Source organism: Georgenia phoenicis (assembly GCF_047302425.1).
Lineage (GTDB): Bacteria > Actinomycetota > Actinomycetes > Actinomycetales > Actinomycetaceae > Oceanitalea.
In genome coordinates this window covers 3,270,222-3,500,907 of the sequence record NZ_CP154855.1, presented here as the reverse complement: position 1 = coordinate 3,500,907, position 230,686 = coordinate 3,270,222, and the positions used below count along the sequence as shown (strand labels likewise).

Sequence of the window (230,686 nt, the reverse complement as noted above, 5' to 3'; positions counted from 1 at the left end):
GAGCTCGCTCACCTGGGCCGAGAGGACGTGCGCCTGGACGGCGCTGGTGACGAGGCCGAGGAGCTGCTGGTCGGCCTCCTCCTCGACGAGCATCTCCGGGCGGGCCGGGTCCCCGCCGAGGAAGGCGTCGAGGTCCTCGGTGAGCCGGGACTCGGCGTCCTCGCGGGTGAGCTCCTCGACCTCGATCGTCGTGCCGAGGGCGGTGCCCGCGGCGGTGAGCTGGGGCTCGAGCTCGGCGACCGAGCTCTCGACCCCGACCGTGAAGTCCGCGGCGCCGTCGTCGTCCCGGTTGGCGAAGTAGTCGAGGACGAAGATGCCGACGACGATGACGACGACCATGATCGCCAGCGAGATGAGGTTGGACTTCGTGAAGAAGCGCGCCTTGACCTCGCGGCGGGCGACCATGCCGACGTTGGCGAGGGTGGAGTTGCGGCTCGTGCCGTTCTGCCTGCTCATGCTGCGTCCTTCTCCTCGGTCTCGCTGACGACGCCACGGAAGAGGTCGGCGAGCGAGGGCACGACCGGTCCGAACTCACGGAGCTGCCCCGCGGCGGTGGCGGCGGTGAGCAGCGGCTGCTCGACCCCCGCCTCGTGGCCGGTGAGCTCGACGACGACCTCGCGGCCGTCGTCGGACAGCACCCGCGCCCCGGGCACCATCCGCGCCCAGCCGGCGGCGGCGCCGTCGACGACGGCGCGCCAGCGGGCGTTGGGGGTGCGGCGCAGCTCCTCCTTGGTGCCGACGGCGACCATCTGGCCCGCGCGGACGATGCCCACGCGGTCGCACAGCCGCTCGACGAGGTCGAGCTGGTGGGAGGAGAAGATGACGGGGACGCCGGCGGCGGCGCGCTCGGACAGCACGCCGCTCATGACGTCGACGGCCACGGGGTCCAGGCCGGAGAAGGGCTCGTCGAGGACGAGGATCTCGGGGTCGTGGACGAGGGCGGCGGCGAGCTGGACGCGCTGCTGGTTGCCGAGCGAGAGCTTCTCGACGTCGTCCCCGCGGCGGGCCGCGACGCCCAGGCGCTCGGTCCACTGCTCCATCGCGGCGGTCGCCTGCTTCTCGTCCATGCCGTGGAGGCGGGCGAGGTAGACGAGCTGCTCGCCGACCTTCATCTTCGGGTACAGGCCCCGCTCCTCGGGCATGTAGCCGACGCGGCGGCGCATGTCGAGGTCGAGGGGCTGGCCCTTCCAGCGCACCTCACCAGAGTCCGCGGCGAGCACGCCGAGGGCGATGCGCATCGCCGTCGTCTTGCCGGCGCCGTTGGACCCCACGAAGCCGAAGATCTCCCCGGCGTCGACGGCGAAGGTGAGGTCGGTGAGGGCCCGGAGTGATCCGTAGGCCTTGTTGAGGTGGTCGAACTCGAGTTGCGGCATGGCCTCTTCCGTGGTCGCCGGGCGCTGTTCGCGGCGAGTCTAGGGCACGCCCCGGACACCACGGTGGACCCGCTCAGCCCGGCGACGAGTCGGGCAGACCGGTCAGCCGCGGGTTCTTCTCCAGGGACTGCAGCCCGTTCCACGAGAGGTTGACGAGGTGCGCCGCGACGGTCTCCCGGTCGGGGCTGCGCGCCTCGAGCCACCACTGGCCGGTGAGCGCGATCATCCCGACGAGCATCTGCGCGTAGATCGGTGCGGTGCTCGTCGGCAGGCCCCGACGGCGGAACTGCTCGGCCAGCAGGTGCTCCACCTGGGTGGCGACGTCCCCGATGAGCGAGGAGAAGGTGCCGGTCGCCTGCGCGACCGGGGAGTCGCGCACGAGGATGCGGAAGCCGTCGGTGTTGAGCTCGATGTACTCGAGGAGCGCCAGCGCGGTGCGCTCGACGATGCGCTTGGGGTGCCCGCCGGACTCGAGGGCGCCACTGAGCGCGGCGAGCAGCTGCTGCAGCTCGCGGTCGACGATGACGGCGTACATGCCCTCCTTGCCGCCGAAGTGCTCGTAGACCACCGGCTTGGAGACCTTCGCGCGCGAGGCGATCTCCTCCACGCTCGTCCCCTCGAAGCCCTTCTCGGCGAAGAGCTCGCGGCTGACGGCCAGCAGCTGCTCGCGCCGCTGGCTGGCGGTCATGCGGGCGCGAGAGGTGCGAGATCGGTCACTGGTCACCGACCCATCATGCCGTGTACGACGCGGGCGGCGGCGGCGCGCCTGCCCGGCCTGGCACACTGGGCGCTGCGCCGTCGCGCGGCGCGGTCCGCCCTGGTGTAACGGCAGCACACAGGCCTTTGGTGCCTTGAGGTCCGGGTTCGAATCCTGGGGGCGGAGCCCGGCGGCGGCCAGGGACCGCGGGCCCGGGCGCCGCGCGCCGGGATAGAGTGGTGAGCGCACAAAGCCCGGGGACCGCCCCGAGCAGGACCCGACGAGGGAGCCGACACGCGTGAGTGCCCAGCCAGCCGCCGTCATCGTCCTTGCCGCAGGTGAGGGAACCCGGATGAAGTCCCGCACCCCCAAGGTTCTCCACCGCATCGGCGGGCGCAGCCTCCTCGGCTTCACGCTCCGCGCGGGTGCCGAGCTCGAGCCGCGACGCCTCGCCGTCGTCGTCCGTCACGAGCGGGACACCGTCGCCGCGCACGCCGAGGAGCAGCTGCCCGGTGTCGTCGTCGTCGACCAGGACGCCGTGCCCGGCACGGGCCGCGCGGTCCAGTGCGCGCTCGGCGTCCTCGACGGGCTCGAGGAGGCCGGTGCGGCGCTCCTGTCGGGCGTCACCGCGTCCAGCGGCGGACGGCTCGAGGGCCCCGTCGTCGTCACCGCCGGGGACGTGCCCCTCCTCGACTCCGCCACCCTGCAGCAGATGCTGACGGCGCACGAGGCCGACGGCAACGCTGTCACCCTGCTCAGCACCCGCCTGCCCGACCCCTACGGCTACGGCCGCGTCGTGCGCGACGAGAGCGGCGACGTCGTCGCGATCGTCGAGGAGCGCGACGCCAGCGCCGAGCAGCGCGAGATCGACGAGATCAACGCCTCGGTCTACGTCTTCGACGCCGAGGTCCTGCGCGACGCGCTCACCCGCGTGGACGACGCCAACGACCAGGGCGAGGTCTACCTCACCGACGTCGTCGCCCTCGCCCACCGCGACGGCAAGCGGGTGCGCGCGCTCGTCGTCGAGGACGAGTGGCTCGTCACCGGCGTCAACGACCGCGCCCAGCTCGCCGAGCTCGGCGCCGAGCTCAACCGCCGCATCGTCACCGAGTGGATGCGCTCCGGCGTCACGGTCGTCGACCCCGCCACGACGTGGATCGACGTCGACGTCCGCCTCGGCCGCGACGTCACCATCCACCCCGGCACCCAGCTGCACGGCGCGACGAGCGTCGACGACGGCGCGGAGATCGGCCCGGACACCACCCTGCGGGACGTCGTCGTCGGTGCCGACGCCACCGTCGTGCGCACCCACGGCTTCAGCGCCCGGGTCGGGGCGGGCGCGACCGTCGGTCCCTTCGCCTACCTGCGCCAGGACACCGTCCTGGGCGAGGGCGGCAAGATCGGCACCTTCGTCGAGACCAAGGACGCGCAGATCGGCGCCGGCTCCAAGGTCCCGCACCTGTCCTACGTCGGTGACGCGGAGATCGGGGAGGGCACGAACATCGGTGCCGCCTCCGTCTTCGTCAACTACGACGGCGTGAACAAGCACCGCTCGAAGGTCGGCAACGGGGCGCGCACCGGCTCGGACAACATGTTCGTCGCGCCCGTCACCGTCGGCGCCGGCGCCTACACCGGTGCCGGCACCGTCCTGCTCAAGGACGTCCCGCCCGGCGCGCTGGCGGTCAACTCGATGACCCAGCGCAACATCGAGGGCTGGGTGCTGCGCCGCCGGCCCGGCACGCCGTCGGCGGAGGCCGCGAGCAAGGCGCTCGCTGCCGACGACGAGCGCGAGCTCTCCCCCCAGGCTCGGGCCGAGCTGGCCCGCGGTAACCACGGAACCGCCGTCCCCCGCGACGGCGAGGCCACCTCCGACACGACCGGGAGCAGCACCGAGCGATGACAGGCATCACCTCACGCGGCGAGAAGCGACTCGTCCTTGTGTCCGGACGGGCGCACCCCGCACTGGCGAGCGCCGTCGCCGACGAGCTCGGCACCGAGCTCGTCCCCACCACCGCCTACGACTTCGCCAACGGTGAGATCTACGTCCGCTTCGAGGAGAGCGTGCGCGGCTCGGACGCCTTCGTGCTCCAGTCGCACACGGCGCCGATCAACCAGTGGCTCATGGAGCAGCTGCTCATGGTCGACGCGCTCAAGCGCGCCTCGGCCAAGCGGATCACGGTCATCGCGCCCTTCTACCCCTACGCGCGGCAGGACAAGAAGCACCGCGGCCGCGAGCCCATCTCCGCGCGCTTCATTGCCGACATGTTCAAGACCGCCGGCGCCGACCGCCTCATGTCGGTCGACCTGCACGCCGCGCAGGTCCAGGGCTTCTTCGACGGGCCGGTCGACCACCTGTGGGCGATGCCGATCCTCACCGACTACGTCCGCTCGCGGGTCGACACGAGCAACGTCACGGTCGTCTCCCCGGACGCCGGCCGCATCCGCGTGGCGGAGAAGTGGGCCGAGAAGCTCGGCGGGGGGCCGCTGGCCTTCGTCCACAAGACTCGCGACATCACCAAGCCGAACCAGGCGGTGGCCAACCGCGTCGTCGGTGAGGTCGAGGGGCGCACCTGCGTGCTCGTCGACGACCTCATCGACACCGGCGGGACGATCGCCGAGGCCGTCAAGGTGGTCAAGGCGGCCGGGGCGCGGGACGTCATCGTCGCCGCCACCCACGGCGTGCTCTCCGACCCGGCCGCCCAGCGGCTGAGCGAGTGCGGCGCCCGCGAGGTCGTCATCACCGACACCCTCCCGCTGGACGCGAGCAAGCACTTCCCCCAGCTCACGGTGCTGCCGATCGCCCCGCTCCTGGCCCGCGCCATCCGCGCGGTGTTCGACGACGGCTCGGTGACCAGCCTCTTCGACGGCAACGCGTAAGGCCCGTCTTGGGGAGGCCGCCGCCTTCCTCCGGAGCCGAGCGCACGCGAAAGTGACGACCGCGGGTGTCATGACACCCGCGGTCGTCACTTTCGCCTGCGCTCGCGTGTTGGGGGGGTGCCCCTATCTCCTTTGTCAAGCGGCTAGGGGTGTCGGGGCGTCGTAGAGGGAGCCGTCTCGGAGCATGGCGTAGAGGACGTCGCAGCGTCTGCGTGCTAGTGCGATGAGTGCCTGGTTGTGCTTCTTGCCCTCGGCGCGTTTGCGGTCGTAGTAGCGGCGGGAGACCGGGTCGCTGAGGGAGGCGAAGGCAGCGAGGAACAGTGCGCGTTTGAGGACCTTGTTGCCAGCCCGGTTGGGATGCTCGCCGCGGATGGAGGTGCCAGAGCGGCGTGTGACGGGGGCCAGGCCGGCGTAGGAGGCCATGTGTGCGGCGGAGGTGAAGTTCTTCCCGGCGAGCTCGGTCAGGAGCCGTGCGGTGGTCCTGATGCCATTGCCCGGCATAGACATCAGGACCGGGTGAAGAGGGTGGTCGCGCACCAGTTCTTCGACCGTTGCCGCGATGTCGTCGCGCTGGGCGCGTAGCTCGGCGAGCTGGGCGGCCAGGCGCGGCAGCACGACCCCGGCGGCGCTGGTGCCGGCGACGACCACGGTCTGCTCGGCCAACGCGGCGGTGATCTCCTCGGCGAGTCGCCTCCCCATGCGCGGGGCTCGCTTGGTCAGCCGGGTGGCGATGCGCTTGGTGCCGGCCGTCTTGAGGTCTGCCGGGGTCGGCCAGGCCTGGATCAGGTCGAGCACGGCCGGGTGGTCCAGATGCTTACCCAGGACCCGCTCGAGTGCGGGATGGATCTGGGTCAGCAGCCCTCGCAGCCGGTTAGACGTGGCGGTGATCTGCCCGCGCAGGTCGTCATCGAAGCCGCAGAGCATCGCCAGCTCGGCGATCTGCTCATCGGCCATCTCTATCGACCGCAGCGTGTGAGGCATGGTCCGTGCGGCCTCGGCGATGATGAGCGCATCGCGGGCGTCAGTCTTGGCGTTGCCCGGGTGTAGGTCGGCGATCCGGCGCATTGACAGCCCCGGCAAGTACCCGACCGTGGCGCCGGCGTCGCGGGCGACAGCCAGCGGCAGCGCGCCGATCGTGGCGGGCTGGTCCACGACCATCAAGACCGGCCCGTGAGTGGCGAGCTTCGCCAGAATCGCGCGCAGTTTCCCCTCGTCGTTGGGCAGCGGCTTATCGAACAGGACCTTCCCGGTCCGGTCCAAGGCAACCGCGTGGTGCTCGCTCTTACCGACGTCGAGACCGACGAAGACCTCGATGTGGTGGTGTTCCTGGATCATGCCTGACCTCCGTAACTCACCGCCCTGGACCAATGACGCTGGACTGTCCGCGGTGGCTGACGTCGGCATCCACGTTACGAAGGCGACTCCGCACCCCCGGGTGAGGGTGTCTGGCCCGGCCCCTATCAGCGATCACCAGCCACCTATCGGCCTCGGCGGCAACACCCCCCGGATCATCAACGACTGGGGGCAAAGAGCCATACCGAGCCCGACAGGCCAGCACCCCCGAAACATCACTCCCCGAGGGATAGCTAGAAGGTAACGGGGGTGGTTGGTGACCGGTGAGGGTTCGCCCGGGATGCTCCACAGGCGACGGCGGGTGGCGAGCGTTCCACCGGACCGCGCCTCCTCCGGGCCGGGTGAGCGGGAGGTGCCCGACGCTGGCTCGATGAACCAGCTGCCTCCCACCCTGATCCGAACGCGCCAGGCCGTCTCGCGAGGTGTCGACCCCAGGAGGAACGCCTCCGAGTTCGTCAAGGTCCGGCACGGCACCTATCTGCCACGTCCGGAGTGGGAAGCCGCCGGGAAGGAGCGGCGGTACGAGCTCTACGTCCGGGCAACAGTCGAGTCCATGAAGGTCACGGCACCGGTGGCCCGCGAGTCGGCAGCGGTCCTGCTCGGGCTTCCCGTCGTCGGTCCGTGGCCGACGGTCACACACGTCGTGGAGGAGGCGGGTTCCGGAGGTCGTGGCAGCGCCCACGTGGTGCGCCACGGGACCCGGCACGTGCCCGAGGTGGTTCTCGTCGACGGCATCGCCGTGACATCGGCGCCGCGCACCGTCGTGGACCTGGCACGGGTGCGGAGCTTCGCCTCAGGACTGACGAGCGCCGACCACGCACTCAGGCACGGCCTCGTGACGACCGCGGAGCTCGAGGCCGAGGTCGAGCGGCTCGCAGGCACTCGGGGCATCCAGCGTGCCCGTGCTGTCGTCGAGCACGCAGACGGACGCGCTGAGTCTGTCGGTGAGTCACTGAGCCGCAGATGATCACCTTGGCGGTGCCCCTACCGGTGCTGCAGGAGGAGTTCTTCGACGAGAACGGCTTCATCGGCCGCACCGACTTCTGGTGGCCGGAGCTCGGCCTGTGCGGAGAGTTCGACGGCTTCGTGAAGTTCGGACGCGAGATCACGGGCTCCGACGAGGATGCGCGCGAGGCTCTCTGGAAGGAGAAGCAGCGGGAGGACCGGTTGCGCCGGCTGGGGAACGACGTGGCGCGCTGGATCTGGGACGAGGCCTACCGCCTCGAGACCTTCGCGCGCCTGATGGCATCGGCCGGCCTCATCCCGGGCAGCGACCGCAGGTGAAGTCGCCGAGCGCGCCTGCGGTGCGGGTAGCGGTCGTCACGTTCACCTGCGCTCGATCGGGTGGTCGCGCGTCGGGTACCATTGACAGGTTGCCTCGGCGAGGGAGTTCGGACACCGGCTCCGTGATCGACGCGGTGGTGCCTGCGGGTGCCGCGTGTCCTCCCGCGCCCTGGCGCTGCCGCCGACCCGACGCCCAACAGGAGACTCCCGTGGCCGACACCCACACCCTCAACGCCTCTGTCCGCACCGAGTTCGGCAAGGGCGCCGCGCGCCGCACCCGCCGCGCGAACCTCATCCCGGCCGTCCTCTACGGGCACGGCGCCGCCCCGCAGCACCTCGCGCTCGAGTCCCACGCGACCTTCCTCGCGCTCAAGGACAACCCGAACGCGCTGCTCACGCTCGTCATCGACGGCAAGGAGCAGACCGCCCTCGCCAAGGACATCCAGCGCGACCCGGTCCGCCGCACCATCGACCACGTCGACCTCGTCATCGTCCGCAAGGGCGAGAAGGTCACCGTCGAGGTCCCCGTCCACGTCGTCGGCGAGTCGGCCCCCGGCACGATCCACCAGATCGAGCTGCAGAACCTCACCGTGACCGTCCCCGCGACCCGGATCCCCGAGGTCGTCGAGGTCAACATCGAGGGTCTCGAGGACGGCACCATCGTGCGCGTCAGCGACATCCCCCGCCCGGACGACGCCACCATCGACGACGACGCCGAGCACGAGGTCGTCATCATCTCGACCCCGCGCGTCTCGGCCGACGACCTGGCCGCCGACGAGGCCTCCGCCGAGGCGGGCGCCTCCGCCGGCGCGGACTCCTCCGAGGCCTGATGCCCTGAGCCCACGTCACGCCTCCGGGCGTGACGTGGGCTCACGTCTGTGCAGGGAGAGAAGGACAATGAACGACACCTGGCTCGTCGCCGGGCTCGGCAACCCCGGGCCGAAGTACGCGGGCAACCGGCACAACGTCGGGCGCATGGTCATCGACGTCCTCGCCCGCCGCGCGGGCACCTCCCTCACCGGCCACAAGGCTCGCGCGCACGTCGCCGACGCGCGCCTCGGCGTGCTGCCCGGCGGGGCGCCCGGCCCCCGGGTGGTCCTCGCGATCCCCGGCACGTACATGAACCTGTCGGGCGAGCCGGTCAGCGCGCTGCTGCGCTTCTACGACATCCCCCCGGAGCGGCTCCTCGTCGTCCACGACGAGCTCGACCTCCCGCCGAGCACGCTCAAGCTCAAGCGTGGGGGCGGGGAGGGCGGCCACAACGGCCTGCGCTCCATCTCCAGCGCCATCGGGACCAAGGACTACGTCCGCCTGCGCGTGGGCATCGGGCGCCCGCCGGGCCGGATGGACGCGGCCGACTTCGTCCTGCGCGACTTTTCGCCGCCCGAGCGTCCCGAGCTGCTCGTCACGCTCGAGGAGGCCGCCGACGCCGTCGAGCGGGTCGTCACCGAGGGCCTGGAGAAGGCGCAGCTGCGCCTCCACACCGCCTGAGGCTCACTCGAAGCGGGAGGTGTCTCCCGCCCCGGCCCGCACCACCTCGGGCGCCCCGCCGGTGAGGTCGACGACCGTCGTCGGCTCGACCGACGTCACGGGGGCGTCGACGACGACGTCGACGAGGTGGCCGATCTCGTCGTTGACGACCCAGCCCTCCGACATCGTCTCGGCGCTCCCCGGCAGGATGAGCGTCGAGGTGAGCATCGGCTCCCCGAGCTCGGCCAGCAGCGCGAGCGCGACCCGGTGGTCGGGCACCCGCACCCCGACGGTGAGCTTCTTCGGCTGGAGCATCATCCGCGGCACCTCCTTCGTCGCCTTGACGATGAAGGTGTAGGGCCCGGGCGTCAGCGACTTCACCAGCCGGAAGTTCGCGTTGTCGAGGATGACGAAGGTCCCCGCCTGTGCGAGCGTCGCGCACATGAGCGTGAAGTGGTGCTTGTCGTCCAGCCGCCGGATCGTGCGGATCCGGTCGAGGGCGTCCTTGCTGCCCAGCCGGGCGCCCAGCGCGTACCCGGAGTCGGTGGGGTAGGCGATGAGACCGCCGTCGCGCAGCACCTCGGTCACCTGGGACAGGCGACGGGGCTGCGGGTCCTGGGGGTGAAGCTCGACGTAGCGCGCCATCGGCCCAGTGTGCCGCAGCGGCACGGGACCTGCCTTCCCGGGCGGCCGCTGCGCTCTGGGCGGAACGGCCGCCCGCCACGGTGCCGCAACGCGCCGGGACCGTAGAATCGACGGGTTGCCCGCCGTCCCTCCCGGACGCGGGGCCGTTGTGCTGCCCACCTGTCGAGGACCCATGCGACTCACCGGACTGATCCCCCCGCTCCTCGCCGACCCCGCCTTCGCGCAGTCGGCCGCCGCGGCGAAGCACGGCGGCGAGCGGGTGGTGAGCATCCCGCTCGGCGTGCGTGCGGCTCTCGTCGCCGCGATCACGGGCGCCGACGACGGCGCGGACCGGCCCGTTGTCGTCGTCACCGCCACGGGACGGGAGGCCGACGACGCCGCGGCCGCCGTGCGCAACTTCCTCCCGCACGACGACGTCGCCGTCCTGCCCGCGTGGGAGACCCTCCCGCACGAGCGCCTGTCCCCGCGCAGCGACACCGTCGCCCGCCGCATCGCCGTCTTCCGCCGGCTCGCCCACCCCGGCGCCGGGCGCACCGGGCCGATCCGTGTGCTGGTCATGCCGGTGCGCGCGCTCCTCCAGCCGGTCATCAAGGGGCTGGGCGAGCTCGAGCCCGTCGAGCTCGAGGTGGGCGACGAGCGCAGCCTCGAGGACGTCGCCGCCGGGCTGTCCGCGGCCGCCTACTCGCGCGTCGACATGGTCGAGTCCCGCGGGCAGTTCGCCGTCCGCGGCGGCATCCTCGACGTCTTCCCGCCCGCCGAGGACCACCCGATGCGCGTGGAGTTCTGGGGCGACACCGTCGAGGAGATCCGCTGGTTCTCCGTCGCGGACCAGCGCAGCCTCGACGTCGCCGACCACGGCCTGTGGGCGCCGCCCGCCCGCGAGATGCTCCTCACCGGCGCCGTCCGCGCCCGCGCGAAGGCACTCGTCGCGGACATGCCCGGCGCCGCGGACATGCTCGAGCGGCTGAGCGAGGGCATCGCCGTCGAGGGCATGGAGTCCCTCGCCCCGCTCCTCGTCGACGGCCTCGAGCCCGTCCTCGACCTCGTGCCGGAGAACGCGCTCGTCCTCATGTCCGAGCCCGAGCGCATCCGCCGCCGCGCCCACGACCTCGTCGCCACGACCGAGGAGTTCCTCGCCGCGGCCTGGGCCTCGGCCGCCGCGGGCGGCACGACGCCGGTGGAGCTGCGTAGCGCCTCCTTCGCCACCCTCGAGGACACCCACGACCTCGCCCGCCGCCGCGGGCTGGGCTGGTGGGACCTCACCAGCCTGTCCGCGGAGATGCCCGACGCGCCGGACGAGGACGGCGAGGAGACCGCCGCCGTCGCCGCCCGCGACGTCGAGCCCTACCGCGGTGACCTCCCGCGCGCGCTGGCAGACCTGCGCGCCCTCACCCAGGACGGGTGGCGGCTGCTCGTCACCACCCAGGGACCCGGACCCGCCCGCCGCATGGTCGAGCAGCTCGCCGACGCGGACGTGCCCGCACGCCAGGTCGAGGACGTCGTCGAGGAGCCGCCCACCGCCGTCGTCCTCGTGACGACGGCGTCCGTCCCGCGCGGCTTCGTCGCCCCCGAGCTGCGGCTCGCCGTCGTCACCGAGGCCGACCTCACCGGCCGGGCCGGCACCTCGACCCGCGACATGCGCAAGATGCCCTCGCGCCGCCGCGGCGTCGTCGACCCGCTCGCGCTGCGGCCAGGCGACTACGTCGTCCACGAGCAGCACGGCGTCGGCAAGTTCGTCGAGCTCATTCAGCGCACCGTGGGCCGCGGCAAGGACGCGACCACCCGCGAGTACCTCGTCATCGAGTACGCCTCCTCCAAGCGCGGCCAGCCGGGGGACCGGCTCTTCGTCCCCACCGACTCCCTGGACCAGGTGACGAAGTACTCCGGCGGCGAGGCACCGAGCGTCAACAAGATGGGCGGCGCGGACTGGGCCAAGACCAAGAGCCGCGCCCGCAAGGCGGTCCGCGAGATCGCCGCCGAGCTCATCCGCCTCTACGCCGCGCGCTCCTCGACCAAGGGGCACGCCTTCGGCCCCGACACCCCGTGGCAGCGCGAGCTCGAGGACGCCTTCCCCTACGTCGAGACGCCCGACCAGCTCGTGACGATCGACGAGGTCAAGCGGGACATGGAGCGGGAGATGCCCATGGACCGCCTGCTGTCCGGCGACGTCGGCTACGGCAAGACGGAGATCGCTGTGCGGGCCGCGTTCAAGGCCGTCCAGGACGGCAAGCAGGTGGCCGTGCTCGTGCCCACGACCCTGCTCGTCCAGCAGCACTTCGACACCTTCTCCGAGCGCTACGCCGGCTTCCCGGTGGAGATCCGCGCCCTGTCACGCTTCCAGTCGGCCGCCGAGGCGGCCGAGACGCGGGAGGGGCTGAGCTCGGGCAAGGTCGACGTCGTCATCGGCACCCACCGCCTCATCACCGGGGAGGTCCGCTTCAAGGACCTCGGGCTCGTCATCATCGACGAGGAGCAGCGCTTCGGCGTCGAGCACAAGGAGACGCTCAAGCAGCTGCGCACCGACGTCGACGTCCTCGCGATGAGCGCGACGCCGATCCCGCGCACCCTGGAGATGGCGATCACCGGCATCCGGGAGATGTCGACGCTCGCCACCCCGCCGGAGGAGCGCCACCCGATCCTCACCTACGTGGGCCCCTACGAGGAGAAGCAGGTCGCGGCCGCGATCCGCCGCGAGCTGCTCCGGGAGGGGCAGGTCTTCTTCGTCCACAACCGGGTCTCCTCGATCCAGCGGGCCGCCTCGCGCATCTCCGAGCTCGTCCCCGAGGCGCGGGTCGCCGTCGCCCACGGGCAGATGGGCGAGCACCAGCTGGAGAACGTCATCCAGGACTTCTGGAACAAGGAGTTCGACGTCCTCGTCTGCACGACGATCGTCGAGACCGGCCTGGACATCTCCAACGCCAACACCCTCATCGTCGACCGCGCCGACACCTTCGGCCTGTCCCAGCTGCACCAGCTGCGCGGGCGGGTGGGCCGCGGGCGCGAGCGCGCCTACTCCTACTTCCTCTACCCGCCGGAGAAGCCGCTGACCGAGACGGCGCACGACCGGCTCGCGACCATCGCCTCCCACACCGAGCTCGGTGCCGGCATCCAGGTGGCGATGAAGGACCTCGAGATCCGCGGGGCGGGCAACCTCCTCGGCGGGGAGCAGTCGGGGCACATCGCCGGGGTCGGCTTCGACCTGTACATCCGGATGGTCGCCGATGCGGTTGCGGAGTTCCGCGGGGAGAAGGAGCAGGAGAAGGCCGACGTGCGCATCGAGCTGCCCGTCGACGCGCACGTGCCGCACGAGTACATCGAGCACGAGCGGCTGCGGCTGGAGGCCTACGCGAAGATCTCCGCCGCCGACGACGACGCCGCGGTCGAGGCCGTGCGCGCCGAGCTGGCCGACCGCTACGGTCCCGTCCCCGAGCAGGTCGAGCGGCTCTTCGCCGTCGCCCAGCTGCGGATGCGGGCCCGGGCCGTGGGCCTGAGCGACATCACCGCGCAGGGCAAGTACGTGCGCTTCGCGCCCGTCGAGCTGCCCGAGTCCGCCCAGCTGCGCCTCAAGCGGCTCTACCCGGGCACGGTGCTCAAGCCGGCCGTGCGCACGATCCTCGTCCCATTCCCCATGACGGCGAAGGTCGCGGGCAAACCGCTCCACGACGCCGCCCTGCTCGTGTGGGCGGGGGAGCTCATCGAGGCGGTCCTCACCGACTCCGTGGCCGCCGCCGCCCAGGTCGCCACCGCCTGACCTCCCGCCCCGCCCCGCCCGGCGCAACGGGGGCGCGTGCGGCGTGGCAGCCGTGGGGATGTCGGTGGTCGGTGTGACAGTGGGGGCGAGGGAAGGAGATGACATGAGCACTGCCACCGCACAGCGCCCCGCGGCCGAGGACATCGACCGCGACGGCATCGACGTCTACTGCCCGGAGGCCGGGGGCCCCAGCCGCACCCGCCACCTGTTCTGCGAGAGCTGCGGCGCCACCAACCACGACCTCCTCTGAGGGCCGGGGCACTGTGCCGCCTCCCGTACGATGGTGGGGGCCGGTGCGCCGCCGGCCGGACGAGGGAGGTAACACGGTGACATCGACGAGGCTGAGCCGCGGCATCGCCGCAGCCGCCCTGCTGACCGCGCTCACGCTCGGGGGCTGCTCCGCGAACCCCGGTGCCGCGGCGGTCGTGGACGGCGAGCGCATCACCGAGACCGAGCTCCAGCGCGCGGTCTCGGACTTCGCCGCCGTCACCGGCCAGCAGGTCGACGCCGCCGCCATGCTCGGCACCCTCGTCGTGGCTCCGGTCCTCATCGAGGTCGGCTCCTCCTTCGGCATCGGCGCCTCCGAGGACGAGGCCGTCGCCCTCCTCGACCAGCAGGCCGAGGCCGCCGGGCTCACCGCCCCGGAGGACGGCTACGGCAGCGGGGTCATCGACGTCGCGCTCATGACGCTCGTCAACCAGCGCCTCGCCACCGCCCCCGACGGCTCCCGCGCCGCGGAGGAGATCAACGAGCGCATCAGCCAGGCGGTCGTCGAGGTGAGCCCCCGCTACGGCGACTTCGACCCCAGCGGCCAGATCGTCCCGCAGACCCTGCCCTGGATCGCCGAGACCACCCCGCCGGCCACCCCCTTCGGGTGACCGCCCGCGGGGAGGTCCTGGCCGCCGTCGTGGCGGCCATGGACCGCCTGCGCTCGCCCGGCGGCTGCCCCTGGGACGCCGAGCAGACCCACCGCTCGCTGGCGCCCTACGCCGTCGAGGAGGCCTTCGAGCTCGCCGAGGCCGCCGAGTCCGACGACCGCGAGGCCCTGCGCGGCGAGCTCGGCGACCTCCTCCTCCAGGTCGTCTTCCACGCGCGCGTCGCTGAGGAGCACCCGACCGACCCCTTCGACCTCGACGACGTCGCCCAGGTCCTCCTCGACAAGCTCGTCCGCCGCCACCCGCACGTCTTCGCACAGGCCGACGGCGTCCGCTCGGCCGCGGACGTCGAGGTGGCCTGGCACGAGATCAAGAAGGTCGAGCGCAACGGTGAGGACGTCCTCGCCGGCATCCCGCTCGCCCTGCCCGCCCTCGCCCGCGCGCAGAAGGTCGCCCGCCGGCTGCGCCGCGAGGGTGTGGAGGAGGACACGCTCCTGGGCGCCCCGCCCTCCGGGCAGGAGGCGGCGCTGGGACGCGAGCTCATGAGCCTGGTCCTGCGGGCGGACGCCGCCGGCGTCGACGCCGAGGCCGCCCTGCGCGCCCACCTCCGGGAGCTCCACGACCGGCGCCGGCAGGGTCCCACCTGACGGAGGTCCCGATGCCCCGCGCGGCAGCGCGACTATCGTGGACCGCGACAAGTCAGACGTCGACATGAAGGAGACATCCGTGGCCAGCATCGAGGCCGTAGGAGCACGCGAGATCCTCGACTCGCGTGGCAACCCCACCGTGGAGGTCGAGGTCGCACTGGACGACGGCACCATCGCCCGCGCCGGAGTGCCCTCGGGCGCCTCCACCGGCGCGTTCGAGGCCGTCGAGCGCCGTGACGGCGACAAGGGCCGCTACCTCGGCAAGGGCGTCCAGGACGCCGTCAACGCCGTCGTCGACGAGATCGCGCCCGAGGTCCTCGGCCTCGAGGCCAGCGAGCAGCGCATCATCGACCAGACCCTCATCGAGCTCGACGGGACCCCCAACAAGGGCAAGCTCGGCGCCAACGCCATCCTCGGCGTCTCCCTCGCCGTGGCGAGCGCCGCCGCCGAGAGCGCGGGCCTGTCCCTCTTCCGCTACGTCGGCGGCCCCAACGCCCACGTGCTGCCCGTCCCGATGATGAACATCCTCAACGGCGGGTCCCACGCGGACTCCAACGTCGACATCCAGGAGTTCATGGTCGCACCCGTCGGCGCCGCCACCTTCAAGGAGGCGCTGCGCTGGGGTGCGGAGACCTACCACTCCCTCAAGTCGGTCCTCAAGAGCCGCGGCCTGGCCACCGGCCTCGGTGACGAGGGCGGCTTCGCCCCCAACCTCGAGAGCAACCGCGCCGCGCTCGACCTCATCCTCGAGGCCATCGACAAGGCCGGCTTCAAGCCCGGTGAGGACATCGCCCTGGCGCTCGACGTCGCCTCGACCGAGTTCTTCAAGGACGGCGCCTACCAGTTCGAGGGCAAGGCCACGACGCCGGCCGAGATGGTCGCGTACTACAGCCAGCTCGTCGCGGACTACCCGCTCGTGTCCATCGAGGACCCGCTGAGCGAGGACGAGTGGGACAGCTGGGCCGAGCTCGTCGCCGCCATCGGCACGCGCACCCAGATCGTCGGCGACGACCTGTTCGTCACCAACCCCGAGCGTCTGGCCAAGGGCATCGAGCTGCGCTCGGCCAACTCGCTGCTGGTCAAGCTCAACCAGATCGGCACCCTGACCGAGACCCTCGACGCCGTCTCCCTCGCCCAGCGCAACGGCTTCACCGCCATGGTGTCCCACCGTTCCGGCGAGACCGAGGACACGACGATCGCCGACCTGTCCGTCGCGGTCAACGCCGGCCAGATCAAGACCGGCGCGCCCGCCCGCGGCGAGCGCATCAACAAGTACAACCAGCTCCTGCGCATCGAGGAGGAGCTCGACGAGGCCGGCGTCTACGCCGGACGCTCCGCCTTCCCGCGCGCCTGAGCAACCGCGCACACCGGCCCGGCCCCCTTCGCGGGGGCCGGGCTGTTCGCAACTCACGTGCCCGCGCTACCGGGCGCCGTGCCGAGGGTGAGGGACGATGAGGGCATGACAGCGCGCCGCCCGACCGGTCGGCGCGGCACCGGTGGTGCCGCGCGGCCCAGCTCGGCGCGCCCCGCCTCCGCGCGCCCGGCCGGTGCGCGGCGCGGCGGCGACCACCGGCCCCCGGCGCCGGGCCGCCCCGCCGGCCCGAGCCGCGCGACCGGCTCCACCCGGCCCTCCCCGGCCGCCCCCGCGGCCCGCGCCGCGCAGCACGACCCCGGCGAGGAGGCCACCAGTCCGACGATCACGCTGCGGGGCCTCGGGCTCTTCATCGTCCTGCTCGTCGCCTTCATCGTCCTCGCCCCCACGCTGCGCCACGCGGTGGAGCAGCAGGAGCAGCTGCGCCAGCTCAACGCCGACATCGTGGCCGCCGAGAAGCGCAACGCCGCCCTCGAGCTCGAGCTCGAGCAGTGGCAGGACGAGACCTTCGTCCAGGCACAGGCCCGCGACCGGCTCGGCTACGTCATGCCGGGGCAGCAGACCTTCCGGCTCGTCGACCCCGAGACGGTCCTCGGGGAGGACACCGCCGAGGAGGCAGAGGAGTCCGGTGTGCCGGGCATGTCCGACGCCCCGTGGTACCTCGCGCTGTGGGAGTCGGTCTCGATGGCCGGCCAGGCGGTCCCCGGCCAGGAGGCCCCGCCGGAGGGCTGAGGGTTTCGTCGCCCGTCGCTCCGTGGGGGACAATCTCCCGGTGACCGACGCGCAGCCCGTCTCCCCGACCGTGACGCCCGCGGACCTCGAGGTCCTGGCCGAGCAGCTCGGTCGGCCCCCGCGCGGCGTCGTCGACATCGCCGCCCGCTGCGTCTGCGGCCGCCCCCTGGTCGTGCGGACCGCGCCGCGCCTCGACGACGGCACCCCCTTCCCGACGACGTTCTACCTCACCGCCCCCGGCGCCGTGCGCGCCGTGAGCACCCTCGAGGCCGAGGGCGTCATGCGCGAGATGACCGAGCGCCTGGCCACCGACGAGGAGCTCGCCGCCGCGTACACCGCCGCCCACGAGGACTACCTCGCCCGCCGCGCCGAGCTCGGTGCCGTCCCGGAGATCGAGGGCATCTCCGCCGGCGGCATGCCCACCCGCGTCAAGTGCCTCCACGTCCTCGTGGGCCACTCCCTCGCCGTCGGGCCCGGCGTCAACCCGCTCGGTGACGAGGCCCTGGAACGCATCCGGCCACGGTGGCGGCCGGACCGGTGCACCTGCCACGAGGGGGCCGAGCGATGACGCGCGTCGCCGCCATCGACTGCGGGACCAACTCCATCCGCCTCCTCATCGCCGACGTCTCGCGCCGCGGGCCGCTCGTCGAGGTCGTCCGCGAGATGGAGGTTGTGCGCCTCGGGCAGGGCGTGGACCGCACCGGGATGCTCGACCCCGCCGCCCTCGACCGCACCCTCGCCGCCGTGCGCCGCTACGCCGCGACCTGCTCGGAGCACGGGGTGGAGGCGACCCGCTTCGTCGCCACCTCCGCCACCCGCGACGCCGGGAACCGGCACACCTTCGTCGACGGCGTCCGCTCGCTGCTCGGCGTCGAGCCCGAGGTCGTCAGCGGGCAGGAGGAGGCGGCGCTGTCCTTCGCCGGTGCGGCGAGCGTCATCGGCGCCGACCAGGCCCGCCCGCTGCTCGTCGTCGACATCGGCGGCGGCTCGACCGAGCTCGTCGTCGGGGACGACGTCCCCCACGCGGGCGTCTCGATCGAGATGGGCAGCGTGCGGCTCACCGAGCGCCACCTGCGCGCAGACCCACCCACCCCGAAGCAGGTCAAGGCCGCCCGGCAGGACCTGCGCGAGGCCCTCGCGGAAGCCGAGACGGAGGTGCCGCTGAGCGAGGTGCGTACCGTCGTCGGCGTCGCCGGCTCCGTCACCACGGTCACTGCTCACGCCCTTGGCCTGCCCGCGTACGACCGCGCCAGCATCGACGGCGCCGAGCTGCCCACCGAGACCGTCCTCGCCTCCTGCGAGGCGCTGCTGCGCTCCACCCGCGAGGAGCGGGCGGCCATGGGCTTCATGCACCCGGGGCGGGTGGACGTCATCGGCGCCGGCGCGCTCATCTGGGGCGAGGTCGTCGCCACCGTCGCGCGCGCCACCGGCGACCTGCCCACCGTGCGCACGAGCGAGCACGACATCCTCGACGGCATCGCGCTGAGCCTGCGCTGAGCGGGCGCGGCATGATGGGGCGATGAGCTTCGTCCCACCGGGCAGCGGCTGGCCGGGCGACGTCGCCACGCCGCAGACGCCCGTGGCGCGGTCCGCGGCCGGCGTGCGGCGCCTAGCCGCCGGGAGCCCGGACCTCCGCACCCTCGACGCGCGGTCCACCGTCTGCCGCGCCTGCCCGCGCCTCGTCGCGTGGCGCGAGCACGTCGCCGACGTCAAGCGGCGGGCCTACGCCGAGGAGACCTACTGGGGCCGCCCGGCAGCCGGCTTCGGCGACCCGGCCGCGCACCTGCTCGTCGTCGGCCTCGCGCCGGCCGCCCACGGCGCCAACCGCACCGGCCGCCTCTTCACCGGCGACCGCTCCGGGGACTGGATCTTCGCCGCCCTGCACCGCGCCGGGTACGCCAACCAGCCCACCTCCGTGTCGGCCGACGACGGTCTGGAGCTCACCGGCGCACGCATGGTCCCGGCGGTGCGCTGCGCGCCCCCGGACAACAAGCCGACCCCGGACGAGCGGGCCGCGTGCGCGGGGTGGCTGCACCGCGAGATCGTCCTCGTCGAGGAGACGACGACGGCGGTGCTCGCCCTGGGCGGCATCGCCTGGCAGGCCACCCTCGCGGCCCTCGTCGCCCTCGGCTGGCAGGTGCCCCGGCCGCGCCCGGCCTTCGGGCACGGCGCCGAGGCGGTCGTCACCTCGCCCAGCGGCCGGCGCGTCAGCGTGCTCGGCTGCTACCACGTCTCCCAGCAGAACACCTTCACCGGCCGGCTCACCGAGGCGATGCTCGACGACGTCCTGGCCCGCTGCCGCGCGACCGCCTGAGGCCGCCGCGCACCTAGGATGGGGCGTCGCCCCCATAGCCCAATCGGCAGAGGCAGCCGACTTAAAATCGGCTCAGTGCGGGTTCGAGTCCCGCTGGGGGCACCCAACGCACAAGGCTCGAACCTTGGCCCGAGGAATCAAGGGCTGGGGTTCGGGCCTTGTCGGCGTTCTCTGCCCAGGTGAGCGCGTCGGCGTTGACCTCGGGGTCGAGCAGCATCTCGAAGGGCCGGTTGTTCTCGACGCGCAGTTCGTCGTCCTCCTCGATGTAGACCTTGGTGAAGAAGGCCTGGTTGCACAGGCGCCGGTTGGCGTCGTCGCAGCGGGCGTAGATGTCGGCGCAGTTCTCCAACAGGTTCAGGGCGTCGTCCAGGTGCGCGCGGGCGTCGGTGTACTCGCCGTGGTGGGCGTCGAGGCGGCGGTTCACCTGGTCGAGTTCTCCGGCGATGCGGTCTTGTTCCCGTTTGAGGACGGCGAGCGGGATCGCGTCGGCGTAGTGGGCCTGCATGAGCCGGTCTTGCTCGTGCTCCAGGCGGTCGCGGTTCGCGGTGAGCTGGGCGAGTTCGTCGGCTTCGGCGGACATCAGCCGGTCGAACTCGTGGTGCAGCATCCCGGCCAGAGCTTCGCGTCGGGCGGGGGTGAGTTGCACGCGCTGGTAGTAGTTCTCGATCAAGTGCTCGACGTCCTCGATGAGGATGGCCTGCCTCGTGCAGTCGGTCCGCTTGGAGTGCCGCCCTGAGCAGACGAAGTAGGGGTAGACGTTGCCGTGTCGGTTCTTCGCGTTTGACACGATGAGGCGGGACCCGCAGGCCCCGCAGTAGACGGTGCCTTTCAGGTAGTGGTCGTGCACCTGGGTTGCCTCGGATGCGCTCTTGTGCGCGGTGAGGACGGACTGCACCTGGTACCAGACCTCGGCCGGGACGAGCGGCTGGTGCGCACCCTTGTAGGCGACGCCGCGGTAGATCACGTCGCCCTTGTAGTACGGGTTCGTCAGCATTCGGTGTACCGAGGACACAGCGAGCGGTTTCGAGGGCCGCTTCGGGGTGGGAAGACTGACCAGCCCTCGCGACGTCAGCTCGTCGTGGATCTGGCTGACGGTCCAGTTCCCGGAGGCGTATGCCTTGTATGCCCACTCAATCAGCGGTGCCCGGTCGGGGTCGAGCTGCACCGTGCGAACTTCGCGGCCGAGCTCGTCGCGGGAACGGATGTTGAGGTAGCCGATCGGTGCCTTGCCGACCGTGCCGCCGGTGGCGGCTTTCTGCGTCATGCCCTTGATGACCTCGGTGGCGAGATTGCGGGAGTAGAACTCCGCGATCGTGGACATGATGCCGTGCAGCAGCATCCCGCTGGGGGTCTCGTCAATGTTCTCGGTCGCGGAGACGAGCATGACCCCGGCCTCCTGCAAGGCGAGGTGGATCGTTACGTCGTCGGCGCGGTTGCGGGCGAGCCGGTCGACCTTGTGGACGATGCAGTACGCGACACGGTTGCGCTTGACGTACTGGATCATCCGCATCAGCTCGGGCCGGTCGGCCTTGCGGGCGGACTCGCCCGCGTCGATGAACTCCTTCACGATGACCGCGCCGAGCTGTTCGGCCTTGCGGCGGTTGGCCTCGCGCTGGGCGGGAATGGAGAAGCCTTCATCGGTGCCGCCCTTCTCGGCTTGCTCCTTGGTGGAGACGCGCAGGTAGGACACCGCGAGTGCGGTGCCCTGGGGCGGTTCGATGAGACTGCGCACCGGGTCTGGAGTGCGCGCGGACGTGGTACTCATGGGGGCCTGCTCTCACGAAATCTCGGCCCTCGCGCTCGGGCTGAACGCCCGAGGGGTGCTGATCGTGAGAGGAAGCCCGAAAGCTCTAGGACTAGGCCGGAACGGCCACGTAAACGTTGCCCGCCGGAGCGGGGTTTGGGACCACAACACCACGTCGACGCGAGGCTTGCTTGTGCTCGATTCTACCCGGATGCCTGGTCGGCGACCATTGCCGGACGGTAGGTCTCCGGTATTGCGGCGGCGCGACGCTCGGCGCGCGATCGGCCGGTCTCCTGCAAGGTCAGCCGGATCAGAACCTCGGCGAGCTTGTGCAAGTCGGCGTCCTCGCGATGTACCGCGCGTACGGAGAATGAACGGTCCTCATAGCGGCGCCGGTCGGTCTTCTTGACGTAGGTGCCCATCAGTCGCGCAACTCCCCAGTGGCAGGGTCGAGGCCGGCGTAGAACTCGTCCTCGGCCTGCTTGCGGGCGGCGACGTCATCGAGGACGAACTGCACGAAGTCCTCGTCGCGGTTGGCGATGATCCGGTCCTCGACGGGCTCTGCCGGGTCCTCGCCGGGCCAGACGGTCTGCCGGGTGGGGCGGTCTCGGTCGAGGCGGGTGCCGCAGGCGGCGACCCAATCCCTGAGCCGCTGTCTGGCGTCGGCGAAGTCGCGGTGCCAGCCCAGCGGCGCGGAGGCGTTCTGCTCGCTGTCGTAGGCGGCCAGCCAGTGCAGGTGCAGGGCCGAGAGCTCCCAGACGAGCTCGGGGTGGCGGTGCCAGAACGGCGGCACCACCGATGCGGGCAGACCATATGTCGTGCGGAGCCAGTTGACCCACTTATTCAGCTCCAGCCACTCGGCCTCGGCTTCCTCGCTCGTCAGGAGGTTCCAGTTGATAGGGTGCGGCGGCTCGGGCAGCAACGACCCCTCGAACTCCTCGGGCGCCTCATCGAGGTCGGGCTCGTCACCCAGGTCCGGCGCGTCGCTGTCGTTCTCGTTCATCATGGTCACCGCCGGTCAGAGTCCGAGCGCCGGTGCGGCGTTGCGGGCCTCGCGGCGCGCCTCGGCATCGACGGACTGCCCCGCGGCTTCTCGCGTGACGGCGGGCTGGCGGCGGGTCCGCTTGACCTCGTAGCGGGTGCGGGCGAGGTCGTGGCCGAGCTTCTTCGCCACGAACTCCTCGGCTTTGACGACTTCGCCGTCCGGCGTGGTGTGGTCGTACTCGCGGACGTAGCCCTCTGCGACGAACTTGTCGCCCTTGGCGAGGCGGTCGTGCGCGCGTTCGGCGGTCTTCTTGAACGCGACGAGGTCGTGGAAGGTCGTCTCGGTCTGCGTGAACGACCCGTCCTCCTCACGGCGGTAGTGTTCCTGGCCGGTCTTGACGTACAGGCGCGCGTCGCCGCGCTCGGTGTAGGTGAGCTGCGGGTCGGAGGCGATAAACCCGGAGAGGGATTCCTGCGTGTGGAGAGCCATCGGACTGTCCTCATTTCTGACATCGACGGGCGGCCCCACAGCCGGGGCCGCCCTTGTGTCAGGCAGGTGCGCCCGGCTCCTCCAGCGGACGGCGTTGCAGCAGCGCCTCGATGCCGGCCCGGTCGGCCCGCAGTTCCTTCGCATCCGGCCGGTCGAGCCAGGTCCGCATCCTCGTGACTATGGGCGGCGCGGAGCGCAGCAGCACGAGCGCAGTCCCGAACGGCAACGTCCTGATCGTGTCGGGCGGCATGATCGGGACGCGCCGGATGGAGCGTTGCGCGGAGCGGGAGCCGTGGTCTCCGACCGTGGTGGAGTCGGTCACCTCGTCGCGCTCGCCGATGAGCGTGGTCAGGTCGTGCAGGTCGCGGCTGTTGGAAGCGCCGCCGAGGATGATCTTGACGATGGAGGCGTCCCAGATCGCGCCGGCGGCGTTCTCCGACCATTTCTCCCGCGCCTGAGCGAGGCTTTGGAGTACGGGCATGGTCGTGATCCCGGTGCCGCCGCCTTCGGCCATGAGCGTGGGCAGTGACGGTAAGGGGGCGAGGTTGCCGACCTCATCGAGGGCGAGCAGCAAGGGCGGGTCGAGCCTCGCGCCGGGGCTTCCGGCGGCGATGCGGCGGGCGGCTTCCACGACGTCTTCCACGAACGCCGCCACCAACGCCGCGCTGTTGTTGGCGCCGGCGCCGGTCGCCAGCAGGTAGAGCGTTCCGCGGGCACGGAGAAAGGCTTCGGGGTCGAAGTTCTCGCCTTCGCGCGGCGACACGGCGTCGAGCACGCGCGGGTCCGCCAGGGCGGCGAGGGCGAGGGAGACGCCTTGCCAGATGGAGTCGCGGGTTCTCGGGTCGGAGTCGATCATCGCCTGTAGCGACTCCGCCCACCCGACAGCCGCTCGTGGGTTCGCTGTCAGGATCGCGACTGCGTCCGCGGCGGCGGATGGGTCGAGGGTCCACCGGAACAGTTCACCCGGTGGGCGACGGTCGAGGGCAGCGGCGTGGAGCAGGGCTTGGAGGGCGGTGCGGGTCTTGCCTTCCCAGAACCCGCCGCCTTCGACTCCGCCTGCGGACAGGCCGGTGCCGGCGGCGAGTCCGGTGGCGCGGATCATCGCGGTCAGCGGGTCCTCGCACCCGCGGATGGGTGACCATCTGAGGCCTGCGGGGATGCCTTCGGCGAGGTGCTGTGGGTCGAACACGGCGACCGGGCCGATGCGCTCGCGGGCGCGGAGAGTCGCGGTGAGGTTGTCCGGCCGGGTCGAGGTGGTGACGACTGCGCCGGGTGCGTCGAGGATGGTGTTGATGACGATGTGGGCGCCCTTCCCGGACCGGGGCGGGCCGATCAGCAGGATGCTGTCCTCCACCGATGCCCACACGCTCTTGCCGCGCGACTGGCCGATCCGGTAGCCGACGTCCTCCGGTGTCGGCTTGTGGAGCGAGGGTCGCAGGTGCCCGGCCCGGCGCAGCAGCGCGGTCTCGGAGGCGGCCTTGGTGACCTCGGTGCGGGTGGCGATACCGGGGATGCGGTAGGGGTCGTTCTTGACCTGTCGGCCGTGCTCGCGGAAGAACCGCCACCCCCAGCACCCTGCGCCAGCGGCGGCGAGGATGAGGACGGCGGCGGTGATCCAGTACGCCACGACGTTCAGACCGGGTGCGCCGAGCGCGGCCGCCGGGTCGCCGGGGTTGAGCAGCACGCCCAACCCGGCCTCGACTCCGCCGGCGGGTTGCCCGGTCCCGGTGATCCACGCGGCGACCGAGCCGGCGCCGCGGAGGATGGCGGCGAGGATCGCGGCGCCGATGAGGAGGCCGATGCCGAGGTTGCTCAGCTCGTCCCCGAGCGATCCCGTCGGCCTCGGGGTGGTCATTCGGGGTGCCCGATCGTGAGCGTCCCGGAGACGCGGCCGAGCAGGATCACCTCTCGGGTCGGGCTCACGGCGAGCTGGTCGGCGGTGAGCAGGCCGCGCATCGCGCCGTCCGGGGCGGCATCGCCGTGGGCGATGACGACGGCGATCGCCACGTCCTCGCCCGGCACGAACCCCTCGCCGTGGAGCGCCACGAGTTCGGGCGGAGCACTCGCGACCGGTGGCTCAGGTGCGGGGGCGGGTTTTGGTTCGGTGCGGCGGCGTCTGGTCGGAGTGATGATGTCGGTGAACGTGCTTCCGTCCGCTTCGCGCACCTCGACCCGCACCGGCGAGCGGCGCTGTTCGGTGAGCTGGTCGAGGACGGCGGCGAAGTCCTCTCGTCGCCACGGAGGCGCGAACGGCTCCGGCTCGAACGGCACGCCGTCGACGGTGACCGTCATGCGTCCGTCGTCGGTGATCGTGATGACCACGAGCGGGAGAACGACCGGCACAGCCTCGACCTCGTCACGGTGAACAGACGCGGGCATGATCGTGCGCTTATAGCGGGGCCGGGCCATCACGCCGCACCGCCCGCGGCGGGAACCGTCAGCGAGGCCGACGGTTCGTCATTCTCAACGGTGAACTTCCCGGTTTCTGCGATCATGCGGCTCGTGGTGTCGAAGGCGGCGAACTCGGCGGGGTGGAGTTGGTGCTGCACGACGAAGGAGCGGTCCTTGATGCGCCACAGCCCCTGCCCGGTCCCCAGGCCGGGAAGCAGCTTCTGCTCAGTGCCCGTGAGGCCGAGCGCTGTTGCGGTGGAGCCGAGCTGGTCGGCTTCCTGCCGGTAGACGATCCTGGTCTCCGCGTTCGCCAGCAGCGACGATGCGAGGGCGCGCATGGCGGAGCCCTGGTCGCCGACGTTGTCGAGGTCGGAGAGCTTGTGGAAGATCAGCATGTTCGCGATTCCGAAGTGCCGGGCGAGCCGCCACTGGGCGTCCATACGCCGCAGGAGGGACGGGTAGGCCATCAGGCGCCAGGCTTCGTCGTAGATCACCCAGCGTTGCCCGCCTGCCGGGTCGGACAGGGCCGACTCCATCCACGCCGACGAGCACGTCATCAGCACCGAGATCAAGGTGCTGTTCTCCGCGACCCGGGACAGGTCGAGGGACACCATTGGCAGGGACGGGTCGAACCTGACCGTGGACGGGCCGTCGAACAGTCCTTGGAGGTCGCCCGCGACGAGTCGGCGCAGGGCGTGGCCGACGAGCCGACCGTCTTCCGCGAGCCGTCCATCCGCGTCGTCGGCCGAGGTTGGGGTAAGGATGCGGTCGACGACCATCGGCAGGATCGGAACCTCCGCGCTCCGTACCGCGTCTTGGAGGGCGAGGTCGATCGCGGTGTGCTCCAACGGCGTCAGCGCCCGGTCCAGCACGGTCTCTGCGAGGGCGCCGATAAGGTCGCGGCGGCGGGAGGCGACCTGCATCGCCCACTCGCTGTCGGACACCGCGGATGGCCTATGGCCCTCATCGAGAGGGTTGAGGCGGTTGGAGAGGCCGTGGCCGAGGATGATTGCGCGTCCACCGACGGCTTCGGCGACGGCGGTGTGCTCGCCCTTCGGGTCGCCGGGGACGTAGACGCGTCGTCCGAACGGGAGCGAGCGCGTGTAGAGCGACTTTGCCAGGCTCGACTTGCCGGAGCCGACGATGCCGGCCAGGACGACGTTGGGGGCGGTGATGATCCCGCGCCGGTAGAGCACCCACGGGTCGTAGACGAACGACCCGCCGGAGTAGAGGTCCTGCCCGACGAAGATCCCCTCCGATCCGAGGCCGCCTTCGGCCAGGAACGGGTACTGCCCAGCCAACGTCGCACTCGTGTCCTGGTGCTTGGGGAGACGGAACCGGCCCGGCGTGCGCAACGCCGCAGGCCCCGGCTCGCCAGCGGCGGGCAGGTAGGTCGTCGCGCGCCGCTCGGCCTGCTCCGCCTCCCACAGGGCCTTCGCCTCGGCCTTCCGTGCCTTGCGGGCGGTGGTCTCGATTCGGGTCGCAGCCTGCCGGCGGTCCTTACGGGCCCGGCGTCGTTCGCCTTCGGGGCCGACGAGCACGGCCGTGTGCAGGCGGCCCTCGTCCTGCGCGGTCACAGCGCGAGCCCCCGGCCCTGCGCCGTGGCGGCACCGGGGCGTCGAGTGAACCAGTCGCCCGCGCCGCGCTCGCGGTTCGCCGCCTGGGTGTTCGCGCGTGCAGGCTGGTGTGCGACGCGCGCCGACGCCGCGGTCGACGCGGGCGCGGGAATCGGGGTGTCGATGCCGAGGAGTGCCGGGTCGGGCAGGGCGCCGTGCTCGCGCAGTAGCGAGACGTGGCCGAGGAACGGGTTGTAGGTGAGGGTGTAGACGTCTCGGGTCGCTACCTTGTCGAGGGCACCGGTCGGGGGCTCGTCGTAGACGTAGCCGTTCTCGAGCGCTGTCTGTACGGTCTCCTCGCCGTAGTCGAACCCGGCCAGGTGCTCGATCGCCGCGTCCGTGCCCTCCCGGTCGATGAGGTCCAGCACCTCGTAGGCCTCGGAGCCTTGGAGGAACACGACGCTGATCCACCGCACGCCCGCCGCCTCCCCAACGGTGGGCGCAGGGCCCTGCGGGCCGCGGTCGGCCAGCTCGGTCAGGGCGTCGGAGTTCTGCCGGGCGACGTCGGCGGTCCACTCATCGAACGGCCCCTCATACGCCGTGCCGTTGTCGGTGGCGTGTTGGTGCGCATCGCCTGCTGCGGTCAGGTAGGCGGCGAGGTCACGCAGCGCCCGCTCCGGTGAGACAGGCGCGCCGGCCCCGGTAAACAGATCCCGCCCTTGGATGCTCTGCCCGCTGTCCCGGTGCTCGATGAGGTAGGCGTAGCGCTGGTGCTGGCCCAGCGGCTCGTCCGGCCACACCGTCAGCGTGAGCGTCCCGGCCTGCACGCTCGTACGCCCCGCCCCCGCGTCTGCGGGGTCGGGTGCGGGGTGCCAGGCGATACGCCCGGAGTGCTGGGAGGCGGCGTCGAGCCGCCAGGCCACGGAGTCCAGGAGTGTGCCGGCCTGGTGCAGCTCGTCCGCGGCCGCGAGGGCCGAGGTCGCGCCGGTGGCCTGGTTCCCGGCGTCGTCGTGCGCGCGGGCACGGGGAGCGATATGGGCGGCGGCGAGCTGATCCAGTACCTGCCGCAGCGACCGGACTCCGGACAGCAGGTCACCGATCACTGGGTAGGTGTCGGCCGGGTCGGTGAACTGGCGGGTTGCGTGGGCCAGGCCCCGCAACGCGGCGGACGCCTCCGTGGCGTCCGCGACGGGGTTATCGAAGGTAGGCATGAGCGTTGTTCCTCACAGAAGCGTCGGATGGTTGGTGGGCAGGTGCGCCGGGTCAGACCGGCCGGCACAGCGGCAGCGCAGCGGCGGTGAAGGCCTGGGCTTGCTGGCCGACGAGGCGGCGGGTCTCGCAGGAGGCTTGGATCGCGGCCTGCTCGACCGCGGCGACCGCGGCGTCGAGCTCATCGACGGTCGGCGCGGAGACGGACACGAGGCCGGAGACGCGCAGGACGCCGTGCCCGGCGGTCAGGTCCGCCTCTTGCTGGAGGACGTCGTCCAGTTCGGCGCTGGTGGCGGCGTCTTCGATCTGCCCGATCTTGCGCCGCTGCGCCTGGTCGCTGATGAGTTCGGTCTTCTTCTTCCGCAGGTCCCGCGCGGCCTGATCGGCGCGCACCGGCGTGTAGTGCAGGGCGAGGGTGCGGAGGATGCCGTTGGACAGCACGAGCGGGGCAAGGAACCCTGGGTAGACCTGCGAGCGGGGCCACTCACTGATCCACAACACCGCATGGAACGCACTGTCCGACCGCAACCGATCCCACGTCTCGGTCACCGCTACCGGGCCCGCCGTCGCCAGATCCCGCCCGAGGTCGCCATGCCGTTCTAGCGCGGGAGCGGCGGCCGGGTCGTACGCCGAACGCAGGATGACGGCGACCTCGCCGGGCGTGAGCCACCCCGTCGAGGTGAGCTCCGCTGCGCGCAGCGCCGTCGTCAGCGTGGTCATCTCCTGCCGGAGCACCGCGGCGGCACCGCGCATCCCGCCACCGGAAGTCCTGATCTGCCGGCTCGCGGCCTTCATGTCCAGCGCCAGGCTGATCGTCGTGGCGTGGCGTTCCCCGGCGGGGCCGGCGCGCTCGATCAGCTCGGCGTAGGTGGTCGCGGCCCAGGACCCGTCGTCGGTGCCGTGCGTGCGCCACCACTCCGCCAACCCCGTTCCCGAGTCCGGCAGCGTCCGCTCCGACACCTGGATGCGGGCGATGCGCCCCGAACGGCAGGCCGCGGCGAGGACGCGCCCCCACCCGGAGACCCTGCGCTGCTGCTCACCGGGATCGAGGAGCACGAACGCCGGATGCGAGACGCCGAGGATCGCAGTCAGCGTCTGCGCGTGCGGGTCTTGGATCATCGCCGCCCCGGTCTCGGGGTCCTCCCATTCCCGCAACGGTGCCGCATCACCCGGAAGCGCGAGCGTCCCGGCAGGTCTCGGCTTGATGACGCGGCGCCGATAAATGAGCTGCCCCAGATACGTGCGGGCGATCCAGCGGGCCACGATGGGCACCCACTCGATCACCTTCCGCCCACCCGCGGGGATCACCGCGAGCAGTGCTGCGGTGGCCCATACCGGGGCGGTCCAGGCGAAGGCCAGGCCGCCGCCGAGGTAGAGCGAGAAGACGACTGTGAGCACGGCGATGCCGAGGACGATGAGTTGCGGCAGCGACAGGCCCAGCATGATCCCGCGCTTGGTGAGCCGGGAGAACTGCACCGCCGCCAACGGGTAGTCACTGTTCGCGTGCGTGTTCGTAGACATCGCAGGTCACCCCTTCCCGGTCGGCTTGGACGACGGCGGAGGTGGCGGGTCCGACCGGCGCCGAGGCGCGGGCGAGGACTCCGCCGAGCCGGTGGACGGCCCGGACGGCGGCGCCGAGGACGGAGCGGCCGGGGGCGGCGTCGACGGTGCGGGACGCTGCGGCGGGGTGCCTTGCGATGGTGGAACCAGCGGCGGGGATGCCTGCTCCGTGGCCGCGCCTGCCTGACTGTCGGCCGCTCCACCGACCGCATTGCCGGCCTTCGGGCCGGCGGTCGCCGCGCCCTTGACCACCGCACCGCCGACGACGACCGCAGCACCCACAGGGCCGGCGGCTGCACCAGCACCCGCAGCGCCCGCTGTCCCGGCCCCGGCACCAGCGGCGGTGCCAGCTCCCGCTCCTGCCCCTGTCGAGGAAGCGGCGGCTCCTGTGCCCGCTGTGCCGGCTCCCGCACTGGTGGGCGCCGCCGACGAGGAGGTAGGCGGCGGTGTTGGACTACCGCCTCCTCCGCCACCGTTCGAGGGTGCGCTGCCGGAGTCGGTGCTGCCGTCGAGTACCTTCTTGGCCGTGTCAGCCTTCGGCGCAGACGGCACTGGGACAGGCCGGTTCAGCGCCGACTTCGCCTCCTGCTCCGACGACATCGCGTGGTACATGTCGAACCCGACGAAGGACAGGAACTTGTACGTGATGTACGGGGCGAACGCCGCGATGAACATCAGCGCGACGCCGGCGATCGGGTCGGAGATGGATGCCAGGTCCGCCTCGATGGGGGCGGAGACCTGGCCGATGGCGACGAGGAAGATCACGACGAGGACGAGCTTGGAGAAGATGAGGGCGATGACGAAGGTCGCCCATTTGGCGAACCATCCCTTGGTCGCATCCCATGTCGCCCCGGCCAGGGCGACCGGCCCGAACACGATGGCGACCAGCAGCAGGGCTTTGCGGATGAGCAGCGAGAACCACACGATCGCCGCCGCGCTGATAGCGAGTCCGGCGAGGAAGATCGTCAGGATCGCGCCGACACCGGGAGCGGTGATGTTGATGGTGGCCAGGCCTGCGGCGAGGAGCCCGATCTGGGTCCCCATCCCTTCCATCGTGTTGCCGGTGGCCTGGACGATCCCGACCGCGAGCTGGTCGGTCACTTCCAGCAGCAACGCGGTCAGCGTGATGACCAGGAACGATCCGAGCACGCTCTTGGCGAGACCGAGGGCGGCACGGTTGAGGGCGGTCGGGTCGCGGTGGATGAGCCCGGTGATGAGCTGCAAGCAGAAGAACACGAGCATGATGAAGACAGCGACGCCGAACAGGACGTTGTAGACGCCGATGTACTCGGCGCTGGTGACGTCCACGAGGGTCGTGGTGTCGAAGACCCACCAGACCGCCTCGAACAGCCACGCGGCGGCACCGGCCATCGCTTGGGCGAGCCAGTCGAACGGGGCGGCGATCAGGGAGGCGGTGCCTTCGCCCACGGCGTCGCAGACGGAGGAGATGACTGGGACATCGCAGACGCTCACCGCAGCCACCCCCGCGGCCGGGAGTCATGTCGGGTGGTCATCACACGGCCTGCCCGACGCCCCAGAAGAAGTTGATCAGCGTCACCGCGGCACCGCAGATGATCGCCGCCCCGCAGCTCACGAGAACGCCGACCTTGCCCCTGCTCGCGAGGTGCGGGTTGGAGGAGTTGGCGCCGAAGCCCCACACGATCGCGCTGACGATGAGCGCGAGGACGGAGAGGATGAGGCCGACGGTCATGACGGCGCCGACGATGATGCGCAGTTGCTCGATGCCGGGAAGACCGGATGAGTTGGGGTCGATGTCGATCACGGGGTGCTCCTGACTATTGACGAGAAGGGGTTCTCGTCCGTCAGGTGCACCCCGCGATCCCAGCGGCGGCGGAGGTAGTCAGAGTTGGGTGCCGACGTCCAGCAGGAAGTTGAGCCACGCGACGCCGGCCCCGGCGAGAGCGGCGGCGCCGACCGCGACGAACAGACCCGTGCGAGCCTTGGTCGCCGCCTGATAGTTGCCGCTGGATGACGCGATCGCCCAGATGATGGCGCAGACGATGAGCATGAGCACGGCGGTGACGAGCACGAACATGAGCAGCGCGCCAACGATGGCGCGGAGGTCGGCGGCGCCGCCGACGCCGCCGAAGTCGGGGAACACATCCATGGTCATCGTCCTTCTCGGACGGTGATGTGCAGGTGGTCGTAGTGCCCGCCTGTGATGTCCGAGGGGTCGTGCATGCCCCCGCCGTTGTAGGGCCGCCAGCCCTCGTCGGCGCGAGCGAGCGACCAGATCTTGCCTTGCCAGATGAGATACTCGACTCCGAGGGCGGCGGCGTTGGCCTGCAGCCAGTTCGTCATCGCCCACCCCGTGTCGAGGGCGGCGCCGGTCGCGGCCGTTCCGATGGTGTTCCCGAAGGTCACATCGCACGCTCTGCCGAGCGGGTGTTCCGACGAGGTGCCGGGTCGCGGTGACCAGCAGGCCCAGCCGGAGTCGGGAAACGCGGCCCGGGTCTGTGTGAGCAGGTGCTCCATGCGGGCAGTGATCTGGCCGCCGCTCGTCGGATCGTCCCGAAGCTCGTCAGGATCGGTACCTGTGTACGGTGTTGGCGCGGCGATGTTCGGCCCCGGAGCGCAACCTGCGTTTGGTGCCGTGCTCGCGCCGGATTCAGCGGCGCCGTGGTCGGTGAGCCAGGCGTCGGAGTTCACCGGGTCGGCGTCTGCGCCGCCGGGGTGGATTTGCAGGTGCAGGTGAGGGCCGGTGGAGTGTCCCGAGGAGCCGACGTCTCCGATGCGCTGCCCGGCGGTCACGGTGTCGCCTTCTGCGACATGGATGCCGTGCGCCCACATGTGCACGTACATCGACGCGACCCGCTCGCCCCGGACGGTGTGCTCGATGACGATGACCCCGCCTCCTGCGTCGGTGTATCCGGCTCGCACGACGATGCCGTCCGCGACGGCGTAGATGGGGGTGCCGTCGGGGGCGGCGAAGTCGCTGCCTGCGTGGAAGCGGCGTTCGCCGGTGATCGGGTCGTTACGCCATCCGAACGGGCTCGTCCGCGCCCAGGTCCCCTCCGGCAGCGGGAACACGATGCGCGTCGTCTCGGGCACGACGGGCGTCTCGTCCCCGCCATCGTTGCCGGAGGACACGGGACGGGTCAGGGCGGTGAGGATCGCTTCGGCGACCGGCTGGTAGTTCTGATACCGGTCCGGGTAGGCGCTGACCTCGACGGCTTGGGCTGCTTCGCCGGGGTCGAGCTGCTGCCAGCCGGCGATGTCGAGCAGGCCCCGCGGCGATGGGTAGTTCGGGCCCGTGGGGCCACCGTAGAAGGCTCTCGCCTGGTAGCTGGGGTCCATGAGCTCCGCGACTGTGCCCCACCCGCTGACCGGGCGCATCTGAAACAGCCCGAGCGAGTCGTGATCCGAACCCTCGCCGTCGTTGGGGTACTCCGCCGACTCGGGATAGGCGCTCGTGTTGGCGAGCATCCGCAGGGTCGACTCGGTCAGCGCAGCCATCAGCGCGATCAGCACCCCTTCACGTCCGACGCCGGCTGTCTGCCCGCCGACCGTGATGATCGTCGCGGCGTGGGTGAGCTGTTGCCGGTTCAGCGTGACCGTCTCCCCGTTGCGGGTCGTCGCGGTCAGCGAGTCCGGGATCGGGCCGACCGCCAACGAGCCGGGCGTGCAGACGGCGGCGGTCGCAGGTGTTCCGCCGAGCGTGGCGACGCCCAGCAGGATCGTGGACGGCCCCAGGAGCAGCAAGGTGAGGGCGAGGAGCGCGAGCTTCTTCATCACGGCCTCGGCTCAGCGGAGAGGGTTGTCGAGCTGTGAGAGCCGCAGCACCTCACACAACCCCGACCCGGTGCCGCGACCGGGATTGGGCGGGGTGCAGACGAGGAACACAGTGAAGGAGACCGGGCGGGATGCCTCGACGGGGTCGGTGCCCCAGATGCCTTCCCGGTGCCGTGTCCCCGAGATGGTGTACGCGACCGCACCATCAGGTATCTGACCGGGGGCTGCCTGCTCGACGGCGGTCTCCCACGCCTCCGGGACGAACACCTCGTCGAGGGTCAGCCACTGCCGAGTCGCGTAGGTGCGCAGCTGCGCCCACGCATCGTTCGTCGGGATGTAGGCGCGGACGTCACCGACGAAGGCGTCGGCCTCGCTGCCGTGCGCGGCATCCGCGAGCACCTGCGCATAGTCCGATGGCATGTGCCCGGTCGTGGTGTCCCAGGTGAACAGCGCCTCAGCGACCGCTTGGGCGAACGCTTCCGGCCCAAGGTGCTGGTCCAGCGGCTCCAGCTCTGCGACCGAGGTCGGGGCCGGTGTCACGGGCGCGGCGGTGGAAGGTCGTTCGTTCGGCGTCGAGGCCGACGGGGCGGCGGGGCCGCGGACGAGGCCGTAGATGCCGACTCCGACGAGCAAGAGCAGAGCGAGGCCGCCAGCGGTGGCGGCGATCAGCAGGCGACGACGGCGACGGTCATCAGACGTGGCGGGGTCCATGAGCACGGGTCCTTCCCGGACGGCAACAACGGATGCGTGGTTGCCAGGAAGGTGCGCACCACCGCACCCGCCCCGCGGTTCAGGCGATGTGCTCGGCCCTGTCTTGCCGTGCCGCGCGTGCGGCGTCGGTGAACGCGATGGTCCCGGCGATGGTCTCCTCGAACCGTGCCCACTGTTCAGCGGTGAGGGCTGGGCCGACGTCGGCGGGGTCGTAGTGGGTCCACCATTCGGCCATGTCGTCCCAGGTGGCCAGGAACGCGGTCAGCGGGAACGGCACCGGCTCCCCGGTGTTCACCGCCGTCAGCGCGGGCCGCGCTGGCTTCTTCTCCCCGGAGGCCTTGGCTGCTTTGACGCGGGCGAGCGCGGCCTTTGCCAGCTGCTCCAACTCCGCCGCCCTCGCCTCCTGCTCCGCCGCACGCACCGCATCCGCCTCGACCCGTGCTCGTTCGCGCACCTCGACGGACTGGGCGGGATCCGCGGCGAGCTGGTTGAGCTCCGCCAGCGACAGCTCGGCATTCACGCGCAGGTGCGAGGGATAGACGCTCCCACCTGCCTTGATCCGCTCGACCTCCTCTGCCGCACGCGCCCGTACCGGTTCCGGCTGCGACTCGTCCGCGGCCAGGTCCTCCAACCGGCCGATGCGCTCCAACGTCGTATAGGACGCGCGGCCAGTCACCATCCGCGCAGCCTGAGCGCGAGCCTTGCCTTGCTCGAACTGCGGTGGTGCCAAATTGGCACCACCGTCTTCTGCGTCGTCTGCGGTCGTCTGGAACCGGGTGGCCTCCTGGCGGCGGGCGGCGTCTTCGGCGAGCAGGGTCTTGAGTTCGCGGTAGAGGGCTGCGGCTTCGAGCTGGGTGAGCGGCTTGTGCAGGACGTTCTCGTCTTGTTCGGCGAGGAGTTGCCCGAGCCGGTCGGAGATCCCGGACCGTACCCAGACGTTGACGGTCTTGATGCCCAGGAGTTTCAGCGCCGCGAGGCGCCGCGCGCCGCAGATCAGGTGCCCGTCGAGGGTGATCGTGATGGGCTGCAAGAGCCCGTTGCGGCGGATCGACTCCACCAACGGGGCAAGGTCGCCGTGGTCTTGCCGGTGCCGGCGGCCGACGATGATGGAGTCGACCGCGCGCTCCAGCTCGATGTGGCCCGCCGGCACCGTGCTCATGACTCCTCGCCCCCTGCCAGGCGCGGGGCGGCGAGCCCGGCAGTGATCACGAGGTCGTCGTCGGTGAGGAGTGCGCGCAGGGGTTGGCCGATCAGGAGCCGCACGAGCAACCCGCGCCCAGCGTTCGTATGCGCGAGGGTCGGGTCGGGGGTGCCGAGCACGATCCGCAGCAGCGCCGTCCACGACGCACCCGGCAGGTCCAGGAGGGCGCGGGCCTGCCGGTCACGGCGCAGCACCTCGAACGCCGACGCCCGCGACGGCGACCCCGCCAACCTGGTGGTGATGTACTCGACCGCAGCCCGGGCTGTCGAGGGTTCCCAGCCGACCCACGAGAGGAACGCGATCGTGTCCTCGACGGCGGCGGTGACGTTCATCGCCCGCTCCCGCACCGGACGCTCATCGTCCGGGTCCTCGTCGGGGTCGGTGAAGGGGTCGAAGCAGAACGCGGGGTGGTAGTCGGGCAGGGGGTTCTCGCGGTCGCTGAATCGTTCGGCGTCGTGGAACACCGAATACTTCGGGCGACGGGCCTGATGCACGGAGCACAGCAGTCCGTTGCCGCGTTCCTCGGCGGTGCAGGTCACCTGCACCGCCCGCGTCACCACCGCCCACGGGTCATCCGCCCGCCGCGTCGCAGTTCCCCGCATCGCCTCGAACGCCGCCGAAGCCGCCTCCCACGGGTCGAGGCCGTGCTTGCGGGCGAGAGCGGCGTACTTGTTCGCGGCGTGCTCCATCAGCGCCGCCGCCTCCGGGTCACGCTGCCACGCCCCACGCCCCGCCTGATGGAGCCGATTCAGCAGGGCGCGCAGCGCCTCGGAGTCCTCGAAACGATTCCGCCTGTCACGGTCTGATGCAGTCTGCATGGGAGCACCTCCTGACAGGCAGGTGCGCACACGCTCCCCAGCAGGCGCGCTCAGACGTTGGCTGGGGGCGTGCATGGCGGTTACCCGAGCCCGATCCCGGAGCGCGACACCCATGAGAACCGCTCCCCGCCACCACGACCGAACGCGGTCACCGGCGGCAGCTTCCGTGCCCGCTCGCTCACGAACCGCGCACCCGACCGTGCCCCGTCACGGGTCGCCCGATACGCCTGACCAGGTACCCGGCGGGCGCGGCGGGCGAGCTCGGCCTGAAAATCGATACCCCGCCCCACTATCCGCGCCGAACGCGACGCCATCAGATCAGTCGGACGCACCCACTCCACACCAGCACGCGCTCTCGTCGCCGCGTCCTTCGCCGTCGAGTCTTTGGCCAGTGACGGGTCGCGGTGCCGGGCCAGCGCCGACGCCTCGCTTTCACGCGGCGTCTCCTCAGCACGGTCATGGTCTCGCTCGTGCAGCGCCGTAGCGGTGGGCTCGACGTACGTGTGCTGGTCGTCGTTCATGGCGTCTCCTGTTCGTCACGGGTGGTGAGTTCGGGGCGTGCGAACCAGCGGCCCACGGTGGAGGGGTGCACGCCGAGGTGCCGGGCGATCGCTTTGTTCGACCAGCCCTCCTCATCTCGCAACCGCCCCGCCACCTCCCGCGCGGGCGTCTGCTCCGACCCCGGTGTGGGAATAACGGCCTGCAGCTCGGACAGACCGCTCTCCGGCGTCGGCTCGTCCTCGTCGGCGAGATGTGGCTTGGCGGCCTCGGAGGCCGGTCGGGTGAGGATGACGGTGAGGTGCGTGATCGCAAGCAGCACCAGCGGCGGCACCGCCGCCACCGACGCCGCCAGCACCCCGGGCACATCGGCATCGGCGGCGACGACGGCATGGATCGCGTTCGCCGTCACCGACACCAGCGCACCCGCAGCGAGCAGCACCCACGGATACCAAGCCGACCGCTGCCGAGCGAGCGCGACGACGGCAACGGTTGCGACGACGATGATCCCGTCCACGATCAGCGGCCACGCCCACGCCTGCCCCGCATCGATCCCGGAGCGGCGGGCAAGGTCCGCCAGAGCGGTGAAGGAGAGCCAGAACGCACCTGCAGCGATGAACACCGTCCCGGCGACCGCCGTCGCCACCGCCACCCGGCCACCCCGCGACCGCACAGGTGCCGGCGCCTGCGGGTTCATGAGAGCACCTGCCCTGCAAGACGCGGCACGCGCCGCAGATCATCGTCCCGTACCACGCTGGATGGTGCGGGTTGGACGTGGGTGGCGCGGTAGGCGGAGCGGATCGTCGTGACGACCTCCCGCGGCGGCAACCCGACCCGCTCACCCGCCGGGGCGAGCGCATCGACCATCTCCGGCAGAGACAACCCCGCCTCCGCGAGGCGGCAGGAGGCCCAGAACAGGCCACGGTTGCGTTCGCCCTCCGCGCGCATGCCCACCCAGTCGGCCAGCCGCTTCGCGTCCTCCGAACGAACAGGGCCCCGCGCCCGATGCACGACGGGCTCGGGACGCGGATCGAGGAAGTCCCGCAGCGCCGCCGCATCCACCGGGCGCGGCTCCCGGTTACCGTGCGCGGTGAGCGAGTACCCGGCCGGGCCGTGGACGGTCATGACGTCGGAGGGAGGGACGATGACGTACCCGCCGGTGCCACGGAAGTCGACACGTGCCGCGGCCGCCTGCCACGACGGCTGCGACCGGCCGGGGTCGGCCGGGTAGTAGAAATGCGCACCACCGGACGGCGTGCGCACCACCGCCACCCACCCCTCCACGAGCCCCGCCCGGCGGGCACGACCGAAGGCGTCGAACCCGTTCCCGTCCGGCTTGCGGTCCACATCCACGACATCGACCCCAGACGCGGTGCCGGTGGGGACGCCGATGTTCGCGGACGGCCAGCGATGCCACCACGCCACAACCTGCGCCAGGTCAACGCTCGCCTCATGGAACCCATGCCGGGTGAGCGGACGCTTCTCGCCCGGCACGCACGGGAACACCGGCACCCCCGCCGCCGCGAGCCGCGCGGCGGCTTGCGGAAGCGGGAGCCCGCTGAGGGAGGCAAGGACGCTGGCGACGCTCATCACAGCCCCCTCACCACGGCATCCGCCGCACGCGAGGAACGCGCTGGCTCGACCAGTGCCGGAACTGTTCGCTCCGCCCCGGCCCCTCGCGACGGGGTGGCGGACTCACGGGTCAGGCCGGGTGGGTCGCCCGTGCCGACCTGGACGGTGTCGAGGGCATCGAGGATCGCCCCGGCGGTCTTGCGGACGCGTTCACCGGTGGCCTGCACGACCTCGGCCGGGTCCTTGTCCTTGACCGTACCCGCCCACCCGGAGATATACGGGATCGTGTAGGCGGTGGTGTCCATGCCGTGCGCGGCACCGATCATCAGCGCCACCGACTCCGCCTCGACTTCACCGATCCCGCGATGCCCGGTCGCATCCGGGTTGTCGGGGCCGTGGAGCTTCACATGTGCGAGTTCGTGCGCGAGTGTCTTCACCTGCGCGGCGTCGTCCATGTTCGACCGCACCGCCACCGTGCGGTTCGTGTAGTCCGTGACACCGTTCGCGCCACGAATCTCCCGCTCATCCGCGACGCGCGTCACCGTGAACCCTTCGGCCTCCACCAAGGAGGCAAGCCCTGCCCACAGCCCGTCGGGCGCCTCGCCTTCCAGGAGCGTCGGGGCAGGGCGCTCGGGCACGGGATCACCGCTGGTCTGCGACACATCCCAGACGTAGGCGGGCTTCGCGCCGACCATCCGGGAACGCACCACCTCGCCGGGCTTCGGCTTCTCGAACCGGCCCAGCCGCCGCCACGACTCAGAATCAGCCGGATTACTCGACGCGAACCGACCCGTCACCGGCGCGAAGATCACATACCCCGCCTGACCCCGCTCCACCTGCCGACCCAGCGACTGCCACTGCTTATAGCCCGCGACATAGGACGGCTCCGGCGACGCGACACGACCCTGCTCGTAAGCATCGAGATGCTGGGCGAGGATCAGCAGCGTGTTGCGGAACGAGCGCGCCCGGAACCGAGCAGCGAACTCCAGCGCACGCTTCCAATCCTCACCCGACACAAGCAGGTCGACCGCAGCCGTCAACCGCTCATGGAGCTGTTCGAGCTTCGCGTCGCGCGTAGCCCGTGCCTCCTCGTCCGTCGCCACCTGTGACCTCCTCCCGGCAAGGCCAACGGCACAAGCCGGTGACCCCTGCGACCATTAGGTGCGCCGGGGAGATCAGGAACGAGACGGACGGAACAGAGCGTGGCGACCGCCAGGCTCCACGATGAACCCGACGTGTCTCATCCGGTTTACCTGCGGTGCGGCGTAGAGTCGAAGTCCTTCAAGTGCTCAGGGTTCACACGACGAGAAGTACGCGACATACGGCGAGTCGAGGGGGTTGACGAGTCAGCCTGCCGGTGAGTGCGGAGGGTTTGCTTGGCGTCCTTCGGGACGCCCGCTGGCGCGGTACTGCGATGGCGTGATGCCGTAGCGGCGGGAGAACCAGCGTGAGGCGACCCGGGGATCGCGCCAGCCGACTGCGCCCGCAGCACGTGCCACAGTCCAGTCAGTCTCATCAATGAGCCGGGTGAACTCTGTCAGCCGTATCTCCGTGAGGTAACGCATCGGTGGAAAGCCGGTACAGGCAACGAACAGGCGGGTTAAGTGAGTACGGGAGACGGCGACGGAACGCGCGAGGGCCGTAGTCGTCCACGACTCAGCCATGCGGTCACGCAGAAGCTGCACTGCACGTCCCACGTGTCCGGCCAAGGAGATCGACATGAGTAGCCCGCCTGCCTGGCTCAACTCAGTACCATCTGAGTTGGCGGCCGCATCCGGCGCGAGGAACGCGGGAGTCACAAGGCCTACCCAACCGGCGAACAGTTCTACGGTACGTACTGCCACCACCTCCGGTGACTTCGTGCCGTTGCCGAGTACGCTCAGCTGCCGCCAGATCGGTTCGACACGGCGCAGGGTAGACACACCAGGATGCAGAACGAGTGGGCTCCCGTCCCAGTCGTGAGGATGCACGCCAGCGCGGAGCCGCGTCTTGTCGGGAAGGAACCATGCCATCTGTTCACGCAAGAAGCGTTCATCGCTGTACACCGCCCAGAGTCGGACGTATTGCCTCGGACGCATCTGGCACCATTCACCAGCTCCTAGAGCCAAGGCCATGCCAGGCATGAGAAGGTACCGGCCCTGTGCCGTCGAGATTTCAGCTGCGCCCTCAAGAATGTGCAGGATCTTTATCTCCGCAGGAATCACTCGCCTGGTCATTGCGCTGCGGGAGATTTCGATCGCCGTCAGAAGCCGTGCGCCGCGATTGATTAACCTCGTGCCGGGGTTGTCTGGTCTCGTAGACGACCCTTCATGTGGATCGCGGTATTCGCTTGCTCTCACAGTTCTCGCGCGTTGTTCCTATGTGCGGGTGACATGGCAACAGCCGCTATCAGCGCAGGGAGTCCTTTCTTAAGACTCTATTGAATGCGGTTGATATCATTTCGTAGAAACGTCTTTTGATGCCTCTTCCTTGGTGAGGGGGTGAGGAGCCGTTGTTTGTACGTGGTTGGCAGGTCGGTTCGCTGTCGAGAGTCGCCCGGTTCTTTCCATCCAGAGGTCGAAGGGGACGGTGAGGAACGGGAGCATCGAGGCGATGATGCCGGTGGGGAGTGCCCACCAGGTCCAGCGGAAGCGGATGGCGGCGGCGACGCAGGCGAGGACGAAGGCGATCCATGCGATTCCGTGCACCCACCCCCCAGATGGTGACGGGTAGGGGGCTGCCGTGGAGGGGGTATTTGATAGCGAGGGCGGTGAGCATGCCGAGCCAGCTGATGCCTTCGATGAGCGCGGTGGTGCGGAAGGCGAGTCGGAAGAAGCGTTCGTTTCGTGAGGGCGTGTGTGTCATTGATGCTCCGCGGCGTGGTTGCGGTGGTGACAATCCATAGGTCGTGATCCTCTTAGCGCGAGGCTTAGTGGGTGTTGTCTTCGTAGGCGGAGGCGGTGCTGCCGGGTCCGTACTGTCGGAGCAGCCACCCGGTGGTGATGACGCCTGCGGCGATCACGACGGCGATGATGATCATGATGGTCGTGTAGCCGCTGTTGAACGCGATAGCGGCGGCGTCGAGCAGGCCCGGATGGTCGCTGGCGAGGTCGCGGGCGGTGGCGATGCTGTCGGCGGCTTCGGCAGGGGCGCCCTGGGGGAGGTGGATGCGGGAGGTGTAGAAGAGGGAGAGGAGGCTGCCGAGGACGGCGACGGCGATGAGGCTGCCGAACTCGTAGGACACTTCCTCGACCGAGGCTGCCATACCGGCCTTGCGTGGGGGGACGTTCCCCACGATCGCGGTCGATGCGACTGACATCGTGGCCCCCAATCCGGCGCCGGTGACGGCGAGCCCGGCCACGAATACCGGGAACGCGGTCTGCACTCCGATGAGGGTGATGATCATGCCGATTGTGGCGAGGGTGAAGCCTCCGCTGATGATGATGCGCAGCCCGAGCCTGTGCAGGAACGCGCCGCCGAGAATCCCGGTGGGCAGAGCCCCGATCGCGACAGCGGCCACGAGGAGTCCTGCTTGGAGTGGGGTGAACCCGTCGACGAGTTGGAAGCGTTGCGTGGTGACCAGTTGGATGCCGCCGATGGCGAACATTGCGGTCGCTGCGGTGATGATCCCGGCGCTGAACGCGCGGTTGCGGAACACCCCGAAGTCCAGCAGCGGATCGTTCGAGCGGAGCTGGCGTCTGGTGAACAGGACACCGCCGATGGCCGCGACGACCGTGGCGCCTGCGACGATCGCCCAGTTCTGCGGGGTGTGGGCGGCTTCTTTGATCGCGAGGACCGCGCCGGTGAGGGTGAGGAGGGCGTAGAGGGAGGAGATCGCATCCCACTTCTTCGCCCGGTCCCGGGTTCCTGCAGGGACGACGAGCGGGGTGAGGATGAGGGCTGCGATCACGACGGGGATGTTGATGAGGAACACCGACCCCCACCAGAACCGCTCCAACAGTGCACCCCCGACGATGGGTCCGAGCGCGGCGCCGACCACGGAGATGCTGCCCCAGATCGCGATCGCGATGTTCCGCTCCCGCACGTCATCGAACCCGAGCCGGATCAGCGCGAGAGTGGCGGGCATCATGCACGCCGCCCCCACCGCGAGGAGCGCACGCGCACCGATCAGGACCTCCGGTGTCGGGGAGAACGCGGCCACCAGCGACGCCGCCCCGAAGAGCGTGAGACCGACCAGGAAGAGACGGCGATGCCCGAACCGGTCACCCAAGGTTCCCGACCCCAGCAGCAGGCCCGCCATCACCAGCGGGTAGGCGTTGATGATCCACAGGCCTTGGGAGGCCGACGCGCCCAGGTCCACCGTCAGGGTGGGCAGGGCGGTGTAGAGGATCGAGTTGTCGAGCGTGATCAGCAACAGGCCGAACGCGACAGTCACCAGCAGCACCCACCGCCGCGATGACAGCGATGACGCTTGAGTGTTCACAGTGTTCATGTGCGGGGATGCCTTCTTGTGTCAGGAGTTCTTTCGATCATTGCGCCCGGCCGGTTGCCATAGATTCTTGTGTTCATCGCGCAGAGTCCGTGCTGGTGGTGTCCAGGGAGGCGGCGATGTGTTCCAGGAGCTGCACCCGCAGAGCCTGCGGGATGGGCTCCCCGGTGAGGGCTTCGTAGCTCCACAGCCCGTCGGCGGCCATCCGTGCGGTCAGCATCCGCAGCTCCTCCCGCGGATACCTGTCGTCCACGCCGGGCTGAGGGAGCGGGGTCGTCCACCGCGCGGCCACTTCCGCACAGGGTGCGAAGAGGTCACGGTGCGCGGCGCCGTCAGCCATGAACACCAGTTCCGCGCGGGTCATCGACCGGGCGACCCGCACATACGCCGCCAACCGCTCAGCACGGGTCGCCTCAGAAGCGGGTTTCCCGGCGGCTGAGACCATCTCCTTCTCCCAGTCGGCCGCCAACTGCTCATACACCCCACTCAGCAGTGCCGTCCGGCTCGGGAAGTGATACAGCAGGCCCCCCTTGGTGATGCCCGCCTGCTCGGCGACAGCGTCGATCGTCACCGCAGACAGCCCCTGCTCCTCAGCGACCCGCATCGCCGCCTCGACGATCGCAGACTTCTTACTCGGCCTCACCACCGTGCCGCCTCCTCCGTATCGACGCCGTACCTCACCAACCACTAGACTATACTAAATGGTACAGTAACCGTGTGTGGAGAGGAACGACAGCATGACGAAGTGGACGATCGGGACCGGGGCAGTCGTGACTGTGATCGGGATAGTCGCCTACATCGCGTCGGGGGCATCCAGCCTCACCGCGCTGATCCCCGCAGCCCTCGGCATCCTGCTGGTGATCGCCGGACTCATCTCCCGGAAAGAGGCGGCGCACCGGCACGCGATCCATGCGGCGCTGGCAGTCGCGCTCGTCGGCCTGGCCGGCACGCTCATGAACGTCCTCAAGCTCGGGGAGCTCCTCGGGGGCACCGCAGAGCGCCCTATAGCGGTCATCGCCAGCACCCTGACCTTCGTCGCGCTGCTGGTCTACCTGGTTCTCGGGGTGACCTCGTTCATCCGCGCACGCCGCTACCGCCGTGCCTGAAACCCGCCCCCTCGACACGCCCCACGTCGCCGGGCGGGGCGATGGTTGGCGGGCGCGGCTGTGGGAATGGGTCCGTGCCCGACCGCTCGTGTGGGCGAAGCTCTCCCTGGCCGCGAACATCCTGATCGTCGCGACCGGCGGGGCGGTCAGGCTTACCGCATCCGGGCTGGGCTGCCCGACCTGGCCGCTGTGCACCGAGGACTCCCTCTGAAGCGCCCCGGGTTTCAGTGTTCCAGTCGATGGTGGTGATGTCGCCGAGGTTGGGGGCGTCGGGCCAGTGGTGGGCGAAGACGCGGGCGACGGGCTCGTTGATCTCGGAGAACCAGATCGTGCGGGCGTCGAACACCTCCTCGACAGCGAGGTCGAGTCCGCCGTAGCCGGAGAACAGCGACCCGACCCGCAGGCGGCGGTCGCCCGGTTCGTCGCTGGCGTTCGGCATGAGGACTCCGGCAGATCGGTGATCCCCGGTCGCTGCCTCTGCGAGCGCTGACCGGGCTGGTTATCTGCCAGGTGCTCGCCGCGCCTCCCGCGCCTCCCGTGCCTCCCGTGCCTCGCTGACCGCGCCGCGCCCGGCCTCTGACGGAGCCTTCGTCTCCGCCTCCCTCAGAGCCACCACGCCTCTTGCAGATCGAGGTTGAGCCCGCCTTCGGCGGGCCGCTGCTCACCTCGTGAGCAGGCAGAGAGGGCGGGCCGGATGACGGTTTCGATGCGCGTGATGTCGGCGGGTGACGGGTATAAGTACCTGTTGCGCACTGTCGCGGCCGGCGACGGCGACCGCTCGCTCTCGACTCCGTTGACGCGCTACTACAACGCCGAGGGCACCCCGCCCGGTCGCTGGCTCGGTGCCGGGGTCGCCACACTCGGCGGCGGGCGGATCAGCGTGGGTGATCAGGTCTCCGAAGCCCAGCTCCAGCTGCTGGTCGGCATGGGTCGAGACCCGATCACCGGTGAACCGCTGGGCCGCGCGTACCCCGAATACCGAACCGTGGCCGAGCGGATCGAGGCACGTACCAGTGCGCTTGATCCCGCACTCGGGCCGGCGTCACGCGCGGAGGCGGTCGCGGCCATCGACACGGAGGAGGCCGGGCGCGGGACGCGGCGGGCGGTTGCGGGGTTCGACTTCACGTTCTCGATCCCGAAGTCCGCCAGCGTGCTCTGGGCGGTCGCGGACGCGGGGACGCAGGCGTTGATCGCGGACGCGCATCACGCTGCGGTTGCGGAGGTGGTTGCGTTCATGGAGCGGGAGGTTGCAGCCACCCGCACCGGCGCAACCGACCGCGACGGCGCGGTTGCACAGGTCGACGTCGCAGGTCTGGTCGCCACGGCGTTCGATCACTACGACAGCCGGGCGGGCGACCCGCACCTGCACACGCATGTCGTCATCAGCAACAAGGTGCAGACCGTCCTCGATGGCAAATGGCGGTCGCTGGATGGGCGGCCGATGCACGCCGCCGTGGTCGCCCTCTCCGAGCTGCACGAGGCGGTGTTCGCTGACCACCTCACTCGCTCGTTTGGCGTCTCGTGGGAGGCGCGCGACATGGGCCGCGACCGCAACCCCGCGTGGGCGATCGCCGCGGTGCCCGAGGCGATGGTGAAGGAGTTCTCCACCCGTGCCCGGCACATTGATGCCGAGACCGACCGCCTCATCGGCCAGTACGTCGACGCGCATGGGCGGCGGCCGTCGCCGGCGACGATCATGAAGCTCCGCGCCCAGGCCACCCTCTCGACCCGGCCGGAGAAGGAAGTCCGGTCGCTGGCTGACCTCACCGCCTCCTGGCGGGAACGGGCCGGGCAGGTGCTCGGGTCGGATACGACCTCGTGGGCGCGCGGCGTGACGGCAAACAAGGAGCCGTTGCTGCTGCGCGCGGACGACGTGCCGTTGGATGTGATCGACTCGCTCGGGGCAGACGTTGTGGCTGCGGTCGGTGAGAAGCGATCCACCTGGCATCGCTGGAACCTCACTGCCGAGGCCGCGCGGCAGACGATGGCCTACCGGTTCGCGTCGACAGAGGATCGCGAAGCTATCGTCGGCCTGGTCGTAGACGCCGCCGAAGCCGCTTCGCTGCGCCTGACCCCGCCCGAGCTCGCATCCAGCCCGGCCGCGTTCCGCCGACCGGACGGCACGAGCGTGTTCCGGCCGAAGCACTCCGCGCTGTTCTCCTCCGAGGAGCTGCTGGCCGCCGAAGACCGCCTCCTCGAACGCGCCCACACCACCACCGCACCGACCGTGCCGCTGACCACCGTCGAACGGGTTACGAAGCGGCCCGACAGCAAGGGCCGGATGCTCGGTGACGACCAGGCGGCCGCACTGACGAAGATCGCGCTCTCGGGCCGGGTGGTCGATGTGCTGGTCGGCCCTGCTGGGGCGGGGAAGACCACCGCGATGTCAGCGTTGCGGCGGGCGTGGGAACGCGAGCACGGACGTGGCAGCGTGGTCGGGCTTGCGCCGTCCGCGGTCGCCGCGCAGGTCCTGGCCGATGACCTCGGCATCCAGACCGAGAACACGGCCAAGTGGCTCGACACTCACGACCGCGCCGGCGAGACGTTCCGCAAGGGTCAGCTCGTCATCGTCGACGAGGCATCGCTGGCGGGCACGCTCTCCCTTGACCGCATCACCGCCTTGGCGGCGGAGGCCGGGGCGAAGGTGCTGCTGGTCGGGGACCACGCCCAGCTTCAGTCCGTCACCGCCGGTGGCGCGTTCTCCCTCCTCGTCCACGACCGTGACGACGCCCCGGAGCTGGTCGACGTGCACCGGTTCGTCCACCCGTGGGAGAAGACCGCGTCCCTCGCGCTGCGGCATGGGCGCACCGATGTCATCGACACCTACACCGAACACGGTCGCATCCGAGGTGGTGAGACGGAGGAGATGATCGACGTCGCCTACACCGCCTGGCGCAACGACACACTCGCCGGGCGAGCCAGTGTGCTCGTGACCGCCTCGAACGAGTCCGTCCAGGCGCTCAACAACCGGGCACGCGCTGATCTGATCCTCGACGGCACCGTGAACGCCCGCCGTGAGGTCGAACTGCACGACGGAATGAGGGCTGCGGTCGGGGATACGGTCATCACTCGCCGCAACGACCGCCGCCTCCGCGCGGGACGGTCCTGGGTCCGCAACGGCGATAGGTGGACGGTCACCGAGGTCCGTGACGACGGCGCTCTCACCCTCCGCCGCGCAGGGCGCACGTGGGGCGCCTCGGTCGTGGTCCCGGCCGAGTACGCGGCCGAACACCTCGATCTCGGTTACGCCGTGACGTCATACCGGGCGCAGGGCATCACCGTGGACTCCTCGCACGTCCTGGCGGATGCGTCGATGACCAGAGAGACGTTCTATGTCGCCATGACGAGGGGGCGCGAGCAGAACATCGCCTACGTCGCCGTCGACAAGCCCGACCCCGCCCACGACGGCCCTCGCCCCGGCGACAACACCGAGGCGACAGCCCGGTCCGTGTTGTTCGGGGTGCTGCAGCACGTCGGTGCCGAGCTGTCGGCGCACGAGACGATCACTGCGGAGCAGGACACCTGGGCCTCGATCGCGCAGCTTACCGCCGAGTACGAGACCCTGGCCGCCGCCGCCCAACACGACCGCTGGGCCGCGCTCGTCCGCTCGTCTGGGCTCAGCGACGACGACGCCGAGGACGCGATCGCCTCACCCGCATTCGGAGCGCTGACTGCCGAGCTCCGTCGGGCCGAGGCCAACCAGCACGACGTCGAGACCCTGCTGCCGCGCCTCGTGCGAGCACGCGGGTTCGGGGACGCCGACGACATCGCCGCGGTCCTGCACTACCGTCTTGCCCGCGCGACCGCCAGGCCAGCGGGAGCCGGGCGTGCACGCAGAACACCACGTCTCATCGTGGGCCTCATCCCCGAAGCCACCGGCATCATGCCATCCGAGATGCGGCAAGCGCTGACCGAGCGACGCGACCTCATCGAAGCCCGGGCCGATGCTCTCCTCGACACCGCACTCACCGAGAAACACGAGTGGATCACGAAACTCGGAACCCCACCCAAGACTGCACGAGCGGCCCAGGCATGGCGGAACGCCGCGCGCACCATCGCCGCCTACCGCGACCGCTACGGCATCACCGGACCCGCACCCCTCGGAGCACCCGCCGAAGCCGAGACGCAGAAGATCGACGTCGCCCGCGCCCGTGCTGCGCTTGACCGAACCCGCTCGCTCGAAAGAGAACCGAACAGCGCACGTCAATCGCCTGCTACTACTAGGCCGGTCCGACGCTCCTTGTAGCGCCTGAACGCCAACCTACGAAGCCCGCGACCTGGTAGCGTGAAGATGTGTCCCGTACAAGGAGGCTACGAGAAGATGCCGGAAGATAACGAGGTTCTGACCGCTGATGAAGCGGCAGCGCTCTTGCGTGTCTCCACCAAGACAGTGCTCTCACTCGCCCGCGCGGGGTCGCTGCCCGGAGAGAAGGTGGGACGCGCTTGGCGCTTCGTGAGGAGCGATGTCCTTGCGTACGTCCGCGGTTCACTGCCGCAGGCAGGAGCAGAGCACAATGAGTGAGGTCGTGACGGCACTGTCCGAGATGAACAGTGTCCTAGGCGGTGACAAATGCTAGATACTTCGAACTGGCCCGAAGTTGAGCTTGACGTCCTGAAAGAAATCCAACTCGATCCAAAAAACGTTCGCCTTGAAGTGGCCGACGCGAAGGTCGAGGCCGACATCATTGAAGACCTGTTCGTCAACGAAGATGCGTTAGCGCTTGTCGAGGGCATCTGCAAGGTCGGCTATCTGACACACGAGACGCCGGTCGTCCTAAAGCGACGCGGTAAGTATGTGATGGTTGAGGGGAACCGCAGGCTCGCTGCACTCAAAGCCATCCAGAACCCGATGTTGGTCCCCGACTATCAGGCGCGAGTCGCGTCGCTGGCGGCCCTTCTGCCAGACCGCTCTGCGCTCGCGAAGGTCCGGGTCATGGTTGCACCGAACCAGACCGAAGCGGATCAGTTGATCGCGGCTATCCACACCGGGAACCTGCGGCGGGCCTGGAGTCCCAGCAGGCAGGCGGCGTTCTTCCAGGCGCAGATCGACGCGGGGAGGAAGCTCCGTGAACTTCTGACTAGGTATCCCACGATCGACGTTCGCAAATTCGTCTTTCGAGCGCACATCATCAATCTCTTCAAGTCCGTGCATTACGACGAGGCCGAGCTTCAAGACTTCCTTGCAACAAAGAAGTGGGCCAGGGGCCTATCGACGCTGGCGCGCATCTACGAGTCGAAAGAGTTCCTTGACCTGACGGGGCTTACGATGGATTCAGACGGCAACGTCACGAAGACGCTCTCGGACGAAGTCTTCAAAGATGTTGCTACGGCAATCGTTCGCGGGATGTACGACGAGAACATCAACACGCGCAGCCTGAACTCGGTCTCAAGTCCTCGCTACACGCAGCTGATGAAGGAACTGCGTCAGATCGTTGCTGACGCGGGAGAAGCAGCTCCGCCTAACCCCACAACCCCAACTACAGGGACGACTCCCGACGGAGGGAACAACCCACCGCCCGGTGGCCCCGGCGCTAAGCCGACTCCGCCCACGGGGGCACCTGGTCTCGGAGAACCTCCGAGCGCTGCGCCTGGCACCGCGGAGCCGAAGCCTCCGAGGAAGCGTCCAGCCAAGAAGAAGCTCAGGAACCTCGACCTCGGGCAGATCAAGGCTCCCGCGAGTTACCCCGAAGGGTTGAAACTGCTGCTCGGCGAACTGTCTGAGGTCGACGTGCAAAAGTTCCCTAACGCCACCTTCCTAATGATCCGGGCCGTACTGGAAAAGTCGATCAAGGCGTATGCGGAGGCAAAGTCGATCGACATCAAGGGCTCCGGGAACAACCAGAACGGCCGTGTCCAACTTGGCCACGCCCTGAACTGGCTCTTGGAACACGTCAAGGCGAACGGCCCGAAGCACCTGATCCAGGTCATCGAGGGCGTCAGGACAGGGAAGCTCGTTACGTACACGAACTCAGGCGACTCGCTCAATGCGATCAACCACAACCACCACTTCCTAGTCGATCCCGACCAAACGTTCTCAATGTGGGCCTCCATCGACTCGATCATGAGATACGTGATGAAGCCATGAGCACGAGCGCCATCGGGGTGTCCACACGACGCCCGCGAATCTCACCGCTCCGGTACCCGGGCGGAAAGTCTGCCTTGTACTCGCGCCTGCGCAAGATGATCCGCGATATGGACCTCGCAGGCTGCACCTACGTCGAGCCGTATGCGGGCGGAGTCGGCGCCGGTCTCAGTCTCCTGGTAACGGGGCAAGTCGAGCGCGTCGTCATCAACGACCTCGACCCGGCTATCCACGCATTCTGGACTACGGTTCAGTCCGAGCCCGGATGGCTGATCGAGCGAATCCACAAGGCCAAGCTTGACGTCACCGAGTGGCGGCGGCAGCGCGAAATCTATGTTGCCGCCGACACCAGCGATCTGTCACAGCTCGGATTTGCCACCTTCTATCTCAATCGCACGAACAGGTCCGGGGTGCTCAACGGCGGCCCGATCGGCGGGCTAGACCAAACGGGTAATTACAAGATCGACGCCCGCTTCAACCGGGACGGCCTTGCTGAACGTATCCGAATACTGTCGCTCTATGCAGACAACATCGTCCCGACGTCGCGCGATGGTATTGAGGTCATCGCTGAGTACGCTCCCAAGGACGATGTCTTCATCTACGCCGACCCGCCCTACTTCGAGAAGGCCGGTTCGTTGTACCTCAACGCCTTCTCTGCAACCGACCACGAAGACCTTGCGCGGGTCCTCAACTCCGTCGCAGACAGGCCGTGGATTCTTACCTATGACAACGCTCCACAGGTGGCGGAGCTCTACGCGGCGCGTCGGCGTCGAGAGTTTGAGCTCCACTACTCAGCGCATCGCGTCGGCAAAGCCACTGAGGTCGCCGTGCTCTCTGAATCCGTTCCGGAGATCGGACAGGGCTGGCCGCTCACGCCGACAACGTTGACGTAGCCAGCTCCTACGGGACGAGGGCCGCCCACCGCAGAGGAGGCGGAAGAACTATGCCTCCTCGCGCTCGGGCGGACGGATCAGCCGCACGTTTGATACGCCGCCTTGGTTGACGCAATCCTGAGCGAGGTCGTGAACACGCCAGTAGAAGTCAAGGTCGGCAGCCGCCGCGTTCACGGTGCTCTCGACAGGCATGTAGCGGTGCAACGGTGTGGAGACACCACCGTAGGAGTGGCCGAAGTTATCCACCGTGAGGATCGTCAGGGCCTCTGATCCGGTCCACTCGATCCCGACGCGCACGTCGTACTCGTCGTTGCCCGTCGCGTCGGCGGTCGTCCGGATGAGAGCCATCAGGCCTGCGACGCCGCACTCGACCGCGTCCGACTGGACCTGCGATCCCTCGAAGTACCCGTCGCTACTCATGCGGTGGCCGCCGATTGCGGCTGCGAGCGTGACTGATCCGTCGTGGTGGAGACTTGCCCATGCTTCCTTCCACTGTGATCTGTCGCCCGTTGCGGTGTTGACGGCGACCCAGCGCCGCGATCCCGGTCGTGGGTTGTGCCGGTCGACGTTTTCCAGCGGGTGCACACCTCCACGTCCGGCGTAGAACAGGGCGAGGCCTTCGGCCTTGGTCAGTACGTCGCGCGCTCCGTCGCGCGTCAGGCGGTTGTGGAGGCGAGGGACGCGCGGGTGGGCGACAGCGATCAGCCAGGCGCGTTCGCTCGTGGCGCGGCCGCCCGCGGTCTCGGCATACAGGTTGTCGAGCGCTTCGCTGGCGTGGCGGCGTTCATCGAAGCGTGCTCGGTACATCGCCTCGATCTGTCGTTCCTTCATCCATACGGTGTCGGAGTCGTTGCGCACCGGAGCGCCGAAGTAGTCGTTGCGGTAGATCAGGTGTGGCCCGTCAACGCTTGCCGGCACTTCCACGACGACAGCGCGGGCACCCTCCGTTCCGAGGCGGTGCACGTTGAGGCCGAAGACGGGCGGGGAGATAGCGGTGATCGCTGCGGAGCGCAGGGATCGCTCGTACGCTTCATCGAACTCTCCGACGTCGACTCGCTCTGTCGCGGCCTTCTGCGACTCGCGTACTCCGAACACGATGACGCCGCCGCCGCTGTTCGCCATCGCTGCAACGTCCTTGGGGAAGTCTGTTTGCGGTAGTCCCTTCGCCGGGGGCAGCTCTGACTTCCAGTCCAGGTCGGTCGTCTCCATGACTCCGCTGCTCACCGCCGCATCCAGCAGTTCGTCCGTCAGAGGTCCAGGAGCGACCCCGAGGGCGCGATGCAGAGCGGTGAAGATCATGACCCCCAGCGTAGGGATCACCTGCGACAACTGGCGGTGACGCCGACCAGTGGCTGCCTACAGCGCGCGCCCCTCCCGATGAGCGGACGGGGTGATGCCCGACTCACGCGCGAATGCCTGCCCGCCGCCACCTGCGGGCGAGTCGAGGAGGGCCGTGACGTCTGTGGCGTCGGTGATGAGGGACGCGATGCCTTCGCGCAGGAGCCGGTGCGTGCCGGAGCTGGCGGCACTGGTTACCGGGCCGGGCACGGCGCCGACCGGGCGTCCGAGCTGCGTAGCGCGGGCGGCGACGTTGAGGGAGCTGGAGCGATAGCCGGCCTCCACGACGACGGTTGCACCGGAGAGGGCACCGAGGATGCGATTGCGGGCGAGGAAACGCCACTTGGTCGGCGCGGAGCCGGGCGGCATCTCACTGGCGAGCAGGCCGAGGTCTCCGACTCGTGCCAGCAGCTCACGATTGCCGGATGGGTAGAGGCGATCCAAGCCGCCGACCATGACGGCGAGGGTCTGCCCGCCTGTGGCGAGTGCGGCTCGGTGTGCGGCGGCGTCGATGCCGTAGGCGCCGCCGGCCACGATGATCCGCTCAGCATGGGTCAGATTGGAGGCGAGTTCGCCCGTGACGTGCTCGCCGTAACTAGTGGCGGCGCGGGCTCCGGTGATCGTGACGCGATCGTTCAGCGGCGCGGTGAGGTAGGAGACAGCGCCTCGCAGCCATAGAGCGGTGGGGGCGCGGTTGCCCAGATCGTTGAGGGCGGTCGGCCACTCATCGTCGCTGGGGATGAGGATGCGCAGCCCGAGGCGGTCAGTCTCCGCGAGTGCCTGCGTGACCGTGCGGGCATCCATTCGCGGGGCGACCTTGTTGCGCCACAGCCTGGCCTCGACCGCATCGACGTTCTTCGGGAGTGCGCCGGCACCGGCTGCCAGGCGCACGGTCTCGACCGCGCCGACCGCGGCGAGGAGCCTGCCGGTCACGGCGTCGTCGGGCTCCAAGGTCGATGCCAGGGCGACCCGTGCGGAGCGTTCGTCCTTGGCGAGAGAAGTGATCGTGACCATGCCCGGCTCCCATCCGTGTGTGCCAGACAGGTGCGCGAGCGCCGCCCGAATCCCCGGGCGCACCTCTTACGAATGTCGCCGGAGCGTCGTACTCTGGAGGGGAGGCAGATTCCTCCTTGATGTGGCGTCCCTCGCGGACAGGCCCTCGGGCCACTCTCTACGCACTGTCTCGTCACCTGACCGTGCCACGAGAGGAAACGCCATGATCCGACTGCTCTGGGCGCTCAGCGCCCACGCCCGCTACTACCTGCGGCGTTACATGCCCACCAACATCGCGCTCGACGCGATCCGCACCCGCCGCGGCCTGAAGTGGGGCATCCTCGCGATGCTCCTCGCGGTCCCGTACTTCCTCGCAGCGAACTACTGCATCACGCTGATCGAGGGCGGCGGCCCGGGCTGGCTGAACCTCCTCGTGCTCCTGTTCTGCTGGAATGCGCTCAAGTTCCTCATCATGGGCCTGGTCAGTGTCATCTTGCTCGTCCGCGCCCGCGTCCAGGAGGCCGTCGAGCGTCGCCGCCCGCCGCATGAACGAGGCACAGTCCCTCAAGTACCCGATGGCGAGTGTGGCGTGATGGGCGCCGTGATCTACACCCGCAGCGCACGCCCGAACTGGGCAACCCACGCTCACCAGCGGGCCGCCTGCCAATGCCTGGCCGCCGAGCTCGGCTACGAGGTCAGCGGCGAGTTCCACGACAACGGCCGGACACGACCCGCGCTCGACCAGGCCCTCGCCACCATCCGCGACGGGCAGGCATCGGCGCTCATCGTCGCGGACCTCTACCGACTCAGCCGACCGTCTACCGAGTTCGCCCGCATCATCGAGGCGCTGGACGAGGCCGACGTGCCCCTCTACGTCGTCGGGCAAGGCCGCGTGAGCCTTCCCGCGACTCCCGAGCTCGGCATCATGCTGGCGATCGCCGAGTACGAGGCCAAGCACTCCGAGGAGGACTTCACTCTGTAACCGCCACCCGACGTCCCCGAGGGCGGATGGTCGCACCTGCTGCGGCCACCGCCCTCTTCACTGCCCCCTGACTCACCCCGAAATGCAGACCAACCTCCATCAAGGTCATCCCGCCCTCGTAGAGCCTCACAGCCTCGCACGTGTGCTCCTCAGCCAGCCCTCGCACGCGCATCGGGACGGAACGGCGGACGAGGTGCGCGGCCACCGTTCGGTGGTAGACGCCGAACCGCTCACCGAGCTGCGCTAGCGTCATGCCCTGCTCGTACAGCGCCACCAGCTCATCAACCTCGGCGGCGCTCAGAGAGGTTTGAGTCTTCCCAACTGACCGCACCACACGACCCCGCGAGTCGGTCACCGAGGGTTCGGATGGCCGTTCGCTACGCTCGTAGGCACCCCGAGACAGGCGAGAAGCCACGGTTTTCAGGGCCGGGCCAGGGTTCTCAAACTCTCTACGGAGGTGCACCGGACACAGTCGTCCTTTCGTCCACGCCCGGCCGTGCTCGCGGCGGATGCCCGCCGCCCGCGGCCGCACCACACTGGTGGCACCAGCTCGGGCGGGCGGCCCGAGAGGATGGGGAACGACGATGGACGTCTTCGTGCTAGGCACCCATGCGCAGCAGGAGGAGACCGAGGTCACGGACAACGGCGTCCGTCCCACCCTCCTGCTCGTCGACGACTCCGAGGAGTTCCTCTGAGGCGGACGTGAGATGCGGGACAGTTGGGGTCCCGCACCGCGCATTCCCGACATGACCGACCTACCATCGACACATGACTGCCTCCGCCGGAACGGCCTCGCCCCGCGTGTCGCGCCCGCGCCGCACCAAGCGCATCCTCATCCTCGGAGGCGGGTACATCGGCCTGTACACCGCCCTCGGCCTGCGCAAGCGGATGAGCCGCGACGAGGTCGAGATCGCGATCGTCGACCCCCGGTCGTACATGACCTACCAGCCCTTCCTGCCCGAGGCGGCTGCCGGGTCCCTCGAGCCGCGCCACGTCGTCGCCCCGCTGCGCCGCGAGCTGCGCGGCTGCACGCTCGTCACCGGTGCGGTCTCGGAGATCCGCCACGGGGACCGTCGCGTCGTCGTCGAGCCGGTCGAGGAGGGGGAGCCCTACGAGCTCGCCTACGACGAGCTCGTCATCGGCCTCGGCGCCGTCGCCCGCACCCTGCCGATCCCCGGCCTCGCGGACTTCGCCATCGGCTTCAAGCAGGTCGAGGAGGCCACCGCGCTGCGCAACCAGGTCCTGGGCAAGATGGACGTCGCCGCGTCCACCTGGGACCCCGAGGTGCGCCGCCGCAAGCTGACCTTCGTCTTCGTCGGCGGTGGCTTCGCCGGAGTTGAGGCGCTGGGCGAGATCGAGGACATGGCCCGCGCCGCGGCGAAGAACTTCGACGGCATCCGCCGCGAGGACATGCGCTTCGTCCTCGTCGAGGGCGCCGGGCGCATCCTGCCCGAGGTGGGCGAGGAGCTCGGCGGCTACGCCCTCGAGCAGCTGCGGGCCCGCGGCATCGAGATCCACCTCAACACCTTCCTCGAGTCCTGCGTCGACGGGAACATCAAGCTGTCCACCGGCGAGGAGTTCGAGGCGGACACCGTCGTGTGGACGGCCGGCGTCAAGGCCAACCCCGTCCTCGCCAACTCCGACCTCCCGCTCGACGAGCGCGGACGCGTGCGCGCCCTGCCCACCCTCCAGGTGACGGACGACGACGGCGTGGTCGAGAACGCCTGGGTCGCCGGGGACTGCGCCGCCGTGCCGGACCTCACCGGTGAGCACGGCGCCACGACAGGCCCCACCGCGCAGCACGCGGTGCGCCAGGCCAAGCACCTCGCGCAGAACCTCGTCCGTGCCCTGCGTGGCGAGCCGCTCGAGGACTACAAGCACAAGAACATCGGGACCGTCGCCTCGCTCGGCCTCGGCAAGGGTGTGGCGAACGTCGGCGGGCTCAAGCTCCGCGGCCCCATCGCCTGGTTCATGCACCGCAGCTACCACATGTGGGCGATGCCGACCTTCAACCGCAAGGTGCGCATCGTCCTCGACTGGACCACCGCGCTGTTCTTCCGCCGCGAGCTCGTCGCGCTCGGCTCCCTGCAGAGCCCGCGGGCCTCCTTCGTGGCCGCCGCCACCGGCAACCAGAAGAAGCAGCCCTCGCCCTCCGCCGCCAAGGAGTGACGGGGCCGGCCGCGGTGCCTCAGGCGTCCCGACGACGCAGGAGCACCGCGGCGGCCAGCAGGGCGACGACGACGTAGGCCATGAAGACGCCGTAGCCCACCCACGGGTCGAGGAGCTCGGGCATGCCCGGCATCCCGCTCATGGTCGCGTCCGGCCCGCCGGCGGTGATGATCCGCTCGCCCGCCGTCGTCGGCAGGTAGGGGTAGATGTCGCGGAGCCAGTCCAGGCCGTTCATCGCGACCTGGAGGACCGTCGGCAGGATGAGCAGGACACCGACGACGACGGCGATCGCCCCCGCCGAGTGGCGCAGCAGCGTCCCGATGGCCAGGCCGAAGAGCCCGACGGCGGCGAGGTAGAGCCCGGTGCCCCAGAACATCCGCAGGGTGTCGGGGTCGCCGAGGTCCGCGGCCCCGCCGGCGTCTGCGAGCATCGGCATCGTGACGACGTAGGCCAGCGCCACCCCGAGGACGCCGACGACGAAGGACACGACCGCGACGAGGACCGCCTTGGCCGCGAGGACCGGCACCCGGGCGGGGACGGCGGTGAGCGAGGAGCGGATCATGCCGGTGGAGTACTCGCCGGTGACGACGAGGACGCCGAGGACGGCGATGACGAGCTGGGCCATCCCGTAGGCCGTGCCGAGCACCGCGAGGCCGTCCAGCCCGACCTCGTCGGGGCTGAAGCCCTCCGAGGCCACGGCACCGGCGGCGAAGGCCATGAGCACCGCGAGCATGACCATCGCGAGCAGCGTGAGCGCGATGGTCCAGTAGGTCGAGCGCAGCGACCAGAGCTTGATCCACTCCGAGCGAAGGACGCGGCCGGGCCCGACCGGGCGGACGGCGACGGTGGGCGTGGTGGTGGTGGTCGCGCTCATCGGGTGGCTCCTTGGGAGCGAGTGGTGGTGGCACCGTGCTGGGCCTCGGACCGGTACTCGACCTCGTCCTGGGTGAGGGTCATGTAGGCGTCCTCCAGCGAGGCGCGGACCGGCGTCAGCTCGTGCAGCGGGATGCCGGAGGCCGCGGCGAGGTCGCCGATCTCCTCCGCGCTGCGGCCGGTGACCTCCATGAGCCCCGGCTCGGCGGCGCGCAGGCTCGCGCCGGCCCGGGTGAGGATCTCGCTCAGCTCGGTCGCCCTGGGGGAGCGGACGCGGACGGTGACCCCACGCGTCGCGTCGATGAGCTCCTGCACCGGGCCGGAGGCGATGATCCGGCCGCGCCCGATGACGAGGAGCTGGTCGGCCGTCTGTGCCATCTCGCTCATGAGGTGGGAGGAGAGGAAGACCGTGCGGCCCTCGCCGGCGAGGTGGCGCACCATCGTGCGCACCCACTTGACGCCCTCGGGGTCCAGGCCGTTGACCGGCTCGTCGAGGATGAGGGTGCGGGGGTCGCCGAGCATGGCGGCGGCGATGCCCAGCCGCTGCCCCATGCCCAGGGAGAAGCCGCCCACCCGCTTGCGGGCCACCGCCTGCAGGCCGGTCATCTCGATGACCTCCCGCACGCGGGCGGTGGGGATGCCGTGCGTGGCGGCCAGGGCGCGCAGGTGCTGGTAGGCCGAGCGGCCGGTGTGGACCGCCTTGGCGTCGAGCAGCACCCCCACCTCGCTCAGCGGGGCGCGGTGCTGGGCGTAGGGCCGGCCGTTGACGGTGACCGTCCCCGACGTCGGCCGGTCGAGCCCGACGACCATGCGCATCGTCGTCGACTTCCCCGCCCCGTTGGGGCCGAGGAAACCGGTGACGGTGCCCGGGCGCACGGTGAAGCTCACCCGGTCGACCGCCGTCTTGTCCCCGTAGCGCTTGGTGAGCTCGTGGGCCTCGATCATGCGTACCTCCTTGTCCGACCTCCACCGTAGAGGGCCGCGGGGCCCGCTGGCGACGACCTCGCCGGGGAGATCTGCCCGCCCCGGCCTCCCGCTCGTGGGGGAGGGGCCACCCTCCGGAGGGCGGGTGGGGGAACACGGACGCCGCGGCGGACGTTCCCAGAGCAGCGTCCCACCGCCCGCATAGGATGGTCCGCGGACGAGACCATGGCGTCGGCTCCCGCCGCGCCACGACCAGGAGGCACTGAGTGAGCAATCCAGTCTTCGAGAACAGCCCGTACTTCGGCGAGCGCCGGGCGACGACCCCGAACGGCTACCCCGCCCACCCGGGTCACACGCCGCAGGGCGGCACCACCTACCAGCAGCCTCCGGTGGCGGACCCCTACCAGGTGCAGCACCTGGAGAACGCCTACCAGCAGCCGGCCGCGGGCCCCGCGCAGACCGGCCGGATGACCTACGACGACGTCATCATCAAGACCGGCGGCCTCCTCGCGCTCGTCGTCGCGATGGCCGCGCTCAACTGGTTCGTCCTCGGCGGCAACCCGCTCGCCACCTACGGCGGCCTCGCCGTCGGCTTCGTCCTGGGACTGGTCAACGCCTTCAAGCGGGAGCCCAGCCCGGCGCTCATCGCCGTCTACGCCGCGGCCGAGGGCCTGTTCCTCGGTGGCATCTCGATGGTCTTCGAGTCCATCTTCCCGGGCATCGTGCTCCAGGCGGTGCTTGCCACCGGCGCCACCTTCGTCGCCACGCTCCTGCTCTTCTCGAGCGGCGCGGTCCGCGTGACGCCGAAGATGACCCGCTTCGTGCTCATCGCGCTCGTCGGCTACGCGCTGTTCTCGCTCGTCAACCTCGGCATCATGCTCTTCGGCTCCGGCGACTCCGCCTTCGGCCTGCGCTCGGGCGTCGAGGTCATGGGCATCCCGCTCGGCATCATCGTCGGCATCTTCGCCGTCGGCCTGGCCGCCTTCTGCCTCATCATGGACTTCGACGCCATCAAGCGGGGCGTCGAGGGCGGCATCCCGGCGCGCTTCGCGTGGTCGGCCGCCTTCGGTCTGCTCGTCACCCTCGTGTGGCTCTACCTCGAGTTCCTCCGCCTGCTCGCGATCTTCCGCGGCGGCGAGTAGGCCCTCACCCCACCCCGGTCACGCCGAGAGCCGGACTCCTCCCGAGGAGTCCGGCTCTCGGCGTTCGAGGGGTGCGGACGGCGCTAGGCTTCCGGCCGTGCCCCTCTTCGACATCGATGCCGCTGCCCTGCACGACTACCGTCCGGAGGTCGCCGAACCGGCCGACTTCGACGACTTCTGGGCCCGCACGCTGGCCGAGACCCGCTCCCACGACCTCGCCGTCGAGCTCGAGCCGGTGGACGCCCACCTCTCCGTGATCGAGGCCTACGACCTCACCTTCTCCGGTTTCGGCGGCCACCGGATCAAGGCCTGGTACCTGCGCCCCGCCGGCCGGGGCGACGAGCAGCTGCCCGCCGTCGTCGAGTACCTCGGCTACGGCGGCGGGCGCGGCCTCGCGCACAGCCGCCTCACCTGGGCCGCCGCCGGCTACGCCTACGTCGTCATGGACACCCGCGGGCAGGGGACCGCGCCGACGAACGGCTTCGGTGCCACCCCCGACCCGGCCGGCGCCGGCGTCGCCGCCCCCGGCACCCTCACGCGGGGCATCGAGGACCCGCACGACCACTACTACCGGCGCCTCATCACCGACGGCGTGCGCGCCGTCGAGGCTGCCCGCGCGCTGCCCGGCGTCGACCCGGCGCGGGTCGCCGTCACCGGGGTGAGCCAGGGCGGCGCGATCACCACCGCCGTCGCCGGCCTCATCGACGTCGCCGCCGCGATGCCGGACGTGCCGTGGCTGTCCCACATCCGCCGCGGCGTCGAGACGGCGCCCGCCGGGCCCTTCGCCGAGGTCCGCACCTACCTGTCGGCGCACCGGCACCGCGTCGAGGACGCCTTCCGGACGCTGTCCTACATCGACGGCGTCAACCACGCCAAGCGGGCCCAGGCGCCGGGTCTGTACTCGGTGGCGCTCATGGACCCGATCTGCCCGCCGTCGACCGTGTACGCGGCGGCGAACCGGTGGGGCGGGGAGGTCGACATCGAGGTCTACCCCTTCAACGAGCACGAGGGCGGCACCGAGTTCCAGCGCGAGCGCCAGCTCGGCTGGCTCGCCGAGCGCCTGTCCTGAGGCAACGGCAAAGGGCCGGGCACCGCACGGTGCCCGGCCCTTGTCGCGTCCGTCAGTCGGCCGCAGCCTCGACGAGGTCGGGCTGCTTCTCCGCCCGCCGCGCCCGCTGCTTCTCCAGGCGGCGCTCGACCAGGAGGTAGAGCACCGGCACGAGCAGCAGGGTGAGCAGGGTCGAGGTGATGAGACCACCGATGACGACGAGCGCGAGCGGCTGGGAGATGAAGGCGCTGCCGCCGGTCACGCCGATCGCCATCGGGGTGAGCGCGGCGATCGTCGCCGCCGCCGTCATGAGGATCGGCGCCAGCCGGTGGCGGCCGCCCTCGACGATGCCCTCGTGCAGGCCCATGCCCTGCTTGCGGTACTGGTTGATGAGGTCGATGAGGACGATCGCGTTGGTGACGACGACGCCGACGAGCATGAGCGCGCCGATGAGGCCCGGCACGTCCAGCTGGCTGCCGGTCGCGACGAGCATCCCGACCGCGCCGGTGGCCGCGAAGGGCACCGACACGAGGAGGATGAGCGGCTGCACGAGGGAGTTGAAGGTCGCCACCATGACGAGGTAGACGATGGCGATCGACAGCGCCAGGGCGAGCCCGAGGTTGGCGAAGGCCTCCTCCTGCTCGGCGCTGACACCGGCCACCTCGGCGACCACGCCGTCGGGCAGCTCGAGGTCGTCGAGGGCGGCCTGGAGCTCACTCGTCACGCTGCCGAGGTCCGAGGCGGTGGACGTCGCACTGATCGTCGCGCTGCGCAGCCCGTCGGCGCGGGTGATGGAGACCGGCTGCTCGACCTCGCGGACCTCGGCCACCTGGGACAGCGGCACCGGGCCGACCGGGGTCGGCAGGGGCAGGGCCGCGATCTCCTCGCGGGTGCCCGGCGTCTCCCCGACGTCCATGACGACGTCGCTGCGCCCGTACTCGGTGTTGATCGAGGCGACCGTGCTGCCCTGGAGGGCGGTCGAGACGGTCTGTCCGACGGCGGCCTCGCTCAGCCCGAGCGCGGCGGCGGCCTCGCGGTCGACCTCGACGAGCAGCGTGGGCAGCTCGGCGGCGAGGTTGGAGGTGACGTCGGTCGTCCCCTCGATGCCCTCGACGGCGGAGAGCACGTCCGCGGCGGCGGACTCGACGTCCTCGCCGTCGGCGCCGCTGACGACGACCTCGAGGCTCCCGGAGAAGCCGGCCATGCCGGTGGCGACGGTGAGCTCACCGAGCGTGTCGAGCTCCTCGAGGCGGGAGCGCAGCTCCTCCTCGGCGGCCACCGCGTCGGCGTCGAGGTCGAGGGTGATGGAGAAGGTCGTCTCCCCGCCCGCCCCGAAGAAGGCCATGGCGGAGTCGCCGGACCCGCCGGTCACCTGGTAGGTGTCGACGGCGTCGATCTCGGAGACGACGTCCTCGACCTCCTGCGCGGCGGCGTCGGCCGCCTGGAGCGAGGTGCCTGGGGGCAGCTCCTGGGTGACAGACAGGGTGTTCTGGCCGGTGTCGCCGATGAACTCCGTCTCCAGCTGCGTGGCCAGGCCCACCGTGCCGCCGAGGATGGCGACGGCGACGAGCACCGCGACCCAGGGGCGGGCGAGGGCGCCGCGCAGGGTGCCGACGTAGGCGCGCTGGAGGGCGCCGGAGCGCTCCTTCTCCTCGGCGGCGGCCCGCAGGGCCTCGACGTCCTCCCCGGGCTTGGGGCCGCGGACGAACCAGTACGCGAGCACCGGCACGATCGTCAGCGCGACGAAGAGCGAGGCGAGCAGCGCGAGCGCCGCGGTGAAGGCGAAGGGACGGAAGAGCTCACCGACCATGCCGCCGACCAGACCGATCGGGACGAAGACCGCCGCCGTCGCGATCGTCGCGGAGGTGATGGCGCCGGCGACCTCGCTCACGGCGTCGAGGATCGCCCGGCGGCGCGGCTTGCCGTAGGACAGGTGCCGGTTGATGTTCTCGATGACGACGATGGAGTCGTCGACGACGCGGCCGACCGAGACGGTGAGGGCGGCCAGCGTGAAGAGGTTGAGGGTGTAGCCGACCGTCCGCAGCCCGATGAGCGCGACGACGAGCGACAGCGGGATCGACAGGGCGGTCACGCCCGTGGGCCGCCACTTGCGCAGGAAGAGCAGGATGATGACGACGGCGAAGACGAGACCCAGCAGGCCCTCCGTCGCGAGGTCCTTGATCGAGTCCTGGATGAAGGGCGCCTGGTCGAAGACGACCGTGATCTGCGCGCCGTCGCCGAGGGCGGCCTCGAAGTCACCGAGCAGGTCCTGGACCTCCTGGGACACCTCGACGGTGTTGCCGTCCGGGGTCTTGGTCACGGCCAGGCCGAAGCTCGGGTCGCCGTCGGTGCGGTTGAAGGACGTCGGCTCGGTGCGCTCGTCGCTCACGGAGGCGACGGCGTCGATGCGGACGGGGCCGGCCTCCGTGGCGATCGGCAGCGCCGCAATGTCCTCGGCCGAGGTCAGCCGGGCGCCGGTCTCGACGGACAGCGTGCGGTCGCCCTCGGTGACGGTGCCGCCGGGGACGACGGCGCCGTTCGCCTGGAGCGTCTCGGCGATGGCGCTGGGGTCAACGCCGGCGGCGGCCGCGGCGGCGAGGTCGACGTCGATGCGGACGAGGCGGTCCTGGACGCCGCTGAGCTGGACGTCCCGCACGCCCTCGAGGCGCTCGAGCTCGGGGACGACGACGGTGCGCAGCACCTCGGCGGCCTGCTCCTGGTCGCCGCTCGTCGCGGCCGAGAGCTGGATGACGGGCAGGTCGTCGACGCCGCCGCTGATGACCTGGGTGTCGGCCGACTCGGGCAGCACGGGGTCCAGGCGCGTGACGGCGGCCTGGAGCTCCTGCTGGGCGTTGGTGACGTCCGTGCCGTAGGCGAGCTCGAGGAGGACGACGGAGGAGCCGGCGCTCGACGTCGAGGTCGTGCCCTCGAGGCCCGCGACGACGCCGGCGGCCTGCTCGACGACGTCGGTCACCTGCTGCTCGACGACCTCGGGCGAGGCGCCGGGGTAGGTCGTCACCGCGCCGACGATCGGCAGGTCCAGCGGGGGGATGAGCTCCTGCTTGAGCGTCGTCGTCGCCCACAGGCCGCCAAGGACGGCGAGAACGGTGGCGAGGGCGACGAGGGCACGGTTGGCCAGGCTGAACCGGGCGAGTGACGACACGAGGTCTCCGTCTGACGATGTGGAGTAAAGTGGCGGGCAGGCCTAATTGTTAGGCAAACCCGAAGTAAGGTAACACGTGAGCGACCAGCACCCGAGCGAGCATCATCGCCTCATCGACGAGGTGACGGCGACCGGTGAGATGGTCGCCAAGTTCTTCGTCCACGAGCAGCTCGGTCCCATCCTCGGCTCGACGCTGACCATGCAGCAGCTCAAGCTCGTCGCCCTGCTCGCCACCCACGGGCCGCTGGGCGGCCACGACCTCGCCCGGCACCTCGAGGTCTCGATGCCGACCGTCTCGGGGATCGTCGACCGGCTCGTCGAGCGCGGGATGGTCGAGCGCCGCGAGGACCCGAGCGACCGGCGGGTGCGGCTCACCGCGCTGAGCCCGGAGGGGGAGGCCTTCATCGCGGAGCACGACCGCGCCGGGTGGCGCCTGGGCATGGAGATCCTCGAGACGATGGAGGCGGAGGACCTGCGCGCCCTCGCCCGCGGCCTGGCGGCCATGTGGGCGGCCGTCGAGCAGCGGGTGGCCCGGGGTGAGGGGCCGGCGTGCTTCCCGCTGCACCGCGATGCCCCGGCGGGCGAGGCGCCGGGCGCGCCGTAGGCTGGTGCGCCATGAGCGCAAACCTCCCCATCGCGTCCGGCTCCTTCGGCGACGACCCCACCCTGACTTTCCCCGGCACCCCGGCCCCCGACGGCCTGCAGGTCGCCGTCCTCGAGGCGGGTGACGGGCCGGCGGTCGAGGCTGGCGACACGATCGTCGTCAACTACCACGGCCAGATCTGGGACGGCGCCGTCTTCGACAGCTCCTACGCCCGCGGCTCGACAATCTCCTTCCCCATCGGGATGGGCATGGTCATCGGCGGCTGGGACGACGGCCTCGTCGGCAAGGCCATCGGCTCGCGGGTGCTGCTGTCCATCCCGCCGGAGCACGGCTACGGCTCCCGCGGCGTCCCCCAGGCCGGCATCGGCGGGGAGGACACCCTGGTCTTCGTTGTCGACATCGTCGGCGTCGAGTAGGGCTCTACCCTCCCGCCCTTCTCCACGACTGTGCGCCCGCTGGAATGCTCCGACGGGCGCACAGTGCGTGAGGGGGCGGCTCAGGCCGGGGGCAGGACGTCCTGCTGGGCGGGGACCTGGTCCTGGCGCACCAGGCCCACCGGGCAGGTGTAGCCGTTGGGGCCGTGGTTGCAGTAGCCGCCGGGGTTCTTGTGCAGGTACTGCTGGTGGTAGGCCTCGGCGGGGTAGAAGGTGCCCGCCGGGGCGATCTCGGTGGAGATGGGCCCGTGGCCGGCGTCGGCCAGGACGCGGCCGAAGGCCTCCTTGGTGAGCTCGGCGGCCTGCTCCTGCTGCGGCGTCGTCCAGTAGATCGCCGAGCGGTACTGGGTGCCGACGTCGTTGCCCTGGCGGTTGGGCGTCGTCGGGTCGTGGTTCTCCCAGAAGGCCTTGAGCAGGCGCTCGGGGTCGGTGCGGGCGGGGTCGTAGGCGACGAGCACGGCCTCGGTGTGCCCGGTGCGGCCGGTGCACACCTCCTCGTAGGTCGGGTAGGGCGTGAAGCCGCCCATGTACCCGGCCGCCGTCGTCACGACGCCGTCGAGCTTCCAGAAGATCCGCTCGGCGCCCCAGAAACAGCCCATGGCGACGTAGAGGACCTCGGTGCCCTCGGGCCACGGCCCGCTCAGCGGGGTGCTGAGCACCTCGTGGCGCTCGGGGACGGTGTAACCGGGCGCCTGGCGGCCGGGCAGCGCCTGCTCGGCGGTGACCATGCGGGGCTCGGGACGGAAGAACATGTGACCTCCAGCGGTGCGGGGACGCCGACCGCCGCGGGGGGACGGCAGCCGGCGCTCATCTACAACATCAGCCCCACCTGGGTATTCCCTGGGAGGGCTGTGCCACCGGGCGTCCTCTAGGCTGTGGCCTGGCTCTCCCGACCAGACGATTGTGGGGTTCATGTCCGAGAACACGCCCGGGTGGCTCTCCCGGCTCACACCCACCCGCCGCAGTGCCCCCGAGCAGCCGCCGGTCGTCGCACGCGTCGTCCACGAGTCCCGGCTCGGGGAGGACGACTCCGCCGAGCTCGCCGTCCCGCTGCCCGTCCGCGCGGCGGCGGCGTGGTCGTGGCGGCTGCTCACGATCGCCGCGGCCGCGGCCCTCGTCGGCTACCTCGTCATCGTGTTCAAGACGGTCGTCGTCGCCTTCGTCCTCGCCATCCTGCTCGCGGTGCTCCTCGACCCGGTCTCGGCGTGGCTGCGCAAGCGGCTGCGCTTCCCCCGCACGCTCGCCTCGGCGGTGACGCTGCTCGGGACGATCGCCCTCGTCGTCGGCCTGCTCACCCTCGCCGGACGCTCGATCGTCGCCGGCTTCGCCGACCTCGCCGACCAGGCCACCCAGGGCTTCGAGGAGCTCGTCGGCTGGCTGTCCGACGGGCCGCTCGGCATCGACGAGTCCCAGCTGCAGACCTGGCTCGACGAGGGGCTCGGACAGCTGGAGGCCAACTCCAGCGCCCTCGTCTCCGGCGCCCTGGCCGCGACGACCTCGGTGACGCAGGTCGTCACCGGCGGCGTCATCTCGCTGTTCTGCCTCTTCTTCTTCCTGCGCGAGGGTCGCCGCATCTGGCAGTGGTTCGTGCGCCTGGCGCCCGCGCGCACCCGCGACCGGGTCAACGAGGCCGGCATCCGCGGCTGGCTGACCCTCGGCGGCTACGCCCGCACCCAGATCCTCGTCGCCCTCGCGGACTCCATCGGGATCGGCATCGGCGCCTGGATCCTCGGGCTGCCGCTCGTCCTGCCGCTGACGATCCTCGTCTTCCTCGGCTCCTTCATCCCGATCGTCGGTGCGCTCGTCACCGGCGCGGTCGCCGTGCTCGTCGCCCTCGTCGACCAGGACGTCCAGACCGCGCTCATCATGCTCATCATCGTCCTCGTCGTGCAGCAGATCGAGGGCAACGTCCTGCAGCCGTGGCTCATGGGCAACGCCGTCTCCCTCCACCCGGTGGCGGTGCTCCTCGCCGTCACCGCCGGGACGGGCGTGGCCGGCATCCTCGGCGCGCTGCTCGCGGTCCCCATCGCGGCCGTCGTCAACACGGTGGTCCTCTACCTCCACGGCCACGACAAGCACCCGAGGGCCGCGACCGACTGGTACCGCCCGGGCGGGCCGCCCGGCACCCTGTTCCGGTCGATCGCCGACTCCTACGAGGCCTCGGACGAGGACGACGCCGACGGCGAGACCGTCGACGCCGCCACCGTCTCGGGCCCCGAGCCCGACGACGAGTCCCGCCCGGACGAGGGGGGCCCGGCCAGGTCGTGACGCCGATCGCGCTCACCGAGATCGAGGAGGCCGCCGAGCTGCTGCGTGGCGTCACCGCCCGCACCCCCGTGGAGGCGAGCGGCGCGCTCAGCGAGCTGGCCGGCACGCCCGTCGTCCTCAAGTGCGAGAACCTCCAGCGCACCGGATCCTTCAAGCTCCGCGGCGCCTACGTGCGGCTGTCGCGGCTCACCGCCGAGGAGTGCGCCCGGGGCGTCGTCGCGGCCAGCGCCGGCAACCACGCGCAGGGGGTGGCGCTGGCCGCCCGTGAGCTCGGCATCTCCGCCGTCGTCTACATGCCGCTCGGTGCGGCGCTGCCCAAGCTCGCCGCCACCCGCGGCTACGGCGCCGAGGTGCGCCAGGAGGGCGCCGACCTCGCCGGCGCGCTCGTGGCGGCGCAGCGGGAGGCGGCCGACAGCGGCCGGGTCTACATCCCGCCCTGCGACCACCGCGACGTCGTCCTCGGGCAGGCGACGATCGGCCTGGAGATCCTCGACCAGGTGCCCGACGTCCGCACGATCCTCGTGCCGACCGGGGGAGGGGGCCTGCTCGCCGGCGTCGCCGCCGCCGTCCACGCGCGGGGCACCGACGTCCGCGTGGTCGGTGTCCAGGCGGCGGGGGCCGCGGCCTTCCCCGGGTCGCTCACCGCCGGCCGTCCGGTCCCGGTGGAGCGGATGAGCACGATCGCCGACGGCATCGCGGTCCCCGCCCCGAGCGAGCTGACGCTCGGCATCGTTCGTGAGCACGGCATCGAGGTGCGCACGGTGAGCGAGGAGTCGATCGCCCGTGCGCTCCTTCTGCTCAGCGAGCGCGCCAAGCTCGTCGTCGAGCCGTCCGGCGCGGCCGGGGTCGCTGCGCTGCTCGACGCCGTGCCCGGCCTCGAGGGGCCGGTCGCCGTGATCCTGTCGGGCGGCAACGTCGACACGCTCGTGCTCCACCGCATCCTGCGCCATGGCCTCGTCGCCGCCGGCCGCTACCTTCAGATGGAGGTACGCGTCCCGGACCAGCCGGGCTCCCTGGCGGGGCTGCTCGGGGTGCTCGCCGGCACCGGGAGCAACGTCGTGAGCATCAACCACGACCGCACGAGCGCGGACCTCGGTGTCGCGGAGGTGCAGATCGGCGTCGAGGTCGAGACCCGGGGCACCGACCACTGCCGGGAGGTCGTCACCGCGCTGCGGGACGAGGGCTACGGCGTCGTCTTCCAGTCCGTCGGGTGACGACGGAAACGGGGCGCCGGCGGCTCTCGCCGCCAGCGCCCCGCTCGAAGCCGGAGCTCAGCCGGTGAAGGGCTTGACCTCGACGATGTCCACGGAGATCGCCTTGCCGTTCGGGGCGGTGTAGGTCACGGAGTCGCCGGCCTTCTTGCCGACGATCGCGGCACCGAGGGGGGAGCGCTCGGAGAGGACCTCGATGTCGACGTCCTGGGCGGCCTCGCGGGAGCCGAGGAGGAAGACCTCCTGCTCGCCGGCGATCGTCGCGGTGACGACCATGCCGGACTCGACGACGCCGTCGTCGGCCGGGGCCTCCCCGACCTGCGCGTTGCGCAGCAGCTCGGTGAGCTGGACGATCCGGCCCTCCATCTTGCCCTGCTCCTCGCGGGCAGCGTGGTAGCCACCGTTCTCCTTGAGGTCACCCTCGGCGCGGGCCGCCTCGATGCGCTCGGTGATCTCGGCGCGGCCGGGACCGGTGAGGTGCTCGAGCTCGGCCTTGAGACGGTTGTACGCCTCCGCGGTCAGCCAGGTGGTCGCTGTCTCGGCCACGTCTCCTCCTCCAACACAAAATCATGAGCCTCGGCCACTGGTCGGGCCGAGGCTTTCCGTATGTCACGCGCGCCGCGGGTGGCGACGCTGCGCTGCTCGCCGCGCGGGGCGACGCCGACAGGATAGCAAGGTTCCGTCGAACGGCCGTACAAACGCCGTGGAAACCTGCTCGTCAGCGACTCTCGGACGTCGTCTCCCGGCAGCCGGAGACCCGCGCCCCGGTCGCCGGCTCGGTCGTCGCGACCCGCGCCGTGACGAAGGTGCTGCGCTCGGGCGCCGGGCCGACCGTCACGCGCGCCACCCCGACCTGCGCGAAGGCGTCGTTGAGGGCCAGGACCGTGCACTCCGCCGTCGTGCCCGGGTCCATGTGGGCCACGAAGGAGACCTCGACGGCGGAGTCGTCGACGACGGTGAAGGCGGCGTCCTCGGTGCGCACCGCCTCGTCCGTGGAGACGACGGCGAGGACGACGAAGGCGGCGACGGCGAGGACGGCGAAGGCGACAAGAGCAAGACGACGGCGGCGCCGGGTGCGGGGGTCGGGAGCCGGGCCGTAGCGCTCCTCGAGGGCCGCGCGCTGCTCGTCGTCGTGGGTGCTCACCTCCCCATTGTCGTCCATGGCACGCGTCATCGGCGTTGCCCCCGGGCGCCGCGGCGGGCGAGAATCGATGCCGGCCAGCGATCAGGAGGAACAGAGTGAGCGAGCAGCTGCGGCTCATGGCGGTGCACGCGCACCCCGACGACGAGTCGAGCAAGGGTGCCGCGACGATGGCGCGGTACGTGGCCGAGGGCCACCGGGTGCGGGTGGTGACGTGCACCGGCGGTGAGCGCGGCGACATCCTCAACCCCAAGCTCGCCCACGACCAGACGATCCTCGAGGACATGCCCGCCTACCGCCGTCGGGAGATGGCGGCGGCGGCCGAGGCGCTGGGGATCGAGCACGTGTGGCTCGGCTTCGTCGACTCCGGCCTGCCCGAGGGCGACCCGCTGCCGCCGCTGCCCGAGGGGTGCTTCGCGCTCGAGCCGCTCGAGGTGCCGGTCGAGGCGCTCGTCCGGGAGATCCGCACCTTCCGCCCGCACGTCATGACGACGTACAACGAGGAGGGCGGCTACCCCCACCCCGACCACATCCGCACCCACGAGATCTCGGTCGCGGCCTTCCACGCCGCCGCCGACCCCGAGCAGTTCCCGGACGCGGGCCCGGCGTGGGAGGTCTCCAAGCTCTACTACGACGTCGGCTTCTCCCTCGACCGGATCCAGGCCATCTCCGACGCCATGCACGAACGCGGGCTCGTCTCGCCCTTCGAGGACTGGCTCGAGCGGGCGGCCACCCGCCCCCAGCGCACCGTGACCACCCGGGTGCGCTGCGAGGACTACTTCGACCGCCGTGACGAGGCGCTGCGGGCGCACGCCACGCAGATCGACCCCGACGGCTTCTTCTTCGAGGTGCCGCGGGACATCGAGCGGGAGGTGTGGCCGGTGGAGCAGTTCGAGCTCGCCGAGTCGCGCGTGCCGGTCGAGCTGCCCGAGGACGACCTCTTCGCCGAGCTGCGTAGGCTGAGCGCGTGACCGCCTCCCTGGCCGCGCTGCTGCTCGCGCAGACGCCGGCGCCCACCCCGCCCGCACCCGACCCGGAGATGACGATCTACACCGTCACGCCGGGCATCGCGGGCTTCATCGCCTTCATCGTGCTCGCCCTGGCCGGCTGGCTGCTGTTCCGCTCGCTGACCCGGCACGTGCGCAGGGTCGACTTCGAGGGGCAGCGCCGGCAGGAGGCGGAGCGGGCCGAGGACGACGCCGCCGCGGGGGACGGTCCCGGCCGCTGACTCAGACCGCGGCGACGGCGAGCGCGACGGCCGCGTAGTGGCACCAGTAGCCACCGACCGTGCCGACGTGGAAGATCTCGTGGAAGCCGAACCAGCGCGGGCTGGGGTTGGGCCGCTTGGTGCCGTAGACCACCGCGCCGAGGGTGTAGCAGGCGCCGCCGACGATGACGAGCCACATGATCGTCGGGCTGCCGGCCCGGCCGAAGTCGGGCAGGAACCACACGGCCACCCAGCCGAGCGCGACGTAGATCGGCACGTAGAGCCAGCGCGGGGCGCCGAGCCACAGCACCCGCATGAGGATGCCCGTGACGGCGCCCACCCACACGACCGTGAGCAGGACGGTCGCGGTGCTGCGCGGCAGGAGCAGCGCCGCCAGCGGCGTGTAGGTACCGGCGATGAGCAGGAAGATGTTCGAGTGGTCCAGGCGCCGCAGCACCGCCGCGGCGCGCGGCGACCACGTCCCGCGGTGGTAGACGGCGCTCGTGCCGAAGAGGAGGACGGCGCTGGCCCCGAAGACCGCCGTCGAGACCCGAGGGGCGCCCGCGGGGGCGAGGACGACGAGGACGATGCTCGCGACGAGCGCGAGCGGCGCCGTGCCGGCGTGGATCCAGCCGCGCAGCCGCGGCTTGACGGCCTCGGCGAGGGACTCGGCGGCGTCGCCGATCTCCTCGGCGGCGCGACGAACGGGACGGTCGGGCGTGGGTGCCAACCGGCACCTCCTTCCGGGAGCGGAGCGACAACCTACGCTGCCGTAACTTACGCCAGCGTAACGGACCGGGCGAGCGTGCGGCGCGCACCGGCGGAGTAGCCTGAGGCCCGTCGTCCCACCCCGTCGTCAGGAGTGCCCCAGGACATGCGGCCCCACCGCCTGCTGTACGGACTGTACGAGCGCCGTCTCACCCGCCGCCTCGACCGGTCCGCCACCCCGCGGCACGTCGGGGTGATCCTCGACGGCAACCGCCGCTGGGCCCGCGCCCTGGGCAACCCCGCCTCCCACGGGCACCGCAGGGGTGCGGACAAGATCACCGAGGTCCTCGGCTGGTCGGAGGACGCCGGGGTGCAGATCGTCACCCTGTGGATGCTCTCGACCGACAACCTCCAGCGCGACGCCGACGAGGTCGCCGAGCTGCTCGAGATCATCGCCTCCGCCGTCGACACGCTCGCCGACTCCGGCCGGTGGCGGCTGCGCGTCGTCGGGGCCCTGGAGCTGCTCCCGCCGCCCGTCGCCGAGCGGCTGGCGCAGGCCGTCGAGCGCACCGCCCACGTCACCGGCATGCACGTCAACGTCGCCGTCGGCTACGGCGGGCGCTACGAGATCACCGCGGCCGTGCGCTCCCTGCTCCGCTCCTACGCCGCGCAGGGGCTGAGCCTGGAGGAGGCGGCCGAGGCGCTGAGCGTCGAGAGCATCGCCGAGCACCTCTACACCAAGGGCCAGCCGGACCCGGACCTCGTCATCCGCACCTCCGGCGAGCAGCGGCTGGGCGGCTTCCTCCTGTGGCAGAGCGTCCACAGCGAGTACTACTTCTGCGAGGCCTACTGGCCCGACTTCCGGCGCGTGGACTTCCTCCGCGGCCTGCGCGACTACGCCCAGCGCGAGCGCCGCCTCGGCCGATAGCCACGCGCCGTCGGGTGAACTCCGGGTGAACTTCTGCCGCCCGTGGGAGTGTCGCGGGCCCGGACGGGAGCTCACGGGCCTAGCGTCAGCTGTGACGGGCGGCACACCCGCTGCCCTCCGGGAGGCCCACCGATGGATGCGTCAGCAGGGGCCGCCGGCCCCGCCGGCAGGCCACTCGCCCTACTCACCGCGCCCGGCACGGCCGCCGCCGGTGCGCCGGAGGGACACCCATGACCCTGACCCACCCGGACCCGCTCGCCGACCTCGAGCAGGCCCAGCTGGCCGAGAGCACCGTCGCCCAGCGCCTCACCTACGTCCTCGACACCTCCGTCCTCCTCTCCGACCCGCACGCGATCGGGCGTTTCGCGGAGCACGACGTCGTGCTCCCGGTCGTCGTCGTCACCGAGCTCGAGGGCAAGCGCCACCACCCCGAGCTGGGGTACTTCGCCCGGACCGCGCTGCGCCTGCTCGACGACCTGCGCGTGCGCCACGGCCGCCTCGACACCCCCGTGCCCGTCGGGACCGCCGGCGGCACCCTGCGCGTCGAGCTCAACCACTCCGACCCCGAGGTGCTGCCCTCCGGCCTGCGCCTGGGCGACAACGACACCCGGATCCTGTCCGTCGCCGCCAACCTCGCCGCCGAGGGGCACGAGGTCGCCGTCGTCTCCAAGGACCTGCCGATGCGGGTCAAGGCCTCCGCCCTCGGCATCCCCGCCGAGGAGTACCGCGCCCAGCAGGTCGTCTCCTCCGGCTGGACGGGGATGACGACGGCGAACCTCAGCGACGAGGAGATGGCCACCCTGTGGGGGGAGGAGGAGCTCGAGATCGCCGGGCTCACCATGGCCGGCCACCTCACCGGCGAGCTGTGCCACACGGGCGTGGTCCTCCACTCCGGCCGCGGCTCCGCGCTCGGGCGGGTGACGCCCGACGGGCGCCTGCGGCTCGTGCGCGGGGACCGGGAGGTCTTCGGCGTCCACGGCCGCAGCGCCGAGCAGCGGGTGGCGATCGACCTCCTCACCGACCCGGACGTCGGCATCGTCTCCCTGGGCGGCCGCGCGGGCACCGGCAAGTCGGCGCTCGCGCTGTGCGCGGGCCTCGAGGCGGTCCTCGAGCGGCGCGAGCACCGCAAGGTCGTCGTGTTCCGGCCGCTGTACGCCGTCGGCGGCCAGGAGCTCGGCTACCTGCCGGGCACGGAGGCCGAGAAGATGGGGCCATGGGCCGAGGCGGTCTTCGACACCCTCGGCGCGCTGGTGGACCGCAACGTCCTGGACGAGGTGCTCGCCCGCGGCATGCTCGAGGTGCTGCCGCTCACCCACATCCGCGGCCGCTCGCTGCACGACGCGTACGTCGTCGTCGACGAGGCGCAGTCCCTCGAGCGCAACGTCCTGCTCACGGTGCTGTCGCGCATCGGGCAGAACTCCAAGGTGGTCCTCACCCACGACGTCGCCCAGCGCGACAACCTGCGGGTGGGCCGGCACGACGGCGTCGCGGCGGTGGTCGAGATGCTCAAGGGCAACCCGCTGTTCGCGCACGTGACGCTCACGCGCTCCGAGCGCTCGGCGATCGCTGCGCTCGTCACCGAGGTCCTCGAGGACGGCCCACCCGTCATCTGACCCCGGCCTCGCGCCCCTTCCCTCGTCGAGAGCGGAGTTGTTCCGGCGGAACAACTCCGCTCTCGACGCGAGAGGAAGGCGAGCGCGCGTCAGGCGAGCTCGGCGGCGGTGGGCGGGTTGGCACCGGCGCGGGAGACGGTGACGGCGGCGACGGCTGCGGCCCGCTCGAGGACCCCGCGCAGCGTCGCGGCGTCGACGGCGCGCAGCTGCTCGCGCCGCTCGGCGCCCACGAGGTCCGCGCGGACCAGGCCGTCGATGATGCCGCCCATGAAGGAGTCGCCGGCACCCACGGTGTCGACGACGGTGGTCCGCGGCGCCGGGACGCTCACCGTCAGGCCGTCGCCCGCGTAGGCCTCCGCACCCTCCCCGCCCCGCGTCACGACGACGACGGCGGGCCCCAGGGCCAGCCACGCCCGGGCGACCTCGGCGACGGGCTCGTCGGGCGCGAGCCACGCGACGTCCTCGTCGGAGACCTTGACGACGTCGGCGCGCGCGACGAGCGCCTCGACCCGCTCCCGGGCCTCGGCCGCCGAGCCCATGATCGCCGGGCGCGCGTTGGGGTCGTAGGTGACGGTGGCCGTGGCGGCGACGGCGTCGAGCAGGCGGGCGGTGCGGGTGGCCGCCGGCTCGAGGACGGCGCTGATCGAGCCGGTGTGCACCAGCCGCGGGGCGCGGCCGTCGAGGTCGGGGAGGTCGCAGCTGATGTCGAACTCGTAGTCCGCGGCGCCGCCGTCGTCCAGACGCGCGAGGGCGGTCGAGGTCCGCGCGGCGCCGTCGGACCCGGGGACGAGGTGCACGCCGTCGCGCTCGAGGTGGGCCCGGACCCGCTCCCCGCGCTCGTCCCGCCCGAACCAGGTGCCGAGCTCGACCGCGTGCCCGAGCCGGGCCAGGCCGACCGCGACGTTCGCCGGGCTGCCGCCCACGTGCTCCACCGGCTCCGCGCCGGCGCGGTCGACGATGTCGATGAGGCTCTCTCCGAGGACGAGCAGCGGGGCGCTCACTTCCCCTCCTCCGTCGCCTGCTGGGCCTTGGCCAGGCGCTCGCGGGCGCCGTCGAGCCACTCCTGGCAGCGGGCCGCCAGCGCCTCGCCGCGCTCCCACAGCCGCATCGACTCCTCGAGCGTGGCGGCGCCGGTCTCGAGGCGCTGCACGACGGTCTGCAGCTCCTCCCGGGCCTGCTCGTAGCTGAGGGACGCGACGTCGGGGGTGCTCATGGCGTCCAAGTCTGGCAGAGCCGGCGGAAGTCGGGACCATGGCCCGTGGTCTGGACCACAGTCCGGTCCCTAGCGTGGGTACTGGGTCGACGGGGACCCGGTCAGCACACGAGTCCCAGACCATGGAGCCCACGGTGAGCATCGACACGACGACCCCCGCAGCACAGACCGGCACGAGTAGCACCCGGCAGATCGACCGGCTCGTGGCCAACGCGGCGCAGGCCGCGGCCGCCTACGAGTCCTTCACCCAGGAGGACGTCGACCGCATCGTCAAGAAGGCGTCGGTGGCGGCCCTCAACCAGCACGGCGTCCTCGCGCGCCTCGCGGTGACCGAGACCGGCCGCGGCGTGTTCGAGGACAAGGCGGTGAAGAACATCTTCGCCTGCGAGCACGTGACGAACTCGATGTCGGGGATGCGGACGGTCGGCGTCGTCCGGCGCGACGAGCTCAACGGGATCGTCGAGATCGCCGAGCCTGTGGGCGTCGTCGCCGGGATCACCCCGGTGACCAACCCGACCTCGACGGCGATCTTCAAGGCGCTCATCACGCTCAAGACCCGCAACCCCATCATCTTCGCCTTCCACCCCTCCGCCCAGGAGTCCTCCGTGGCCGCAGCCCGGGTGGTGCGCGACGCCGCGGTGGCCGCCGGGGCGCCGAAGCACTGCATCCAGTGGGTGACCGAGCCCTCGGTCGAGGCCACCCGCGAGCTCATGCACCATCCGGGCGTGGCGATGATCCTCGCGACGGGCGGCAACGCGATGGTCAAGGCCGCCTACTCCTGCGGGAAACCCGCCCTCGGTGTGGGGGCGGGCAACGTCCCGGCGTGGATCGAGGCGAGCGCCAAGCTGCCCCGGGCGGTCAACGACGTCGTCCTGTCCAAGGCCTTCGACAACGGCATGGTGTGCGCCTCCGAGCAGGCCGTCATCATCGACGACGCCGTCTACGACGACGCGCTCGCAGAGTTCGCCCGCCTCCACGCCTACCGGGTGACTCCGGCCGAGAAGGCGCTGCTCGAGCGCTTCATCTTCGGGGAGGAGGCCGGAGACGCGGCCTGCTCGGGCGCGCGGCTCAACGCCGCCGTCGTCGGCCGCAGCCCGCAGTGGATCGCGGAGCAGGCCGGCTTCACCGTGCCGGCCGAGACGTCCGTCATCCTCGTCGAGGTCAGCGGTGTCGGCCCGCACGAGCCGCTCACCCGCGAGAAGCTCTGCCCCGTGCTCGCGGTGCTCCGCGCGGCGGACCGGGAGCACGGCATGGCGCTCGCCGAGCAGATGGTCGAGCTCGACGGCCTCGGCCACAGCGCCGCCGTCCACACCGAGGACCCGGCCACCGTCGAGGAGTTCGGCTCCCGGGTCAAGGCCGTGCGCGTCATCTGGAACTCCCCGGCGTCCCTCGGCGGGATCGGCAACATCTACAACTCCTTCCTGCCCTCCCTCACGCTCGGCTGCGGCAGCTACGGCGCCAACTCCGTCTCGGGGAACGTCTCGGCGGCCAACCTGCTCAACATCAAGCGGATCGGCCGGCGCAACAACAACCTCCAGTGGTTCAAGGTGCCCGCCAAGACGTACTTCGAGGCCAACGCGATCCGTTACCTCGAGGACATGCCCGGCGTCCACCGGGTCACGGTCGTCACCGACGCGACGATGACCCGTCTCGGCTTCGTCGACAAGGTCCTCGACGTCCTCGCCCGCCGGCCCGGGAAGGTGGCCCTCCAGGTCATCGACGACGTCGAGCCCGAGCCCTCGATCACCACCGTCGAGCGGGGCGCCGCCGCGATGCGCGAGTTCGGGCCCGACACGATCATCGCGCTCGGTGGCGGCTCACCGATGGACGCCGCCAAGGTCATGTGGCTGCAGTACGAGCACCCCGACGTCGTCTTCACCGACATCCGCGAGAAGTTCTTCGACGTCCGCAAGCGGGCCTTCAAGTTCCCGGCCCTCGGGGAGAGGGCCAGGCTCGTGTGCATCCCGACGACGTCGGGAACCGGCGCGGAGGTGACGCCCTTCGCCGTCATCACCGACCCGCGGACCGGCGTGAAGTACCCGCTCGCCGACTACGCGCTCACCCCGAGCGTCGCGATCGTCGACCCCGCCCTCACCGGAGAGATGCCGGCGTCGCTCGCCGCGGACTCCGGCTTCGACGCCCTGACCCACGCGACCGAGGCCTACGTGTCCGTCTACGCCAACGACTTCACCGACGGGATGGCGCTGCACGCGATCCGGCTCATCTTCGCCAACCTCGCCGAGTCGGTGAACGGCGGGCCGCGCGCGGCCGAGGCGCGGGAGAAGATGCACAACGCCGGCACGATCGCCGGGATGGCCTTCGGCAACGCCTTCCTCGGGATCGTCCACGCGATGGCGCACACGATCGGCTCGACCTTCGGCCTCGTCCACGGGCGCACCAACGCGACGCTGCTCCCGCACGTCGTCCGGTACAACGGGACGGTTCCGACCAAGCTGACGAGCTGGCCCAAGTACGAGTCCTACGTGGCGCCGGAGCGCTTCCGGCAGATCGCCGAGGCGCTCGGGCTGCCGGCCCGCACCCCGGAGGAGGGGGTGGAGTCCTACGCCCGGGCGGTGGAGGAGCTGCGCGAGGCGGTCGGGATCCCTGCGTCCTTCGCGGCGCAGGGCGTCGACGAGCGGGTCTTCGTCGAGGGGCTGGACGACCTCGCGATGCGCTCCTACGAGGACCAGTGCGCCCCCGCCAACCCGCGGATGCCGATGCTCGAGGACATGAAGGACCTCATGCTCGCCGCGTACCACGGCACCTCCTTCACCGAGGTTCGCCGGGCGCGGCTGGCCACGGAGGAGGAGGCGGGCTGAGCGGGGGAGCGGCAGCGCCTCAGGGCTGCGGCCGCTCCTCCTGCACCTGCACCGTGAGGCTGCCACCGGCCACCCGGGCGTCGAGCACGTCCCCGGCGACGACGTCGGCGGGGTCGCGGACCACCGCGCCCTCGCCGGTGCGCAGGACGGCGTAGCCCCGCTCGAGGGTGGCGAGCGGGGACAGCGCGCGCAGGTGACCACGCAGCGACTCGAGCGTGGCGACGTTGCGGTCCACGCACGCCGTCGTCGCCTGGCGCAGCGAACCGAGGAGGCGGGTGACCTCCTCGGCGCGGACGGTGACCATCGTCGTCGGGTCGGCGAGGACGGGCCGGGAGCGCAGAGAGTCGAGGCGTACCTGCTCGCTGTGCACCCGCCCGGCCATCGAGGCGCGCAGCCGCTGGCGGGCGACGAGCAGGCCGCGCCGCTCCTCGGTGACGTCCGGGACCACCCGCTTGGCCGCCGCCGTGGGCGTGGAGGCGCGGTAGTCGGCGACGAGGTCGAGCAGCGGGGTGTCCGTCTCGTGGCCGATCGCGGAGACGAGCGGGGTGCGGCACGCGGCCGCGGCCCGCACGAGCTGCTCGTTGGAGAAGGGCAGGAGGTCCTCGACCGAGCCGCCGCCGCGGGCGACGACGATGACCTCGACGGCTGGGTCGGCGTCGAGCTCGGCGATCGCGCGGCTCACCTGCGCGACCGTGCCCGGCCCCTGGACGGCGACCTCCCGGATCTCGAAGCGCACCCCGGGCCAGCGGGCGCGGGCGTTGACGACGACGTCGTGCTCGGCCTTGGACTCGCGGCCGCAGACCAGGCCCACGACCCCGGGCAGGAAGGGCAGCGGCACCTTGCGCTCGGCGGCGAAGAGCCCCTCGGCCGCGAGGACGCCCTTGAGGTGCTCGATGCGCGCGAGCAGCTCACCGAGGCCGACGGCGCGCAGCTCGCGGGCGTGCAAGGAGAGCGAGCCGTTCTTCTGGTAGAAGTCCGGCTTCGCGTGGACGACGACGCGCGAGCCCTCGGCCACCTCCGGCAGGTCGCGGGCGAAGATCTTCACCGTCATCGACATGTCGACGTCGGCGTCGCGCAGGGTGAGGAAGGCCATCCCGGCGCCGGGCCGGCGGTTGAGCTGGACGATCTGGCCCTCGACCCACACCGGGGACATTCGGGCGACGTACTCGGCGATCTTCGCCGAGAGCAGCCGCAGCGGCCACGGCTGGTCCGGTGAGGTCTGGGCCGCGCGCTCGGGCAGCGGGGCGGCGCTCACGGGGCCACCTCGGCGGGCGCGAGGCGGCGGACCATGACGAGGGTCTCGGGGCGCTCCTCGACCACCGTGAAGCCGAGCCGCCCGTAGAAGGCGATCGCGCCGTCGTTCGCTCTCACGACCTCGAGGTGGACGCCCGGCACGCCCCGCTCCGCGAGGGCCGAGAAGAGCCGGGTGAGCAGCGCGCGGCCCATCCCGCCGCCGCGGGCCGGCTCGAGGAGGTCGACGTGGAGGTGGGCGGGGTACTCGGCGAGCCACTCGCCCCGCGCGTGAAGGCCCTCCTCGATGACCCGGACGAGGCGCTCGTCGGCGCTGCCGGGCCGGGGCGGGTGGGCGCGGTAGTGCGTGCGCAGCGGCGGCCACCATCGCTCCTCGCAGGCGGCCTCGAAGGCCGGGGTGTCCGCCGTCCCGACGACGTAGCCGAGCGGCTCGGGGCTCCCGGCGGCTCGGACGACGAAGGCGAGCTCCGGCTCGAGCTCGAGGTAGGGGCCGAGGTAGACGTGTCCGAGGAGCTCGCGGTCCTCGTGGTCCGGGCTCGCGTCGGTGCCGGCGTTCCCGGTGCGCAGGCAGATCTCGTAGAGCGCGGCGCGGTCGGCCGGGCGGTACTCGTCGAGGTGCAGGTCGGGTCGCATCGCTCACAGCATGCCACCGGGGGCAGACGTTCCCGCCCTCCCGACGTAGCCTGTCAAGGTGACTACCGTGCCTTCTGACGCTTCCCTGGGCGCCCAGGCGCCGGACCGCCGCGAGGTCCAGTCCCTCGCCGGCGCGTCCGCCTTCCCCGACGCCGTGCCCGCGCGCACGCCCGGAGCCGCCGCCGTCCCCGGCCGCCGCATCCTGCTCGCCGCGCCCCGCGGCTACTGCGCGGGCGTGGACCGCGCCGTCGACGCCGTCGAGAAGGCGCTCGAGCACTACGGCGCGCCCGTCTACGTGCGCAAGGAGATCGTCCACAACAAGTACGTCGTCGAGACGCTCACCGCCCGCGGCGCGATCTTCGTCGACGAGACCGACGAGGTGCCCGAGGGGGAGCGGGTCGTCTTCTCCGCCCACGGCGTCTCCCCGGCGGTGCACGCCGCCGCGGCCGCCCGCAACCTCGCGACGATCGACGCCACGTGCCCGCTCGTGACGAAGGTGCACAAGGAGGCCGTGCGCTTCGCCCGCGACGACATGGACATCCTCCTCATCGGTCACGACGGCCACGAGGAGGTCGAGGGCACCCAGGGCGAGGCGCCGGACCACATCCAGGTCGTCAACTCCCCGGACGAGGTCGACAAGGTCGTCGTGCGCGACCCCGAGAACGTCGTGTGGCTCTCCCAGACCACGCTGTCGGTCGACGAGACGATGGAGACGGTCCGCCGCCTGCGCGAGCGCTTCCCCAAGCTGCAGGACCCGCCGAGCGACGACATCTGCTACGCCACCCAGAACCGCCAGGTCGCGGTGAAGAAGATGGCCCCCGAGTGCGACGTCGTCATCGTCGTCGGCTCGGCGAACTCCTCGAACTCGGTGCGGCTCGTCGAGGTCGCCCTCGAGGCCGGGGCCCGCGCCTCCTACCGGGTGGACCGCGCCCAGGAGATCGACGACTCCTGGTTCGACGGCGCCACGACCGTGGGCCTGACCTCCGGCGCCTCGGTGCCCGAGATCCTCGTCCGCGACGTCATCACCCACCTCGGCCGGCTCGGCTACGGCGAGGTCGAGGAGGTGCGCACCGCGACGGAGGACATCATGTTCTCGCTGCCGAAGAACCTGCGCGCCGACCTCAAGGCCGCCGGCGGCACGCCGGACCGCCCGCACCGCGGGAACCGCCGCGCGCTGCCCGTCCAGGCCTGAGGTCGCACACGCACCTACGCCGCCGTAACCTACGGTGGCGTAGGTGCCGATCCCGCGGCACCGCTGAACGAAGTGGGGCTCATGGCCACTGACGACTTCACGGTCCCCGAGCTGACCGTCCCGGACCTCCTCGCCGACGCGGCCGAGCGGGTCCCCGACACCGTGGCGCTCGACTTCCTCGGCGCGACGACGACGTACCGCGAGCTCGCCGAGCAGGTCGACCGCGCCGCGGGAGTCCTCGCCGCGGCGGGCGTGCGCCCGGGGGACCGGGTGGCGCTCGTGCTGCCCAACTGCCCCCAGCACGTCGTCGCCTTCTACGCGGCGCTGCGCCTGGGGGCGGTCGTCGCCGAGCACAACCCGCTCGCCTCCCCGGCCGAGGTCCGCGCCCAGCTCGAGGCGCACGGCGCCCGCGTCGTCGTCGCCTGGGAGAAGTCCCTCGAGAAGGTCTGCCCCGGCGGGGACCAGCAGGGGCGCACGGTGCTCGCCGTCGACCTCACCGCCGCCCTCCCGCGGCGCTCACGGCTCCTGCTGCGCCTGCCCATCCCCGCCGCGCGCGCCCAGCGCGAGGCCATGCGCGGGCCGGTGCCCGCCGGCGTGCTCAGCTGGGAGCGCGAGCTGGGCCGCGCGACCGTACTGCCCGCCGCGACCGAGGGACCGGCACCGCTGGACACCGCCGTCCTCCTCCACACCGGCGGGACGACAGGCACGCCCAAGGCCGTCGTCCTCACCCACCGCAACCTCATCGCCAACGTCACGCAGAACGCGACGTGGATCTCCGAGCTGCGCTACGGCGAGGAGGTCTTCTCCGCCGTGCTGCCCTTCTTCCACGCCTTCGGGATGACGCTCTCGCTCACCACCGCCGTGCGCCTGGGAGCCACCCAGCTCGTCTTCCCGCGCTTCGACCCGGACATGGTCCTCGCCGGCGTGCGACGGCGGCCGGTCACCTTCTTCGGCGGCGTGCCGCCGATGTTCGCGCGCCTCGCCGATGCCGCCGAGGGCAAGGGTGTTGACCTCAGCGCGGTGCGCTTCGCGATCTCCGGGGCGATGTCGCTCCCGCCCGAGGTGGCCGCCCACTGGGAGCGGGTCACCGGCGGGCTCATCATCGAGGGCTACGGCATGACCGAGACCTCGCCGGTCGCGCTCGGCAACCCGCTCGGCCCGGACCGGCGCCCCGGGGCGCTGGGCCTGCCCTTCCCCGGCACCGAGATCCGCGTCGTCGACCCGGAGCACCCGCACACCGAGGTTCCCGCCGGGGAGACCGGGGAGCTGCTCATCCGCGGCCCGCAGGTCTTCGCGGGCTACTGGGAGAACCCCGAGGCCACCGCCGAGGTCATGCTCGACGGCGGGTGGTTGCGCACCGGCGACCTCGTGCGGCGCGGCGAGGACGGCTTCGTCACGCTCGCCGACCGGCGCAAGGAGCTCATCATCACCGGCGGCTTCAACGTCTACCCCTCCCAGGTGGAGGACGCGGTGCGCTCGATGCCGGGGGTGCGGGACGTCGCCGTCGTCGGCGTCCCGGACGGCTCGCGCGGGGAGCGGGTCGTCGCGGCCCTCGTGCTCGAGCCGGGAGCCAGCGTCGACCTCGCCGCCGTGCGCCGCTGGGCCGAGGACCGCATCTCCGCCTACGCGATGCCGCGCGCCGTCACCGTCCTCGAGGACCTGCCCCGCTCCCAGCTGGGCAAGGTGCTGCGGCGCGTGGTGCGCGAGCAGCTCCTCGCCCCGCGCCGGCCCTCCTGAGGGCGCAGCATTTCCCATCCCGGCCCGCCGCGTCATATCGTGCAACGCACGCGTGACTACAGTCACGGGCCTACTGACCACGATTCGGGGACCGTCATGACCAGGATCCGCCCCTACCGCTCCGCCGCGGCCGTTCTCGCCGCCTCGCTCCTCCTCGCCGCCTGCTCCGGCGGCGACGGCGAGGGTGACGGCGACGCCACCTCCTCGGAGACCTCCGCCGGTGGCGGTGTCGTCTCGATCAACGGCACCGAGCCGCAGAACCCGCTGATCCCCACCGCCACCAACGAGGTGGGCGGCGGCGACATCGTCGACCTGCTGTTCGCCGGCCTGGTCCGCTACGAGACCGACGGCACCGTCGTCAACGAGGTCGCGGAGTCGATCGAGACCGAGGACAACCAGAACTTCACGATCACCATCGCGGACGGCTGGACCTTCTCCGACGGCACCCCGGTCACCGCCGACAGCTTCGTCGACGCCTGGAACTACGGCGCCCTGCTCAGCAACGCGCAGAACAGCAGCTACTTCTTCGAGAGCATCGAGGGCTTCTCCCAGGAGGAGGACTCCGAGCTCACCGGCCTCGAGGTCGTCGACGAGCACACCTTCACCGTGCGCCTGTCGCAGCCGGAGTTCGACTTCCCGCAGCGCCTCGGCTACTCGGCCTTCTACCCGCTGCCCGAGTCGGCCTTCGAGGACACGGAGGCCTTCGGCGAGAACCCGATCGGCAACGGCCCCTACAAGCTGGCCGAGGAGGGCGCCTGGGAGCACAACGTCCAGATCGAGCTCGTCCCCAACGAGTCCTACGCCGGCGGCACCCCCGCGCAGAACGGCGGCGTGCGCGTCGTCTTCTACGACAACCTCGACACCGCGTACAACGACCTCATCAGCGGCAACCTCGACATCATGGACGAGATGCCGTCCTCCGCGCTGTCGACCTTCGAGGAGGAGCTGGGTGACCGCGCCGTCAACCAGCCCGCGGCCCTCAACCAGTCGCTGTCCGTGCCGTCCTACCTGCCCGAGTTCCAGGGCGAGGCGGGCCTCCTGCGCCGCCAGGCCATCTCGCTGGCCATCGACCGCGAGCAGATCGCCGAGACGATCTTCGCCGGTGCCGTGACGCCGTCGGTCGACTTCACCGCACCCTCCATCGAGGGCTACACCGCCGACATCCCCGGCAACGACGTCGCCCAGTACGACCCCGAGCGCGCCGCCGAGCTGTGGGCCGAGGCCGAGGCCATCGAGCCCTGGGAGGGCACCCTCACCATCAGCTCCAACGCCGACGGCGACCACCAGGCGTGGATCGACGCGGTGACCAACTCGATCCGCAACACGCTGGGCATCGAGGCCGAGTTCGAGGCCTACCCGCAGTTCTCCGAGTTCCTCGACGCGCGCGACAACCAGCAGATCTCCGGTCTGTTCCGCGCCGGCTGGCAGGCGGACTACCCCTCGCTCGTCAACTTCCTCGCGCCGATCTTCTCCACCGGTGCCGGGTCGAACGACGCGTTCTACGCCAACCCCGAGTTCGACGACCTCATGCGGCAGATCAACGCTGCGGAGTCCGTCGAGCAGGCCAACGAGCTCGTCACCGAGGCTCAGGCGATCCTCTTCCGGGACCTGCCCGGCATCCCGCTGTGGGTGGAGAACGCCGTGGGTGGCTACGGCGAGTCCGTCGACAACGTCGAGTTCTCCTGGAACCGCCAGGTCGAGCTCCCGCAGGTCACCAAGGGCTGATTAGCCCGGAAGCGACAACGGCATGGTCAGGTACATCGGGCGGCGCCTCCTCCAGCTCGTCCCCGTGTTCCTCGGTGCGACGCTACTCATCTACGCGATGGTGTTTGCGTTGCCCGGGGACCCGGTGGCGGCGCTCGGAGGAGAGCGCGGCCTGCCCGAAGCGGTCCAGCAGCAGATCCGAGAGCAGTACAACCTCGACGAGCCCTTCCTCGTCCAGTACCTGCTCTTCCTCCGGGGCATCCTCACGCTCGACCTCGGGGTGACCTTCTCCGGACGTGAGGTGCTCGACGTCATCCAGGACGCGCTGCCGGTGACCTTCCGGCTGGCGATCATGGCCCTCGCCTTCGAGGCGATCTTCGGCGTGGTCCTCGGTCTGGTCGCGGGCCTGCGCCGCGGGGGCGTCTTCGACTCCACGGTGCTCGTCCTCAGCCTGCTGGTCATCGCGGTGCCGACCTTCGTCATCGGCTTCGTGCTCCAGTTCGTCGTCGGCGTCCAGCTCGGCTGGCTACCGGTGACGGCGGGCAACGACCCAGGGTTCCGCTCGTTGCTCATGCCCGCGGCGGTGCTCGGGGCGGTGTCCCTGGCCTACGTGCTGCGCCTGACGCGGACCTCGGTCGCGGAGAACCTCACCGCCGACTACGTCCGCACGGCCCGGGCCAAGGGGCTGACGCGCAACCGGGTCATCTCGGTGCACGTCCTGCGCAACTCCCTCATCCCCGTCGTCACCTTCCTCGGTGCCGACCTCGGCACGCTCATGGGCGGCGCCATCGTCACCGAGGGCATCTTCAACATCAACGGGGTCGGCGGCACGCTGTTCCGGGCGATCATCCAGGGTGAGAACGTCACCGTCGTCTCCCTGACGACCGTGCTCGTCGTCGTCTACATCCTGGCGAACCTGCTCGTCGACCTCCTGTACGCCGCCCTCGACCCGAGGATCCGATATGCCTGAGCTGCCTCAGAGCGCCGGGCCGGCGCCGCGCGCGGCCCGGCGCGGCCAGGAGCACTTCTTCGCCGAGCTCGACGAGGCCGGCCTCGGTGCGGTCGACGCCGTCGCCGACAGCGGCGCACCCTCGACCATGTGGGGCGAGGCGTGGTCCAAGCTGCGCCGTCGCCCGCTGTTCTGGGTGTCCGCCGCGATCATCCTGCTCGTGTGCACGGTGGCGCTGTTCCCGTCCCTGTTCACCTCCCAGGACCCGCGGTTCTGCGAGCTCGCCCGCTCCCTCGAGGGCCCGGGCGCCGGGCACCCCTTCGGTTTCGACCGGCAGGGCTGCGACCTGTACTCCCGCGTCATCTACGGCGCCCGCTCCTCGGTGACCGTGGGTGTGGTGACGACGGCGATCGTCTTCGTCCTCGGTACCGCGATCGGCGCGCTGGCCGGCTTCCTCGGCGGCTGGTTCGACACACTGCTCTCCCGGCTCACCGACATCTTCTTCGCCATCCCGCTCGTCCTCGCCGCGATCGTCTTCATGCAGGTCACCGCGAGCCGCACGATCTGGACGGTCGCCCTGGTGCTCGCCGTCTTCGGCTGGCCGCCGGTGGCCCGCATCGCGCGCGGCGCGGTGATGAACGTGAAGAACAACGACTACGTGACGGCGTCCCGGGCGCTGGGCGCGGGCCGGTTCACCGTCCTGCTGCGCCACATCCTGCCCAACGCGGCCGCGCCGATCATCGTCTACGTGACGGTGGCGCTGGGGACCTTCATCGTCGCCGAGGCGACGCTGAGCTTCCTCGGCGTCGGACTGCCGCCCTCGATCGTGTCGTGGGGTGGGGACATCTCCCAGGCCCAGGCCTCGCTGCGGACCCGGCCGGGGGTGCTGTTCTACCCGTCCGGCGCACTGGCACTGACGGTGCTCGGCTTCATCATGATGGGCGACGCCGTGCGCGACGCCCTCGACCCCAGGGTGCGTGACCGGTGAGCGAGAACCTCCGTCCCGACGAGCCGCTCCTGGAGGTCCGCGACCTCGAGGTGAGCTTCCGCTCGACCACGGGCACCGTCCCGGCGGTGCGCGGCGCCAACCTCACCGTGTACCCCGGGCAGAGCGTCGCGATCGTCGGCGAGTCCGGCTCGGGCAAGTCGACGCTCGCCAACGCGGTCATCGACCTCCTCCCGGGCACGGGCAAGGTCACCGGCGGCACCATCACCTTCGGGGGCCGGGACATCACCCGGCTCAGCCGCAAGGAGATGGAGCGGCTGCGCGGCCGGGAGATCGGTCTGGTCCCGCAGGACCCGATGACGAACCTCAACCCGGTGTGGAAGATCGGCTTCCAGGTGCGCGAGGCGCTCGCCGCGAACGGTGTCGCCAAGGGCCGCGCCGCGAAGGTGCGCGCCAACGAGGTGCTCGCCGAGGCGGGCCTCGACGACGCCGAGCGCCGCTCGCGCCAGTACCCCCACGAGTTCTCCGGCGGCATGCGCCAGCGCGCGCTCATCGGCGTGGGCCTGGCCGGCAACCCGCGGCTGCTCATCGCCGACGAGCTGACCTCCGCCCTGGACGTCACCGTCCAGCGCCGCATCCTCGACCACCTCGACAAGCTCACGCGCGAGCGGAACGTCGCGGTCCTCTTCATCACCCACGACCTCGGCCTGGCGGCCGAGCGCGCCGAGCACCTCGTCGTCATGCGGCGCGGGCTCGTCGTGGAGTCCGGGCCGGCCGAGCAGATCCTCACCGACCCACAGCATCCCTACACGCGCCGGCTCGTCGACTCAGCGCCCTCGCTGACCTCGCGCCGCATCCAGAGTGCGCACGAGCGCGGCGAGGACAGCGGGGAGCAGCTGAGCCACGGTGACGTGAGCAAGCGCCCGGACATCCTCGTGGCCGAGAACCTCGTCAAGGAGTTCTCGCTGCGTGGCTCGCTGCCCGGTGGTGGGAGCACCTTCCGGGCGGTCGACGACGTCTCGTTCACCGTCCCGCGCGGCGCCACCATGGCGCTCGTGGGGGAGTCGGGCTCGGGCAAGTCGACGGTCGCCAACATCATGCTCAACCTCCTCGAGCCCACCTCGGGGCGGGTGACCTTCGAGGGGACGGACCTGTCCTCCCTGTCGAAGCGGGAGCTCTTCGACTTCCGCCGCAAGGTCCAGCCCATCTTCCAGAACCCCTACGGGTCGCTGGACCCGATGTACTCGATCTTCCGCACGATCGAGGAGCCGCTGCGTCTGCACGGGGTGGGCAACGCCAAGGAGCGCGCGGCGCGGGTGGCCGAGATGCTCGACCTCGTCGCGCTGCCGAAGTCGACGATGCGCCGCTACCCCGGTGAGCTGTCCGGCGGGCAGCGCCAGCGCATCGCGATCGCGAGGGCGCTCGCCCTGGAGCCCTCGCTCGTCGTGTGCGACGAGGCGGTCTCCGCCCTCGACGTGCTCGTCCAGGACCAGATCCTCACCCTGCTGGCCGACCTGCAGCGCGAGCTCGGGCTGACCTACCTCTTCATCACCCACGACCTCGCGGTGGTCCGCCAGATCGCCGACACGGTCGCGGTGATGGAGAAGGGCAAGATCGTGGAGATGGCGACAACCGACGAGGTCTTCGAGTCCCCCTCGCAGGCCTACACCCGCGAGCTGCTCGGCGCGATCCCCGGCGCCCACCTCGACCTCGGCGGCGGCCGGCGCGCCTGAGCGCAGGCCCACTCCCCGCTCGGGAAACGGCTCCGCGCTGCTGATTGGATCAGCGGCGCGGAGCCGTTGCCGTACCGGGAGCCAGCGGCACGCCGGCGCCCGGGCTCAGCGGCCCAGCGGGAGCTGCTCGGGGAGCTCACCGGCCAGCGGGTCGGTGAGCTCGTTCGCGGTGAAGCGGCGCACCTGGGCGCGCTCGGGATCCACCTCGCGCACCTCCAGGTCCCCGTGGTCGAGGCCGTCGAAGCCGCGGGCGGTGACGAGCAGGCGGGACTCCACCGAGCCGACGAGCCTGTTGTAGTGCTGCACGGCGCTCTCCAGGGTGCGGCCGAGCTGGGCGGTGTGCCCGGCCACCGTGCCCAGCCGCTCGTAGAGCGTGCGCCCGAGCTCGAGGAGCCGCTTGGCGTCCTCGGTGACGGTCGAGGAGGTCCAGATCGTCGCCGTCGTGCGCAGGAGAGCGAGGAGCGAGGCGGGAGACGTGGGAGCGACGCCCTGGCGAAGGGCGTGCTCGAGGAGGGCGGGGTCGGCCTCGAGGGCGGCGGCGAGCAGCCCCTCGGAGGGGACGAACATGACGACGAGCTCGGGGCTGCCGGCGAGCTGCTCGTGGTAGCGCCGTGAGGCGAGGGCGTCGACGTGGCCGCGCAGCGCCCGGGCGTGGGCGGCGAGGAGACGCTCGCGACGGTCGGCGGCCTCGGGGTCGTCGACCGCGGTGATGGCGCTGGCCTCGAGGTAGGCGTCGAAGGGCACCTTGGCGTCGATGACGAGGTACTTCTCCTCGGGCAGCCGCACGACGACGTCGGGCCGAGCCGCCCCCGCGCCCGCCCGTGCCCCGGGCAGCGAGGCGACGGTGGCCTGCTCGAGGAAGTCGACGTGCCGCAGCATCCCGGAGGCCTCGAGGACGCGACGCAGCTGCACCTCGCCCCACTGGCCGCGGGCCGTTCCCGAACGCAGCGCGCCGGCGAGGCTGGCGGTGGTGGCGCGCAGCTCGGCGTCGCTGCGCTGGGCGGCGTGCAGCCGCTCGGCCAGCACGGTGTACTGCTCGGTGCGCTCCCGCTCGAGCTCGGCGACGTGCTCCCCGACCTGTGCGAGGGTGGCGCGCACCGGCGCCAGGGCGCGCAGGACGTCGTGGTCGCGGGCCGCGCGGTCCCGCAGGTCGGTGCACTCCTCGGCCAGCGCCTCGGCACGCGCGTGCGCGGCGGCGGCCTGCTGCCGTGCGCGGGAGGTGGCCGCCTCGGCGCGCACCCGGCCCAGGAGCAGGCCCAGCACGAGACCGATGGTGAGGGTGGCTACGGCCAGGAGGATCGCCGTCGTCGTGTCCATGCCCCCAGGGTGGCAGCGACCACCGACATCGCCGGGGAGGTCAGAGCAGGAGGGAGGCGAGCGCGAGACCGGCGGTGGCGAGGAGGACTCCGGCCGGGACGATGTCCAGCTGCCGCTCGGGCTGCGCCGAGCCCCGGGTGAGGTGCTCCTCGATCACCCGGGCGGCGACGTGCGGGTCGCCGCCACCGGGCACGTCGGCGTCGATCGTGCGCAGCGGCGGCGGGGCCGCGGGCGCCTCGCCACGCCCGCTGGTCCAGCGGCTGATCGCGCTGCGCGAGGGCAGCGCCCAGGCGCCCACCGGGCGGCCGTGCGTGGTGATCTCCAGGCCCCAGCGGGTGCGGGTGCCGGTGACGGCGGCCCAGGGCAGCCAGGTGGTGCTGATGACGTTGACCACGCGCACGCCGTCGCGCTCGACCCGCACGAGCGGGCGCCAGAAGGCGGTCCAGCCGAGGACGGCGAGCAGGAGTGGCAGCGCCCCGTAGCGGAGCACCTCCTCGGCGCCGCCGTTGACGGCGAAGGCGGCGAGGACGGCGACGGCGACCACCCACGTGGCGACGGCGTAGCCGCGGCTGGCGCTGGCACGGAAGACGATGGCGGGCTGCACCGCGCCATCATCGCAGGCCCGCTCACTCGTTCTGCGGGGGCTCCCCGGGCTGGCTGGTCACGGTGGTGAGGAGGAAGACGGAGTCCTCGAGGGCGACGACGGCGTGGCGCTGGTGGGTGAGGACGTGCAGCTCGCCGGCGGTGAGGACCGGCTCGTCTTCACCGGTCACCCGGACCCGGCCCACGAGCACCTGGAGGCTCGCGGCGTGCGGGGCGTTGTGCTCGGCCAGCTCGGTTCCCTCCCGCAGCGCGAGGATCGACTGGCGCAGCACGCCGTCGCGAATGACGAGCTCGGCGCTGCGGCCGTGCTCGTCGGCGAGGGCGGCCTGGAGATGGGAGGTGACGAGGGCGTTGAGGTCGGGCATCGGTCCTCCTGGGAGCGGGTGGTCGCTCTCACCGTGGCACAGCGGGCGGGCGCCCGCACGGGACGCCGACTCGTCCTCATCCCCGACCCCGCGCCCGTTGGGCCGCAAGGCGCGGGTGCCCCGGGGGCCGCTCAGGCGCCTGGAACAAGACGAAGGACCTCGGGCTGGCGCCGGGATCCATTCCGCCGCTACTGCGGCGGTCTGCGGCGCCAAGTACGCCATGCGCCACCCAGTCAAGGCCGCGGGCAGGACCTTGGTACGCCGCCCTCGGCGCCGTCGATGGTGTCCCCGCCCTCGCCGCCAAGTACGCATCGAACCACCGCAGCGCGATCGCATCCGGAGCGCAAGGCGGTCGGCGCGGTCCGGCGCCAACACCCGCCAGACGGTTGCCGATGTCGACAGGCAGAAGGAGGAGCGCGTCTCTTGCACGGACGTGAGGTCGGATGCCGGGTTGACGAGACCCACAGTGACGGCTCCCAGGATGAGGGTGGGGGCGCTAGCGACCCCACACCAGACGCCGGGCGAGAGGGGGCGAGCCCCGATCTCCGACGTTACTCAAGCTGAGCAGGAAGCCATGCCCGTAGCTGAGGTGCCGCCGATTATGTCGCCTGCCGGAAGCGGGACCACGCGACCCCCGCGGGTTCGAGCGGACGTGTGCCGTACACCGCTCAGCAGCACCGAGGAGCGCAGGCTTCGAGGACGGCCCCCCGCGCTACCACCGGCCGGCCTGCGCTGGTTCGCCTCCTCGTCGATGTCGACGAGCTAGACGCAGTCATCGGCAGCGGTGCGTGACCCGGGAGCGAAGCGGCCGCCGACAGGTGAGCCGGCGCGGTGACGGTTGAGGTTACTCATGCCAAGGTCGTGTGCGGCCCGGCCTGATGTTCGGGGCGGCGGTCCGGCGGAAGTGCCGCCCAAACTTCCGCGGTTGGTGCTCGTTCGCGTCGAGAACTCCTGCCTTTGGTGGTCGATCGAGCAACGGCCCCGTGGATACGTTGAAATCACGGGGAGGCCAACGGGGGCTCCCGCGACTTGCAAGGGGAACAATGAACGGGCTCGCAGCTGTCGTGTCATTGGCGATGGTCGCAGGCGGTGTTTCAGCGGCGCCCGGCGAGCCCGAGGGGCGCACCTCAGATGTCGTACACGAGGCCATGGCCGTTGTCGGTCAGCAGACCGCCAAGGAGAACATCGAGGTTGTCGGCCAGGCCGGCTCCACTGTTCGAGCCGAGACCGAGGATGGAACCTTCGCCGTCACCGCCGAGCCAGGGGTTGACGCCGCAGTCGTCCAGCATGAGGACGGGCTGCAGGTCATGGCGGTCCTCGAGGACGGCGCCACCCAGACCACCTACGACCTGACTGTCCCAGAAGGGGTGGAGCTGGTGCCGTCTGGCGACGCCTTCGAGTTCGTCGTCGAGGAGGGCGGCAGCCGCCTCTCGCTCGGAGAGATCGAGGCGCCGTGGGCGGTGGATGCCGAAGGTCGACTGGTGGAGACCTCCTACGAGCTCGACGGGCAGCGCCTCGTCCAGCACATCGAAGGTGACGTCACCTACCCCGTCGTCGCGGACCCTCGCCTCACCTTCGGCGTCGGTGTGTATCTGAACATGTGGGGCTGGGAGATGAACGCGGTATCCACGGCCATCGTGGCCGCGGGTGGGGCGGCCGCCGTCGCGACGTGCGCTCTGAACAAGGTCCCGGCGGGACTGGCGAGCCTGACGAAGCTGCTATGCACGGCTGTGGGTGCGCCGACCCTGGCCGCCATCTACCGTGAAATCCTGAAGGTCTGGAGGGACGGGAGCGACGTGCAGGCCTGCTACCAGGCTCGGATCGTCGGCCCCCGCACAGCATTCACCAAGGTGGGAGCACAGAACTGTGGGTGAACGGAGCTCGTTCTCGCTGATGGCACCAAGGGGGAGTCGTACTCCCGCTGACCTGTGGTGGGTCGCAGTCATCGTCATCCTGGTCGTCGGTCTCGCGCTTAGCTGGCCGGTGTGGCAAATGCTGCTGGTGTCAGTCGTCGCGGCGGTCGCACTGGGTGCAGGTCACCTCTTGGTGGTGTCGCGAAGAAGGCGCTCCCGCTCCTAGGGGGTCGACGGGCTTCGGCTTTCGGGTCCTGAGCCCACAGCGCCCCCTCACCCGTGCTGGTGAGGGGGCGCTGTGACGTGCACGGTTGGGTCGGGCGCTATGTCGCCGTCAACTTGGCTCGGGTGATGGCGGTCTGGTCCTGGCCGTTGTACTCCTTGGAATCCTTCCCCGTCGCCCGGTCGATGACGACGTCGTCTCTCTAGTCGAGCTTCGGCGGGTTGGTGGCCCACCAGGAGACGACCTCACCGGTGTCGGTCTGCATCTTCACGAGGGTGCGTGGACACCTTCTCGCGCTTCTTGGCGCGCATCCGCTCGACGGCGGAGATTGCCGAGGCGAGCAGGGGTGACAAGGCGGGAGGAGACATGCTCCTCGTCCAGGAGCAGGCGGATGTTGGCCGGCCAGTCGCCGTCCTGCCCGTCGAGGGTTTCCGAGATCTCGGCCTTGAGGTCTGCGGGGTCGATGGCGGCGGCGGCGAGGGGGAGCTGCTCGTCCAGGAGGAGCTGGCCACGACGATGCGCACCTCGCCGCCGACGGCGTCCAGGCCTTTTACACGAGGGCGCTCGCGGACTCGCTGGCCACGGTGCCGGGGATCGACCTGCGTCCTTCGCCGGCTACGAGATCGTGAGTTGGGAGCCGGTGCGCGGCGCCGTCGGGGAGCACGAGGAGCTCGCCCCGCTGCCGCTGCCCGGGGCGTCGCATTCCGCGTGCGCCTTCGGATCCGTCAACGCGCTCGCGGTGGATCCGGGGACCGGGACGCTCACCGGTGCCGCCGACCCGCGCCGGGAGGCGGCCGTGGAGGTCGCCGGCGGCTGACCCGCGCCGCGGGGTGGGGCAGGCCACCGGTCCGCGCCCTCGCCCGGCACGTAGACTCGGTGCCCGTGGCCCTCACCATCGGAATCGCCGGACTGCCCAACGTCGGCAAGTCGACCCTCTTCAACGCCCTGACCCGCGCGACGGTGCTCGCCGCGAACTACCCGTTCGCGACGATCGAGCCCAACGTCGGCGTCGTCCCGCTGCCCGACCCGCGGCTGGACAAGCTGGCGGAGGTCTTCGGCTCGCAGAAGATCCTCCCCGCGACGGTCTCCTTCGTCGACATCGCCGGCATCGTCCGCGGCGCCTCCGAGGGGGAGGGGCTGGGCAACCAGTTCCTCGCCAACATCCGCGAGGCCGACGCGATCTGCCTCGTGACGCGCGCCTTCAGCGACCCCGACGTCGTCCACGTCGAGGGCAAGGTGTCCCCGGCCGAGGACATCGAGACGATCGTCACCGAGCTCGTCCTCGCCGACCTCCAGACGATGGAGAAGGCGATCCCGCGCCTCGAGAAGGAGGTCCGCGGGAGGAAGACCGACGCCGCCGTCCTCGACACCGCGAAGGCAGTACTCGCGCTGCTGGAGGAGGGCACCGCGGTCTCCTCCGGCGCGGAGAAGGCGGGGCTCGACATGGAGCACGTCGCCTCCTTCCAGCTGCTCTCCGCCAAGCCCTTCATCTACGTGTTCAACACCGACGACGAGGGCCTGGCCGACGAGGCGATGCAGGCCGAGCTGCGCGGCCTGGTGGCCCCGGCCGACGCGATCTTCCTCGACGCCAAGTTCGAGTCCGAGCTCGTCGAGCTCGAGCCCGAGGAGGCCGCCGAGATGCTGGCCGACGCCGGGCAGGAGGAGGCCGGCCTCGACAAGCTGGCGCGGGTCGGCTTCGAGACCCTCGGCCTGCAGACCTACCTCACCGCCGGGCCCAAGGAGGCCCGCGCCTGGACCATCCCCAAGGGCGCGACCGCCCCGGAGGCCGCCGGCGTCATCCACACCGACTTCCAGCGCGGCTTCATCAAGGCCGAGATCGTCTCCTTCGACGACCTCGTCGCCGCCGGCTCCATGGCGGAGGCCAAGGCCAAGGGCCAGGTGCGCATCGAGGGCAAGGAGTACGTCATGCAGGACGGCGACGTCGTGGAGTTCCGCTTCAACGTGTGAGCAGGTTCGGGATCGTGCGGGGTTCGGGTCCCAGCAGGATCCGAACCCCTCACGATGTTCCTGGCGGGACCTCGAGCCCGCCGCTACCGTCGTGACATGGCCATCAGGCTCGAGAACGTCGGCATCGCCGTCCGCGACATCGAGGCCGCGGTCGCCTTCTTCACCGACCTCGGCCTCACGGTCCTCGGCCGCGACACGGTGAGCGGGGAGTGGGCCGACACGGCGGTTGGGCTCGACGGCAACCACGCGCGGATCGCGATGCTCCAGACGCCCGACGGCCACGGGCGCCTCGAGCTGTTCGAGTACCTCCACCCGGACGCCATCGAGACCGAGCCGACCCGCCCGAACGAGATCGGCATGCACCGGGTCGCCTTCGCGGTCGAGAACCTCGATGAGGCGCTCGCGGTCGCGGCACGACACGGCTGCCACCCGCTGCGGGGCGTGGCCACGTACGAGGACGCCTACCGGCTCACCTACGTCCGCGGGCCGAGCGGGATCATTGTCATGCTCGCCGAGGAGCTTCACGGCGCCTGAGCAAGGGCACGCGCCTCCCCGGTGCGAGGATTGGCCGATGACCGCGACCCTCGTGACCCACGGCCTGGCCGGCGGGTACGGCCATCGCACCCTCTTCGACTCGCTCGACCTCACCGTCGCGCCCGGCGACGTCCTCGGGGTGGTCGGGGCCAACGGCGCCGGTAAGTCCACGCTGCTCAAGCTGCTCGCAGGCAGGGACCACCCGCAGGCGGGCACCGTCACGCTGTCCCCGGCGGACGCTTTCGTCGGCTGGCTGCCGCAGGAGCACGAGCGCATCCCCGGTGAGACCGTGGCCGAGTACATCGCCCGCCGGACGGGGTGCTCCGAGGCGAGCCGGGACCTGGATGCCGCGGCGGCAGCCCTCGGTGATCCGTCGCTGGCCGCCGACGGCGTCGACCCGGCCGACGCGTACTCCGCGGCGCTGGACCGTTGGATGGCCAGCGGCGCCGCCGACCTCGACGAGCGTCTCCCCGCCGTGCTCGCCGACCTCGGCCTGGACCTCGGCGGAGCGCGACCCGAGGACGCGCTGATGACCTCGCTGTCCGGAGGGCAGGCCGCACGTGTCGGGCTGGCGGCGCTGCTCCTGTCCCGTTTCGACATCGTGCTCCTCGACGAGCCGACGAACGACCTCGACCTCGACGGTCTCGAGCGGCTCGAGTCCGTCGTCCGTCGGCTCCGCGGTGGCGTCGTCGTCATCAGTCACGACCGCGAGTTCCTCGCGCGCTGCGTGACGCGCGTGCTGGAGCTCGACCTGGCCCAGGGCGCGAACCGGGTGTTCGGCGGCGGCTACGACGCGTACCTGGAGGAGCGGGAGACCGTCCGCCGTCACCAGCGGGAGCAGTACGAGGAGTTCGCCGAGAAGAAGGCCGACCTCGTCGCGCGGGCCAGGACGCAGCGGGAGTGGTCGAGCCAGGGCGTGCGCAACGCGATCCGGAAGGCGCCGGACAACGACAAGATCCGGCGCCGGGCGGCGAGCGAGTCGAGCGAGAAGCAGGCGCAGAAGGTCCGCCAGATGGAGAGCCGCATCGCCCGGCTCGAGGAGGTCGAGGAGCCGCGCAAGGAGTGGCAGCTCCAGTTCACCATCGGGTCGGCGCCGCGTTCCGGTTCGGTGGTCTCCACGCTGAGCTCCGCGGTGTTCCGGCAGGGCTCCTTCACGCTCGGCCCGGTGTCGCTGCAGGTGAACGCCGGGGAGCGGATCGGCATCACCGGACCGAACGGGGCGGGGAAGTCGACCCTGCTGCGTGCGCTGCTCGGCCGGCAGCTGCCCGACGAGGGAACGGCGAGCCTGGGGGCCAGCGTGCACGTCGGTGAGATCGACCAGGCACGCGGCCAGCTGGCAGGGAGCCAGCTCCTCGTCACCGCCTTCGAGGAGCGCGTCCCGCACCTGACGTCCGGAGAGGTGCGGACGCTGCTGGCGAAGTTCGGGCTCAAGGCCGACCACGTCAACCGTCCCGTCGACGAGCTGTCAGCGGGGGAGCGCACCCGCGCCGGACTGGCGCTGTTGCAGGCCCGCGGCGTCAACCTGCTCGTCCTCGACGAGCCGACGAACCACCTCGACCTGCCGGCCATCGAGCAGCTCGAGCAGGCGCTCGAGTCCTACGACGGCACCCTGCTGCTGGTGACCCACGACCGGCGCATGCTCGCCACGGTGCGGACCGACCGGCGGTGGCACGTCGAAGCCGGCCAGGTCACCGAGCTGTAGGCGGGCTCCTTGGGCTCGGCCCGACCGCCGTGCCGCATGCCTCATGCGCAGACCGAGCTCTCGTGCACCAAAGCAGCCAGCACGCCGTACACGGCGGTGATGTCGGGAGGTTGCTCTCGAAGTCAGGATCGTCGCCCTGGAGCTGTTGCCGGCTCAGATGGTGATCCGGGAGTCTCGGGTGTGATTCATCGTGAATATGAACGGGCTGATCGAGGGACTCTGTGCCATGTCCCCCGTGCCCAGCCCTTGGCGAATCGGTGGAACTTCGCTGCCGCAGGCGGCTCGCGGATGTTACGGGAACGCCGTCGACAGGCGTCAGGCCATTGCGGAGATTTCTACCGAGACCCGACCCACGCGAGTCACCGACACTCCTAGCCCCGAAGCAAGGTCCGGATCGAAAAGGGCCAGATTCACTCCACTACTAACGGAACTACGGTATATGACCCCTTGGTATCCTTGCTTCTTAATGAACTCGCACAGGTACTGGCTCGGAATGTACTCGAAAGCAGCGCTGCGCGGCTGTACAGGCTTAGTGAGCTCTTCTCCGAGCCGCTCTAACAGCGGTAGCCCAGCCTGAAGTGAGGCCATCTGCTCCCGGTTCTCAAGGAGGAAGGGTGATGCGCTCTTCCGGGGCGAGCGAAGGTCGAGCGCACGAATAGGAGGGACGTCGTACGTGGCGACGCAAGCCATCTCGCCGGTGTGAGGCCGCACTTCTGCAACCGCGGTCCCAGGCGTCGACCCGAGGTAGAGGTACCGAATTCCTGCGGGATTCGCCCGCCCGTGGCCCGCTAGGCGAGCGGGCGGAGCGCCCATATTCTCGAGGGGGATCGGCTCGTCGTTAGGCAAGAGGCGAGCTCGATACCACGTTTCTGCGATGCTTGCGAACTCGTCGGCAGGCGCCAATAGTTGGTCGAGCAACTCGCCAAGCCGGTCTAAATCGATGGGCTCGTCAAGAAACCAGCGGTTACGATGCATCATCTCGTCTCGTAGGTGCTCCCAGCGCTGAGGGGTCTCGTGGAGCGGTAAATCTACGGGCGAGAAGGCCCGCCTTACGATCTCCCCGTCATCGAGAATGTCCGCTAGGAGTTCCTTTGCATGAGCTTCGTCCATCGTGGGATGGTCGAAGAGGCGCCAGTCTTGTGCGAGGAGCGACGGCAGCGACCAGCCACTCTCATCAGGGACGTAGCAGTCAAGCACCATCTCGAACCATTGATTCAATGCCGAAGGGTCAATGGTTGTGGTGTTGGTCGTGCCGCAGTACCCGCAGGTGCCGATATGGGGGGACCCTGTGTCGTCAGAAACTACCTTGGGGATAATGCTACGGGTCAGGCCCGGATCGCCGAAACAGTCGGCACAGCAGTACTTCTTGGCCATCGTTATTGACCGTGGTAAATCGAGAGTGTCTCGAGGTGATGCTTGATCGAGAGCTTCTTTATGTATCCCAATCCTGGGAAGTGTCCCCGGTGGTGCAGGTCTCGAAACTCACTAATGGCACTAGTTTCGAATAGGTGTGATCGCCCAGAGTCGAGCGTCGCGATCAGTTTCCCCACTGCTTGAGCGAACTTTCCGGCAGGGTCTGTTGGAGTGTCGTTTGTGTCGGACTTGAAGTGGTAAATGAGCATGGCGTCATCCTGGCCTGGATCGACGAATGTCAAGTGGATGGCGACCGCGTAGGCGGGCCCGCCGCCTTCGCTGTAGTTGTCGCCCACGGTCAAGAAGTCCCCGTATCCGTCCATGCCCCGGTCTGGGTATGTGATGTGGAGGTCCGAGAAAGTGTCGATGAACTGGTAATCGGCGTTCTTCATTTGCACGAAGCCGTCGCCGACTAGTACTCGCGGCGCTCCCTGAAAATGACGACGATACAGCAGGTTGGAATGTGCTTCTAGAAACACGTTCCAGAAGGGTGCGTCGTCGCCGAGAGTCCGAGAGAGTGTGCGAGCATCAGTAAATCCGGAGTGGATTATCGCCGATCCGCCTGAACTGTGGTCGGTAAGGTATTGAATCGCCTGCGCTGTGGTCGTTTCGCTAGTCAAGAGGATGCCTGCGCGAATCGCGTCATTGCCGCGATGGTCGCCAAGTAGGTCGCGTATGGCGTGGCCGCCGTACCTATGGTCTCCATGGCGCGGATTGACTACCACTACGGCTTGAGCGCCGGCCTCGGTTAGAGCGCCCAGCGTCTTCGTAAGCCCACTGAGCGACTCCCGGACCGGTTCAATGATCGGGGTGAAACCGGAGGATGCGATCAGGGGTGCAGCCTCGCGGATTGCGATCAACTCGAACTGCTTGCCGCGGAAGTACGGATAGTACATGGATCTCATCTCCAGCCAAGGGCGTCGACCAGCGGCGTGTCGAATGCTTCGAGGATGTGCGTTTGACTTCTGGCGTTGGGGTTGATCGCAAGCGATATTGCGCGGACTGAGCCGGGCACTGAACGGACGAAGTTCGCCAGGGACGCTTGCGAGCGCGTCTGCTTCAGCACCTTCACCGCCTCGCCATGGGCGCTTGTCGCGTCTAGTTGTGCGAAGAGGAGGGAGAGCTCGGTGCGCCGGCGGGTGTTGGGAACGTCTGGCACTGCGTGGCCGAGGCGAGTGAGGACTTCGCTTGCCTCGGTGGTGCGCAGAGTCTCCAGGATCATTGTCGGAATGGTGCGCTCCGGGCGCGTCAAAGCCTCGCGTTCGGTCTGGAGCCGGAATCGGTCCGAGAGAGTGATCACTCCCACGTCCGCGGGCGCCGCATTCAGCACTTCGGACAAATGCGTCCTGCTTGTAACTACGTATACTGTAGCGAAAACTTGGCGGTAGTTCGCGAGTTGGCTCGTCAGGCGGTTTAGCGAGTCTCGTTCGGACTTAATCTCATAGGCGGTGGAGGTGCCGTTGAGTACCACTACGTCGGCCTTCGAGGAGCCTGCGCGGAACTCGCTCAGGAGCGTTGCGGTATTTAGGGAGTGGCGACCGAGGAGTATCTTCTGGGTAAGTGCCGATCGGTATACGTAATCATCTCGGAATGGTGAGCGACTTAGTTGATCGAATGCTACGTCGAAGACTTTGCCGACAGTATAAGTGTGGGGAAGTAGCTCGGCGATGTGTGCTTGTTGGATTAGTCGTGAAAACAGAGCCGATTTGCCTTGCTTCCCAAAATCTCGAAAGATGCGGGCGGAGAAGAGGTGACTCAGTGCCGATGCGTTGCGTTCGTCGATTCGCAGGTGCTTCAAATCGTCTCCCTCCCTTGTGTTGATGCCTCCTGTCGGTTCTGATCGTACCGCCCAGGTGAGTCTGAGGCGTTTAGTTGATGAACTTGATGGGACGTGCCTGTCGAGTTGCTGTGGACCGTGCGGCGGTGGGCCAAGGGGTGTCGGATCGAAGCCTGGCCTGGCTGCCGGCGCGCGGTGGTTCGCATGGCCGCGCGCATCGTCGCCCTGCTGGCGTCAGGCTGCCGACGTTCGCAGATCAGGCAGTGCGGACCGCCGCTGCGACACTGGCCGGTGTGCCGCGGCACGGCGCCCCGTGACCGGGCAGCACCCACGAGGCGTCGAGGCCGGCGAGCCGGTCGAGCGAGGTGAGGGCTTCCTCGGGTGTGTCGGTGAACGGAGCTGGCTGCAGCCCGGTGCGGCCGGTGAGGACGTGCCGGGTGGTGAGCGCATCACCCACGAAGACAGCGTCCGCGAGATCCTTGCGGGGGGATAGGATGGCTACAGTAGTTAGCCATGATGGCTAATGGCAATAGCCAAGGAGCCCGGATGCCGTCGCCCAACCGCACGACGAACGAGGAAGTCGTCGCCGCCGCGCAGGAGATCCTCGAGAGCGCGGGCCTGGCCGGCCTGACCATGCAGTCGGTCGCCGCGCGGGTGGGTGTCAGGGCGCCGTCGCTCTACAAGCGGTTCCACGACCGGGACGCGCTCCTCACCGCCGTCGTCGCCGCCGCCGTCGAGGATCTGGGCGAGCGGCTCGAGTGCGCGGGGCCGGACCTCGAGGCGCTGGCCCGCGCCTACCGGGGCTTCGCCCACGAACGGCCCGAGGCCTTCCGTCTCGTCTTCACCCCGTACGCCGAGAAGGACGCCCTGCGGCGCTCATCCGCCCCGGTGCTCCGTGCCGCCGCGGACCTCGTCGGCGACGACGACGCGCTCCCCGCCGCCCGGACGTTCACCGCCTGGGCGACGGGCTTCCTCCAGATGGAGCTCGCCGGGGCCTTCCGCCTCGGTGGCGACGTCGACGCGGCTTTCGACTACGGCCTCGAGCGTCTCCGCGCGGGGCTCAAGGCCGCTGGCGCCTGAGGCGGCGTCAGCGACCGAAGCGGAAGGGGATGGGGATGCCGCCGCAGCAGCACACCCCCTGCACGCCACCGGACGCCGCGAGGAGGGTCGCCGCCTGGTAGCAGGCGACGAAGCGGGCGACGGTCGGCACGACGCTGCGGGCGACTCCTCGCCGGGCGACGACGTCACGGACCGCCGCTGAGCAGGACGGCCCTCCGTGCGCGACGAGGTGCGCGCAGGTCCAGCCCTTCCTGGGCGACAGGCGCTCCTGGTAGAGGCGGATGAGCGTGTCGACGACGCGGGTGGCGGAGCCCATCGCGTCACCGTAGCCGCCGCCCCACGGCTCGGCGCGGCGAGCGGGTCCGGCGGTCCGCCGTCGGACGTCGCGCGCCAAAGCCGCCATCGGTCCGCGGGTGCGCGGCTACGCTTCCGCACATGGGACCGGTGAGCAGGGACGCCCGTCCCCTGGACGAGCCGACGGCGTCGTCCACGGAGGTCAAGCGGCTCTCTCCCACCGGGGTGGCGGTGCGGGCGCTCGCGACGGTCGCCGCGCTCGGCGTCCTCGCCTTCGGGCAGGTCGCCGACACCAACGACCTCTTCCCGCTCGGCACGCTCTCGCAGTTCGCGACGGCGCGGGACCTCAACGGCACCGTCCGCTCGACCTACCTCCTCGCCGACACCGCCACCGAGAGCGGGCAGCGCATCGCCATGAACAAGCAGACGATCGGGGTGGCGCGGGCGGAGGTCGAGGGCCAGCTGCAGCGGATCCGCGACAACCCCGAGCTCATGCAGTCCCTCATCGACGGCTACGCCGCTCTCAAGCCGGACCGGGAGCCGATCCGGACGCTCTACCTCATGCGATCGGTCCAGCAGCTGGAGAACGGCCTCGTCGTGGGCGAGCCCGAGCACGTCGAGCTGCTGCGCTGGGACGCCACCATCACGCCGGAGGAGGGCTGACGTGCGCGCCGTCCTCGACTGGCTCACCCGCCCCGTCCCGCTGGCGCGCGTCGCCGCGTTCCGGGCGCTGGTCTACGCCTTCGTCGTGTGGGACGTGCTCTTCAACTTCAACGACGTCATCGAGCACTCCTACGTCCCCGAGCTCTACCAGTCCACGCTGCTGGCCCGGCTGGTCCACCTGCCGCCGCTGAGCACGGCGGTGTCCTACGCGCTGCTCGCCGCGCTTGTCGCCTCGTGCGTGCTGGCGATCGCCGGCAAGGCGCAACGCCTCACCGGCTGGGGCGTCGCGCTGACCTTCTGGGTCTGGGCGCTCAACTCCCAGGGCTTCTCCTACGTGCAGCACGACCACATGGCGCTCATGATCGCCACCCTCGTCCTGCCGACGGCGGGAGTCGCCCACTACCGCGACCACCGCCTCTCGCAGGCCGCCGGGTGGGCGATGCGCTGCATCCAGATCGCCACCGTGCTCACGTACTTCGGCTCCGTCTTCGCCAAGTGGTCCCGCGCCGGGAGCCTCGTCACCTGGGCCAACGGGTCGGTGCTCACCTGGGCGATCGTCCGGCGCGGCTCCCACTTCGTGGAGTGGACGCTCGCGTACCCGATGCTCCTGCGAGCGGCCCAGTGGGCCTCCCTCACCCTGGAGATCCTCTCCCCGGTGGTCCTCTTCCTGCGGGGCCGCTGGCTCTACCTCGCCATCGGCTGCTTCTTCGCCTTCCACCTCGCCACCTTCATCGCCATGGGCATCCACTTCCTGCCCACGGTGGTGTGCTGGTTCGCCTTTCTGCCGCTGGAGAAGGTCACCGAGCGGATCGCCGCCCGCCGTGAGCGGACGACCGCCGTCGCGGCCTGACCGATGACATCGGGCCAGGATCATCGGGTCCGACTCCCGTGCCGGCGCGCACGCTGGTGTGTGAAAGGAGGACCACGTGATCGGCACGCTCAACGCCCTGGTCGACCTCGTCGAGCAGAACCACGACGAGACGATCGACGCCGCCGGGTTCGCGCGCGAGCACGGCACCACCGAGTACCACCTGCGCCGGATGTTCTCGGCGCTCGCGGGGATGCCGCTCTCCGAGTACGTCCGCCGACGGCGGATGACGCTCGCCGCCGCCGACCTCGTGCGCGGTGAGCCGAACCTGCTCGAGCTGGCCGTGCGCTACGGCTACGGCTCGGTCGAGGCCTTCGGGCGGGCGTTCCGCGCCGTCCACGGCACGGGCCCGGCAGACGTGCGCCGACACGGTGGTCCGCTCAGCACACAACCCGTGCTCAGGTTCCGCCTGAGCGTCGAAGGGAGCACAACCATGGACGTCACCATCACCGACCGTCCCGCCTTCACCCTCGCCGGCCACGTGGCCGAGGGGCCGCTCATCCACCAGGGGGTCAATCCGCACATCCAGGAGCACATCGCCTCGATCGCCCCCGAGGAGCACGGCCACCTCAAGGCGCTGAGCGACACCGAGCCCGGCGGCATCCTCGCCGTCACCGCGGACATCGAGCCCGACGCCCCCGAGGGCTCGATGCTCACCTACCTGCACGCCGTCGCCGTGCGTGCCGAGACCGCTGTACCGGACGACCTCGACTCCATGCCGGTGGAGGCCGGCACGTGGGCGGTCTTCCACTCGAGCGGACCGTTCCCGAACGCCCTGCAGCGGACCTGGGCCGCCACCGCCACCGAGTGGTTCCCCTCCAACCCGTGGCGGCTGCGTCCGGGCCCCTCGATCCTGCGCTACCTCGAGCTCACGGACACCCACGCGACCTGCGAGATCTGGATGCCGATCGAACGGGCCGACTGACCAGCAGTCGCCGAGCGGAGGCCGCCCAGGTCACCGTGCCAGGTGCCGCCGCAGGAACTCGATGGCGGACGGGTAGGCGTCCTGGCGGTTCTCCCGCTTCGCCAGGCCGTGCCCCTCGTCCTCGTACACGCGCAGCTCGCAGTCGACGCCGCGGCCGGCGAGGGCGTCGCGGATCTGCTCGGCCTCGCTCAGCGGCACTCGCGGGTCGTTGGCGCCGTGGATGACGAAGAGCGGCGCGACGATGTCGTCGAGGTAGGTGATCGGCGAGGCCGCCTCGAGGAACTCGCGGTCCTCCGCGAGGCTCCCGTACTCCCGCTCCCGGTACGCCACCCGGTAGGGCGAGGTGTTCTCGAGGAAGGTGACGAGCGAGCTCATCCCCACGATGTCCACGCCGGCCGCCCACCGCTCCGGCTGCATGGCCACACCCGCGAGCACCATGTACCCGCCGTACGAGCCGCCCCACAGCGCGCTGCGCGCCGGGTCCAGCCCCTGGGTCGGCAGCCAGTCGTGGATCGCGGCGAGGTCGGCCACCGAGTCGAGCCGCAGCCGGACGTCGTCGAGGGAGTACCAGCGCTTCCCGTACGTCGTCGAGCCGCGCACGTTCGGGACCAGCACGGTGAGACCGGCCGAGACGAGCGCCTGGACCACCGGGCTGAAGCTCCGCATCGACGCCGACTCCGGCCCGCCGTGGATGAGCAGCACCGACGCACCCGCGAGCGGGCCGTCACCAAGCGCTGAGTAGCGGAAGCACGGCACCTCCTCGCCGTCCGGCGTCGGCACTCGGTGCACCGTCGGCGCCACGAGCGACCCGCCCGCCTCCGCCGGCACCTCGACGGCCGCGAGCGGCGTCGACGCCCCCGTCGCCACGTCGACGAGGTGGAGGCCCGAGGGGTCCGTGGGCGTGGACAGCGTGACGACGAGCCGCCGCTCGTCGGCCGCCCACACGACGTCGGGCACCCCCTCCCCGGGCAGGTCGACGGCGCAGCGGAAGCCGCCGTCGCCGTCGTGCACGGCGAGGGTGACGACGCCGTCACGCACGGTCCCGACGACCATCGCCCTCCCGGACGGTGAGGCCCACAGCCGCAGGTCGTGGGCCTCGTCGGTGACGAGCCAGGTCCACTCCCGCCCGTCGAGGGAGACGCGCGCGATGCCGGTGAACTCGCGCCCGTGGTTGGACTCGACGAGCAGCGCCTCGTCCCCGGGCGCCCACGCGACCTGCGCGTGGCGCGCGTGCTCGTCCGGGTCCGTGACGGCGCCGTCCCCGACGGCGCGCGGCCCCGAGACGCGCACGAGCGTCGAGGCGGGCCGCAGGCTCAGGCACGTCACGGCGACGGAGCTGTGGTCGTGGGAGACGGCGGCCGCGGCCACGTAGCCCCCGCCGTCGTGCACCACCCGCTCTGCCCCGGTGGCGAGGTCGCGGACGACGACGTCCATGTCGACGCCGTTGCGGCGGTTGGTGTGGAAGACGAGGGACTCGGCGGTGACGTCCTGGAGGACGTGCATGTAGCGGCGGTCGCGGACGAGCGGCACGAGCCCGTCGAGCGTCACCGGCTGCGCGGGCGGCGGATCGAGCTCGAGGAGGGAGAGCTGCATGAGCTCGTCACCGTCCGTGTCGTGCTGGACGACGACGGCGCGGCGGCCCGGCACGTAGCGGCCCGAGCAGCGGCTGGGCAGCGCGGTGAGGGGCGTGCGGCTCCCGTCGGGCGCGATCTCGACGAGCTGGACGCTGCCGAGCTCGTCGTGCCCGGCGAGGACGCGGCCGGCGTCGTCGACGTCGAACGCGACCCACGCGCGCAGGTCGAGGAGGGAACGGACCACAGTGTCGATGTCGCTGCTCACGCACTCGAACATATCCCGGTGCGCGGTCTGTCGATCCGCGGGCCCCTCGCGCGACATCATGGTGACGGCACGTCGGCCGTCCTGACGAGAGGAACGCGCGATGAAGTACCTGGTGCTGTTGATCGGGGACGGCGACCTGCCGCCGTGGAGCACGCTGAGCCCGGAGGAGCAGGCCGCGGCGATGGAGCGGTTCGTGGCCTTCGACGACGCCTGCAGGGCGCGGGACGGGGTCGAGATCCTCGCCGGTGAGGCGCTCGCGGAGGGGCCGGCCGCGACGGTGATGAGGACCCGCGCCGGGAAGGTGACGCTCACCGAGGGGCCGTACGCCGAGGCCGTCGAGGGGCTCGGCGGCTTCTACCTCATCGAGGTGCCGGACCTCGACGTCCTTGTCGAGCTGCTCACCGAGCTGCCGCCGTACGACATCCAGCTCTCGCCGGTCGTCGAGCCGTCCTGACCGTGCCGCGCGCCGTCCTCGACGAGGTCTGGCGGGCCCACTGGGGCCGTCTCCTCGGGCAGCTCGTGCACCGCTTCGGGCGCCCGGACCTCGTCGAGGACGCGCTCGCCGACGCGTTCGCGGAGGCGGCCTCCCGCTGGCCCGCCGAGGGCGTGCCGGACAACCCCGTCGGCTGGGTGCGCACCGTCGCGCACCGCCGGGTGGTCGACGCGCTGCGCCGCGAGGGCACCGGCCGCGCCAAGGCGCACCTGCTCGTGGAGGACGACGTCGCGCCCGCGGACGTCACCGACCCGCCGGGCGGTGACGTCGACGACCGGCTGCCCCTCCTCCTCATGGCCACCCACCCGGCGCTCGCCGAGGAGGTCCGCCCGGCCCTCGCGCTCCGGTTCGTCCTCGGCGTGCCGACGGCGGACATCGCGCGACTCTTCCTCGTCCCCCAGGCGACCATGGCGGCCCGCCTCACCCGCGCCAAGCGCCGCCTCGCGACGGCGGGGATCCCCTTCGCGGTGCCGGACGAGGCCGAGTGGCCGGCCCGGCTCGACGACGTCGCCCGGGCGGTCTACCTGGCCTTCACCGCCGCGTACGCGCCCGCCGGGGGAGACGACGTCGTCCGCGTCGCCGAGGCGGGGGAGGCGGTGCGGCTGGCCGAGCTGGCCGCCGACCTCCTCCCCGGGCAGCCGGTGCTCGAGGCGCTCGCGGCCCTGCTCGTGCTGCAGCACGCCCGCCGGGACGCGCGGGCCACCGCCGACGGCCACCCCGTCCGCCTCGCAGACCAGGACCGCGGCCGGTGGCGGCGTGAGGAGATCGTCGCGGGCCTCCAGCGGCTCACCGCCCTCCGCCCGACCACCGGGCTCGCGGAGGAGCTGCGCCTCCAGGCCCTGATCGCCGCCTTCCACGACACCGCCGCGACCCACGCCGACACCGACTGGGCCGCGATCGCCCGCACCTACGCCCGGCTGGAGGCCCTCACCGGATCGCCGGTCGTCCGGCTCAACCGGGCGGTCGCCGTCGGGGAGGCGTCCGGCCCGATGGCCGGTCTCGCCGTCCTGCGCGCGGCGGCGGACCGGCTGCCCGGCCACCACCGCGTCGCGCTCGTCCGGGCCGAGCTGCTCCGCCGCGACGGCCGGGTTGCGCTCGCGGCGGCCGCGTACGACGACGCCGCCGCGGCCTGTCCCGACGGCGTCGAGCGCGCGCACATCCTCGAGCGTCGCGCGAGTCTCCCCGCTGACGCGGACGACGGCAGTCACTAGGGTTCGCCTCATGCGCGAGGAGAGGCTGGGGCGGCTCCAGGTGGTGTGCGGGCCGATGTTCGCCGGGAAGTCCGAGGAGCTGCTGCGCCGGGTGCGCCGCGCGCAGCTCGCCGGCCTCGCCGTCGAGGTCGTCAACCACTCGTGGGACGAGCGGCACGGCGCCGGGCGGATCGCCTCGCACGCCGGGCTGAGCATCCCCTCCAGCGCGGCGAGCGACGTTCCCGCGCTCGAGGCGCTCCTCGCCGGGCACACGCCCGACCTCCTCGCCATCGACGAGGCCCAGTTCTTCGGCGACGGCCTCGTGCCCGTCGTCGAGGCGCTCGTCCTGGCCGGCACCACAGTGGTGGTCGCCGGGCTGTGCGTCACCTTCGACGGGCGCCCCTTCGAGCCGCTGCCCTCCCTCATGGCCGTCGCCGACGACGTCACCCGGCTCACCGCCGTCTGCGCCGTGTGCGGACGCGACGCCCCCTTCCACGTGCGCACCGCCGCCGGCGAGGTGGGCGACGCGACCGTCCCCGCCACCGAGCACGTCGGCGGTACCGAGGCCTACGAGGCCCGCTGCCGCCTCCACCTGCGGACCTGAGGCACCGGCCCGCTTTGGGCGGGCACGTGGGAACGGCCTAGATTCGGGCGGACGCCGCCCGGCGTTCGCCACCCGAGAGGACGCCGCGTGCCCCACCGGACGCTCGACCTGCCCCGCCGCACCCGCCTGCTCGCGGACGACCTCACCCGCGCCTGGCTGGTGGCCCCCGTCCTCGCCGTCGCCGCGCTGCTCGTCACGCTCACGCCCGTGCTCGACGTCCCCGAGGACGAGCGCGTGCTCACCGTCGTCCTCGTCATGTACGTCGTCCTCCTCCTCACCTACCCCGGGCTGACGCTCCTCGCCTTCGTCGGGCTCACCGGGCCCGCGCTCACGGCCGCCCTCGGCGAGGCCCGCCGTCGCCACCTGCGGCGGCCGCGGTGGCTGCGGTGGTCGCTCGGGTGGCGCGACGACGGCGTAGGCGGGGACGGCCCGTCGTGGCCGGTGGTCCTCGCGCTCGGCTCCCTCGTCGTCGCGGTCTGGCTCATCCTCTCGGACTCGATGCGCAGCTCGGGCTTCCTCGTCGGGACGAGCATCCTCATGATCGTCCTCGCCTGGGGCGGCAGCCTCGTCGCCTACGCCGTCCACGTCGCCCGCCTCGACGCCGTCGGCGGGGGCCTGCGCTTCCCCGACGACGGGACGCCCGCCGCGGAGGAGCGTCACTTCTCCGACTACCTCTACCTCTCCCTCGGCGTCCAGGCCGCCTTCGGGCCGGCCGACGTGCAGGCGACGACGGCGCGGATGCGGCGCACCCTCAGCGGCCACGTGCTCGTCGGCTGGGTGTTCAACACCGTCGTCCTCGCGGCGGTCGTCTCCTTCCTCGTCGGCCTGGGCTGAGACACAGGTGGGGCACCTCCCGGAGGTGCCCCACCTGTGCCGCGTCAGTACCGGTAGCTCGTGCAGGCCCGGCCGTCGTTGTTGCCGTCGAGGCCGTGCGGGTCCGCGGGCCACGTGGACATGAGCGCGGCCTGCGCCGCCGCCTGGCTCGGGAAGTCCTTGCAGTCGAGGTCACGCCACGGCCCGGGCGCGGGCGCCGGCGCGGGAGCGGGTGCCGGCTTCGGCGGGCGGCGTACCCCGAGCGTGTCGGTCCCGTCGCCGTTCCAGTCACCGACAAGCGTGGTGTCGGCCGGACGTCCGTAGGTGAGCACGCGGTCGGCTGCCCCGCCCGAGAAGTCGTTGGCGATGAAGTAGGTGCTGCCACGCCGCACCGCGGGCGTGTCGGCGCCGTCGCCGTCCCAGTCGCCGATGAAGACGGCGTCGGAGGGGCGCCCGTAGGCGACGGTCCGGTCCGCGGGGCCGCTCGAGAGGCTGTTGCGGAAGAAGTAGGTGTTGCCCCGCCGCACCCCGAGGCTGTCCCGGCCGTCCCCGTCCCAGTCGCCGACGAGGACGGTGTCCCCGGGGCGTCCGTAGACGACGACCTTGTCCGCGGGGCCGCTGCCGAGGCTGTTCTTGACGTGGTAGGCGCTGCCGCGGCGCACGGCGGGGGTGTCGCGTCCGTCGCCGTCCCAGTCGCCCATGAGCACGGTGTCACCCGGGCGGCCGTAGGTGACGACGGCGGAGGCGGATCCTCCCGTGAGGCTGTTGGTGTAGTGGTAGGTGGCGCCGCGCCGGACCGCGAGGGTGTCGCTCCCGTTGCCGTCCCAGTCGCCGACGTAGACGCGGTCGTCGACCCGGCCGTACGTGAGCACCCGGTTGGCGTCACCCGTCCACCGGTCGTTGAGGAAGTAGTCGGCGCCCCGGCCGCCGACCTCGTCCCCCTTGGCGGACGCGCTCGTGGCGCCGAGCACCGGGACCGCCGCGATGGCGCAGGCGACGACTGCCGTCATGATCTTTCGCTTCACGTTCTCCTCCTGAGAGCGATGTGGACCGTCCGTGGCCCCCGTGAGTCGGACGCTAGCGGTCGCGGCCGCCTGATATCGGCGAATGCGCGCGCCTCCGAGTTGCGCGCGTCACTCTCCCTCCGCGCCCGGTGCCCCCGGCCGTTGCGGGCATGGGAACCTGGGGGCATACCTGCTCCCGTTCCGGGCGATCCCCGAGGAGGCGTCATGACGACCGCGACCCCCACCAACGAGCGGCGGACCACCCCGCCCGACGTCGCCGACCTCGTGGAGGACGCCGTCGCCCTGGCCGAGGCGTGGCTCGCGGCCACCGAGGAGGGCCAGACCCGCCAGGAGCGGGCCGCCTCCACCCAGCTCGCCTCCCTCGTCAGCGACCCGGAGGGCCTGGACCTCGCGATCCACTTCGTCGACCGCGTCGCCCGTCCGGAGGACGAGGAGGTCGCCGCCCGCGAGCTGTCCCGCATCTCCGCCGGCGCCGCCGGCTTCCTCGGCCCGATCGACCGCACGCTCCTGGGTGCCGGGGCGCTCGTCGCGCCGCTCGCCCCGCGCCTCGTCGTCCCGCTCGCCCGCCGCCGGCTGCGCCAGATCGTCGGCCACCTCGTCGTCGACGCCCACGACCCCGCGCTCGCCGAGCACCTCGCCCGCGCCCGCAGCGAGGGCTTCCGGCTCAACATCAACCTCCTCGGCGAGGCCGTCCTCGGGGAGGACGAGGCCCGCGCCCGCACCGAGCGCACCCGCAAGCTCCTCGAGCGCGACGACGTCGACTACGTCTCCATCAAGGTCTCCTCCCTCGTCTCCCAGATCTCCACCTGGGACACCGCCGGCACCGTCGACCGCGTCCTCGAGCGCCTGCGCCCGCTGTACCGCACCGCCGCGGCCCGCAGCCCGCACGCCTTCGTCAACCTCGACATGGAGGAGTACCGCGACCTCGACCTCACCCTCGAGGTCTTCACCCGGCTGCTGTCCGAGCCGGAGTTCGCCGACCTCGAGGCCGGCATCGTCCTCCAGGCCTACCTGCCCGACTCCGTCGCCGCCCTCGAGCGGCTCGTCACCTTCGCCCAGGAGCGCGCCGCCGCCGGGAAGGCCGGCATCAAGGTGCGCCTCGTCAAGGGCGCCAACCTGTCGATGGAGCGCGTCGAGGCCGAGGTCCACGGCTGGGAGCAGGCCCCCTACGCCACCAAGGCCGACGTCGACGCCAACTACTTGCGCCTCGTCGAGCGGGCCCTGCGCCCCGAGCTGGCCGGCGCCCTGCGCCTGGGCGTGGCCTCCCACAACCTCTACGACGTCGCCCTCGCCCACCTGCTCGCCGAGCGCCGCGGCGTCACCGCGATGCTCGACGTCGAGATGCTCCAGGGCATGGCCCCCGCCCAGGCCCGCGCGGTCAAGGCGGCGGTCGGCACCGTCCTCCTCTACACCCCCGTCGTCGCCCCCGAGGACTTCGACGTCGCCGTCTCCTACCTCGTGCGCCGCCTGGAGGAGAACGCGCAGCCGCAGAACTTCCTCCGCGCCCTCTTCGACGACGGCGCGGGCGAGGCGTCGATGGCCGACCAGGAAGCCCGCTTCCGGGCCTCCGTCGCGGAGATGGCCACCGTCTCCGCCGAGCGTCGCCGCACCGGGGAGCGGCAGCCGGCCGGCAGCTCCTTCGACAACACGACCGACGCCGACCCGGCCCTGCCCGAGGTCCGCGCCTGGGCACGCGAGCGGGTGCGCGCCACCCCCGCCCCGCTCACCTCCCCGGTGCTGAGCACGACGGCGCAGGTGGACGACGTCGTCGCCCGCGGCCGCGCCGCCCAGCCGGGCTGGTCCGCGCGCCCCGCCACGGAGCGTGCCGCGCTCCTGCGCCGCGCCGCCGACGAGCTCGAGGCCCGCCGCGGCGAGCTCATCACGCTCATGGTCGCCGAGGGCGGCAAGACGATCGAGCAGGCCGACCCCGAGGTCTCCGAGGCCGTCGACTTCGCCCGCTACTACGCCGACCGGGCCCTCGAACTCGAGCCGGGCGCTTCCCTCTACACCGACGGCGCGCGCTTCACCCCGCACGTCCTCACGCTCGTCACGCCGCCGTGGAACTTCCCGGTCGCCATCCCGATCGGCGGCGTCCTCGCCGCCCTCGCCGCGGGCAGCGCCGTCGTCATCAAGCCGGCCCCCGCCGTCCCCGGCTGCACCGAGACGGCCGTCGCCGCGCTCCGCGCCGCCGGGATCCCCGACGACGTCGTCCAGGTGGTCCGCGCCGAGGAGAACGAGGTGGGCCAGTCCCTCGTCGACCACGACGGCGTGGACGCCGTCGTCCTCACCGGCGCCGCCGAGACCGCCGAGCTCTTCACCTCCTGGCGCACCGGGCGGCCCGAGGGGCCGCGGGTACTGGGTGAGACGTCGGGCAAGAACGCCCTGGTCATCACGCCGGCCGCCGACTACGACCTCGCCGTCGCCGACCTCGTCAAGAGCGCCTTCGGGCACTCGGGTCAGAAGTGCTCGGCGGCATCGATCGCCATCCTCGTCGGCTCCGCGGGACGCTCTGAGCGGCTGCTGCGCCAGCTCGTCGACGCCGTCCGCTCGCTGCGGGTCGGCTGGCCCACGGGCCTCGCGGCGACGATGGGGCCGGTCATCGAGCCCCCGACCGGCAAGCTGCGCCGGGCGCTCACCACCTTGGAGCCGGGGGAGCGGTGGCTCGTGGAGCCGCGCCGGCTCGACGCCAGCGGGCGGCTGTGGTCGCCCGGCCTCAAGGACGGCGTCGCGCCCGGCTCCTTCTTCCACCTCACCGAGGTCTTCGGCCCCGTCCTCGGCATCATGCGCGCCGAGACCCTCGACGAGGCCATCGAGCTGCAGAACGCCACCGCCTACGGGCTCACCGGCGGGCTGCACTCCCTGGACGAGGAGGAGATCGACCACTGGCTCGAGCGGGTCGAGGTGGGCAACGCCTACGTCAACCGCCACATCACCGGGGCGATCGTGCAGCGCCAGTCCTTCGGCGGCTGGAAGTCCTCGGCCGTCGGCCCGGGTGCCAAGGCGGGCGGCCCGAACTACGTCGCCCAGCTCGGCGAGTGGGCGATGGACGGCCTGCCGGAGCGGACGGCGCAGCCCGGCGCCGCGGTCCGCGCGGCGCTCGCGGACTACGCCGCGCTCGTGCCCGACGACGCCGAGCGCACCTGGCTCGAGCGGGCGGCGGAGTCGGACGCCGCGGCCTGGGAGGCGGAGATCGGCCAGCCGCAGGACCACACCGGTCTGCGCGCCGAGTCCAACGCCTTCCGCTACCGCCCCGTGCCGCTCACCGTCCGAACCGTGCCGGGCGCGGCGCCGGTGGAGCTGCTGCGGGTGCTGCTGGCCGGCGAGGCGGCGGGCGCGGACGTGCGCGTCAGCCTCGACCCGGTGACGAGTGCGGCCCTCCGCGGGCTGCGCGGACCGCAGACGCACGCCGGGCTCCGTCGTCTGGGCAGCCACGTCACCCGGGCGGAGACCGATGCGCAGTTCCTCGCGCGGGTCCGCGAGGAGGGCATCGAGCGGGTGCGCGTCGTCGGCCCGGAGGCCGGTGCGCTGCTCGACGCCCTGTGGTCCCCGCAGGTCACGGTCCTTGCCGGTCCGGTGCTCGCCACCGGCCGCCGCGAGCTGCTCTCCGTCACCCGCGAGCAGGCCGTCTCCCGCACGCTCCACCGCTTCGGACACCTTCCCGCCGGCGCCTGAGTCCACATGGTGAGATGTTCACCACATCCTGTCTCAAGTCCATAACGAATCGGTTGCCGGCTTGTTTCGCCTGTCGTAACGGGGCTGGCGGCGTGTGTACCGTGACGGCACCTCGGCGTGCACCGCGGCACACCATCCCGGGTACCCCCCGGCGTAGCCGCAGTGACGTCCCAGCATCCAGGAGGAACATTGAAGATCAGGCGTACGGCACAGGCCGCTGCGGTCCTGGCGGCAGGCTCACTCGTCCTCGCGGCGTGCACCAGCTCGCCCGACGACTCGAGCAGTGACGACCAGACCACCGCGGGCGGCGGCGGCTCGGAGGGCTCCTACGAGGGCACCGACAAGGAAGACCTCGGCGACATCCAGACCGTCGAGGGAGACATCTTCTACTCGACCGGCCAGGACGAGTTCACCGGCTACAACACCCTGACGGCGGACACGTACAGCACGTACAACAACGTCATCATGGACCGCGTCCGTCCCGAGGGCTTCTTCTACTTCGGCACCGACGGCACGATCTACGAGAACCCGGAGTTCGGCACCGTCGAGATCGTCTCGGAGGAGCCCCTCTCCCTCGAGTACACGATCGCCGACGACGCCGTGTGGTCCGACGGCAACGCCATCGACTACGCCGACCTCCTCTTCGAGTGGGTCGCGCAGAACCCGGCATGGCTGTCCCCGGACCCCGAGAGCCCCGTCTTCAACCACGTCTCCGGCATCGACTACACCCAGACCAACGTGCCCGAGGGCCCGAAGGCCGACAGCTGGGACGCCAAGACCTTCACGGTCGACTACGTCGAGCAGTACCCGGACTGGCGCCTGGTCACCGGTGCCTACATCCTCCCGGCGCACGTCGCCGCCGAGCAGATCGGCATCACCGAGGAGGAGCTGGTCCAGGCCATCCTCGACGAGGACGTCGAGACGGTGACCCGGGCCGCGGAGTTCTGGAACGAGGGCTGGCTCTCCAGCCCCGGTGAGGTCCCCGCCCCGGAGATCGCCCCGTCCGGCAACCGCTACCAGCTCATGGAGGGCGGCTGGACCGCCGGCCAGTCCATCACGCTCGAGGCCAACCCCAACTACTGGGGCACCCCCGCCGCCACCGAGAACATCACCTTCCGCTTCCTCGACGCCTCCGGCCACAACCAGGCGCTGGAGAACGGTGACCTCAACATCATCGAGCCGCAGGCCACGCAGGACACCCTGCCGCAGCTCGAGGCCATGGGTGACCTCATCGAGATCCAGACCGGCTCGACCCTCACCTGGGAGCACCTGGACTTCAACTTCAACAACGGCGTGTTCTCCGACGAGGAGGGCGGCCTGGCGCTGCGCGAGGCCTTCGCCTACTGCGTGCCGCGCCAGCAGATCGTCGACAACCTCATCAAGCCGATCGACGCCGAGGCCGAGATCATGAACGCCCGTGAGGTCTTCCCCTTCCAGGAGAACTACGACGAGGTCGTCGAGGCCGCCTACGACGGCCGCTTCGACGAGGTCAACCTCGAGGAGGCCGAGAGCCTCATCGCGGAGTCCGGCATCGCCACGCCGATCGACGTCCGTATCGGCTACTCGGCGCCCAACCCGCGCCGCCAGGCCCAGATCGAGCTCATCAAGTCGAGCTGCGACCAGGTTGGCTTCAACGTCACCGACGCCGGCTCCGCCGACTTCTTCTCCAACGCGCTGCCCGCCGGTGACTACGAGGTCGCGCTCTTCGCCTGGGCCGGCTCCGGCCAGATCGCCTCGGGCCAGAACATCTACTCGACCGACGCGCCGCAGAACTACGGCGGCTACTCCAACGAGACGGTCGACGAGGCCTGGACGACCCTCGCCGCGTCGCTCGACGAGGAGGTCCACCTCGAGCAGACGAAGATCATCGAGCAGGAGCTGTGGGACACGCTGTACGGCATCCCGGTCTTCGCCCACCCGGGCGTGGTCGCGCACACCGCCGGCATGGAGAACGTCCGCCACACGGCGACGCAGAACCAGGTCGCGTGGAACGCCGAGCAGTGGCTGCTCGCGGAGTGACCTCACCTGAGGTGATCAGCACTCCGATCACCTGATACACGCACCGAGTGCCGGTGGGGCAGGAGGGGAGTCCCCCTCCTGCCCCACCGGCGCGCGTGTACGGTGCCTTGACGTGAATTCTCGGCGCCGGCCCGTCCCACAAGGACGCGGCTAGGCTGACCGGGCTCACCCGGAAGACCCGAAGGGCAAGCTCGTGATCAAGTTCATCCTGCGCAGGCTGGGCGTATCTGCCCTCGTCCTGCTCGGTGGGTCCCTCCTCATGTTCGTCCTCACCATCAACTCTGGGGACCCGCTGGCGGACCTTCGGGAGTCGAACGACCCCAACCGTGACAGTCTCATCGCCCAGCGCATCACGAACATGCGGCTGGACGACCCCTGGTACGAGCGCTACGGCGCGTGGCTCGCCGGCGTGGGCAAGTGCGCCGTCGGATCCTGCGACCTCGGACTCAACCGCGCGGGGATCCCGGTCATCGACCTCCTCGGCAGCGCGGCCGCCGCGACGCTGCGGCTCGTGCTCCTGTCGACGCTGCTCGCCATCGTCATCGGCGTCGCCGTCGGCATCCTCACCGCGATCCGCCAGTACTCGGGCTTCGACTACATCGTGACCTTCTTCGCCTTCATGATGTACTCCCTGCCGGTCTTCTGGGCCGCGGTGCTCCTCAAGGAGTACGGCGCGATCCGCTTCAACGACTGGATCATCGAGCCGGACATGACGCTGTGGCAGATCGCCCTCGTCGCGCTCGTGCTCGGTCTCGTCCTGGCCGGCGCGCTCGGCGGGAACGCCAAGCGGCGTCTCCTCACCGGCGGCGGCACCTTCCTCTTCGTCTTCGCCGCGATGGTCTACTTCGACGCCGTCAACTGGTACCGCCAGCCGGCGCTCGGCATCGGCGTCGTCGCCGTCGCCTCCCTCGGTGCGGCGCTCCTCATCGTCATGCTCACCTCGGGGCTGGGGAACAAGAACGTCCTGTACGCCGCCCTCACCACGGTGGGCGCCGGGATCGTCTCCTACTTCGTCTTCTCCAGCCAGCTCAACGAGCCCAGCTGGGGGATCCTCTTCGGCCTCTTCGCCGTCGCCATCGTCGTCGCCGTCGTCAGCGGCGCGCTGTGGGGCGGGTACTCCCGGCGCCTGGCGATCTGGGTGTCGGTCGCGACCGCGAGCGTCATGAGCCTCGTCATCGTCGTCGACAAGGCGCTGTCGAGCTGGGCGAGCTACCTCGGCTCGGTCCGCAACGGCCGTCCGATCTCGACGATCGGTGCCGAGACCCCCAACTACGACGGCACCTTCTGGCAGGAGTTCCTCGACAAGGGCACCCAGCTGCTCCTGCCGACGGTCCTCCTCACCCTCGTGTCGGTCGCCAGCTACAGCCGCTACACGCGCTCGTCGATGCTCGAGGTCCTCGAGCAGGACTACGTGCGCACCGCCCGGTCCAAGGGCCTGTCCGAGCGCGTGGTCATCACCAAGCACGCCTTCCGCAACGCGCTCATCCCGATCACGACGATCGTCGCCTTCGACTTCGCCGGCCTCATCGGCGGCGCCGTGCTCACCGAGACGGTCTTCGGGTGGAAGGGCATGGGCGAGCTGTTCCGCACCGGCCTCGCTCAGGTGGACCCCGCACCCGTCATGGCCTTCTTCCTCGTCACCGGCACCGCGGCCGTTGTGATGAACATGCTGGCCGACATCGCCTACGCCTTCCTCGACCCCCGGATCCGGCGGTGAGCGCAGTGAACGACGCAGGCACCCGTACCAGCCCCGCGACCCGGAGGCAGCGATGAGAAGGTTCAGGAAGAACGACCGGCCGGAGCACATCGTTCCGCAGCCCGGCATGCAGGGGGCCAACCCCGGCTCCGTGCAGAACGTCGACCAGCTGTCCGTCGAGGAGGACCTCGAGGGCAAGACCGACAAGTCCTACTCCCAGGGCCAGCTCGTGCTGCGGCGCTTCCTGCGCCACCGCGGTGCGATGGTCTCCCTCGGCGTGCTCGTGTTCATCACCCTGCTCGCCTACACCTCGATCGGCTTCGGGCCGATCCCGGGCTGGTGGAAGCACGACTACACGCTCGCCGGCACCGTGGTCGACGGCGGGCGGCCCTCGCTGAGCCTGTGGCCCTTCCAGATCGGGGACCAGCCCTTCGGGCAGGACAGCGTCGGCAAGGACTACTTCGCGCTCGTCATGCGCGGCACCCAGCGCTCCCTGATCATCGCCTTCGTCGTCGGCATCGTCTCGACGCTCATCGGCACCGCGATCGGCGCCGCCGCGGGCTACTTCCGCGGCTGGGTCGAGGCCGTGCTCATGCGCCTCACCGACCTCCTCATCGTCATCCCGCTGCTCGTCCTCGCGGCCGTCCTCGGCCAGATGAGCAGCTCGATCTGGACGCTGGCCCTCATGCTCGGCATCGTCACATGGACCGGCCTGGCGCGTCTCGTGCGCGGTGAGGTCCTGTCCCTGCGCGAGCGCGAGTTCGTCGCGGCGGCCCGGGCCGTGGGCACCTCGCCGTGGCGCATCATCGTCAAGCACATCCTGCCGAACACGCTCGGGACGATCATCGTCTCGGCCACGCTGTCCATCGCGGCAGCCATCCTGCTCGAGACCTCGCTGTCCTTCCTCGGCTTCGGCGTCGACGCACCGGACACCTCGCTCGGCGTCCTCATCAGCACGTACCAGGCCTCCTTCACCTCGCGGCCCTGGCTGTTCTGGTGGCCCGGCATCTTCATCCTCGGCATCGCGCTGAGCGTGAACTTCATCGGCGACGGTCTGCGCGACGCGTTCGACCCCCGGCAGAACAGGAACAAGGACTGATGACCAGCACCTCCGAGCAGTCCAGCGGACCGGTCCTCTCCTTCCGTGACCTCGACGTCCGCTTCAAGACCGAGTTCGGCTCCGTCCACGCCGTCAAGGGCATCTCCCTCGAGGTCAATCCCGGTGAGGTGGTCGCGCTCGTCGGCGAGTCCGGCTCCGGCAAGTCCGTCACCTCGATGACGGCGCTCGGCCTGCTGCCGAAGAACGCCCGCACGGCCGGCGGCGTCGTCGTCGGCGACCAGAAGGTCGGCGAGCTCGACGACGGCGCGCTGCGCCGCATGCGGGGAAACGACGTCGCGATGGTCTTCCAGGAGCCCATGACGGCGCTCAACCCGGTGCTCACCATCGGCACCCAGCTCACCGAGGCCCTCGAGCTCCACGGCATCGCCTTCGGGCGGGCGGCGGACGAGCGCGCGGCCGAGCTGCTGCGGATGGTCGGCATCCCCGAGCCCGAGCGGCGGCTCAAGCAGTACCCGCACGAGCTCTCCGGCGGTCAGCGCCAGCGCGTCGTCATCGCGATCGCGATCAGCTGCGACCCGCGCGTCATCATCGCCGACGAGCCGACGACGGCGCTCGACGTCACCGTCCAGGCCGAGATCCTCGACCTGCTGCGCTCCCTCAAGGACAAGCTCAACACCGGCATCCTCCTCATCACCCACAACATGGGCGTCGTCGCCGACATGGCCGACCGCGTCGCGGTGATGTTCAAGGGCAACCTCGTGGAGACCGGCACGGCGGAGCAGGTGCTCAACCACCCGCAGCACGCCTACACCAAGCGCCTCCTCGACGCCGTGCCCCACCTGGGCCGCGGCCGCAACCAGCTCGGCATCGCCCACGTCGAGGCGCCGCCCGTGGAGGAGAACGAGGTCCACGCCCTGCGCATGGAGAACCTCGTCATCGAGTACCAGCGGGCAGGCAAGCCGCCCTTCCGCGCCGTCGACGACGTCTCCTTCTCGGTCCGCCAGGGCGAGGTCGTCGGCCTCGTCGGCGAGTCCGGGTCGGGCAAGTCGACGATCGGTCGCTGCGCGCTGGGACTCATCCCCGCGGCGTCGGGCACGATCCGGCTCTTCGGCGAGGACTTCGGGGCGCTGCGCCGGAAGCAGGCCAAGGCGCTGCGCCGCCGGATCGGCGTGATCTTCCAGGACCCGGCCGCCTCGCTCAACCCGCGCCTGCCGATCGGCGACATCATCTCCGAGCCGATGGTCGTCCACCAGGTCGGGGACCGGAAGTCGCGCGAGAAGAAGGTCCACGAGCTCCTCGAGGCGGTCGAGCTGCCGCGCAGCGTGTTCAACCGCTACCCGCACGAGCTCTCCGGCGGTCAGCGCCAGCGCGTCTCGGTGGCCCGCGCCCTCGTCCTCGAGCCGGAGCTGCTCGTCGCCGACGAGCCGACCTCCGCGCTGGACGTCTCCGTCCAGGCGAGCGTGCTCGCGATGTTCACCGAGCTGCAGCAGCGTTACCGCTTCGCCTGCCTGTTCGTCTCGCACGACCTCGCCGTCGTCGACCTGCTCGCCCACCGGGTGGTCGTCCTGCAGAACGGGCAGATCGTCGAGCAGGGCACCCGCGACGCGGTGCTGCAGAACCCGCAGGAGGAGTACACGCAGCGGCTGCTCGCCGCGGCGCCCGTGCCCGAGCCGGGTGAGCAGCGCCGTCGTCGCGAGGAGCGCCACGCGCTGCTCCAGTCCTTCGGCGAGCGGGTGACCGAGCTCGAGCTCGACGCGGGCACGATCGGGACCGGCCCGCTGGACGACTCCACCCGCGAGTAGCCGTGAGGGCGCCCCGTCTGCTGCTGCGGCGTGGCCGCGCGCAGCGGGGCGCCCTCCTCACCCTCCTCGTCCTCACGGCCACCGTCGCCGCGATCCTCGCCGGCAGCGTCGGCTACACGCGCGCGGCGGGCGTCGCGACGATCCGTGCGACGCTCACCACGGCCGCGCCCCACGAGGCCGGCGTCCAGGTCCAGACCCGGCTGGCCGACGACGCCGAGGCACAGGACGCCGCCGTGGGCGCCACGGTCACCGAGCTGCTCGGCCCGGACACCGAGGTCTCGCGCACCCTGTGGACCGAGGCGGTCGGTGCGGAGGCGGAGGAGCAGGAGCTGCGGGTCGTCCTCGCCGAGCTCCCTCCGGGTGACGGCGTGGTCCTCCTCGAGGGCGCGCTGCCCGGCCCGGGCGAGGTGCTCGTCCCCGAGGCAGCCGCCGAGGCGGGCCTGACCACGGGCAGCGAGCTCGTCGTCGACGACGTCTCCCTCACCGTCTCGGGCACGTGGCAGCCCGGCGACGAGCGGGCCTGGTTCACCGACCCGCTCGCCGGCGACGACTCGACCCTCGGCCCGCTCCTCACCGACGCCGGCACCGTGCGTGACGCCGTCGCGGCCCCCTTCGCCCGCTGGACCGTGGTCCCGCGCGCGGAGGCGCTCGCCGTCGCTGAGCTCCCCGGCCTGGCCGAGGGGCTCGAGCGGCTGGAGTTCGCCCTCGGTGACGACGACGCCGTCGCGGTCCGCGGCCTGGCCCTCACCGGGGAGCTCGCGGGCACCGTCGCTGAGCTGCGCGCCGCGACCGCCACCGCGGCGGCCGTCGGTCTCGTGCCCGTGGCTCTGCTCGGGGTCGTCTCTGTCGTCGCCCTCGTCCAGGTCGTGCGGCTGCTGGGGCAGACCCGGGCCCGCGAGGTCGAGATCCTCGTCGCCCGCGGCGCCGCGGCCCGCCAGGTGACGGTGTGGTCGGGCGCCGAGCTCGCCGTCGTCGCCGTCCTCGGTGCCGCGGTCGGAACGGCGGTGGCCGCCGTCGTCGTCGGCCGGCTCGACGGCGGGGACGCGCAGCGCGGGGTCGTGCTCGCCACCGGGGTGGCCGTCGCGCTCGTCACCGCGGTCACGGGGACGGTGGTCGCGGGCCTGCACGCGCGCGGGATCGCGCGGCGGATGGTCGCCGACCGCTCCGGGCGGCTGCGCGGCGCCGCCGCCGTCGGCACCGTCGTGCTCTCCGGGGCCGCCGCCGCCCTGTCCGCCTGGCAGCTGCGACGGCACGGCACCCCGCTCCTGGACGACGGCGGCGCGGACGTCCTCGCCGTCGTGTCCCTCGGGGCGGTCCTCGGCTTTCTCGCCGTGCTCGCGCTGGCCCTGCTCGGCCCGCTCGCCCGTGGTGCCTCCCGCCTGCGCGAGCGGGAGCGCGGCCTGGTCGGGGTGCTCGCGAGCCGCCAGGTGTCCCGGCGGGTGCGGGCCTACGCCGTCCCGCTCGTCCTCGTCGTCCTCGCCGTCGGTGCCACGACGGTCGCGTCCGCCTTCGCGGGGGCGACCGCGGTGCAGCGCGAGCACGTCGCCGCGCTCGCCACCGGCACGGACGTGCGCGTCACCGTGCCCGCGGGCGCGACGTCCCGGCTCGCCGTTCCGCAAGCGGTGCGGGCCGCGCCCTACCGGGAGCTCCCCGGTGTTGCCGCGGCCGGGACGGTCTTGCGCGGCGGGGGCACCCTCGGCGAACTGCCGGTCGCCGTCACGGCGCTCGACACCGCGCGCCTCGAGGAGGTCACGCGGCTGCCCGAGGGGCTGGAGCTGGCCGCCGCCGACGCTCTCGCCCCCGCGCGCGAGGGCGTGCCGCTGCCCGCCGGTGCGCAGACTGTTGAGATCACCCTGCGCGCCGCGCTGGGCGTCACCGCCGAGGCTCAGGCTGCCGAGGAGGAGCAGCGGGCCGCCCTGCGGCAGTACTACGTGGAGGTCGAGGGGCTCACCGAGGAGGAGGCCAGCGCCTTCCTCGCGGAGCAGGCCGCCGCGCGGGACGGTGACCACGGGCTCGGGGTCACGGCCTGGGTGGCCGACGCCGACGGTGGCCTGAGCATGCTCGAGGGCGGACGGCTGAGCGCCGACGTCGAGGGGGAGGACGGCCTGCTCGGCCCCCGGCCCACCGAGCACACGCTCCGGCTCGAGCTGCCGGCCGCGGGCGAGTACCGGCTCGTCGGCCTCGACCTGGCGGTCACCGGCCCGCCCATCGGCACCGAGCTGTCCGTGGAGGTCCTCGGCCTGGCCGCGGACGGCACCGCCGCCGAGCTGGGGACGGCGGCGTGGGGGCAGGCCGCGGCTCTCGAGGCGCCCGAGCTCGACCCGCTCGGGGTGATCGGCGCGCAGGGTGTCCTGTACGACGAGAGCGGGCTGGGGATCGCCGAGAGCGAGGTGCGCCTCGTCCCGGGCGACGGCGCCGCGCCCGTCCCCGCCGCCGTCACCTCCCACCTCGCCGCGGCGGCGGACCTCGCGGAGGGGGACACGGCCACCGTCGCGCTGGGCGGCACCTCGCTCGACCTCACGGTGAGCGCCGTCGTCGACGCCGTTCCCGGCGGGCTGGAGGAGGACGCCGTCCTCCTCGACCTCGACGCCCTCGGCGCCCACGTGCTCGACCGGGACCCCAGCCCGCTGCTCCCGGGCGAGGTGTGGCTCGCCGTCGACGACGACGCCGACCCCGCCGAGGTGGCCGACGCCGCGGCCGGGCTCGCGGGAGCGCAGGGAAGCGTCGAGGTGGCGGGGCAGGGCCTGACTGACTCGGCCGGCTCGGTGCGCCAGACCTTCTGGACGGTCGCCGCTGGTGCCGCACTCCTCGCGCTCACCGGCGTGGCCGCCGTCGTCCTCTCCCTCGCGCGCGAGCGGCGCAGCGAGGTCGTCGTGCTGCGCGCGCTCGGGCTTCCCCCGAGCGGGCAGGCGCGCACGCGGGTGGCGGAGCTGCTCGGGGTGGGTGCGCTCGGCGTCGTCCTCGGGGCGCTCGCGGGCTGGGCGGCGTCGGTGCTGCTCGTGCCCACGCTGGCGCGGGCCGCCGCCACGCAGCCCTCGCCGCTGCCGCTCGGCGGCCGGCTCGAGGTGTGGCCGGCGCTCGGGGTGCTCGCCGTCCTCGTCGGTGGTCTCGCCGTCGTCGCGGCGGTGCTCGGGGGCCGGCTGCGCGCGCAGGCGCTGGACGCCGAGTACCGGGAGGAGGTGCGATGACCGGCCTCCTCGGACTCGCGCGCCGGCAGGCCACCGCGCACCGTGCCGTCCCGGTCGCGCTCGTGCTCCTCGTCCTCCTCGTGTCCGCCGTCGTCACCGCGTGGCCGCGGCTGCTCGCCGGCGTCGACGACCGCCAGGTGACCCACGAGATCGCCGCGACGAGCCCGCTGTCCCGCGACGTCGTCGGGGTCCTGCCCGCCACGTGGCCGTGGCTGCCACCGCCGCCGCCCGGCTCCACCCCCTTCCCGCCCGACGTCGAGGAGAATCTCGGCGGGGTCCACGTCGCGCTCGAGGAGCTGCGCGCCGCCCAGCCCGAGCCGCTGCGGAGCCTGCTGGGGAAGCCGAGCTTCTGGGTCCAGAGCGAGCCGGTGGAGGTCGAGCCGCCGCCCGACCCGCTCATGGGGCAGCAGCGCCTGCGCCTCACCGTCGACCCGGAGCTCGCGGACCGGGTCGAGCTCGTCGCGGGGCGGTGGCCGGAGCCGCACCTCGCCGTCGACCCCTTCGCCGGGCTCGACGACGTGGAGCGCGCCTTCCTCAACCTCGACGAACGGGTGGCGCTCACCGACGCCGCCATCGCGGCGAGCGAGCCGCTCGAGGTCCTCCTGTCCGCGCCCGCCGCCGAGGTCCTCGAGTGGGAGGTCGGCACCGAGCGGCGCATCATCGGCAACACCGTCCCCGCGCTGCTCACGGGCACCTACGAGGTGACCGACCCCGGCGCCGACCACTGGGACCACAACCGGTACTCGGTGGAGCCCTACGTCGTCGACGACCTCAACCTCGGCACGTCCGCGGAGGCCGCCGCCTACCTCGACCCCGCCTGGGACGGGCAGCTGCCCGCCGGCTTCCCCGAGCACGGGCAGACCTTCCGCACGCAGATGTGGTTCCCCGTGGACCCCGCCGCGCTCACCGCCGACGACGTCGAGCCGGCCGCCGCCCAGCTCACCCGCTTCACCTCGCCCCAGCCGCTCGGCCCGGCGGGCGACACGGCCCCGGCCTACGAGGTGCGCTTCGCCAGCGAGCTCGGGGAGGTCCTCGACCGCGTCCGCCAGCAGCAGGCGGTCACCTCCACCGTGCTCACCGTCATCGCCTCCGGCCCGCTGGGCGTGGCGCTCGCCGTCTTCCTGCTCGGGGCGCGGCTCCTGGTCTCGCGCCGGCGCGCGGGGCTCGCGCTGCTCGCCGCCCGCGGCGGCTCGGGCTCGCAGCTGCGGTCGGTGCTGGCCCTCGAGGGGCTCGTCATCGGCGTGCCCGCTGCCGCGGTCGGGGCGCTGCTGGCCGTGCTGCTCCTGCCGGGGCGCACCGCACCGGGCGATCTCGCCGTCACCGGCGCCGTCGCGCTCGTGCCCGCCGTCCTGCTCGCCGCGAGCACCTCACCGCGCGGCCTGCGCGAGGGCCGCGCGGACCTCGGAGCGCGCCGCAGCCGGTGGCGGTGGATCGCCGAGGTCGTGCTCCTCGCGGTCACCGCCGTCGCCCTCGTCCTCCTCGTCCAGCGCGGGGTGCGGCCCGGGACGGGCGGGACCGACGTACTCCTCACGGGGGTGCCGCTCCTGCTCGCCGTCGCGACCTGCGTCGTCGTGCTGCGCGTGTACCCGCTCCCGGTGCGCGCGCTGGCGGGGGCGCTGCGCCGTCGTCGTGGGGTCATGGCCTTCCTCGGCTCGGCGCGCGCGGTCCGCGAGCCGGCCGGCGGGCTCGTCCCCGCGGTCGCGCTCGTCGTCGGGGTGTCCGTCGCGATGTTCTCCGCGGTCCTCTCCTCGACCATCGGCACCGGCGTGCAGGCGACGGCGTGGCAGTCCGTGGGCGCCGACCTGCGCCTGTCCGGACCGATCCTCGACGAGGAGAAGGCCGCCGCGATCGCCGCCGTGCCCGGCGTCGCGGAGGTGGCGACGATCGGCGACGCCGGCACGGTGAGCATCGCGGGGGAGCGGCTCACCGTCGCCGTCGCCGACCTCGCGGCGGTGCGCGCCGTCCAGGCCGACGGCGTGGGGATCGACCACCTCCCGGCGGACCTGCCGGGTGCCTCGGGCGACGCCGTCCCGACCGTGCTGTCCGACGCGGCGGTCGAGGCACTCGGGGCGGGCGTCGGGGACACGCTCGAGGCCGCCGTCGGGGACGGGGTCACGCTCGAGGTCGTTGGGACCGTGGGCCGGCTCGCGGGCGCGGGCACGACCGGTGAGGTCCTCGTGGACGCCGAGGCCTTCGCCGCCGCCACGGACCGGCCGGTCCTGCCGCGGATCGCGCTGCTCGACGTCACCGACGGCGCGGACCCGACGGCGGTCCTCGAGCGCGTCCGCGAGGTCGAGCCCGTCGCGCTCGCGCAGAACCCGGCCGGGGACGAGCGCGGCTTCCTCTCCTCGCCGATGGCCGGGGGGATGAACGCGGCGCTCACGGTCGCCGTCGTCCTGTCCCTCGTGCTCGTCGTCGTCGCCGTCGTCATGACGCAGCTCATGGGGGCGCCGGTGCGGGCGCGGCTGCTCGCGGTGCTCCGCACGCTCGGCCTGGACCGGCGGCAGGCGCGCGGGATCGTTGCGTGGGAGCTGGTGCCGCTCGCCGCGGTGTCGGTGCTCGCCGGCGGGGTGCTGGGTGTGGTGGTGCCGTGGGTGGTGCTCGGCGGGATGGACCTGCGGGCGCTCACCGGCGGGGAGGAGCAGCCGGAGCTGGTCGTCGACCCGCTCGTCGTCGGGGCGGTGCTCGGCGGCGTCGTGCTGCTGACGGTGCTGGCGGTGCTCGTCTCGACCGTGCTGAGCAGCCGGGCCGACGCCGCGAGCCAGCTGCGGATGGGCGAGGAGACCTGACCCGGCGGGCCTGAGCGGGCATGTCTGTGGCCCGTGCCACACTGGGCGGACCGTGCTCTCGGGGAGGAGACGACGATGTCCGACCGCACCTACCAGCTCATCGCGCTGGTCGCCTACTTCGTGGCCATGCTCGCCATCGGCTACTACGCCTACCGGCGCACCAGCGGCCACGAGGACTACATGCTCGGCGGGCGGCGCCTGTCACCGACGACGGCCGCGCTGAGCGCCGGCGCCTCGGACATGTCCGGCTGGCTCATGATGGGCCTGCCGGGCGCCATCTACGTCAGCGGGCTCATCGAGGGGTGGATCGCCGTCGGCCTCACCATCGGCGCGTACCTCAACTGGCGGCTGGTGGCGCCGCGGCTGCGCTCCTACACGGAGACGGCGAAGAACTCGATCACCATCCCGAGCTTCTTCGAGAACCGCCTGCACGACATCTCGCGCTCGCTGCGCGTGGCCTCCGGCGCCATCGTCCTCGTGTTCTTCACGTTCTACGTGTCGTCGATGATGGTCGCCGGCGGGGTGTTCTTCGAGGTCGCCTTCGACACCTCCTACCGCACGGGCATGCTCATCGTCGCCGGGGTCACGCTGGCCTACACGCTCATCGGCGGATTCCTCGGTGCCTCGCTCACCGACGTCGTCCAGGGCACGATGATGATGATCGCGCTGCTCGTCGTCCCCGTCGTCGTCCTCGTCTCGCTCGGCGGGGTGGGCGAGGCGCTCGACGGGATCCGCGAGGTCGACCCGGCGCGGCTGTCGCCGCTGGCCGGTGCGGGGGTCACCGGCGCGTCGGTGATCGGCGTCGTGTCCGCCCTCGCGTGGGGCCTGGGCTACTTCGGCCAGCCGCACATCATCGTGCGCTTCATGGCCATGCGGGACGCTCTCTCCGCCGGCCGGGCGAGACGGATCGGGATCGGGTGGATGGCCATCTCGCTGGTCGGCGCGGTGGTCACCGGGCTCCTCGGGATCGCCTACGTCAACCGCGAGGGCCTGGACCTGAGCGACCCCGAGCAGATCGTGCTCGCGCTGTCCCAGGTACTGCTGCACCCGCTGCTCGTCGGGGCGATCTTCGCGGCCGCGCTGGCGGCGATCATGAGCACCGTCTCCAGCCAGCTCATCGTGTGCTCCTCGGCCTTCGTCGAGGACCTCTACCGGATCGTGCGCAAGGACGCCGCGCCGCGGAGCCTCGTCGTCCTCGGTCGCGTGGCCGTGCTCGCGGTGGCCGTCATCGCCACGGTCCTCGCGCTCAACCCGGCGGACACGATCCTCAACCTCGTCGCCTTCGCGTGGGCGGGCTTCGGCGCCTCCTTCGGTCCCGCGATCCTCCTCAGCCTCTTCTGGCGCCGGCTCACCAACTGGGGCGCGCTCGCCGGCATGGTGACCGGCGCGGTGACGGTCATCCTCTGGAAGCAGTTCGGGCCGGAGATCCTCGGGGCGACGCTGTACGAGATCGTGCCGGGCTTCGCCGCGAACCTGCTCGTCGCCGTCGTCGTCAGCCGGCTCACCTACCAGCCTGACGAGGAGATGCAGCGCGAGTTCACCGAGGCGGCCCGCGGGGCGAGGCGCGCGCCGGCGGCGTAGCGCGCGGCGAGAACCGGGCCCGCGGCGCCGCCGCCGGTGAGACGATGGCGCCCGCGACCAAGACGAGGGGCCTATGACGACGACGACCGAGCCGGACATCCTGTGCCACGGGCTGGTGCGGATCTTCTCCACCGAGGGCGTGGAGGTGCAGGCGCTGCAGGGGCTCGACCTGCGGGTGGAGCGCGGTGACGTCGTCGCCATCGTCGGGGCGTCGGGCTCGGGGAAGTCGACGCTGCTCACCATCTTGTCCGGGCTCGACAAGCCGACCGGTGGCAGCGCCGTCGTCGCCGGCACCGACATCGGCACGATGAACCGGGCCGACAGGGTACGCTACCAGCGGCACACCGTGGGTTTCGTGTGGCAGCAGACCTCGCGGAACCTGCTGCCCTACCTCACTGCTGCGGAGAACATCGCCGTGCCGCTCGTCCTCGCGGGCGCGGAGGCGCGCGAGGAGCGGGTGGACGAGCTGCTCGCGCTCCTCGGCATCGAGCACTGCCGCGACCGGCGTCCCGAGCAGATGAGCGGCGGTGAGCAGCAGCGCACGGCGATCGCGGTCGCCCTGGCCAACTCCCCGCGCGTGCTGCTGGCGGACGAGCCCACCGGCGAGCTCGACGACGCGACGAGCGCCGAGGTGCTCGAGGCGCTGCGCGGGGCCTCGGAGCGGCTGGGCGTCACCGTCCTCATCGTCACCCACGACCCCACGGTGTCCGAGCACGTGCGGCGCACCGTCCAGATCCGCGACGGCCGCACCGCCACCGAGGTGCTGCGCCGCACCGAGCGCGACGACTCCGGCGCCGAGGTGTACGTCGCCGAGGAGTTCGCCGTGCTCGACCGCACCGGACGCCTCCAGCTGCCCGAGGACTTCGTCACGGCCCTCGACCTGCGCGAGCGGGTGCGCCTGGCCCTGGAGCCGGACCACGTGGGCGTGTGGCCCGACGGCGTGCGGGCGCCGGACGCGGCGGCGCAGGGGAACGGCGCACCGGGCGCGGGGGCGTCGCGAGAGCCGGCCGTCGCGCCGACGCCGGGCGGCCGGCCGCGGCGGCGCGAGCTGCGCGAGCGCGGGGAGGCGGCCGGTGACTGAGGCGCTGCTGACCGCGGAGTCCGTGAGCCGGGTCTTTGCCACCGGCGCCGGGGACGTGCACGCGCTCACCGACGTGACCATGCAGGTGGCCGCCGGCCAGCTCGTCGTCGTCCGTGGCCCGTCCGGCTCGGGCAAGACGACGCTGCTCAACCTCCTCGGCGGGCTGGACCGGCCCACGAGCGGGCGGGTGCTCCTCGGCGACGGGCGCGAGCTGTCGGCGCTGCCGGAGAGCGACGTTCTCGAGGTGCGCCGCACCCGGATCGGCTACGTCTTCCAGTCCTTCGGGCTCATCCCGGTGCTCTCGGCAGCGGAGAACGTCGAGATCCCGCTGCGCCTCCTCGAGGTGGAGCCCGCCGAGCGCGAGGAGCGGGTGGCAGCCGCGCTCGACCTCGTCGGCCTCTCCGGGCACGTCCGCCAGCGGCCCTACGAGCTGTCCGGCGGCCAGCAGCAGCGAGTCGGCATCGCCCGGGCGCTCGTCTCCGAGCCGGAGATCCTCATCGCCGACGAGCCCACCGGCCAGCTCGACTCCGCGACCGCCGCGACGATCATGGAGCTCATCCAGGACCTCACCCACGCCCGCGGCCTCGCCGCCGTCGTCTCCACCCACGACCCCGTCCTCATGCAACGCGCCGACCAGGTCGTCGACCTAAGGGACGGCCACCTGGCGTAACCGGCCGGGTCCCCGCCCGGCCCTTCGCCGAACTCCCCGGTTGTCCTCTGAGCTCCCCCCTCTGCTCATGCTCGGGCGGGGTGAACCGGGGAGGTCACCGCAGGAGGGTTGGCCCCCGAAGCTCCGGCACGGGTCTCAGCGTCGCGAGCCAGCCGGCGGGGAAGGGGCGGCACAGTCGCCGGAACACCGCCTCCTCGTCCGAGAGGTCACTGCGGTCGAAGCGCTCGAGGCTCGTCCTCGGAAGGCTCGTCAGCCGGTTCTGCCGCCGCCGTTCGGCCATGACGCGCTGCGACAGCTGACGGCGGGCAGTGGTGCCGTCGGGATCGTCCGGGACGTACTTCGTCTCGCCGTCGTACTCCCCGAGCTGGGTGATCGTCTCGGTGAGGACTCCGTGCTCGGTGACCGGCAGCCGCCAGCGCATGTCCGGGTAGTACACGTACCCGTCGATCTCGTACCGGGGTTGCAGCGTGGGTCGGGGCAGACCGCGGGAGACGGCGATCCACCGCAGGACCGTCTCGTACGGTGACTCGGAGAGCGGGTCTGCCCAGGTGACCACCGCGCGGGCGCGGCGCAGGTTGCGGCGGTCGCCCTCCTCCACCATGGCGAAGAGTCGGGCCCTCAGATCGGCCGCCTCCTTGGCGGTGCGCCTGGGACTGTTGCGCCTAGGGGAGATCAGCGCGCGCATGCCGCTGTCGGCGACGACGAGCGCGTGCTTCGGGTGCATGGTCTTGGCGCAGTCGACGATCGTCCGCTCGATCGTCGTGGTCCGCAGGCCGTTGAACTCGGTGATGTCGCCGGGTGCCAGGTTGCGGAGGTGCCGCACCCGCCCGGGGACGGTCCGGCTGGGCTGGCGCCGCTGCGAGGTGTGCACCCGAGTGTCGTCGTCGACCAGCCACAGCCCGTGCAGCAGGGCTGCGGTCCGGTGGCTGAACACCGGCCGTGCCGTCGTGCGCCGGACGACGCCAGCGACCCGGGCCAGCGCCAGGTGCTCCTCCTTGTGCCACGGGGGCTCGTCGTCGTCGAGCGGACCGACGAAGACCCCGTGCGCCACCTGGACGAACCCTGCGCTCGCGGCCTGCCGGGTGGCGTTCTTGCCGAGCTCGCGGCTGAGCAGCACGGTCGGGAGCTCCTTCGGGGTGATGGACACGGCCATGACGACGAGGGTGACGGCTGTCGTCCGACGGTGGCCGCCGCGACCGCGCGCCCGTGGACAGCGCTGCCCCGGGCGCGGACTGTGGAGCAGTGCGCCGAGGCGTGACCTACCCGGTTCACCCCAGCCAGACGTGTGCTGAGGGGGGAGGTCAGAGGACAACCGGGGAGGTCAGCCCCGAGGGGCGACAGAACTCTGGTATGGGGGTGGTCACATTCCTCACCGGCGCGGCCCTCCGCCTGTACGATTTACCGGCGGCACTCGGGCCTCGGGTGCCTTCCTGCCCGTCACCCGGCGCACCGTTCCCGCTCTGCGAGCGATGCCGGCGCCGCCCGGGCACCCCTTCACCGGAGGAGCTCCGCGTATGCCCGTTCGCCCCGACCTGCGCAACGTCGCGATCGTCGCCCACGTCGACCACGGCAAGACCACGATGGTCGACGCCATGCTCTGGCAGTCGGGCGCCTTCGGTGACCACCAGCACGTCGACGAGCGGGCGATGGACTCCGGTGACCTCGAGCGCGAGAAGGGCATCACCATTCTCGCGAAGAACACGACGGTGAACTACCGCGGCCCCGCCGCCGCGGCCCACGGCGCCCCCGACGGCGTCGTCATCAACGTCATCGACACCCCCGGCCACGCCGACTTCGGTGGCGAAGTCGAGCGCGGGCTGTCCATGGTCGACGGCGTCGTCCTCCTCGTCGACGCGAGCGAGGGCCCGCTGCCCCAGACCCGCTTCGTCCTGCGCAAGGCGCTCGCCGCCAAGCTGCCGGTCATCATCGTCGTCAACAAGGTCGACCGGCCCGACGCCCGCATCACCGAGGTCGTCGCCGAGTCCACCGACCTGCTCCTCGGCCTGGCCAGCGACCTCGCCGACGAGGTGCCGGACCTCGACCTCGACGCCGTCCTCGACGTCCCGGTCGTCTACGCCTCCGCCAAGGCCCGCCGCGCCTCCCTCGACCAGCCCCTCGACGGCGAGCTGCCGAACAACGACGACCTCGAGCCGCTCTTCGCGACCATCCTCGAGAACATCCCGGCCCCGACCTACGACGAGGGCGCGCCCCTCCAGGCGCACGTCACCAACCTCGACGCGTCCCCGTTCCTCGGCCGCCTCGCCCTGCTGCGCATCTTCAACGGTGAGCTCCGCAAGGGCCAGAGCGTGGGCTGGGCCCGCCGTGACGGCACCGTCAAGCCGGTCCGCATCTCCGAGCTCCTCAAGACCGAGGCGCTCACCCGCGTGCCCGCCGAGGTCGCCCACGCCGGTGACATCGTCGCCGTCGCCGGCATCGAGGACATCACGATCGGTGAGTCGCTCGTCGACCTCGAGGACCCGCGCCCGCTGCCGCTCATCACGGTCGACGACCCGGCCATCTCGATGACCATCGGCATCAACACCTCCCCGCTGGCCGGCAAGGTCAAGGGCGCCAAGGTCACCGCCCGCCAGGTCAAGGACCGCCTCGACCGCGAGCTCATCGGCAACGTCTCCCTCAAGGTGCTGCCGACCGACCGCCCGGACGCCTGGGAGGTCCAGGGCCGTGGCGAGCTCGCGCTGGCGATCCTCGTCGAGCAGATGCGCCGCGAGGGCTTCGAGCTCACCGTCGGCAAGCCGCAGGTGGTCACCAAGACCATCGACGGCAAGGTCCACGAGCCGATGGAGCGCATGACGATCGACGTGCCCGAGGAGTTCCTCGGCGCCGTCACCCAGCTCCTCGCCCAGCGCAAGGGCCGCATGGAGACGATGACCAACCACGGCACCGGCTGGGTGCGCATGGAGTTCGTCGTCCCCGCCCGCGGGCTCATCGGCTTCCGCACCCGCTTCCTCACCGAGACGCGCGGCACCGGCATCGCCTCCTCCATCGCCGAGGGCTACGAGCCGTGGCACGGCCCCATCGAGCTGCGCACCAACGGCTCGATGGTCGCCGACCGCGCCGGCTCGGTCACCCCCTTCGCGATGATCAACCTCCAGGAGCGCGGCTCCTTCTTCGTCGAGCCCACCTCCACGGTGTACGAGGGCCAGGTCGTCGGGGAGAACTCCCGCGTCGACGACATGGACGTCAACATCACCAAGGAGAAGAAGCTGACGAACATGCGCGCCGCGTCGTCGGACTCCTTCGAGAACCTCGTCCCGCCGCGCAAGCTCACCCTCGAGGAGTCCCTCGAGTTCGCCGGCAACGACGAGTGCGTCGAGGTGACGCCGGAGGCCATCCGCATCCGCAAGGTCGTCCTCGACCAGACCGAGCGCGCCAAGGCGGCGGCCCGCCTGCGCCGCGCCTGACACCTGGTCGCCCGGCGGCCTGGGCAGAATGGGGTGATGACGACGCGACCTGAGCAGCGGCTCCTCGCCGTCTTCGCCCACCCCGACGACGAGACGATCGGCGCGGGCGGCCTCCTCGCGCTGGCCGTCCGCGCCGGTGTCGACGTCTCCGTCGTCACCTGCACGCGCGGCGAGCGCGGGGAGGTCATCCCGCCCGAGCTCGCCGACCTCGCCCAGGACGCCGAGCAGCTTGCCCGCCGCCGCGAGGTCGAGCTGTCCGCGGCCCTCGCCGAGCTCGGCGCCCACCGCCACCTCTTCCTCGACCAGGTCCCGGCCCTCGAGGGACAGCGCCCGGCCCGCTTCCGCGACTCCGGCATGCGCTGGGTCCGCCCCGGCCTCGCCGGCCCCGCGGAGGACGCCGGGGAGGACGCCTTCACGGCGGTCGACGTCGACGTCGCCGCCGGGCTGCTCGCCGTCGTCATCCGTCACGTGCGCCCGACGGTGCTGCTCACCGAGGAGCCGGGCGGCGGCTACGGGCACCCCGACCACGTCCACGCGCACCGGGTCGCCAGCCGCGCCGTCGAGATCGCCGCCGACGACGCCGAGCCGCTCGCCGGCCTGGCCCCGTGGCAGGTGCCGACCGTCCTGTGGGTCGCCCAGGAGGAGTCGCACCTGCGGGCGGCGCTCACCGAGCTGGCCGACACTCTGCGGCACCACGAGCCCCGCCGCGCCCCGGACGGCACCGTCCTCACCGTCCCGGACGCGGGCGCGGAGCTGCCCTCCCTCGCGGTCCCGGGCGCGGAGGTCAGCGCCTCCTTCGACGTCCGGCCCGTCGCCGGGCAGGTCATCGCCGCGCTGCGCCACCACCGCACCCAGGTCCAGGCCGTCGCCCCCATCGACGGGCGCCGGCTCGTCGGGCACCTCGCGATGAGCAACGCCGCGCTCGTCCCGCTCCTCGACCGCGTGTACCTGCGTCCCGCCCCCGGGTCCGACGCCACCGCCATCGCCGCCGCGCTCGCGAACGACGACGGCGCCACCCCCGCCCCGTCACCGGCCCCCGTGGCCCCCACCCCGGTCCTCGCCGCCCAGCCCCCCGAGCAGGGCGAGGGCACCGGCCCGGCGGCCGTCCCCGCCCCGCCCGCTACCGCGCAGCCCGCGCGCCGCGGCGTCCTCGCCCGGCTCGTCACGAGCGGCGGCACGACTGGCGTGCTCGTCTCCCTCCTCGCCGGCCTCGTCATGGGCGCGCTCGGGACGGTCGTCCACCGCTTCACCGTGCAGGACCTGCCCGCGGGCATCGTCCTCGGGCTGGTCGGTGTGCTCGCCGCCGCCGTCGCCGCACGGGCGATCGCGGGCGGCGCGGGGCTGCTGCTCACCGCGCTCGCCGTCGTCGCCGTCACCCAGGCGATGGCCTTCCTCCGCCCCGGCGGGGACGTGCTCGTGACCGACGAGGCCATCGGCTACGTCTGGCTCTTCGGGGCACCGCTCGCCTGCGTCGCGGCCGCGCTGCTGCCGGCCCGCTGGTTCGCCGACAAGCCCCGGGAGCGGCCGTGAACGAGGAGCTCGTCGAGCGCTACCGCGCCACCATGCAGCGCCTCGCCGGGGGCGTCGCCGCCGTCTCCGTCCGCCACGGCGCCACCGACCTGGCGATGACGGCCACCGCCCTCACCTCGGTGTCGCTGCGCCCGCCCATGCTGCTCTTCTGCGTCCACACCGACGCGCGCCTGCGCGAGGCCCTCGAGGACGTCGACACGTGGGCGGTGAGCATCCTCGACGCCCACGCCAAGGTCGCCGCCGAGCGCCTGGCCAGCCCCGGCCGGCCCGCCATCGGCCAGCTCGTCGGCGTCGACCACAGCCGCGGGCCGATCAGCGGCGCCGCGCTCGTCGACCAGGCCCAGGGCTGGCTCGAGTGCCGCACGCACTGGATCCGCACCGCCGGGGACCACGACGTCGTCGTCGGCGAGGTCCTCGACGCCACGCTCGGCCGCACCGCCACCGGTGCCCTCGTCCACTACCTCGGGCGGCTGCGGCCGCTCGGGGACGCCTGACCTGCGCGTCGTATCCTGACGCGAGCCCGGAGGGAAACACCTATGGGAACGGACACGTCGACCGACGAGTCACCGCTTGTCGACTTCGACGAGGAGCCGCGACGCCGTCGCCGCGGCTGGATCGTCGCCGTCGTCGTCATCCTCGTGCTGCTCGGCGCCTACGCGGGCGCGGCCTGGTACCTGGGCGACCGGGTGCCGCGTGGCGCGACGGTCGCCGGCGTCGACATCGGCGGCCTCACGGCACCCGAGGCGACCGAGCGGCTCACCGAGGCGCTCGCGGACACCGCGACGCAGCCGGTGCCCGTGGCGCTGGCGGACAACGAGACGACCCTCGACCCGCAGGCCGCGGGCCTCGAGCTGGACGCCGCCGCGACCGTCGACGAGCTCACCGGCCTGTCCTTCGACCCGCGCATCCTCGTCGCCCACGTCTTCGGCGCCGGTGAGCAGGACCCGGTCACCCGCGTGGACGAGGAGGCGCTGAGCGCGGAGATCGAGCGGGTCGCCGAGACCCTCGACGTCGCCCCCGTCGACGGCGCGATCGCGCTCACCGACGGCCAGGCGCAGCCCACCGAGCCGGTCGCCGGCACCGCCCTCGACGTCGAGGCGGCCACCGAGGTCGTGCGCGAGACCTGGCTCACCGGTGAGCGGCCGCTGCCGCTGCCGGGCGAGGAGGTCCCCCCGCACGTCAGCGCCGAGGCCGTCCAGACGGCGATGACGCAGATCGCCGGCCCGCTCACCCGCTCGCCGGTCGCCGTCGAGATCGACGGGCGGCTCATCGAGCTCACCCCCGCGCACCTCACCTCCGTCGCCACCCTCGAGCCGACCGACGACGGCGCCCTCACCCTCCAGCTCGACGGCGAGGCGCTCGTCGATCTCGTCCTCGAGCTCGACCCCGAGGTGAGCACCGCCGCCCGGGACGCGAGCATCGTCCTCCAGGACGGCCGGCCCACGATCGTGCCCGGGGCCACCGGCATGGACGTCGACGCGGCCGGCCTCGTCGACGCCGTCGCCGCGGCCGCCGTCTCGAGCTCCGACCGCACCGCCCGGGCGACCCTCGTCGAGGTCGAGCCGGAGTTCACGGTCGCGGACGCGGAGGCGCTCGGCGTCGTCGAGGTCGTCTCGGAGTTCTCCACGCCCTTCCACAACGACCCCCAGCGCACCCGCAACCTCGTCGTGGGCGCCGAGAAGATCTCCAACACGCTCATCAAGCCGGGGGAGACCTTCAGCCTCATCGAGGCGCTCGGGCCGATCACCCGCGAGCAGGGCTTCGTGTCCTCCGGCGTCGTCGTCGACGGCCTGGAGACCAGCGGCATGGGCGGTGGCCTGTCCCAGGTGTCGACCACGGTCTTCAACGCCGCGTACTTCGCCGGGATGCAGCTGGACGAGTTCCAGACCCACTCCCACCACTACCCGCGGTACCCCGAGGGGCGCGAGGCCACGGTCTACACCCCGAGCGTCGACCTCAAGTGGACGAACACGACGCCCTACGGCGCGCTCGTCCAGGCCTGGGTCGCCGGCGGGGAGTTCCACGTGCGGCTGTGGGGCACCAAGCACTTCGACGTCACCACCCACACGAGCGAGCGCTACAACTTCACCCAGCCCTCGACGGTGTACAACTCCGCACCCGGCTGCGTGCCGCACAACTCGCCCGAGCCCGGCTTCACCGTCACGGTGACCCGCACCGTGTCGCACCAGGGCCAGGAGGTCGACCGCGAGTCGTGGACCACGCGGTACATCCCGTGGGACCGCGTCGTGTGCGGCTCGGCACCGAGCGGGGACTGAGCGTCACTCGCCCCGGCGCCCGCGCGGCGCCGGGGGCGGGGGCACCGGCTTGCCGATGACGGCGTCGGCCACCGCCACCCGCACCGGCCCGCGCCGCGTGTGGACGACGGCGGCGGTGTCGTCGGCCTCGACGAGGTCACCGAGGGCGTCGGAGAACCCGCCCTCGGGCCGCCGGTAGCGGATCACCACGCGCGTGCCCACCGGCCAGTCCGCCCACAGAGGTTCCACCCGCCCATTGTCCCCCGCGCGTCCAGCGCGGCGGGCGCCCGCTCCTCTCCGCGACCATGCGCCCCTTGAGTCCACTGCGGTCGGTAGACCGGGCGCACAGTGGACCGGAGGGAGCACACTGCGGGGGAGGGGCTGCCCCGGCCGCCCACCCACCGGGCGGGGCGCACTGCGGGGCGGGCCGGATGAGGGATACTGGACGGGCACCGACAGGCGGCGGAGCGACGCCGCAGAGGGAGGGAACCCGTGACCTACGTCATCGCGCAGCCCTGCGTGGACGTCAAGGACCTGGCATGCGTCGACGAGTGCCCCGTGGACTGCATCTACGAGGGCAAGCGGATGCTGTACATCCACCCCGACGAGTGCGTCGACTGTGGCGCCTGCGAACCGGTCTGCCCGGTCGAGGCGATCTACTACGAGGACGACACCCCCGAGCAGTGGTCGGCCTTCTACGAGGCCAACGTCAACTTCTTCGACGACATCGGCTCGCCCGGTGGCGCGGCCAAGATGGGGCAGATCGACAAGGACCACCCGCTGGTGGCCGCCCTCCCGCCGCAGGCCTGAGGTGGCGCTGTTCGGCGACGCGCTGCCGAGCTTCCCCTGGGACAGCCTCGCGGGCGCCCGGGACCGCGCACGCGCGCACCCGGGCGGGATCGTCGACCTCTCGGTCGGCACCCCCGTCGACCCGACGCCGCAGGTGGTCCAGGCCGCGCTCGTCGCCGCGGCCGACTCACCCGGCTACCCGACGACGCAGGGCACCGACCGCCTGCGTGAGTCGGTGGCCGGCTGGTTCGCCCGCCGCCGGGGCGTGCCCGGGCTGAGCCCCGAGCAGGTGCTGCCGACCATCGGCTCCAAGGAGCTCGTGGCCCTGCTGCCCGCGATGCTCGGGCTGGGAGCCGGGGACGTCGTCGTCCACCCGCAGATCGCCTACCCGACCTACGACGTCGGGGCGCGCCTGGCGGGTGCCGAGCCCTTCCCCGCCGACGCGACCACCGCCGTCGGGCCCGGTCCGGTGCGGCTCGTGTGGCTCAACTCCCCGTCCAACCCGACCGGGCGTGTCCTCGGTGTCGAGCACCTGCGCAAGGTCGTCGAGTGGGCGCGTGCGCGCGGCGCCGTCGTCGCGAGCGACGAGTGCTACGCGGAGCTCGGCTGGGCCGAGCCGTGGGCCACCGAGGGTGTGCCGAGCCTGCTCGACCCGCGCGTGTGCGGCGGCAGCCACGAGGGGCTGCTCGTCCTGTACTCGGCGAGCAAGCAGTCCAACCTCGCCGGCTACCGCGCGGCGTTCGCCGCGGGTGACCCGGCGCTCGTGGGCCGCCTCCTCGAGCTGCGCAAGCACGCCGGGATGATGATGCCCGCGCCCGTCCAGGCGGCGCTCGCCGCGGCCATGGACGACGACGAGCACGTCGCCGTCCAGCGCGAGCGCTACCGGGCCCGGCGCGAGGTGCTCCTCGCCGCCTGCGCGGCCGCCGGGCTGGTCGTCGCCCCCGAGAGCGAGGCGGGCCTGTACCTGTGGGCCACGACGGCGGAGGAGGCGGACTGCCGCACGATCGTCGCTGCCCTGGCCGAGCGCGGCATCCTCGTCGCGCCCGGTGAGTTCTACGGGCCGGCCGGCGCGCGGCACGTGCGCATCGCGCTCACCGCGAGCGACGAGCGCATCGCCGCGGCCGCCGAGCGGCTGGCCGCCGGGCCGCTGCTGCCGGCCTGACCGGACGTGGCGCGCGTCACGCCGTGACGGACATGTCCGGCGCCGACCCGGGGCGGGACCACCGCGTGGCATGGCTTACCCTTCATGGAGGAACCACCCAACACGACCGTGCGGACCGATGAGGCCTCCGCCTCCGACGGTGCGGACGGTGCCGGCGCCACGAGCAGCCGGCGTACCGATCCTTGAGGAGGCAGTACATGTCCGAGGCCACTCCCACCCCGGCAACGTTCGAGGTCGACGGAACGCGACTGGAGTTCGACCGGGTGCCGGCGGCCGAGGGCAACGACGGGGTGAAGATCTCCTCGCTGCTCAAGGAGACCGGCCTGGTCACCCTGGACCCCGGCTTCATGAACACGGCGTCGACGACGTCCGCGATCACCTACATCGACGGCGACGCCGGCATCCTGCGCTACCGCGGCTACCCGATCGACCAGCTCGCGAAGAGCTCCTCCTTCCTCGAGGTCGCCTACCTCCTCATCAAGGGCGAGCTGCCCACCGAGTCGGAGCTCGAGGCCTTCACCTCGCGCATCCACAAGCACCGGCTGCTCCACGAGGACTTCAAGGCCTTCTTCACGGCCTTCCCCGCCAACGGGCACCCGATGGCGATCCTCCAGTCCGGGGTCTCCGCGCTGGCCACGTACTACCAGCACACCCTCGACCCGCGCGACGAGGAGCAGGTCGAGCTCGCCACCGTGCTGCTCATGGCCAAGGTGCCGACGATGATCGCCTACATCGCCAAGCGTGGCCTCGGCCTGCCGCTGCTCTACCCGGACGCCTCGAAGTCCTACGTCGAGGACTTCTACCGGATGACCTTCCACCTGCCCTACCAGGACCACGAGGTCGACCCGGCGCTCACCAAGGCCCTCGACATGCTCCTCATCCTCCACGCCGACCACGAGCAGAACTGCTCGACGTCGACCGTGCGCATGGTGGGCTCCTCGAACGCCAACATCTACTCCTCGGTCTCCGCGGGCGTCGGCGCCCTGTCCGGCCCGCTGCACGGTGGTGCGAACGAGGCGGTCCTCGAGATGCTCACCGGCATCCAGGCCTCCGGCGGCGACGCCTCCGACTTCATGACCAAGGTGAAGAACAAGGAGGACGGCGTCCGCCTCATGGGCTTCGGCCACCGGGTCTACAAGAACTACGACCCGCGCGCCGCGATCGTCAAGGACGCCGCCCACGAGGTGCTCGGCAAGCTCGGCAAGTCCGACGAGCTGCTCGACATCGCCATGGGTCTGGAGGAGATCGCCCTCAACGACGACTACTTCATCGAGCGCAAGCTCTACCCGAACGTCGACTTCTACACCGGCCTCATCTACAAGGCCATGGGCTTCCCCACGCAGATGTTCACCCCGCTGTTCGCGCTGGGCCGCCTGCCCGGGTGGATCGCCCAGTACCGCGAGATGATCGCCGACCCGACGACGAAGATCGGCCGCCCGCGCCAGGTGTACACCGGCGAGACCGAGCGGGACTACCCCGCCGGCCGCTGAGTTTCGCCGCCGCCCCGGCGGCCCGCACCCCTTCACTGGGGCGGGCCGCCGGGGCGTTCGCGTGCCTGGGGCAGGGGGCGGCCTTCAGAATCCCGCCACAAGCGCCAGCGGAGGCCGGCTCAGGACGCCCTCCGCCCGGCGTGTCGCCGGCGTGTCGCGTGTCGGGGGCGGCGCTTGTGGCGGGATCCGAAAGGTCAGGAGATGCGAACGGTGCCAGCCGGCAGCGCGGAACCCTCCGTCGGGCGCCACTGCGCCTCGTTGCCCTCGGCGCGCTGCCACACCTGGTCTGCCACCGCGACGCTGCCGGCCCCGGTGTCGACCGCCGTCGCGACCGCCCAGTGCGCCACCGCCCACGCCGGCCGCGTCGCGTCGTCGCCGGGGAGGGCGCCGGCCTCGACGACGACGGCGCCGTCCTGCGCCGTCGTCGTGATCCCGAAGTCCTGCTCGAGCCGGGCGGTGACGGCGGTGGCCGGGTCTGCGCCGTCGTCGGGCTCGGGCAGGTGGCAGGTGAGGGAGGCGGGGGAGTGGCCGGTGAGCGCGGAGGCGAAGGCGCGGCCCTCGGGCTCGTGGTCGGCGTAGGCCTCGGGGAAGCCGGAGCGCTGGACGGTCTGGGCGGCCTCGGTCACCGGCAGCTCGGTGTACCCGGGCACCTGGACGAGGCCGTCGAGGAAGGCGTTGGTGGCGTAGACCGGGTCGGTCACCTGCTCGGCCGTGCCCCAGCCCTGCGAGGGGCGCTGCTGGAACAGGCCGAGGGAGTCGCGGTCGCCGTAGTCGATGTTCCGCAGCTTCGACTCCTGCACCGCCGTGGCGAGCGCGATCGTCGCGGCGCGCGCGGGCAGCTCCCGCCGCACGGTGACGGCGGTGATGAGGGCCGCGTTGTCGGCCTGGTCCGCGTCCAGGACGTGGCGCGTGCCGCCGTCGAGTACGACGGCGCAGGTCTCGCTGATGCGGTCCGGCACCAGCCGCGTGAGGAGGAACGCGACGGCGGCGACGGCGACGGCGGCGAGCGCGAGGACCGCGACCGTGCCGCGCAGCAGCCCGCTACGCATGGAGGGCGTCGTTGAGCGTGATCCCCGTCCCCGCCCGGCTCAGCGCCTCGACCGTGCCGGTGACCGAGTTGCGCCGCAGGAGCAGGTGGGAGCGGCCCGAGAGCTCCCGCGCGGCGACGACGGTGGGAGTGGCCGCGGAGTCCCCGGGCGCGGACACGACGGTCACCTTGGTGCCGGCGGTGACGTAGAGGCCGGCCTCGACGACGCAGTCGTCGCCCAGGGAGATGCCGATGCCGCTGTTGGCGCCCAGCAGGCAGCGCTGGCCGATCGTGATGCGCTCCTGGCCGCCGCCCGAGAGCGTGCCCATGATCGAGGCGCCTCCGCCGACGTCCGTGCCGTCCCCGACGACGACGCCCTGGGAGATGCGGCCCTCGACCATCGAGCGGCCCAGCGTGCCGGCGTTGAAGTTGACGAAGCCCTCGTGCATGACGGTGGTGCCGGGCGCGAGGTGGGCGCCGAGCCGGACGCGGGAGGCGTCGGCGATCCGCACGCCGCTGGGGACGACGTAGTCGGTCATCCGGGGGAACTTGTCGACGCCGTGGACGGCGAGGTGGCCGTCGCGGGCCCGCAGGCGGACCCGTGTCTGGTCGAAGCCCTCGACGGCGCACGGCCCGGCCGAGGTCCACACGACGTTGGGCAGCACGCCGAAGATGCCCTCGACGTTGACCGAGCCCGGCGTGAGGACGCGGTGGGACAGGAGGTGGAGGCGCAGGTAGGCGTCAATCGTGCTCGTGGGCGCGGCGTCCAGGTCGATCTCCGCCGTGACCACCCGGGAGTGGACGCCCCGGGCCTCGTCGCGGCGCTCGGCGACCGGCAGCGCGGTGGTGGCCGTGGAGGCGGTGCCCTCCGCGCCGTCGACCGTGGGGTCGGGGTACCAGACGTCGAGGACCGTCCCCTCCTCGGTCACCGTGGCCAGACCAGTACCGCGTGCAAGACGTGCCGACATGGGCCACAGCCTACGAGGGCGCGCGGCCCCGCCCGTACCGCGTCCGTGTGCACCGGCTCACGGGCGTCCGCTGTGCGAGGGTGGGACGGTGGCAGACTCGACGCCGGACCCGCGCCCACCGCACCGGCCAGGTGACGGGTGGGTCGAGTGCCGCTGCGGGTACCGGCACTGGGGCCGTCACGGTGCCGCCGGACTGCTGCTGTGGCGGGCGGACACGCACCCGTCCCACGACCCGCACGACTACGCCGTCGTCCTCCAGCACCGAGCGCTGTGGAGCCACCACGGCGGTACGTGGGGGCTGCCCGGCGGGGCGGTCGACCCGGGCGAGACGGACGTCCAGGGCGCGCTGCGCGAGGCGCGGGAGGAGGCCGCCGTGCCGCCGTCGGGCGTGGCCGTGCGGGCGAGCCACCGCCTCGCGCACCCCGACTGGGCCTACACGACCGTCGTCGCCGAGGCGGTGGAGGACATCGAGCCGCGGGTGAGCGACCCGGAGAGCATCGGGGTCGCGTGGGTCGACGGCGCGGCGGTCCGGGACCGGCAGCTGCTGCCGGCCTTCGCCGACGCGCTCCCCGCGCTGCGCGAGCTGCTCGGGCGTCGGCTCGTGCTCGTCGTCGACGGCGCCAACACGATGGGCTCGCGGCCTGACGGCTGGTGGCGCGACCGCGCCGGTGCCATCGCGCGGCTGCGCGACGAGCTGGCCGTCCTCGCTGCGGCGGGGCTGCCCGCGGAGAAGCTCGGGCTGCCCGGGCACGCGTGGTACCCGCACGTCGTCCTCGTCGCGGAGGGGAGGGGGCGCGGTGCCGCGTCGGTCCCCGCCGTCGACGGCGTGGGCCGGGTCGACGTCGTCGACGCACCCGGCGAGGGGGACGAGGCGATCGCCGCCCAGGCGGAGCGGTACGTGCGGGAGGGGGCGGACGTCGTCGTCGTGACGGCGGACCGCGAGCTGCGCGCCCGTGTCGAGGCGAGCGGCGCCCGGGTGGCGGGTCCCTCACTCGTGCTGGGCTAGCTTTCGCGTGAGCAGTCAAGGGTGACGCCGGGCGCGGGGTATCGGCCGAGCGCGTCGACGAGGACCTCGGCTTGGTTCGCGACGAAGCGGGATGAGTGAGTCCGGCCCGGGGGGCCGCCGAAGTCGGCAGGCTGATCAGGCGCCGTGGATCGGCAGGCTTTCGTGTGCGCCGTAGGGGGCGGCCCAGCGCGGACGGGCGGCAAGCTAGGTTGCGCCGTCGAGCGGCATAGCTAACGTGGCCGTCACCGTCCGCGGCTGAGCCTTCCTCGACGATACGCCTCTTCATCGAAGGGTTGTTGGGTCACGAGCATGCGGTAGATCAGGCGGCAAGCGTTGCGCGCCAGCGCCACGCGGGCCTGGATTGGCGCCATGCCCCGCGCGCGCAACTCAGCGTCACGCTCAGCGAAGGATGGCGAGTACAGCGACAAGCCCCAGGCGATGCCCATCAGTGCGTCGCGGTGTTCGGCCAAGCCTTGGCGGGAGATTCGCCCGCGGCGCCGGATGGTCGCTGATTCGTACATCGCCGGCGCGAGCCCGGTGGCGGAGTACAGGTGCTCGGCGTCGGGAAAGCGGGCGATCGGCAGGCTGTGCGCGGCAAACGGACCTACCGTGCCCCAGCCGGGGCGGACAGCCCCGGGCAAAGCGCGTTGAGCTGGTCGTGGAGTCGCTGCTGGGCCTTCTTCACGGTCCTGCTGGCTCGCACCGATGGCCAGGTGCTGACCAGCCTGCCGGGAGTTGCCGTCAATCGGGCCGGCGGTGGCGGGAGGCAGTCACGCCACCTGCTGACCCAGTACTCGGCCGTCGCCTTGGTCAACTTGCCCGGCGACCTGGCAATCAGCGACCGCGTGGACGGTGCCCGTCCGGCGAAGGCGACCGCGCAGGCCAGCACGGCCTGACCGGTCGACGTCCCGCGGCTACGTCGACCAGCAGCCGGCGGAAACGCGGCGCGGTCCGGAATCGCGGCGTTGGAGAGGATGCTGGCGGCTCACGCTGGCGAGCGGGTCCGGCAGTCAGAGGAAGCGGTGGTCGAGGAGTTGCGTGCTGCGGTGCGGCATCGGCGACGACCACCGTCGCCGGGTCCAGAGCAACCTCCAACATGCCCATGAGCTGCCTCCTTCGCGAGCCGGACCCAACCAGAGTCCTCTCAGCTACAGCTCATGACCTATCAGCTACTCCTCGATGTCGCAGATGACGGTGCCGGCCGAGACGTTCGCACCGACGGCCGCCTGCAGGCCGCGCACGGTGCCCGAGCGGTGCGCGACGAGCGGCTGCTCCATCTTCATCGCCTCGAGGACGACGACGAGCTCGCCCGCCTCGACCGTGGCGCCGTCCTCGACGGCGACCTTGACGATCGTGCCCTGCATGGGCGAGGTGAGGGAGCCGTTGCTCGACGCGGAGGCGGTGCGGCCGCCGCTGCGGCGGGCGGGGCGGCGCACGCCGCGTCCCCCGCGGCCGGCACCGATGCCCAGCCCGGCGGGCAGCACGACCTCGAGACGCTTGCCGCCGACCTCGACGACGACCCGCTCGGTGGCGTCGTCCGCGGTGTCCGGGGTGACGGCGGTGGGCGCCTCGGGGGCGGTGAGCTGGGTGAGGCGCTCGGCGTAGTCGGTCTCGATCCACGTCGTGTGGACGGTGAAGGAGGAGGCGTCCGCGGCGGCGAACTCCGGCGCGTCCAGGACGGCGCGGGCGAAGGGCAGCACCGTGGGGATGCCGGTGATCTCGAGCTCGCGCAGGGCCCGGCGGGCGCGCTGCAGGGCCTGCTGCCGGTCGGCGCCGGTGACGATGAGCTTGGCGAGCATGGAGTCGAAGGCCCCGGAGACGGTGTCCCCGGCGGAGACACCGGTGTCGACGCGCACGCCCGGCCCGCCGGGCCAGGTGAGCGAGGCGATGGTGCCGGGGGAGGGGAGGAAGCCGGCGGCCGGGTTCTCGCCGTTGATGCGGAACTCGATGCTGTGGCCGCGGGTGGGCACCTCGGTGTAGCCGAGCGGCTCACCGGCCGCGACACGCAGCTGCTCACGGACGAGGTCGATGCCGGTGACCTCCTCGGTCACCGGGTGCTCGACCTGCAGCCGGGTGTTGACCTCGAGGAAGGAGACGGTGCCGTCGGCGCCGATGAGGAACTCGCAGGTCCCGGCGCCCACGTAGCCCGCCTCGCGCATGATCGCGGTCGACGCCTCGCGCAGGAGCGCGTCCTGCTCGGCGGTGAGGAAGGGCGCGGGAGCCTCCTCGACGAGCTTCTGGTGGCGCCGCTGCAGGGAGCAGTCGCGGGTGGAGACGACGACGACGGTGCCGTGCTCGTCGGCCAGGCACTGGGTCTCGACGTGGCGGGGACGGTCGAGGAAACGCTCGACGAAGCACTCGCCGCGGCCGAAGGCGGCCTTGGCCTCGCGCACGGCCGAGTCGAAGAGCTCGGGGATCTCCTCGCGGGTGCGGGCGACCTTGAGGCCGCGCCCGCCTCCGCCGTGGGCGGCCTTGATGGCGACCGGCAGGCCGTGCTCGTCGGCGAAGGCGAGGACCTCGTCGGCGGAGTCGACGGGGTCGGGGGTGCCGGCGACGAGCGGGGCGCCGGCGGCGCTGGCGATGTGCCGGGCACTGACCTTGTCGCCCAGTGCGCGGATCGCGGCGGGCGGCGGGCCGATCCAGGTGAGGCCGGCGTCGATGACCTGCTGGGCGAACTCGGCGTTCTCGGAGAGGAAGCCGTAGCCGGGGTGGACGGCGTCGGCGCCGCTGCGGCGGGCGACGTCGAGAAGCTTGCCGGCGTCGAGGTAGGTCTCGGCGGCGCGGGAGCCGCCGAGGCCGAAGGCCTCGTCGCTCAGGCGGACGTGGAGGGCGTCGCGGTCGGAGTCCGCGTAGACGGCCACGGTGGCGATCCCGGCGTCCATGCAGGCGCGCGCGACCCGCACGGCGATCTCGCCCCGGTTGGCGATGAGCACCTTCGTCAACGGGCGCCGGGTGGGCGACGCTCCAGAGGTGCTCGTCATGAATGCTCCGATCTGCTCGCCAGTGCCCCGGGACCAGCGCCCGGACCGACCCACGGTAGCCGCCCGGCGGCGCGCGTCCTACTCAGCCCCCGCCGCGCCGGGCAAGTCTGTCGCCACGCACCAGTCGCCCGACGGCCAGTTGTGCCGACCCTACAAGTGCCGGCCGACGACGCCCCGCCCTGTCCAAGCAAGGTTGTCGCGCCCGCACAGCCCCTCGCCGTCCCGCCGACAGCACACTTACCGCCGACAGTGCAGTTGCCGCCGACAGCACAGTTATCGCCGAGAGCTGGATTCCCCGCGACAGGGCGCAGCCGCGAGCAGCAGCCGAGTAGGGTCGGCGGCACATCCGGCGTGGCGTGGGAGGGCGGACGTGAGCGACCTGCAGTGCCCGGCGACGGTCGTCGTGCTCGGCCCGGACGCCGACGGCGAGGTGCTGAGAGCCGCGCGGCCGGCCGCCGTCTACACCACGCCCGGCGCCCGCGCTGCCGCGAGCAGGCTTGCCGGCTCCCTCGACGTCACGCTGCACGAGCTCGACGGCGAACTCGCCTCCCGGGCGGCGCTCGTCGGGGTCCTCGACGACCTGTCCGACGAGTACCGCGGCGAGTGCGTCGCCGTCGTCGTCACGTCGCTCACCGACCTCCTGCCGCCCGACGAGGAGGCGCCCGCCGTCGTCGTCGAGGTCGACGCGGACGGTCAGCGGTGGTCGCCGCTCAGCGGTTCCACAGCTCGGTGACGGAGACGCCGAGCTCACCGAGGAGGCTGCGCAGGAGCGGCAGGCTGATGCCGACGACGCCATGGTGGTCGCCCTCGATGCGGGTGACGAAGGGGCCGCCGAGCCCGTCGACGGTGAAGGCGCCGGCGACGGCGAGCGGCTCGCCCGTCGCGACGTAGGCCTCGATCTCGGCGTCGTTGAGCTCGGCGAAGTGGACGGTCGTCGAGGAGACGGCGCCAACCTCGGGGGCGGGCGTGGAGCGGGTGTCGACGATCCAGTGGCCGGTGTGAAGCACGCCCGAGCGGCCCCGCATTCGCCGCCACCGCGCGACCGCCTCGGCGGCGTCCGCGGGCTTGCCGTGGACCTCGCCGTCGAGCTCGAGCATGGAGTCGCAGCCGACGACGACGGCGCCCTGCTGGGCGGGCGCGACGTCGCGTGCCTTGGCGCGGGCGAGGAGAAGGACCTGGTCGGCGGGGGTGGCGTCGTCGCCGGCGGCGCGCAGGAGCGCGGGCTCGTCGACCGCGGAGACGTGGACCTCCGGGGCGAAGCCGGCGGAGCGGAGGGTGGCGAGGCGGGCGGGGGAGGCCGAGGCGAGGACGAACTTCACGGGCAGTGAGCCTACGGGAGGCCTGGCTCGACCGACCGCGGAGAATCCGGCTCTCGGCGATAAGTGTGCTGTCGGCGATAAGTGTGCTGTCGGCGATAAGTGTGCTGTCGGCGATAAGTGTGCTGTCGGCGGTAACTGTGCTGTCGGCGGTAACTGTGCTGTCGGCGGTAGGTCGGCTGACGGCGGGTGGGAAGGGCGCTTCGTCCCTGGTTCGCGCCCTGAGCGGTCGGGAGGATCGGGGTATGAGCCGCGCCGCGTGTCGTCCCCTCGTCCTCCTCGCGGCGCTGGCCGCCCTTCTTGCCGGCTGCGGCGACGACCCGGCACCGGACGACGCCACCGGCCAACGCGTACCGGCCGAGGGCACCACCGGCGCAGTGACGGTGACCGCGAGCTCCGTCGTCATCGGCGACCCGGACGCCCCCGAGCGGGTGCACGTCTACCAGGACCTCAACTGCCCCCACTGCAAGGCGCTGCACGAGGAGACGGCCGCGGACCTGGCGGCGTGGGCGCAAGGCGGGGACGTCGCCGTCGAGTTCACTGTCGTCGACTACCTCGGCCCGCGCACCGCCCACGGCTTCTCCACGCGCGGCGCCAACCTCCTCGCCCTCGTCGCGGACGTCGACCCGGAGGCGTGGCCCGCCGTCCAGCAGGCGCTCCTCGACCTGCAGCCGAGCTCGACAACGGCGGAGGTCACCGACGAGGACCTCCTCGCCGCCGCCCAGGAGGCGGGCGCCGACCTGGGCGAGGACGCGGCCGCCGCCCTCGAGGGGCTGGCCTACTCCGGGTGGGTCGAGGCGGCGACGGCGCAGGCGGCCGCCGACGGGATCAGCTACATCCCGCAGGTGTGGGTGGACGGCGAGCTCGTCGAGGGCGCCAGCCACGCGGAGACGGCCGCCCTTCTGCGGGCGGCCGTCTCCGACTGATCAGCCGCGCGTGGCCGCGTCGGGGCGGCCGATGACGGCGGAGCGCAGGACGTCCAGGCCCACCGAGCCGATGTCGAGCGCGCGCCGGTGGAAGGCCTTGAGGTCGAAGACCTCGCCGCGTGCGACGGCGTCCTCGCGGGCGGCGTCGCGGATCTGCTCCCACAACCGCTGGCCGACCTTGTAGGACGGGGCCTGCGCCGGCCAGCCGAGGTAGCGGTCGAGCTCGAAGGCGAGGAAGCCCTCGGCCATGTTGGCGTTCGCCCTGAGGAACTCCCAGGCCTTGGCGGCGTCCCAGGTGCCCCCGCCCCACTGCGCCGGGGCCGGCTTGCCGAGGTGCACGCCGATGTCGAGGACCACGCGCGCTGCCCGCAGGCGCTGCCCGTCGAGCATCCCGAGGTAGTCGGCGGGGTCGTCGAGGTAGCCGAGGTCGGCCATGAGCCGTTCGGCGTACAGCGCCCAGCCCTCCCCGTGGCCGCTGACCCAGCAGGCCAGGCGGCGCCACGTGTTGAGGAGCTCCGAGCGGTACGCCGTCTGCCCGATCTGCAGGTGATGGCCCGGGACGCCCTCGTGGTAGACCGTGGTGAGCTCGCGCCAGGTGCTGAACTCGGTGACGCCCGGCGGCACCGACCACCACATCCGGCCCGGGCGGGAGAAGTCCGCGCTGGGCCCGGTGTAGTAGATGCCGCCGTTCTGCGTCGGGGCGATGCGGCACTCGAGGCGGCGCACCGGCTCGGGGATGTCGAACTGGGTGCCGGTGAGCTCGGCGACGGCGCGGTCGGAGGTCTCCTGCATCCACGCCTGCAGCGCCTCGGTGCCGTGCAGCTGGCGGCCGGGGTCGGCGTCGAGGCGGGCCATCGCCTCGGCGGGGCTGGTCCCGGGCCCGTAGAGCCGGGCGGCGACCTCCTCCTGCTCGGCGGTGACACGGGCGAGCTCCTCCAGGCCCCACTCGTAGGTCTCGTCGAGGTCGACGACGGCGCCGAGGAAGTGGCGCGACCACAGCGAGTACCGCTCACGGCCGACGGCGTCCTGCTCACCGGCCCGAGGCGCGAGCTCCTCGCGCAGCATCTGCGCGAGCTCCCCGTAGGCGCGGCGGGCGGCGCTCGCACCCGAGGTCAGCGCCTCGGCGAGCGCGCCGTGCGGCTCTGCACCGTCGGGACGGGCGCCGTCGACGAAGGTGTCGAAGAACGAGGAGCCCGCCGCGGCGAGCTCCTCGGCCTGCGCGATGCAGGCCTCGACCTGGCGCAGTGCAGCGACCTTCCCGTCCGCGGCGGAGACCCGCAGGGACTCCTGGTACCCGGACAGGGCCTCGGGCAGCGCGGCCAGCCGGCCGGCGATGCACTCCCAGTCCTCGGCCGTGTCGGTGGCCATGAGGTCGAAGACGTCCCGCAGGTCCTGCACCGGGGAGGCGATGACGTTGAGCTCGCGGCCCAGCTCGCCCGCCATGTAGAGCTCGACCTCCAGACCGAGTCGCTCGGCCATGGCGGCCTTCGTCGTCGCGTCGACCTCGTCGACGGCGTCCGTGGCGGCGACCTGGGCGACGGCCTCCATGGCCAGCTCCGCGCGGGCCAGGTGGCCGTCGGGGGAGAGGTCGGGCAGCTCGTCGTCGTGGCCCGGGATGCCGAGGGAGGTGGCCGTCACCGGGTCGAGAGCGGCGAGACGGTCGACGTACTGCTCGGCGATGGCGTCGAGGGCGGTGCTGGCGCGGGACTCGGTCACGCGGACGAGCGTATCCAGCGGGGTTGTGCTCGGTGGGGACAACGCGCAGGGGGGAGACCCACGTCACACGCCTGCCTGTGGACGACGGCGGGAGGCGGCCGGGTCCAAAGGCCCCGGTTCTCGTCCGCTCGAGCCGCGAGGATCGTGCCAGGCCGGCCCTGCCCCGGCGCAGACAGGAGAGCCATGACCGGCGTGGTGTCGGAGCCCTCGGGGATCCCCTCCCCCGCCCAGCTGGCGCGTGCGGCCGAGGACGCCGCCTACGCCAAGGCCACCGGCCGCCCGGCCGCCTCCTTCCTCCTCGGCCTCACCGCCGGTGGGTACATCGCGCTGGCCTTCGTCTTCTACACGACGAGCCAGGTGGGGGCCGAGGCCCTGCCCTGGGGTGTGGCGAAGGTGCTCGGTGGTGTTGTCTTCTCCACCGGCCTCATGCTCGTCGTCCTCACCGGTGCCGAGCTCTTCACCTCCTCCACCCTCACCCTGACGGCGCGCGCCAGTGGCCGGATCACCTGGGGCCAGCTGCTGCGCAACTGGGGCGTCGTCTACGTCGCGAACTTCCTCGGCGCGCTCACCGTCGTCGCCCTCGTCTACGTCGGGGGCACGTGGCACGCCGCGGACGGAGGGTGGGGGCGGGTGGTGCTCGACACCGCGCTGGGAAAGGTCAGCCACTCCTTCGTCGAGGCCGTCGTCCTCGGGGTGCTGTGCAACCTCATGGTGTGCGTGGCCGTGTGGGCGGCCTACTCGGGACGGGCGACGACGGACAAGGTCGTCGCCCTCTCCTTGCCGATCGCGCTCTTCGTCTCCGCCGGGTTCGAGCACTCGGTGGCGAACATGTTCCTCGTGCCGCTGGCCCTGCTCGTCAAGCACGGGGCCAGGGCTGACTTCTGGGCGAGCACGGGGGCGTCGCCCGGTGACTACGTGGCGCTCACCTGGGACGCCTTCCTCGTCGGCAACCTGCTGCCCGTCACCCTGGGCAACATCGTCGGCGGCGGCGTCATGGTCGGCCTCATGTACTGGACGATCTTCCGCCGCCCCGGCCGGTCCTGACCGACGGCCCCCCGCTCAGGGGTGCAGCGACCACCGCCAGGCGCCGGGGCCGGCCACCGGTGGGCGGCCCAGACGGCGCCCGTGGTCGGACCAGGGCGAGGGTGCGGGTCGGGCGGGTGCGCCGTCGTCGTCCATGGCGGCCCGGGCCGCGACGATGCCGGCCACAAGGGCCGCGAGCTCGACGTCGTCGGGCTCCCCCCGCACGACGCGCAGCTGCGCGGCGGTGAGGTCCCCGGACTCGCCCGTCGCGCTGCTCACAGCGGGATGTTCCCGTGCTTCTTGGCCGGCAGCGACGCGCGCTTGGTCCGCAGCGCCCGCAGCGCCCGGGCCACCTGGACGCGCGTCTCCGACGGCGGGATCACGGCGTCGACGTAGCCGCGCGCGGCGGCGTCCCACGGGTTGACGATCGCGTCCTCGTACTCGGCGGTGAGCCGCGCACGCTCGGCCTCGACGTCTCCGCCCTCGTCGGCAACCTTCTTCAGCGCACCCCGCTGGAGGATGTTGACGGCGCCGCCGGAGCCCATGACGGCGATCTGCGCCGTCGGCCACGCGAGGTTGACGTCCGCGCCGAGCTGCTTGGAGCCCATGACGATGTACGCCCCGCCGTAGGCCTTGCGGGTGATGAGCGTGACGAGCGGGACGGTCGCCTCGGCGTAGGCGTAGATGAGCTTCGCGCCGCGGCGGATGATCCCGTTCCACTCCTGGTCGGTGCCCGGGAGGAAGCCCGGGACGTCGACGAAGGTGAGGACGGGGACGTTGAAGGCGTCGCAGGTGCGCACGAAGCGCGCGGCCTTCTCCGAGGCCGAGATGTCCAGCGTGCCGGCCATCTGCAGCGGCTGGTTGGCGATGATGCCCACAGGGTGGCCCTCGACGTGCCCGAAGGCGGTGATGATGTTGGGCGCGTACAGCTGCTGCACCTCGAGGATCTCGCCGTCGTCGACGACGTGCTCGACGACGGTGCGCATGTCGTAGGGCTGGTTGTCCGAGTCCGGCACGAGCGTGTCGAGCTCGAGGTCCCCGTCGGTCACCTCGAGCGGCTCGGTCTCCGCGGGCCACGTCGGCGGCTCGCTGAGGTTGTTGGACGGGAGGAAGGCGAGCAGGGCGCGGACGAAGTCGAGCGCGTCCTCCTCGTCCTCCGCCAGGTAGTGGGCGACGCCGGAACGCTCGTTGTGCGTGGCCGCGCCACCGAGCTCCTCGAAGCCGACCTCCTCACCGGTGACCGCCTTGATGACGTCGGGGCCGGTGATGAACATGTTGGAGGTCTTGTCCGCCATGACGATGAAGTCGGTGAGGGCGGGGGAGTAGACGGCGCCGCCGGCGCTGGGCCCGAGGATGAGGGAGATCTGCGGGATCACCCCGGAGGCGGCGACGTTGCGGCGGAAGATCTCGGCGAACTGGGTGAGGGCCGCGACGCCCTCCTGGATGCGGGCGCCGCCGCCGTCGGAGATCCCGATGAGCGGGACCCCGGTGCGCAGCGCGAGGTCCATGACCTTGGTGATCTTCTGCCCGTGGACCTCGCCGAGGCTGCCGCCGAAGACCGAGAAGTCCTGGGAGTAGATGCACACCTGGCGGCCGTCGACCGTCCCGTAGCCGACGACGACGCCGTCCCCGGCCGGCTTGCGCTTGTCGAGCCCGAAGTTGGTCGAGCGGTGCGTGGCGAAGGCGTCGAGCTCGACGAAGCTGCCCTCGTCCAGCAGGGCGGCGATGCGCTCGCGGGCGCTCTTCTTGCCGCGCCCGTGCTGCTTCTCCTGCGCCACGGACTCGGCGCGCTCGAGCTCGGCGTTGCGGGCGGTGAGGTCGGCCAGCTTGGCGGCGGTGCCGCTGAGGTTGTCGGTGGTCACCCGGCGAGCGTACGTGTGGCAGGCCACCAGTCTCGCTGCCTGTGCGCGGCGTTTCGGCGGCGCGGTGTTGTGGAGGCCCCACAAGGTGGGGCCGCCGGCTACCCGGCGAGCGCCTCCTCGATGAGGTCGACGAAGACCTCCGCGGGCTGCGCCCCCACGACCGGGGTCCCGGCGACGACGAAGCTCGGCGTGGACTGCAGGCCCAGGCGCTGGGCCTCCTCCATGTTGCGCTGCACCTCGGCGAGCACGTCCGGGTCGTTGAGGTCGGCGGCGAACTGCTCGGTGTCCATACCCGCCTGCTCGGCCAGCGCGGTGAGCTGCTCGAGGGAGCGTGCCTCCAGGTCCGCGAAGAGCAGCTCGTGGAACTCCAGGTAGCGGTCCTGCTCGGCCGCGGCGGCCGCGGCGAGCGCGGCGCGGGTGGAGTCCTCGCCCAGGATGCTGATGTCGCGCCACTCGAGCCGGACCTCGCCGGCCTCGGCGTACTCGAGGATCGTCGGCTGGGTCTCGGTCACCCACTGCTGGCAGAAGGAGCAGCTGTAGTCGGAGTAGACGACCACGCCCACCGGGGCGTCGACCGGGCCGACCGCCATGGGGTCGCCCTCCTCCCGGCGGGTGAGGTCCGGGGCCTCGTCCGGCGTCGTCGGCCGATCGGGCTCGATCGGTGCCACGGGACCGGGGGCCTCCGGCGTCGCGTCGACGGAGGTGACGGCGGTGGGCTCGCGTGCGCCGTCGTCGTCCCTCCCGACGAGGAGCCCGGCCACCACCGCCACGACGACGAGGAGGAGAAGGACGGGGACGACGATCCGGGCGCGGGACGCGGGCATGGGGAAGCTCCAGACTTGGCGGTCCTCCCATGCTAGGCGTGGCGGGGCGCTGTGGTTGGCTGGCCGCGTGAGCGAGCAGCCCTTCGCGCGTGTCCTGCACCTGGCCGAGGTCGGCTCGACGAGCACCGCCCTGCGCGAGGCCGTCGCCGCCGACCCCGGCGCCTGGCCGCACCTGTCCGCGCTCGTCACCGACCACCAGACCGCCGGGCGGGGGCGCTCGGGGCGCGGCTGGCTCACCCCGCCGCGCGCCGCGCTCACCGCCTCCCTCCTCCTGCGCCCGCGGGTGCCGCTCGAGCGCGCGCCGTGGCTCACCCTCCTCGCGGGGCTCGCGGTCGTGCGCGCGCTGGGTGCCGGCAGCCGCGTCGGGCTCAAGTGGCCCAACGACGTCCTCGTCGCCGACGGCGGACCGGCGCTCGCGGGGTGGGGCACCGCCCGCAAGCTCGGGGGGATCCTCACCGAGCTGCTCCCGCCCGAGGGCGGGCCGGTCGCCGTCGTCGGGATCGGGGTCAACCTCAGCCAGGACGCCGCGGCGCTCCCCGTGCCGTCCGCGACCTCCCTGGCGCTCGCGGGCCTCCCGGTGCCGGGCCCGGAGGAGCTGCTGAGCGCCGTCGGGCACGAGCTGGGCGGGCTCGTGCGCCGCTGGGAGGAGCACGAAGGCGACGCGCGCGCGGCGGGTCTGCTCACCGAGGTGGCCGCGGCCTGCCTCACCCTGGGCCGTGACGTGCGCGTCGAGCAGCCCGGTGGCGCCGTCCTCCTCGGCCGCGCGGAGGTGCTGGGCGCCGACGGCTGCCTCCTCGTGCGGGACACGGCCGGGGTGCGGCACCGGGTGCTGGCCGGGGACGTCCTGCACGTCCGGGCGGACACCGGGTCGGCTCCACCCGGGGCGGGTTAACCTGGAACTGTGACGGATGCCGCAGACCTCGGGGAGACACTCGCGTCGGTAGGACGACCCTCCGAGCAGGCGCCGCAGGGCCGTTCCACCGTCGACCAGCGGGTGGCCGAGCTCGTCGGCGGCGAGCCCACTCTCACGATGGTCGAGCTCGCCGAGCAGGCGGGGGTCGAGCTGTCAGCCGCGCGGCTCTTCTGGCGCGCCATGGGCTTCCCCAACGTCGCCGACGACGCCGTCACCTTCACACCGCGCGACGTCGCCGCCCTGCGCTCCATCGGTGGGCTCGTCGGCGGCGTCCACATCGACCGGACCACCGCCGTCTCGCTGCTGCGCGCGCAGAGCTACCTCGCCGACCGGCTCGTCCTGTGGCAGATCGAGGCGCTCGTCGAGGACGCCAGTCGCCGGCACCGGCTCGACGACACCGGGGCGCGGCTCGTCGTCCTCGACCGCATCGTCGACGTCGCCGACGTCCTGGAGGACCAGCTCGTCTACGCCTGGCGCCGCCAGCTCGCCGCCCTCGCCCAGCGAATGGAGAACGAGGTCTCCAGCCGCTCGGTCGAGGAGTCGACGAGCGACTCGCTGCCGCTGCCCCGGGCGCTGGGCTTCGTCGACATGGTCTCGTTCACCTCGAGCTCCGCGCGCCTCGGCTCGCGCGAGCTCGCCGAGCTCGTCCAGGGCTTCGAGTTCACCGCCCGTGACGTCATCACCTCCCACGGCGCGCGCGTGGTCAAGACGATCGGCGACGCCGTCCTCTTCATCGCCGACGACCTCACCACCGCCGCTCGCGTGGGCGTCGACCTCGTCTCCGAGATCCGTTCCCAGCCCGGGCTGCTGCCCGTGCGCGGCTCGGTCGTGTGGGGCCGGGTCATCTCCCGCTCCGGCGACGTCTTCGGCCCCGTCGTCAACCTCGCCTCGCGGCTCGTCGACGTCGCGCCGCCCAACTCCGTCATCACCGACCCGGCGACGAGCGAGCGGCTGTCCACCTCGTCCGCCGCGGCCGAGTTCCAGCTCGTCCCGCGCCCGCCGGTCGACATGCCGGGCATCGGCCAGATGAGCCCGGTGGAGCTGCGCCGCGCCTGAACCGGCCCGCTCGATCTTTTGCACCCCGCATGTGCGGAAGTTGGTTGACGCGTGCGGAAAGGCTCGGTAGCGTCGCGCGCACCGGGCGATGACGCTTCGCGGACGACCAAGGAGTAACGATGCTCAGACACTCAGTCCTGCCCACCCGCCAGCCCGCGCCGGCCCGACGTAGACGGCGGCGCGCCGTCGCGGCGCTCGCCGCTGCCGCCGTCGTCGGGACGGGCCTGGCGGCGCCTGCGACCGCCGCCGTCGAGCTCCCGCCGCAGGAGCCCGGTGTCACGCTGCAGACCTACCAGCTGGCCCAGGACCCGGGCAGCGTGTGCACGCTGCGCTCGGCGACGACCCCCAACGTCGACAAGGTCATGCCGACGATCGACTGGCGCACCGACGCCGAGTTCGGCGCCTCCGACAACTTCATCACCCACGTGACCGCCAACCTCATCGTCCCCGAGGACGGCAGCTACGGCCTGCGCGTGACCAACGACGACGGCGCGCTCGTCTACCTCGACGACGAGCTGGTCCTGGAGAACGACGGCCCCAACGACTCGACCTCGGTGGAGGCCACCGTGGAGCTGAGCGCCGGTGCGCACGCGCTGCGCATCGAGCACTACGAGGGCGCCTACAACCAGCGCCTCACCCTCTCCTGGCGCCCGCCGGGCAGCAGTGAGTTCGTCGTCGTCCCCACCGAGAACCTCAGCACCGAGACCGACGTCGTCCGCGTCACCTCACCCGGCGTCAAGTTCTGCGAGGGCGCGACCGACACCCCCGGTGACGGGCTGCGCCTCTACGACGTCAACCCGAACTACGAGCTCGTCGACCTGCGCCCCGAGGGCTTCGAGCCCGCCGTGTCGGCGCTCGACTTCACCGAGGACGGCGAGCAGCTCGTCGTCGTCACGGCCGGGCAGGTGAGCCCGGGCGGCTGGCAGCCCGACCCGTACACCGGGCAGGTCTACCTCCTCGACGGCGTCCAGGAGGCCGACGGGCCCGAGGACGTCAACTACCGCCTCGTCCATGAGGGGCTGTTCAACCCCATGGGCGTGGACGTCATCGGCGACTCGATCTTCGTCTCCGAGCGCGACGGGCTCACCGAGCTCGTCCCGGACCCGGCCGCCGAGGACCCCGCGACCGCCGACTACGTCCGCAACCCGGAGTACCCGGAGGGCAAGTTCGCCACGTGGCCAGACGGCGGCAACTTCCACGAGTTCGCCTTCGGCCTCGTCCACGACGAGGAGAACTTCTACCTCAACCTGTCGGTCGCCATCAACAACGGCGGTGCGTCGACCAACCCGCAGCCGGCGCAGAACCGCGGCACGACGATCGCCGTCGACCGTGAGACCGGCGAGGTCGACTACATCGCCGGCGGCCTGCGCACCCCCAACGGCATCGGCTGGGGCGGCACCGACGGCACCGACCTCTTCGCCATGGACAACCAGGGTGACTGGCTGCCCAGCTCCAAGCTCGTCCACATCGAGGAGGGGCGCTTCTTCAACCACTACACCAACCCGCCCGGGCCCTTCGACGACCAGCCGGTGACCCCGCCGGCGGTGTGGGTGCCGCAGAACGAGATCGGCAACTCGCCCAGCGCCCCGTTCCAGCTGACCGACGGCCCCTTCGCGGGCCAGATGCTCTTCGGTGACGTCACCTACGGCGGCCTGCAGCGCGCCTTCCTCGAGGAGGTCGACGGCGAGTACCAGGGCGCCGTCTTCCGCCACACCGCGGGCCTCGAGGCCGGCGTCAACCGCACGATCGTCGGCCCCGACGGCGCCGTCTACGTCGGCGGCATCGGTGAGGCCGGCAACTGGGGCGAGTCCGGCAAGCTGCGCTACGGCCTGCAGAAGCTCGAGGTCGTCGGCGACGACACCTTCGACATCAGGGAGGTCCGGGTCGTCGAGGGCGGCTTCGAGCTCGAGTACACCCAGCCCCTGTCGCAGGAGACGGCCGACGGCATCGCCGAGGCCTACGACATCACCCAGTGGCGCTACGTGCCCACCGCCTCCTACGGCGGCCCGAAGGTCGGGGAGGAGACGCTCGCCGTCACCGAGGCGGAGGTCTCCGCGGACGGCCGCACCGTGACGCTGGCGATCGACGGCCTCGAGCCGGGGCACGTCGTCCACCTGCGCTCCCCGCGCCCCTTCCAGGACGCGGACGGGGACGAGCTGTGGAGCACCGAGGCCTGGTACACCCTCAACTCGCTGCCCGGGTACGAGGTGCCGGCCGACCGCGGCTACTACGAGGCCGAGGAGGCCACGCTGCTCGGCGGGGCGAACACCCACGACGAGCACAGCGGCTACTCCGGCTCCGGCTTCGCGCAGAACATCCAGAACGTCGGCGCCGAGGTGCGCTTCACTGTCAACGTCGAGGAGGCGGGGACCCACCCGGTCCACCTGCGTTACGCCAACGGCCCGCACCCGTCGGACATGGACAAGACGATGTCGCTCTACGTCAACGGGGAGAAGGTCGGCCCGTGGGAGCTGCCTCGCCTCGGTGACTGGAAGACGTGGGGGACCGTGAGCCGGGACGTCGAGCTCGACGCGGGCGCCAACACGATCGCGCTGCGCTACGACGAGGGCGACGACGGTCATGTCAACCTCGACGTCCTGTCCGTCGGTGCCCCCGACATCTGCGAGCCGACGACGCCGGACGAGGGCTACACCGCCCTCTTCGACGGCACGCTCGAGACCTTCGCCGACTGGCGTCTGGCCGGTGCCGGCTCCTTCGGCCGCTGGGACGACTGCTCCCTGCGCACGACCGGCGGCATGGGCCTGCTGTGGCACCCCGACGAGCTGGGGGACCACTACAGCCTCACGCTCGACTGGAAACTGGTGAAGGACGACAACGGCGGCGTGTTCGTCGGGTTCCCCGACCCGGGCAACGACCCGTGGGTCGCCGTCAACCAGGGCTACGAGATCCAGATCGACGCGACCGACGCCGCGGACCGCACGACCGGTGCGATCTACACCTTCCAGGGCGCGGACGCCGCGGCCGTGGAGCAGGCGCTCAACCCGGTGGGCTCGTGGAACAGCTACGAGATCGTCGTGCACGACGACACCATCCAGGTCCACCTCAACGGGATCCTCGTCAACGACTTCACGAGCACCGACCCGGCCCGGGACCTCAGCTCCGGCTTCATCGGCATCCAGAACCACGGCGCCGGTGAGACGGTCTACTACCGCGACATTCAGGTCAAGGAGCTGACCGACGAGCCGGTCGAGCCCGTCCACGTCCCCGCGGACAAGGTCTCGGTCCAGCTCTTCTCGCTCATCCCGTGGGTCGGGCAGGCGGGCCTCGAGCCGGTGCTCGCCCGGCTGGCGGAGATCGGCCTGGAGAACATCGAGCCGTACGGCGGCAACTTCGCCGGCTACACGGCCGAGGAGTTCCGGGCGCTCACCGACCTCGTCGGCCTGTCCGTGCCGTCGTCGCACTACGACGTCGGGGAGGAGGGCTTCGACGCCACGCTCGACTACGTGAGCACGCTGGGCCAGGAGTACGTCGGCTCGGGCGGCTTCGCGGCGCCGGGCATCGGGTCCTACGAGGACACGCTGGCCACCGCCGAGACGCTCGACCGGCTGGGGCAGCGGTCGGTGGAGGCCGGGGTGGGCAAGGTCTTCGGCCACAACCACGCCGGGGAGTTCACCACCACCTACACCCACGAGGGTGAGGAGATGTCGGCCTGGGAGATCATCGTCACGGAGACCGACCCGGAGTACGTGACCTTCGAGCTCGACGTCGCCTGGGCCGCGGACGCCGGGGTCGACGTGCCGGCCCTCCTCGAGGAACACGGTGAGCGGATCGAGCTGCTCCACATCAAGGACGCCACCAACCTCGACGCACCCGGGAACCCGACGTTCACCAACCTCGGTGAGGGCGACGTCGACCTCCAGGGCATCCTCGCGGCGGCCGAGGAGCACGCCGACATCGCGTACTACGTCCTGGAGTACGACCTCGCGCCGCGCGGCGAGGAGTTCGTGACCACCGGGTTCGAGTACCTCACCGGCCTCGAGCCCGGTGAGCCGGGGACCCGACCGGTGTCGGTGACGCCGCAGGCGGTCACCTTCACCGACGAGGACGGCACCGCGGACGACGTCTACACGGTGCCGCGCACCCCGGGCGTCCAGTACGTCGTCGACGACGCCGTCGTCGCTCCCGGGACCTACCCGGGGGCGGGAACCGTGACCGTCACGGCCCGCGCCCTGGCCGGCTTCACGCTCACCGGCACGGCGACCTGGTCGCACACGTTCTCCACCGACAACGGCACGCCGACCGACCCGGTCTCCGGGCTCGTCCGGCTCGAGCAGTCCCTCGCGGACCACGTCGCCGAGGGGAACGTGGCGGGACCGATCGCCGCCCAGTTGGCCAACGCGCTCGAGCAGGCGTCGCGTCAGCTGGACGGTGGGCGCGAGAGCCAGGCGCTGCGGTTCCTCGACCGGTTCGTCACGCACCTGGACAACCCGAAGCGGCCCGACACCCTGACGCCGGAGGCGCGCGAGGACCTGCGCGGACAGGCCGAGGTGGTGATCGAGCTCCTCGGCTGACCATGGGGGCGGTGAGGCCCGCAGCCGGGCGGCTGCGGGCCTCGCCGCGTCCGCGGGCGGGGCCGCCGCCTGGGTCAAGCGCCGGTGTGGACCGGGCCCGCCGTCTCGAAGAACCCTTTACGATGGCCGGGTGACCAACGTACTTCTTGTCGAGGACGATCCGGCGATCGCCGAGCCGCTGGCCCGCGCACTCACGCGCGAGGGCTACGACGTGCGGGCCTTCAGCACGGGTCAGGGGGCGATCGACAACTCGGCCGGCATGGACCTCATCGTGCTGGACCTGGGCCTGCCGGACATGGACGGCCTGGACGTCGCCCGCTGGGTGCGCAGCCAGGGGATGACCACCCCGATCCTCGTGCTCACCGCACGCGCGGACGAGGTCGACCTCGTCGTCGGCCTCGACGCCGGCGCCGACGACTACGTGACCAAGCCCTTCCGCCTGGCCGAGCTGCTCGCCCGCGTGCGGGCGCTGCTGCGCCGGGCCGGTGGCGAGGTCACCGACGAGGACGAGCTGAGCGCGCAGGACGTGCGCGTCGACGTCGCCGCCCACCGGGCCTTCCAGAGCAACCGCGAGCTGCAGCTGACCGCCAAGGAGTTCGAGCTCCTGCGCGTGCTCGTGCGCGAGGCGGGATCCGTCGTCGCCCGCGACGCGCTCATGCGCGAGGTGTGGGGGTCGGACCCCACGGGGTCGACCAAGACCCTCGACATGCACGTGTCGTGGCTGCGCCGCAAGCTCGGCGACGACGCGAACGACCCCCGCTACATCACCACGGTGCGGGGCATGGGCTTCCGCTTCGAGACCACCGGCGAGGGCTGAGGCAGCGTGCGTCGTCGTGCAGTGACGATGACGCTGGTGGCGGTCACCGTCGCGGTCCTGCTCCTCGGGGTGCCGCTCGCCGTCTTCGGCGGGCTCATGATCTGGGACTCCGAGCGGGCGACGCTCGACCTGCGGGCGTCCTCGCTCGCCCGCTCCGTCGAGCGGCGCATCGCCAACGACGAGGAGCTCGACGACGCGATGCTCTCGCCGTGGGTCGGCGGGGACAGCAACCTCGGGGCGCGGATCGTCGTCCAGGACGCGCTCGGGCGGCAGTTCGCGGCCGGTGACCCGATCGAGGGGCGGGTCATCCGCTCCGTCGAGACGACCCCCAGCGGCGCGACGGTCCGGATGGAGGTCCGCGCGGCCGAGGTGCAGTGGATGGTCGTGCAGGTCGTCGTGCTCGTCGTCGTCGCCGCCCTCATCGCGCTGGGCGTGAGCGTGCTCGTCGCGCGCCGCCAGGCGCGCAAGCTGGCCGCCCCGCTCATCTACCTCGCGGCCAGCGCCGAGCAGATCGGCTCGGGCCAGGTCCGGCCGCACCTGCGCCGGTCCGGCATCGAGGAGATCGACCTCGTCGCCGCCGAGCTCACCCGCACCGGCGACCGCCTCGCCGGGCGTCTCGCGGCCGAGCGCCAGTTCGCCGCGGACGCATCCCACCAGCTGCGCACGCCGCTGGCCGCGCTGTCGATGCGGCTGGAGGAGATCCAGGCGATCGCCTCGGACGACGACGTCGCCGAGGAGGCGCGCATCAGCCTCGAGCTCGTCGAGCGGCTCACCGGCGTCGTCGACGACCTGCTGCGCAACTCGCGCCAGGCGGGCGGCGGGACGACCGAGGCGCTGCGCCTCGAGGACGTCTTCGCCCAGCAGGCCGAGGAGTGGGCGCCGACCTTCGCCTCCGCCGGCCGTGAGCTCGTGCTGCCCGAGTCCAGCGACCTCGCGGTCCTCGCGACGCCCGGTGCGCTCGCCCAGGTGCTGTCCACGCTGCTGGAGAACTCCCTCAAGTACGGCGCCGGCGCGACGACCGTGAGCGCACGCTCCTCGGCCTCCGAGCACGGGGTGGTCATCGAGGTCGCCGACGAGGGGCCCGGCGTGTCCGACGACCTCGCCCCCGACATCTTCGAGCGCTACGTCACCGCCGGGAAGGGCACCGGCCGCGGCCTCGCCCTGGCGCGCGATCTGGTCGCCGCCGACGGCGGACGGCTGGAGCTCGCGCAGCGCCGTCCGCCGGTCTTCGCAATCTTCCTGTCCGCGGTCCCGAAGACGTTCGACCCCGCCGTCGTCCTCCCGCAGGGCTCCCTCGTCAGCATGGGCCGCCGCCGCCGCCGCTGGTAGCTGCCCCCGCGGCCCCCACGCGCCGACAGTACAGTTACCGCCGACAGCACACTTGTCGCCGAGAGCACACTTATCGCCGAGAGTGCACTTGTCGCCGAGCGTGCACTTGTCGCCGAGAGCGGGATTCCTGCATGCGTCCACGGTGACGCCCGCCCAGCCGTCGGGAGTGCCCGTCCCGGAGAATCCGGCTGTCGGCGGCAACTGTGCTGTCGGCGGCAACTGTGCTGTCGGCGGCAACTGTACTTTCGGCGGCAACTGTACTGTCGGCGGTAAGTGTGCGTCGGCGGGGGTGGGGTTTCGGCTACCGCGCGGTGAAGACGACGTGGCGGTAGCAGAAGTAGCGGAACAGGGTCCCGAGGGCGAGGCCGACGCCGTTCGCGGCGATGTTGTCCGCCAGCGGTGAGGTGAAGCCCAGGACGTAGTGCGAGACCCCCAGCGTCCCGACCGCGATGAGCATCCCGCCGGCGTTGACGAGGAGGAACCACGCGAGCTCGCGCCCGCGCTCCTCCCGCCGGGACGCCGCGAAGGCCCAGTACCGGTTGCCCAGCCACGACACGAGCGTGGCGACGACGACGGAGAGCACCTTCGCCGTCAGCGGCTTGTCCCCGAGCACCTCACCGGGCCCGAAGCGCAGCAGGTTCATCAGCCCGACGTCGACGACGAACGCGACCCCGCCGACGGCCCCGAACCGCAGCATCTCCAGCGCCCGCTGGCGCCACCGCAGCCACCTGGCACCCGCGGCAGCGCGGGCGCCCACGGCCTCGCGGTCCCCGTCGCTGCCCGTGGGCAGCTCCGCCGCGGTGTGGGACGAGGTCACCTCCTCACCCTACCGGGCAGTAGGCTCGCCAACCGTGGCAGCAGTCGTGGCAGTCGTGGGAGGCGGGCAGCTGGCCCGCATGATGCAGCAGGCGGCGATCGGGCTCGACGTACACCTGCGGGTGCTCGTCGAGGCCCCGGACGGATCGACCGCGCAAGTCGTCCCCGACGCCCCCGTGGGCCGCGCCAACGACGACGCCGCCGTCCGCGGCATCCTCCCCGGCGCGCAGGTGCTCACCTTCGAGCACGAGCACGTCCCCGGCGAGCTGCTCCGGCAGCTCGAGACGGAGGGCGTCGCCGTACGCCCCGGCCCGCACGCGCTGCGCCACGCCCAGGACAAGATCGTCATGCGCGCCGCCCTCACCGAGCTCGGCGTGCCGTGCCCGCGCTGGGCCGCCGTCCGCACCCGCGAGGAGCTCACCGCCTTCGGTGACGCCACTGGCTGGCCCGTCGTCGTCAAGACCGCCCGCGGCGGCTACGACGGCAAGGGCGTGCGCGTCGTCGCCACCGCCGAGGACGCCGGCGACTGGCTCGACGCCCTCACCGGCGAGGACGCCCTGCTCGCGGAGGAGCGCGTCCCCTTCACCCGCGAGCTCGCCGTCCTCGTCGCGCGCCGCCCAAGCGGCGAGATGCGCGCCTGGCCCGTCGTCGAGACCATCCAGCGCGACGGCGTGTGCGCGGAGGTCCTCGCCCCTGCCCCCGGGCTCGACGCCGACCTCGCGGCCGCCGCCGTCGACGTCGCCACCCGCATCGCCGAGGGCCTCGACGTCACCGGCGTGCTCGCCGTCGAGATGTTCGAGTACGACGACGGCGGCACGTCGCGGATCGCCGTCAACGAGCTGGCGATGCGCCCCCACAACTCCGGCCACTGGACCATCGACGGCGCCGCGACGAGCCAGTTCGAGCAGCACCTGCGGGCCGTGCTCGACCTGCCGCTGGGCCCCACGGACCCGCGCGCGCCGGTGAGCGTCATGGTCAACCTCCTCGGCAGCGAGCTCGCGGACCCGTCGACCGCGCTGGGCGAGGTGCTGGCCCGCTGCCCGGGCGCGCGGGTGGAGCTGTACGGCAAGGAGGTGCGGCCCGGGCGCAAGCTCGGCCACGTCACCGTCTACGGTGAGGACCTCGAGTCCGTCCGGGCCGAGGCACGCACCGCCGTCGCGCTGCTGCGCGGCGAGGACACGCAGGCACGCTGAGCGCGAGGGAGATCGGGATGGACGTCGGGATCGTCATGGGGTCGGACTCCGACTGGCCCGTCATGGAGGGCGCGGCGGACGCGCTGGCGGAGCTCGGAGTCACGCACGAGGTCGACGTCGTCTCTGCCCACCGCATGCCGGAGGACATGATCGCCTACGGCCGTGACGCCGCCGCGCGCGGACTGCGGGTCGTCATCGCCGGTGCGGGCGGCGCCGCCCACCTGCCCGGCATGCTCGCCGCGGTCACGCCGCTGCCGGTCATCGGGGTGCCGGTGCCGCTGCGGCACCTCGACGGGATGGACTCCCTCCTGTCGATCGTCCAGATGCCCTCGGGCGTGCCCGTCGCGACCGTGTCGATCGGCGGGGCGCGCAACGCCGGCCTGCTCGCCGCCCGCATCCTCGCCGCCGGCACGACCGAGGCGGACCTCCAGCTGCGGGAGCGCATGGCGGCCTTCCAGGCGAACCTGCGCGCGCAGGCGCAGGCCAAGGGCGCTCGGCTGCGCTCGAGCCGCCAGCACACGCCCGGCTTCTCCGCCTGATCGAGGCTGTTCGGATCTGGTAGAGCGCGGGCGGGATCCGGTAACCTGAGCGCATGAGCATCATGGTCACCGGCGGCGCCGGGTACATCGGCGCGCACGTCGTCCGGCTCCTGCTGGAGCGAGGGGAGGACGTCGTCGTCGTCGACGACCTGTCGACGGGGCGCGCGGACCGCATCGGGGGGGCCACGCTCGTCGAGCTCGACGTCGCGGCCGGGGACGCCCAGCAGCGCCTCGAGCTCGTCATGCGCGAGCGCGAGGTCGACGGCGTCATCCACTTCGCCGCCCGCAAGCAGGTGGGCGAGTCGGTGCAGCGCCCGGCCTGGTACTACCAGCAGAACATCACGGGCCTGGCCAACGTCGTCGCCGCCATGGAGGCGGTCGGCGCGAACCGGCTCATCTTCTCCTCCTCGGCGGCCGTCTACGGGATGCCCGACGTCGACCTCCTCACCGAGGAGACCGCCACCCGGCCCATCAACCCCTACGGCGAGACGAAGCTCGTGGGGGAGTGGCTCATCGCCGACGCCGAGCGCGCCTGGGGGCTGCGCTCGGCGAGCCTGCGCTACTTCAACGTCGCCGGTGCCGGCTGGCCCGAGCTCGGCGACCCCGCGATCCTCAACCTCGTCCCGATGGTCCTCGACCGGCTCGCCCGCGGGCAGCGGCCGACGATCTTCGGCAACGACTACCCCACGCCCGACGGCACCTGCGTGCGGGACTACATCCACGTCCTCGACCTCGCCCACGCGCACCTCGCGGCCCTCGACTACCTCGAGCGGGACGAGCGCCCGGCCTCGGTGTTCAACGTCGGGACCGGGCAGGGGGCCTCGGTCGCGGAGGTCGTCGCGGAGATCGGCCGGGTCTCGGGTCTGGACGTCACGGCCGACCTCGCCGAGCGCCGGGCGGGCGACCCGCCCCGCCTCGTGGCCTCGGCCGACCGCATCGGCGAGGCGCTCGGCTGGACGGCGCAGCAGGGACTGCCCGAGATCATCGCCAGCGCCTGGGAGGCCTGGCAGGCCGGCCCCCGCCGCATCGGCTGAGTCCCCGCCCCCGCACCGACCCCCTCCTCGCCGACAGCAGAGTTGTTCCCGTAACAACTCTGCTGTCGGCGCGTGAGCGGCGCGGGAGCGCCGGGGGGGTGGAATGACGGTGAGCGCATCCGCGTTGCGCCGGGCATGAGCCACCGCAACGACCCCGCCGTCATCGAGCGGCTGCTGACCACCCCGGGCCGCTGGGCCGTCGTCGGCCTCTCCGCCAACCGGGCCCGCACCGCGTACGGCGTCGCCGCCTACGTCCAGGAGCTCGGCATGGAGATCGTGCCCGTGCACCCGCGGGCGGAGTCCGTCCACGGGGCGCAGGGCTACGCGCGGCTCGCGGACGTGCCGGGCGAGATCGACGTCGTCGACGTCTTCGTCAACTCCTCCCTCGCCGGCGCCGTCGTCGACGAGGCGATCGCCGCGGGTGCCAAGGCCGTGTGGCTCCAGCTCGGCGTCGTCGACGAGGCCGCCGCCCGGCGCGCCACGGACGCCGGGCTCGACGTCGTCATGGACACCTGCCCCGCGATCGAGGCCCCCCGCCTGCGCCGCTGAGACCGGCTACTCGAAGTCGGCGGGCGTGAGCTCGCCGACGGCCAGCCGCTCGAAGAAGCCCGGCGCGCGGTCGGGGTCGAGGAGGACGGTCGAGCCGACGTTGCCGGGACGGTAGTCGAAGCTCGCGATGGGGGGCGGGCCGATGAGCCCGTCCGGGCCGGTGGCGGAGCGGAAGGCCAGGGCCATGCGGCCGAGGTCGACGATGCCGGTGTCGTCGTCGACGGCGAGCGCGTCGAGCGCCGAGCCGATGAGCTCCACGTGGCCGCGCGGGTCGAGCAGCGTGCTCGGCTGGGAGATCGTGGAGATGATCGAGGCGACGATCTGCCGCTGCCGCTCGGTGCGGCCGATGTCGCCCTCGGGGTCGGAGTAGCGCATCCGCGCGAAGGCCAGGGCGGTCTCGCCGTCCGCCTGGTGGCAGCCGGCCTCCCAGACCAGCGTGCTGCGCCAGTCGTTGACGTCGTAGTCGAGGCACAGCTCGATGCCGCCGACGGCGTCGACGACGTCGCGCACCCCCGCCATCCCGACCTCGACGTAGTGGTCCACGGTGAGGCCGGTCAGCCCCTCGACGCTCTCCACGAGGAGCTCGGGCCCGCCGAGGGAGTACGCGGCGTTGAGCTTCGCCGGCCCGTGGCCGGGGATCTCGGTGTAGGTGTCGCGCGGCAGCGAGACGAGCGCGGCCGGCCCCGACTCGGGCTTGTGGAGCAGCATGATCGTGTCCGAGCGCTGCCCCTCGGTGCCGTCGGGCGAGGCGCCGTCGGCCCGCGAGTCGGAGCCCGCGAGGAGGTAGGTCGTGCCGGGCGTGTTCGCCGCGCCGGACAGGGCGCTCACGTGGTTGATCCGCCCGTTGGCCCACAGCAGCAGCCCCACCGGCCAGGCGAGGACGAGGACGAGCAGGACGACGACGACGGCGGCCACCACCCGTCCGCGACGGCGCCGCTTGCGCGGGGCGGGAGCGGGCACCGCGGCCGGCTGCCGCTGCGGCTCGCGCGTGGGAGTGGCCGGGCGGCCCTGCTCGGAGCGGGGGGCGTAGGCGGCCGGCCGCTGGGGCGCGGCGCCCTGCTGGGGCCGGGCCTGCGGCCGTGCCTGCGGCTGGGCGGGCGCCTCCTGGCCGGCGTGGATCGAGCGGCGCTCGGGAGCGGTGGTCGGCCGGGTGGCGCCGCCGGGACCGACGGGGCGCGCGCCGCGGGGGTCGGGTCGGGGAGCCGCTCCGCCGGGCGCGAAGCTCGGGGGCATGGCTGGTTCCTCCGGCCGCGGCCGGCGTCCACGCGCCCGAGGTCCGTCCTGACTCATCTCACTCCCGACTGTCCGTGCTGGGCCAATGTAGTGCGCCCGCTGCCGTGCGTGTGGGAGGCGCTCAGGGGCAGATCGACGTCGGGGTCGGCGCCGGCTCCGTCGTGACGGGCGGCTCCTCGGTGGCGGGCACGTCCGTGCCGCCGTCGGTCGGCTCCTCGGTGGGCTCCTCACCGGTCGCGGTGAGTGCTCCCTCGATCGGCTGGTCGGCGCGCAGCGCCGCCCACAGCTCCTCCGCCTCTGCGGAGGGGCGCACGCGGGGCCCGGCCCAGTCGAAAGGCATTGTCTCGAAGACGATGCTCTCGAGGTCGATGCCGCGCAGCGAGTACGCGAGCCCGGCCAGGGTGGGGATGGAGCCGAGCTGGCTGCCCGTCGTCAGCGTCTGGGTCGCCGAGTCGAGGAAGCGGTAGAGCTGGGGCAGGTCGGTGAGGAGGTTCTTCGACAGCGCCTCCCGCGCGATCGCCGCGACGAGCTCCTGCTGGCGGCCGATGCGGTCGATGTCCGAGCCGTTCCCGATGTTGTACCGCGCGCGGGCGAAACCGAGCGCGTCGCGGCCGTCGAGCACCTGCTGGCCCGGCTCGAGCTGGAGCCCGGCGAGCGGGTCGTCGATCCGCTCGGGGATGCACATCGGCACCCCGCCGAGGGCGTTGACGACGTTGATGAAGCCGGCGAAGTCGACGATGACGAAGTCGTCGAGGAGGACCCCGGTCAGCTCCTCGATCGTGCGCATCGTGCAGGCGGCGGCCGTCCCGAGGTCACCGCCGCCGGCGCCGATGGAGAACGCCGAGTTGAACATCGCGTCGTAGCGCGGCGCGGTCCACGTGCCGTCGGCCATCATGCACGAGGGCACCGTGACGAGGGCGTCGCGGGGGATCGAGACAATCTCCACCCGCGTCCGGTCGGCCGAGATGTGGGCGAGCATCGTCGTGTCCGAGCGCTGGCCGCCGCCCTCGGGGGCGCCGAACTCCTCGTTGCCCTCACCCTCGCGGGTGTCGGAGCCGAGGATGACGATGTTGATGTCCTCGCCGGCGGCCGCGTCGATCGGTGCCGGCTCCTCGCCGTCCGCCGTCGGGCGCTCACCGAGGTACTCGTTGATGTCGTGGCGCTCGATGTTGGTCTGGAAGTCGTTGTACGCGAGCCCGAAGCTGCTGCCGGCGAACAGGGCGACGCTCAGCGCGGCGAGGCCGGCGCCGCGGGCGAGGCGGCGGGGCCGGCGCTGCTCGGAGGCATGACGAGGGGTACGGGCGGACACAAGTGTCGATCATAGGGCCGCGCCACCCGCAGGCGGCGGCGACGCCGTGGGGCGCGCGTGGAGACTTTGTGCAGGCTCAGCCCCGCTGGTCGGTCGACTCCTCGGCCTTCTCGAGCCGCGAGCGCGTGAGCGCCAGCTCCCGGGCGAGGACGGTGATGCGCCGCTCGAGCTCGCTCATGCGGCGGTAGCTCGTGGCGATGTAGGAGAGGAAGGCGATGACGAGCCCGTAGAGAAGGAGGTCCGCGCCACGGCCGACGCCGACCTGGCGGGCCAGCCAGGACAGCCAGTCGGGGAAGACGACCGAGCCCGCCGCGACGACGACGAAGCCGACGAGGAGGATCCGCCGGATCGCCTGGTGCCGCGCGTTCGCCGTCGTCCGGGTGAGGAGCACCGCAACCACGCTCACCCCGGTGAGGAGGAGAACCTGGATGACGATCTGGTCGGACATGACGCTCCTGCGGTCAGCGGAAGATGAGGTCGACGAGGATGTTCACCGAGTTGAGCAGGGACTGGCCCTTGGCGCGCGAGTAGTCGGTGTACAGCAGGTGGACCGGGTGCTCGGCCCACGGTAGCCCGGTGCGTCCGAGCTGCGCGACGATCTCCGAGGCGTGCGCCATCCGGTCCTGGCGCAGGTCGACGCGCGCGGCGGCGTCGCGCCGGATGACCCGCAGCCCGTTGTGCGCGTCGGTCAGGCGCAGGCCCGTCGAGCGGTTGGTCACCCACACCGCGAGCTTGAGCACGATGCGCTTGAGCAGCCCCGGGCGGGTGCGCCGGTCGAGGAAGCGGGAGCCGAAGACGACGGCGAGGTCCTCCTCGCGGGCCCGGCGCACCATCTCCGCGGCGTCGTCGACCTGGTGCTGGCCGTCGGCGTCGAAGGTGACGAGGTAGCGGGCGTCGGTGCGGTCCAGGACCCACTCGATGCCCGTCTGCAGGGCGGCACCCTGGCCCAGGTTGATGGGGTGCTGGACGACGACGGCGCCCGCCTCCCGGGCGCGGTCGGCCGAGCCGTCGACGCTGCCGTCGTCCACGCACACGATGCAGGGGAACGTGGCCCGCGCCCGAGCGACGACGTCGCCGATGACGGCGGCCTCCTGGTAGAGCGGGACGACGAGCCACGCGTCGGTGACCGGCGTCGTGCTCATGCCCCCATTGTGGCAGCCCGGCGCGGACCGTCCCGCACGGGGCGGTGCGGGGGCGCCTGCGACCTCGGTCCCGCTGGCTCCGAGCCCGCTCCGTTAGTCTGTCCGCAGCGCTGCGCCACGGCAGCAGGGAAGGGATGCATGACTGCACGGATCACCGACAGTGCCGACGTCGCGGCCGACGCCCGCATCGGCGACGGGGCCAGCGTCTGGCACCTCGCGCAGGTCCGCGAGGGCGCCGTGATCGGTGAGGGCAGCGTCATCGGACGCGGCGCCTACATCGGCACCGGCGTGCGCCTCGGCCGCCACTGCAAGGTCCAGAACTACGCCCTCGTCTACGAGCCCGCAGAGCTCGCCGACGGCGTCTTCATCGGCCCTGCGGCCGTGCTCACCAACGACACCCACCCGCGCGCCATCAACCCCGACGGCTCCCTCAAGTCGGCCGACGACTGGGACGCCGTCGGCGTGACGATCGGCACCGGCGCCGCCATCGGCGCCCGGGCCGTGTGCGTCGCGCCCGTGACGATCGGGGCCTGGGCGACGGTCGCCGCCGGCGCCGTCGTCACCCGTGACGTGCCCGCCCACGCCCTGGTCGCCGGCGTCCCTGCCCGGCAGATCGGCTGGGTGGGTCACGCCGGCCGGCGGCTCGAGGCCGACGGCGACCAGCTGCTGTGCCCGGCCACCGGCCGGCGCTACGAGATCCGGAACGACGAGCTGTGCGAGGTCACCGAATGAACCAGCCCCTGATCCCTGCCGCCAAGCCCCTCATCGGGGACGAGGAGCGGGCCGCCGTCGACGCCGTGCTGCGCTCGGGGATGGTGGCGCAGGGCCCGCAGGTCGCCGCCTTCGAGGAGGAGTTCGCGGCCGCGCTCGTGGACGGCCGCCGCTGCCAGGCGGTGAGCTCGGGCACGGCGGGGCTGCACGTGGGGCTCCTCGCGGCGGGCATCGGCCCCGGTGACGAGGTCATCGTCCCGTCCTTCACCTTCGCGGCGACGGCGAACTCCGTCGCCCTCACCGGCGCGACCCCCGTCTTCGCCGACATCGACCCGGACAGCTTCTGCCTGTCGGCGGAGTCGGTGGCGGCCGCGGTGACCGAGCGGACGCGCGCCGTCATGCCCGTCCACCTCTACGGTCACCCGGCCGACATGGACGGCATCGGCGCGGTGGCCGCCGAGCACGGGCTGGAGATCTTCGAGGACGCCGCGCAGGCGCACGGGGCGAGCCTGGACGGGCGCCTCGTGGGCACGTGGGGCCGCTTCGCGATGTTCTCCCTCTACCCGACGAAGAACATGACCTCCGGCGAGGGCGGCATGGTCGCCTGCGCCGACGAGGAGGTCGCGCGCCAGGTGCGCCTGCTGCGCAACCAGGGCATGGAGCGCCAGTACGCCAACGAGGTCGTGGGCCTCAACGTGCGGATGACCGACATCCACGCGGCGATCGGCCGCGTGCAGCTGGGCAAGCTGGGCGGCTGGACCTCGCAGCGGCAGGCGAACGCCGCGTTCTTCGACGCGAACCTCCGCGGCGTGACCACGCCGCCAGTGGCCGCCGGCGCGGTGCACGTCTACCACCAGTACACGATCCGCGTGGACGCCGCCGAGCGCGACCGCATGGTCACCGCGCTGCGCGAGGAGCACGGCGTGGGCACCGGGGTGTACTACCCCACCCCCTCCCACCGCCTGTCCTCCCTCGAGCACTTCGTCCCCACGGTCGACATGTCGCAGACCGAGCGCGCCGCCGGCGAGGTCATCTCCCTGCCGGTCCACCCCTCGCTGTCCCAGGCGGACCTCGAGCGGGTCGTGGCGGGCGTCAACGCCGTCGCCGGGGCGGGTGCGTGATGACGACGACGACGCAGCCCGGCCCGATCCGCATGGGCCTCATCGGCCTGGGCTCGATGGGGCGCCACCACGCCCGGGTGATCCGGGCGACCGAGGGCGTGGAGCTCGTGGCGGTGGCCGACCCGGCCGGTGACGTCCACGGCGTGGCCGGCGGCCTGGAGGTCCTGCCGGACGTCGAGGCGCTCATCGCCGCCGGGATCGACGCGGCGATGGTCGCGGTGCCCACCGTGTACCACGAGCAGGTCGGCCTGGCGCTGGCCGCGGCCGGCGTCCACACGATGATCGAGAAGCCCATCGCCCACACCGTGGAGGCGGGGCGCCGGGTGGCGGCCGCCTTCGCCGACGCCGGCCTCGTCGGCGCGGTGGGCTACGTGGAGCGCTGCAACCCCGCGATCCTCGAGCTGCGCCGCCGCCTCGCCGCCGGCGAGCTGGGACAGGTGTACCAGATCCAGACCCGCCGCCAGGGACCATTCCCGGCACGGATCTCCGACGTCGGGGTGGTCAAGGACCTGGCGACCCACGACGTCGACCTCACCGCCTTCATCGCCGGTAGCCCCTACCGGCAGGTCGCGGCGCAGGTGACCCACCGATCGGGCCGCGAGCACGAGGACATGGTGCTGGCCACCGGCATCCTCGAGTCCGGCGTCATCGTCAACCACGTCGTCAACTGGCTCTCGCCGATGAAGGAGCGCAGCACGGTCGTCACCGGCGAGCGCGGGGCCTTCGTGGCCGACACGATGAGCGGGGACCTCACCTTCTACGCCAACGGCACCGTGCCGACGACGTGGGACCGGGTGGCGCACTTCCGCGGCGTCACCGAGGGCGACGTCATGCGTTACGCCCTGCCCAAGCGTGAGCCGCTGGCCGTGGAGCAGGAGAACTTCCGCGACGCCGTCCAGGGCAAGGGCAGCGACATCGTGACGATGGACCAGGGCGTGCACACGCTCACGGTCATCGAGGCCATCCTCGAGGCCGCCGACACCGGCTCCACCGTCACCCTCTGAGGGCCCCCGCCCCCAGCACCCGCAGCGCCACAGCACCGCCGACAGCCGGATTCTCCGCCCGGAGAATCCGGCTGTCGGCGCATGGGGGCCCTCTTCTAGCGCCGAGAGCTGGATTGTCCGGCGCTCGCCCGCGGAGAATCCGGCTGTCGGCGCAAGTGGGAGGGGGCTAGCGGAGGAGTTTGGACATGCGGCGGTCGGCGAGGCGCTTGCCGCCGGTCTGGCAGGTGGGGCAGTACTGCAGCGAGGAGTCGGCGAAGGACACCTCGGCCACCGTGTCCCCGCACCGGGGGCAGGGCTGACCCGTGCGGCCGTGCACGGCCATGCCCGCCCGCTTGGCGTCCTTGAGCTCGGAGGCCTCCCGGCCTGCCGCGGCCGCTATCGCCGCGTCGAGCACCCCGCCGACCGCCCCGTACAGCTGGTGGCGGGCGTCGGCGTCGAGGGAGCGGGTGAGGGCGAAGGGGCTGATCCGCGCGGCGTGGAGGATCTCGTCGGAGTAGGCGTTGCCGATCCCGGCGATGGCGCCCTGGTCCCGCAGCAGTCCCTTGACCTGCTGGTTCCTCGCGTCGAGCAGCTCGTCGAAGCGCTCGCGCGTGAACTCGGCCGAGAGCGGCTCGACACCGAGCGTCGCGACCCGCTCGACGTCCGAGGGGTCGCGGACGACGTGGATGGCCAGACTCTTCTTCGTGCCCGCCTCGGTGAGGTCGAAGGCGCCCTCGTCGAGGACGACGCGAGCGGCGAGCCCGGACTTCCCGCCCTTGGGCACCCCGGTGGGAGCGGTCGCGTGCCAGCGCACCCACCCCGCCCGCGCGAGGTGGAAGACGAGGTGGAGCTCGCCGTCGTCGGTCGTCGTCGTGAGGTCGAGCCACTTCCCGTGCCGGGACGCGCCCGTGACGGTGGCCCCGACCAGCGCCGTCGGCGGCGGGTCGTAGGTCTTGAGCGCCGGGAAGGACGTCACGTGGACGGCGCGCACCACCCGGCCCGTGGCGCGGGCGCCGAGCACCTGCACCAGAGCCTGCACCTCCGGGAGCTCGGGCACCCCGTCAGTGTCACAGAGAGCCGCCCACCGCGCAGGCGACTTTAGGGGCGTCCCATGCCGTGGTAGGTCCAGCCGGCCTCGCGCCAGCGTGCGGGGTCGAGCACGTTGCGGCCGTCGATGATGACGCGCTGCTCGGGCAGGCCGGCGACGGCGGTGGGCTCGAGCTCGCGGAAGTGGCGCCACTCGGTGAGGAGGAGGGTGACCTCGGCGCCGGTCATGGCGTCCTCGGCGCTCGGGGCGATGGTGAAGTCGTGGTGGTCCTGGGTGGCCAGGATCGGGCCGGCCTGCGGGTCGGTGACCGTGACCCGGGCGCCGGCCGCGGCCAGGCGGTGGGCGATGTCCAGGGCCGGGGAGTTGCGCATGTCATCGGTGTCGGGCTTGAAGGACGCACCGAGGACGGCGACCTTCTTGCCGGCCACGTCCCCGCCCAGGGCGGTGGTGGCGAGCTCGACGACACGGTCACGACGACGGTCGTTGATCGAGTCGACCTCGCGCAGGAAGCCCAGGGCCTCCTCGGCGCCGAGCTCGGAGGCGCGGGCCATGAAGGCGCGGATGTCCTTGGGCAGGCAACCGCCGCCGAAGCCGACGCCCGCCCGCAGGAACTTGTGGCCGATGCGGTCGTCGTGGCCGATGGCCTGCGCGAGCTGGGTGACGTCGGCGCCGGTGGCCTCGCACAGCTCGGCCATCGCGTTGATGAAGGAGATCTTGGTGGCCAGGAAGGAGTTGGCCGCCACCTTGACCAGCTCGGCGGTGGCGTAGTCGGTGAGCAGGCGCGGGATGTTCTGGGTGGTGATGAGGTTGTCGTAGACCTCGTCGAGCACCTCCTGGCCCACGCGCGCGGCCTCCGGCTCGGGCGGCAGGCCGTAGACCAGGCGGTCGGGGGAGATGGTGTCCTGGATCGCGAAGCCCTCGCGCAGGAACTCCGGGTTCCACACGAGGACCGCGCCCGCGGCGCCGACCTGCTCGGCGATGCCCGCGGCGGTGCCCACCGGCACGGTGGACTTGCCGACGACGAGCTGCGGGCCGTCGTCGTGCGCGGCCAGGTGGGGCAGCAGCCCCGCGACGGCGCCGTTGACCTGGGACATGTCGGCGGCGTAGGAGCCGGCCTGCTGGGGGGTGCCCACGCCGATGAAGTGGACCCGGGCCCCGGCGACGGCGGCGAAGTCGGTGGAGAAGCGCAGGCGGCCCGCGGCGACGTTGCGCCCGAGCAGCTCGTCGAAGCCCGGTTCGTGGAAGGGGGCCTTGCCCTGGGAGAGCAAGTCGACCTTGGCCTCGTCCACGTCGATGCCGACGACGTCGTGGCCCAGCTCCGCCATCGACGCCGCGTGCACCGCACCCAGGTACCCACAACCAATCACCGAGATCTGCATGGGGGACACCCTAGTCATGCGAAGGTGTGAGAAAGATGAGACCTCGGTCCGGAATTGTCGCAGGCTGGCGCTCTCGCCGTCCCGGGTTAGATTCGCTGCATGACACGGGGACGCACTGCGCTGTGCTGCACGATCGTCGGTCTCCTCGCTGCCGGGGCGCTCGCGCCCGCAGCGCAGGGCGTGGAGGAGCCGGGAGGACGCGACGTCGCCGTCCTCTCCCTGTCGGACTCGACGGGCGCCGCGAGCGAGCTCGCCATCCCCGTGGCCGACCCGACCGCCGGCACGGCGGTCGTCACCGAGGAGCTCGACGTCCCGGAGTTCGCGGTGGCCGGGATCACGTGGTCGGGCCAGGAGCAGCCGGAGGAGGAGATCTCCATCCGCGTCCTCACCGACGGCTCCTGGACCCCGTGGACGCCGCTCGAGGCGGACGACGCCGGAACGGGCGGCGGCGGGGGGACCGAGCCCTACGTGGCGGGCCGGGCCACGGGGGCGCAGGTGCGCGTCAGCGGCGGCGACGGCGTGCTCCCGCCGGACCTGCAGCTCCACCTCATCCCGGCCGAGCCGAGTGAGCAGCAGCAGGTGGCGACCACGCCCGACGACGTCGCCGCCCTCGGCGCGACGGCCGCGTCGGCCACGAGCGCGCGGGCCACGGCCACGACGACGGCCGCTGCACCGGCCGCCACCGCGGCCGCGGCGCCTGCCGGCGCCCCCGCCGTCATCCCACGCGCCCGCTGGGGGGCCGACGAGTCCCTCATGACGTGGCAGCCGGAGTACGACCCGCTGCAGGCCGCCGTCATCCACCACACCGCCGGGACGAACAGCTACACCCGCGCGGAGTCCGCCGGGATCGTCCGCGGCATCTACCACTACCACGCGGTCTCCCGCGGCTGGGGCGACATCGGCTACAACTTCCTCGTCGACAAGTACGGCCAGGTCTTCGAGGGGCGCACCGGCTCCCTGGCCGCGCCCTACGGGCTCATCCCCGAGGGCGGGCACGCCCGCAGCTTCAACCCCGGCACGCTCGGTATCTCCGTGCTCGGCGACTACTCGACCGTGCGCGCCCCGGACATCGCGCTCACGCGCATGGCCGAGGTCATCGCGTGGAAGTTCGCCGACGCCGGGATCAACGTCCGCTCCGCCAGCGGCTTCGTCTCCCCGGGGACGTGGGCGCGGCCCAAGGGGCAGCAGCTGCCGCGGATCTTCGCCCACCGCGACGTCCAGGACACGACCTGCCCGGGCGACAACATCTACGCCCGCATCCCCGCCCTCACCAACGACGTCGAGCGGAAGGTCGCCGCGCTCGGCGGGCGGACGAGCACCTTCCACCTGCGCAACCGCGCGAGCGGCGGGCCGGCCGACACCGTGTTCGCGCTCGGCCGCGCGATGGACAGCGTCCTCGTCGGCGACTGGGACGGCGACGGCCGCGACACGATCGCCCTGCGCCGCGGCAACCGCTACGAGTTCTACAACACTCTCGGCTCCGGGGCGCCGGACGCGGTGGTCGGCTACGGCAAGCCGACCGACGTCGTCCTCGTCGGCGACTGGAACGGCGACGGCGTGGACACCCTCGCCGTGCGTCGCGGCCGCGAGTACCACGTGAAGAACTCGATCAGCGGGGGACCGGCCGACGTCGTCATCGCCTACGGGCGCGAGCGCGACAACATCCTCGTCGGGGACTGGGACGGCAACGGGACAGACTCCTTCACCGTGCGCCGCGGCAAGGAGTACCACGTGAAGAACTCCATGGCCGGTGGCAAGGCGGACCGCGTCTTCGCCTACGGGCACACCTCGGACATCGTGCTCGTCGGCAACTGGAACGGCCGCGGCGGTGACACCCTCACCGTGCGCCGCGGCCGGACCTACTACGTGTCCAACACGCTGACCGGCGGCCAGGCCAACGTCGTGTTCGACTACGGCCGCCCGGGTGACTCGGTCATCACCGGCGACTGGGACGGCGACGGCGTCGACGGCCTCGGCATCCGCCGGCTCGGGTAGCCGCCGCCGGGGGCCGTCCTGCACCCCGCGGGCGGCCGACTACCCTGGGGGCGTGAAGATCTCGGAGACACGCTGGATCGTGACCGGAGCCGGCGGGATGCTCGGCACCGACCTGTGCGAACGACTGCGCCAGGAGGGCGCGGACGTGCGTGCCCTGGACCGCGGCGAGCTCGACGTCACCGACCCTCACGCGGTGGCGCAGCAGGTGCGGGACGTCGACGTCGTCGTCAACTGCGCGGCGTGGACCGCCGTCGACGACGCCGAGGAGCAGGAGGGCGCGGCCTTCACCCTCAACGCCGTCGCCCCGCAGCTCCTCGCCCGCGCCGCCCGCCTCGCGGGCGCGCGGATGGTGCAGATCTCCACCGACTACGTCTTCGCCGGCGACGCGTCCCAGCCCTACCCCGAGTCCGCCGCCGCGGCGCCGCGCTCGGCCTACGGCCGCACGAAGATGGCCGGGGAGTGGGCCGTGCGGGCGGAGACGCCCGACCACCTCATCGTGCGCACCGCCTGGCTGTACGGCGCGCACGGCCCCTGCTTCCCCAAGACGATGGCGCGCCTGGCGTCCGAGCGCGACTCGCTCAGCGTCGTCGCCGACGAGGTGGGGCAGCCCACGTGGACGGCGGACCTTGCCGACCTCGTCCTGCGGATGGTCGCGGCCGACGCACCGTCCGGGACCTACCACGGCACCTCGAGCGGCTCGGTCTCCTGGCACGGCTTCACCGAGGAGATCGTCCGCACGCTGGGCAAGGACCCCGCGATGGTCGCGCAGACGACGGCGGAGGCCTTCTCGCGCCCGGCTCCGCGCCCCTCGTACTCCGTGCTCGGCCACGACGCCCTGCGCGCGGCGGGCGTCGAGCCCATCGGCCACTGGGCCGAGCGGTGGACGGTCGCCGCCCCCGTGGTGCTCGCCTGAGCAGCGGCCCCGGCGGCGGGGGCCGCCCGGGTGCCGGGCGCCGTCGGGCGACCTAGGGTGGGCAGGGTCACTGACCGCTGCCGCCGCGGGCGGCGAATGGGGGAAGCATGAGAACGCACCGCACAGTCGTGGCCGCTGCGCTGACGGCCGCACTGCTCGCCGTCGGCGCGCCCGCCACCGCCAAGGGTGGGGAGGTCGGCGGCGAGGGCAGCATGTACTACCTGTCCGACGGCTGGGCCGGGCGCACCGACCGCGCCTTCGCCTACGGCCGCGCCGGTGACCGCGTGTACGTCGGCGACTGGGACGGCAACGGCAGCGACACGCTGGCCGTCCGGCGCGGGAGCACCTACTACTTCACCAACACCCTCACGGGCGGGGCGGCCCAGCGCGTCGTCGCCTACGGGCGCCTGGGCGACACCGTGCTCATGGGCGACTGGGACGGTGACGGCGTCGACACCCCGGTCGTGCGGCGCGGCAGCGTGTACCACTTCAAGAACAGCCTCTCGGGCGGCGCCGCCGACCGCGTCGTCGGCTACGGGCGCCCCGGTGACCAGGTCATCGTCGGTGACTGGGACGGCGACGGCGTCGACACCCTCGGCGTGCGACGCGGCCAGGTCTACCACCTGAAGAACTCCCTGCGGGGCGGCGCCGCGGACGTCGTCGTCGGCTACGGGCGCCCCGGTGACCAGGTCATCGTCGGCGACTGGAACGGTGACGGCACCGACTCCCTCGGGGTGCGGCGCGGCAACACCTACTACGTGAAGAACACGATCAGCGCCGGTGCCGCCGACCGCGTCACGGCCTTCGGCCGCGCCGGGGACGCCGTCCTCGTCGGTGACTGGAACGGTGACCGGAGCACGACCCTCGGCGTGCGCCGGGACGCGCCCGCGCAGCAGCCGCCGGCGCAGGGCGGGCTCACGGCCTACGACGAGCGGATGTTCCGGCTCGTCAACGCCGAGCGCGCCGCGGCGGGCGTCGCCCCGATGCAGCTCTCGACCGGTCTGCGGGCCGGCGCGCTGCGCCACTCCGAGTGGATGGCCCGCACGGGGGAGCTCGAGCACGCCTCGGCCGACACGATCCGCGCCGACGCCCGGGCCGCCGGCTGCGTGGCCGCCGCCGAGAACATCTTCTACGGGTCGCCCGGGTACGCGAACGACCCGGACGCCGCCGTCGAGGCCTACATGAACTCGGCCGGCCACCGTGCCAACATCCTCAACCCGGCGCACCGCTACTTCGCGGCGGGGACGACGCAGGCCGCCAACGGCGACGTCTACAACACCCAGCGCTTCGCCAGCAGCTGCTGACCCGCCCCCGCCCGCCGACAGCACAGTTACCGCCGACAGCACACTTACCGCCGACAGCACACTTACCGCCGACAGCACACTTACCGCCGACAGCAGAGTTGTCGCCGACAGCACACTTATCGCCGACAGTGCACTTACCGCCGACGCGGAGGTGTGCTGTCGGCGGTGCTACGGGACGTCCGCCTGGACCAGGGTGCCCGTGCCGTGGACGGTGAGCGGTCCGTCGTCGGCGCGGACGAAGGCGGCCTCACTGCGGCGCAGGACGAGGCTGCCCGAGGCTCCCGCGACCTCCATCGTGCCGTCGAGGCAGACGAGCATGCGCGGGCCGCGGCCCGGCAGTGGTCGGGGGCCGTCGGTGCAGTCGCCGTCGGCGAGGGTGGTGACCGACAGCTCGAAGTCGTCCACCGGCGCGTAGAACACGCGCGTGGCGCCGTGGAAGACCTCCGGCGCCACCCGGATCGGCGGCGCGGCGACGTAGTCGACGCAGTCGAGCACCTCGGCGACGTCGACGTGCTTGCTCGTCAGCCCCGCGCGCAGGACGTTGTCCGACGAGGCCATGACCTCGACGCCGATCCCCGAGAGGTAGGCGTGCACCCCGCCCGCGGGGACGAACAGCGAGTCCCCGGGCCGCAGCGTCACGGGGTTGAGGAGCAGGGAGGCGACGACGCCCGGGTCGTGCGGGTGCTCCTCCGCGAGCCGGACGACGATCCCGTCCGCGCGGGGGGAGGGTGACCCGTCCGCCACCCGCTGCCGGCACGCGGCGACGACGGCGCTCACCTCCGCTGCCGAGGGGCGGGTCGCCGGGTCGAGGAGCGCGGTGAAGGCGGTGCGCATGCCCCCGGGTGTGGGGTCGCTGAGCAGCGTGGCATGGAGCTCACGGGCGAGCGGGGCGTCGAGCTCGGCGAGGAGCTCGGCGGCCCGCCGCGGGGCGCGGAAGCCGGAGACCGCCTCGAAGGTGGTGAGCGCGAAGACGAGCTCGGGCTTGTGGTTGGGGTCGCGGTAGTTGCGCCACGGGGCGTCGAGCGGGACGCCCGCGCGGTTCTCGGCGGCGAAACGCTCCCGGGCCCGCGCGAGGTCGGGGTGCACCTGGAGGGAGAGCGGCCGGCGCGGGGCGATGAGCTTGAGCAGGTAGGGCAGCCGGGTGCCGAAGCGGGCGAGGACGTCGCGGCCGAGGGTGCCGGCGGGGTCGTCCTCGATGAGCGCGCGCACGTCGGTAGCGCCGTCGTCGGTGGGGGCCGGCCCGCTGGGGTGTGCGCCGAACCAGAGCTCGGCGAGCGGTGCGCCGTCCGGCTCGCTGCCCATGAGCTCGTGGATCGCCGACGGCGAGCCCCATGCGTAGTCGCGCGGGACCCCGAGAACTCGGCGCATCTCCACCTCTCACCGCGGCAGGCGGGCGCCTGCCGGCCCGCTTACCGTATCGGTCCGCGCGGCGGCGACGGTCGTCCGCCGGCGCACCCGGTCGGTAACTGTGCTGTCGGCGGTAAGTGTGCTGTCGGCGGTAAGTGTGCTGTCGGCGGCAGGGGATGCGCTGTGGAACAAGCCTGCTGTCGGCGGTAAGTCAGGCGGGGGTGGGGACGCCGGCGAGGTCGAGGAGGAGGTCGCGGACCTCGGTCGCCCGCACGTGGTCCCGCGCCGTGGAGGGGTCGGAGCACAGGAGCACCGGGCCCTCGTCCGGGGTCTCGGGCAGGCGGCCGTGGCTGCCGCGCAGCGGCGCCGGGTCGAGCGGGACGACGTCCATCATGTAGCGCATCCCGAGCTTCTTGCGCAGCAGCGCCTTGCCGGCCCGCAGCTTGACCCACCGGTCCTTCGGGTCCATGAACAGCTCGACGGGGTCGTAGCCGGGCTTCTTGTGGATCTCCACGAGCCGGGCGAAGTCGGGGGCGTCCCTGTCGTCGAGCCAGTAGTAGTACGTGAACCACGCGCCCGGCTCGGCGACGAGGACGAGCTCGCCCGAGCGCGGGTGGTCCAGCCCAGCGGCCCTCTTGCCCTCCTCGTCGAGCACCTGCTCGACGCCGGGCAGCCCGGCGAGCAGGTCACGGACCGTGGGCACGTCGGCGGGGTCGCGGACGTAGACGTGGGCGACCTGGTGGTCGGCGACGGCGAAAGCCCTGGAGGTCCACGGGTCGAGGATCTCGCCGGTCGAGTTGCGGTGGACGTGGAGCAGGCCCGCCCGGCGCAGCAGCCGGTTGACGTCCACGGGCCGGTTGACGTCGGTGATCCCGTACTCGCTGAGGACGACGACGGTCGCGCCCATCCGCTCGGCGTCGTCCAGCAGCGGGGCGAGCGCCTCGTCGACCTCCTTGGCGGCGCGCACGGCCTCCGGGCCGGAGGGGCCGAAGCGCTGGAGGTCGTAGTCGAGGTGGGGGATGTAGGCGAGGGTGAGGTCGTGGTCGGGCAAGACCTTGCGGGTCGCGCCGACGATCCACCTCGAGGACTCGATGTTCGCGCCGGGGCCCCAGAAGGTGAACAGCGGGAAGGGGCCGAGCTCGGCGACGAGCTCGTCGTGCAGCGACGGCGGCCAGGTCCAGCAGTCCGGCTCCTTGCGCCCGTCGGCGTGGTACTCCGGGCGCGGGGTGACGGTCGTGTCGACGTCGGCGCCCATCGCGTACCACCAGCACACGTTGGCCACGCGGTAGTCGGGGCGGTGGCGGCGGATCGTCTCCCACACCCGCTCGCCCTCGACGAGGCCGCTGTGCTGGCGCCACAGGAGGATGTCGCCGAGGTCGCGGAAGAACCACCCGTTGGCGACGATGCCGTGCTCGCTGGGCGGCAGGCCGGTGAGGTAGGTGGACTGCGCCGTGCAGGTGACGGCCGGGAGCACGGTGTCGAGGCGGGCGCGGTAGCCCTGCTGGGCCACCCGCCTGAGGCGGGGCATGTGCTCGAGGAGCCGCGGGGTGAGCGCGACGACGTTGAGCACGAGCAGCTTGTCGGTCATGCGTCCTCCAGTCCGAGCGCGTGGAGCTCCGCGCGCGCGTGGTCCAGCTCGGCGGCGATCCCGGCGACGAGCCCGTCGTCGTCGGTGGGCCGCTGGTCGGCGGGCAGCACCGACCACGTGTAGGTCTCCACCTCGAGGTGGTCGGTCAGCGGGCGCTCCCCGCCCACGAGGGCCCGCGCGGAGGCGCTGAGCTCGGTGGTCGTCGCGGCGAGCGGGGCACGCGGGGCCGAGTGCAGCGGCAGGTGGAAGTGCACCCGCCACGGCGCCTGCGCCGGCAGCGGGGAGCCGCCGAGCGCGTCCGGCAGGTCGTCGCGGCCGGCCACACCCGCGGCCACCGGCTCACGGACCTGGTGGAGGAAGCGGTCCTCGACGAAGTCGTCGAGCAGGCCGGCCGCCACGGCCGCCGCCGGGTCGGCGACGTGCAGCGCCGCGGACAGCTGTGCCTTGACGACCGGCAGACCGGCGGCGGCCAGCCGGCCCATCGCCTCGTCGGCGTCCTCGAAGGCGGTGGCGAGGTGGGCGGTGTCGACGCACACCCCGAGGAGCTCGGTGTCGATGCCGGCCAGCTCCCGCACCGCGTCCGCCGTCGTCTCGACGACGCAGCCGGGCTCGGGCTCGAAGCCGACGCGCACGGTGCGGCCGGTGTCGTCCCGCAACCGCGCGAGGCCGCCGGCGAGCGCGTCGAGGTTCGCGCGGGCGGCCTGGGCTGCCTCCTCCGACCACGGCGTCGCCCACGCCAGCGGCAGGGTGCTGATGCTGCCGCGGGCGGCGTCGGCGGGCAGCAGGCCGGCCAGCACCCGGGCCGCGGCCAGCGTGTAGTCGAGCCGCGCCCGCTCGGTCCAGTCCGGGCGGTAGACCTTGTGCTTGACGACGGGGTCGTGGAAGCCGCCGTAGGGGAAGGCGTTGAGGGTGACGACCTCCAGCCCCTGCTCGTCCACGACGCGGCGCAGGTCGTCGAGCTCGCCGGGCTCGGCCGCGAGACGGCCCGCCGCCGCGGCCGGCAGCCACAGCCCCAGGCCGAGCCGGTCGACGCCGAGGCGCTCGCGGACCGGTCCGGCGAAGCGCCGCAGCTGCGCGTGGATACCCGCGAGGTCCTCTGCGGGGTGGACGTTGCTGCAGTAGGCGAGGTGGACGACGCCGCCCCCCGGGTGTCGTAGTCGCACGGCTCAGACCTCGGCCGCCGGGCGCTCGCCGCGGAGGATGGAGTTGCCCTCGAAGGTCGCGGCCGTCGTGTCGGAGGTGTCGTAGCCGAGCATGAGCCGCCCGGACTGCCCGAAGAACTCCACGGGGTTGCGCCACAGCACGCGGTCGACGTCGTCGTCGGTGAAGCCGGCGGCGAGCATCGCCTGCCCGGTCTTGTACGTCTTGAGCGGGTCGCTGCGGCCCCAGTCCGCGGCGGAGTTGACCAGCACCCGCTCCAGCCCGCGCTCCTGGAGGATGCGCACCATGCGGTGCTCGTCCATCTTCGTGTCCGGGTAGATGGAGAACGCGAGCCAGGCGCCGGCGTCGTCGACCATCTCGACCGTCGTCTCGTTGAGGTGGTCGACGACGACCCTGCCCGGCTCGATCCCCACCTCGCGGACGAGGTCGAGGGTGCGCCGGGTGCCGGCGGCCTTGTCCCGGTGGGGCGTGTGGACCATGGCGGGCAGGCCGTGCTCCCCGGCGAGCTCGAGCTGGCGGGTGAAGGCCCGCACCTCCGCCTCGGTCATCGAGTCGAAGCCGACCTCGCCGACGGCGACGACGCCGTCCTTGGCGAGGTAACGAGGCAGGAGGTCGAGCACACCGACGCAGCGCGGGTCGTTGGCCTCCTTGGGGTTGAGCGCGATGGTCGCGTGGTGGGCGATGCCGAACTGCGAGGCCCGGAAGCGCTCCCAGCCCACGAGGCTGTCGAAGTAGTCGACGAAGGACTCCACGCTCGTGCGCGGCTGTCCGAGCCAGAAGGCCGGCTCGACCAGCGCCCGCACGCCGGCCGCGTGCATGGCCTCGTAGTCGTCCGTCGTGCGGGACGTCATGTGGATGTGCGGGTCGAAGATGCGCATGGCGGGACTCCTCGTGGTGGGCGGTCAGGCGGACGGGCGCAGCGCGGCCGCGACGTCGGGGAACTGGTCGAGGGCGGCGGGCACCTCGTCGAGCACGAGACGGGCGTCGTCGGGGACCGGGCGCCCGGCGGCGAGCCGCTCGTGGGCGTAGGCGGCGACCATCCGGGCGAGCTCGCCGTCGGTGCGCTCGCGCAGGCGGGCAACGGCGGTGAGCGGGACGCCGACGAAGAGGCACTTGAGCACGCCCTGGCGCCAGGTGGCGGCGTCGAGGTGCGTACCCGCCCACGTGCCCATCGCGGCGGCGACGAGGCGGATGTCGTTGGTGCGCAGCGCGTCCTCGACGATCGGCTGGGCCTCGGGGCCCAGGAGGTCGAGGGCCCGGAGCACGGCGCGCTTCTCGTCGCCGTCGCCGTAGCGGTACAGGTCGCCGACCTCGCGCAGCAGCCGGGCGTCGTCGTCGAGCGCCTCGGCGAGGGCGCTGAGGAGGACCCCGCGCACGGCGTCGTCGAGGGTGGGGCCGTGGATGCCGCTCGGGTCGGCCGGGTCGAGCGGGCCGCGCGCCACCTCGCGGGCGGCGGCGGGGAACAGGCGCCCGACGTCGGCGGGCTTGGCGGTGATCTCGTCCGTCATCTGCGACAGCCGGCTGGCGGCGGCGGGGGAGAGCGCCGCGGCGATGGCGTCGCGCCGCTGGTCGGTGCGGCTCATGTCGTCTCCTTGAGGGGCGTGCGGGCGGCGTCGAGGGCGCTGCGCAGGACGGCGAGGGACCGGGCCGCGACGGCCGGGGCGTCGTGGGCGTGCCGGGTGAGCTCGACGGAGACGAGCCCGTCGTAGCCGATGTCGAGCAGCGCGCGCAGGGCGGCGGGGACGTCCACCTCCCCCTCGCCGAACTCGAGGTGCTCGTGGACGCCGCGGCGCATGTCCTCGATCTGGACGTGGGCGACGATCTCGGCGTTCTCGCGGATGCACTCGGCGGGGCTCGCCTCCTCGTTGACGACGGCGTGGCCGACGTCGACGGTCGCGACCAGCGCCGCAGGGCTCCCGAGCCGCTTGCGCAGCTCCCGCACGCCGGCGAGGCGGCTGACGAACATCCCCGGCTCCGGCTCGAAGGCGAGGCGCACCCCGGCGGACTCGGCGTGCTCGAGCACCGGCGCGAGGTTCGCGACGAGCCGCTCCCAGGCGACGTCGTCGGGCGTCCCCGGGGGCAGGGCCCCGGACCACAGGTGGACGACGTCGCCGCCCAGGTCCGCGGCGACGTCCACGGCGGTGCGCACGAGCCGGGCACGGTCCTCGGCGCCCTCGGCGGAGACGAAGGTGGGCTCGTGCTTGCGCCACGGGTCGAGCACGTAGCGCGCCCCGGTCTCCACGGCCACCGCGAGCCCGTACCGCTCGAGCAGGCCCGCGGTCTGCGAGACGCGCGCGGCGAGGTCGGGCGCGAAGGGGGCGAGGTGCTGGTGGTCGAGGGTGAGCGCGACCCCCTCGTAGCCGAGCTCGGCCATGATCGCCAGGGCCTCGGGCAGGCGGTGGTCGGTGAAGCCGTTGGTCCCGTAGGACAGACGCAGGCTCATGTCGGTGAGATTCCCTTCGCTGCGGCGCGGAGTGCGGGTCCGGCGGCCAGGAGGCCGACGGCGGTCGCGACGGCGCCCCCGCCGGCCACGAGCGCCGCCTGCAGCGGCACCATGCCCCGGATGCCGGTGCCGGTGGCGCGGCGGACCGTCGCGGCGTCGGGGCTGGCCGCGGCGGCGGCCTGTGCCCGGCCCACGGTGAGCGCGTAGCTGCCCGCGAGGGCGGCGGACGCGACCCGGGCCAGCACCCGGCCACGGCGCAGGCCGGAGCCGGCGACGACGGCCGCGACCGCCGTCGTCGTGGCGAGGGCGGCGCTCGCGACGGGCTTGCTGGACCCGTGCACCTCCCCGCGGCTGAGCACGGTGACGGCGCAGGTGTGGGCGCCGAGGGCGAGAGCGGCCGGGGCGGCGCGGCGCGGGTCGGCCGACCCGCCGAGCACGACGTCGAGGCCGCGCGCGGCGGCCATGACGACGGGACCGAGCGGGGTCGGCTTGGCGAGCAGGTCGTAGGCCCACACGGTCGCGGCCAGCGGGACGGCGACGGCGAGGGCGCGGCGTCCGCCGACGGCCGCCAGCCCGACGCCGGCGGCGGTGAGGCCGCCGGCCACGCTCAGGGCCGTCGTCGGGCTCACCCGCCCCGAGGGGATGGGCCGCTCGGGCCGCTCGACGGCGTCGAGGTCGCGGTCGGCGTAGTCGTTGAGCGCCATGCCGGCCCAGTACAGGCAGGTGGAGGAGGCGGCGAGGCCGGCCGTGCGCCACCCCAGCGTGCCCGTGACGGCGGCACCGGCCAGGGCGTCACCGGGCACCGACAGTGCGGCGGGGAGCCGGACGAGCTCGGCGATGTCCCGGGCGCTCACGCCGGAGCCCCCAGGCTCTCGCACCACTGGGTGAGCGTGCGCCACTGCCCGGCGAGGCTGTGGTCGATGCCGCCGAGCGGGTCCTTGAAGAAGAAGGCGAGGGCGCCGACGACGCCGTTCTCCCCGCGCTCGTGGGCGCGGGCGGTGAGCCGGACGAGGTCGATGACGAGCGGGGCGGCGAGCGCGGAGTCGCAGCCCTGCCAGGTGAACTGCATCGTCATTCGGGTGCCGAGGAAGCCCTCGAAGGAGATGTGGTCCCACGCGGTCTTCCAGTCCCCGAGGTCCTCGACGTAGTCGATGTGCATCGGACCCGCGACGTGGTAGCCGAGGATGGCGTCCAGGCCGGCGGCCTTCGTCGTCGTCTTGCTCACCGCGGCCTGCGGGTCGGCCAGGGTGGCGCCGTCGCCGCCGCCGAGCATGTTGTACGACGCCCAGGAGCGGACCTGGAGCGCGCGGGTGGCGAACATCGGGGCGAGCGCGGACTTCACGAGCGTCTCGCCGGTCTTGCCGTCGCGGCCCGCCCACGGCAGGCCCTGCTCCTTGGCGAGCTCGGTGAGCGCACCGAGAGTGGCGCCCGGGCTGGGGGTGAAGGACACGAGCGGGCAGCCGGCCCGGAAGGCCGCGTAGGCGTACAGGGAGCTCGTGGGCAGCGGCGCGTGGCCGGCGTCGAGCGCCTCCTCCAGGGCGGCCAGGCTGTCGAGCTCGGGGCGCTGGGGGACCGGCGGCTCGGTGCTGGACACGTCGACAACGACGACCCGGTCCAGCCCGTGGTCCTCGCGGAAGGTGCGGATGTCCTGCTCGACGGCCTGCGCCGTCTCCCGCTGGGTTCCCAGGCGAGGGGCGAGGCGGATGCGGGAGTCGGCGGCGGCGAGCTCGTCGGCCAGCACCGTGACGAGCGAGGGCGGGAGCACACCGGCGTCGGCGAGGGCCTGGGCGCGGTGGGCCAGCGGTGTCTCGACGACGTCGTGACCGCCGGTGACCAGGCCGTCGACGGGCGGCAGCCCGGCGGCGCCGAGCTCCGGCAGCTCGCTCACCAGCCCCGTCCGCGGGGCCAGCCCACGCGCCATGGCGAGGGCACCGACGGTGGCGGTGGTCGCGACCGACCCGCGCGCGCCGACGAACCACACCCCCACCCGCTGCTCGTGGACGGCGTTAGGCTGGGTCATCACATCACCTCGTTGTCTGCCCTCGACAACCGCCTGTGGTCGTCGAGCCCCCGCCGTGTTACGTAAGACGCTGTTGTCCACGCGATACACGGCTTGACAAAAGACGCTAACACATCGTGCTCTTGTCCCCAGCCTACTCGCCGTCGTGGGGCCGCGGCGGGGGCTTGATGCGCCAGTGGGAGGACCAGTGGACACGACGAGCACCCCCGTGCGCGCCGCCGACGCCGAGGTGAGTGCGGTGCTCACCGCCCTGCTCGCCGACCTGCGCCCGGCCGCGGAGCGGCACGGGCAGCTCTACGGGCGCCTGTGGGAGGAGCTCGGGCGCGCCTCGGCAGGGGGCAAGCGGTTCCGCGGCCGGCTCGTCGTCGAGCTCCACGACACCCTCGGAGGCACGCGGCGCCCGGCCGCCGCCCAGGTGGGTGCCGCCGTCGAGCTGCTCCACGTGGGCTTCCTCGTCCACGACGACCTCATCGACCACGACACGATGCGCCGGGGCGAGCCCAACCTCGCGGCCCGGATGGCCGCCCTCGCGCGGGCGGCCGGCGCGGACGAGCGCGGGGCGCAGGAGCTGGCCGAGGGGGCGGCGGTCCTCGCCGGGGACCTGGCGATGTCCCTCGCCCACCGGCTCGTGGCCACCGTCGACGTCCCGGGCGCGGTGCACGCGCGGCTCCAGCAGCTGCTGTGGGAGACCGTCTTCGTCAGCGTCGCCGGCGAGCTCGCGGACGTCGCGGCCGGGCTCGGCCTCGAGGAGGTCTCGCTCACCGACGCCCTGCGCATCGCCGCCGAGAAGACCGCTCTCTACTCCTTCCAGGCGCCGATGCGCGCCGGTGCCATCCTCGCCGAGGCACCCGCCGAGCTGCGCGCCGAGATCGAGGCGGTGGGCCTGGCGCTGGGCAAGGCCTTCCAGCTCGTCGACGACCTCCTCGGGGTCTTCGCGCCGGAGTCGGTCACCGGCAAGAGCGCCCTGTCCGACCTCCGGGAGGGCAAGGCCACCACCCTCGTCCTGCACGCCCGCACCCTGCCGGTGTGGTCACGGATCGGGGCGGACGTCGGGCGGGCGGACCTCGACGAGGGGACGGCGGCCGTCATGCGGCGCGAGCTCGCCCGCTCGGCGGCGCCCGACCGCGTCGCCCGCCAGGCGCGCGAGGAGCTCCGCGCCGTCGCCCGGCTGCTGGACGGCTCCTCGCTCCTCGCGCCCGCCGCCGGTGTTGTCGGTAGCGCCCGGGACGCCGTCGCCCGTGGTCTCGACGACGCCCTCGGGCACGTCCGGGCCGCCGCGGACTGACGCACCCGCACGCGGAACTGACCTAACTTGCATGTCCACATGCTGACTTTTGGTTTGACGGTTGCTAAACGGGCCTCCTATCGTGGCCGAGTCGTGATCTGAAGCACGTCAGTGGGGAGGGGGCCCCGCGCACCACGAAGTGCGCAGCGGCCCACCGTCCTCCCCAGCCGGGCCCACGGGCAGCTTGGCGGACCTCCCGCCAGACAACGGCCCGGTTCGGACCTCACCGGTCCCCGCGTGCGCGACTCAAGGAGGAATCGTGGTCAGACGATCAACGGGGCGCCGCTGGGCGACCCGAGGTGCGAGCACGCTGCTGGCCAGCGCGCTCGTGCTGCCGCTCGCCATGAGCGGGGCTCAGGCACATCCGGACGCGCCGCACGACGCGGCCCCGGCGCAGGTCGCGGACGACCCGGCGCTGGAGTGGGACAACTACGAGAAGGTCCTCGTCACCAAGAACACCGGTGAGCCCATCGACCTCGCCGTCCTGCCCGACTCACGCGTGCTCCACACGGCACGCAACGGGGTGGTGCGGCTGACGGACCCGGCGACGGGGGCGACGACGCAGGTCGCGCAGCTCGACGTCTACGCCAACTCCGAGGACGGCCTCCAGGGCGTCTCGCTGGACCCGGACTTCGAGGAGAACGGCTGGGTCTACCTGGTCTACGCGCCCCGGGTCATGTCCGGGACCGCCGCCGACGGCACGCCCTACCCCGAGACCACCCCCGCCGGGAACGCCCCCAACAGCCTCCCGGAGGGTGCCGACCCCGAGACCTACTGGGACCAGTGGCTCGGCTACAACGTCCTCTCGCGCTTCCAGTGGGACGCGGAGACGAGCACGCTCGACCTCGACTCCGAGCAGGAGATCATCAAGGTCGACGCCCAGCGCGGCCAGTGCTGCCACGTCGGCGCCGACATGGCCTGGGACGCGGAGGGCAACCTCTTCCTCTCCACCGGTGACAACACCCCTGCCGGCACGCCCGGCGCCAACGGCTACACGCCCATCAACAATGCTCCGGGCATGAACCCGGGCTTCGACGACCGCCGCGGGGCGGGCAACTCCAACGACCTGCGCGGCGCGATCCTGCGGATCAACCCCATCGAGGAGATCGAGGAGGGTGCCGAGCCCGGTCCGGGCAGCACCTACACGATCCCCGAGGGCAACCTCTTCAACAACGGCGAGTACGACGCCGACCTCGTCCGCGAGGAGATCTACGTCATGGGTCTGCGGAACCCGTTCCGCATCGACTACGACATCGAGACCGGCGCGCTGGTCTGGGGCGACTACGGCCCCGACGCCGCCGAGCCCCAGGTCGACCGCGGCCCCATGGGCTACGTCGAGTGGCAGCTGACCACCGAGCCGATCAACGGCGGCTGGCCTTACTGCCACGGCCCCAACGAGGGCGGCGCGTACAACGAGTGGGACTTCGAGAACAACGCCCCGGGCGACATCTTCTTCGACTGCGAGAACGGCCCGGTCAACAACTCGACCTTCAACACCGGCCTCGACGTCCTGCCCCCGGTGACCGAGCCGCAGGTGTACTACGGCGACAACCCGGGCGACCAGCCCTGGGACGAGTTCGTCGAGTTCCGTACCGCCGGTGGCCAGGCGCCCATGGGTGGCCCGATCTACCGCTACGACGAGGAGCTCGACTCCCCGACGAAGTTCCCCGAGTACTGGGACGGCAAGCCGCTCATGGCGGAGTTCTCCCAGGACTACGTCGCCGCGATCACCATGGACGAGCTGAGCTCGGACGGCGTCGTCACGAACGTGGAGAACTTCCTGCCGAACCTCCACCTCGAGACGGTCAGCCAGCCGATCTGGGACAACGTCATGGACATGGAGTTCGGTCCGGACGGCTCGCTGTACGTGCTCGAGTACGGGGACGGCTTCTTCCGCCAGAACCCCGACGCCGGCCTGTACCGCGTCAACTACGTCGGTGACGGCAACAAGACGCCGCAGCCGTCCTTCACGGCCTCGCCGATCTCCAGCAGCACGGCGCCCCTCGAGGTCACCTTCGACGCCTCGGCGTCGCGCGACCCGGAGGGCGAGGAGCTGACCTTCGAGTGGGACTTCAACGGTGACGGCGAGTTCGACGCCGAGGGCGTCGAGGTCACCCACACCTTCGCGGACCTCGGCCAGTTCGACGTCACGCTGCGCGCCACCGACCCGCAGGGTGCGAGCGGTATCTCGACGACGGCGGTCACGGTCGGCAACACCGCCCCCGAGATCACCCTGAGCATCGCCGACGGCGAGTTCTTCAACTGGGGCGACGAGGTGACGATCAACGTGTCGGTCACCGACGCCGAGGACGGCGACGAGGCCAACTGCGACAACCTCAGCTGGACCTTCGGCCTGGGTCACAACCAGCACGCCCACCCCGAGGTCTCCGGCAGCCGCTCGTGCGAGATCGTCATCCAGACCAGCCCGGACGCCGTCGAGCACGGTGAGGGCGAGAAGATCTACGGCACCTTCGTCGCCACCTACCGCGACGCCGAGCAGGAGCAGGCGCCGTCGATCACCAGCGAGGCCACGCTCATCCTCAAGCCCGAGGTGCAGCAGGCCGAGTGGTACGACGCCGCCGAGGGCGTGACCGTCGCCGACGACGCCGAGGCGGGCGCCGGTGCCTACGTCACCGACTTCGAGGAGGGCGACTCGCTCACCTTCCAGCCGGTCGCCTTCCGCCACGCCGCCACCGGCGAGGTCATCGACACCGTCACCGCCCGCGGCGCGGGCGAGGGCACCGTCTTCCTCAGCCGGGGCGACGACGAGACCCCCTTCGCGGAGATCGAGTTCGCGGGCGGGGAGGGCTGGCAGGAGATCGAGACGCGACTGTCCACCGTCCCCGAGGGCACCGGCTCCGTCGTCGTCACCAGCACCGGCGGCGTCGACCTCGACGCGCTCACCTTCACCGCCTCCGGTGAGGAGCCGCCCGTCGAGCGGGTCCTCGTCCCGGCGGAGGACGTGTCGGTCGGCATGTTCTCCCTCATCCCGTGGGTCGAGGAGGCCGGCCTGCCGTCGGTCCTCGCCCGGCTGACGGAGATCGGCCTGCAGAACGTCGAGCCCTTCGGCGGGAACCTGGCCGGCTGGACCGCGGAGGAGTTCCGCGCGATGACCGACCTCATCGGGCTGGACGTGCCCTCCTCGCACTACGACGTCGACGAGGGCACCTTCGCCGAGACCCTCGACTACGTCGAGATCCTCGGCCAGGAGTACGTCGGCTCGGGCGGGTTCGCCGACCCGGGGATCAGCTCCTACGGCCGCGTGCTGCAGACGGCGGAGCGGATGAACCGTCTCGGGCAGGCCTCGGTCGAGGCGGGCATCGGCAAGTTCTTCGGCCACAACCACGCGACGGAGTTCACCACCGTGTACACGCACGGCGGTGAGCAGATGTCGGCGTGGGAGATCCTCGTGGAGGAGACCGACCCGGAGTACGTGACCTTCCAGCTGGACGTGGCCTGGGCCGCGCACGCCGGGGTCGACGTCCCCGCTCTGATCGAGGAGCACGGGGACCGGATCGAGCTGCTCCACATCAAGGACGCCGTCGGACTCGGCGAGGAGGACGGGCCCAGCTTCACCAACCTCGGTGAGGGCGACGTCGACCTCCAGGGCATCCTCGCCGCGGCGCAGGCCCAGGAGACCGTCGAGCTCTACGTCCTCGAGTACGACGTCGCGCCCGAGGGCGAGGACTTCGTGCGCACCGGGTTCGAGTACCTCACCGGCCAGACAGCCGGCGAGGAGGGCTCGCGTCCCGTCCAGGTCACGACCCGGCCGGTGACCTTCACCGACCAGCCCGGCGCGGACCGGGACGCCTTCACGGTGCCCCGCGTCGTCGGGGTCGAGTACCGCGCCAACGGGCAGCTCGTCGAGCCCGGCACCCACCCGGGCGCCGGCGTCGTCACGGTGACCGCGCGCGCGGCGCAGGGCTTCGCCCTCACGCGGGGTGCCGCCACCGAGTGGAGCCACACCTTCTCCACCGCGTCCGCTCCCGGCACCGGGGAGTTCCACCTCTCCAACACCTGGACCGGCTCGACGGACGTGCGCTTCGCGTACGGCCGGACGACCGACGAGGTCTTCATCGGGGACTGGGACGGCGACGGCCGCGACACCGTGGCGCTGCGCCGCGGGAGCACCTTCCACGTCTCCAACGCCCTGCGCGGCGGGGACGCGGACCGGGTCTTCGCCTACGGCCGCCCCGGGGACGTCGTCCTCGTCGGCGACTGGGACGGCAACGGCACCGACACCTTCGCCGTCCGGCGCGGCAAGGAGTACCACGTGAAGAACTCGCTCGCCGGCGGGCGGGCCGACGCCGTCGTCGCCTACGGCCGCGCCGAGGACCAGGTCCTCGTCGGCGACTGGGACGGCAACGGCAGGGACACCTTCACGGTGCGCCGCGGCTCGACCTACTACGTGAAGAATGCGATGGCGGGCGGCAGTGCCGACGTCGTCTTCGCGTACGGCCGCGCCGCGGACGTCACGCTCGCGGGCGACTGGGACGGCGACGGCAAGGACACCTTCGCCGTCCAGCGTGGTCGCACGTACTACGTCAACAACGCGCTGCGAGGTGGCGAGGCCGACCGCGTCGTCACCTTCGGCCGCCTCGGTGACGAGGTCGTCGTCGGCGACTGGGACGGCAACGGCACCGACACGCTCGGCATCCGTCGCGCGGCAACCGTGTCGGCAGCGGCCGCGGCCGCGCCGGTGAAGGAGGTGCGTGGGCTGAGCAAGTCGAGCTGACCCTCGGACGCGGGCCCCCAGCCGGTTGCCGGCTGGGGGCCCGCGTGCGCGCGTACGGTGGGAGGGTCGGAAGGAGCCACCAGTGCCGAGGTCCGCCGCGCTCGCCGCCGTCGCCGTGCTGCTCGTGGGCTGCGCCGGGTCGCCGTCCACCGGTCCGGCCGAGGGCGGGACGTGCCCGCCGGCCGCTCCGGAGGAGGGTTACCGCGCGCTCTTCGACGGCACGCAGGAGAGCCTCGACGCCTGGCGGATGGCCGGCCCCGGACGCTTCGAGCTGCAGGAGGACTGCTCGATGGTCACGGTGGGCGGCATGGGCCTGCTCTGGTTCCCCGAGAGCTTCCGGGACTACCGGCTGTGGGTCGAGTGGCGGATGTCGGGGGACGACAACTCCGGCGTCTTCGTCGGCTTCCCCGACCCCGGGGACGACCCGTGGACCGCCGTCACCGAGGGCTACGAGATCCAGATCGACCCGAGCGACCAGCCGGACCGCACGACCGGCGCGGTCTACGGGGTGCAGGGAGCGGACCTGGCCCGGCGCGACGAGGCGCTCGCGCCGCCCGGGGAGTGGAACACCTACGAGATCGTTGCCGACGGGTCGCGCCTCGCCGTCCACCTCAACGGCGTGCTCGTCAACGAGCTCGTCACCGACCGGCCGCTCGCCGGCCACATCGGGCTGCAGAACCACGGGCCGGCGGACAAGATGGCCTTCCGCGACGTGCGCATCGGGCCGGCCTGAGGGTTCCTCCCATCGTCCTCCTCCGAAAGGAGGATACGCCTTAGACTGCGTCGATGTTCGCGGCTTTTGATTGACGGACACCCAAAAGTACCCCTACGCTCGGGCGTGGAAGTGAGGTAGCACACACCCGTGTGCCGAGTGGACGTCGCTGATCTGCGCAGGTGCAGGGGCGGCTCCAGCCGGACGCCGACGACGGCGCCCGGCCACATCGGCCGCGCCGTGAGGCCGGCCCGCACGTGAACTCGACTTTCAAGGAGAAACCGTGGTCACACGACCGAAGGGGTCGCGGGGGTGGGCCCGGGGAGCGGGCGCACTGCTCGCCTCCGCCCTCGTGCTCCCGCTCACCGTGAGCGGTGCCAGCGCGGGAACGGAACCACCCCCACCGGAGGACGCGGAGTTCAGCGCCCTCGTCTTCACCAAGACCGCCGGCTTCCGGCACGGCTCGATCGAGGAGGGCGTCGCCGCCATCCAGCAGCTGGGCGAGGAGAACAACTTCTCGGTGGACCACACCGAGGACGCAGCAGACTTCACCGAGGAGAACCTCGCCGACTACGACGTCGTCGTGTGGCTCTCCACGACGGGTGACGTGCTCAACGACGAGCAGCAGGCAGCCTTCGAGCAGTACATCCAGAACGGTGGCGGCTACGCCGGCATCCACGCCGCGAGCGACACCGAGTACGACTGGCCCTGGTACGGCGAGCTCGTCGGCGCCTACTTCGCCAGCCACCCGCCCGGGACGCCCAACGCGGACGTCGCCGTCGTCGACCAGGTGCACCCGTCCACGGAGCACCTGCCGCTGACGTGGAACCGCACGGACGAGTGGTACAACTACCAGGAGAGCCCGCGGGGCGAGGTCCACGTCCTCGCCACGCTGGACGAGACCACCTACGAGCCCGGCAACAACGCCATGGGCTCGGACCACCCGATCGCCTGGTGCCATGACTACGACGGCGGCCGGTCCTGGTACACCGGCGGCGGGCACACCGAGGAGTCCTTCACCGAGCCGGCCTTCGTCGAGCACATCCTCGGGGGCATCCGCACCGCGGCGGGCGTCGAGGACGCCAACTGCGCCGCGACCGTCGCCGACTCCTACCAGAAGGTCACCCTCGTGCAGGGCGAGCAGAACGTCGGCGAGCCGATGGCGCTCGCGGTCCTGCCCAACGGGGACGTCCTCCACACTGCCCGCGACGGCCGGATCTTCTACACCGGCGGCGACGGCGGCACCACCCTGGCCGCCACCGTGCCCGTGTACTCGCACGACGAGGACGGCATGCAGGGCATCGCGATCGACCCGAACTTCGAGGAGAACCGGTGGGTCTACGCCTACTACGCCCCGCCGCTCGACACACCACCGGGTGACGCGCCCGAGTGGGGCACGGAGGAGGACTTCGCGCCCTTCGACGGGTACAACCGGCTCTCCCGCTTCCAGCTGAGCGAGGACGGGCTGATCGACCTCGAGTCCGAGGAGGAGATCCTCCGCGTCGAGGCCTCCCGCGGCACCTGCTGCCACGCGGGCGGCGAGATCGACTTCGACGCCGAGGGCAACCTGTGGCTGTCCACCGGTGACGACACCAACCCCTTCGCCTCCGACGGCTACACCCCGATCGACGAGCGCGAGGGCCGCAACCCGGCCTGGGACGCGCAGCGCTCCTCGGCCAACACCAACGACCTGCGCGGCAAGCTGCTGCGGGTCGACGTCCTCGACGAGATCCCCGACGGCGCCGAGCCCGGCCCGGGCAGCACCTACGAGATCCCCGAGGGGAACCTCTTCGCGCCCGGCACCGACCTGACCCGCCCGGAGATCTACGCGATGGGCTTCCGCAACCCCTTCCGCTTCGCGATCGACCGCGAGACCGGCTGGGTGCACCTCGGTGACTACGGCCCCGACGCCGGCGGACCGAACCCCGGCCGCGGGCCCGGTGGTCAGGTGGAGTTCAACCTCATCAAGGAGCCCGGCAACTACGGCTGGCCGTACTGCCACGGCGACAACGACGCGTACATCGACTACCAGTTCCCGCCGCGGGACGCGGAGCCGGGGACGCCCGGTGTCTCGGGTGAGGCCTTCAACTGCGCGAACCCGGTCAACGAGAGCCCGAACAACACCGGGCTGACCGAGCTCCCGCCGGCCGTCCCGGCGTGGCTGCCCTACGACGGCGGCTCGGTGCCGGACCTCGGCAACGGCAGTGAGGCGCCCATGGGCGGCCCCACCTACCGCTACGACCCGGAGCTCGACTCCGACCGGAAGTGGCCGGAGTACTGGGACGGCAAGACGCTCAACTTCGAGTGGGGCCGTGACTGGATCCGCGAGTTCGTCATCGACGAGGAGGGTGGGCTCGTCGACGTCGTCCCGTCGCTCGACTGGCTCAACCCGTCCACGCCGATGGCCATGGAGTTCGGGCCCGACGGCGCCCTCTACGTCCTCGACTACGGCAGCGGCGGCTTCTTCTCCGGTGCCTGGGACTCGGCGCTCTACCGGGTGGACTACGTGGCGGACAGCCCCAACCCGGTTGCCCGCGTCACGACGTCGACGAACAACGGCCAGCCCCCGCTGACCGTCGAGTTCGACGGCAGCGCGTCCAGCGACCCGCAGGGGATGGAGCTGTCGTACGCGTGGGACTTCGACAACGACGGCGAGATCGACTCGACCGAGCCGACGGCGAGCTTCACCTACGAGGAGGCGGGCGTCTACACCGCCCGGCTCAGGGTGAGCGCCGGCGAGGGCGAGGAGCTGCGGACGGGGACGATCACGACGAACGTCATCGTCGGCAACACCGCGCCCGAGGTCACGCTCGAGCTGCCCGTCGACGGCGGCATCTTCAGCTTCGGTGACGAGGTGCCCTTCCGGGTCACCGTCACCGACGTGGAGGACGGGGAGATCGACTGCTCCCGCGTCCGGGTGGAGTACATCCTCGGCCACGACGAGCACGGCCACCCGCTGAGCTCGGCGACCGGCTGCGAGGGGACCATCACGACCCCGCGCGACGAGGGCCACGGGCTGGACGCCAACATCTTCGGTGTCATCAACGCCTCGTACACCGACGAGGGTGCCCCGGACCTGCCGGCGCTCTCGGCCGACGACGAGGCCGTGCTGCGCGTGCGCAACCAGCAGGCGGAGTTCTTCACCGAGGCCGAGGGCGGTGAGGTCGTCGCCCTCGAGGGCGCCAACGGCGGCAGCGCCGTGCAGCTCGGTGACGGCGGCTGGATCTCCTTCGCGCCGATGGACCTGACGAACATCGACGAGGTCTCCGTGCGGCACACCGGTGCCGGCACCGTGGAGGTCCGCAAGGGCGCCGTCGACGGCCAGCTCATGGCGACCGTCGAGCTCGGCGCGACCGAGGACTGGGCGGACTCCGCCCGGGCCGCGGTCACCCCGGTCGGTGGCCCTGAGGCGGTGTACTTCGTCGCCACCGGTGACGTCGTCATCGACGAGCTCCAGTTCCACGGTCAGGGCATGTCCGGCGAGGCACCCGACCCCGACCCGGTCTGCGAGGACCCGACGGCCGAGATCCCGGCGAGCGACGAGTTCGACGGCGACGAGGTCGACCCGTGCCGCTGGGACGTCATCGACCGCAACGAGGACCTCATGGAGATCAGCGACGGCGCCGTCCGCCTGACGACGACGAACAACGACATCTACACGACGCCCAACACCACGGTTCCCAACATCCTGCGCAACACGCGGGTCGAGGGCGAGGAGTGGACCGTCGAGACGAAGGTGACCGGCGCGCTGGAGAGCACGTACCAGCAGGGTGGTCTCATCGTCTACGGAGATGCCGACAACTACGTCAAGCTCGACGCCGTCTCGACCGGCGGCGACGGCTTCCGCGTGGAGCTGCGCAGCGAGGTCGGGGCCGTCATCCAGGACCCGCAGGACGACATCAACGACCTGACGCAGAACGAGGACCAGACGTTCTACCTGCGGCTCAGCCGGGACGGCGACACCTTCACCGGGGCCTACTCCCCGGACGGTGAGACGTGGACCGAGCTGCCCAGCGCCGTCACTAACGGTGCGGTCGCGGACGCCGGACCGGGCATCTTCGTCCTCGGGGCCCAGCAGGTCGCCCCGACGACGCTCGCCTTCGACTACTTCCGGCAGGTGGGCGAGGACGAGCCGACCGACCCGGTCCACATCCCCGTGGACCGCGTCTCGGTCCAGATGTTCTCCCTCATCCCGTGGGTGCAGGAGGCCGGGCTGCAGCCCGTCCTCGCGCGGCTCGCGGAGATCGGCCTGGAGAACATCGAGCCCTTCGGCGGGAACTTCGAGGGCCTCACGGCCGAGCAGTTCCGCGCGATGGTCGACGAGGTCGGCCTGAGCGTCCCGTCGTCTCACTACAGCACCAACGAGGCGACCTTCCCCGAGACGCTGGAGTTCGTCGAGACCCTGGGCCAGGAGTACGTCGGCTCGGGCGGTTTCGCCGACCCGGGGATCAGCTCCTACGGCCGGGTGCTGCAGACGGCGGAGCGGATGAACCGTCTCGGGCAGGCCTCGGTGGACGCCGGGATCGGGAAGTTCTTCGGCCACAACCACGACGGCGAGTTCCTCACCACCTACAACCACGGTGGTGAGGAGATGTCGGCGTGGGAGATCCTCGTGGAGGAGACCGACCCGGACTTCGTGACCTTCCAGCTGGACGTGGCCTGGGCCGCGGACGCCGGGGTCGACGTCCCCGCTCTGATCGAGGAGTACGGGGACAGGATCGAGCTGCTCCACATCAAGGACGCGACGAACCTCGGTGGGGAGGACGGGCCCAGCTTCACCAACCTCGGTGAGGGCGACGTCCCGCTCCAGGAGATCCTCGCCGCGGCCGAGGAGCACGCCGAGATCGCCTACTACGTCATGGAGTACGACGTCGCGCCCGAGGGCGACGACTTCGTCACCACCGGCTTCGAGTACCTCACCGGCCTGGAGGCCGGGGAGCCCGGCTCGCGCCCGGTGGAGGTGGCGCCCGCGCCGGTGAGCTTCACCGACCGGCCCGGTACCGCCAACGACTCCTACACGGTCCCGTGGGACGTGGGCGTGGAGTACCTCGTGGGTGGTGAGGTCGTCGCACCGGGCACCTACCCGGGGACGGGCACGGTCACCGTGACCGCGCGCGCCCTGCAGGGCTTCACGCTGGAGGAGGGGGCGACCACCGAGTGGACCCGCACCTTCTCCACGTCCCAGCCGGGTCCCGTGCCCGGCACCGGTGAGGGCTTCTACCTCAGCAACAACTGGAGGGGCACCACCGCCCACCACTTCCAGTACGGGCGGAGCACCGACGAGGTGCTCATCGGTGACTGGGACGGTGACGGGACGGACTCGATCACCGTGCGGCGCGGCAGTGAGTTCTTCGTGTCGAACTCGCCCCGCGGCGGCGTGGCCGACCGGGTCTTCGCCTACGGGCGGCCCGGTGACACCGTGCTCGTCGGTGACTGGAACGGTGACGGCACCGACACCCTGGCGGTCCGCCGCGGCAACCAGTACTTCATCAAGAACTCCCTGAGCGGAGGGGCGGCGGACGTCGTCGTCGGCTACGGCCGGCCGGCGGACACCGTGCTGGTGGGTGACTGGGACGGCAACGGCACCGACACCCTGGCGGTCCGTCGCGGCAGCCAGTACTTCGTGAAGAACTCCCTCACCGGTGGGCAGGCCGACAGGGTCTTCCACTACGGGCGTCCGGGTGACGTCACGCTGACCGGTGACTGGGACGGCAACGGTACCGACACGCTCGCGGTCCGCCGCGGCGCGACGTACTTCGCGAAGAACTCGCTGACCGGTGGTCAGGCCGACCTCACCGTCACCTACGGTCGGGCCTCCGACGAGGCCTACGTGGGCGACTGGGACGGCAACGGCACCGACACGCTGGGCCTGCGGCGCTTGCCCGCGGGGCGGTGATCGCCCGCTGACCTGGGAACGCCAGGGGCCCGCAGCCGATGGCTGCGGGCCCCTGGTCGTTCCTGCTCGGCGTGCTCAGCCGCGGGCGAGCAGCTCGTCGATGGCGGGTGCCGAGAGCACCTGCTGGGAGACCATCTGCGAGGCGCCGAGCACCCCGGCGCGGCCCTCGGTCTGGGAGGCGACGATGCGCAGGTGCTGGGTCGCCAGCGGCAGCGAGCGGCTGTAGACGACCTCGCGGATGCCGGCCAGCAGGTGCTCGCCCACCTCCGAGACGATCCCGCCGATGACGATGACCGAGGGGTTGAGGAGGTTGACGCAGCCGGCGACGACGTCACCGATGTCGCGTCCGGCCTGACGCACGGTCTGGCTGGCCGTGAGGTTCCCCGAGCGCACGAGGTCGACGATCTGCGCGGTGCGCTGGATGTCCACGCCCTGCGCGCGTAGCGACTCGACGACGGCCAGGCCGCTCGCCAGGGCCTCGAGGCAGCCGACGTTGCCGCACCGGCAGGGCACGGGACGCCCGCGGGGGACGGCGATGTGGCCGAGGTCGCCGGCGGCGCCGAGCGCCCCGCGGCGCAGCTGGCCGTCGGAGATGATGCCGGCGCCGATGCCCGTGGCGATCTTGATGAAGACGAGGTCGCGGACGTCGGGCCACCGCGCCGCGTGCTCGCCGAGCGCCATGATGTTGACGTCGTTGTCGACGAGCACCGGGGTGGGCAGCGTGCGGCTCACGTGGCCGGGGACGTCGAAGCCGTCCCAGCCGGGCATGATCGGCGGGCTGATCGCGCGGCCCAGCCGGTGCTCCACCGGTCCGGGCAGGCCGATGCCGACCCCGGCGACGTCGGACACCGGGCGCCCGAGCTCCTCGACCATCTCCTGCAGGGCGGTGGTGACGGCGTCGAGCACCATCTCGGGGCCGTCGCCGATGGCGATCTCCAGCGAGCGCTCGGTCAGCACGGTGGAGGCGAGGTCGGTGACGGCGAGGCGGCCGTGGCTCACGCCGAGGTCCGCGGCGAGGATGATGCGCGCGCCCGGGTTGAAGGCGAAAGTGGCGGGCGGGCGCCCGCCGGTGGAGGAGGCCTCGCCCGCGGGGACGATGAGACCGGAGCCGAGCAGCTCGTCGATGCGCGCGGCGACCGTGGGCCGCGCGAAGCCGGTGACGGCCGCGAGGTCCGCGCGCGTGCGCGGCCGCCCGTCGCGGATCAGCTGGAACAGGGTGCCTGCCGACCGAGGATCAGCCTCTCGGCGAACGTCACCTCGCTCCTCGAGACCTGTCGGAAGTATGACCATGCGACGAGTAAACCATCGATGCTTCCACAGGTCACGCTCACGTAACTATCATCCTTGTGCGCGACTTTTGATTGACGAATATCAGAACAGGCCCCTACAGTGTCGCCATGGTCACAGCAGACCCTCCAGCACAGCTGCTCCGTCTCTCCGACATCGTCAAGCACTTCCCCGGCGCCAAGGCCCTCGACGGCGTGGACCTCGAGGTCCGTGCCGGCGAGGTGCACTGCCTGCTCGGGCAGAACGGCGCCGGGAAGTCGACGCTCATCAAGGTCCTCGCGGGCGCCCACCAGCCGGACTCCGGCGAGATCCGGTGGAACGGGGAGCCCGTGACGATCGGCTCGCCCACCGCGGCCATCGAGCTCGGTGTCGCGACGATGTACCAGGAGCTCGACGTCGTCGACGGCCTGAGCGTCGCCGAGAACATCTTCCTCGGCCACGAGCTGTCCAGGGGCGGGCTGCTCCGCCGCTCCGAGGCGCACAGCCGCACCCGCGAGCTCCTGGGGCGCCTCGGCCACCCGGAGATCCCGCCGGGCCGTGAGGTCGGGCGCCTCTCCGCCGCGGGGAAGCAGGTCGTCTCGATGGCCCGCGCCCTGTCGCACAACGCCCGGGTCATCGTCATGGACGAGCCCTCGGCGGTGCTCGACCCCGAGGAGGTGGAGAACCTCTTCCGGGTGGTCCGGACCCTGTCGGCCGACGGCGTCGCGATCATCTACATCTCCCACCGGCTCGAGGAGATCCGCAAGATCGGCGACCGCATCACCGTCCTCAAGGACGGGCGGACCGTCGCCGAGAACCTCGCGGTCGCCGACACCCCCACCCCCGAGCTCATCAAGCTGATGACCGGCCGCAGCGTCGGCGTCGACTTCGGCGGTGGCCGCGGCACCCACGAGCGTGGTGAGGCCCTGCTCGAGGTCGAGAACCTCTCCCTGGCCGGCGTCTTCGAGGACGTGAGCTTCACCGTGCGGGCGGGCCAGATCGTCGGGCTCGCCGGCCTCGTCGGCGCCGGACGCTCGGAGATCCTCGAGACGGTCTACGGCGCGCGGAAGGCCACGGGCGGTGCGGTGCGGGTGCGGGGCAAGAAGCTGCGCGCCGGCTCGGTGGACGCGGCCGTCAGCGCCGGCATCGGTCTGGCCCCGGAGGAGCGCAAGAGCCAGGGCCTGCTCCTCGACGAGCCGGTCTACCGCAACATCACCCTCTCGACCTTCGCGCGCTTCGCCCGCTCGGGCCTGCTCAACGAGCGCGCGGAGCGCAAGGCCGCGGAGGAGCAGATCCGCTCCCTCCAGGTGGCTCCGGCGGACGGCGGCCGCCGTATCCGCACCCTGTCCGGCGGCAACCAGCAGAAGGCGATGCTCGCCCGGTGGCTCGTCCACGGCTGCGACATCCTCCTGCTCGACGAGCCCACGCGCGGCGTCGACGTCGGTGCCCGGGCCGAGATCTACGGCCTCATCCGCCGCCTGGCGGCCTCCGGCGCCGCCGTGCTCATGGTGTCCAGCGAGATCGAGGAGGTCCTCGGCCTGGCCGACGACGTCCTCGTCGTCGCCGAGGGCCGCGTCGTCCACCACGGACCGGCAGACCAGATCGACGAGCACGGCGTGCTCGACCTCGTCATGGAAGGAACTCACGCATGAGTGAGAACGCAGCGGCAGACACCTCCGCGGCCGGCGGCAGCTCGCCGGCCCTGCCGCCCACGAACCGGGACCTCGCTCCCGAGCCGAGCCAGCCCACCACGCGGGCACGGCGCGGTGGGGGCGGGGGCGGCGCGCTCCGCAGCCTCGGCCTCGTCATCGCCGTCGTGCTCATCGGTGTGGCCGGTGTCGTGACCGCCGGGGACCGGTTCCTCAGCGCGAGCAACATCACGACGATCCTTGCCCTCGCGGCGACGATCGGGATCATCAGCATCGGGATGACCTTCGTCATCACCGGTGGTGGTATCGACCTGTCCGTCGGCTCCGTCATGGGCCTGGCCACCGTGTGGGCGACCACCCTCGCGACCCAGACGATGGCCGCCGACACCCACTGGATCGTCATCGCGCTCACCGCGATGGTGGTCGGGACGGCCGCCGGTGTCGTCAACGGCATCATCGTCGCCTACGGGCGTGTGGTCTCGTTCATCGCCACCCTGGCCATGCTCGTCGCGGCCCGCGGTCTGGCCGAGATCATCTCCGGCCGCCAGACCCAGCTCATCCCCCACCGGGACCTGAGCCAGGGGAGGGGCGAGGTGAGCGGATTCAGTGACTTCTTCGGCGCCGACGTCCTCGGGGTGCCGATGACGGTGTGGATGTTCCTCGTCATCGCCGCGCTCGGCTGGGTCCTGCTCAACCGCACGACTTTTGGCCGCCGCACCATCGCCGTCGGCGGCAACCCCGAGGCGGCGCGCCTGGCCGGCATCAAGGTCCAGCGCCACACCATGTACCTCTTCGCCCTCTCCGGCCTGGCCACCGGCATCGCCGCGGTCACCATGCTCGCGCGCACCGACGTCGGGACCTCGACCCACGGTCTCCTCTTCGAGCTCGACGCCATCGCCGCGGTGGTCGTCGGCGGCACCCTGCTCATCGGCGGCCGCGGCACCATCGTCGGCACCGTCCTCGGCGTCCTCATCTTCGCGATGCTGCGGAACATCTTCGTCCTCAACAACCTGTCCACCTCGGTCCAGGCGGTGGCGCAGGGCGCGATCATCGTCCTCGCCGTCCTGCTCCAGCAGCGCTTCGCCGCCCGCGGCTCCAGCTAGCCCCCCAGCAGCACCAGCCCATCCCAGTTCAAGGAGGAACCCCTCATGTCCGCACGTACCACGCGCCGCCGGTTCGCCGTCGCCGCCGGCCTCTCGGCCGCCCTGCTCGTCGCCGGCTGCACCGGCAACACCCCCGAGGAGGTCGAGGGCGACGATGCCACCACCGGCTCCGACTCCCAGCAGCAGGCCGGGTCGAGCAACGACGACACCGGTGACACGGTCACCATCGGCTTCTCCGCCCCGGCGGCCGACCACGGCTGGATGGGTGCGATCACCAGCCTCGCCCAGGAGGAGGCCGAGAAGTACGAGGACATCGACTTCCGGATGGCCGAGGGCACCAACGACGTCAACCTCCAGATCAGCCAGGTCGAGACCTTCATCAACGACGGCGTCGACGCCATCGTCATCCTGCCCTTCGACGGCGCCGCGCTCACCGGCGTCGCCCTCGAGGCGATGGAGGCGGGCATCCCCGTCATCAACGTCGACCGTGAGTTCTCCGACCCGAACGCGGCCCGCGTCACCGTCCTCGGCGACAACTACGGCATGGGCGTCAGCGCCGGCGAGTACATGTGCGAGCAGCTCGGCGACCAGCCCGACGCCGTCATCGCGGAGATCGCCGGCATCGACAACCTCCCGCTCACCCAGGACCGCAGCCAGGGCTTCGAGGACGCCCTGTCCGAGTGCGGGCTCGAGGTCGCCAACCGCGTGGCCGCGGACTTCACGGTTCAGGGCGGGGAGTCGGCCACGTCCAACCTGCTCCAGGCGCTGCCCGAGATCGACGCCATCTGGAACCACGACGACGACCAGGGCCTCGGCGTCATGGCCGCCATCGAGAACGCCGGCCGCGACGAGTTCTTCGTCGTCGGCGGCGCCGGCTCGCGCAACATGATGGAGGAGATCCAGTCCGGCGACTCCCTCGTGCGGGCCACCGTCATCTACCCGGCCACGCAGGCCGCCGACGGCGTCCGTCTCGCCCGTCTCCTCGCGCAGGGCAAGGCCATGTCCGACCTCGTCGAGGTCGAGGTGCCGCGGCTCATCCAGCTGTACGCGCCCGTCGTGACCGCGGACAACGTCGACCAGTTCATCGACTCGGCCTTCGCGTCCTGAGCCACCCAGGATCCGGGGGCGCCGGCTGGTCCGGCGCCCCCGGTCCCACATCTGAAGGAGCATGATGAGTGAGGACAAGCCGCGGGTCGGCGTGGCGATGATCGGGTACGCCTTCATGGGGCGCGCCCACTCCCAGGCGTGGCGCAACGCGCACCGCTTCTTCGACCTCCCCCTCGAGCCGCACCTGGCGGTCCTCGTCGGGCGGGACGAGCAGCGCGCGACGAGCGCCGCCCGGCAGCTGGGCTGGGACGCCGTGGAGACGGACTGGCGCCGGGTGCTCGACCGGGAGGACGTCGACGTCGTCGACATCTGCACGCCGGGGGACACACACGCCGAGATCGCGGTGGCCGCGCTCGAGGCCGGCAAGCACGTGCTCGTCGAGAAGCCGATGGCCAACACCGTGGCCGAGGCCGAGACGATGGCGGCGGCTGCCGCCGCGGCCCGGCAGCGGGGGGTGCGCTCGATGGTGGGCTTCACCTACCGGCGGGTGCCGGCCGTGCGGCTGGCCCAGCAGCTCGTCGCCGACGGGCGGATCGGTGAGGTGCGCCAGGTGCGCGCCCAGTACCTGCAGGACTGGCTCGCCGACGCCGACGCCCCGCTGTCCTGGCGGCTGGACAAGGAGAAGGCCGGCTCCGGCGCGCTGGGCGACATCGGCGCCCACATCATCGACCTCACGCAGTTCATCACCGGGCAGCAGATCGCCGGCGTCTCCGGCATGCTCGACACCTTCGTCACCGAGCGCCCCGTCGCCGAGAGCTTCAGCGGGCTGCACGGCACGGGCGGCACCGAGCGCGGACCGGTGACCGTGGACGACTCGGCGATCTTCCTCGCCCGGCTCTCGAGCGGGGCACCGGCCGTCCTCGAGGCCACCCGCTTCGCGTGGGGGCGGAAGAACGCCATCCGCATCGAGGTCAGCGGCACCACGGGCGCCATCGCCTTCGACTTCGAGGACATGAACGTCCTCCACCTCTACGACGCCACCGAGCCCGCCGAGACCGCCGGCTTCCGCCGCATCGTCGTCACCGAGCCGGTGCACCCCTACATCGAGGCGTGGTGGCCGGCCGGCCACGGACTCGGCTACGAGCACGGCTTCGTCCACCAGACCGTCGACCTCGTCCGGGCGATCGGCGCAGGCGAGGACCCCGCCCCCTCCTTCGAGGACGGCCTGCACGTCCAGCGCGTGCTCGACGCGATCGAGCGGTCCAGCGCGCAGCACAGCACCTTCACGACGATTGGAGACTGACCATGGCTCGACCGATCACGCTCTTCACCGGCCAGTGGGCCGACCTGCCCTTCGAGGAGGTGGCCCGCCTCGCCGGCGAGTGGGGCTACGACGGCCTGGAGATCGCCTCGTGGGGTGACCACCTCGACCCGTGGCGGGCCGCGGAGGACGACGCCTACGTCCAGAACCGCCTCGACATCCTCGAGAAGAACGGGCTCAAGGTCTACACGATCTCCAACCACCTCAAGGGCCAGGCCGTCTGCGACGACCCCATCGACCAGCGCCACCGCGACATCCTCCCGGACCGCATCTGGGGCGACGGCGAGCCCGAGGGCGTCCGTCAGCGGGCCGCCGAGGAGCTGAAGATGACGGCGCGGGCCGCCGCGCGACTCGGGGTCAAGACCGTCACCGGCTTCACCGGCTCCTCGATCTGGAAGTACGTGGCGATGTTCCCGCCCGTGTCCGAGGAGCTCGTCGAGGCCGGCTACCGGGACTTCGCCGACCGCTGGAACCCGATCCTCGACGTCTTCGACGAGGTGGGCGTCCGCTTCGCGCTCGAGCCGCACCCCTCGGAGATCGCCTACGACTACTGGACCACCCAGCGCACCCTCGAGGCGATCGGCCACCGCGAGGCCTTCGGCCTCAACTGGGACCCCAGCCACTTCATGTGGCAGGACCTCGACCCGGTCGCCTTCCTCCTCGACTTCCGGGACAAGATCTTCCACGTCCACTGCAAGGACTCCAAGCGCCGCCTCAACGGGCGCAACGGGCGGCTCGGATCCCACCTGCCGTGGGCCGACCCCCGCCGCGGCTGGGACTTCATCAGCACCGGCCACGGGGACGTGCCGTGGGAGGACGCGATCCGGATGCTCAACCACATCGGCTACGACGGCCCGCTGTCGGTCGAGTGGGAGGACGCCGGGATGGACCGCCTCGTCGGCGCCCCCGAGGCCCTCGAGTTCGTCCGCAAGCTCTCCTTCCGGCCCGCCGAGGCGGCCTTCGACGCCGCCTTCTCCACCCGCTGACACGACGACGCCGGCACCCCGGTCCTCCTCCGCCCGCGGCGGTCGGGGCCGGGGTGCCGGCGTCGATGTGACCAGGACGACGGGTTCCGAGGTGCCCGACGCCCCGCACTCCTCGTACCGTGGACAGCCGGACACCACACGTGGGGGAGAGACCACATGACCGCACGCCGCCGCCTGCTCGCCGCCGCCCTGACCGTCGGCCTCACCGCGGTCGCCCTGCCCGCCGCCGCCAAGGGCGGGGAGGTCGAGGGCGAGGGACCGCGCTACCACCTGACGAACACGTGGGCGGGGATCACCCACCTGTCCTTCGCCTACGGGCACGCCGGCGACGAGGTCTACGTCGGCAACTGGGACGGGCGCGGGACGGACACGCTCGCCGTCCGCCGCGGCAAGGACTTCCACTTCCGCAACAGCCTCTCCAGCGGCCCGGCGGACCGGGTCGTCGCGTACGGCCGCCCCGGCGACGTCGTCCTCATGGGCGACTGGGACGGCGACGGCGTCGACACGCCCGCGGTGCGCCGCGGCTCGCTGTACTACGTGAAGAACAGCCTCACGGGCGGTGAGGCGGACGTCGTCGTGCCCTACGGACGCCCGGGCGACGTCGTCCTCGTCGGCGACTGGGACGGCAACGGCACCGACACCCTCGGGGTGCGGCGCGGCAGCACCTACCACCTGAAGAACTCGCTGACCGGGGGGAACGCCGACCGGGTGGTCGCCTACGGCCGCCCCGGCGACGACGTCATGGTCGGCGACTGGGACGGCAACGGCGCGGACAGCCTCGGCGTGCGGCGCGGGGACGTCTTCCACATGAAGAACACCATCGCCGGGGGAGCCGCCGACATCGTCATGCCCTACGGCGCCCGCGGCGACGGCGTGCTCGTCGGTGACTGGGACGGCAACGGGAGCGACTCGATCGGCCTGCGCAACGCGGTCAACCACCCCGTCCCGCCGCGCGTGGGGAGCATGAACGAGTACGACGAGCGGATGATCGAGATGATCAACGCCGAGCGCGCGGCGCGGGGCATCGCCCCCGTGCGCGCCGTGCCCGCCCTCCGCGCAGCTGCGGTGCGCCACTCCACGTGGATGGCGGAGCGCAGCCTCATCCAGCACGCCTCGAGCGAGACGATCGCGGCCGACGCGCGGGCTGTCGGCTGCACCCGCGGCGGGGAGCACATCGTGCGCACCTACCAGCGGGGCACCGCGCCCAACCCGCGCGACGCGATGGACTGGTACATGAACTCCACGGACCACCGCACGGGCATCCTCAACCCGAACAACACCCACGTGGCCGTCGGCACCGTCGAGGCCGGCAACTACATCTACAACACCCAGCGCTTCGTGCGGAACTGCTGACCGGTCAGCCGGCCTTCGCGGCACCGGTGACGACCGTGGCGGCCAGCCGCCCGGTCGCCGCGGCGGAGCGGTGCTCGCGCACCCAGCCCGAGAGCCGGCGCGTCTCCGCGTCGGTGCGCTGCGCGCGCAGGGCGCCGATCATCGCGCTGGCGACGGCGTCGACGTCGTAGTCGACGGCCCAGCCGAGGCGTTCCTGGCGGATCTCGCTGACGGCGGCGCCCACGCCGGCGAAGACGACGGGCGTGCCGCAGGCGAGTGACGAGTGGATCTTTGTCGGGTACGCGAGGTCGTAGCCGCGGCCGGGGATGATGCTCGCCAGGCAGGCGGCCGCGCCGCGCTGCCAGCGGGCAGCAGCCTCGGCCGGCCCGCGCGGGTGGAACTCGACGGAGCCGGCAGGCAGGTCGCGCGCGAGCTCCTTGAGCCGCGGCCAGTCGCTGCCCTGCCCGAGGTAGACGAGGCGGGCGTCGGGGACCTCGGCGAGGACGCGGGGGAGGGCGCGGATGAAGACGTCCGCCCCCTGCCACTCGGAGGCCGTGCCGGCGTAGAGGAGGTACGGGCGTCCGTCGGTGTCGACCGCGGCGCCGTCCGGGGTGAACACCTCGGTGTCGACGCCGTTGGGCACGACCTCGACGTGCTTCACCCCGAGGGCGGTGAGCCGGGCGGCGACGGGCGCGGAGACCGCGACCACCGTGGCGGCACCGCCCATGGCCCAGCGCTCCACCGCGCGCAGGACGCGCACCACCACCCCGGGCATCCCCGCGGACTCGGCCGCGTCCGCCCACAGGTCCGGCGCGTAGTAGACGTACGGGACGCGCCGCAGCGCGCTCACGGCGCGGACGACGGCGCCGGTGGTCGGCGGCGGCTCGCAGACGACGACGTCGGGACGAGGGGTGCGCAGGAGCCGCAGGAGCAGCGGCAGGTCGAAGCTGAGGTACTGGACGTAGCCGCGCACGTAGCCCTCGGCGTCACGCAGCACCGGCCAGCGCTCGACGGCCGCCGGGACGCCGGCCGAGGCGTCCATGCCCGGCGGCGGGGTGGTCGTCAGCACCCGCACCCGCGCGCCGAGAGACGCCAGGCCCCGGGTGAGCGCCGCGAGACGGAAGGACGCCGCTGCCGGCTCCGGGGTGAAGATCCGCGTCGCCAGCACCACACGGACGCCGTCCTGCGCCTCGGCCATGCATCCTCCAGTGGTATTCGAACGGCACGACATCGTGAATCTGCATTAGGTTACGGGCTTCGACACTAGCCCTCGCTGTACGGGTCGTTGGCCGCAGGCCCGCGGGCAAGCGGTCGGGTGTGTTCAGCACTGTGTAGGAAGGAACCGACAGTCTGAGTCAACTACTTGCCGGCCGCCTGGTTCACGGCGTAGCGGACTGCGCGAAGTCCGGTGACCGCGTGAACGCCATGCTTCTTGGCCAGAACCCATGCTGCACGGTTGGCCAGTGGGTCCACTACGACGACGAGTTCCGCGGTACGAAGGGTCTCCATAGCGTCCGCATCTGCACGTAGTGCCCGCCAGGCGCGACGGCCCCTGATGTTCCCCCTGAAGGCCCGCACAAGCGGGGCAAGCGGTCCAGACACGCGGCTCAGGGTCCCGACATCGATGTCAACAGGCCGGTGTGCATACTCCGCGACCTCTACCGGACCGACGATAGTGACCACCGTGTGGTCCGGAAGGGCGTCGCAGACGTCGGCGGCCCGTGCTGCTAAGTCGGCTGCAGTGATGCTCGGGTCCAGGCAGAGGACCGTCACGCGCATGCCTTCAGCCACGCTTGTGCACCCCACTGGCGAGCGCTTCGATCCTGGGTGCGAGCTGCGCAGCCCGTGCGACACGAGGCCCCCAGGTAGCTGCTGCTCGCCATCGATCAGGATCGGGAGCCTGCACCTCGCGTGCTGCGCGCTCAAGCGCGCGTGCAATCTGACCGGGCTCGAGCCCCTCCGTCGGAAACCACAGCGGGTAGCCACGCAGCACGTCATTCACCGCATTCCGGGGATCGTGGACAGAAACGATCGGAAGACCCGTCGCAAGGTACTCGAACACTTTGCCGCTCGTGACGTACTTGCCAGATCCGAGAACAAGGAGAAGTGCGTCGCAACGGGCGTAAAAGTTGGCGACGTCGCCCTTGGGCACCGGACCGATGTACTCCATCCTGGCAGTTGGCTCCGATAGATCTCCGGAACCCGTGGACTCGCCTCCGAACCCGACGTATCCCGCGAGGAGCGCTCGGCATCCGGCACGATCCCTCAGCTCACGGAACCCCTTCCAGCCGTTAATGAACTCAGCCATCGGGACTTTCTCACTGATAGTGCCGAGGAAGCCGAAGGTCGCCTCCTTCGTCGGTGTAGGAATACGACGAGGGCGGAGCCCGCCGTCGTAACCGTTGGGAACGACGTACATGCGGTCCGCGTGCTCGGGATACAGCTCTGCATGCCAAGTACGGATCGGCTCGTTGACGAACCACACCTCCTTTGCGCCAGCAACCAGACGGGACTCCCATCGGGCGACCCTGCTCCGCGGCGCAGCAACTCGTGCACCACTGAATACGTCAAGCTGCCACGCGTCGCGGTAATCCATGACGTACGGCACGCCGACCTTGGCCAGTTCGGCAGCCGCCACAAAGTCGACATGAGGATTGGCCGTCGCAATCACTAGGTCGACGGGGTCTTCCCGGTGTACTGCTCGGGCCGCGCGTTCCAGTGGTCGCCGCCAGAACCCATAGTTCGCCTCTGGAAACGGCGCCACGTCGGCGGCACGTCTCCAACGCAGCCACAGGTCGGGCATCTCGATACGGAACCGGGACCACGTGGCTAGTTCGCCATCGAGATAGGGCCGCTCAAAGGGCAGACGCACGACTCTAACGTCGGGGTGAACAAGGTCGACAAGCGAGTGGTCAGCGCCGGTGTACTTCTCGAACGACTCGGTGCTCGCCGTTAGTACGGTTACCCGCCATCCAGCCTGCGCGAACAGGTTCGGTGTAGCGAGCGCGCGGTAAACACCGCTCCCGCGAGCCGGCGGGAAACCCCATGCCACGTATAGCAGGTGCCGGTTCATTCTCCTCCGAGTGCGGCTCGATAGATCCCACGTAGTCGTGCCACGGCGTGCTCCACGCCGTGGTGCTTACGAATCCAGGCAGGTGAGTTCAACGCCGCACTTCTCGCTGCGGGATCGGCTATCACGTGTCGCGCTATGTCACCGGCATCCCCGAGGTCTCCTATGAGAACCGGTGGAGCTGGATATGTGGGGAGGGGGTGGGCAATAAATGTCGGCACCCCAATGCCCAGTGCTTGTAACTCACTCATGGCGAGAAGTCCCGCAGACTGCCCTACGGCCAGGTGCGCAGAGGCAACCCATGCCAGGAACGCCGGTCGGGGCATGGGCGGGACCAGGCGTACGCCTGCCCTAGCTGCGGCCTTGGCCCCCTCGCCCCAGTCGAGCCCGACGATGTCAACACTGTTCGGAAGTGCCTCTCGCAGTAACCGGGCAATCTTGAGTTGACAGTCGAGGCCCTTGACCGGTTCCCACCGCGACGTGAACACGACCGTCGGGCGGTCGGCCGGAGCCCACTGCGGTAGATCACTGACATCTATGGGATTCGGCAGATAAGTCGCGTCAGGTCGTGCCTCAAGGGCCGCGTCTGCAAGGTCGGGCGTCGAGAAAACGACAGCGCGAGCGCCGTCGAGCCCCTGCTGAATCTCGTCGCGGTATCGCGGGTCGCGGTACTGGGTACGGATGTCGGTCCCGTGTAGGTGGACAACGTAAGGTCGGCGAGGGAACTTGCGTGCCCAAGCGGTGCGGCCGCCGTAGTGGAGGTGTAACAGGTCGGAGCGGAGGAGCGAGGCGATGCGCCTGCCCGTCCAGACGTAGTAGTCACCCACGTACTTCCGCCGCGGGACATCGGCTAGCCCCGGTACGTAGCGCCAGGGGAGATCTTGCCGACGCGCTTCACGGACGAGGGTCCCGCCGACGTCTGCGCAGTCGAAGAGGTGAGTGATTCGGGGTTCCACGCTTACCTCACCAGGATCGAACTGGTCATCATGCGAATCGGTGCCTCACGGTGCAGCAGGTGCAGCGGGCTGCGTGTGACGACGGTGGCAGGGCGTCCGTGTTTGCGTCTCTTCCTTGCCAACTCGGTGAGCTTGTCAGCATGCACTTGTGGGGTACGGGCTGCGTCTAGAAGTGCGCGGTCGGCGAGGGACAGGGGTCGTTCGAAGCCTGGTGCTGCGAGGAGCAGCTCATCGGTGACCGTGGCAAGAGCCGTTCGGTTCTCCGCATCCCAGAAGGTCGCGTCCTGCCGATGGTAGATCGCGCCGAACAGGTGAATCCGGGCGAGCTTGGTGCAGATCGCACGTCGTTCACGAAGGCCGTAATCGCGGAACCATCGCTGTGCCAAGAGATGCCGGACGAACTCGAGCTCGACGATGACGGGCCGCCGCTCGTAGGTAACGCGGTCTTCCGCGTCCTCGCCGATGACGTAGGCCGGACCATGCCTGTCCACGGCCACACGGGTTTCAAACCACAGGCGGGTCACGTAGGGGACGTCGTCTCCGACGACGATTTCCTCGACCAGCTCCAGTCCCAGTCGCCGGCGCGCCTCGGTCGAGACCAGACCGAGCGGAGCGCTGCGGTAGCTGAGGCGGTCCTTGACCGGGTGTGCCGGGCCGCGGAGCAGCGGGCGGACAGGAGGAGTGGGGACCGGCCTTCGCCGGTGGCCGATGACGAGCCGGGAGATGACCGTCTCCGCTCCGGTTCGCTCGGCGAGTTGCAACCACGAGTGGACAGCCCCGGCCTCGAGCATGTCGTCAGAGCCCATGATCGAGACAAAGTCGGCGTCGGCGGCACGCATCCCTGCATTGAAGGGCCCAGCGGGACTTCGCACGTTGTCGCGGTGCTCGAGGAACCGCACGCGTGCCCGATGCTCAGGAGCGACCACCGCCGCGATCTGGTCCACCGGGACGTTGTGGCACACGACGGTGAGCCGTGTGGTGTCGCCGTTCCCGTCGAGGACGGAGGCGACCGCCCTGCCGATCGGACGACGTGTGGTGTGGACGGCGATGACGACGTCGACGGGTGGGGTCACCGGCTGACGTCCCTCGCTGTGTCGTAGGCCCGGCCGTAGCTCTCGGCCACAACGGGCACGGAGAACCGAGGTCCGACCGTGGCTGAGATCTCGTCGGCCGACATGCCTCTCGTCTGTGCGTCGACCCGGAGGATCGCTTCGGCGTACGCGGACGGGGTCTGCTCGGCGACCAGTGCTCCTACCTGGGGGGCGATGTACTCCCCTTGCCCGCCGGTCGCACCGACGACGACGGGGCGACCGCTGACAAGAGCCTCGGCCGCCGAGACGAAGAAGTTGTCTCCCCTTGTCGGTCCGAAGAAGAGATCCGCCGCCGCGAGCTCGACCAGCACCCCAGAGCGCGGGAGGGGGCCGGTGAGCCTTACCCGGGACTCGAGGCCCAGCTCGCCTGTCCGCCGGACAACGGCGTCACGTAGGTGACCCTCGCCGACGAGGACGAGCTCCGTGTCAACGCCCCTGTTTCTCAGCGCGGCGACGGTCTCGACCGCGAGCACAGGATCCTTGCGCTCGATGAGTCCACCGACGTTGACGAGTCGCAGGACGTCGCTTCGTCCCGGACGTGGGGGAACGGGAACCGGCGTCTCGACGATGCAGGGTACGACCTGCGTGGGCCGGCCGCTCCGCTCGGCGCGGATGGGTTGTGCGAGGAAGTCGCAGACGGCGGTCACCACGTCCGGACGGGCTAGCAGCCGCTTCACCATGGGGAGCGCGAGCCGCCACGATGTCGGAAGGTTCTGCGGTGACGTGAGACCGGACCAGTGCTCGGTGTGGACCCACGGTACGGACGGCCGACGGATCGACAGCGGTAGGAGCGAGGAGATCGCCATCGAGTGGACCACGTCTGCTCCGGCGATGAAGGCGGCGAGAGCGCGTGCAACCCTCACGATGTCAGCAGGGCTCGTCGTACGCATCGGCAGCCGGGCAACCTGAAGCCCTTCGTGCACGACACGCCTGGTCCCGTCGTCCTGGTGTGGCGGAACGAGGTGGACGACCTGCACGTCGTGCCCGAGCGAGGCAATCGCGCGGACGTCCTTGACGACGAAGGCGCCGCTAGTGGGGGCGACCGAAGTCGGGAACCACGTCGTCACGGCCACGATTCGCACGTTGTCACGCTACCAGGGCCCCGGCATCGACCCCTGAGTAGGTCGTGCTGACGGGTCAGTCCAGCCGCGCGGCGAGCGTGTCGATTGCGTCGGCCCAGCCTTGCGCCTGCCGTTGTGCCGAGTACTGGGGAGCCACTGCGTGCGATGCCAGCTTCCATCGAGTCACCGTGGCCGGCTCGAGTTCATCGAGGACCCGGGTGAGTGAGTCCGCTGTGAAGTCGTCGGTGACGGCGCCCAGCTCGTGGCGCCGGACGATCCCGGCCATCTCGGGCGACGGCCCCACGATGACGCCGAGACGCGCCTGAACGAAGTCGAAGAACTTGTTTGGCAGGGCCCAGAGGTAGTTGAAGGTCACGGGTGGGAGGACGAACACGCCGACGTCGTAGGACGAAAGTGTCAGGGGAAGGTCTTCCGGAGGCACGGGGTCATGGATCCGTACCTGTGGCAGTCCCTTCGCCAGCTCGTGAAGCTCGGAGAGGTACGCCGGGTCGTTCGGCATGAGGTACAGGTCGAGCGTGACGCGCGAGCGTGACGCTGCCACGGCGTCGAACATGAGCTCCAGCTTGCGGTTCCGTCGTGCATTCCCGGAGTGCACGAGTCGGATGGGCTCGACGACTGTCCCCGGCTCGAGGTCTTCCAGGCGCGGAGCGTTCACTACGACAGACGGGCTGACACCGAACTCTCGCTGGTACTCCGCTGCGAGCCCGGCGCCTACAGTGCTGACGCTATGCACCTGCGGCAGGTAGGTCCGACACAGCCAACGGAAGTATGGCGCGACAAAGGCACGCCAGCGCCACGACTCCTCATTCTCCCGGGGTGCGTACTCGTGCAGATCTGCGTGAACTCCCGCACGTGGACGGAGCGAGAGTGCGAGCGGCACCGTGTCGATGTCGTCCGCAAGGACGACATCGAAGTGGTCGCGGGGAAGCAGGTCCCAAAGGTGGCTGACGGCTGGGCTCGAGCGGTGCGCAGCGGCAAAACGACGTTGAAGGAGAAGCGAACGGTTCTTGTGCCAGTACACGACGTCGTCGGGGATCTGGACATGGTGCGCGACGCCATCGGGGGCTGGGCCGTAGCCGCAGGTCGTCACCTCATACCTGTCAGCCAGCAGTCGGACCTGCCGCAGGACCCTGGCGTCGGCGTGGATAGGGGAGAAGGAGAGAATGAGGAGAGATCGGCGAGTGGGCACGAGAGGATCCTGCCATCAGGCTGTGCTGACCTGTCGCCTAAGGTGATGCTCATGACCGCTGAGCCGGCCGTTCTCCACTTCAACGACTGTGCGTTCGTCGCGCTCAACCTCGTCCAAGCGGCGCGCCGTGCTGGTTTGAACTGGGGCTATCTACCGCCAGCGAAGGTTCGGCCGGCTCGAGCCCCGCAGGGCGGACTGGACCGGCTCCAGTACGTCCCGTTCGTAGCGCGGCGTATACGCGCACTGCGGCGCGCCGACGTCGTCCACGTGCACTACGCGACGAGCGCCCGACTCCTGCGTGAGCCGCTCATGCCGCACCGGCCGTACCTTCTTCACCTGCATGGCACCGACATCCGGGAGCAGTGGACGGATCCGGTGTACCGCGACGAGATCTCCCGTGCCATCGACGGAGCCGAGCACGTGTTCTACACCAACCTAGACACGGCGGAGCAGGCGCGCGCCGCCCGGCCGGACGCGGAGTACATGCCCGCCTTCGTCGACATCGCTGGTCTTCCGCAGTGGACGCCGGGCGTCAATGGTCGACGTCGAGTCTTCTTCGCCTCAAGGTGGTCGGAGGTAAAAGGTGCTCCGACGATGCTGGAGCTCGCGAGGAAACTGCGCGCAGTGCTTCCACGCGACGTCCGCCTGGAAGGGCTGGCATGGGGCGAAGCCGCGCCTGATGCAGCGAGGCTGGGTGTGGAACTGCATCCGCGCGCAGCACACGCGGACTACCTGTCGATCCTGGCGGAGGCTGACGTTGTTATCGGCCAGGCAAGCACCATCCTCGCTGTCAGCGAGCACGAGGCCATGGCTGTGGGGGCGCCTGTCGTCGTACCGAGTGTGCTCCTGCCACATCCCGAGGGCGGAGCGCCGCCGGTCCTCTCCGGCTCTGTCGACGAGTCGATCGAGCACGTCCTTCACGCACTGGATGACCCAGTTGCTGTCAGTCGGCGCCTGGATGCGCGTAGGTGGGTGGCGTCGCACTACAGCGCAGACCGCTACGTGGCCCCGCTACAGAAGATCTACAGAGGTGTGGCCGCGATGACCGGATGACTGGTAGGTGCTGACTTCATCGCCAGAACTTGTCGGCGAGGAAGTAACGCAGGGTGGACTCCCGGTCCAGATTTCCGACAGGGTCAGGGGTCAGGACCGATTCCCACCGTCCCGCTGTAGTCCGGTTATGCACTGCAGCGACCAGTGATGCCGCGGATACGTGCGGCTGCAGCGCCGCGTCGAGCAAGCGCCTGTCGGCCCTGCTGAAGGGGCGCAGGGTGCTTGGTGCCAGGTCTACCCACTCGCTCAGCAATCTGCGCAGCCACTCGGGCTCGCCCTTGTCCCAGGCTGTCAGCGCATCACGACGGCGAATCGCCCCAATAAGATGGATTCGGATCGTCTTGACCGCGAGTGCACGACGCTCAGCCTCGGGAAGATCTATCAGCCACGGCTCGTCGAGTAGCTGTTCGAATGCCCGCAACTCACTGGTGATCGGCCGAACCGACGTCGTGACCCGCGTCTCGGCATCGGTGCCCACGACGTACCTTGGCGCGGAGCGTGCGAGGTCGATCCTGACGGGTGACGACCACAGGCGAGCGGTGAACGCTACGTCGCCGCCCGAGCGCATTCCTTGGACAAGTCTCAGTCCGAGCGTGTCGATCGTGGACTTACGCAGCAGGCCGAGTGGAGCAGTCCGATACGCCAAGCGGTCCTTGACAAGGGATAGGCGGCGGGACCGGAACGGCCGTACGCGCGGCGTGTGGACATCTGTCCCATCCTGCATCCGCACGCGGGCGAGCATGACATCGGAGCGCAGCCGGTCAGCGTCCTGGATCCAGGTCAAGAGAGCCCCGGGTTCGAAGAAGTCATCGGAGCCAATAATGGTGACGTAACGGGCGGTCGCGGCGTCAATCCCTGCGTTGTAGGGCCCGGAAGGACTGCCGAGGCCGTCGTTGACAGCGAGGAATCGGAGGCGGGGGTCAGCAGGTATCAGCTTCGAGACTTCGGCAGGGTCGAGCTCGTGGCACGCCACAGTCACGCGGACATGCGATCCTGCTCCGGCGAGCGCGGAGGTGACACAGCGTGCGACGGGCCGCGAGAGGTCGTGGACAGCAACGACGACGTCAACGTCGGGGGTGTCGGCACCGCTCACGCCAGCCCCGCCAAGCTCGCCTGGTGGGCGAAATCGGGTTCGGAAGCGACGACCTCGTCGAATGTACCTCTTGCGACGATCTGCCCGTCCCGCATGAAGCACACTTGGTCACTGTGCCGGATGGTCGAGAGTCGGTGAGCGACGCTGATGACTGTGACGTCGCCATGCAGCTCACGGATGGCCTTCGCGACGGCCTCCTCGGTCGCGGTGTCGAGCGCGCTCGTAGCCTCGTCCATCACGAGAACGAGCGGGTCCGAGTACAGCGCCCGCGCAATGCCGAGCCGTTGTCGCTGTCCACCGGACAGTGCCATGCCTCGTTCGCCGATGCGCGCGTGAAGACCACCGGCCCGGTTCTCGACTACGTCGAGGAGCTGGGCGCGGGCGAGAGCTGCGCGGACCTTGTTCTCGTCGATTTCGCTCTCCCAGGAGAGTGCGACATTTTGCGCGATGGTGGCATCGAACAGCGAGACGTCCTGTGGCACGTACCCAACCCTTGATCTCCAATCCGCCAGGACGTCGACCAGGGGTTCGCCGTCGATGGTGATCGTTCCACCCGACGGGACGATAAGCCCGAGGAAGATGTCAACGAGCGTCGACTTCCCAGCCCCGGAAGCACCGACCAGCGCAAGCGAGCTCCCGATCGGCACATTGAGGGTCACGCCGGTGACGGCGGGCGTGTGCGCGCCCGGGTAAGTGAACTCGACGTCCTTGAGAGCGAGGAGCTCCGGCTGGTGCTCGAGCTTCTTCGTGCCGATGCGGTCGGCGGTGCTGGTGTAGCGCTCGGCGAGCTTGATGTCCCGGATCACAGCATTCGCGTGTGGAACGGTTGAGGACGTTTGCGTGACGATTCCCTGGAATCGGGTGACCGAGGGAATCATCCGGAAGCCAGCGACAGCGAAGAGCGCGACAGCGCTGAGGGCGCTAGCCGGGCCGCCCTGGAGGTAGGCGGCTCCGCCGACGAGGACGAAGCCACCGATGAGAGCCGACTCAACGACGAACTTCGGGACAGCACTGAGGAACTGGATGTTTGCGCGCGCTCTGGTGGTGTGGACGCGGTTGCGGTGCACCACGTCGGCGACCTCGTCCGACTTGTTCCGGAGCGTGATCTCCTTGAGCGTGGCTACCATCTCGGTCATGAGCGTAGCGATCCGGAAGGAGTAGTCGCGGTTAACTCGTCCGGCGACGACCGCGCGCTTCGAGATGACGAAGTAGAGCACCGCCGCAACCAGCCCGAGGTAGACAAGGGTGATGGCCGCCGTCACCGGCTCGGCCACGACGAGAACCGCCAGTACCGCTACAAACGTCACGGCCTCCGTAGGGAGCGATGCTGCCGGGAGGAGGAGTCCGGCGGTCGTGTTGCCGATGCCCACGTCTGCCAGACGGACAAGCTCGGCCGAGTTCCGCTTGAGTCGCTCGGTCCAGGGGGCATGGATGTACGCAGAGAAGAGGCGGTCGCCGATAAGGAGCTCGTACGCGGCGAAGCGCCGGGTCGCGAACCACTGGAGCAGGATCGACAGGATGCTCTTGAGGATGATCAGTGCGCAGACGGCCCCGATGACCCACACGGTGTAGTCCGAGGACACCTCACCGATCAGGGGCAAGGTCAGCGCCCGCCCTTGGACCAGTGGGGTCATCGTCAGAGCGAGCAGCCCGAGCGCGGCGATGTCCAGCAACGCGAGGGAGCTGGAGGCGACCGCGAACATGATGAGGAAGCGGCGCGCATTCGACGGCAGGAGTGGCATGAGCTCCTTGAGGGCTGACCACAGGCGCTTCACGCGTCGGACTCCTCGCTCGGCACTGTCATTCGCTCATGGTCCCATCAACCTGCTCGGATGATCGACCCGGCCCGGGACGTCCCAGGACACTTCACGACTCGGTGACTGGCTTGGGTGCCGCCGTGATCCCTGTCGGTAGGGTCGTTGCGTGAGAATTCTCAGTGTCGTCGGAGCTCGTCCACAGTTCGTGAAACTCTCGCCCGTGGCGCATGCGCTCGCGGCAGCGGGCCATGAGCATGTCATCGTTCACACGGGACAGCACTACGACGCTGCCCTGTCGGACGTGTTCTTCGCCGACCTCGGCATCCAGCGCCCGGACCTCAACCTCCACGTCGGCTCGGGGAGTCACGCTGAGCAGACCGGTGCGATGCTCCCCGGCCTCGAGCGGGCGATGCTCGAGCATCGTCCCGACTGGGTCCTCGTCTACGGGGACACGAACTCGACCGTGGCCGCCGCGCTCGCCGCGGTGAAGATCCACCAGCCCGTCGCACACCTGGAAGCGGGTCTCCGCTCCTTCAACCGTCGCATGCCCGAGGAGCACAACCGCGTGATGACTGATCACGCCGCTGACCTCCTTCTGGCGCCGACCGATGCCGCCGTGAGCCACCTCCGGGCGGAGGGGCTCGGCGAACGCACCGTCCTCGTCGGTGACGTCATGGCGGACGTGCTTTACCGGGTGCGTGACGCAGGTCTTGCCGGCGGTCCGGCGCCGCTGCCGCCTGGCATCGAGGAGGGCGGCTATCTGGTCGCGACGATCCATCGCGCTGAGAACACCGATGCCTCCGAGCGCCTCGCTGCCATCATCGGTGCCCTCGCGGGGCTCTCCCGGCCGGTCCTCCTCCTCGCCCATCCCCGCCTACGAGACCGCGCGGCGGCCGCAGGCATCTCGCTCGAGGCCGGCGCCATCACCGTTCTCGAGCCGCAGCCGTACCCGCGGTTGGTGGACCTCGTCGCCAGGTCGGCGGGCGTCGTCACGGACTCGGGCGGGCTGCAGAAGGAGGCCTTCCTCCTGAGGGTCCCGTGCACGACACTGCGTCACGAGACCGAGTGGGTGGAGACGGTTGCACTCGGTTGGAACGTGCTGGACGGCGAGCTCGCGGACGTGGCCGCGCATGCCTCCCGTCCGGCGCCGCCCGCCACTGACGCCGCGCCGTATGGCCGGGGTGACGCCGCTACCAGGACGGTGGAGGCTCTGAGCACCACGCTGCCCTGAGGGCTTCCGTCCCACGCCGTCACCACCGGTTGAAGACGTCCTCCGCCCACCCGGTGAGGCCCTCGACGGCCACTCGCCGCCCGGCGGAGTCGCTCATCCAGCCGTCGTAGTGCCCGAAGAGCTGGTGGGTGTCGCTCGAGAGCACCCCCAGCGCGGTCCGCCCCTCCTTGAGGCGGAAGGGGGTGAAGGTGAGGTCGGCGCGCTCGCCGTGGATCCGCCACGGGCGCATCCAGTCCCCGGTGGCGTACTCCCAGACGAGCTCCTCGCTGACCTTGTGGACCACGCCGTCGACGACGAGCGCGTTCTCGGTCGAGCCGGTGCCCTGCGTCCACTTCGCCCCCAGCTGCACGCCGAGCACGTGCCCGGCGCTCACGCCGGAGGCAGCGCCCCAGTTCCACCGCATCTCGTAGGGCCAGCGGCCGCGGCTGTGGTCGAGCACCGCCCAGGACTCCCCGGCCGGCACCTCGTGCCGCACGCCGTCGACCCACATGCGGCCGCTGGCCGGGCGGGCGACGTCCTTGACCGTGTACTGGAAGCGCTCGGTGTCCCACGGGACGACGACGCCCATCGCCTCGTGCCCGGCCGGCCGGTGGGCGACGACGTCGATACGCCCCCGTGAGGTCACCGCCCGCAGCCGCGTGCCGCCGTCGACCTCGTCGACGGCGATGGCCAGGTCCCCGGCGCGGGCGCGGCCCGGTCCCTGCCCGAGAGTGCCGGGCAGCTCGGTGCGCGCCGCGAGCGGGCTGATCGCGTTGGCACCGATGGCCTCCCCGGTCGCGCGGTCGAGCAGCCACACCTCGTGGACGCCGGCGTAGTCGATGTCCGAGATCGTCATCGCGAGGATGTGGGTGGGCGTGATGACGTTCCAGTACTCCCAGCGCTTGTTGCGCCCCCGCCCGCGCCGGCCGCGGCCGATGCCGCCGGTGTCGTGCAGCGGGCGGCGCGTCCAGCCGACGGCGGCCGGGTTGAGCCGCCCGTCGGGCAGGCACAGCGCGACGGGCTCGGTGATCTCCCGCTCGGGGGCCGTCGTGCCCTCCGAGCCGGCGCGGGTGAGCTGCTCGTTGACGGCGCGCAGGCGGGCGGCGGGCACCTTGACGGTGCAGCGGTCGGCCGACAGCAGCCCGTTGGTCTCGCCCTCGACGTCGGAGACCTGCGTGTACATCGACGCGGCCAGCCCCTCACGCACCGCGGGCAGCACCTCGTCCAGGTGCAGGCGCTCGACGGCGCCGGCGAAGGCCTCGGGGTCGCGGTAGCGGCGGTAGCCGAACTCGCCCGGCACGTCCGTGGCGGCGTCGTCCTCCCGCAGGCTGTACCCGCCGAACTCGGACACCACCAGCGCCCGTGAGCCGCCGCGGTGCCGCAGCCGGACCGGGCGGAAGTAGACGTGCCGGCTGTCGACGTCGCCGGCGCCCTGGTCGTGCCAGCCGCTGGCGTGGTCGACGACGCGGGTGGGGTCGAGCGCGGCCACCTCCGCGGCGACGGCGGCGGCGTCGAACTGGCCCCAACCCTCGTTGAAGGGCACCCAGGCGACGACGCTCGGGACGTTGCGCAGCAGCTCGACCGTCTCCCGGCCTCGCGGCGGAACTCCTCCCGGCCGCGGGCGTCCTCCCGCGCGAAGGCGGCGTAGCGGTCGTCGCGCAGCCGCAGCGGCGTGAGGACCGGTGCGGTGACGACCTCGGGGCGGTAGCGGCCGCCCGCCGTTGACGAAGTCCTGCCACACGAGCATGCCGAGGCGGTCGCAGTGGTGGTACCAGCGCAGCGGCGCGATCTTGATGTGCTGGCGCAGCATCGTGAAGCCGAGGCCCTTCATCGACTCGATGTCGTGGACCAGCCCCGCGTCCGACGGCGGCGTGTACAGCCCGTCGGGCCAGTAGCCCTGGTCGAGCACCCCCGCCTGGAAGAAGGGTCGGCCGTTGAGGTGCAGGCGCGGCACCCCCGCCCGGTCGCGCGCGACGCCCACCGAGCGCATCCCCGTAGCCGCCCGCGACGAACGCCCGGCGGGTCCGCACCCGGTCGGAGGCGGCGCGGATGAGGAGGGTGGCGACCGTCGCGGTGATCGCGCTCGCGGCGACCATCGTCGCGAGCACGGTGGGGTTGTCGGTGATCGTCTCGTAGACGAACACGTTGAGGTACATGTTCTCGACGGTCCAGGCGAGCTGGCCGACGAGCCCGACGACGACGAGGGGCACCCACAGGCGCGCGCCGACGGTCGGTCGCGTCGTGGGGGCCGCGGCGGTGCGGCTGGGAGGCATGCGCCGAGCGTAGCGGCGGCCCGGTCGGCGCACGGCCGCTCCGCGAGAGGTGTCCCTCCCGCCGGTGACGACCGGCGGGAGGGACACCCCCGGTCGTCAGGAGATGCGGCGCACTCCCAGGGTGTCGCGCCCGTCGCCGTCCCAGTCGCCGGTGAACACCTCGTCGCCGGCGCGGCCGTAGACGCGGACGAGGTCCGCGTTGCCGGGGGCGATGCGGTTGTTCACGAAGTACTGGGCGCCGCGGCGGACCGCGAAGGTGTCGCGCTGGTCGCCGTCCCAGTCGCCGACGACGACGGCGTCGGCCGGGCGACCGTAGGCGACCACCTGGTCGGCCTTGCCGCCCGCGATGGTGTTCTTCACGTGGTACTCCCGCCCGCGGCGGACCGTGAAGGTGTCGCGCTGGTCGCCGTCCCAGTCGCCGACGAGGACCTCGTCTCCCGGGCGACCGTAGGCGACCACCTGGTCGGCCTTGCCGCCCGCGATGGTGTTCTTCACGTGGTACTCGCGGCCGCGGCGCACCGCGAAGGTGTCGGTGCCGTTGCCGTCCCAGTCGCCGACGAGGACGACGTCGCCGGGGCGGCCGTAGGCGATGACCGTGCTGGCCTGACCCCCGCGCAGTGCGTTGGAGACGTAGAAGTGGCTCCCGCGGCGCACGGCGATGGTATCGATGCCGTCCCCGTCCCAGTCGCCGACGAACACCTCGTCGGTGGGCCGGCCGTAGACGAACACGGTGTCGGCCGTGGGGCCCCAGCCGTTGTTGAGGTAGAAGGTCGGACCGCTGCCACCGCCCCCGCCTCCACCGCCCGGTGCGCGCAGGGTGAACGCGGTGGAGCCGGCGCACAGGGTGCCCGAGCTGACGTAGTCGACCGTGCCCCACAGGGAGCCGTCGTGGTGGAACTGGCCGCGGACGGTCTCGGTGCCTCCGCTGCCGTCGGGGCTCTGGATCACGAACCCGCCGTTGGCGTTGATACGGACGGGGGAACCGAGCTGGACCTGCCGCTGGCCGCTGTAGGTGAGGCCGCAGAACATGCTGTAGTCGACGGTGACGGCCGTGACCCGGCGGTCGGCCGACACGGTGACCTTGCGCCCGGAGCTGTCGGTGTAGGTCCCCGCGCGCACGGCCACCGGGCTGGTGGGCGCGGGCGGCTCGGTCACCCGGGTGTCCTGGTTGCGCAGCCAGAAGTAGGCCATCGCCTCGCAGTCATACCCGTCCAGCTCCCACTCGTACCTGCCCTCGGCGATCCCGTCGGGTCGGACCTTGCCGGAGAGCTGGCTCACGGCCGTAACCGTCCCGCCGTCGGCGTCGATCTGGTGCGTCGCGCGGGCACTGAAGGTGCCGTCGTCGTTGATCGCCACCGGCTGCGCGAGCGTGGCTGTCACGCCTGCGTCGTCCACGCAGGAGGGGAACACGGTGATCGTGAAGCCGGCGACCTTGCCGTCGTTCGTCACCCGGAGGCTCGGCTTGTTCCTGTCGCTGTCCGCGCCGGTGTAGGTGCCCGGCTGGACCGAGGGGGCCGCGGTGGCCGGCACCGCGGCGGCGGTGAGGAGGAGAGCGGCCCCGGCCAGGGCGGCCAGGCTCGCTCGGACGGGACGGTTCCTGCGGTGACGGACGGCGTGGTGGTCCACGCGGGGACGTGCGCGCACTCTGAGCTCCTTCGTCGGTGAGTGGCCCGCGTGCCGCTGCGCCGCGGACCGGTATGTCAAAGGAACCTAGTGATCCGGCGACAGTCCGGTCAACGACTCCCCCAGACTCGCGGAAGGTTCCGGGGCCCCGTGCGCCCCAGCGTGGTCCCGGATCGCTCACAACGCCGTTCCCCCGGCCGATGGAGCAGGCGTCCCCCACGATCGGAGCACCCGTGGCCCTCGCAGCCCCTGACGTCCAGCCGGCGTCCGTGACGGACGCGGGCCGCGTGCTCGCCGCCGTCCAGGACCGCTACCGCGAGTCCGTCGTCGGGCAGGACGAGCTGCGCCGCAGCCTGCTCGTCGCCCTCCTCGGTGGCGGCCACATCCTGCTGGAGTCGATGCCGGGCCTGGCGAAGACGACGGCGGCGCGCACGCTCGCGGGCCTCCTCGACGCGTCCTTCGCCCGCATCCAGTGCACCCCGGACCTGCTGCCGAGCGACATCACCGGCACCCAGGTCTACGAGGCCCGCACCGGGGAGTTCCGCACCCAGCTGGGACCCGTCGTCGCCAACGTCGTCCTCCTCGACGAGATCAACCGCTCGAGCGCGAAGACGCAGAGCGCGATGCTCGAGGCGATGCAGGAGCGGCAGGTGACGATCGGCGGCGAGGTTCACCGCCTGCCCGACCCCTTCCTCGTCATCGCCACGCAGAACCCCATCGAGCAGGAGGGCACCTACCCGCTGCCCGAGGCCCAGCTCGACCGCTTCCTCCTCAAGGAGGTCATCGACTACCCGGACACGGGCTCCGAGCTCGAGGTCCTGCGCCGCTACGCCGACGGCAGCCTCGTCGACGCCGGGGTCATCACCCCGGTGCTCGACCTCGCGACCATCCGCCGGCTCCAGGAGATCACCCGCCGGGTCCACGTGAGCGAGCCCGTGCTGCGGTACATCCTCACGATCGTCGCCGCGACCCGCGACGCGCGCGCCTACATCGGCGAGGAGGCCCGCTACATCGAGTGCGGCGCCAGCCCCCGCGGCGGCCTCGCCTTCGTCGCCGCCGCCCGCGCCCGGGCGCTCCTGGAGGGGCGCGAGCACGTGCTCCCCGAGGACGTCGTCGCCCTGAGCCACTCCGTCCTGCGCCACCGCCTGCTGCTCACGCTCGACGCGGACGCGGACCGGGTGCGCCCCGAGGACCTCATCGACTCGCTCGTCGGCGCCGTCCAGACGCCGTAATGGCCCACCTCGTCAAGGTCCGGTCCAAGCTCTTCGTCCGCAGCAACCGGCGCGTCCTCCAGGCCCTCGACGGCGAGTACGTCTCGCGCTCCCGCGGCCGGGGCTTCGAGTTCGAGGACCTGCGCGAGTACCACGCGGGCGACGACGTCCGGGACATCGACTGGAAGGCCACCGCCCGCCGCGAGGAGCCGCTCGTGCGGCGCTACCTCACCACCCACCAGCGGCGCCTCGTGCTCGTCGCCGACACCGCCGCGTCCATGCGGGCCGTCACCCCGGCGGGGGAGAGCAAGCGTGACCTCGCCGTCCTCGCCGGCGGCGTGCTCGGCTACCTCGCCGTCCGGCACGGGGACCGGGTGGGCCTGGTCCACGGGGACGCCACGGGGCGGGCCGCCGTGCGGGCCCGGGACGGCGAGCGCCGTCTCGAGCAGCTTCTGGGCACCGTCGACGACGCCGTCCGCGACGCCGTCGCCGGGCCCGACCTGCCGGGGCTGATCTCCGACACCCTCCGGCAGACCGGGCGGGACACGATCGTCGTCGTCATCACCGACGACGTCGCGGTCGACGCGGCCCTCGCCGCCGCCGTCCGCCGCCTGGGCCGGTCCCGCGACGCCCTGTGGGTGAGCGTCGCGGACGCCAACCCGGTGCCGCTCCTGCGCGAGGGGCAGGTGGGCGACGCCGCCGGCCGCTGGCGCGTCCCGCGCCACCTCGTCCGCCGCGCCGGCCTGGCCGAGGCCTACGAGGAGCAGCAGACCGCGCTGCGCGAGGAGCTCGAGGCGCTCCTCGACGAGGCGACGATCTCCCGCTGCCGCCTCGAGCGCGAGGAGACGGCGATCCGCGAGCTCCTCGGCATGCTGCGGAGGCGCCGTGCTTGACCAGCCCCTGTACCCGCCGGCGCCCTACGAGCCGGTGTGGGCCGTCCTCGGCCTCGGCCTGCTGCTCGTGGCGCTCGCGGCCGCCCTGCTGCGCCGCTTCCCGCCCCGCGGCCTGCGGCTGCCGGCCCGGCGCGCCACCCGTGTGCGGCGTGCGGCACTCGCCCGGATCGCGGAGGTCGAGGCCGCGCACCGCGCCGGCACCCTGGACGACGGCTCGGCCGCCAGTGAGCTCTCCCAGGCCGTGCGGCGCTTCGCCGCGGAGTGGACGGGCACGCTCTACCCCGCGATGACCCTCACCGCGCTTACGGAGGCGCCCGGCCCGCAGCCGCTGCGCGACACCGTCGAGCGGCTGTACACCGCCGCCTTCGCCGGCGGTCCCGTCGACGTCGCCGCCGAGGCGGCCCGCGCCCGAGAGGTGGTGACCGCGTGGAGCCGCAGCTGACCGAGCCGCGCGCGCTCGTCGTCGTCGCCGTCGTCACCGGCGTCGTCGCCGTGCTCGCCCTGCTCCTCGCCCTGCGCCGCCCGCCGGCCCGGCCGCAGGCGGTCCCCGTCGCGCACACCGCCCGCCTGCGCAGCCTGCCGCTGTACCGGCGCGCCGTACGACGCCGGCGCCTGGGACTCGGTGCGGTCGCCGTCGTCCTGCTCGCCGCCATCGCGGCGAGCGGCTACGTCGCCGCCCGGCCCTCCGTCGTCGAGACCCAACGCTCCCAGCTCGACAACCGGGACATCGTCCTGTGCCTGGACACCTCGGGGTCGATGAAGCAGGAGGACCTCGCGGTCGTGCGTACCTTCCGCCAGCTCACCGCCGGGCTCGCCGGCGAGCGGCTCGCGCTCGTCGTCTTCAACAGCATGCCCCTCGTCCTCTTCCCGCTCACCGACGACTACGACCTCGCGCGCACCGAGCTCGCCGACGCGCAGGCGAGCCTCGAGCGCCACGGCGGCCGCTTCGGCGCCGGGGCCTACGACTTCTCGGTGGGCATCTCGCTCGTCGGTGACGGCCTCATGGGCTGCGTCCAGCAGTTCACCGCCGACGACGAGGCCGCACGGCTGCGCGGGGAGCTCGACGGCGGGAGCACCGGGCCTGACACCACCCGCTCCCGCGTCGTCATCCTCGCCACCGACAACCAGCAGCGCGGCCGCGACGACCAGGCCCTCTTCACCGTGACGGAGGCCGCCGAGCACGCCCGTGCCCTGGGCGCCGCGATCGTCGTCCTCGACGCCAACACCAACCAGGACTCGCGCTACTCCGTCGAGCTGGCCCAGGCGGCCGAGACGACGGGCGGGGCCGTCTACCCGGTCTCCGGCGGAGCGGCCGCCGTCGACGAGATCGCGGCGATCGTCGAGGGGCTCGACTCCCGCACGGTGCAGGGGGAGCCGGTGACCGCACGCTTCGACGACACCGGGCGCCCCCTGGCGGTCCTCGCCGGGCTCGTCGCCGCCCTCGTCCTGGGCTGGGCGGTGGTCCGGCCGTGAGCGACGTCGTCTGGCAGCCAGTCGCGCCGCCGCTGCTCATCGGCGCCCTCGCGCTCCTCGCCCTGGTCGTGTGCGTACGCGGCCTGTGGCGCGGGCAGCGGCTGCGGTGGGTGCTGCGTGCCGCCGTCGTCCTCGTCCTCGGCGCCATGTGCCTGCGCCCGACGGTCCCCGCGCCGCCCCAGGAGGTGGCGCTGTCCGACGCCGACGTCTACCTCGCCGTCGACACGACCGCGAGCATGGGCGCGACCGACGGCCCCGAGGGCACCAGCCGCCTCGACCTCGCGCGCGCGGACGCACTCGCGATGGTGGACCAGCTCGCCGGGGCCGGGGCGCGCGTCTCGCTCGTCACCTTCGACCGCGAGGCCCGCACCGTCGTGCCGCTGACGACCGACACCAGCGCCGTCCAGCGGGCGATCGCGCTCCTGCAGCCCGAGCTCGCCGCCGCGTCCCGCGGCTCGAGCATCACCGAGGCCGACGACCTCCTCGCGCGTGCGCTGACGACCGTGGGCGAGAAGTACCCCGACCGGTCCACGCTGCTCCTCTACCTCGGCGACGGCGAGCACACCGCCGCGGGGGAGCCCACCTCGCTCGCACCGCTGGCGGACCTGGTCCAGGGCGGCGCCGTGCTCGGCTACGGCACCGCGGAGGGCGCGGGGATGCCCGCCCGGCAGGCCGGCGAGCGGGGCGGGACGACGCCCCTCGTCGACCCGGCGACCGGGCAGCCGGCCGTCTCCCGGGCGGACGGCGACCGTCTGCGCACGCTGGCCGACGAGCTCGGCCTGCCCTACGTCCACCGCGACGGTGGCGAGGTCCCCACCGTCCCCGCGCCCGAGGCCCGGCTCGTCTTCGGCCCGGCCGGCGACGTCCCCGCCGGGAGCACCGAGTACACGTGGCTGGGTGGCCTGGTCCTCGTCGGGCTGCTCCTCGTCGAGCTCGCCGCCACCCTCATCGCGCTCGTGCGCGCCGGCCTGCCCCGGGGCGCGCGATGAGCGCGGCACGGACGCAGCGGCGCTGGTACGCGCGCGCCGTGACACCGCTCCTCGTGCTCGCGGCGCTCGCGGGCCTCTACCTCCTCGCGCTCAGCGGCCTGGGGCGCGTGGCACTCGGCGCCTACCTGGTCGACAACGAGGAGACGGCGGCCCGCGCCGCGGGCTCCATGTCGGCGGCCAGTGTCATCGAGCGCTACCGCGGCCCCTTCGCCGAGGGCACCGTGGCAGCCGCGCACGCCGAGGACGCCGCGGACCTCGCGGTGGCCGAGGAGCTGCTGCGCGAGGCCCTGGCCCTGGCGGACCCCGCCGGGGAGTGCGCCGTGCGCTTCAACCTCGCCCTCGTCCTCGAGGCCGCGGCCCGGGAGGTCGAGGCGGGGGAGGGGCCCGAGGCGGCCGCGGCCGCGGAGGCCGGCTACCGGGAGGCGGCGGCCGTGGCCGCAGCGGCCCCCGACGGCTGTGCCGAGGTGCCCTCGGGGCACGACACCGCCACCGAGGCCTCCGACGGCGAGCCCGAGCGCTCCGCCGGTGACGACCTCGCCGACGCGGCATCCCGCGCCGCCGCGGCAGCGGACGCCGCCGCCGAGCAGGGGAGCGGCGAGAGCGGGGGCGGGGGCGAGGAACCCGCCGAGGAGCAGCCCGAGACGACGCCGCCCTCGACGCCGAGCGACCGGCAGGACGAGCTCGCGCAGCGGATGGACAAGGCGTACGAGACCGAGCAGCACATCAGTGAGGACGGCGACGGGGAGGGTGACCTGGGGGACGGCACGGCCGACGTCCCGGCGCCGTGGTGAGCGCCCAGGCCGTCGCCTCGCCGCCGAGCGGAGGCGCACGATGACGACGTCCACGACCCTGCTGCCACCGGTCCGGCCGATCGCCCGGCCGGTCGAGGCACCGCCCTGGTGGCGCCGGCCTCGGCGCCGGCCCCGTCCCGACCTGCGCCGCCTGGTCCGGCGCGTGCTCGTGCGCTCGGTCGTCGCTGCGCTCCTCCTGGCGCTCGCGATGGTGGGGTGGCTCGGGGTCCGCGCGGCGATGGCCGTGTCGGCCCTCGTCGGGGCCCGCCCCGCGCTCCAGGACGTCACCGGCGCGCTCGCGGGCGGCGACCGGGACACGGTGCTGCGCAGCGCCGACGAGGTCCGCGCCGCCGTCGGCCGCGCCCACGACCTCGTCGACGAGCCCGTGTGGCGCACCGCCGAGCACCTGCCCTGGATCGGCACCCGGCTGCA

At 71.9% G+C, this 230,686-nt stretch carries 198 protein-coding genes, 2 tRNA genes and 3 pseudogenes (2 of these 203 only partly in view); 111 read left to right on the top strand and 92 right to left on the bottom strand.

All coding sequences use genetic code 11. From position 1 onward, the window contains the following. The 3 genes from AA0005_RS16510 to AA0005_RS16500 all read right to left on the bottom strand — a co-directional run. Nucleotides 1–456: the 5' portion of an ABC transporter permease gene (locus AA0005_RS16510; protein ID WP_413451187.1), read on the bottom strand. Its footprint begins 768 nt before the window's first position; 456 of the gene's 1,224 nt are visible here — the first part of the coding sequence; it begins with the start codon at nt 454–456; its stop codon lies off the left edge, out of view. Further along, complete coding sequence (locus AA0005_RS16505; RefSeq protein ID WP_413451186.1) at nt 453–1,373, bottom strand: ABC transporter ATP-binding protein; 921 nt, start codon at nt 1,371–1,373, stop codon at nt 453–455. Before AA0005_RS16505 ends, AA0005_RS16510 begins: the two co-directional genes overlap by 4 nt. Nucleotides 1,374–1,446: 73 nt before the next feature. After that, the gene (locus AA0005_RS16500) at nt 1,447–2,061 is read right to left on the bottom strand and encodes a TetR family transcriptional regulator (protein WP_413453116.1); all 615 of its coding nucleotides are present in this window, start codon (nt 2,059–2,061) and stop codon (nt 1,447–1,449) included. Between the two features lie 123 nt (nt 2,062–2,184). Here AA0005_RS16500 and AA0005_RS16495 point away from each other — a divergent pair. The 3 genes from AA0005_RS16495 (at nt 2,185) to AA0005_RS16485 (ending at nt 4,947) form a co-directional block, all read left to right on the top strand. Beyond that, nucleotides 2,185–2,256 (top strand) — tRNA-Gln (locus tag AA0005_RS16495). Between the two features lie 166 nt (nt 2,257–2,422). Continuing rightward, nucleotides 2,423–3,970 (top strand): bifunctional UDP-N-acetylglucosamine diphosphorylase/glucosamine-1-phosphate N-acetyltransferase GlmU, encoded by a 1,548-nt coding sequence (gene glmU, locus AA0005_RS16490; protein ID WP_413453115.1) that lies wholly within the window; start codon nt 2,423–2,425, stop codon nt 3,968–3,970. Then, nucleotides 3,967–4,947, top strand: coding sequence for a ribose-phosphate diphosphokinase (locus tag AA0005_RS16485; RefSeq protein WP_413451185.1), 981 nt, complete (start codon nt 3,967–3,969; stop codon nt 4,945–4,947). Before glmU ends, AA0005_RS16485 begins: the two co-directional genes overlap by 4 nt. Nucleotides 4,948–5,082: 135 nt before the next feature. Here AA0005_RS16485 and AA0005_RS16480 read toward each other — a convergent pair whose 3' ends face one another. Continuing rightward, entirely contained in the window at nt 5,083–6,282 is a 1,200-nt protein-coding gene (locus tag AA0005_RS16480; RefSeq protein ID WP_413450582.1) for an IS110 family transposase, read from the bottom strand. 388 nt (nt 6,283–6,670) lie between these two features. Here AA0005_RS16480 and AA0005_RS16475 point away from each other — a divergent pair, with 388 nt between their 5' ends. The 4 genes from AA0005_RS16475 to pth all read left to right on the top strand — a co-directional run bounded on the left by AA0005_RS16475 (nt 6,671) and on the right by pth (nt 9,075). Beyond that, nucleotides 6,671–7,267 carry a hypothetical protein gene (locus tag AA0005_RS16475; RefSeq protein WP_413451184.1) on the top strand — a complete coding sequence of 199 codons (597 nt, stop codon included), beginning with the start codon at nt 6,671–6,673 and terminating at the stop codon, nt 7,265–7,267. Between the two features lie 23 nt (nt 7,268–7,290). Continuing rightward, complete coding sequence (locus tag AA0005_RS16470) at nt 7,291–7,584, top strand: hypothetical protein (protein WP_413451183.1); 294 nt, start codon at nt 7,291–7,293, stop codon at nt 7,582–7,584. Nucleotides 7,585–7,793: 209 nt separating this feature from the next. Beyond that, complete coding sequence (locus tag AA0005_RS16465; protein ID WP_413451182.1) at nt 7,794–8,414, top strand: 50S ribosomal protein L25/general stress protein Ctc; 621 nt, start codon at nt 7,794–7,796, stop codon at nt 8,412–8,414. 67 nt (nt 8,415–8,481) lie between these two features. After that, nucleotides 8,482–9,075, top strand: a complete 594-nt coding sequence (gene pth / locus AA0005_RS16460) for an aminoacyl-tRNA hydrolase (RefSeq protein ID WP_413451181.1) — start codon at nt 8,482–8,484, stop codon at nt 9,073–9,075. Nucleotides 9,076–9,078: 3 nt separating this feature from the next. Here the strand turns inward: pth and AA0005_RS16455 are convergent, their stop codons facing one another. Beyond that, complete coding sequence (locus tag AA0005_RS16455) at nt 9,079–9,699, bottom strand: L-threonylcarbamoyladenylate synthase (protein ID WP_413451180.1); 621 nt, start codon at nt 9,697–9,699, stop codon at nt 9,079–9,081. A gap of 172 nt (nt 9,700–9,871) precedes the next feature. Between AA0005_RS16455 and mfd the strand changes: the two genes are divergently transcribed. The 10 genes from mfd (at nt 9,872) to AA0005_RS16405 (ending at nt 19,492) form a co-directional block, all read left to right on the top strand. Next, nucleotides 9,872–13,450: a transcription-repair coupling factor gene (gene mfd / locus AA0005_RS16450; protein WP_413451179.1), complete on the top strand. Its 3,579-nt coding sequence runs from the start codon at nt 9,872–9,874 to the stop codon at nt 13,448–13,450. 103 nt (nt 13,451–13,553) lie between these two features. Then, on the top strand, nt 13,554–13,700 hold the full coding sequence (locus AA0005_RS16445) for a hypothetical protein (RefSeq protein ID WP_413451178.1): 147 nt from the start codon (nt 13,554–13,556) through the stop codon (nt 13,698–13,700). A 76-nt stretch (nt 13,701–13,776) separates the two neighbouring features. After that, a complete protein-coding gene (locus AA0005_RS16440) occupies nt 13,777–14,328 on the top strand; it encodes a hypothetical protein (protein ID WP_413451177.1) in 552 nt (183 codons plus the stop codon). Further along, the gene (locus tag AA0005_RS16435; RefSeq protein ID WP_413451176.1) at nt 14,325–14,972 is read left to right on the top strand and encodes a MazG family protein; all 648 of its coding nucleotides are present in this window, start codon (nt 14,325–14,327) and stop codon (nt 14,970–14,972) included. The genes AA0005_RS16440 and AA0005_RS16435 overlap by 4 nt, the downstream gene beginning before the upstream one ends. A 79-nt stretch (nt 14,973–15,051) precedes the next feature. After that, nucleotides 15,052–16,326, top strand: coding sequence for a phosphopyruvate hydratase (gene eno, locus AA0005_RS16430; protein ID WP_413451175.1), 1,275 nt, complete (start codon nt 15,052–15,054; stop codon nt 16,324–16,326). Between the two features lie 105 nt (nt 16,327–16,431). Next, the gene (locus AA0005_RS16425) at nt 16,432–17,076 is read left to right on the top strand and encodes an FtsB family cell division protein (RefSeq protein ID WP_413451174.1); all 645 of its coding nucleotides are present in this window, start codon (nt 16,432–16,434) and stop codon (nt 17,074–17,076) included. A 40-nt stretch (nt 17,077–17,116) separates the two neighbouring features. Then, nucleotides 17,117–17,644, top strand: coding sequence for a DUF501 domain-containing protein (locus AA0005_RS16420; protein ID WP_413451173.1), 528 nt, complete (start codon nt 17,117–17,119; stop codon nt 17,642–17,644). Further along, entirely contained in the window at nt 17,641–18,573 is a 933-nt protein-coding gene (locus AA0005_RS16415; RefSeq protein ID WP_413451172.1) for an exopolyphosphatase, read from the top strand. The genes AA0005_RS16420 and AA0005_RS16415 overlap by 4 nt, the downstream gene beginning before the upstream one ends. A 22-nt stretch (nt 18,574–18,595) precedes the next feature. Then, nucleotides 18,596–19,390 carry a uracil-DNA glycosylase gene (locus AA0005_RS16410; RefSeq protein ID WP_413451171.1) on the top strand — a complete coding sequence of 265 codons (795 nt, stop codon included), beginning with the start codon at nt 18,596–18,598 and terminating at the stop codon, nt 19,388–19,390. Nucleotides 19,391–19,418: 28 nt separating this feature from the next. After that, a tRNA-Leu gene (locus AA0005_RS16405) sits at nt 19,419–19,492 on the top strand. On the opposite strand, the gene AA0005_RS16400 is transcribed toward AA0005_RS16405, so the two are convergent. From AA0005_RS16400 to AA0005_RS16285, 24 genes and pseudogenes are all read right to left on the bottom strand, one after another. Continuing rightward, nucleotides 19,452–21,155 carry a recombinase family protein gene (locus AA0005_RS16400; protein WP_413453114.1) on the bottom strand — a complete coding sequence of 568 codons (1,704 nt, stop codon included), beginning with the start codon at nt 21,153–21,155 and terminating at the stop codon, nt 19,452–19,454. The genes AA0005_RS16405 and AA0005_RS16400 overlap by 41 nt on opposite strands. A 182-nt stretch (nt 21,156–21,337) precedes the next feature. Continuing rightward, the gene (locus AA0005_RS16395) at nt 21,338–21,556 is read right to left on the bottom strand and encodes a hypothetical protein (protein ID WP_144317201.1); all 219 of its coding nucleotides are present in this window, start codon (nt 21,554–21,556) and stop codon (nt 21,338–21,340) included. Continuing rightward, nucleotides 21,556–22,140 (bottom strand): hypothetical protein, encoded by a 585-nt coding sequence (locus AA0005_RS16390; protein ID WP_211346259.1) that lies wholly within the window; start codon nt 22,138–22,140, stop codon nt 21,556–21,558. The genes AA0005_RS16395 and AA0005_RS16390 overlap by 1 nt, the downstream gene beginning before the upstream one ends. A gap of 12 nt (nt 22,141–22,152) precedes the next feature. Continuing rightward, nucleotides 22,153–22,608 (bottom strand): single-stranded DNA-binding protein, encoded by a 456-nt coding sequence (locus tag AA0005_RS16385; protein ID WP_413451170.1) that lies wholly within the window; start codon nt 22,606–22,608, stop codon nt 22,153–22,155. Between the two features lie 58 nt (nt 22,609–22,666). Further along, entirely contained in the window at nt 22,667–24,463 is a 1,797-nt protein-coding gene (locus AA0005_RS16380; protein ID WP_144317199.1) for a type IV secretory system conjugative DNA transfer family protein, read from the bottom strand. Next, nucleotides 24,460–24,900, bottom strand: coding sequence for a hypothetical protein (locus AA0005_RS16375; protein ID WP_413451169.1), 441 nt, complete (start codon nt 24,898–24,900; stop codon nt 24,460–24,462). The genes AA0005_RS16380 and AA0005_RS16375 overlap by 4 nt, the downstream gene beginning before the upstream one ends. Before the next feature lie 116 nt (nt 24,901–25,016). Beyond that, nucleotides 25,017–26,576, bottom strand: a complete 1,560-nt coding sequence (locus AA0005_RS16370) for an ATP-binding protein (protein WP_259804122.1) — start codon at nt 26,574–26,576, stop codon at nt 25,017–25,019. Next, complete coding sequence (locus AA0005_RS16365; RefSeq protein WP_211346237.1) at nt 26,573–27,766, bottom strand: hypothetical protein; 1,194 nt, start codon at nt 27,764–27,766, stop codon at nt 26,573–26,575. Before AA0005_RS16365 ends, AA0005_RS16370 begins: the two co-directional genes overlap by 4 nt. Before the next feature lie 52 nt (nt 27,767–27,818). Next, nucleotides 27,819–29,285: an SCO6880 family protein gene (locus AA0005_RS16360; RefSeq protein WP_144317196.1), complete on the bottom strand. Its 1,467-nt coding sequence runs from the start codon at nt 29,283–29,285 to the stop codon at nt 27,819–27,821. 6 nt (nt 29,286–29,291) lie between these two features. Then, on the bottom strand, nt 29,292–30,797 hold the full coding sequence (locus tag AA0005_RS16355; protein WP_144317195.1) for a type IV secretion system protein: 1,506 nt from the start codon (nt 30,795–30,797) through the stop codon (nt 29,292–29,294). 40 nt (nt 30,798–30,837) lie between these two features. After that, nucleotides 30,838–31,107: a DUF6112 family protein gene (locus AA0005_RS16350; RefSeq protein WP_062764860.1), complete on the bottom strand. Its 270-nt coding sequence runs from the start codon at nt 31,105–31,107 to the stop codon at nt 30,838–30,840. A gap of 78 nt (nt 31,108–31,185) precedes the next feature. Then, complete coding sequence (locus AA0005_RS16345; protein WP_144317194.1) at nt 31,186–31,452, bottom strand: DUF6112 family protein; 267 nt, start codon at nt 31,450–31,452, stop codon at nt 31,186–31,188. Between the two features lie 2 nt (nt 31,453–31,454). After that, nucleotides 31,455–33,077: a peptidoglycan DD-metalloendopeptidase family protein gene (locus AA0005_RS16340; protein WP_211346236.1), complete on the bottom strand. Its 1,623-nt coding sequence runs from the start codon at nt 33,075–33,077 to the stop codon at nt 31,455–31,457. A gap of 12 nt (nt 33,078–33,089) precedes the next feature. Beyond that, nucleotides 33,090–33,788, bottom strand: a complete 699-nt coding sequence (locus AA0005_RS16335; RefSeq protein ID WP_144317192.1) for a hypothetical protein — start codon at nt 33,786–33,788, stop codon at nt 33,090–33,092. 79 nt (nt 33,789–33,867) lie between these two features. After that, on the bottom strand, nt 33,868–34,947 hold the full coding sequence (locus AA0005_RS16330) for a ParB N-terminal domain-containing protein (protein ID WP_144317191.1): 1,080 nt from the start codon (nt 34,945–34,947) through the stop codon (nt 33,868–33,870). Beyond that, a complete protein-coding gene (locus AA0005_RS16325; RefSeq protein WP_144317190.1) occupies nt 34,944–35,807 on the bottom strand; it encodes a hypothetical protein in 864 nt (287 codons plus the stop codon). The genes AA0005_RS16330 and AA0005_RS16325 overlap by 4 nt, the downstream gene beginning before the upstream one ends. Nucleotides 35,808–35,887: 80 nt before the next feature. After that, the gene (locus AA0005_RS16320; RefSeq protein ID WP_144317189.1) at nt 35,888–36,328 is read right to left on the bottom strand and encodes a hypothetical protein; all 441 of its coding nucleotides are present in this window, start codon (nt 36,326–36,328) and stop codon (nt 35,888–35,890) included. After that, a complete protein-coding gene (locus AA0005_RS16315) occupies nt 36,325–37,002 on the bottom strand; it encodes a DUF2637 domain-containing protein (protein WP_186366106.1) in 678 nt (225 codons plus the stop codon). The genes AA0005_RS16320 and AA0005_RS16315 overlap by 4 nt, the downstream gene beginning before the upstream one ends. After that, nucleotides 36,999–37,895, bottom strand: coding sequence for a bifunctional DNA primase/polymerase (locus tag AA0005_RS16310; protein ID WP_413451168.1), 897 nt, complete (start codon nt 37,893–37,895; stop codon nt 36,999–37,001). Before AA0005_RS16310 ends, AA0005_RS16315 begins: the two co-directional genes overlap by 4 nt. Then, the gene (locus tag AA0005_RS16305; RefSeq protein ID WP_144317187.1) at nt 37,895–38,980 is read right to left on the bottom strand and encodes an ArdC-like ssDNA-binding domain-containing protein; all 1,086 of its coding nucleotides are present in this window, start codon (nt 38,978–38,980) and stop codon (nt 37,895–37,897) included. The genes AA0005_RS16310 and AA0005_RS16305 overlap by 1 nt, the downstream gene beginning before the upstream one ends. A gap of 243 nt (nt 38,981–39,223) precedes the next feature. Next, a complete protein-coding gene (locus AA0005_RS16300; protein WP_186366105.1) occupies nt 39,224–40,081 on the bottom strand; it encodes an AraC family transcriptional regulator in 858 nt (285 codons plus the stop codon). A gap of 231 nt (nt 40,082–40,312) precedes the next feature. Further along, nucleotides 40,313–40,576 (bottom strand): annotated as a pseudogene (locus AA0005_RS16295) (DUF3817 domain-containing protein); the annotation flags it as partial. Nucleotides 40,577–40,785: 209 nt separating this feature from the next. Continuing rightward, complete coding sequence (locus AA0005_RS16290) at nt 40,786–42,309, bottom strand: MFS transporter (protein WP_144317184.1); 1,524 nt, start codon at nt 42,307–42,309, stop codon at nt 40,786–40,788. Nucleotides 42,310–42,382: 73 nt separating this feature from the next. Beyond that, nucleotides 42,383–42,949 (bottom strand): TetR/AcrR family transcriptional regulator, encoded by a 567-nt coding sequence (locus AA0005_RS16285; protein ID WP_280559908.1) that lies wholly within the window; start codon nt 42,947–42,949, stop codon nt 42,383–42,385. A 94-nt stretch (nt 42,950–43,043) separates the two neighbouring features. On the opposite strand from AA0005_RS16285, the gene AA0005_RS16280 reads away from it, so the two are divergent. Then, a complete protein-coding gene (locus AA0005_RS16280) occupies nt 43,044–43,412 on the top strand; it encodes a hypothetical protein (RefSeq protein ID WP_144317182.1) in 369 nt (122 codons plus the stop codon). Next, nucleotides 43,405–43,623, top strand: a complete 219-nt coding sequence (locus tag AA0005_RS16275; protein ID WP_376783098.1) for a COX15/CtaA family protein — start codon at nt 43,405–43,407, stop codon at nt 43,621–43,623. The genes AA0005_RS16280 and AA0005_RS16275 overlap by 8 nt, the downstream gene beginning before the upstream one ends. 33 nt (nt 43,624–43,656) lie before the next feature. Here the strand turns inward: AA0005_RS16275 and AA0005_RS16270 are convergent. Continuing rightward, nucleotides 43,657–43,851, bottom strand: a pseudogene (locus AA0005_RS16270) (DNA cytosine methyltransferase); the annotation flags it as partial. Between the two features lie 255 nt (nt 43,852–44,106). Here AA0005_RS16270 and mobF point away from each other — a divergent pair. The 4 genes from mobF to AA0005_RS16250 are packed head-to-tail and all read left to right on the top strand — an operon-like array spanning nt 44,107 to nt 50,387. After that, nucleotides 44,107–47,658: a MobF family relaxase gene (mobF, locus tag AA0005_RS16265; protein ID WP_259914337.1), complete on the top strand. Its 3,552-nt coding sequence runs from the start codon at nt 44,107–44,109 to the stop codon at nt 47,656–47,658. A 45-nt stretch (nt 47,659–47,703) separates the two neighbouring features. Then, a complete protein-coding gene (locus tag AA0005_RS16260; protein ID WP_313420503.1) occupies nt 47,704–47,934 on the top strand; it encodes a helix-turn-helix domain-containing protein in 231 nt (76 codons plus the stop codon). A gap of 48 nt (nt 47,935–47,982) precedes the next feature. Continuing rightward, nucleotides 47,983–49,497 (top strand): hypothetical protein, encoded by a 1,515-nt coding sequence (locus AA0005_RS16255; protein WP_144317179.1) that lies wholly within the window; start codon nt 47,983–47,985, stop codon nt 49,495–49,497. After that, nucleotides 49,494–50,387, top strand: a complete 894-nt coding sequence (locus tag AA0005_RS16250; protein ID WP_144317178.1) for a DNA adenine methylase — start codon at nt 49,494–49,496, stop codon at nt 50,385–50,387. The genes AA0005_RS16255 and AA0005_RS16250 overlap by 4 nt, the downstream gene beginning before the upstream one ends. 48 nt (nt 50,388–50,435) lie before the next feature. On the opposite strand, the gene AA0005_RS16245 is transcribed toward AA0005_RS16250, so the two are convergent. Together AA0005_RS16245 and AA0005_RS16240 are read right to left on the bottom strand one after the other, a co-directional pair. Further along, entirely contained in the window at nt 50,436–51,686 is a 1,251-nt protein-coding gene (locus AA0005_RS16245) for a helix-turn-helix domain-containing protein (protein WP_144317177.1), read from the bottom strand. 57 nt (nt 51,687–51,743) lie between these two features. Beyond that, the gene (locus AA0005_RS16240; RefSeq protein WP_144317176.1) at nt 51,744–52,739 is read right to left on the bottom strand and encodes a DNA-processing protein DprA; all 996 of its coding nucleotides are present in this window, start codon (nt 52,737–52,739) and stop codon (nt 51,744–51,746) included. A 202-nt stretch (nt 52,740–52,941) separates the two neighbouring features. On the opposite strand from AA0005_RS16240, the gene AA0005_RS16235 reads away from it, so the two are divergent. Next, nucleotides 52,942–53,700, top strand: coding sequence for a recombinase family protein (locus AA0005_RS16235; protein WP_275702903.1), 759 nt, complete (start codon nt 52,942–52,944; stop codon nt 53,698–53,700). Between the two features lie 768 nt (nt 53,701–54,468). After that, nucleotides 54,469–55,869 (top strand): NAD(P)/FAD-dependent oxidoreductase, encoded by a 1,401-nt coding sequence (locus AA0005_RS16230; RefSeq protein WP_413451167.1) that lies wholly within the window; start codon nt 54,469–54,471, stop codon nt 55,867–55,869. Nucleotides 55,870–55,888: 19 nt separating this feature from the next. Here AA0005_RS16230 and AA0005_RS16225 read toward each other — a convergent pair whose 3' ends face one another. Both AA0005_RS16225 and AA0005_RS16220 read right to left on the bottom strand, forming a co-directional pair. Continuing rightward, nucleotides 55,889–56,743, bottom strand: coding sequence for an ABC transporter permease (locus AA0005_RS16225; protein ID WP_413451166.1), 855 nt, complete (start codon nt 56,741–56,743; stop codon nt 55,889–55,891). Continuing rightward, nucleotides 56,740–57,687 (bottom strand): ABC transporter ATP-binding protein, encoded by a 948-nt coding sequence (locus AA0005_RS16220; RefSeq protein ID WP_413451165.1) that lies wholly within the window; start codon nt 57,685–57,687, stop codon nt 56,740–56,742. Before AA0005_RS16220 ends, AA0005_RS16225 begins: the two co-directional genes overlap by 4 nt. A gap of 245 nt (nt 57,688–57,932) precedes the next feature. On the opposite strand from AA0005_RS16220, the gene AA0005_RS16215 reads away from it, so the two are divergent. Continuing rightward, complete coding sequence (locus tag AA0005_RS16215) at nt 57,933–58,808, top strand: Bax inhibitor-1/YccA family membrane protein (RefSeq protein ID WP_413451164.1); 876 nt, start codon at nt 57,933–57,935, stop codon at nt 58,806–58,808. A 97-nt stretch (nt 58,809–58,905) separates the two neighbouring features. After that, a complete protein-coding gene (locus AA0005_RS16210; RefSeq protein WP_413451163.1) occupies nt 58,906–59,877 on the top strand; it encodes an acetylxylan esterase in 972 nt (323 codons plus the stop codon). A 52-nt stretch (nt 59,878–59,929) separates the two neighbouring features. Here AA0005_RS16210 and AA0005_RS16205 read toward each other — a convergent pair whose 3' ends face one another. Beyond that, complete coding sequence (locus tag AA0005_RS16205) at nt 59,930–63,019, bottom strand: efflux RND transporter permease subunit (RefSeq protein WP_413451162.1); 3,090 nt, start codon at nt 63,017–63,019, stop codon at nt 59,930–59,932. Between the two features lie 76 nt (nt 63,020–63,095). On the opposite strand from AA0005_RS16205, the gene AA0005_RS16200 reads away from it, so the two are divergent. Both AA0005_RS16200 and AA0005_RS16195 read left to right on the top strand, forming a co-directional pair. Then, a complete protein-coding gene (locus AA0005_RS16200; protein ID WP_413451161.1) occupies nt 63,096–63,623 on the top strand; it encodes a MarR family winged helix-turn-helix transcriptional regulator in 528 nt (175 codons plus the stop codon). 11 nt (nt 63,624–63,634) lie between these two features. Then, on the top strand, nt 63,635–64,039 hold the full coding sequence (locus AA0005_RS16195) for an FKBP-type peptidyl-prolyl cis-trans isomerase (RefSeq protein WP_413451160.1): 405 nt from the start codon (nt 63,635–63,637) through the stop codon (nt 64,037–64,039). A gap of 80 nt (nt 64,040–64,119) precedes the next feature. Here AA0005_RS16195 and msrA read toward each other — a convergent pair whose 3' ends face one another. Then, nucleotides 64,120–64,809: a peptide-methionine (S)-S-oxide reductase MsrA gene (msrA, locus tag AA0005_RS16190; RefSeq protein WP_413451159.1), complete on the bottom strand. Its 690-nt coding sequence runs from the start codon at nt 64,807–64,809 to the stop codon at nt 64,120–64,122. A 160-nt stretch (nt 64,810–64,969) separates the two neighbouring features. On the opposite strand from msrA, the gene AA0005_RS16185 reads away from it, so the two are divergent. Both AA0005_RS16185 and ilvA read left to right on the top strand, forming a co-directional pair. Then, the gene (locus AA0005_RS16185) at nt 64,970–66,325 is read left to right on the top strand and encodes an AI-2E family transporter (RefSeq protein ID WP_413451158.1); all 1,356 of its coding nucleotides are present in this window, start codon (nt 64,970–64,972) and stop codon (nt 66,323–66,325) included. After that, nucleotides 66,322–67,539, top strand: coding sequence for a threonine ammonia-lyase (gene ilvA, locus AA0005_RS16180; RefSeq protein WP_413451157.1), 1,218 nt, complete (start codon nt 66,322–66,324; stop codon nt 67,537–67,539). The genes AA0005_RS16185 and ilvA overlap by 4 nt, the downstream gene beginning before the upstream one ends. A gap of 57 nt (nt 67,540–67,596) precedes the next feature. Here the strand turns inward: ilvA and greA are convergent, their stop codons facing one another. After that, the gene (greA, locus tag AA0005_RS16175) at nt 67,597–68,082 is read right to left on the bottom strand and encodes a transcription elongation factor GreA (protein ID WP_413451156.1); all 486 of its coding nucleotides are present in this window, start codon (nt 68,080–68,082) and stop codon (nt 67,597–67,599) included. A 172-nt stretch (nt 68,083–68,254) separates the two neighbouring features. Next, on the bottom strand, nt 68,255–68,680 hold the full coding sequence (locus AA0005_RS16170; RefSeq protein ID WP_413451155.1) for a DUF4307 domain-containing protein: 426 nt from the start codon (nt 68,678–68,680) through the stop codon (nt 68,255–68,257). Between the two features lie 95 nt (nt 68,681–68,775). On the opposite strand from AA0005_RS16170, the gene mca reads away from it, so the two are divergent. Beyond that, a complete protein-coding gene (gene mca, locus AA0005_RS16165; RefSeq protein ID WP_413451154.1) occupies nt 68,776–69,648 on the top strand; it encodes a mycothiol conjugate amidase Mca in 873 nt (290 codons plus the stop codon). Beyond that, nucleotides 69,645–69,905, top strand: coding sequence for a hypothetical protein (locus tag AA0005_RS16160; RefSeq protein WP_413451153.1), 261 nt, complete (start codon nt 69,645–69,647; stop codon nt 69,903–69,905). The genes mca and AA0005_RS16160 overlap by 4 nt, the downstream gene beginning before the upstream one ends. 1 nt (nt 69,906) lies before the next feature. Here the strand turns inward: AA0005_RS16160 and trhA are convergent, their stop codons facing one another. Beyond that, a complete protein-coding gene (gene trhA / locus AA0005_RS16155; protein WP_413451152.1) occupies nt 69,907–70,614 on the bottom strand; it encodes a PAQR family membrane homeostasis protein TrhA in 708 nt (235 codons plus the stop codon). A 144-nt stretch (nt 70,615–70,758) separates the two neighbouring features. Between trhA and AA0005_RS16150 the strand changes: the two genes are divergently transcribed. Both AA0005_RS16150 and AA0005_RS16145 read left to right on the top strand, forming a co-directional pair. Then, nucleotides 70,759–71,520: an isoprenyl transferase gene (locus tag AA0005_RS16150; RefSeq protein WP_413451151.1), complete on the top strand. Its 762-nt coding sequence runs from the start codon at nt 70,759–70,761 to the stop codon at nt 71,518–71,520. Between the two features lie 230 nt (nt 71,521–71,750). Continuing rightward, complete coding sequence (locus AA0005_RS16145; protein ID WP_413451150.1) at nt 71,751–73,133, top strand: PhoH family protein; 1,383 nt, start codon at nt 71,751–71,753, stop codon at nt 73,131–73,133. A gap of 89 nt (nt 73,134–73,222) precedes the next feature. Here the strand turns inward: AA0005_RS16145 and AA0005_RS16140 are convergent, their stop codons facing one another. Together AA0005_RS16140 and AA0005_RS16135 are read right to left on the bottom strand one after the other, a co-directional pair. Beyond that, complete coding sequence (locus AA0005_RS16140) at nt 73,223–74,134, bottom strand: carbohydrate kinase family protein (RefSeq protein ID WP_413451149.1); 912 nt, start codon at nt 74,132–74,134, stop codon at nt 73,223–73,225. Next, a complete protein-coding gene (locus tag AA0005_RS16135; protein ID WP_413451148.1) occupies nt 74,131–74,346 on the bottom strand; it encodes an exodeoxyribonuclease VII small subunit in 216 nt (71 codons plus the stop codon). Before AA0005_RS16135 ends, AA0005_RS16140 begins: the two co-directional genes overlap by 4 nt. A 122-nt stretch (nt 74,347–74,468) precedes the next feature. Between AA0005_RS16135 and adhE the strand changes: the two genes are divergently transcribed. After that, nucleotides 74,469–77,165, top strand: coding sequence for a bifunctional acetaldehyde-CoA/alcohol dehydrogenase (gene adhE / locus AA0005_RS16130; RefSeq protein ID WP_413451147.1), 2,697 nt, complete (start codon nt 74,469–74,471; stop codon nt 77,163–77,165). Nucleotides 77,166–77,184: 19 nt separating this feature from the next. Here the strand turns inward: adhE and xseA are convergent, their stop codons facing one another. Together xseA and AA0005_RS16120 are read right to left on the bottom strand one after the other, a co-directional pair. Beyond that, on the bottom strand, nt 77,185–78,420 hold the full coding sequence (gene xseA, locus AA0005_RS16125) for an exodeoxyribonuclease VII large subunit (protein WP_413451146.1): 1,236 nt from the start codon (nt 78,418–78,420) through the stop codon (nt 77,185–77,187). Continuing rightward, nucleotides 78,417–78,611 (bottom strand): GNAT family N-acetyltransferase, encoded by a 195-nt coding sequence (locus AA0005_RS16120; RefSeq protein ID WP_413453113.1) that lies wholly within the window; start codon nt 78,609–78,611, stop codon nt 78,417–78,419. Before AA0005_RS16120 ends, xseA begins: the two co-directional genes overlap by 4 nt. Nucleotides 78,612–79,203: 592 nt before the next feature. On the opposite strand from AA0005_RS16120, the gene AA0005_RS16115 reads away from it, so the two are divergent. From AA0005_RS16115 to AA0005_RS16090, 6 genes are all read left to right on the top strand, one after another. Then, on the top strand, nt 79,204–80,241 hold the full coding sequence (locus tag AA0005_RS16115) for a 4-hydroxy-3-methylbut-2-enyl diphosphate reductase (protein WP_413453112.1): 1,038 nt from the start codon (nt 79,204–79,206) through the stop codon (nt 80,239–80,241). 81 nt (nt 80,242–80,322) lie between these two features. After that, complete coding sequence (locus AA0005_RS16110) at nt 80,323–81,978, top strand: AMP-binding protein (protein ID WP_413451145.1); 1,656 nt, start codon at nt 80,323–80,325, stop codon at nt 81,976–81,978. 96 nt (nt 81,979–82,074) lie between these two features. Then, a complete protein-coding gene (locus tag AA0005_RS16105) occupies nt 82,075–83,703 on the top strand; it encodes a peptide ABC transporter substrate-binding protein (protein ID WP_413451144.1) in 1,629 nt (542 codons plus the stop codon). A gap of 22 nt (nt 83,704–83,725) precedes the next feature. Continuing rightward, on the top strand, nt 83,726–84,652 hold the full coding sequence (locus tag AA0005_RS16100) for an ABC transporter permease (RefSeq protein ID WP_413451143.1): 927 nt from the start codon (nt 83,726–83,728) through the stop codon (nt 84,650–84,652). Continuing rightward, nucleotides 84,645–85,619: an ABC transporter permease gene (locus tag AA0005_RS16095; RefSeq protein ID WP_413451142.1), complete on the top strand. Its 975-nt coding sequence runs from the start codon at nt 84,645–84,647 to the stop codon at nt 85,617–85,619. Before AA0005_RS16100 ends, AA0005_RS16095 begins: the two co-directional genes overlap by 8 nt. Then, on the top strand, nt 85,616–87,310 hold the full coding sequence (locus AA0005_RS16090; RefSeq protein WP_413451141.1) for a dipeptide ABC transporter ATP-binding protein: 1,695 nt from the start codon (nt 85,616–85,618) through the stop codon (nt 87,308–87,310). The genes AA0005_RS16095 and AA0005_RS16090 overlap by 4 nt, the downstream gene beginning before the upstream one ends. A 105-nt stretch (nt 87,311–87,415) precedes the next feature. Here AA0005_RS16090 and AA0005_RS16085 read toward each other — a convergent pair whose 3' ends face one another. The 3 genes from AA0005_RS16085 to AA0005_RS16075 are packed head-to-tail and all read right to left on the bottom strand — an operon-like array spanning nt 87,416 to nt 89,595. Next, nucleotides 87,416–88,627 (bottom strand): DNA recombination protein RmuC, encoded by a 1,212-nt coding sequence (locus AA0005_RS16085; RefSeq protein WP_413451140.1) that lies wholly within the window; start codon nt 88,625–88,627, stop codon nt 87,416–87,418. A gap of 40 nt (nt 88,628–88,667) precedes the next feature. After that, entirely contained in the window at nt 88,668–89,231 is a 564-nt protein-coding gene (locus AA0005_RS16080) for a PH domain-containing protein (RefSeq protein ID WP_413451139.1), read from the bottom strand. 22 nt (nt 89,232–89,253) lie between these two features. Further along, complete coding sequence (locus tag AA0005_RS16075) at nt 89,254–89,595, bottom strand: cupin (RefSeq protein WP_413451138.1); 342 nt, start codon at nt 89,593–89,595, stop codon at nt 89,254–89,256. A gap of 1,043 nt (nt 89,596–90,638) precedes the next feature. Between AA0005_RS16075 and AA0005_RS16070 the strand changes: the two genes are divergently transcribed. From AA0005_RS16070 to AA0005_RS16050, 5 genes are all read left to right on the top strand, one after another. Then, on the top strand, nt 90,639–91,469 hold the full coding sequence (locus AA0005_RS16070; RefSeq protein WP_413451137.1) for a hypothetical protein: 831 nt from the start codon (nt 90,639–90,641) through the stop codon (nt 91,467–91,469). Nucleotides 91,470–92,296: 827 nt separating this feature from the next. After that, complete coding sequence (locus AA0005_RS16065; RefSeq protein WP_413451136.1) at nt 92,297–92,488, top strand: hypothetical protein; 192 nt, start codon at nt 92,297–92,299, stop codon at nt 92,486–92,488. Nucleotides 92,489–92,553: 65 nt separating this feature from the next. Further along, complete coding sequence (gene ychF / locus AA0005_RS16060) at nt 92,554–93,639, top strand: redox-regulated ATPase YchF (protein ID WP_413451135.1); 1,086 nt, start codon at nt 92,554–92,556, stop codon at nt 93,637–93,639. A gap of 96 nt (nt 93,640–93,735) precedes the next feature. Continuing rightward, nucleotides 93,736–94,173 (top strand): VOC family protein, encoded by a 438-nt coding sequence (locus tag AA0005_RS16055; RefSeq protein ID WP_413451134.1) that lies wholly within the window; start codon nt 93,736–93,738, stop codon nt 94,171–94,173. Between the two features lie 37 nt (nt 94,174–94,210). Further along, complete coding sequence (locus AA0005_RS16050) at nt 94,211–95,875, top strand: ABC-F family ATP-binding cassette domain-containing protein (RefSeq protein WP_413451133.1); 1,665 nt, start codon at nt 94,211–94,213, stop codon at nt 95,873–95,875. A 315-nt stretch (nt 95,876–96,190) separates the two neighbouring features. On the opposite strand, the gene AA0005_RS16045 is transcribed toward AA0005_RS16050, so the two are convergent. The 4 genes from AA0005_RS16045 to AA0005_RS16030 form a co-directional block, all read right to left on the bottom strand. Further along, nucleotides 96,191–97,249 carry an RES family NAD+ phosphorylase gene (locus tag AA0005_RS16045; RefSeq protein WP_413451132.1) on the bottom strand — a complete coding sequence of 353 codons (1,059 nt, stop codon included), beginning with the start codon at nt 97,247–97,249 and terminating at the stop codon, nt 96,191–96,193. A 2-nt stretch (nt 97,250–97,251) separates the two neighbouring features. After that, entirely contained in the window at nt 97,252–98,184 is a 933-nt protein-coding gene (locus tag AA0005_RS16040; protein ID WP_413451131.1) for a sce7725 family protein, read from the bottom strand. A 5-nt stretch (nt 98,185–98,189) separates the two neighbouring features. Continuing rightward, complete coding sequence (locus tag AA0005_RS16035) at nt 98,190–99,086, bottom strand: sce7726 family protein (protein WP_413451130.1); 897 nt, start codon at nt 99,084–99,086, stop codon at nt 98,190–98,192. Nucleotides 99,087–99,321: 235 nt separating this feature from the next. Continuing rightward, on the bottom strand, nt 99,322–99,561 hold the full coding sequence (locus AA0005_RS16030; protein ID WP_413453111.1) for an MBL fold metallo-hydrolase: 240 nt from the start codon (nt 99,559–99,561) through the stop codon (nt 99,322–99,324). Between the two features lie 50 nt (nt 99,562–99,611). On the opposite strand from AA0005_RS16030, the gene AA0005_RS16025 reads away from it, so the two are divergent. Further along, the gene (locus AA0005_RS16025) at nt 99,612–100,145 is read left to right on the top strand and encodes a TetR/AcrR family transcriptional regulator (protein WP_413451129.1); all 534 of its coding nucleotides are present in this window, start codon (nt 99,612–99,614) and stop codon (nt 100,143–100,145) included. Between the two features lie 7 nt (nt 100,146–100,152). Here AA0005_RS16025 and yidD read toward each other — a convergent pair whose 3' ends face one another. Continuing rightward, the gene (yidD, locus tag AA0005_RS16020; protein ID WP_413451128.1) at nt 100,153–100,440 is read right to left on the bottom strand and encodes a membrane protein insertion efficiency factor YidD; all 288 of its coding nucleotides are present in this window, start codon (nt 100,438–100,440) and stop codon (nt 100,153–100,155) included. A gap of 119 nt (nt 100,441–100,559) precedes the next feature. On the opposite strand from yidD, the gene AA0005_RS16015 reads away from it, so the two are divergent. The 3 genes from AA0005_RS16015 to AA0005_RS16005 all read left to right on the top strand — a co-directional run bounded on the left by AA0005_RS16015 (nt 100,560) and on the right by AA0005_RS16005 (nt 102,874). Further along, complete coding sequence (locus AA0005_RS16015) at nt 100,560–101,081, top strand: hypothetical protein (RefSeq protein ID WP_413451127.1); 522 nt, start codon at nt 100,560–100,562, stop codon at nt 101,079–101,081. A 1-nt stretch (nt 101,082) separates the two neighbouring features. Further along, entirely contained in the window at nt 101,083–101,931 is an 849-nt protein-coding gene (locus tag AA0005_RS16010; RefSeq protein ID WP_413451126.1) for a hypothetical protein, read from the top strand. Between the two features lie 76 nt (nt 101,932–102,007). After that, entirely contained in the window at nt 102,008–102,874 is an 867-nt protein-coding gene (locus AA0005_RS16005) for an AraC family transcriptional regulator (protein ID WP_413451125.1), read from the top strand. 30 nt (nt 102,875–102,904) lie between these two features. On the opposite strand, the gene AA0005_RS16000 is transcribed toward AA0005_RS16005, so the two are convergent. Further along, nucleotides 102,905–104,713 (bottom strand): S9 family peptidase, encoded by a 1,809-nt coding sequence (locus AA0005_RS16000; RefSeq protein ID WP_413451124.1) that lies wholly within the window; start codon nt 104,711–104,713, stop codon nt 102,905–102,907. A gap of 100 nt (nt 104,714–104,813) precedes the next feature. Between AA0005_RS16000 and AA0005_RS15995 the strand changes: the two genes are divergently transcribed. The 4 genes from AA0005_RS15995 (at nt 104,814) to AA0005_RS15980 (ending at nt 107,834) form a co-directional block, all read left to right on the top strand. After that, on the top strand, nt 104,814–105,167 hold the full coding sequence (locus tag AA0005_RS15995) for a YciI family protein (protein WP_413451123.1): 354 nt from the start codon (nt 104,814–104,816) through the stop codon (nt 105,165–105,167). A gap of 2 nt (nt 105,168–105,169) precedes the next feature. Next, the gene (locus AA0005_RS15990) at nt 105,170–106,417 is read left to right on the top strand and encodes an RNA polymerase sigma factor (protein WP_413451122.1); all 1,248 of its coding nucleotides are present in this window, start codon (nt 105,170–105,172) and stop codon (nt 106,415–106,417) included. Nucleotides 106,418–106,427: 10 nt separating this feature from the next. Then, the gene (locus tag AA0005_RS15985) at nt 106,428–107,000 is read left to right on the top strand and encodes a thymidine kinase (protein ID WP_413451121.1); all 573 of its coding nucleotides are present in this window, start codon (nt 106,428–106,430) and stop codon (nt 106,998–107,000) included. A gap of 87 nt (nt 107,001–107,087) precedes the next feature. Continuing rightward, nucleotides 107,088–107,834, top strand: a complete 747-nt coding sequence (locus AA0005_RS15980) for a DUF1345 domain-containing protein (protein ID WP_413451120.1) — start codon at nt 107,088–107,090, stop codon at nt 107,832–107,834. Nucleotides 107,835–107,878: 44 nt separating this feature from the next. Here the strand turns inward: AA0005_RS15980 and AA0005_RS15975 are convergent, their stop codons facing one another. Continuing rightward, entirely contained in the window at nt 107,879–108,838 is a 960-nt protein-coding gene (locus tag AA0005_RS15975) for a hypothetical protein (protein ID WP_413451119.1), read from the bottom strand. 204 nt (nt 108,839–109,042) lie between these two features. Here AA0005_RS15975 and AA0005_RS15970 point away from each other — a divergent pair, with 204 nt between their 5' ends. The 10 genes from AA0005_RS15970 (at nt 109,043) to AA0005_RS15925 (ending at nt 128,396) form a co-directional block, all read left to right on the top strand. Further along, nucleotides 109,043–112,510, top strand: a complete 3,468-nt coding sequence (locus AA0005_RS15970) for a bifunctional proline dehydrogenase/L-glutamate gamma-semialdehyde dehydrogenase (RefSeq protein ID WP_413451118.1) — start codon at nt 109,043–109,045, stop codon at nt 112,508–112,510. 189 nt (nt 112,511–112,699) lie between these two features. Further along, a complete protein-coding gene (locus AA0005_RS15965) occupies nt 112,700–114,529 on the top strand; it encodes an ABC transporter substrate-binding protein (RefSeq protein ID WP_413451117.1) in 1,830 nt (609 codons plus the stop codon). Between the two features lie 193 nt (nt 114,530–114,722). Then, a complete protein-coding gene (locus AA0005_RS15960; protein ID WP_413451116.1) occupies nt 114,723–116,246 on the top strand; it encodes an ABC transporter permease in 1,524 nt (507 codons plus the stop codon). A gap of 52 nt (nt 116,247–116,298) precedes the next feature. After that, a complete protein-coding gene (locus AA0005_RS15955) occupies nt 116,299–117,324 on the top strand; it encodes an ABC transporter permease (protein WP_413451115.1) in 1,026 nt (341 codons plus the stop codon). Then, a complete protein-coding gene (locus AA0005_RS15950; RefSeq protein ID WP_413451114.1) occupies nt 117,324–119,087 on the top strand; it encodes an ABC transporter ATP-binding protein in 1,764 nt (587 codons plus the stop codon). The genes AA0005_RS15955 and AA0005_RS15950 overlap by 1 nt, the downstream gene beginning before the upstream one ends. 2 nt (nt 119,088–119,089) lie before the next feature. Further along, entirely contained in the window at nt 119,090–122,275 is a 3,186-nt protein-coding gene (locus AA0005_RS15945; protein ID WP_413451113.1) for an FtsX-like permease family protein, read from the top strand. Continuing rightward, a complete protein-coding gene (locus AA0005_RS15940) occupies nt 122,272–125,064 on the top strand; it encodes an FtsX-like permease family protein (RefSeq protein ID WP_413451112.1) in 2,793 nt (930 codons plus the stop codon). Before AA0005_RS15945 ends, AA0005_RS15940 begins: the two co-directional genes overlap by 4 nt. 75 nt (nt 125,065–125,139) lie before the next feature. After that, the gene (putP, locus tag AA0005_RS15935) at nt 125,140–126,645 is read left to right on the top strand and encodes a sodium/proline symporter PutP (protein WP_413451111.1); all 1,506 of its coding nucleotides are present in this window, start codon (nt 125,140–125,142) and stop codon (nt 126,643–126,645) included. Nucleotides 126,646–126,718: 73 nt separating this feature from the next. After that, complete coding sequence (locus AA0005_RS15930) at nt 126,719–127,726, top strand: ABC transporter ATP-binding protein (protein WP_413451110.1); 1,008 nt, start codon at nt 126,719–126,721, stop codon at nt 127,724–127,726. After that, nucleotides 127,719–128,396: an ABC transporter ATP-binding protein gene (locus tag AA0005_RS15925; RefSeq protein WP_413451109.1), complete on the top strand. Its 678-nt coding sequence runs from the start codon at nt 127,719–127,721 to the stop codon at nt 128,394–128,396. The genes AA0005_RS15930 and AA0005_RS15925 overlap by 8 nt, the downstream gene beginning before the upstream one ends. A 94-nt stretch (nt 128,397–128,490) precedes the next feature. On the opposite strand, the gene AA0005_RS15920 is transcribed toward AA0005_RS15925, so the two are convergent. Then, complete coding sequence (locus AA0005_RS15920) at nt 128,491–129,549, bottom strand: hypothetical protein (protein WP_413451108.1); 1,059 nt, start codon at nt 129,547–129,549, stop codon at nt 128,491–128,493. A 361-nt stretch (nt 129,550–129,910) separates the two neighbouring features. Between AA0005_RS15920 and typA the strand changes: the two genes are divergently transcribed. Genes typA through AA0005_RS15900 form a run of 4 tightly spaced genes read left to right on the top strand, consistent with a single transcriptional unit; the run spans nt 129,911 to nt 135,624 of the window. Continuing rightward, the gene (gene typA, locus AA0005_RS15915; RefSeq protein WP_413451107.1) at nt 129,911–131,818 is read left to right on the top strand and encodes a translational GTPase TypA; all 1,908 of its coding nucleotides are present in this window, start codon (nt 129,911–129,913) and stop codon (nt 131,816–131,818) included. 36 nt (nt 131,819–131,854) lie between these two features. After that, entirely contained in the window at nt 131,855–133,348 is a 1,494-nt protein-coding gene (locus AA0005_RS15910; RefSeq protein WP_413451106.1) for a PIG-L family deacetylase, read from the top strand. Then, on the top strand, nt 133,345–133,842 hold the full coding sequence (locus tag AA0005_RS15905; protein ID WP_413451105.1) for a flavin reductase family protein: 498 nt from the start codon (nt 133,345–133,347) through the stop codon (nt 133,840–133,842). Before AA0005_RS15910 ends, AA0005_RS15905 begins: the two co-directional genes overlap by 4 nt. A gap of 42 nt (nt 133,843–133,884) precedes the next feature. Continuing rightward, nucleotides 133,885–135,624, top strand: a complete 1,740-nt coding sequence (locus AA0005_RS15900; protein WP_413451104.1) for a VanW family protein — start codon at nt 133,885–133,887, stop codon at nt 135,622–135,624. A gap of 3 nt (nt 135,625–135,627) precedes the next feature. Here AA0005_RS15900 and AA0005_RS15895 read toward each other — a convergent pair whose 3' ends face one another. Next, on the bottom strand, nt 135,628–135,852 hold the full coding sequence (locus AA0005_RS15895) for a ferrous iron transport protein A (protein ID WP_413451103.1): 225 nt from the start codon (nt 135,850–135,852) through the stop codon (nt 135,628–135,630). 243 nt (nt 135,853–136,095) lie between these two features. Between AA0005_RS15895 and fdxA the strand changes: the two genes are divergently transcribed. The 3 genes from fdxA (at nt 136,096) to AA0005_RS15880 (ending at nt 139,044) form a co-directional block, all read left to right on the top strand. After that, nucleotides 136,096–136,413, top strand: coding sequence for a ferredoxin (gene fdxA, locus AA0005_RS15890; protein WP_413451102.1), 318 nt, complete (start codon nt 136,096–136,098; stop codon nt 136,411–136,413). 1 nt (nt 136,414) lies between these two features. Continuing rightward, nucleotides 136,415–137,554, top strand: a complete 1,140-nt coding sequence (gene dapC, locus AA0005_RS15885; RefSeq protein WP_413451101.1) for a succinyldiaminopimelate transaminase — start codon at nt 136,415–136,417, stop codon at nt 137,552–137,554. A 197-nt stretch (nt 137,555–137,751) separates the two neighbouring features. Then, nucleotides 137,752–139,044, top strand: coding sequence for a citrate synthase (locus AA0005_RS15880; protein ID WP_413451100.1), 1,293 nt, complete (start codon nt 137,752–137,754; stop codon nt 139,042–139,044). A 194-nt stretch (nt 139,045–139,238) separates the two neighbouring features. On the opposite strand, the gene AA0005_RS15875 is transcribed toward AA0005_RS15880, so the two are convergent. Next, on the bottom strand, nt 139,239–140,093 hold the full coding sequence (locus tag AA0005_RS15875) for a hypothetical protein (RefSeq protein ID WP_413451099.1): 855 nt from the start codon (nt 140,091–140,093) through the stop codon (nt 139,239–139,241). Continuing rightward, a complete protein-coding gene (gene dapD, locus AA0005_RS15870) occupies nt 140,086–141,039 on the bottom strand; it encodes a 2,3,4,5-tetrahydropyridine-2,6-dicarboxylate N-succinyltransferase (protein ID WP_413451098.1) in 954 nt (317 codons plus the stop codon). The genes AA0005_RS15875 and dapD overlap by 8 nt, the downstream gene beginning before the upstream one ends. 88 nt (nt 141,040–141,127) lie before the next feature. Between dapD and AA0005_RS15865 the strand changes: the two genes are divergently transcribed. After that, nucleotides 141,128–142,045, top strand: coding sequence for an NUDIX domain-containing protein (locus AA0005_RS15865; protein ID WP_413451097.1), 918 nt, complete (start codon nt 141,128–141,130; stop codon nt 142,043–142,045). 242 nt (nt 142,046–142,287) lie between these two features. Here the strand turns inward: AA0005_RS15865 and AA0005_RS15860 are convergent, their stop codons facing one another. Together AA0005_RS15860 and AA0005_RS15855 are read right to left on the bottom strand one after the other, a co-directional pair. Continuing rightward, nucleotides 142,288–142,491, bottom strand: a complete 204-nt coding sequence (locus tag AA0005_RS15860; RefSeq protein ID WP_413453130.1) for a hypothetical protein — start codon at nt 142,489–142,491, stop codon at nt 142,288–142,290. A gap of 12 nt (nt 142,492–142,503) precedes the next feature. Beyond that, nucleotides 142,504–142,566: pseudogene (locus tag AA0005_RS15855) on the bottom strand (hypothetical protein); the annotation flags it as partial. 30 nt (nt 142,567–142,596) lie between these two features. Between AA0005_RS15855 and AA0005_RS15850 the strand changes: the two are divergent. After that, complete coding sequence (locus tag AA0005_RS15850) at nt 142,597–142,941, top strand: hypothetical protein (protein ID WP_413453129.1); 345 nt, start codon at nt 142,597–142,599, stop codon at nt 142,939–142,941. 273 nt (nt 142,942–143,214) lie between these two features. On the opposite strand, the gene AA0005_RS15845 is transcribed toward AA0005_RS15850, so the two are convergent. Beyond that, the gene (locus tag AA0005_RS15845) at nt 143,215–145,026 is read right to left on the bottom strand and encodes an acetyl/propionyl/methylcrotonyl-CoA carboxylase subunit alpha (RefSeq protein ID WP_413451096.1); all 1,812 of its coding nucleotides are present in this window, start codon (nt 145,024–145,026) and stop codon (nt 143,215–143,217) included. 370 nt (nt 145,027–145,396) lie between these two features. Between AA0005_RS15845 and AA0005_RS15840 the strand changes: the two genes are divergently transcribed. Then, nucleotides 145,397–145,759 (top strand): hypothetical protein, encoded by a 363-nt coding sequence (locus tag AA0005_RS15840; protein WP_413451095.1) that lies wholly within the window; start codon nt 145,397–145,399, stop codon nt 145,757–145,759. On the opposite strand, the gene AA0005_RS15835 is transcribed toward AA0005_RS15840, so the two are convergent. Further along, on the bottom strand, nt 145,737–146,345 hold the full coding sequence (locus tag AA0005_RS15835; RefSeq protein WP_413451094.1) for a Maf family protein: 609 nt from the start codon (nt 146,343–146,345) through the stop codon (nt 145,737–145,739). The two genes, AA0005_RS15840 and AA0005_RS15835, sit on opposite strands and share 23 nt — an antisense overlap. A gap of 242 nt (nt 146,346–146,587) precedes the next feature. Between AA0005_RS15835 and AA0005_RS15830 the strand changes: the two genes are divergently transcribed. Further along, nucleotides 146,588–147,268, top strand: a complete 681-nt coding sequence (locus tag AA0005_RS15830; protein WP_413451093.1) for a thioredoxin domain-containing protein — start codon at nt 146,588–146,590, stop codon at nt 147,266–147,268. On the opposite strand, the gene AA0005_RS15825 is transcribed toward AA0005_RS15830, so the two are convergent. Then, a complete protein-coding gene (locus AA0005_RS15825) occupies nt 147,269–148,984 on the bottom strand; it encodes a DUF885 domain-containing protein (RefSeq protein ID WP_413451092.1) in 1,716 nt (571 codons plus the stop codon). It lies immediately after the preceding gene. 183 nt (nt 148,985–149,167) lie between these two features. Between AA0005_RS15825 and focA the strand changes: the two genes are divergently transcribed. Then, on the top strand, nt 149,168–150,028 hold the full coding sequence (focA, locus tag AA0005_RS15820; RefSeq protein ID WP_413451091.1) for a formate transporter FocA: 861 nt from the start codon (nt 149,168–149,170) through the stop codon (nt 150,026–150,028). Nucleotides 150,029–150,043: 15 nt separating this feature from the next. Here the strand turns inward: focA and AA0005_RS15815 are convergent, their stop codons facing one another. From AA0005_RS15815 to AA0005_RS15805, 3 genes are all read right to left on the bottom strand, one after another. Continuing rightward, a complete protein-coding gene (locus tag AA0005_RS15815) occupies nt 150,044–150,286 on the bottom strand; it encodes an acyl-CoA carboxylase subunit epsilon (protein WP_413451090.1) in 243 nt (80 codons plus the stop codon). Further along, the gene (locus tag AA0005_RS15810; RefSeq protein WP_413451089.1) at nt 150,283–151,869 is read right to left on the bottom strand and encodes an acyl-CoA carboxylase subunit beta; all 1,587 of its coding nucleotides are present in this window, start codon (nt 151,867–151,869) and stop codon (nt 150,283–150,285) included. The genes AA0005_RS15815 and AA0005_RS15810 overlap by 4 nt, the downstream gene beginning before the upstream one ends. 98 nt (nt 151,870–151,967) lie before the next feature. Further along, nucleotides 151,968–152,693 (bottom strand): DsbA family protein, encoded by a 726-nt coding sequence (locus AA0005_RS15805; RefSeq protein ID WP_413451088.1) that lies wholly within the window; start codon nt 152,691–152,693, stop codon nt 151,968–151,970. A gap of 67 nt (nt 152,694–152,760) precedes the next feature. Here AA0005_RS15805 and AA0005_RS15800 point away from each other — a divergent pair, with 67 nt between their 5' ends. From AA0005_RS15800 to AA0005_RS15780, 5 genes are all read left to right on the top strand, one after another. Further along, nucleotides 152,761–153,585 (top strand): biotin--[acetyl-CoA-carboxylase] ligase, encoded by an 825-nt coding sequence (locus tag AA0005_RS15800; protein ID WP_413451087.1) that lies wholly within the window; start codon nt 152,761–152,763, stop codon nt 153,583–153,585. A gap of 9 nt (nt 153,586–153,594) precedes the next feature. Further along, nucleotides 153,595–154,662 (top strand): adenylate/guanylate cyclase domain-containing protein, encoded by a 1,068-nt coding sequence (locus tag AA0005_RS15795; protein WP_413451086.1) that lies wholly within the window; start codon nt 153,595–153,597, stop codon nt 154,660–154,662. 119 nt (nt 154,663–154,781) lie between these two features. Continuing rightward, nucleotides 154,782–159,194 (top strand): family 16 glycoside hydrolase, encoded by a 4,413-nt coding sequence (locus tag AA0005_RS15790; RefSeq protein WP_413451085.1) that lies wholly within the window; start codon nt 154,782–154,784, stop codon nt 159,192–159,194. 130 nt (nt 159,195–159,324) lie between these two features. Continuing rightward, entirely contained in the window at nt 159,325–160,011 is a 687-nt protein-coding gene (locus AA0005_RS15785) for a response regulator transcription factor (RefSeq protein WP_413451084.1), read from the top strand. A gap of 27 nt (nt 160,012–160,038) precedes the next feature. Continuing rightward, entirely contained in the window at nt 160,039–161,340 is a 1,302-nt protein-coding gene (locus tag AA0005_RS15780; protein WP_413451083.1) for an ATP-binding protein, read from the top strand. 301 nt (nt 161,341–161,641) lie between these two features. Here the strand turns inward: AA0005_RS15780 and AA0005_RS15775 are convergent, their stop codons facing one another. After that, nucleotides 161,642–162,157, bottom strand: coding sequence for a GtrA family protein (locus AA0005_RS15775; protein WP_413451082.1), 516 nt, complete (start codon nt 162,155–162,157; stop codon nt 161,642–161,644). Nucleotides 162,158–162,191: 34 nt separating this feature from the next. Between AA0005_RS15775 and AA0005_RS15770 the strand changes: the two genes are divergently transcribed. The 4 genes from AA0005_RS15770 (at nt 162,192) to AA0005_RS15755 (ending at nt 165,471) form a co-directional block, all read left to right on the top strand. After that, nucleotides 162,192–163,349 (top strand): 5-(carboxyamino)imidazole ribonucleotide synthase, encoded by a 1,158-nt coding sequence (locus AA0005_RS15770; RefSeq protein ID WP_413451081.1) that lies wholly within the window; start codon nt 162,192–162,194, stop codon nt 163,347–163,349. Between the two features lie 17 nt (nt 163,350–163,366). Next, complete coding sequence (purE, locus tag AA0005_RS15765) at nt 163,367–163,888, top strand: 5-(carboxyamino)imidazole ribonucleotide mutase (protein ID WP_413451080.1); 522 nt, start codon at nt 163,367–163,369, stop codon at nt 163,886–163,888. Between the two features lie 53 nt (nt 163,889–163,941). Then, nucleotides 163,942–164,922 carry a UDP-glucose 4-epimerase GalE gene (gene galE, locus AA0005_RS15760; protein WP_413451079.1) on the top strand — a complete coding sequence of 327 codons (981 nt, stop codon included), beginning with the start codon at nt 163,942–163,944 and terminating at the stop codon, nt 164,920–164,922. Between the two features lie 135 nt (nt 164,923–165,057). Then, nucleotides 165,058–165,471 carry a CoA-binding protein gene (locus AA0005_RS15755; RefSeq protein ID WP_413451078.1) on the top strand — a complete coding sequence of 138 codons (414 nt, stop codon included), beginning with the start codon at nt 165,058–165,060 and terminating at the stop codon, nt 165,469–165,471. 6 nt (nt 165,472–165,477) lie between these two features. Here the strand turns inward: AA0005_RS15755 and AA0005_RS15750 are convergent, their stop codons facing one another. From AA0005_RS15750 to AA0005_RS15735, 4 genes are all read right to left on the bottom strand, one after another. Beyond that, nucleotides 165,478–166,704 carry an LCP family protein gene (locus AA0005_RS15750; protein ID WP_413451077.1) on the bottom strand — a complete coding sequence of 409 codons (1,227 nt, stop codon included), beginning with the start codon at nt 166,702–166,704 and terminating at the stop codon, nt 165,478–165,480. Between the two features lie 121 nt (nt 166,705–166,825). Next, complete coding sequence (locus AA0005_RS15745; protein WP_413451076.1) at nt 166,826–168,013, bottom strand: LCP family protein; 1,188 nt, start codon at nt 168,011–168,013, stop codon at nt 166,826–166,828. A 76-nt stretch (nt 168,014–168,089) separates the two neighbouring features. Then, nucleotides 168,090–168,461: a DUF2304 domain-containing protein gene (locus AA0005_RS15740; RefSeq protein ID WP_413451075.1), complete on the bottom strand. Its 372-nt coding sequence runs from the start codon at nt 168,459–168,461 to the stop codon at nt 168,090–168,092. A gap of 13 nt (nt 168,462–168,474) precedes the next feature. After that, a complete protein-coding gene (locus tag AA0005_RS15735; protein ID WP_413451074.1) occupies nt 168,475–169,155 on the bottom strand; it encodes a glycosyltransferase family 2 protein in 681 nt (226 codons plus the stop codon). Between the two features lie 138 nt (nt 169,156–169,293). Between AA0005_RS15735 and AA0005_RS15730 the strand changes: the two genes are divergently transcribed. The 3 genes from AA0005_RS15730 to AA0005_RS15720 are packed head-to-tail and all read left to right on the top strand — an operon-like array spanning nt 169,294 to nt 171,991. Further along, complete coding sequence (locus AA0005_RS15730; protein ID WP_413451073.1) at nt 169,294–169,887, top strand: acyltransferase; 594 nt, start codon at nt 169,294–169,296, stop codon at nt 169,885–169,887. After that, nucleotides 169,884–170,987 carry a DegT/DnrJ/EryC1/StrS family aminotransferase gene (locus AA0005_RS15725; RefSeq protein ID WP_413451072.1) on the top strand — a complete coding sequence of 368 codons (1,104 nt, stop codon included), beginning with the start codon at nt 169,884–169,886 and terminating at the stop codon, nt 170,985–170,987. Before AA0005_RS15730 ends, AA0005_RS15725 begins: the two co-directional genes overlap by 4 nt. Then, the gene (locus AA0005_RS15720) at nt 170,987–171,991 is read left to right on the top strand and encodes a Gfo/Idh/MocA family protein (RefSeq protein WP_413451071.1); all 1,005 of its coding nucleotides are present in this window, start codon (nt 170,987–170,989) and stop codon (nt 171,989–171,991) included. The genes AA0005_RS15725 and AA0005_RS15720 overlap by 1 nt, the downstream gene beginning before the upstream one ends. Before the next feature lie 166 nt (nt 171,992–172,157). On the opposite strand, the gene AA0005_RS15715 is transcribed toward AA0005_RS15720, so the two are convergent. Together AA0005_RS15715 and AA0005_RS15710 are read right to left on the bottom strand one after the other, a co-directional pair. Then, nucleotides 172,158–173,027, bottom strand: a complete 870-nt coding sequence (locus tag AA0005_RS15715) for a DNA-formamidopyrimidine glycosylase family protein (RefSeq protein ID WP_413451070.1) — start codon at nt 173,025–173,027, stop codon at nt 172,158–172,160. 41 nt (nt 173,028–173,068) lie between these two features. After that, on the bottom strand, nt 173,069–174,397 hold the full coding sequence (locus AA0005_RS15710) for a UDP-glucose dehydrogenase family protein (RefSeq protein ID WP_413451069.1): 1,329 nt from the start codon (nt 174,395–174,397) through the stop codon (nt 173,069–173,071). A gap of 99 nt (nt 174,398–174,496) precedes the next feature. Here AA0005_RS15710 and AA0005_RS15705 point away from each other — a divergent pair, with 99 nt between their 5' ends. The 3 genes from AA0005_RS15705 to AA0005_RS15695 all read left to right on the top strand — a co-directional run bounded on the left by AA0005_RS15705 (nt 174,497) and on the right by AA0005_RS15695 (nt 178,609). After that, nucleotides 174,497–176,392: an N-acetylmuramoyl-L-alanine amidase gene (locus AA0005_RS15705; RefSeq protein WP_413451068.1), complete on the top strand. Its 1,896-nt coding sequence runs from the start codon at nt 174,497–174,499 to the stop codon at nt 176,390–176,392. Nucleotides 176,393–176,444: 52 nt separating this feature from the next. Further along, the gene (gene rfbD, locus AA0005_RS15700) at nt 176,445–177,305 is read left to right on the top strand and encodes a dTDP-4-dehydrorhamnose reductase (RefSeq protein ID WP_413451067.1); all 861 of its coding nucleotides are present in this window, start codon (nt 176,445–176,447) and stop codon (nt 177,303–177,305) included. A 107-nt stretch (nt 177,306–177,412) separates the two neighbouring features. Further along, nucleotides 177,413–178,609 carry a CAP domain-containing protein gene (locus AA0005_RS15695; RefSeq protein WP_413451066.1) on the top strand — a complete coding sequence of 399 codons (1,197 nt, stop codon included), beginning with the start codon at nt 177,413–177,415 and terminating at the stop codon, nt 178,607–178,609. A gap of 168 nt (nt 178,610–178,777) precedes the next feature. Here the strand turns inward: AA0005_RS15695 and manA are convergent, their stop codons facing one another. The 8 genes from manA to AA0005_RS15655 all read right to left on the bottom strand — a co-directional run bounded on the left by manA (nt 178,778) and on the right by AA0005_RS15655 (nt 187,168). Beyond that, nucleotides 178,778–179,977: a mannose-6-phosphate isomerase, class I gene (manA, locus tag AA0005_RS15690; protein ID WP_413451065.1), complete on the bottom strand. Its 1,200-nt coding sequence runs from the start codon at nt 179,975–179,977 to the stop codon at nt 178,778–178,780. A 190-nt stretch (nt 179,978–180,167) separates the two neighbouring features. Continuing rightward, on the bottom strand, nt 180,168–181,544 hold the full coding sequence (locus AA0005_RS15685; RefSeq protein ID WP_413451064.1) for an alkaline phosphatase family protein: 1,377 nt from the start codon (nt 181,542–181,544) through the stop codon (nt 180,168–180,170). Next, the gene (gene eboE / locus AA0005_RS15680) at nt 181,541–182,707 is read right to left on the bottom strand and encodes a metabolite traffic protein EboE (RefSeq protein WP_413451063.1); all 1,167 of its coding nucleotides are present in this window, start codon (nt 182,705–182,707) and stop codon (nt 181,541–181,543) included. The genes AA0005_RS15685 and eboE overlap by 4 nt, the downstream gene beginning before the upstream one ends. A 3-nt stretch (nt 182,708–182,710) precedes the next feature. Next, nucleotides 182,711–183,583 (bottom strand): TatD family hydrolase, encoded by an 873-nt coding sequence (locus AA0005_RS15675; RefSeq protein ID WP_413451062.1) that lies wholly within the window; start codon nt 183,581–183,583, stop codon nt 182,711–182,713. A 24-nt stretch (nt 183,584–183,607) separates the two neighbouring features. Beyond that, nucleotides 183,608–184,288: an EboA domain-containing protein gene (locus AA0005_RS15670; RefSeq protein WP_413451061.1), complete on the bottom strand. Its 681-nt coding sequence runs from the start codon at nt 184,286–184,288 to the stop codon at nt 183,608–183,610. After that, nucleotides 184,285–185,148: a sugar phosphate isomerase/epimerase family protein gene (locus AA0005_RS15665; protein WP_413451060.1), complete on the bottom strand. Its 864-nt coding sequence runs from the start codon at nt 185,146–185,148 to the stop codon at nt 184,285–184,287. Before AA0005_RS15665 ends, AA0005_RS15670 begins: the two co-directional genes overlap by 4 nt. Further along, a complete protein-coding gene (locus tag AA0005_RS15660; protein WP_413451059.1) occupies nt 185,145–186,002 on the bottom strand; it encodes an SCO3242 family prenyltransferase in 858 nt (285 codons plus the stop codon). The genes AA0005_RS15665 and AA0005_RS15660 overlap by 4 nt, the downstream gene beginning before the upstream one ends. Further along, a complete protein-coding gene (locus tag AA0005_RS15655) occupies nt 185,999–187,168 on the bottom strand; it encodes an inositol-3-phosphate synthase (protein WP_413451058.1) in 1,170 nt (389 codons plus the stop codon). Before AA0005_RS15655 ends, AA0005_RS15660 begins: the two co-directional genes overlap by 4 nt. Before the next feature lie 187 nt (nt 187,169–187,355). Between AA0005_RS15655 and AA0005_RS15650 the strand changes: the two genes are divergently transcribed. The 4 genes from AA0005_RS15650 to AA0005_RS15635 all read left to right on the top strand — a co-directional run bounded on the left by AA0005_RS15650 (nt 187,356) and on the right by AA0005_RS15635 (nt 199,796). Continuing rightward, nucleotides 187,356–188,453, top strand: coding sequence for a polyprenyl synthetase family protein (locus tag AA0005_RS15650; RefSeq protein ID WP_413451057.1), 1,098 nt, complete (start codon nt 187,356–187,358; stop codon nt 188,451–188,453). A 259-nt stretch (nt 188,454–188,712) separates the two neighbouring features. Next, entirely contained in the window at nt 188,713–193,188 is a 4,476-nt protein-coding gene (locus tag AA0005_RS15645; protein WP_413451056.1) for a PQQ-dependent sugar dehydrogenase, read from the top strand. Between the two features lie 82 nt (nt 193,189–193,270). Beyond that, on the top strand, nt 193,271–193,921 hold the full coding sequence (locus tag AA0005_RS15640; RefSeq protein WP_413451055.1) for a DUF1080 domain-containing protein: 651 nt from the start codon (nt 193,271–193,273) through the stop codon (nt 193,919–193,921). A gap of 262 nt (nt 193,922–194,183) precedes the next feature. Then, nucleotides 194,184–199,796 (top strand): ThuA domain-containing protein, encoded by a 5,613-nt coding sequence (locus AA0005_RS15635; RefSeq protein ID WP_413451054.1) that lies wholly within the window; start codon nt 194,184–194,186, stop codon nt 199,794–199,796. Between the two features lie 75 nt (nt 199,797–199,871). Here the strand turns inward: AA0005_RS15635 and AA0005_RS15630 are convergent, their stop codons facing one another. Next, on the bottom strand, nt 199,872–201,086 hold the full coding sequence (locus AA0005_RS15630) for an ROK family protein (RefSeq protein WP_413451053.1): 1,215 nt from the start codon (nt 201,084–201,086) through the stop codon (nt 199,872–199,874). A 107-nt stretch (nt 201,087–201,193) separates the two neighbouring features. Here AA0005_RS15630 and AA0005_RS15625 point away from each other — a divergent pair, with 107 nt between their 5' ends. The 6 genes from AA0005_RS15625 to AA0005_RS15600 all read left to right on the top strand — a co-directional run bounded on the left by AA0005_RS15625 (nt 201,194) and on the right by AA0005_RS15600 (nt 208,521). Further along, entirely contained in the window at nt 201,194–202,714 is a 1,521-nt protein-coding gene (locus AA0005_RS15625; RefSeq protein ID WP_413451052.1) for a sugar ABC transporter ATP-binding protein, read from the top strand. Continuing rightward, nucleotides 202,711–203,814, top strand: a complete 1,104-nt coding sequence (locus AA0005_RS15620; protein WP_413451051.1) for an ABC transporter permease — start codon at nt 202,711–202,713, stop codon at nt 203,812–203,814. Before AA0005_RS15625 ends, AA0005_RS15620 begins: the two co-directional genes overlap by 4 nt. Before the next feature lie 45 nt (nt 203,815–203,859). Beyond that, a complete protein-coding gene (locus AA0005_RS15615; RefSeq protein WP_413451050.1) occupies nt 203,860–204,921 on the top strand; it encodes a substrate-binding domain-containing protein in 1,062 nt (353 codons plus the stop codon). A gap of 64 nt (nt 204,922–204,985) precedes the next feature. Next, complete coding sequence (locus AA0005_RS15610) at nt 204,986–206,164, top strand: Gfo/Idh/MocA family protein (protein WP_413451049.1); 1,179 nt, start codon at nt 204,986–204,988, stop codon at nt 206,162–206,164. Nucleotides 206,165–206,166: 2 nt separating this feature from the next. Continuing rightward, nucleotides 206,167–207,168 carry a sugar phosphate isomerase/epimerase family protein gene (locus tag AA0005_RS15605; RefSeq protein ID WP_413451048.1) on the top strand — a complete coding sequence of 334 codons (1,002 nt, stop codon included), beginning with the start codon at nt 206,167–206,169 and terminating at the stop codon, nt 207,166–207,168. A 156-nt stretch (nt 207,169–207,324) separates the two neighbouring features. After that, a complete protein-coding gene (locus AA0005_RS15600) occupies nt 207,325–208,521 on the top strand; it encodes a CAP domain-containing protein (RefSeq protein WP_413451047.1) in 1,197 nt (398 codons plus the stop codon). A 4-nt stretch (nt 208,522–208,525) separates the two neighbouring features. Here the strand turns inward: AA0005_RS15600 and AA0005_RS15595 are convergent, their stop codons facing one another. The 7 genes from AA0005_RS15595 to AA0005_RS15565 form a co-directional block, all read right to left on the bottom strand. After that, nucleotides 208,526–209,698: a glycosyltransferase gene (locus AA0005_RS15595; protein WP_413451046.1), complete on the bottom strand. Its 1,173-nt coding sequence runs from the start codon at nt 209,696–209,698 to the stop codon at nt 208,526–208,528. A gap of 161 nt (nt 209,699–209,859) precedes the next feature. Further along, nucleotides 209,860–210,291: a hypothetical protein gene (locus AA0005_RS15590; protein WP_413451045.1), complete on the bottom strand. Its 432-nt coding sequence runs from the start codon at nt 210,289–210,291 to the stop codon at nt 209,860–209,862. Further along, nucleotides 210,284–211,573, bottom strand: coding sequence for a glycosyltransferase (locus tag AA0005_RS15585; RefSeq protein WP_413451044.1), 1,290 nt, complete (start codon nt 211,571–211,573; stop codon nt 210,284–210,286). Before AA0005_RS15585 ends, AA0005_RS15590 begins: the two co-directional genes overlap by 8 nt. Then, nucleotides 211,570–212,397, bottom strand: a complete 828-nt coding sequence (locus AA0005_RS15580) for a hypothetical protein (RefSeq protein ID WP_413453110.1) — start codon at nt 212,395–212,397, stop codon at nt 211,570–211,572. Before AA0005_RS15580 ends, AA0005_RS15585 begins: the two co-directional genes overlap by 4 nt. Nucleotides 212,398–212,528: 131 nt before the next feature. Next, complete coding sequence (locus AA0005_RS15575) at nt 212,529–213,599, bottom strand: glycosyltransferase family 2 protein (protein ID WP_413451043.1); 1,071 nt, start codon at nt 213,597–213,599, stop codon at nt 212,529–212,531. After that, complete coding sequence (locus tag AA0005_RS15570) at nt 213,596–214,699, bottom strand: glycosyltransferase (protein ID WP_413451042.1); 1,104 nt, start codon at nt 214,697–214,699, stop codon at nt 213,596–213,598. Before AA0005_RS15570 ends, AA0005_RS15575 begins: the two co-directional genes overlap by 4 nt. Before the next feature lie 55 nt (nt 214,700–214,754). Then, nucleotides 214,755–215,252, bottom strand: a complete 498-nt coding sequence (locus AA0005_RS15565) for a hypothetical protein (RefSeq protein ID WP_413451041.1) — start codon at nt 215,250–215,252, stop codon at nt 214,755–214,757. Between the two features lie 285 nt (nt 215,253–215,537). Between AA0005_RS15565 and AA0005_RS15560 the strand changes: the two genes are divergently transcribed. Continuing rightward, nucleotides 215,538–216,941 carry a hypothetical protein gene (locus AA0005_RS15560; RefSeq protein WP_413451040.1) on the top strand — a complete coding sequence of 468 codons (1,404 nt, stop codon included), beginning with the start codon at nt 215,538–215,540 and terminating at the stop codon, nt 216,939–216,941. A gap of 16 nt (nt 216,942–216,957) precedes the next feature. Here the strand turns inward: AA0005_RS15560 and AA0005_RS15555 are convergent, their stop codons facing one another. Together AA0005_RS15555 and AA0005_RS15550 are read right to left on the bottom strand one after the other, a co-directional pair. Beyond that, the gene (locus AA0005_RS15555) at nt 216,958–218,034 is read right to left on the bottom strand and encodes a glycosyltransferase (RefSeq protein WP_413451039.1); all 1,077 of its coding nucleotides are present in this window, start codon (nt 218,032–218,034) and stop codon (nt 216,958–216,960) included. Then, the gene (locus AA0005_RS15550; protein ID WP_413451038.1) at nt 218,031–219,809 is read right to left on the bottom strand and encodes an ABC transporter ATP-binding protein; all 1,779 of its coding nucleotides are present in this window, start codon (nt 219,807–219,809) and stop codon (nt 218,031–218,033) included. Before AA0005_RS15550 ends, AA0005_RS15555 begins: the two co-directional genes overlap by 4 nt. Before the next feature lie 148 nt (nt 219,810–219,957). On the opposite strand from AA0005_RS15550, the gene wecB reads away from it, so the two are divergent. Beyond that, on the top strand, nt 219,958–221,022 hold the full coding sequence (gene wecB, locus AA0005_RS15545) for a non-hydrolyzing UDP-N-acetylglucosamine 2-epimerase (RefSeq protein ID WP_413451037.1): 1,065 nt from the start codon (nt 219,958–219,960) through the stop codon (nt 221,020–221,022). A 19-nt stretch (nt 221,023–221,041) separates the two neighbouring features. Here the strand turns inward: wecB and AA0005_RS15540 are convergent, their stop codons facing one another. Beyond that, complete coding sequence (locus AA0005_RS15540; protein WP_413451036.1) at nt 221,042–222,982, bottom strand: DUF2804 family protein; 1,941 nt, start codon at nt 222,980–222,982, stop codon at nt 221,042–221,044. A gap of 388 nt (nt 222,983–223,370) precedes the next feature. Next, nucleotides 223,371–224,918, bottom strand: a complete 1,548-nt coding sequence (locus AA0005_RS15535; protein WP_413451035.1) for a hypothetical protein — start codon at nt 224,916–224,918, stop codon at nt 223,371–223,373. Nucleotides 224,919–225,097: 179 nt separating this feature from the next. On the opposite strand from AA0005_RS15535, the gene AA0005_RS15530 reads away from it, so the two are divergent. The 7 genes in view from AA0005_RS15530 to AA0005_RS15500 are tightly spaced (at most 40 nt apart) and all read left to right on the top strand, a layout consistent with a single transcriptional unit that may run on beyond the window. Continuing rightward, nucleotides 225,098–226,129, top strand: a complete 1,032-nt coding sequence (locus AA0005_RS15530) for an AAA family ATPase (RefSeq protein ID WP_413451034.1) — start codon at nt 225,098–225,100, stop codon at nt 226,127–226,129. After that, nucleotides 226,129–227,001: a DUF58 domain-containing protein gene (locus AA0005_RS15525; RefSeq protein ID WP_413451033.1), complete on the top strand. Its 873-nt coding sequence runs from the start codon at nt 226,129–226,131 to the stop codon at nt 226,999–227,001. Before AA0005_RS15530 ends, AA0005_RS15525 begins: the two co-directional genes overlap by 1 nt. Next, complete coding sequence (locus tag AA0005_RS15520; protein ID WP_413451032.1) at nt 226,994–227,443, top strand: hypothetical protein; 450 nt, start codon at nt 226,994–226,996, stop codon at nt 227,441–227,443. The genes AA0005_RS15525 and AA0005_RS15520 overlap by 8 nt, the downstream gene beginning before the upstream one ends. Continuing rightward, nucleotides 227,428–228,474 (top strand): vWA domain-containing protein, encoded by a 1,047-nt coding sequence (locus tag AA0005_RS15515; RefSeq protein ID WP_413451031.1) that lies wholly within the window; start codon nt 227,428–227,430, stop codon nt 228,472–228,474. The genes AA0005_RS15520 and AA0005_RS15515 overlap by 16 nt, the downstream gene beginning before the upstream one ends. Next, a complete protein-coding gene (locus AA0005_RS15510; RefSeq protein ID WP_413451030.1) occupies nt 228,471–229,463 on the top strand; it encodes a vWA domain-containing protein in 993 nt (330 codons plus the stop codon). Before AA0005_RS15515 ends, AA0005_RS15510 begins: the two co-directional genes overlap by 4 nt. Beyond that, complete coding sequence (locus tag AA0005_RS15505; RefSeq protein WP_413451029.1) at nt 229,460–230,254, top strand: hypothetical protein; 795 nt, start codon at nt 229,460–229,462, stop codon at nt 230,252–230,254. Before AA0005_RS15510 ends, AA0005_RS15505 begins: the two co-directional genes overlap by 4 nt. A gap of 40 nt (nt 230,255–230,294) precedes the next feature. Continuing rightward, a protein-coding gene (locus tag AA0005_RS15500; protein WP_413451028.1) for a hypothetical protein crosses the window boundary here: on the top strand, nt 230,295–230,686 show its 5' portion. Its footprint extends 1,348 nt past the window's final position; 392 of the gene's 1,740 nt are visible here — the first part of the coding sequence; the start codon lies at nt 230,295–230,297; the stop codon falls past the right edge of the window.

Coding starts and splice junctions, on each gene's coding strand:
- AA0005_RS16505 (WP_413451186.1), bottom strand. CDS start 1,373: ATGCCGCAACTCGAGTTCGACCACCTCAACAAGGCCTACGGATCACTC.
- AA0005_RS16500 (WP_413453116.1), bottom strand. CDS start 2,061: ATGACCGCCAGCCAGCGGCGCGAGCAGCTGCTGGCCGTCAGCCGCGAG.
- glmU (WP_413453115.1), top strand. CDS start 2,423: ATGAAGTCCCGCACCCCCAAGGTTCTCCACCGCATCGGCGGGCGCAGC.
- AA0005_RS16485 (WP_413451185.1), top strand. CDS start 3,967: ATGACAGGCATCACCTCACGCGGCGAGAAGCGACTCGTCCTTGTGTCC.
- AA0005_RS16480 (WP_413450582.1), bottom strand. CDS start 6,282: ATGATCCAGGAACACCACCACATCGAGGTCTTCGTCGGTCTCGACGTC.
- AA0005_RS16475 (WP_413451184.1), top strand. CDS start 6,671: ATGAACCAGCTGCCTCCCACCCTGATCCGAACGCGCCAGGCCGTCTCG.
- pth (WP_413451181.1), top strand. CDS start 8,482: ATGAACGACACCTGGCTCGTCGCCGGGCTCGGCAACCCCGGGCCGAAG.
- AA0005_RS16455 (WP_413451180.1), bottom strand. CDS start 9,699: ATGGCGCGCTACGTCGAGCTTCACCCCCAGGACCCGCAGCCCCGTCGC.
- mfd (WP_413451179.1), top strand. CDS start 9,872: ATGCGACTCACCGGACTGATCCCCCCGCTCCTCGCCGACCCCGCCTTC.
- AA0005_RS16445 (WP_413451178.1), top strand. CDS start 13,554: ATGAGCACTGCCACCGCACAGCGCCCCGCGGCCGAGGACATCGACCGC.
- AA0005_RS16425 (WP_413451174.1), top strand. CDS start 16,432: ATGACAGCGCGCCGCCCGACCGGTCGGCGCGGCACCGGTGGTGCCGCG.
- AA0005_RS16415 (WP_413451172.1), top strand. CDS start 17,641: ATGACGCGCGTCGCCGCCATCGACTGCGGGACCAACTCCATCCGCCTC.
- AA0005_RS16410 (WP_413451171.1), top strand. CDS start 18,596: ATGAGCTTCGTCCCACCGGGCAGCGGCTGGCCGGGCGACGTCGCCACG.
- AA0005_RS16400 (WP_413453114.1), bottom strand. CDS start 21,155: ATGAGTACCACGTCCGCGCGCACTCCAGACCCGGTGCGCAGTCTCATC.
- AA0005_RS16395 (WP_144317201.1), bottom strand. CDS start 21,556: ATGGGCACCTACGTCAAGAAGACCGACCGGCGCCGCTATGAGGACCGT.
- AA0005_RS16390 (WP_211346259.1), bottom strand. CDS start 22,140: ATGATGAACGAGAACGACAGCGACGCGCCGGACCTGGGTGACGAGCCC.
- AA0005_RS16385 (WP_413451170.1), bottom strand. CDS start 22,608: ATGGCTCTCCACACGCAGGAATCCCTCTCCGGGTTTATCGCCTCCGAC.
- AA0005_RS16380 (WP_144317199.1), bottom strand. CDS start 24,463: ATGACCACCCCGAGGCCGACGGGATCGCTCGGGGACGAGCTGAGCAAC.
- AA0005_RS16375 (WP_413451169.1), bottom strand. CDS start 24,900: ATGACGGTCACCGTCGACGGCGTGCCGTTCGAGCCGGAGCCGTTCGCG.
- AA0005_RS16365 (WP_211346237.1), bottom strand. CDS start 27,766: ATGCCTACCTTCGATAACCCCGTCGCGGACGCCACGGAGGCGTCCGCC.
- AA0005_RS16360 (WP_144317196.1), bottom strand. CDS start 29,285: ATGTCTACGAACACGCACGCGAACAGTGACTACCCGTTGGCGGCGGTG.
- AA0005_RS16345 (WP_144317194.1), bottom strand. CDS start 31,452: ATGGATGTGTTCCCCGACTTCGGCGGCGTCGGCGGCGCCGCCGACCTC.
- AA0005_RS16340 (WP_211346236.1), bottom strand. CDS start 33,077: ATGAAGAAGCTCGCGCTCCTCGCCCTCACCTTGCTGCTCCTGGGGCCG.
- AA0005_RS16335 (WP_144317192.1), bottom strand. CDS start 33,788: ATGGACCCCGCCACGTCTGATGACCGTCGCCGTCGTCGCCTGCTGATC.
- AA0005_RS16330 (WP_144317191.1), bottom strand. CDS start 34,947: ATGAGCACGGTGCCGGCGGGCCACATCGAGCTGGAGCGCGCGGTCGAC.
- AA0005_RS16325 (WP_144317190.1), bottom strand. CDS start 35,807: ATGCAGACTGCATCAGACCGTGACAGGCGGAATCGTTTCGAGGACTCC.
- AA0005_RS16320 (WP_144317189.1), bottom strand. CDS start 36,328: ATGAACGACGACCAGCACACGTACGTCGAGCCCACCGCTACGGCGCTG.
- AA0005_RS16315 (WP_186366106.1), bottom strand. CDS start 37,002: ATGAACCCGCAGGCGCCGGCACCTGTGCGGTCGCGGGGTGGCCGGGTG.
- AA0005_RS16310 (WP_413451168.1), bottom strand. CDS start 37,895: ATGAGCGTCGCCAGCGTCCTTGCCTCCCTCAGCGGGCTCCCGCTTCCG.
- AA0005_RS16290 (WP_144317184.1), bottom strand. CDS start 42,309: ATGAACACTGTGAACACTCAAGCGTCATCGCTGTCATCGCGGCGGTGG.
- AA0005_RS16280 (WP_144317182.1), top strand. CDS start 43,044: ATGACGAAGTGGACGATCGGGACCGGGGCAGTCGTGACTGTGATCGGG.
- mobF (WP_259914337.1), top strand. CDS start 44,107: ATGACGGTTTCGATGCGCGTGATGTCGGCGGGTGACGGGTATAAGTAC.
- AA0005_RS16260 (WP_313420503.1), top strand. CDS start 47,704: ATGTGTCCCGTACAAGGAGGCTACGAGAAGATGCCGGAAGATAACGAG.
- AA0005_RS16255 (WP_144317179.1), top strand. CDS start 47,983: ATGCTAGATACTTCGAACTGGCCCGAAGTTGAGCTTGACGTCCTGAAA.
- AA0005_RS16250 (WP_144317178.1), top strand. CDS start 49,494: ATGAGCACGAGCGCCATCGGGGTGTCCACACGACGCCCGCGAATCTCA.
- AA0005_RS16245 (WP_144317177.1), bottom strand. CDS start 51,686: ATGATCTTCACCGCTCTGCATCGCGCCCTCGGGGTCGCTCCTGGACCT.
- AA0005_RS16240 (WP_144317176.1), bottom strand. CDS start 52,739: ATGGTCACGATCACTTCTCTCGCCAAGGACGAACGCTCCGCACGGGTC.
- AA0005_RS16235 (WP_275702903.1), top strand. CDS start 52,942: ATGATCCGACTGCTCTGGGCGCTCAGCGCCCACGCCCGCTACTACCTG.
- AA0005_RS16230 (WP_413451167.1), top strand. CDS start 54,469: ATGACTGCCTCCGCCGGAACGGCCTCGCCCCGCGTGTCGCGCCCGCGC.
- AA0005_RS16225 (WP_413451166.1), bottom strand. CDS start 56,743: ATGAGCGCGACCACCACCACCACGCCCACCGTCGCCGTCCGCCCGGTC.
- AA0005_RS16220 (WP_413451165.1), bottom strand. CDS start 57,687: ATGATCGAGGCCCACGAGCTCACCAAGCGCTACGGGGACAAGACGGCG.
- AA0005_RS16195 (WP_413451160.1), top strand. CDS start 63,635: ATGAGCGCAAACCTCCCCATCGCGTCCGGCTCCTTCGGCGACGACCCC.
- msrA (WP_413451159.1), bottom strand. CDS start 64,809: ATGTTCTTCCGTCCCGAGCCCCGCATGGTCACCGCCGAGCAGGCGCTG.
- AA0005_RS16185 (WP_413451158.1), top strand. CDS start 64,970: ATGTCCGAGAACACGCCCGGGTGGCTCTCCCGGCTCACACCCACCCGC.
- AA0005_RS16150 (WP_413451151.1), top strand. CDS start 70,759: ATGCGGCCCCACCGCCTGCTGTACGGACTGTACGAGCGCCGTCTCACC.
- AA0005_RS16145 (WP_413451150.1), top strand. CDS start 71,751: ATGACCCTGACCCACCCGGACCCGCTCGCCGACCTCGAGCAGGCCCAG.
- AA0005_RS16135 (WP_413451148.1), bottom strand. CDS start 74,346: ATGAGCACCCCCGACGTCGCGTCCCTCAGCTACGAGCAGGCCCGGGAG.
- adhE (WP_413451147.1), top strand. CDS start 74,469: ATGGAGCCCACGGTGAGCATCGACACGACGACCCCCGCAGCACAGACC.
- AA0005_RS16120 (WP_413453113.1), bottom strand. CDS start 78,611: ATGGGCCGCGCGCTGCTCACCCGGCTCTTCTCGGCCCTCGCGGAGCGG.
- AA0005_RS16110 (WP_413451145.1), top strand. CDS start 80,323: ATGGCCACTGACGACTTCACGGTCCCCGAGCTGACCGTCCCGGACCTC.
- AA0005_RS16105 (WP_413451144.1), top strand. CDS start 82,075: ATGACCAGGATCCGCCCCTACCGCTCCGCCGCGGCCGTTCTCGCCGCC.
- AA0005_RS16100 (WP_413451143.1), top strand. CDS start 83,726: ATGGTCAGGTACATCGGGCGGCGCCTCCTCCAGCTCGTCCCCGTGTTC.
- AA0005_RS16095 (WP_413451142.1), top strand. CDS start 84,645: ATGCCTGAGCTGCCTCAGAGCGCCGGGCCGGCGCCGCGCGCGGCCCGG.
- AA0005_RS16085 (WP_413451140.1), bottom strand. CDS start 88,627: ATGGACACGACGACGGCGATCCTCCTGGCCGTAGCCACCCTCACCATC.
- AA0005_RS16075 (WP_413451138.1), bottom strand. CDS start 89,595: ATGCCCGACCTCAACGCCCTCGTCACCTCCCATCTCCAGGCCGCCCTC.
- AA0005_RS16070 (WP_413451137.1), top strand. CDS start 90,639: ATGAACGGGCTCGCAGCTGTCGTGTCATTGGCGATGGTCGCAGGCGGT.
- AA0005_RS16055 (WP_413451134.1), top strand. CDS start 93,736: ATGGCCATCAGGCTCGAGAACGTCGGCATCGCCGTCCGCGACATCGAG.
- AA0005_RS16050 (WP_413451133.1), top strand. CDS start 94,211: ATGACCGCGACCCTCGTGACCCACGGCCTGGCCGGCGGGTACGGCCAT.
- AA0005_RS16045 (WP_413451132.1), bottom strand. CDS start 97,249: ATGGCCAAGAAGTACTGCTGTGCCGACTGTTTCGGCGATCCGGGCCTG.
- AA0005_RS16040 (WP_413451131.1), bottom strand. CDS start 98,184: ATGTACTATCCGTACTTCCGCGGCAAGCAGTTCGAGTTGATCGCAATC.
- AA0005_RS16025 (WP_413451129.1), top strand. CDS start 99,612: ATGCCGTCGCCCAACCGCACGACGAACGAGGAAGTCGTCGCCGCCGCG.
- yidD (WP_413451128.1), bottom strand. CDS start 100,440: ATGGGCTCCGCCACCCGCGTCGTCGACACGCTCATCCGCCTCTACCAG.
- AA0005_RS16015 (WP_413451127.1), top strand. CDS start 100,560: ATGGGACCGGTGAGCAGGGACGCCCGTCCCCTGGACGAGCCGACGGCG.
- AA0005_RS15995 (WP_413451123.1), top strand. CDS start 104,814: ATGAAGTACCTGGTGCTGTTGATCGGGGACGGCGACCTGCCGCCGTGG.
- AA0005_RS15985 (WP_413451121.1), top strand. CDS start 106,428: ATGCGCGAGGAGAGGCTGGGGCGGCTCCAGGTGGTGTGCGGGCCGATG.
- AA0005_RS15970 (WP_413451118.1), top strand. CDS start 109,043: ATGACGACCGCGACCCCCACCAACGAGCGGCGGACCACCCCGCCCGAC.
- AA0005_RS15955 (WP_413451115.1), top strand. CDS start 116,299: ATGAGAAGGTTCAGGAAGAACGACCGGCCGGAGCACATCGTTCCGCAG.
- AA0005_RS15950 (WP_413451114.1), top strand. CDS start 117,324: ATGACCAGCACCTCCGAGCAGTCCAGCGGACCGGTCCTCTCCTTCCGT.
- AA0005_RS15940 (WP_413451112.1), top strand. CDS start 122,272: ATGACCGGCCTCCTCGGACTCGCGCGCCGGCAGGCCACCGCGCACCGT.
- putP (WP_413451111.1), top strand. CDS start 125,140: ATGTCCGACCGCACCTACCAGCTCATCGCGCTGGTCGCCTACTTCGTG.
- AA0005_RS15930 (WP_413451110.1), top strand. CDS start 126,719: ATGACGACGACGACCGAGCCGGACATCCTGTGCCACGGGCTGGTGCGG.
- AA0005_RS15920 (WP_413451108.1), bottom strand. CDS start 129,549: ATGGCCGTGTCCATCACCCCGAAGGAGCTCCCGACCGTGCTGCTCAGC.
- typA (WP_413451107.1), top strand. CDS start 129,911: ATGCCCGTTCGCCCCGACCTGCGCAACGTCGCGATCGTCGCCCACGTC.
- AA0005_RS15910 (WP_413451106.1), top strand. CDS start 131,855: ATGACGACGCGACCTGAGCAGCGGCTCCTCGCCGTCTTCGCCCACCCC.
- AA0005_RS15900 (WP_413451104.1), top strand. CDS start 133,885: ATGGGAACGGACACGTCGACCGACGAGTCACCGCTTGTCGACTTCGAC.
- AA0005_RS15880 (WP_413451100.1), top strand. CDS start 137,752: ATGTCCGAGGCCACTCCCACCCCGGCAACGTTCGAGGTCGACGGAACG.
- AA0005_RS15875 (WP_413451099.1), bottom strand. CDS start 140,093: ATGCGTAGCGGGCTGCTGCGCGGCACGGTCGCGGTCCTCGCGCTCGCC.
- dapD (WP_413451098.1), bottom strand. CDS start 141,039: ATGTCGGCACGTCTTGCACGCGGTACTGGTCTGGCCACGGTGACCGAG.
- AA0005_RS15860 (WP_413453130.1), bottom strand. CDS start 142,491: ATGGGCATCGCCTGGGGCTTGTCGCTGTACTCGCCATCCTTCGCTGAG.
- AA0005_RS15845 (WP_413451096.1), bottom strand. CDS start 145,026: ATGACGAGCACCTCTGGAGCGTCGCCCACCCGGCGCCCGTTGACGAAG.
- AA0005_RS15830 (WP_413451093.1), top strand. CDS start 146,588: ATGAGCCGCGCCGCGTGTCGTCCCCTCGTCCTCCTCGCGGCGCTGGCC.
- focA (WP_413451091.1), top strand. CDS start 149,168: ATGACCGGCGTGGTGTCGGAGCCCTCGGGGATCCCCTCCCCCGCCCAG.
- AA0005_RS15805 (WP_413451088.1), bottom strand. CDS start 152,693: ATGCCCGCGTCCCGCGCCCGGATCGTCGTCCCCGTCCTTCTCCTCCTC.
- AA0005_RS15790 (WP_413451085.1), top strand. CDS start 154,782: ATGCTCAGACACTCAGTCCTGCCCACCCGCCAGCCCGCGCCGGCCCGA.
- AA0005_RS15780 (WP_413451083.1), top strand. CDS start 160,039: ATGACGCTGGTGGCGGTCACCGTCGCGGTCCTGCTCCTCGGGGTGCCG.
- purE (WP_413451080.1), top strand. CDS start 163,367: ATGGACGTCGGGATCGTCATGGGGTCGGACTCCGACTGGCCCGTCATG.
- galE (WP_413451079.1), top strand. CDS start 163,942: ATGAGCATCATGGTCACCGGCGGCGCCGGGTACATCGGCGCGCACGTC.
- AA0005_RS15755 (WP_413451078.1), top strand. CDS start 165,058: ATGAGCCACCGCAACGACCCCGCCGTCATCGAGCGGCTGCTGACCACC.
- AA0005_RS15750 (WP_413451077.1), bottom strand. CDS start 166,704: ATGCCCCCGAGCTTCGCGCCCGGCGGAGCGGCTCCCCGACCCGACCCC.
- AA0005_RS15740 (WP_413451075.1), bottom strand. CDS start 168,461: ATGTCCGACCAGATCGTCATCCAGGTTCTCCTCCTCACCGGGGTGAGC.
- AA0005_RS15735 (WP_413451074.1), bottom strand. CDS start 169,155: ATGAGCACGACGCCGGTCACCGACGCGTGGCTCGTCGTCCCGCTCTAC.
- AA0005_RS15730 (WP_413451073.1), top strand. CDS start 169,294: ATGACTGCACGGATCACCGACAGTGCCGACGTCGCGGCCGACGCCCGC.
- AA0005_RS15725 (WP_413451072.1), top strand. CDS start 169,884: ATGAACCAGCCCCTGATCCCTGCCGCCAAGCCCCTCATCGGGGACGAG.
- AA0005_RS15720 (WP_413451071.1), top strand. CDS start 170,987: ATGACGACGACGACGCAGCCCGGCCCGATCCGCATGGGCCTCATCGGC.
- AA0005_RS15710 (WP_413451069.1), bottom strand. CDS start 174,397: ATGCAGATCTCGGTGATTGGTTGTGGGTACCTGGGTGCGGTGCACGCG.
- AA0005_RS15705 (WP_413451068.1), top strand. CDS start 174,497: ATGACACGGGGACGCACTGCGCTGTGCTGCACGATCGTCGGTCTCCTC.
- AA0005_RS15695 (WP_413451066.1), top strand. CDS start 177,413: ATGAGAACGCACCGCACAGTCGTGGCCGCTGCGCTGACGGCCGCACTG.
- manA (WP_413451065.1), bottom strand. CDS start 179,977: ATGCGCCGAGTTCTCGGGGTCCCGCGCGACTACGCATGGGGCTCGCCG.
- AA0005_RS15685 (WP_413451064.1), bottom strand. CDS start 181,544: ATGACCGACAAGCTGCTCGTGCTCAACGTCGTCGCGCTCACCCCGCGG.
- AA0005_RS15675 (WP_413451062.1), bottom strand. CDS start 183,583: ATGCGCATCTTCGACCCGCACATCCACATGACGTCCCGCACGACGGAC.
- AA0005_RS15670 (WP_413451061.1), bottom strand. CDS start 184,288: ATGAGCCGCACCGACCAGCGGCGCGACGCCATCGCCGCGGCGCTCTCC.
- AA0005_RS15665 (WP_413451060.1), bottom strand. CDS start 185,148: ATGAGCCTGCGTCTGTCCTACGGGACCAACGGCTTCACCGACCACCGC.
- AA0005_RS15655 (WP_413451058.1), bottom strand. CDS start 187,168: ATGACCCAGCCTAACGCCGTCCACGAGCAGCGGGTGGGGGTGTGGTTC.
- AA0005_RS15630 (WP_413451053.1), bottom strand. CDS start 201,086: ATGGTCATACTTCCGACAGGTCTCGAGGAGCGAGGTGACGTTCGCCGA.
- AA0005_RS15625 (WP_413451052.1), top strand. CDS start 201,194: ATGGTCACAGCAGACCCTCCAGCACAGCTGCTCCGTCTCTCCGACATC.
- AA0005_RS15620 (WP_413451051.1), top strand. CDS start 202,711: ATGAGTGAGAACGCAGCGGCAGACACCTCCGCGGCCGGCGGCAGCTCG.
- AA0005_RS15615 (WP_413451050.1), top strand. CDS start 203,860: ATGTCCGCACGTACCACGCGCCGCCGGTTCGCCGTCGCCGCCGGCCTC.
- AA0005_RS15610 (WP_413451049.1), top strand. CDS start 204,986: ATGAGTGAGGACAAGCCGCGGGTCGGCGTGGCGATGATCGGGTACGCC.
- AA0005_RS15605 (WP_413451048.1), top strand. CDS start 206,167: ATGGCTCGACCGATCACGCTCTTCACCGGCCAGTGGGCCGACCTGCCC.
- AA0005_RS15600 (WP_413451047.1), top strand. CDS start 207,325: ATGACCGCACGCCGCCGCCTGCTCGCCGCCGCCCTGACCGTCGGCCTC.
- AA0005_RS15595 (WP_413451046.1), bottom strand. CDS start 209,698: ATGGCCGAGGCGCAGGACGGCGTCCGTGTGGTGCTGGCGACGCGGATC.
- AA0005_RS15585 (WP_413451044.1), bottom strand. CDS start 211,573: ATGAACCGGCACCTGCTATACGTGGCATGGGGTTTCCCGCCGGCTCGC.
- AA0005_RS15565 (WP_413451041.1), bottom strand. CDS start 215,252: ATGTTCGACGCCGTGGCAGCGTCACGCTCGCGCGTCACGCTCGACCTG.
- AA0005_RS15530 (WP_413451034.1), top strand. CDS start 225,098: ATGGAGCAGGCGTCCCCCACGATCGGAGCACCCGTGGCCCTCGCAGCC.
- AA0005_RS15525 (WP_413451033.1), top strand. CDS start 226,129: ATGGCCCACCTCGTCAAGGTCCGGTCCAAGCTCTTCGTCCGCAGCAAC.
- AA0005_RS15505 (WP_413451029.1), top strand. CDS start 229,460: ATGAGCGCGGCACGGACGCAGCGGCGCTGGTACGCGCGCGCCGTGACA.